Annotated in this window: 201 protein-coding genes, 1 pseudogene and 1 riboswitch (2 of these 203 only partly in view); of the genes and pseudogenes, 111 read left to right on the top strand and 91 right to left on the bottom strand. The window is 42.3% G+C overall.

Annotation, left to right across the window (positions count from 1 at the left end; translation table 11 throughout):
• The 5 genes from AADY36_RS00225 to AADY36_RS00245 all read right to left on the bottom strand — a co-directional run.
• Positions 1 to 1,259: the start of a S8 family serine peptidase gene (locus AADY36_RS00225; protein WP_342408351.1), read on the bottom strand. Its footprint begins 3,679 nt before the window's first position; the window shows 1,259 of its 4,938 coding nt (coding positions 1-1,259); it begins with the start codon at positions 1,257 to 1,259; its stop codon lies beyond the left edge, outside the window.
• Between the two features lie 168 nt (positions 1,260 to 1,427).
• Complete coding sequence (locus AADY36_RS00230) at positions 1,428 to 2,612, bottom strand: ATP-binding protein (protein ID WP_342408352.1); 1,185 nt, start codon at positions 2,610 to 2,612, stop codon at positions 1,428 to 1,430.
• Positions 2,613 to 2,618: 6 nt separating this feature from the next.
• On the bottom strand, positions 2,619 to 3,329 hold the full coding sequence (locus AADY36_RS00235) for a response regulator transcription factor (RefSeq protein ID WP_285221735.1): 711 nt from the start codon (positions 3,327 to 3,329) through the stop codon (positions 2,619 to 2,621).
• Positions 3,329 to 3,712 carry a DUF3019 domain-containing protein gene (locus AADY36_RS00240; protein ID WP_055020608.1) on the bottom strand — a complete coding sequence of 128 codons (384 nt, stop codon included), beginning with the start codon at positions 3,710 to 3,712 and terminating at the stop codon, positions 3,329 to 3,331. Before AADY36_RS00240 ends, AADY36_RS00235 begins: the two co-directional genes overlap by 1 nt.
• Positions 3,712 to 4,527, bottom strand: a complete 816-nt coding sequence (locus AADY36_RS00245) for a MipA/OmpV family protein (RefSeq protein ID WP_275669101.1) — start codon at positions 4,525 to 4,527, stop codon at positions 3,712 to 3,714. The genes AADY36_RS00240 and AADY36_RS00245 overlap by 1 nt, the downstream gene beginning before the upstream one ends.
• A gap of 426 nt (positions 4,528 to 4,953) precedes the next feature.
• Between AADY36_RS00245 and tkt the strand changes: the two genes are divergently transcribed.
• Positions 4,954 to 6,954 carry a transketolase gene (tkt, locus tag AADY36_RS00250; protein WP_342408353.1) on the top strand — a complete coding sequence of 667 codons (2,001 nt, stop codon included), beginning with the start codon at positions 4,954 to 4,956 and terminating at the stop codon, positions 6,952 to 6,954.
• Between the two features lie 121 nt (positions 6,955 to 7,075).
• On the opposite strand, the gene tal is transcribed toward tkt, so the two are convergent.
• On the bottom strand, positions 7,076 to 8,029 hold the full coding sequence (gene tal / locus AADY36_RS00255) for a transaldolase (protein WP_342408354.1): 954 nt from the start codon (positions 8,027 to 8,029) through the stop codon (positions 7,076 to 7,078).
• A gap of 231 nt (positions 8,030 to 8,260) precedes the next feature.
• Here tal and AADY36_RS00260 point away from each other — a divergent pair, with 231 nt between their 5' ends.
• The 7 genes from AADY36_RS00260 (at position 8,261) to AADY36_RS20855 (ending at position 16,376) form a co-directional block, all read left to right on the top strand.
• On the top strand, positions 8,261 to 9,913 hold the full coding sequence (locus AADY36_RS00260) for a ribulokinase (protein ID WP_054562996.1): 1,653 nt from the start codon (positions 8,261 to 8,263) through the stop codon (positions 9,911 to 9,913).
• Positions 9,910 to 10,605, top strand: coding sequence for an L-ribulose-5-phosphate 4-epimerase (locus tag AADY36_RS00265; protein ID WP_054552270.1), 696 nt, complete (start codon positions 9,910 to 9,912; stop codon positions 10,603 to 10,605). The genes AADY36_RS00260 and AADY36_RS00265 overlap by 4 nt, the downstream gene beginning before the upstream one ends.
• Before the next feature lie 23 nt (positions 10,606 to 10,628).
• Positions 10,629 to 12,128, top strand: a complete 1,500-nt coding sequence (araA, locus tag AADY36_RS00270) for an L-arabinose isomerase (RefSeq protein ID WP_054562995.1) — start codon at positions 10,629 to 10,631, stop codon at positions 12,126 to 12,128.
• A 136-nt stretch (positions 12,129 to 12,264) separates the two neighbouring features.
• A complete protein-coding gene (locus AADY36_RS00275) occupies positions 12,265 to 12,849 on the top strand; it encodes an HAD family hydrolase (RefSeq protein ID WP_342408355.1) in 585 nt (194 codons plus the stop codon).
• A 215-nt stretch (positions 12,850 to 13,064) separates the two neighbouring features.
• Positions 13,065 to 14,132, top strand: a complete 1,068-nt coding sequence (locus AADY36_RS00280) for an aldose epimerase family protein (protein ID WP_239962179.1) — start codon at positions 13,065 to 13,067, stop codon at positions 14,130 to 14,132.
• Between the two features lie 12 nt (positions 14,133 to 14,144).
• The gene (locus AADY36_RS00285; protein WP_342408356.1) at positions 14,145 to 16,094 is read left to right on the top strand and encodes a family 43 glycosylhydrolase; all 1,950 of its coding nucleotides are present in this window, start codon (positions 14,145 to 14,147) and stop codon (positions 16,092 to 16,094) included.
• A gap of 57 nt (positions 16,095 to 16,151) precedes the next feature.
• A complete protein-coding gene (locus AADY36_RS20855) occupies positions 16,152 to 16,376 on the top strand; it encodes a pentapeptide repeat-containing protein (RefSeq protein ID WP_446728731.1) in 225 nt (74 codons plus the stop codon).
• Positions 16,377 to 16,846: 470 nt separating this feature from the next.
• On the opposite strand, the gene AADY36_RS00290 is transcribed toward AADY36_RS20855, so the two are convergent.
• From AADY36_RS00290 to AADY36_RS00310, 5 genes are all read right to left on the bottom strand, one after another.
• Complete coding sequence (locus AADY36_RS00290) at positions 16,847 to 17,242, bottom strand: DUF4019 domain-containing protein (protein WP_342408357.1); 396 nt, start codon at positions 17,240 to 17,242, stop codon at positions 16,847 to 16,849.
• Between the two features lie 174 nt (positions 17,243 to 17,416).
• A complete protein-coding gene (locus AADY36_RS00295) occupies positions 17,417 to 17,851 on the bottom strand; it encodes a DUF4019 domain-containing protein (RefSeq protein WP_054562990.1) in 435 nt (144 codons plus the stop codon).
• A gap of 511 nt (positions 17,852 to 18,362) precedes the next feature.
• Positions 18,363 to 18,782 (bottom strand): hypothetical protein, encoded by a 420-nt coding sequence (locus AADY36_RS00300; protein ID WP_054562988.1) that lies wholly within the window; start codon positions 18,780 to 18,782, stop codon positions 18,363 to 18,365.
• Between the two features lie 130 nt (positions 18,783 to 18,912).
• On the bottom strand, positions 18,913 to 22,332 hold the full coding sequence (locus AADY36_RS00305; RefSeq protein WP_342408358.1) for a LamG-like jellyroll fold domain-containing protein: 3,420 nt from the start codon (positions 22,330 to 22,332) through the stop codon (positions 18,913 to 18,915).
• Positions 22,333 to 22,685: 353 nt separating this feature from the next.
• Positions 22,686 to 23,648 carry a glycoside hydrolase family 43 protein gene (locus tag AADY36_RS00310; RefSeq protein WP_054562986.1) on the bottom strand — a complete coding sequence of 321 codons (963 nt, stop codon included), beginning with the start codon at positions 23,646 to 23,648 and terminating at the stop codon, positions 22,686 to 22,688.
• A gap of 608 nt (positions 23,649 to 24,256) precedes the next feature.
• Between AADY36_RS00310 and AADY36_RS00315 the strand changes: the two genes are divergently transcribed.
• The 4 genes from AADY36_RS00315 (at position 24,257) to AADY36_RS00330 (ending at position 31,640) form a co-directional block, all read left to right on the top strand.
• A complete protein-coding gene (locus AADY36_RS00315; RefSeq protein WP_054562985.1) occupies positions 24,257 to 27,073 on the top strand; it encodes a TonB-dependent receptor in 2,817 nt (938 codons plus the stop codon).
• A gap of 271 nt (positions 27,074 to 27,344) precedes the next feature.
• A complete protein-coding gene (locus tag AADY36_RS00320) occupies positions 27,345 to 28,682 on the top strand; it encodes an MFS transporter (protein ID WP_054562984.1) in 1,338 nt (445 codons plus the stop codon).
• Between the two features lie 77 nt (positions 28,683 to 28,759).
• Positions 28,760 to 31,204, top strand: coding sequence for a glycoside hydrolase family 127 protein (locus tag AADY36_RS00325; protein WP_342408359.1), 2,445 nt, complete (start codon positions 28,760 to 28,762; stop codon positions 31,202 to 31,204).
• Positions 31,205 to 31,214: 10 nt separating this feature from the next.
• Positions 31,215 to 31,640, top strand: coding sequence for an FKBP-type peptidyl-prolyl cis-trans isomerase (locus AADY36_RS00330; RefSeq protein WP_054562982.1), 426 nt, complete (start codon positions 31,215 to 31,217; stop codon positions 31,638 to 31,640).
• Between the two features lie 84 nt (positions 31,641 to 31,724).
• Here AADY36_RS00330 and AADY36_RS00335 read toward each other — a convergent pair whose 3' ends face one another.
• Entirely contained in the window at positions 31,725 to 32,699 is a 975-nt protein-coding gene (locus AADY36_RS00335) for an arabinan endo-1,5-alpha-L-arabinosidase (protein ID WP_236702910.1), read from the bottom strand.
• A gap of 133 nt (positions 32,700 to 32,832) precedes the next feature.
• Here AADY36_RS00335 and AADY36_RS00340 point away from each other — a divergent pair, with 133 nt between their 5' ends.
• Entirely contained in the window at positions 32,833 to 33,861 is a 1,029-nt protein-coding gene (locus AADY36_RS00340) for a glycoside hydrolase family 43 protein (RefSeq protein ID WP_054562980.1), read from the top strand.
• A gap of 43 nt (positions 33,862 to 33,904) precedes the next feature.
• Here the strand turns inward: AADY36_RS00340 and AADY36_RS00345 are convergent, their stop codons facing one another.
• On the bottom strand, positions 33,905 to 35,533 hold the full coding sequence (locus AADY36_RS00345) for a sodium:solute symporter (protein ID WP_342408360.1): 1,629 nt from the start codon (positions 35,531 to 35,533) through the stop codon (positions 33,905 to 33,907).
• A 261-nt stretch (positions 35,534 to 35,794) separates the two neighbouring features.
• On the opposite strand from AADY36_RS00345, the gene AADY36_RS00350 reads away from it, so the two are divergent.
• From AADY36_RS00350 to AADY36_RS00365, 4 genes are all read left to right on the top strand, one after another.
• Positions 35,795 to 36,517 (top strand): FadR/GntR family transcriptional regulator, encoded by a 723-nt coding sequence (locus AADY36_RS00350; protein ID WP_054552285.1) that lies wholly within the window; start codon positions 35,795 to 35,797, stop codon positions 36,515 to 36,517.
• A 45-nt stretch (positions 36,518 to 36,562) separates the two neighbouring features.
• Positions 36,563 to 37,342, top strand: a complete 780-nt coding sequence (locus tag AADY36_RS00355) for an SDR family NAD(P)-dependent oxidoreductase (protein WP_054562977.1) — start codon at positions 36,563 to 36,565, stop codon at positions 37,340 to 37,342.
• Positions 37,343 to 37,470: 128 nt separating this feature from the next.
• Entirely contained in the window at positions 37,471 to 38,178 is a 708-nt protein-coding gene (locus tag AADY36_RS00360) for a sulfite exporter TauE/SafE family protein (RefSeq protein ID WP_055198542.1), read from the top strand.
• A 27-nt stretch (positions 38,179 to 38,205) separates the two neighbouring features.
• A complete protein-coding gene (locus tag AADY36_RS00365; RefSeq protein WP_235576229.1) occupies positions 38,206 to 39,090 on the top strand; it encodes an SMP-30/gluconolactonase/LRE family protein in 885 nt (294 codons plus the stop codon).
• On the opposite strand, the gene AADY36_RS00370 is transcribed toward AADY36_RS00365, so the two are convergent.
• The 3 genes from AADY36_RS00370 to AADY36_RS00380 are packed head-to-tail and all read right to left on the bottom strand — an operon-like array spanning position 39,085 to position 41,379.
• Positions 39,085 to 39,972 (bottom strand): LysR family transcriptional regulator, encoded by an 888-nt coding sequence (locus AADY36_RS00370; RefSeq protein WP_342408361.1) that lies wholly within the window; start codon positions 39,970 to 39,972, stop codon positions 39,085 to 39,087. The genes AADY36_RS00365 and AADY36_RS00370 overlap by 6 nt on opposite strands.
• A gap of 54 nt (positions 39,973 to 40,026) precedes the next feature.
• On the bottom strand, positions 40,027 to 40,893 hold the full coding sequence (locus tag AADY36_RS00375; RefSeq protein ID WP_342408362.1) for a pirin family protein: 867 nt from the start codon (positions 40,891 to 40,893) through the stop codon (positions 40,027 to 40,029).
• Positions 40,894 to 40,953: 60 nt separating this feature from the next.
• Positions 40,954 to 41,379, bottom strand: coding sequence for a DoxX family protein (locus tag AADY36_RS00380; protein ID WP_054562973.1), 426 nt, complete (start codon positions 41,377 to 41,379; stop codon positions 40,954 to 40,956).
• Positions 41,380 to 41,507: 128 nt separating this feature from the next.
• On the opposite strand from AADY36_RS00380, the gene AADY36_RS00385 reads away from it, so the two are divergent.
• Positions 41,508 to 42,044 carry a hypothetical protein gene (locus AADY36_RS00385; protein ID WP_248528775.1) on the top strand — a complete coding sequence of 179 codons (537 nt, stop codon included), beginning with the start codon at positions 41,508 to 41,510 and terminating at the stop codon, positions 42,042 to 42,044.
• A gap of 26 nt (positions 42,045 to 42,070) precedes the next feature.
• Here the strand turns inward: AADY36_RS00385 and AADY36_RS00390 are convergent, their stop codons facing one another.
• The 12 genes and pseudogenes from AADY36_RS00390 to AADY36_RS00445 all read right to left on the bottom strand — a co-directional run bounded on the left by AADY36_RS00390 (position 42,071) and on the right by AADY36_RS00445 (position 52,798).
• A complete protein-coding gene (locus AADY36_RS00390; RefSeq protein ID WP_054562971.1) occupies positions 42,071 to 42,913 on the bottom strand; it encodes a DUF4198 domain-containing protein in 843 nt (280 codons plus the stop codon).
• A gap of 9 nt (positions 42,914 to 42,922) precedes the next feature.
• Positions 42,923 to 43,423 carry a DUF2271 domain-containing protein gene (locus AADY36_RS00395; protein WP_055198551.1) on the bottom strand — a complete coding sequence of 167 codons (501 nt, stop codon included), beginning with the start codon at positions 43,421 to 43,423 and terminating at the stop codon, positions 42,923 to 42,925.
• A complete protein-coding gene (locus AADY36_RS00400; protein WP_054562969.1) occupies positions 43,423 to 44,055 on the bottom strand; it encodes a PepSY-associated TM helix domain-containing protein in 633 nt (210 codons plus the stop codon). Before AADY36_RS00400 ends, AADY36_RS00395 begins: the two co-directional genes overlap by 1 nt.
• Positions 44,056 to 44,251: 196 nt before the next feature.
• Positions 44,252 to 44,641 (bottom strand): annotated as a pseudogene (locus AADY36_RS00405) (YbaN family protein); the annotation flags it as partial.
• Entirely contained in the window at positions 44,641 to 45,219 is a 579-nt protein-coding gene (locus tag AADY36_RS00410; protein ID WP_054562968.1) for a biliverdin-producing heme oxygenase, read from the bottom strand. The pseudogene AADY36_RS00405 and the gene AADY36_RS00410, both read right to left, overlap by 1 nt.
• Before the next feature lie 329 nt (positions 45,220 to 45,548).
• Complete coding sequence (locus AADY36_RS00415) at positions 45,549 to 45,938, bottom strand: YbaN family protein (protein WP_342408363.1); 390 nt, start codon at positions 45,936 to 45,938, stop codon at positions 45,549 to 45,551.
• Positions 45,935 to 46,525 (bottom strand): biliverdin-producing heme oxygenase, encoded by a 591-nt coding sequence (locus tag AADY36_RS00420; RefSeq protein ID WP_239962222.1) that lies wholly within the window; start codon positions 46,523 to 46,525, stop codon positions 45,935 to 45,937. Before AADY36_RS00420 ends, AADY36_RS00415 begins: the two co-directional genes overlap by 4 nt.
• 69 nt (positions 46,526 to 46,594) lie before the next feature.
• Positions 46,595 to 49,228: a TonB-dependent receptor plug domain-containing protein gene (locus AADY36_RS00425; RefSeq protein WP_239962224.1), complete on the bottom strand. Its 2,634-nt coding sequence runs from the start codon at positions 49,226 to 49,228 to the stop codon at positions 46,595 to 46,597.
• Between the two features lie 77 nt (positions 49,229 to 49,305).
• Complete coding sequence (locus tag AADY36_RS00430; protein ID WP_342408364.1) at positions 49,306 to 50,250, bottom strand: FecR family protein; 945 nt, start codon at positions 50,248 to 50,250, stop codon at positions 49,306 to 49,308.
• A gap of 11 nt (positions 50,251 to 50,261) precedes the next feature.
• Entirely contained in the window at positions 50,262 to 50,732 is a 471-nt protein-coding gene (locus AADY36_RS00435) for an RNA polymerase sigma factor (protein WP_062566333.1), read from the bottom strand.
• Between the two features lie 155 nt (positions 50,733 to 50,887).
• Positions 50,888 to 52,207 (bottom strand): porin, encoded by a 1,320-nt coding sequence (locus tag AADY36_RS00440; RefSeq protein ID WP_342408365.1) that lies wholly within the window; start codon positions 52,205 to 52,207, stop codon positions 50,888 to 50,890.
• 105 nt (positions 52,208 to 52,312) lie between these two features.
• Positions 52,313 to 52,798, bottom strand: a complete 486-nt coding sequence (locus AADY36_RS00445) for a MarR family winged helix-turn-helix transcriptional regulator (protein WP_054562966.1) — start codon at positions 52,796 to 52,798, stop codon at positions 52,313 to 52,315.
• A 329-nt stretch (positions 52,799 to 53,127) separates the two neighbouring features.
• Between AADY36_RS00445 and AADY36_RS00450 the strand changes: the two genes are divergently transcribed.
• From AADY36_RS00450 to AADY36_RS00470, 5 genes are all read left to right on the top strand, one after another.
• Positions 53,128 to 53,979, top strand: a complete 852-nt coding sequence (locus AADY36_RS00450; protein ID WP_342408366.1) for a D-hexose-6-phosphate mutarotase — start codon at positions 53,128 to 53,130, stop codon at positions 53,977 to 53,979.
• 68 nt (positions 53,980 to 54,047) lie between these two features.
• Positions 54,048 to 54,581: a PH domain-containing protein gene (locus tag AADY36_RS00455; RefSeq protein ID WP_054562964.1), complete on the top strand. Its 534-nt coding sequence runs from the start codon at positions 54,048 to 54,050 to the stop codon at positions 54,579 to 54,581.
• Positions 54,574 to 56,106: a PH domain-containing protein gene (locus AADY36_RS00460; protein WP_342408367.1), complete on the top strand. Its 1,533-nt coding sequence runs from the start codon at positions 54,574 to 54,576 to the stop codon at positions 56,104 to 56,106. The genes AADY36_RS00455 and AADY36_RS00460 overlap by 8 nt, the downstream gene beginning before the upstream one ends.
• 79 nt (positions 56,107 to 56,185) lie before the next feature.
• The gene (locus tag AADY36_RS00465) at positions 56,186 to 56,428 is read left to right on the top strand and encodes a hypothetical protein (protein ID WP_054562962.1); all 243 of its coding nucleotides are present in this window, start codon (positions 56,186 to 56,188) and stop codon (positions 56,426 to 56,428) included.
• Positions 56,429 to 56,513: 85 nt separating this feature from the next.
• On the top strand, positions 56,514 to 59,336 hold the full coding sequence (locus tag AADY36_RS00470; protein WP_342408368.1) for a TolB family protein: 2,823 nt from the start codon (positions 56,514 to 56,516) through the stop codon (positions 59,334 to 59,336).
• A gap of 1 nt (position 59,337) precedes the next feature.
• Here AADY36_RS00470 and AADY36_RS00475 read toward each other — a convergent pair whose 3' ends face one another.
• On the bottom strand, positions 59,338 to 60,477 hold the full coding sequence (locus AADY36_RS00475; RefSeq protein WP_342408369.1) for a tetratricopeptide repeat protein: 1,140 nt from the start codon (positions 60,475 to 60,477) through the stop codon (positions 59,338 to 59,340).
• 271 nt (positions 60,478 to 60,748) lie between these two features.
• Between AADY36_RS00475 and AADY36_RS00480 the strand changes: the two genes are divergently transcribed.
• A complete protein-coding gene (locus tag AADY36_RS00480) occupies positions 60,749 to 61,363 on the top strand; it encodes a PQ-loop domain-containing transporter (protein WP_054562959.1) in 615 nt (204 codons plus the stop codon).
• 45 nt (positions 61,364 to 61,408) lie between these two features.
• Here the strand turns inward: AADY36_RS00480 and AADY36_RS00485 are convergent, their stop codons facing one another.
• Positions 61,409 to 63,919 carry a zinc-dependent metalloprotease gene (locus tag AADY36_RS00485; RefSeq protein ID WP_285221754.1) on the bottom strand — a complete coding sequence of 837 codons (2,511 nt, stop codon included), beginning with the start codon at positions 63,917 to 63,919 and terminating at the stop codon, positions 61,409 to 61,411.
• Between the two features lie 265 nt (positions 63,920 to 64,184).
• Between AADY36_RS00485 and AADY36_RS00490 the strand changes: the two genes are divergently transcribed.
• The 5 genes from AADY36_RS00490 (at position 64,185) to AADY36_RS00510 (ending at position 72,221) form a co-directional block, all read left to right on the top strand.
• Entirely contained in the window at positions 64,185 to 65,357 is a 1,173-nt protein-coding gene (locus tag AADY36_RS00490; protein ID WP_054562957.1) for an efflux RND transporter periplasmic adaptor subunit, read from the top strand.
• A 9-nt stretch (positions 65,358 to 65,366) separates the two neighbouring features.
• Positions 65,367 to 68,504, top strand: coding sequence for an efflux RND transporter permease subunit (locus AADY36_RS00495; protein ID WP_054562956.1), 3,138 nt, complete (start codon positions 65,367 to 65,369; stop codon positions 68,502 to 68,504).
• A gap of 135 nt (positions 68,505 to 68,639) precedes the next feature.
• Positions 68,640 to 68,723, top strand: a riboswitch (cyclic di-GMP riboswitch).
• Positions 68,724 to 68,830: 107 nt separating this feature from the next.
• The gene (locus tag AADY36_RS00500) at positions 68,831 to 69,400 is read left to right on the top strand and encodes a hypothetical protein (RefSeq protein WP_055020585.1); all 570 of its coding nucleotides are present in this window, start codon (positions 68,831 to 68,833) and stop codon (positions 69,398 to 69,400) included.
• A 274-nt stretch (positions 69,401 to 69,674) separates the two neighbouring features.
• Complete coding sequence (locus AADY36_RS00505) at positions 69,675 to 71,753, top strand: S9 family peptidase (protein WP_342408370.1); 2,079 nt, start codon at positions 69,675 to 69,677, stop codon at positions 71,751 to 71,753.
• Positions 71,754 to 71,819: 66 nt separating this feature from the next.
• On the top strand, positions 71,820 to 72,221 hold the full coding sequence (locus tag AADY36_RS00510; protein ID WP_095209738.1) for a hypothetical protein: 402 nt from the start codon (positions 71,820 to 71,822) through the stop codon (positions 72,219 to 72,221).
• Between the two features lie 58 nt (positions 72,222 to 72,279).
• Here AADY36_RS00510 and AADY36_RS00515 read toward each other — a convergent pair whose 3' ends face one another.
• Positions 72,280 to 72,753: a Dps family protein gene (locus tag AADY36_RS00515; protein WP_054562953.1), complete on the bottom strand. Its 474-nt coding sequence runs from the start codon at positions 72,751 to 72,753 to the stop codon at positions 72,280 to 72,282.
• A gap of 364 nt (positions 72,754 to 73,117) precedes the next feature.
• Between AADY36_RS00515 and AADY36_RS00520 the strand changes: the two genes are divergently transcribed.
• Positions 73,118 to 73,327 (top strand): hypothetical protein, encoded by a 210-nt coding sequence (locus AADY36_RS00520; RefSeq protein ID WP_054562952.1) that lies wholly within the window; start codon positions 73,118 to 73,120, stop codon positions 73,325 to 73,327.
• A 4-nt stretch (positions 73,328 to 73,331) separates the two neighbouring features.
• On the opposite strand, the gene AADY36_RS00525 is transcribed toward AADY36_RS00520, so the two are convergent.
• Positions 73,332 to 73,937, bottom strand: a complete 606-nt coding sequence (locus tag AADY36_RS00525; protein WP_062566321.1) for a PGAP1-like alpha/beta domain-containing protein — start codon at positions 73,935 to 73,937, stop codon at positions 73,332 to 73,334.
• 8 nt (positions 73,938 to 73,945) lie between these two features.
• Positions 73,946 to 74,482: a YaeQ family protein gene (locus AADY36_RS00530; RefSeq protein ID WP_054562950.1), complete on the bottom strand. Its 537-nt coding sequence runs from the start codon at positions 74,480 to 74,482 to the stop codon at positions 73,946 to 73,948.
• Positions 74,483 to 74,573: 91 nt separating this feature from the next.
• On the opposite strand from AADY36_RS00530, the gene ylqF reads away from it, so the two are divergent.
• Complete coding sequence (gene ylqF / locus AADY36_RS00535) at positions 74,574 to 75,518, top strand: ribosome biogenesis GTPase YlqF (RefSeq protein WP_342408371.1); 945 nt, start codon at positions 74,574 to 74,576, stop codon at positions 75,516 to 75,518.
• A gap of 734 nt (positions 75,519 to 76,252) precedes the next feature.
• A complete protein-coding gene (locus AADY36_RS00540) occupies positions 76,253 to 79,702 on the top strand; it encodes a PAS domain-containing hybrid sensor histidine kinase/response regulator (protein WP_342408372.1) in 3,450 nt (1,149 codons plus the stop codon).
• Here the strand turns inward: AADY36_RS00540 and AADY36_RS00545 are convergent.
• The 3 genes from AADY36_RS00545 to AADY36_RS00555 form a co-directional block, all read right to left on the bottom strand.
• Entirely contained in the window at positions 79,699 to 82,671 is a 2,973-nt protein-coding gene (locus AADY36_RS00545; protein WP_342408373.1) for a DUF3857 domain-containing transglutaminase family protein, read from the bottom strand. The two genes, AADY36_RS00540 and AADY36_RS00545, sit on opposite strands and share 4 nt — an antisense overlap.
• Before the next feature lie 112 nt (positions 82,672 to 82,783).
• On the bottom strand, positions 82,784 to 83,950 hold the full coding sequence (locus AADY36_RS00550; RefSeq protein WP_054562947.1) for a DUF547 domain-containing protein: 1,167 nt from the start codon (positions 83,948 to 83,950) through the stop codon (positions 82,784 to 82,786).
• A 170-nt stretch (positions 83,951 to 84,120) separates the two neighbouring features.
• Positions 84,121 to 85,290: a DUF547 domain-containing protein gene (locus AADY36_RS00555; RefSeq protein ID WP_342408374.1), complete on the bottom strand. Its 1,170-nt coding sequence runs from the start codon at positions 85,288 to 85,290 to the stop codon at positions 84,121 to 84,123.
• A 132-nt stretch (positions 85,291 to 85,422) separates the two neighbouring features.
• Between AADY36_RS00555 and AADY36_RS00560 the strand changes: the two genes are divergently transcribed.
• On the top strand, positions 85,423 to 85,947 hold the full coding sequence (locus AADY36_RS00560) for a DUF2569 domain-containing protein (RefSeq protein WP_239963595.1): 525 nt from the start codon (positions 85,423 to 85,425) through the stop codon (positions 85,945 to 85,947).
• 1 nt (position 85,948) lies between these two features.
• Here the strand turns inward: AADY36_RS00560 and AADY36_RS00565 are convergent, their stop codons facing one another.
• The 7 genes from AADY36_RS00565 to AADY36_RS00595 form a co-directional block, all read right to left on the bottom strand.
• Complete coding sequence (locus tag AADY36_RS00565) at positions 85,949 to 87,229, bottom strand: sensor histidine kinase (protein WP_239963594.1); 1,281 nt, start codon at positions 87,227 to 87,229, stop codon at positions 85,949 to 85,951.
• On the bottom strand, positions 87,230 to 88,606 hold the full coding sequence (locus tag AADY36_RS00570) for a sigma-54-dependent transcriptional regulator (protein WP_342408375.1): 1,377 nt from the start codon (positions 88,604 to 88,606) through the stop codon (positions 87,230 to 87,232).
• A 57-nt stretch (positions 88,607 to 88,663) separates the two neighbouring features.
• Positions 88,664 to 91,114 carry an ABC transporter permease gene (locus AADY36_RS00575; protein WP_239963592.1) on the bottom strand — a complete coding sequence of 817 codons (2,451 nt, stop codon included), beginning with the start codon at positions 91,112 to 91,114 and terminating at the stop codon, positions 88,664 to 88,666.
• Positions 91,114 to 91,866: an ABC transporter ATP-binding protein gene (locus AADY36_RS00580; protein ID WP_054562941.1), complete on the bottom strand. Its 753-nt coding sequence runs from the start codon at positions 91,864 to 91,866 to the stop codon at positions 91,114 to 91,116. The genes AADY36_RS00575 and AADY36_RS00580 overlap by 1 nt, the downstream gene beginning before the upstream one ends.
• Complete coding sequence (locus AADY36_RS00585; RefSeq protein WP_055198570.1) at positions 91,863 to 93,140, bottom strand: efflux RND transporter periplasmic adaptor subunit; 1,278 nt, start codon at positions 93,138 to 93,140, stop codon at positions 91,863 to 91,865. The genes AADY36_RS00580 and AADY36_RS00585 overlap by 4 nt, the downstream gene beginning before the upstream one ends.
• A gap of 153 nt (positions 93,141 to 93,293) precedes the next feature.
• Positions 93,294 to 93,956, bottom strand: a complete 663-nt coding sequence (locus AADY36_RS00590) for a response regulator transcription factor (protein WP_054562939.1) — start codon at positions 93,954 to 93,956, stop codon at positions 93,294 to 93,296.
• Positions 93,957 to 94,068: 112 nt separating this feature from the next.
• Positions 94,069 to 96,360, bottom strand: coding sequence for a TonB-dependent receptor (locus AADY36_RS00595; protein WP_342408376.1), 2,292 nt, complete (start codon positions 96,358 to 96,360; stop codon positions 94,069 to 94,071).
• Between the two features lie 295 nt (positions 96,361 to 96,655).
• Between AADY36_RS00595 and AADY36_RS00600 the strand changes: the two genes are divergently transcribed.
• From AADY36_RS00600 to AADY36_RS00660, 13 genes are all read left to right on the top strand, one after another.
• Complete coding sequence (locus AADY36_RS00600; protein WP_054562937.1) at positions 96,656 to 97,957, top strand: GntP family permease; 1,302 nt, start codon at positions 96,656 to 96,658, stop codon at positions 97,955 to 97,957.
• Positions 97,958 to 97,966: 9 nt separating this feature from the next.
• Complete coding sequence (locus AADY36_RS00605) at positions 97,967 to 99,154, top strand: E22 family MetX-like putative esterase (RefSeq protein ID WP_342408377.1); 1,188 nt, start codon at positions 97,967 to 97,969, stop codon at positions 99,152 to 99,154.
• A 4-nt stretch (positions 99,155 to 99,158) separates the two neighbouring features.
• On the top strand, positions 99,159 to 99,920 hold the full coding sequence (locus AADY36_RS00610; RefSeq protein ID WP_055020574.1) for a 3-hydroxybutyrate dehydrogenase: 762 nt from the start codon (positions 99,159 to 99,161) through the stop codon (positions 99,918 to 99,920).
• A gap of 9 nt (positions 99,921 to 99,929) precedes the next feature.
• Positions 99,930 to 100,637: a CoA transferase subunit A gene (locus AADY36_RS00615; RefSeq protein WP_063527828.1), complete on the top strand. Its 708-nt coding sequence runs from the start codon at positions 99,930 to 99,932 to the stop codon at positions 100,635 to 100,637.
• Positions 100,638 to 100,648: 11 nt separating this feature from the next.
• On the top strand, positions 100,649 to 101,308 hold the full coding sequence (locus tag AADY36_RS00620) for a 3-oxoacid CoA-transferase subunit B (RefSeq protein ID WP_304636304.1): 660 nt from the start codon (positions 100,649 to 100,651) through the stop codon (positions 101,306 to 101,308).
• Between the two features lie 227 nt (positions 101,309 to 101,535).
• Entirely contained in the window at positions 101,536 to 102,777 is a 1,242-nt protein-coding gene (locus tag AADY36_RS00625) for an OprO/OprP family phosphate-selective porin (RefSeq protein WP_055020573.1), read from the top strand.
• A gap of 12 nt (positions 102,778 to 102,789) precedes the next feature.
• Positions 102,790 to 103,755 carry a Bug family tripartite tricarboxylate transporter substrate binding protein gene (locus tag AADY36_RS00630; protein WP_370316435.1) on the top strand — a complete coding sequence of 322 codons (966 nt, stop codon included), beginning with the start codon at positions 102,790 to 102,792 and terminating at the stop codon, positions 103,753 to 103,755.
• A gap of 9 nt (positions 103,756 to 103,764) precedes the next feature.
• The gene (locus AADY36_RS00635) at positions 103,765 to 104,229 is read left to right on the top strand and encodes a tripartite tricarboxylate transporter TctB family protein (protein ID WP_054562934.1); all 465 of its coding nucleotides are present in this window, start codon (positions 103,765 to 103,767) and stop codon (positions 104,227 to 104,229) included.
• A gap of 3 nt (positions 104,230 to 104,232) precedes the next feature.
• The gene (locus AADY36_RS00640; protein WP_054552331.1) at positions 104,233 to 105,771 is read left to right on the top strand and encodes a tripartite tricarboxylate transporter permease; all 1,539 of its coding nucleotides are present in this window, start codon (positions 104,233 to 104,235) and stop codon (positions 105,769 to 105,771) included.
• Between the two features lie 14 nt (positions 105,772 to 105,785).
• Positions 105,786 to 107,408 (top strand): ATP-binding protein, encoded by a 1,623-nt coding sequence (locus AADY36_RS00645; RefSeq protein ID WP_054562933.1) that lies wholly within the window; start codon positions 105,786 to 105,788, stop codon positions 107,406 to 107,408.
• A gap of 37 nt (positions 107,409 to 107,445) precedes the next feature.
• A complete protein-coding gene (locus tag AADY36_RS00650; protein ID WP_342408378.1) occupies positions 107,446 to 108,174 on the top strand; it encodes a response regulator in 729 nt (242 codons plus the stop codon).
• Between the two features lie 209 nt (positions 108,175 to 108,383).
• Entirely contained in the window at positions 108,384 to 110,471 is a 2,088-nt protein-coding gene (fusA, locus tag AADY36_RS00655) for an elongation factor G (protein WP_054562931.1), read from the top strand.
• Between the two features lie 434 nt (positions 110,472 to 110,905).
• Complete coding sequence (locus AADY36_RS00660) at positions 110,906 to 111,322, top strand: hypothetical protein (protein WP_150114711.1); 417 nt, start codon at positions 110,906 to 110,908, stop codon at positions 111,320 to 111,322.
• Between the two features lie 85 nt (positions 111,323 to 111,407).
• Here the strand turns inward: AADY36_RS00660 and AADY36_RS00665 are convergent, their stop codons facing one another.
• From AADY36_RS00665 to AADY36_RS00720, 12 genes are all read right to left on the bottom strand, one after another.
• Positions 111,408 to 114,194: an ExeM/NucH family extracellular endonuclease gene (locus AADY36_RS00665; protein WP_342408379.1), complete on the bottom strand. Its 2,787-nt coding sequence runs from the start codon at positions 114,192 to 114,194 to the stop codon at positions 111,408 to 111,410.
• A gap of 132 nt (positions 114,195 to 114,326) precedes the next feature.
• Complete coding sequence (hemB, locus tag AADY36_RS00670) at positions 114,327 to 115,337, bottom strand: porphobilinogen synthase (RefSeq protein ID WP_062566302.1); 1,011 nt, start codon at positions 115,335 to 115,337, stop codon at positions 114,327 to 114,329.
• A 13-nt stretch (positions 115,338 to 115,350) separates the two neighbouring features.
• On the bottom strand, positions 115,351 to 117,207 hold the full coding sequence (locus tag AADY36_RS00675) for a sensor domain-containing diguanylate cyclase (RefSeq protein WP_342408380.1): 1,857 nt from the start codon (positions 117,205 to 117,207) through the stop codon (positions 115,351 to 115,353).
• A 1-nt stretch (position 117,208) separates the two neighbouring features.
• On the bottom strand, positions 117,209 to 117,991 hold the full coding sequence (locus AADY36_RS00680) for a TatD family hydrolase (RefSeq protein WP_342408381.1): 783 nt from the start codon (positions 117,989 to 117,991) through the stop codon (positions 117,209 to 117,211).
• Positions 117,991 to 118,530, bottom strand: a complete 540-nt coding sequence (locus AADY36_RS00685; protein WP_054562926.1) for a hypothetical protein — start codon at positions 118,528 to 118,530, stop codon at positions 117,991 to 117,993. Before AADY36_RS00685 ends, AADY36_RS00680 begins: the two co-directional genes overlap by 1 nt.
• Positions 118,531 to 119,271, bottom strand: coding sequence for a twin-arginine translocase subunit TatC (gene tatC, locus AADY36_RS00690; RefSeq protein ID WP_055198578.1), 741 nt, complete (start codon positions 119,269 to 119,271; stop codon positions 118,531 to 118,533).
• A gap of 50 nt (positions 119,272 to 119,321) precedes the next feature.
• The gene (tatB, locus tag AADY36_RS00695; protein WP_054562925.1) at positions 119,322 to 119,654 is read right to left on the bottom strand and encodes a Sec-independent protein translocase protein TatB; all 333 of its coding nucleotides are present in this window, start codon (positions 119,652 to 119,654) and stop codon (positions 119,322 to 119,324) included.
• Positions 119,655 to 119,659: 5 nt separating this feature from the next.
• Entirely contained in the window at positions 119,660 to 119,899 is a 240-nt protein-coding gene (gene tatA / locus AADY36_RS00700; protein ID WP_054562924.1) for a Sec-independent protein translocase subunit TatA, read from the bottom strand.
• A gap of 76 nt (positions 119,900 to 119,975) precedes the next feature.
• Complete coding sequence (gene ubiB, locus AADY36_RS00705; protein WP_342408382.1) at positions 119,976 to 121,577, bottom strand: ubiquinone biosynthesis regulatory protein kinase UbiB; 1,602 nt, start codon at positions 121,575 to 121,577, stop codon at positions 119,976 to 119,978.
• Positions 121,578 to 121,594: 17 nt separating this feature from the next.
• A complete protein-coding gene (locus tag AADY36_RS00710; RefSeq protein WP_342408383.1) occupies positions 121,595 to 122,200 on the bottom strand; it encodes a ubiquinone biosynthesis accessory factor UbiJ in 606 nt (201 codons plus the stop codon).
• Between the two features lie 28 nt (positions 122,201 to 122,228).
• Positions 122,229 to 122,984: a bifunctional demethylmenaquinone methyltransferase/2-methoxy-6-polyprenyl-1,4-benzoquinol methylase UbiE gene (ubiE, locus tag AADY36_RS00715; RefSeq protein WP_055020565.1), complete on the bottom strand. Its 756-nt coding sequence runs from the start codon at positions 122,982 to 122,984 to the stop codon at positions 122,229 to 122,231.
• 121 nt (positions 122,985 to 123,105) lie between these two features.
• Positions 123,106 to 124,092: a GGDEF domain-containing protein gene (locus AADY36_RS00720; protein WP_055020636.1), complete on the bottom strand. Its 987-nt coding sequence runs from the start codon at positions 124,090 to 124,092 to the stop codon at positions 123,106 to 123,108.
• A gap of 359 nt (positions 124,093 to 124,451) precedes the next feature.
• On the opposite strand from AADY36_RS00720, the gene AADY36_RS00725 reads away from it, so the two are divergent.
• Together AADY36_RS00725 and AADY36_RS00730 are read left to right on the top strand one after the other, a co-directional pair.
• The gene (locus tag AADY36_RS00725) at positions 124,452 to 126,230 is read left to right on the top strand and encodes a DUF885 domain-containing protein (protein ID WP_054562920.1); all 1,779 of its coding nucleotides are present in this window, start codon (positions 124,452 to 124,454) and stop codon (positions 126,228 to 126,230) included.
• A gap of 112 nt (positions 126,231 to 126,342) precedes the next feature.
• Positions 126,343 to 127,827: an FMN-binding glutamate synthase family protein gene (locus AADY36_RS00730; RefSeq protein WP_055020563.1), complete on the top strand. Its 1,485-nt coding sequence runs from the start codon at positions 126,343 to 126,345 to the stop codon at positions 127,825 to 127,827.
• Between the two features lie 51 nt (positions 127,828 to 127,878).
• On the opposite strand, the gene mtnK is transcribed toward AADY36_RS00730, so the two are convergent.
• Entirely contained in the window at positions 127,879 to 129,096 is a 1,218-nt protein-coding gene (gene mtnK, locus AADY36_RS00735; protein ID WP_055020562.1) for an S-methyl-5-thioribose kinase, read from the bottom strand.
• 145 nt (positions 129,097 to 129,241) lie between these two features.
• Here mtnK and mtnA point away from each other — a divergent pair, with 145 nt between their 5' ends.
• Complete coding sequence (mtnA, locus tag AADY36_RS00740) at positions 129,242 to 130,270, top strand: S-methyl-5-thioribose-1-phosphate isomerase (RefSeq protein ID WP_342408384.1); 1,029 nt, start codon at positions 129,242 to 129,244, stop codon at positions 130,268 to 130,270.
• A 1-nt stretch (position 130,271) separates the two neighbouring features.
• On the opposite strand, the gene AADY36_RS00745 is transcribed toward mtnA, so the two are convergent.
• The 5 genes from AADY36_RS00745 to AADY36_RS00765 all read right to left on the bottom strand — a co-directional run bounded on the left by AADY36_RS00745 (position 130,272) and on the right by AADY36_RS00765 (position 134,724).
• The gene (locus tag AADY36_RS00745) at positions 130,272 to 132,434 is read right to left on the bottom strand and encodes a winged helix-turn-helix domain-containing protein (RefSeq protein WP_342408385.1); all 2,163 of its coding nucleotides are present in this window, start codon (positions 132,432 to 132,434) and stop codon (positions 130,272 to 130,274) included.
• 95 nt (positions 132,435 to 132,529) lie between these two features.
• Positions 132,530 to 132,871 carry a gamma-glutamylcyclotransferase family protein gene (locus AADY36_RS00750; protein ID WP_274167859.1) on the bottom strand — a complete coding sequence of 114 codons (342 nt, stop codon included), beginning with the start codon at positions 132,869 to 132,871 and terminating at the stop codon, positions 132,530 to 132,532.
• 1 nt (position 132,872) lies between these two features.
• The gene (locus tag AADY36_RS00755; RefSeq protein WP_055020558.1) at positions 132,873 to 133,415 is read right to left on the bottom strand and encodes a 1,2-dihydroxy-3-keto-5-methylthiopentene dioxygenase; all 543 of its coding nucleotides are present in this window, start codon (positions 133,413 to 133,415) and stop codon (positions 132,873 to 132,875) included.
• Positions 133,412 to 134,098 carry an acireductone synthase gene (mtnC, locus tag AADY36_RS00760; RefSeq protein WP_055020557.1) on the bottom strand — a complete coding sequence of 229 codons (687 nt, stop codon included), beginning with the start codon at positions 134,096 to 134,098 and terminating at the stop codon, positions 133,412 to 133,414. The genes AADY36_RS00755 and mtnC overlap by 4 nt, the downstream gene beginning before the upstream one ends.
• Positions 134,095 to 134,724: a methylthioribulose 1-phosphate dehydratase gene (locus AADY36_RS00765; protein WP_054562912.1), complete on the bottom strand. Its 630-nt coding sequence runs from the start codon at positions 134,722 to 134,724 to the stop codon at positions 134,095 to 134,097. The genes mtnC and AADY36_RS00765 overlap by 4 nt, the downstream gene beginning before the upstream one ends.
• Before the next feature lie 99 nt (positions 134,725 to 134,823).
• Here AADY36_RS00765 and AADY36_RS00770 point away from each other — a divergent pair, with 99 nt between their 5' ends.
• The 3 genes from AADY36_RS00770 (at position 134,824) to AADY36_RS00780 (ending at position 138,208) form a co-directional block, all read left to right on the top strand.
• On the top strand, positions 134,824 to 135,966 hold the full coding sequence (locus AADY36_RS00770) for a methionine aminotransferase (RefSeq protein WP_342408386.1): 1,143 nt from the start codon (positions 134,824 to 134,826) through the stop codon (positions 135,964 to 135,966).
• Entirely contained in the window at positions 135,954 to 136,727 is a 774-nt protein-coding gene (locus AADY36_RS00775) for an amidohydrolase (RefSeq protein WP_342408387.1), read from the top strand. Before AADY36_RS00770 ends, AADY36_RS00775 begins: the two co-directional genes overlap by 13 nt.
• Positions 136,728 to 136,792: 65 nt before the next feature.
• Complete coding sequence (locus AADY36_RS00780; protein WP_200910006.1) at positions 136,793 to 138,208, top strand: mannose-1-phosphate guanylyltransferase/mannose-6-phosphate isomerase; 1,416 nt, start codon at positions 136,793 to 136,795, stop codon at positions 138,206 to 138,208.
• 397 nt (positions 138,209 to 138,605) lie between these two features.
• Here AADY36_RS00780 and AADY36_RS00785 read toward each other — a convergent pair whose 3' ends face one another.
• On the bottom strand, positions 138,606 to 139,037 hold the full coding sequence (locus tag AADY36_RS00785) for a TIGR02444 family protein (RefSeq protein WP_054562908.1): 432 nt from the start codon (positions 139,035 to 139,037) through the stop codon (positions 138,606 to 138,608).
• Positions 139,024 to 140,943 carry an ATP-binding cassette domain-containing protein gene (locus tag AADY36_RS00790; RefSeq protein ID WP_054562907.1) on the bottom strand — a complete coding sequence of 640 codons (1,920 nt, stop codon included), beginning with the start codon at positions 140,941 to 140,943 and terminating at the stop codon, positions 139,024 to 139,026. Before AADY36_RS00790 ends, AADY36_RS00785 begins: the two co-directional genes overlap by 14 nt.
• A gap of 129 nt (positions 140,944 to 141,072) precedes the next feature.
• Between AADY36_RS00790 and AADY36_RS00795 the strand changes: the two genes are divergently transcribed.
• Positions 141,073 to 141,276 (top strand): YheV family putative zinc ribbon protein, encoded by a 204-nt coding sequence (locus AADY36_RS00795; protein ID WP_054562906.1) that lies wholly within the window; start codon positions 141,073 to 141,075, stop codon positions 141,274 to 141,276.
• Positions 141,277 to 141,299: 23 nt separating this feature from the next.
• Here the strand turns inward: AADY36_RS00795 and AADY36_RS00800 are convergent, their stop codons facing one another.
• Both AADY36_RS00800 and AADY36_RS00805 read right to left on the bottom strand, forming a co-directional pair.
• Positions 141,300 to 141,512, bottom strand: coding sequence for a SlyX family protein (locus AADY36_RS00800; RefSeq protein ID WP_054554490.1), 213 nt, complete (start codon positions 141,510 to 141,512; stop codon positions 141,300 to 141,302).
• Positions 141,499 to 142,497 (bottom strand): WD40 repeat domain-containing protein, encoded by a 999-nt coding sequence (locus AADY36_RS00805; protein ID WP_055020552.1) that lies wholly within the window; start codon positions 142,495 to 142,497, stop codon positions 141,499 to 141,501. Before AADY36_RS00805 ends, AADY36_RS00800 begins: the two co-directional genes overlap by 14 nt.
• 200 nt (positions 142,498 to 142,697) lie before the next feature.
• On the opposite strand from AADY36_RS00805, the gene fkpA reads away from it, so the two are divergent.
• On the top strand, positions 142,698 to 143,453 hold the full coding sequence (fkpA, locus tag AADY36_RS00810) for an FKBP-type peptidyl-prolyl cis-trans isomerase (protein WP_342408388.1): 756 nt from the start codon (positions 142,698 to 142,700) through the stop codon (positions 143,451 to 143,453).
• Positions 143,454 to 143,508: 55 nt separating this feature from the next.
• Here the strand turns inward: fkpA and AADY36_RS00815 are convergent, their stop codons facing one another.
• Both AADY36_RS00815 and AADY36_RS00820 read right to left on the bottom strand, forming a co-directional pair.
• Entirely contained in the window at positions 143,509 to 144,555 is a 1,047-nt protein-coding gene (locus tag AADY36_RS00815) for a S66 peptidase family protein (protein WP_200907867.1), read from the bottom strand.
• Positions 144,556 to 144,697: 142 nt separating this feature from the next.
• Positions 144,698 to 145,168, bottom strand: coding sequence for an Rsd/AlgQ family anti-sigma factor (locus AADY36_RS00820; protein WP_054562902.1), 471 nt, complete (start codon positions 145,166 to 145,168; stop codon positions 144,698 to 144,700).
• 612 nt (positions 145,169 to 145,780) lie between these two features.
• Between AADY36_RS00820 and hemE the strand changes: the two genes are divergently transcribed.
• The gene (gene hemE, locus AADY36_RS00825; RefSeq protein WP_054562901.1) at positions 145,781 to 146,845 is read left to right on the top strand and encodes a uroporphyrinogen decarboxylase; all 1,065 of its coding nucleotides are present in this window, start codon (positions 145,781 to 145,783) and stop codon (positions 146,843 to 146,845) included.
• 59 nt (positions 146,846 to 146,904) lie between these two features.
• Here hemE and sthA read toward each other — a convergent pair whose 3' ends face one another.
• Positions 146,905 to 148,335: a Si-specific NAD(P)(+) transhydrogenase gene (gene sthA, locus AADY36_RS00830; RefSeq protein ID WP_054562900.1), complete on the bottom strand. Its 1,431-nt coding sequence runs from the start codon at positions 148,333 to 148,335 to the stop codon at positions 146,905 to 146,907.
• A gap of 13 nt (positions 148,336 to 148,348) precedes the next feature.
• A complete protein-coding gene (locus tag AADY36_RS00835; RefSeq protein ID WP_058586121.1) occupies positions 148,349 to 149,482 on the bottom strand; it encodes an acyl-CoA desaturase in 1,134 nt (377 codons plus the stop codon).
• 116 nt (positions 149,483 to 149,598) lie between these two features.
• Between AADY36_RS00835 and fabR the strand changes: the two genes are divergently transcribed.
• The 13 genes from fabR to AADY36_RS00900 all read left to right on the top strand — a co-directional run bounded on the left by fabR (position 149,599) and on the right by AADY36_RS00900 (position 162,347).
• Positions 149,599 to 150,231 (top strand): HTH-type transcriptional repressor FabR, encoded by a 633-nt coding sequence (gene fabR / locus AADY36_RS00840; protein ID WP_054554482.1) that lies wholly within the window; start codon positions 149,599 to 149,601, stop codon positions 150,229 to 150,231.
• Positions 150,232 to 150,342: 111 nt separating this feature from the next.
• Positions 150,343 to 151,491: a hypothetical protein gene (locus AADY36_RS00845; protein ID WP_342408389.1), complete on the top strand. Its 1,149-nt coding sequence runs from the start codon at positions 150,343 to 150,345 to the stop codon at positions 151,489 to 151,491.
• Between the two features lie 19 nt (positions 151,492 to 151,510).
• Positions 151,511 to 152,167 carry a PGRP and LysM peptidoglycan-binding domain-containing protein gene (locus AADY36_RS00850; protein ID WP_342408390.1) on the top strand — a complete coding sequence of 219 codons (657 nt, stop codon included), beginning with the start codon at positions 151,511 to 151,513 and terminating at the stop codon, positions 152,165 to 152,167.
• Between the two features lie 3 nt (positions 152,168 to 152,170).
• Positions 152,171 to 153,877: a T6SS phospholipase effector Tle1-like catalytic domain-containing protein gene (locus tag AADY36_RS00855; protein ID WP_239962289.1), complete on the top strand. Its 1,707-nt coding sequence runs from the start codon at positions 152,171 to 152,173 to the stop codon at positions 153,875 to 153,877.
• Positions 153,862 to 154,380 (top strand): DUF2931 family protein, encoded by a 519-nt coding sequence (locus AADY36_RS00860; protein ID WP_239962291.1) that lies wholly within the window; start codon positions 153,862 to 153,864, stop codon positions 154,378 to 154,380. Before AADY36_RS00855 ends, AADY36_RS00860 begins: the two co-directional genes overlap by 16 nt.
• A 9-nt stretch (positions 154,381 to 154,389) precedes the next feature.
• The gene (locus AADY36_RS00865; protein ID WP_342408391.1) at positions 154,390 to 154,902 is read left to right on the top strand and encodes a DUF2931 domain-containing protein; all 513 of its coding nucleotides are present in this window, start codon (positions 154,390 to 154,392) and stop codon (positions 154,900 to 154,902) included.
• A gap of 2 nt (positions 154,903 to 154,904) precedes the next feature.
• Positions 154,905 to 155,438 (top strand): DUF2931 domain-containing protein, encoded by a 534-nt coding sequence (locus tag AADY36_RS00870; protein ID WP_342408392.1) that lies wholly within the window; start codon positions 154,905 to 154,907, stop codon positions 155,436 to 155,438.
• Between the two features lie 451 nt (positions 155,439 to 155,889).
• Complete coding sequence (leuA, locus tag AADY36_RS00875; RefSeq protein ID WP_054562897.1) at positions 155,890 to 157,437, top strand: 2-isopropylmalate synthase; 1,548 nt, start codon at positions 155,890 to 155,892, stop codon at positions 157,435 to 157,437.
• Positions 157,434 to 158,510, top strand: a complete 1,077-nt coding sequence (gene leuB / locus AADY36_RS00880) for a 3-isopropylmalate dehydrogenase (RefSeq protein ID WP_054554475.1) — start codon at positions 157,434 to 157,436, stop codon at positions 158,508 to 158,510. The genes leuA and leuB overlap by 4 nt, the downstream gene beginning before the upstream one ends.
• 58 nt (positions 158,511 to 158,568) lie before the next feature.
• Positions 158,569 to 159,969 (top strand): 3-isopropylmalate dehydratase large subunit, encoded by a 1,401-nt coding sequence (gene leuC / locus AADY36_RS00885; RefSeq protein WP_054554474.1) that lies wholly within the window; start codon positions 158,569 to 158,571, stop codon positions 159,967 to 159,969.
• Complete coding sequence (gene leuD / locus AADY36_RS00890; RefSeq protein WP_054562894.1) at positions 159,969 to 160,568, top strand: 3-isopropylmalate dehydratase small subunit; 600 nt, start codon at positions 159,969 to 159,971, stop codon at positions 160,566 to 160,568. The genes leuC and leuD overlap by 1 nt, the downstream gene beginning before the upstream one ends.
• Before the next feature lie 108 nt (positions 160,569 to 160,676).
• Positions 160,677 to 161,663: a hypothetical protein gene (locus AADY36_RS00895; RefSeq protein WP_054562893.1), complete on the top strand. Its 987-nt coding sequence runs from the start codon at positions 160,677 to 160,679 to the stop codon at positions 161,661 to 161,663.
• Positions 161,664 to 161,753: 90 nt separating this feature from the next.
• Positions 161,754 to 162,347, top strand: a complete 594-nt coding sequence (locus AADY36_RS00900; protein ID WP_054562892.1) for a hypothetical protein — start codon at positions 161,754 to 161,756, stop codon at positions 162,345 to 162,347.
• Between the two features lie 2 nt (positions 162,348 to 162,349).
• Here AADY36_RS00900 and AADY36_RS00905 read toward each other — a convergent pair whose 3' ends face one another.
• On the bottom strand, positions 162,350 to 162,715 hold the full coding sequence (locus AADY36_RS00905) for a hypothetical protein (protein WP_055198597.1): 366 nt from the start codon (positions 162,713 to 162,715) through the stop codon (positions 162,350 to 162,352).
• 127 nt (positions 162,716 to 162,842) lie between these two features.
• Between AADY36_RS00905 and AADY36_RS00910 the strand changes: the two genes are divergently transcribed.
• The gene (locus AADY36_RS00910) at positions 162,843 to 163,289 is read left to right on the top strand and encodes a tellurite resistance TerB family protein (protein WP_342408393.1); all 447 of its coding nucleotides are present in this window, start codon (positions 162,843 to 162,845) and stop codon (positions 163,287 to 163,289) included.
• A 268-nt stretch (positions 163,290 to 163,557) separates the two neighbouring features.
• Here AADY36_RS00910 and AADY36_RS00915 read toward each other — a convergent pair whose 3' ends face one another.
• Entirely contained in the window at positions 163,558 to 164,127 is a 570-nt protein-coding gene (locus tag AADY36_RS00915) for an NADPH-dependent FMN reductase (RefSeq protein WP_054562889.1), read from the bottom strand.
• A gap of 130 nt (positions 164,128 to 164,257) precedes the next feature.
• Between AADY36_RS00915 and AADY36_RS00920 the strand changes: the two genes are divergently transcribed.
• On the top strand, positions 164,258 to 165,151 hold the full coding sequence (locus AADY36_RS00920; RefSeq protein WP_054562888.1) for a LysR family transcriptional regulator: 894 nt from the start codon (positions 164,258 to 164,260) through the stop codon (positions 165,149 to 165,151).
• On the opposite strand, the gene norR is transcribed toward AADY36_RS00920, so the two are convergent.
• Positions 165,148 to 166,710: a nitric oxide reductase transcriptional regulator NorR gene (gene norR / locus AADY36_RS00925; RefSeq protein ID WP_054562887.1), complete on the bottom strand. Its 1,563-nt coding sequence runs from the start codon at positions 166,708 to 166,710 to the stop codon at positions 165,148 to 165,150. The two genes, AADY36_RS00920 and norR, sit on opposite strands and share 4 nt — an antisense overlap.
• Positions 166,711 to 166,866: 156 nt before the next feature.
• Between norR and AADY36_RS00930 the strand changes: the two genes are divergently transcribed.
• Both AADY36_RS00930 and hmpA read left to right on the top strand, forming a co-directional pair.
• Entirely contained in the window at positions 166,867 to 168,099 is a 1,233-nt protein-coding gene (locus tag AADY36_RS00930) for an NnrS family protein (protein ID WP_342408394.1), read from the top strand.
• 20 nt (positions 168,100 to 168,119) lie between these two features.
• On the top strand, positions 168,120 to 169,283 hold the full coding sequence (hmpA, locus tag AADY36_RS00935; RefSeq protein WP_285221783.1) for an NO-inducible flavohemoprotein: 1,164 nt from the start codon (positions 168,120 to 168,122) through the stop codon (positions 169,281 to 169,283).
• 33 nt (positions 169,284 to 169,316) lie between these two features.
• On the opposite strand, the gene AADY36_RS00940 is transcribed toward hmpA, so the two are convergent.
• The 3 genes from AADY36_RS00940 to AADY36_RS00950 form a co-directional block, all read right to left on the bottom strand.
• Positions 169,317 to 169,691, bottom strand: coding sequence for a hypothetical protein (locus AADY36_RS00940; RefSeq protein WP_285221784.1), 375 nt, complete (start codon positions 169,689 to 169,691; stop codon positions 169,317 to 169,319).
• The gene (locus AADY36_RS00945) at positions 169,684 to 171,312 is read right to left on the bottom strand and encodes a S41 family peptidase (RefSeq protein ID WP_342408395.1); all 1,629 of its coding nucleotides are present in this window, start codon (positions 171,310 to 171,312) and stop codon (positions 169,684 to 169,686) included. The genes AADY36_RS00940 and AADY36_RS00945 overlap by 8 nt, the downstream gene beginning before the upstream one ends.
• A gap of 99 nt (positions 171,313 to 171,411) precedes the next feature.
• A complete protein-coding gene (locus tag AADY36_RS00950) occupies positions 171,412 to 172,065 on the bottom strand; it encodes an endonuclease (RefSeq protein WP_285221786.1) in 654 nt (217 codons plus the stop codon).
• 116 nt (positions 172,066 to 172,181) lie between these two features.
• Between AADY36_RS00950 and AADY36_RS00955 the strand changes: the two genes are divergently transcribed.
• The gene (locus tag AADY36_RS00955; RefSeq protein WP_054562881.1) at positions 172,182 to 172,535 is read left to right on the top strand and encodes a VOC family protein; all 354 of its coding nucleotides are present in this window, start codon (positions 172,182 to 172,184) and stop codon (positions 172,533 to 172,535) included.
• On the opposite strand, the gene AADY36_RS00960 is transcribed toward AADY36_RS00955, so the two are convergent.
• Positions 172,510 to 173,235 carry a hypothetical protein gene (locus AADY36_RS00960; protein WP_342408396.1) on the bottom strand — a complete coding sequence of 242 codons (726 nt, stop codon included), beginning with the start codon at positions 173,233 to 173,235 and terminating at the stop codon, positions 172,510 to 172,512. The genes AADY36_RS00955 and AADY36_RS00960 overlap by 26 nt on opposite strands.
• Before the next feature lie 158 nt (positions 173,236 to 173,393).
• Here AADY36_RS00960 and AADY36_RS00965 point away from each other — a divergent pair, with 158 nt between their 5' ends.
• Positions 173,394 to 173,774: a hypothetical protein gene (locus tag AADY36_RS00965; protein WP_054554459.1), complete on the top strand. Its 381-nt coding sequence runs from the start codon at positions 173,394 to 173,396 to the stop codon at positions 173,772 to 173,774.
• A gap of 7 nt (positions 173,775 to 173,781) precedes the next feature.
• On the opposite strand, the gene AADY36_RS00970 is transcribed toward AADY36_RS00965, so the two are convergent.
• The gene (locus AADY36_RS00970) at positions 173,782 to 174,219 is read right to left on the bottom strand and encodes a PaaI family thioesterase (protein WP_054562879.1); all 438 of its coding nucleotides are present in this window, start codon (positions 174,217 to 174,219) and stop codon (positions 173,782 to 173,784) included.
• Positions 174,220 to 174,380: 161 nt separating this feature from the next.
• Here AADY36_RS00970 and lexA point away from each other — a divergent pair, with 161 nt between their 5' ends.
• From lexA to AADY36_RS00995, 5 genes are all read left to right on the top strand, one after another.
• On the top strand, positions 174,381 to 174,998 hold the full coding sequence (lexA, locus tag AADY36_RS00975; protein ID WP_054554457.1) for a transcriptional repressor LexA: 618 nt from the start codon (positions 174,381 to 174,383) through the stop codon (positions 174,996 to 174,998).
• Between the two features lie 437 nt (positions 174,999 to 175,435).
• On the top strand, positions 175,436 to 176,578 hold the full coding sequence (coxB, locus tag AADY36_RS00980; RefSeq protein WP_138601005.1) for a cytochrome c oxidase subunit II: 1,143 nt from the start codon (positions 175,436 to 175,438) through the stop codon (positions 176,576 to 176,578).
• The gene (gene ctaD, locus AADY36_RS00985) at positions 176,578 to 178,173 is read left to right on the top strand and encodes a cytochrome c oxidase subunit I (RefSeq protein ID WP_054554455.1); all 1,596 of its coding nucleotides are present in this window, start codon (positions 176,578 to 176,580) and stop codon (positions 178,171 to 178,173) included. Before coxB ends, ctaD begins: the two co-directional genes overlap by 1 nt.
• A complete protein-coding gene (locus tag AADY36_RS00990) occupies positions 178,173 to 178,703 on the top strand; it encodes a cytochrome c oxidase assembly protein (RefSeq protein WP_054554454.1) in 531 nt (176 codons plus the stop codon). The genes ctaD and AADY36_RS00990 overlap by 1 nt, the downstream gene beginning before the upstream one ends.
• A gap of 37 nt (positions 178,704 to 178,740) precedes the next feature.
• On the top strand, positions 178,741 to 179,616 hold the full coding sequence (locus tag AADY36_RS00995) for a cytochrome c oxidase subunit 3 (protein ID WP_239962331.1): 876 nt from the start codon (positions 178,741 to 178,743) through the stop codon (positions 179,614 to 179,616).
• Here AADY36_RS00995 and AADY36_RS01000 read toward each other — a convergent pair.
• The gene (locus tag AADY36_RS01000) at positions 179,516 to 179,827 is read right to left on the bottom strand and encodes a DUF2909 domain-containing protein (RefSeq protein ID WP_338127919.1); all 312 of its coding nucleotides are present in this window, start codon (positions 179,825 to 179,827) and stop codon (positions 179,516 to 179,518) included. The two genes, AADY36_RS00995 and AADY36_RS01000, sit on opposite strands and share 101 nt — an antisense overlap.
• Before the next feature lie 14 nt (positions 179,828 to 179,841).
• Here AADY36_RS01000 and AADY36_RS01005 point away from each other — a divergent pair, with 14 nt between their 5' ends.
• From AADY36_RS01005 to AADY36_RS01065, 13 genes are all read left to right on the top strand, one after another.
• Positions 179,842 to 180,591: an SURF1 family protein gene (locus AADY36_RS01005; protein ID WP_239962333.1), complete on the top strand. Its 750-nt coding sequence runs from the start codon at positions 179,842 to 179,844 to the stop codon at positions 180,589 to 180,591.
• Positions 180,572 to 181,066 (top strand): hypothetical protein, encoded by a 495-nt coding sequence (locus AADY36_RS01010; RefSeq protein WP_055198604.1) that lies wholly within the window; start codon positions 180,572 to 180,574, stop codon positions 181,064 to 181,066. Before AADY36_RS01005 ends, AADY36_RS01010 begins: the two co-directional genes overlap by 20 nt.
• A 20-nt stretch (positions 181,067 to 181,086) precedes the next feature.
• Entirely contained in the window at positions 181,087 to 182,076 is a 990-nt protein-coding gene (locus tag AADY36_RS01015; RefSeq protein WP_055020533.1) for a COX15/CtaA family protein, read from the top strand.
• Positions 182,077 to 182,085: 9 nt separating this feature from the next.
• Positions 182,086 to 182,994: a heme o synthase gene (gene cyoE, locus AADY36_RS01020; protein ID WP_342408397.1), complete on the top strand. Its 909-nt coding sequence runs from the start codon at positions 182,086 to 182,088 to the stop codon at positions 182,992 to 182,994.
• Positions 182,991 to 183,608: an SCO family protein gene (locus tag AADY36_RS01025; RefSeq protein WP_239962335.1), complete on the top strand. Its 618-nt coding sequence runs from the start codon at positions 182,991 to 182,993 to the stop codon at positions 183,606 to 183,608. The genes cyoE and AADY36_RS01025 overlap by 4 nt, the downstream gene beginning before the upstream one ends.
• Before the next feature lie 169 nt (positions 183,609 to 183,777).
• A complete protein-coding gene (locus AADY36_RS01030) occupies positions 183,778 to 184,050 on the top strand; it encodes an STAS domain-containing protein (RefSeq protein WP_054562871.1) in 273 nt (90 codons plus the stop codon).
• Between the two features lie 9 nt (positions 184,051 to 184,059).
• Positions 184,060 to 184,422 carry a response regulator gene (locus AADY36_RS01035; RefSeq protein ID WP_054562870.1) on the top strand — a complete coding sequence of 121 codons (363 nt, stop codon included), beginning with the start codon at positions 184,060 to 184,062 and terminating at the stop codon, positions 184,420 to 184,422.
• Positions 184,423 to 184,437: 15 nt separating this feature from the next.
• Positions 184,438 to 186,519 (top strand): chemotaxis protein CheA, encoded by a 2,082-nt coding sequence (locus AADY36_RS01040; RefSeq protein ID WP_342408398.1) that lies wholly within the window; start codon positions 184,438 to 184,440, stop codon positions 186,517 to 186,519.
• Complete coding sequence (locus AADY36_RS01045) at positions 186,516 to 187,001, top strand: chemotaxis protein CheW (protein WP_054562868.1); 486 nt, start codon at positions 186,516 to 186,518, stop codon at positions 186,999 to 187,001. Before AADY36_RS01040 ends, AADY36_RS01045 begins: the two co-directional genes overlap by 4 nt.
• A 29-nt stretch (positions 187,002 to 187,030) precedes the next feature.
• Positions 187,031 to 189,358, top strand: a complete 2,328-nt coding sequence (locus tag AADY36_RS01050; protein WP_239962337.1) for a methyl-accepting chemotaxis protein — start codon at positions 187,031 to 187,033, stop codon at positions 189,356 to 189,358.
• A 65-nt stretch (positions 189,359 to 189,423) separates the two neighbouring features.
• The gene (locus AADY36_RS01055) at positions 189,424 to 190,242 is read left to right on the top strand and encodes a CheR family methyltransferase (protein WP_054562866.1); all 819 of its coding nucleotides are present in this window, start codon (positions 189,424 to 189,426) and stop codon (positions 190,240 to 190,242) included.
• Positions 190,239 to 190,856, top strand: coding sequence for a chemoreceptor glutamine deamidase CheD (cheD, locus tag AADY36_RS01060; RefSeq protein ID WP_054562865.1), 618 nt, complete (start codon positions 190,239 to 190,241; stop codon positions 190,854 to 190,856). The genes AADY36_RS01055 and cheD overlap by 4 nt, the downstream gene beginning before the upstream one ends.
• 8 nt (positions 190,857 to 190,864) lie before the next feature.
• Positions 190,865 to 191,899, top strand: a complete 1,035-nt coding sequence (locus AADY36_RS01065) for a protein-glutamate methylesterase/protein-glutamine glutaminase (protein ID WP_055020528.1) — start codon at positions 190,865 to 190,867, stop codon at positions 191,897 to 191,899.
• Here AADY36_RS01065 and AADY36_RS01070 read toward each other — a convergent pair.
• A complete protein-coding gene (locus AADY36_RS01070) occupies positions 191,886 to 192,917 on the bottom strand; it encodes a polysaccharide deacetylase family protein (RefSeq protein ID WP_342408399.1) in 1,032 nt (343 codons plus the stop codon). The genes AADY36_RS01065 and AADY36_RS01070 overlap by 14 nt on opposite strands.
• Between AADY36_RS01070 and dinF the strand changes: the two genes are divergently transcribed.
• The gene (dinF, locus tag AADY36_RS01075) at positions 192,894 to 194,228 is read left to right on the top strand and encodes an MATE family efflux transporter DinF (RefSeq protein WP_239962341.1); all 1,335 of its coding nucleotides are present in this window, start codon (positions 192,894 to 192,896) and stop codon (positions 194,226 to 194,228) included. The genes AADY36_RS01070 and dinF overlap by 24 nt on opposite strands.
• 1 nt (position 194,229) lies before the next feature.
• On the opposite strand, the gene AADY36_RS01080 is transcribed toward dinF, so the two are convergent.
• Together AADY36_RS01080 and nfuA are read right to left on the bottom strand one after the other, a co-directional pair.
• Positions 194,230 to 194,499, bottom strand: a complete 270-nt coding sequence (locus tag AADY36_RS01080; protein WP_054562862.1) for a hypothetical protein — start codon at positions 194,497 to 194,499, stop codon at positions 194,230 to 194,232.
• 14 nt (positions 194,500 to 194,513) lie between these two features.
• Positions 194,514 to 195,089 (bottom strand): Fe-S biogenesis protein NfuA, encoded by a 576-nt coding sequence (gene nfuA / locus AADY36_RS01085; RefSeq protein WP_054554437.1) that lies wholly within the window; start codon positions 195,087 to 195,089, stop codon positions 194,514 to 194,516.
• Positions 195,090 to 195,233: 144 nt separating this feature from the next.
• Here nfuA and AADY36_RS01090 point away from each other — a divergent pair, with 144 nt between their 5' ends.
• A complete protein-coding gene (locus tag AADY36_RS01090; protein WP_342408400.1) occupies positions 195,234 to 197,786 on the top strand; it encodes a M14 metallopeptidase family protein in 2,553 nt (850 codons plus the stop codon).
• Positions 197,787 to 197,792: 6 nt separating this feature from the next.
• Here the strand turns inward: AADY36_RS01090 and AADY36_RS01095 are convergent, their stop codons facing one another.
• Complete coding sequence (locus AADY36_RS01095) at positions 197,793 to 198,509, bottom strand: ComF family protein (RefSeq protein WP_342408401.1); 717 nt, start codon at positions 198,507 to 198,509, stop codon at positions 197,793 to 197,795.
• A gap of 58 nt (positions 198,510 to 198,567) precedes the next feature.
• On the opposite strand from AADY36_RS01095, the gene bioH reads away from it, so the two are divergent.
• The 5 genes from bioH (at position 198,568) to AADY36_RS01120 (ending at position 206,837) form a co-directional block, all read left to right on the top strand.
• Complete coding sequence (gene bioH, locus AADY36_RS01100) at positions 198,568 to 199,305, top strand: pimeloyl-ACP methyl ester esterase BioH (protein WP_342409254.1); 738 nt, start codon at positions 198,568 to 198,570, stop codon at positions 199,303 to 199,305.
• A gap of 101 nt (positions 199,306 to 199,406) precedes the next feature.
• Complete coding sequence (locus AADY36_RS01105) at positions 199,407 to 199,715, top strand: hypothetical protein (protein ID WP_054554434.1); 309 nt, start codon at positions 199,407 to 199,409, stop codon at positions 199,713 to 199,715.
• A 5-nt stretch (positions 199,716 to 199,720) separates the two neighbouring features.
• Entirely contained in the window at positions 199,721 to 200,587 is an 867-nt protein-coding gene (locus AADY36_RS01110) for a putative metalloprotease CJM1_0395 family protein (RefSeq protein WP_054562859.1), read from the top strand.
• Between the two features lie 208 nt (positions 200,588 to 200,795).
• A complete protein-coding gene (locus AADY36_RS01115; protein WP_342408402.1) occupies positions 200,796 to 201,527 on the top strand; it encodes an outer membrane beta-barrel protein in 732 nt (243 codons plus the stop codon).
• A gap of 309 nt (positions 201,528 to 201,836) precedes the next feature.
• Complete coding sequence (locus AADY36_RS01120) at positions 201,837 to 206,837, top strand: S8 family serine peptidase (RefSeq protein WP_342408403.1); 5,001 nt, start codon at positions 201,837 to 201,839, stop codon at positions 206,835 to 206,837.
• A gap of 123 nt (positions 206,838 to 206,960) precedes the next feature.
• Here AADY36_RS01120 and AADY36_RS01125 read toward each other — a convergent pair whose 3' ends face one another.
• The 4 genes from AADY36_RS01125 to greB form a co-directional block, all read right to left on the bottom strand.
• Positions 206,961 to 209,276, bottom strand: a complete 2,316-nt coding sequence (locus AADY36_RS01125) for a Tex family protein (protein ID WP_342408404.1) — start codon at positions 209,274 to 209,276, stop codon at positions 206,961 to 206,963.
• 135 nt (positions 209,277 to 209,411) lie between these two features.
• A complete protein-coding gene (locus tag AADY36_RS01130) occupies positions 209,412 to 209,993 on the bottom strand; it encodes a CBS domain-containing protein (RefSeq protein ID WP_054562855.1) in 582 nt (193 codons plus the stop codon).
• Between the two features lie 49 nt (positions 209,994 to 210,042).
• Positions 210,043 to 210,348, bottom strand: a complete 306-nt coding sequence (locus tag AADY36_RS01135) for a hypothetical protein (protein ID WP_054562854.1) — start codon at positions 210,346 to 210,348, stop codon at positions 210,043 to 210,045.
• Between the two features lie 114 nt (positions 210,349 to 210,462).
• Complete coding sequence (gene greB / locus AADY36_RS01140) at positions 210,463 to 210,945, bottom strand: transcription elongation factor GreB (RefSeq protein WP_054562853.1); 483 nt, start codon at positions 210,943 to 210,945, stop codon at positions 210,463 to 210,465.
• A gap of 166 nt (positions 210,946 to 211,111) precedes the next feature.
• Here greB and ompR point away from each other — a divergent pair, with 166 nt between their 5' ends.
• Positions 211,112 to 211,831 carry an osmolarity response regulator transcription factor OmpR gene (gene ompR, locus AADY36_RS01145; protein WP_054554428.1) on the top strand — a complete coding sequence of 240 codons (720 nt, stop codon included), beginning with the start codon at positions 211,112 to 211,114 and terminating at the stop codon, positions 211,829 to 211,831.
• Between the two features lie 5 nt (positions 211,832 to 211,836).
• On the top strand, positions 211,837 to 213,132 hold the full coding sequence (envZ, locus tag AADY36_RS01150) for a two-component system sensor histidine kinase EnvZ (RefSeq protein ID WP_054562852.1): 1,296 nt from the start codon (positions 211,837 to 211,839) through the stop codon (positions 213,130 to 213,132).
• Positions 213,133 to 213,238: 106 nt separating this feature from the next.
• Here envZ and AADY36_RS01155 read toward each other — a convergent pair whose 3' ends face one another.
• Positions 213,239 to 213,820 carry a hypothetical protein gene (locus AADY36_RS01155; RefSeq protein ID WP_342408405.1) on the bottom strand — a complete coding sequence of 194 codons (582 nt, stop codon included), beginning with the start codon at positions 213,818 to 213,820 and terminating at the stop codon, positions 213,239 to 213,241.
• Positions 213,821 to 214,023: 203 nt separating this feature from the next.
• Positions 214,024 to 216,066, bottom strand: a complete 2,043-nt coding sequence (locus AADY36_RS01160; protein ID WP_342408406.1) for a glycoside hydrolase family 97 protein — start codon at positions 216,064 to 216,066, stop codon at positions 214,024 to 214,026.
• Positions 216,067 to 216,226: 160 nt separating this feature from the next.
• On the opposite strand from AADY36_RS01160, the gene AADY36_RS01165 reads away from it, so the two are divergent.
• From AADY36_RS01165 to AADY36_RS01175, 3 genes are all read left to right on the top strand, one after another.
• Entirely contained in the window at positions 216,227 to 216,844 is a 618-nt protein-coding gene (locus AADY36_RS01165; RefSeq protein WP_342408407.1) for a methylamine utilization protein, read from the top strand.
• Positions 216,831 to 218,060 carry a hypothetical protein gene (locus AADY36_RS01170; protein ID WP_342409255.1) on the top strand — a complete coding sequence of 410 codons (1,230 nt, stop codon included), beginning with the start codon at positions 216,831 to 216,833 and terminating at the stop codon, positions 218,058 to 218,060. The genes AADY36_RS01165 and AADY36_RS01170 overlap by 14 nt, the downstream gene beginning before the upstream one ends.
• Positions 218,061 to 218,134: 74 nt before the next feature.
• Positions 218,135 to 219,736, top strand: coding sequence for a methyl-accepting chemotaxis protein (locus AADY36_RS01175; protein WP_054562847.1), 1,602 nt, complete (start codon positions 218,135 to 218,137; stop codon positions 219,734 to 219,736).
• A 56-nt stretch (positions 219,737 to 219,792) separates the two neighbouring features.
• On the opposite strand, the gene speE is transcribed toward AADY36_RS01175, so the two are convergent.
• Positions 219,793 to 220,656, bottom strand: coding sequence for a polyamine aminopropyltransferase (speE, locus tag AADY36_RS01180; protein ID WP_055020518.1), 864 nt, complete (start codon positions 220,654 to 220,656; stop codon positions 219,793 to 219,795).
• Positions 220,657 to 220,854: 198 nt separating this feature from the next.
• On the opposite strand from speE, the gene speA reads away from it, so the two are divergent.
• From speA to AADY36_RS01200, 4 genes are read left to right on the top strand one after another with little or no spacing between them, the layout of a single operon-like run.
• Positions 220,855 to 222,735 (top strand): biosynthetic arginine decarboxylase, encoded by a 1,881-nt coding sequence (speA, locus tag AADY36_RS01185; protein ID WP_342409256.1) that lies wholly within the window; start codon positions 220,855 to 220,857, stop codon positions 222,733 to 222,735.
• 21 nt (positions 222,736 to 222,756) lie between these two features.
• Positions 222,757 to 223,635, top strand: a complete 879-nt coding sequence (locus tag AADY36_RS01190) for an acyltransferase (protein WP_055020517.1) — start codon at positions 222,757 to 222,759, stop codon at positions 223,633 to 223,635.
• A 28-nt stretch (positions 223,636 to 223,663) separates the two neighbouring features.
• Entirely contained in the window at positions 223,664 to 224,587 is a 924-nt protein-coding gene (locus tag AADY36_RS01195; RefSeq protein WP_055198616.1) for an acyltransferase, read from the top strand.
• Positions 224,584 to 225,834, top strand: a complete 1,251-nt coding sequence (locus AADY36_RS01200) for a mechanosensitive ion channel family protein (protein WP_054562843.1) — start codon at positions 224,584 to 224,586, stop codon at positions 225,832 to 225,834. Before AADY36_RS01195 ends, AADY36_RS01200 begins: the two co-directional genes overlap by 4 nt.
• Here the strand turns inward: AADY36_RS01200 and chrA are convergent.
• Complete coding sequence (gene chrA / locus AADY36_RS01205; RefSeq protein ID WP_342408408.1) at positions 225,831 to 226,967, bottom strand: chromate efflux transporter; 1,137 nt, start codon at positions 226,965 to 226,967, stop codon at positions 225,831 to 225,833. The two genes, AADY36_RS01200 and chrA, sit on opposite strands and share 4 nt — an antisense overlap.
• Before the next feature lie 33 nt (positions 226,968 to 227,000).
• Between chrA and AADY36_RS01210 the strand changes: the two genes are divergently transcribed.
• The gene (locus AADY36_RS01210; RefSeq protein ID WP_342408409.1) at positions 227,001 to 227,870 is read left to right on the top strand and encodes a substrate-binding periplasmic protein; all 870 of its coding nucleotides are present in this window, start codon (positions 227,001 to 227,003) and stop codon (positions 227,868 to 227,870) included.
• 80 nt (positions 227,871 to 227,950) lie between these two features.
• Positions 227,951 to 228,583 (top strand): OmpA family protein, encoded by a 633-nt coding sequence (locus AADY36_RS01215; protein ID WP_054562840.1) that lies wholly within the window; start codon positions 227,951 to 227,953, stop codon positions 228,581 to 228,583.
• A 61-nt stretch (positions 228,584 to 228,644) separates the two neighbouring features.
• Here AADY36_RS01215 and AADY36_RS01220 read toward each other — a convergent pair whose 3' ends face one another.
• Positions 228,645 to 230,417: an ABC transporter transmembrane domain-containing protein gene (locus AADY36_RS01220; RefSeq protein ID WP_342408410.1), complete on the bottom strand. Its 1,773-nt coding sequence runs from the start codon at positions 230,415 to 230,417 to the stop codon at positions 228,645 to 228,647.
• A 77-nt stretch (positions 230,418 to 230,494) separates the two neighbouring features.
• Between AADY36_RS01220 and AADY36_RS01225 the strand changes: the two genes are divergently transcribed.
• Positions 230,495 to 230,686, top strand: partial view of a DUF3224 domain-containing protein gene (locus tag AADY36_RS01225; protein WP_054562838.1) — the beginning only. It continues 213 nt past the right edge of the window; 192 of the gene's 405 nt are visible here — the first part of the coding sequence; it begins with the start codon at positions 230,495 to 230,497; its stop codon lies beyond the right edge, outside the window.

A 230,686-nucleotide genomic window follows, 5' to 3' on the forward strand; every position in this document is an offset into this window, starting at 1 on the left:
GCCGCTACCGCCACAAATACACCGGTTTCGGCCGCATTCATGAACGCTTGCTCAATTGGGTCGCTCCATGGGTCTTCTTCAAGGCCACCTAATGAAGCATTCAGTACGTCAACATTATCAATCGCTGCTTGTTCAACGGCTGCTAAGATAGCGCTTGTTGGACAGCCTGCATAAGGGTCACCTGAACCACCAGGCCAACATACTTGGTATGAAATGATATTGGCATGAGGTGCCATACCTGATACTTGCGGGAAAGTTACATTGGTTTCTAAACCAGATGATTGGCTTTCATACTCTGTCAGTTTGTAAGGAATATCGTAAAGGATATTACCTGCCGCTGTACCTGCAACGTGTGAACCATGGCTATGATAGTCTTCACCATTTTCAGGGCGAGTCTCTTCAAACACAGTATCAACGTAGGCTGCGGTGATCTCAGGGTAAGAATAAACACCAATTAGCTTGTCGTTACACAGATCAGCAAATTCGGCGGTTGCACAGTCACCTAGGTACTTGTCGCCTAGAGGGTTGGTGTGAGTGTAGCCATCGCCACCTACTGCTGCGAATGATGGGTGATCGGTGTTGATACCCGTATCTATGATACCGACAACCGTGCCTTCACCTTTGTTGCTGCTAGGGTTGCTAGCACTTGCGCTCCAAAGTGCAGAAGCACCGGTTTGCTCAATGGTATTAAAAGTATTTAGGCTGTAGATTTTTGAGCGAGTGATCTTCTTAACACCAGCCACTTTAGCAAGGCGCTTCGCTTCATCTTGTGTCATTTGGGTGGTGAAACCGTTTAAAGTCACATTGAATGTACGCTCAACATTTAGCTGTAAGCCTTGCAGGCTCATTGCGGCATTAACAACTGATTGACGCTTACTTGCTAGGTGATTAGCGTAAGTTGCAATCGCAGGCTGCGCCATATTAAGCGTTGAGCGCGCTGTTGCTTGTTGCGTCTGCATTACCACATCTTTAGTGCTCGCAAGCCCTTTAACACCTCCTTGGTAAGTCGAAATTGGTGCATCCTCCAGTTGCACGATATAAGTTTGAATACCACTAATATCTTTCTCTGGTGTGAAAACGCGGCTTTGTTTTTTAACTGTGTTATTAACCTTGTCTTCCCACATAAATTCATTGCTAACGGTTTGCTTTGGCGCATAGCCTGCTGGCTGTTCTGGCCATGCCTGGTCATTTAGCGCAGCAGCAGACGTACCTACACCTAAATAAAGTGCAGATGCGACCATCACTGATACTTTTTTCATATTGAACATGTGATCTAACTTCCCTCGAAGGATTATAATTATGAGCTCGCGCAGCGGCGAACGGTTGTAATCAGTAGGGATAGTGTTGAGTTGTGACTATAACATCAATGAAATGTAAACAATTGGCACACACTGTTACAGCTTGGTACATTTTTACCGAAAAACTGCTTATCGAAACAGAATACTTGCTCTTGCACCGCTTAAGATTTGCGCGTTATCTAAGCTAAATTTTGCGTTATTCCATAGGCATAGTTGCTTAACGATTGATAAGCCAAGGCCAACACCTTGATAGCCGGTTTGGTGTACCGAAGCGGTTTTAGAAAATGGTTGCATGAGGCTGGCGCGCATGTGTTCTGGGATCCCTGGGCCATCATCCTCAATCACTAGCAAAGTGCCGTTTTTGCATTGTGAAAGCCTGATATGAATTTGCGTTTTAGCAAAGCGAACCGCGTTCCCGAGTAAGTTTTGCAATAAGCGTTGAAAGCTTTGTTTATCAACACAAATGGCTGTTAATTCGCAGTCAAGGCGAATAGCCACAGGGCTATAGTTTTGAAATTTAGTAATGCAGGGCTGTAATAGCTCGTCTGGGCAGTAGTCTTTTACTAACAAGGTGGGCTCGCATTGTTCAAGCTCGGCATAAGTTAAAAACTCTTCGACTAATAGCTCAAGTTCAATAATGTCTTGCAACACACTGTGCCGATAAGCGTTGTTATCAACGACTGCTTCGAGGGCGAATTTAGCCCGCGATATAGGCGTTAAAAAGTCATGAGAAACGGCATTGATCAATTCGCGTTGGCTTTGATTACGGTTATGAAGCGCTAATGCCATGTTATCAAAGGTATCGCCAATGCTTTTTAGCAAGCTAAAACGTGTGAAGTGCACTTGTGCAGTAAAGTCAGCATTAGACATTTTACTACTGGCCTTGCGCAGTTTATTTAAGTCAAACAGCAGTGGGCCTGTAAAAATCACCACCGCTAAGGCAAGGCTAGAGTAAAACAGAAGGCTCACTAAAGACCGATAACCCTGATCAGCTGGTTGGCTGTATGGGCCAATGCTTAATAAGGTCTGTCTATCATCAGCAAGCTTATGAAAGTAAAGCTTGTTATTGGCATCGTTAACACTAATTACCTGACCTGCTAAAAGTGATGCCTGTAATTGTTTACCAAGGTAAAAGTTCGCCAGAGGTGTTTGTTTAATATCAGGGTTATTGGGGGCAAGACTCAATATACTCTCTGCTAATTGCTGCTCTGTACTGTAACTTGGTGGGCTTGGAAAATAGGTTTCTAGTAACCAAGCGGCGCTCCCCAGGCAAACTGCGAGGGTTAAATACAAATAACAAAACAGGCGTAACAAACTGCATTAACCCCACGCTTGTGGAGAAAAAATATATCCTTTACCCCAAACTGTGACGATTTTTTGTGCTGGCACCGCTTCGTCACCGAGCTTTTTGCGTAAGCGGCTAATGCGGCCATCGATAGTGCGGCTTTGACCATCGTATTTACGGCCAATGGTACCATCAAATAATTGGTCTCGACTGACCAACTGACCCGCTGATTGAGCTAATTGGATCAGTATTTCGAACTCTGCACTGGTCAATTCAAGTGGCTGGCTATGCAAATAAGCCTCGCGCTGAATTGTATTAATACTCAACGAGCCAAAGCGAATATTATGCGCGTTGTGAGTGGTACTTGTTGGTTTAACAGTTTGGCTGCGACGAATCGTGTTATTTATTCGCGCTAATAAAATGGACGGGGAAACAGGTTTGGTTAGGTAATCATCGGCGCCTAGCTCAAGGCCAGTGATATGATCGACTTGGCTCTGCCTTGCCGTCATAAAAATAATTGGTGTATCTTGGTATTGTTTTAGTTCTTTAAATACCTCAAAGCCATCTTCTGATCCTAATCCGATATCAAGCAAAATTAGGTCGTACTTTTTGCAGCTTGCTTGATAACAGGCATGGCAACCACTTTCAAAGTGCTCAATGGTATAGCCATGTTCAGTTAAATAATTAGAGACTAGCTGGGCAAGCTTTAAATCATCTTCAATGTACAAAATAGTATGTTGGCTCATCAAAAAATACTCCATGCGATATCACGTCGGCGTTTTTTAACATGCTGGTGGAATAAACTAATTTCAGTGCTTTCTAATGGTTCTAGTTGCTCGCTCAGTAGCTCTAAAACAATGTTGCGATTGTTTTGCACTGTGATTGCAAAGTTCTGCCCTTGATTTGGCTTTTGGCAGAACAGCCTAATTTGTTGATCAGTCACACGAATGCACACCGTTTCGCTGACTTCGGTATACCAATTAATCGATACATCCATCACGCAATCTTGCTCTACCGTTACACAGTTTTCTGGTGTTGCCTCGATATAACCTGCCTGTGCGAATGTGCTGCTAACAAACGCGAGGCTAAAAATGAATAAGAGTGAAAAAAGCTTCGTACGCAACATCATCAGTAATTCCATGCAAAGCCAGCATAAAAAGACAGTAAGTTGCTGTCATCGATAAGGGGGCTATCGGCAATACCCGATGATAAGCGTTGGTATTTTATATCGCTGATAAATTGCCATTGCTGATTAAACTGATATTGGTAACTGGCTTTTAGATTGTACTTTTGACTAGAGTGGCCTAAAAAAGGGCTAAATCCGGCTCGTATCTCTTGTTGTGCGCTGCCATAGTAGTAATCCACTAAACCAGCACTTAAATGTTGTATTTCTGCGCCGAGCAAAACTAGGTGCTGATCAAATAAAAACAAGCGCTGTGCAGATAATGCGCCTTGTAACCCTTTGTGATAGTTGGTGAGCTCCATTGACCAATACGCGCTAAAACGCCAGCTTTGCCAGTCAACAATCGCTTCAATACCGCTCATGGCCGACAGTTTACGTTTTGATATTTTAGTAATATCACCGCGGCGCTTTATCACCACTGGTGCTTCAATGCTTGAACCGGGTGGTGGCGGTGTCATTGAAGGGCGGCCACTGGTTGTTCTAATTGCAGTTAGTGCTGTTGAGTGTTTGGCAAAATACAGCCCATCTTCATTGAGTTGGGTGAATAACGACACTTGATAGTGATCGCCCCACACGGGTGTCCAAGCAAACTGAGTATTTGCAAATGAAAAGTCACCGGCAAATACTTCAATACGCGGTAGGGCATAAAGAGGAATGTCGTCTTTTTTATAAACTGGGTTGTCGAGTTGACCATAACCTAAGCTGAAACCAAGGCTTACTCCTTCATCTGCTAAATAAGCAGAGTCAGTGCTGCTTGCCATTGGTGAAAGGCAAAATGCACTAATTAGAAATAAAACTCGTAGCCCAAGTGAGCAACTACCTAGAACAGTCACAAATAAACAACCTTAATGAAAAATCCTGTTAACATTAAGCTGTTATTAATGGCTTGAACAATGAAATAATGTACCAAATTGTAGCAAGGTCTGGTTTTTGTAACCTGAATTAGTTAAGGAAATTGCTTGATTAATAAGCATATTTCACTAATTTGATTTGGTTATTTTGAGCGGTGTCGTCATTTCTTTAGTTAGAAAAAGTTATTAACAATAAAATGGTGTTAAAACCTGCGCTTAGCGGTACAAAATGGCCCTAAATACACGTCATTACTGGCATGGCGGTTTATTAAGTTGCTATTTGGGTGAGTTTTTGCGATATTATTTATATTATAATATTAACAGGAAGCTAATAAGATGACTCTGCCTAGTTCTCAATCTGCAAATGCTATTCGCATACTTGCTGTCGATGCCGTTCAACAAGCTAACTCTGGCCACCCAGGTGCGCCTATGGGTATGGCTGATATTGCAGCGGTATTGTGGCAAAACTTTCACCGCCATAACCCGTTAAACCCAGACTGGTCTAACCGTGACCGCTTTGTGTTATCAAATGGCCATGGTTCAATGCTTCAATATGCATTGTTACACCTAAGCGGTTATGACGTAAGTATCGAAGATATTAAGCAATTCCGTCAGCTTCACTCTAAAACACCGGGTCACCCAGAATATGGTTATACTCCGGGTGTTGAAACAACGACAGGCCCATTAGGTTCTGGTATTGCTAACGCAGTTGGTATGGCAATCGCTGAAAAAACTTTAGCAGCACAATTCAATAAGCCAAAGTTTGATATTGTTGATCACTTCACTTACTGCTTTATGGGTGACGGCTGTTTAATGGAAGGTATCTCGCACGAAGCATGTTCGCTGGCAGGTACATTAGGCCTAGGCAAGCTAATCGCATTTTGGGATGACAATGGCATCTCTATCGATGGTGAAGTAGAAGGTTGGTTCACCGACGATACGCCTGCACGTTTTGAATCTTACGGTTGGCAAGTTATCCGTGATGTTGATGGTCACGATATGAATGCAATTGCGGGTGCAATCGAAGCGGCACAAAGCAACACTACGCAACCAACACTAATCTGTTGTAAAACAGTGATTGGTTTTGGCTCGCCAAATAAATCAGGTAGCCACGACTGTCACGGTGCACCACTGGGTCACGACGAAATCGCAGCAGTACGTGAGCAGCTAAACTGGCCGCACCCTGCATTTGAAGTTCCACAAGAAGTTTATAACGAGTGGAATAATCAAGCGAAAGGCCAAGAGCTTGAAGGTGCATGGCAGCAAAAGTTTGCAGCTTATAGCAAAGCACACCCTGAACTTGCAAAAGAATATACACGTCGTGTTCTTGAAAAAGCATTACCAGCTAACTTCGCTGAATTAGCTGATGAGTACATTGCTAAATGCCAAGCCGACATGCAAAACATTGCGACACGTAAAGCATCACAAAACGCGATCACCTTCTTTGCTAATCAACTTCCAGAATTAATGGGTGGCTCTGCTGACCTTGCCGGTTCTAACTTAACGTTATGGCCAGAAGCAAAAGGTTTACAAGATGCAGCTGATGGTAACTACGTATTCTATGGCGTACGTGAGTTTGGTATGAGCGCAATCATGAATGGTATTGCATTACATGGTGGCTTCATTCCATTTGGCGCAACTTTCTTAATGTTTATGGAATACGCACGTAATGCAGTACGTATGGCAGCATTAATGAAAGCGCAAAGCATTTTTGTGTATACCCATGACTCAATCGGTCAAGGTGAAGATGGTCCTACTCACCAACCAATCGAGCAAATCGCTAACCTTCGTATGACACCAAATATGACTGCATGGCGTCCGTGTGATGAAACTGAAACAGCAGTAGCTTGGCGTCAATCGTTATTAAAAGAGACAGGCCCAAGTTCACTTATCTTCAGCCGTCAGGGTACCAAAGCAATGGCACGTGATGCACAGCAAGTTGCTGACATTGCAAAAGGGGGTTATGTACTTGTTGATAGCGAACAAACTGCAGAGCTTATCCTTATTGCAACGGGTTCTGAGGTAGAGTTAGCTGTGAATGCTGCTGCTGAGCTAAAAGCACAAGGCAAGCAAGTTCGCGTGGTATCTATGCCATCAACGAATCAGTTTGATAGCCAAGATAAAGCATACCGTCAAAGCGTGCTACCAGCGGGTACACCTAAGATTGCTGTTGAAGCTGCACACCGTGACTTCTGGTTCAAGTATGTTGGCCAAGATGGTGATGTACTAGGCATGGACACATTTGGTGAGTCAGCGCCAGGCGCGGTATTGCTTGAGCATTTTGGTTTCACAGTGGCAAACCTAGTTGCAAAAGCAAACGCATTATTTGCTGAATAATGTGACTGGCTAAAAATTATCGTAATCGCAACACGATAAACCTACATTTGTGATGATGTGTAGGTAATAAAAAAGCCCGCAAACTTTGGTTTGCGGGCTTTTTGCTGCTTAAACAATCGGTTTAAACTAATTCGCTTAAGATTGACTCTAGTTTCTCTTGGTCAATTGCGAACTGACGAATACCTTGGCTTAGCTTTTCAGTAGCCATGGCATCTTCATTCATTTCCCAGCGGAAAGCTTGCTCAGCCATTGCAGCTGGCGCTTCTGCTTTTTCTGTTGCTGGTAATAGTTTTTGAGTTAATGGTGCGTCAGTTGCAGCGAGTTCAGCAAGTAACTTAGGGCTGATAGTTAAACGGTCACAACCTGCTAATTCTTGGATTTCACCGATGTTACGGAAGCTTGCGCCCATTACAATCGTTTCGTAGCCGTGCTTTTTGAAGTAGTTGTAGATATGCGTTACTGACTTAACGCCCGGATCGTTAGCACCGTCGAAATCAGCGCTTGCATCTTGTGCTTTGTACCAGTCAAGAATACGACCAACGAATGGTGAAATTAGGTAAGCACCTACTTCGGCACAAGCGCGTGCTTGAGCAAATGCAAATACCAGCGTTAGGTTACAACGGATACCTTGTGCTTCAAGTACCTTAGCTGCTTGAATACCTTCCCATGTTGAAGCAATTTTGATTAACACGCGCGATGTGTCGATACCTTGCTCTTTATATAAAGCAACAAGCTCAAGTGCTTTATCAACAGTTGCTTGAGTATCAAATGATAAACGCGCATCCACTTCTGTTGAAACTAAACCTGGCACTTGCTCCATTAATTTAGAGCCAATTAATACTGCTAGCTTATCAGCTGCTTTTGTTACAACTTCTGCTGTGTCACTGCTTTGTGCTTTTGCCCATGATACGGCTTCGGCAGCAAGTGGGCGATATTTCTCAATTTGAATCGCGTTTAAGATTAGTGATGGGTTTGTTGTAGCATCTTGCGGTTTATATTCGTTGATTGCTTCAAAATCACCCGTGTCAGCAACAACGGTTGTTACTGCTTTAAGTTGTTCTAATTGACTAGACATAGTTATCCCATTCTTATCATACAAAAGTTAATGTAGTGGCTTTAACCTATTATTTGTGCTGAAAAAACAATCTAATCTACCAGAGGAACTGCGCAATAAATCGCCCGCCAGCAGCAAATAATCCTGTTAATAATATTTTTATAATACCTTTACAATCTGGTATTGTTGATATTATCATACAAATAAAGATAATGACTAACAATGTTAGTAAGCAATTAGTGAAAGGTAATTATGTCTCGTTATACGTTGGGATTAGACTACGGGTCGGACTCGGTAAGAGCATTACTCGTTGATGTTGCGACTGGTGAAGAACTTGCCAGCCATTTAGTAAACTACCCGCGCTGGGCACAAGGTTTATACTGTGACCCAAGTAAAGATCAGTTTCGTCAGCATCCACAAGACTATATTGATAGCCTTGTAGAAGTAGTTAATGGTCTTTGGTCACAAGTTCCAGCAGGTACTGCAGACAAAGTAGTGGGTATGAGCTTTGATACGACAGGCTCAACACCTGTAGCAATTAATAGCCAAGGTACACCACTGGCATTAACTGAAGAATTTGCAGAAAACCCAAATGCAATGTTCATTTTGTGGAAAGACCATACGTCTATTAAAGAAGCAAATGAAATCACTGAAGCTGCAACTAACAACGATGTGAACTACCTTTCACACATGGGCGGTATCTACTCTTCTGAATGGTACTGGGCCAAAGCATTACATATTTTCCGCGTTGATAGCAGTGTTAAAGCAGCCACATATTCATGGGTTGAGCACTGCGATTGGATGACCGCGCTAATGTGCGGCACAACACACCCTGAAGCATTAAAGCTAGGTCGTTGTGCAACGGGCCACAAACAAATGTGGAACGAGCAGTGGGGCGGTTTCCCACCAAACAGTTTCTTTAGCAATATCGATCCACTATTAGATGGTGTTGTTGATACGTTAAATGCAACTACAGAGCCAAGCGACCAAGTTGCTGGCAACTTAACTGCTGAGTGGGCCGAGAAGCTAGGTTTACCACAAGGTATCGTGATTGGTTACGGTGCATTTGACTGTCACATGGGCGCAGTAGCAGCCAATGTTCGTCCTGGCGTTCTAACTAAAGTAATGGGTACTTCAACGTGTGACATCACAGTAACGTCTAAAGAACAACTAGGTGATACTTGCGTTAAAGGTATTTGTGGTCAAGTTGATGGCTCAGTGATTCCTGGGCTAATTGGTTTAGAAGCCGGTCAATCTGCATTCGGTGACTTATACGCATGGTTCAAAAACCTAGTACTTTGGCCAACTCGCCAACTTACAAATCTATCTGACGCTGAACAAGCGTTAGTTAACAAGCTAGAAGATTCAATCTTAGTTGATCTATCAAAAGCGGCGGCAGCACTGCCTGTAACAAGCAACGATGTAACTGCGCTTGATTGGGTAAATGGTCGTCGAACGCCAGATGCTGACCAAAGCGTTGCCATGGCATTAACAGGCTTAAAAATGGGCACTGATGCACCTAAGTTCTTCAAAGCACTTGTTGAAGCAACTGCGTTTGGCGCACGTGCTATCACTGAGCGTTTCCGTAGCGAAGGCGTGCCAATCGAGTCAGTGGTTGTTATCGGCGGTATTTCTAAAAAATCAGACTACGTAATGCAAACCTGTGCCGATGTTTGGAATTGCCCAATCGACGTTTTAGAAAGTGAGCAAAGCTGCGCATTGGGTGCGGCAATTATGGCTGCGGTTGCTGCGGGTGAGCACGCAACAGTAGCAGATGCTCAAAAAGTAATGGCGTCGTCAGTATGTCATCAGTACTTACCAAACCCAGAGCGCGTTGCTGTTTATGACGAGCTTTATGCCAACTACCAAGCACTTGCAAGCTATGTAAACGGAGACAAAGCATGAGTTTTACTGAACTAAAACGTGAAGTCTATGAAGCGAACATGGAGCTGCAACGTCGTGGCTTAGTAATTTATACCTTTGGTAACGTATCGCAAATCGACCGCGACAAAGGCGTGATTGCAATTAAACCAAGTGGTGTTTCGTACGACCAAATGAAAGCCGACGACATGGTGATCGTCGACCTTGAAAACAACATTGTTGAAGGTTCTATGCGTCCGTCTTCTGACACTAAAACGCATGTTCATTTATATCGCCACTTCGATGCAATTGGCGGTGTAACACACACGCATTCGACCTATGCAACTGCATGGGCGCAAGCAAAACAAAGCATTCCTTGCCTTGGCACAACTCACGCTGACTATGTACATGGTGACATCACCTGTACTCGTGAGTTAACCGATGAGCAAGTGAATGGCGATTATGAATTAGAAACCGGTATTCAAATTACTGATGCGTATCAAGACCGCGATCCGAAAGCTGCACCTATGGTGATTGTTGCGGGTCATGCGCCTTTCACGTGGGGTAAAGATGCCGCTCAGTCTGTATACCATGCCGCGCTACTCGAAGAGATTGCACGCATGGCGTATTTAACACGCACTTTAGATCCACACGCAGCTGAACTTAAAAAAGCAGTGATGGATAAACATTATCTACGTAAGCACGGTAAAAACGCGTATTACGGTCAGAGCAAATAGCAAGAATTTAGAGGATTATTAACATGACGACGATGACGAAAGAAGTCTGGTTTGTTACCGGCTCACAACATCTTTATGGTCCTAAGGTGTTAGAAACGGTTGCCAAAGACAGCGAAGCAATTGTAGCGGGCTTAAACAGCGAAGCTAATCTACCAGTAAACTTGGTATGTAAGCCTACCGTTAAGTCACCTGAAGAAATTCACGCTGTTTGCCAAGCGGCAAATACGGATCCTAACTGTGTTGGTTTAGTTTTATGGATGCACACTTTCTCACCTGCGAAAATGTGGATTGCTGGCCTAAGCGAATTACGTAAGCCTTGGTTACACCTTCACACTCAGTTCAATGCAGCCCTTCCTTGGTCTGACATCAACATGAACTACATGAATACGCACCAAAGTGCACACGGTGACCGTGAGTTCGGTTTCATCGGTACTGTAATGCGTAAAGAGCGTAAAGTTGTTGCAGGTCACTGGCAACGTGCTGACGTACAACAGCAGTTAGATGACTGGTGTCGTGCGGCAAAAGGTTGGGCAGAAAGCCAAACACTTAAAGTTGCGCGTTTTGGCGACAACATGCGTCAAGTTGCAGTTACTGAAGGTAACAAAGTTTCAGCGCAAATTACTTTTGGTTATGAAGTACACGCGTTTGGTGTCGCTGAGCTTGTTAAAGTGGTTGATACTATCACTGAAGAAGAAGTTGATGCACAGTTAGAGCTTTATAAGCAAGACTACGTAATTGCTGACGAAACTCTACAAGACGATTACGCAGTGAAAATGCTACGCAACGAAGCACGTTTAGAGCTTGGTATGGAGCGTTTCTTAGAGAAAGGCGGCTTTAAAGCATTCACTAACTGTTTTGAAGACTTATCAGGTCTTTCTGGTCTTCCTGGTCTTGCTACACAGCGCCTAATGTCGAAAGGCTATGGCTACGGTGGTGAGGGTGACTGGAAAACAGCTGCTATGGTACGCATTATGAAAGTAATGGGTGAAGGCCGTGACGGAGGTTGTTCATTCATGGAAGATTACACTTACAACATGGGTGAGACTGACCAAGTACTTGGCGCGCACATGTTAGAAGTGTGTCCTTCAATTGCAGCACAAAAACCACGTCTTGAAGTTCACCAGCACACTATCGGTGTTAAATGTGATGTAGGTCGTTTATTGTTTACTGCAAAACCGGGTGCTGCAATCAACGTATCACCAATTGATATGGGTAACCGTTTCCGTATTCTGATCAACGAAGTAGATACAGTGGCTCCGCCAGCTGATTTACCTCACTTACCTGTTGCTTCAGCGCTTTGGGAACCAAAACCAAACCTATCTGTAGCATCAGCTGCATGGATCCACGCCGGTGGTGCACACCACACTGCATACAGCCAAGCAGTAACAACCGATATGATTATCGATTTTGCTGAGATGGCTGGCGTTGAAACGATGATCATCGATAACGATACGACGATCCGTGGTTTCAAAACAGAGCTTCGTCATAACGCAGCTTACTACATGCTAAAACGTGGCGTGTAAGAATTAGTACTTTATGTACTAGAACGTGCTGTGTGTGAGCACGTTCACCCCAAATTTTGTTGTCGATTAAGCCAGTGATGAGCCTCGCTCTTCGCTGGCTTATGCTATTGTGAAGCGAAACATTTTAGGAGTAGATATGATCGATTTAAGCGCCTACCAAGGCATTATTTTTGATATGGATGGCACCTTAATTGACTCAATGGGCAGTCACTTACAGGCATGGCAAAAAGCTTGCGAAGCCTATGGCTACCCATTCGATTACGACTATATGTACAGCTTAGGTGGCATTCCGACCGTTAAAACAATTGAAATGCTTAACGAAAAATTTGGTTTAGAACACGACCCTCTGGTTGTGGCAAAAGATAAACACCAGTTTTGGGTTGATTTACAGCACCAACCGCTAGTAATTGACGAAACCGTCGCAGTACTTGAAAAGTACCATGGTGTATTGCCTATGGGCGTTGGCACAGGCGCTGACCGCGAACATGCAATTGATCATCTTACTGATACCAATTTAATTAATAAAATTGGTGCGTTAGTGACTGCCAGTGATGTTAGTAAAGGCAAACCAAACCCAGAAACATTCTTAAAAGTGGCAGAGCAGTTAGGTGTTGAGCCAAGCCAATGTGTGGTGTTTGAAGACACGCAAATTGGTTATCAAGCTGCCATAAGTGCGGGAATGGATTGCATCATGGTGAAAGACGGAAAAATCCAACTTTAGCGATTAAAGTTGCAATGACACCCTTATTTGTATTATAAAACTATAAATACAATTACAAAAAGGTTATTCATATGTCATTGCAATGTGTTTTCCAAGGTTTAAAAACAACTCATCAAACAGCCAGTTCGAACACGAAAAAGTCGCGCGGGCTTTATGCATTGTTGGTGACATGTGGGATTGCCCTTACACCAGCTTGTGCTCATCAAGGAGACAATATGACTACTTCCCCTTCAGCATCAATGACGGCCTATGGCGTACTGGCTGATCAAACGCCGGTTAATCAAGTAACGCTGACTAACAGCAATGGTATTAGCGTTGATGTAATCAACTACGGCGGCATTATTACGCGTATTGAAACACCTGATGCAAAAGGCGAAATGGGTAATATTGTACTGGGTTTAGATAACCTAGAAGCATACACAAAAGCGACAACTTACTACGGTGCAATCATCGGTCGTTTTGGTAACCGTATCGCAAACGGTAAATTCACGTTAAATGGCACTGAATACCAATTAGCAACTAACGATGGTGACAACCACTTACATGGTGGTGTGCAAGGTTTCGATAAAAAAGTGTGGAACATGACACCGTTCACGACGCAAAACAGTGCCGGTGTTACCTTAAGCTTGGTGAGTCCTGATGGCGACCAAGGCTACCCGGGTGAAGTGACGACAGAAGTGACTTACACACTAACGAACAACAACACGTTAGATATGCAGTTTATTGCTACAACAAGCAAGCCTACCATCATCAATATGACGCAACACAGCTACTTCAACCTAGCGGGTAAAGGCGACATTCTTGATCACCAAATGCAAATCAACTCAAAAGCAATTACACCTGTGGATGGCGGCTTGATCCCAACTGGTGAGTTGATGGATGTGGCTGGCACACCGTTTGACTTCCGTACAGCTAAAGCAATCGGTCAAGATATCAAAGCAAGCAATGAACAACTGAAACTTGGTAAAGGTTATGACCATAACTTTGTGCTTAAAGACACGCCAAGCAATGAGCTTATTGAAGCAGCGACGGTTTACGAAGCAAACTCTGGCCGTACGTTAACAGTTTACACAGAAGAGCCTGCAGTACAGTTTTATTCAGGTAACTTCTTAGACGGTAGTACTGTGCAAGCGTCTGGCTTAGTGCATAATTTCAGAAGTGGTTTTTGTTTAGAGCCACAGCATTTCCCTGATGCACCAAATCAGCCAACGTTCCCAAGCACAACATTATTACCGGGTGACGTGTATTCAACACGCATCGTGTACGAATTTGGTACAAAATAAAGGAACACAATCGTGAAAACAACAAAGCTTAAAAGCGCAATGCAAAAGGCTGGCTTAGCCAGCGTATTTGCCTTGTCGTTTGGTGCACTGACTGGTTGTCAGACTACAGCTGAAGACAACACAGCTAAGAAAACTGACGTGGCAGCCACAGAAAAAGCGCCAATCCAAGATAATGGTATTTTTACCAACCCACTTTTTCCTAATGGCGCCGATCCATGGCTTGAGTATTGGGATGGTAACTATTACCTAACCACAACAACATGGACATCTGAGTTAGTGATGCGTAAATCACCAACACTAGCTGGCCTTGCTGATGCAACACCTGTCAATGTTTGGTCTGATTCAAACCCTGAGCGCTGTTGTAACTTTTGGGCGTTTGAATTCCATCGCTTAAAAGGGCCAAACGGCTACCGTTGGTACATGATGTACACAGCGGGCACTGATGGCACTTTAGATAACCAACACTTAAATGTATTAGAAAGTGCTGGTGACGATCCTATGGGTCCATACGAATACAAGGGTGCATTAATGCCTAACGTATGGAATATCGACGGTAACTACTTAACATACAAAGACAAGCTATATGTGATTTACTCACAATGGCAAGGCGATCAGCAATTAAACATTATCGCTGAAATGGAAAACCCGTGGACACTGAAAGAGAACTCACCGCATACAGTGATCACGCGTCCTGAGCTAGATTGGGAAATCAGTGGCCGTAAAGTAACTGAAGGGGCTGAAATTTTACAGCACAATGGTCGTACGTTTATGACGTACTCAGCAAGCTTCTGTAATACCCCAGATTACAAACTAGGTATGCTTGAGCTTGTTGGTGACGACCCACTTAAAGCGATCAGCTGGAAAAAATACGACAAGCCAGTATTTGAGCGTACAGAAGAAGTGTTTGGGCCTGGTCACAACGGCTTTTTCACATCGCCAGACGGCACCGAAGATTGGTTAGTTTATCACGGCAATGATTCGGTAGAGCACGGTTGTAGTGCGACTCGTTCATTACGTGCGCAAAAATTTACTTGGAACGACGATGGCACGCCAAGCTTTGGTAAACCATTAACACCAGGCGTTGAAGTAGCTCCGCCATCAGGTGAATACGGCCCACTGGTAACGCGAGTGCAAGGTCAGCGCTACCAATTAGTGAATGCAACAAGTGGCTTATGTTTAGACATCGCAGCTGATCCACAAGATGCACGTGCTGTGCAACGTCAGTGTGCAAGCACCAATGGTCAATGGGTGATTGATGCAACAACAGATGGTTTTGTTCGTTTAGCTAACCGTGAAGACAGCAAGTTCTTAGAGCTTGAAAGCTGTAATGACGCAGATAACGCTAAAGTACAATCTGCAGCATGGCGTAATAACTTCTGCCAGCAATGGAAAGTAGCACCAAGCACAGATGGTAATGTATCTATTACAAACCGTTACACAGGCAAGCCTTTAGCGGTTGCTGGCTGTTCTGCTTCACAAAACCAAGCGGTTTTACAACAAAGCGACGCAACTGCGTGTGGCGACTGGCAATTACGCCCTATGGGTAGTGTTGTAGTATTAAGCCAACAAAGTGGTAAAGCACTTAGCGTAGCAGATACGGTTAAAGCGGGTACCAATGTTGAGCAACAAGCTTACACGCATAAAGATGCACAACAATGGTTCTTCACACCAACAGATACAGGCTATGTAAGCCTTAAACAAAGCGCTGACAGCGAGTTCTGTGCTGCGGTAGCTGATAACGCCTTAGTACCAGGTGCCAACGTAGAGATGGCTTCTTGTGCAGCGAAAACAGCACAGTGGCGCATTGCTCCAGTAGAAGGTGGTGGTGTGATGCTTATCAACCGCTACACAAAACAAGCGCTTGGTTTAAGTAACTGTGGTTTAGCTGAAAACACTAACTTCGCACAACAACCTGATTTAGGTAACAAGTGCCAAGTGTTCCATCTGCGTGAACCAAATTAAGTTATAAGTAAAAAATCGACTCAACCAAAGCCACTTCATTTATGAGTGGCTTTTTTTGTGGCTGTCAGCTGCAAGTTAGCGAGGGTAAAGTTAGCGAGAGTAAAGTTAGCGAGAGTAAAGTTAGCGAGGGTAAAGTTAGCGAGGGTAAAGTTAGCGAGGGTAAAGTTAACGAGGGTAAAGTTAACGAGGGTAAAGTTAACGAGAGTAAAGTTCCAAGCTGAGCGGTGCGGTTGTTTTGTGTGGCGTACCTCTCAGCACTTGCCCTTCTCATTCTTCGGGTAGGTTGGTTTGAGCGAAGCGAAACCCAACATAATCCATCAAAACCTTTTCATGCCCTACATTGCATACAAAACCCCACGTGTTGTTGTAGGCGTGAAATTTATTTCGCGCGATGTCTTGGGAGTTGTCAGCCTTCAGCTGTCAGTTTTTAGCCGGGCGGTGGGGTATGTTGGTGATATGTCTGTCTGATCGTAGGGTGTTGATTTCATGACGCGCCAAGCAAGCGTGACGCCTACCATATTACTTGCCCTACCCATTCTTCGGGTAGGTTGTTTTGAGCGAAGCGAAACCCAACATAATCCATCAAAACCTTCTCATGCCTCTGCATTGCATATAAAACTCCACGTAGGAGGTACTTTAGTGCCGAATTTTGTCCATCACACAATCTTCACGGCTAAAGCTGTTCTACAATGCAATCCTAGAACCTAGAACCTAGAACCTAGAACCTAGAGCCTAAAACCTAAATATAATCCCTAATTAATAAAATAACCGATAGGTTGCCACTGGCCACTACTTTTGCTGAGACTAATTGTTTCGATGGCCTGCTCTTTATTCATAAATTGGCTTTGAAACTGAATGATTACGTATTCACCATCAGGAAGAGAGGGTAAAGAGTCATAATTCATCAGGCTTAAATTCTTACGTAAAATCACCTTACCAAGTGGTACTCGAACTTGTTTTAACGCTTTACTCCAGTTGCTTTGTGGCATCGCTTGTTTAAATAATGAATCTGCTTGCTGCCAACTTTGCTGATACTGACCGTTGTCGATTAACGCAAGCCAGCTTTTAGCGCGATGAATAACTTCGAGCTCCTCAGCATGTGCACAAAAGCAGCGTAAAAAAATGATTAGTAAGAGCGTTTTTCTCATAGCAATTCCATTTACTTGTTGTTTATTGAATTCGTCTTTAAGTGTTTTTATGTTTCGGCGACGAACAATAAATACTATTCATCAATTGTGCGGTTTATTTTCCCGCAGATAAGCATTTTAACTGTCGATAAATCTTACAGCACAAAACTCAAGGGCGCTTTGCGCTGCTCTAAACTAATCGATCAGATAACCTAATGGATGCCAGCCATCGGCGGCTTTGCTTAGGCTGAGCGTTTCAACTACTGCCTCTTTATTCATAAACTCGGTTTGAAACTTGACCACTAAATACTCACCATTTGGCAGACCGGGTAATGAGTCATATTTTGCTGTGCCAAAATAGGTGCGAGACATAACTCGGCCTAAAGGAACGCGTATTTGATTTAAGGCCGTTTGCCAGCGAGCTTTGGGCGTGGTGCTTTGAAAGACCTGATCAGCTTGCTGCCAGCTCTCGTGGTATTCTCCAGAATCAACCAAGGTTAACCATGCTCTCGCTGTTGAAATAGGGCTTGTTTCTTCAGCTGAGGTGAAAAAGCACACCAATAACGATGCCAGTAAAAACAGTTTTTGTAGCGTAAATCCATTTACAGAAAGTAATAAAATTTGACGCATAAGACGCCCTCACTTCGTTCATAGGGTGAATTCATAATACGAATGAGTTGGTTGATTTCTATACTGAAAAAGTACTGGGGAAGGCTTTTTAGTGGGACTTAAGTGTTGTTTTTTATTTTAACGATCTTTGCAACTGAGTTCGTAAAGTGGCGATGTAGATTAAATTGTTAAGTTTATACTGTTGATTTATTGAGCAAATTAATTCGTTTTAACAGCTGCTAAATGTAACGACAATGACCCTAAATAGCACTTATTTTTACTGCTAAGGAAGTTTCGTATTTGCGTGCTCGATATTTCAGAGCCCGCATAGTTACTGGGTTTTTGACCCTTTTTTGGGTTTTTTTAGAGAAGTTAGCGAGTGTAAAGTTGCAAGAGTAAAGTGAGCATGAAAGGGAGTTAGTAAGGGTAAAGTTGCAAGAGTAAAGTGAGCATGAAAGGGAGTTAGCAAGATGAAAGAGACAAGAGTAAAGCTTGAGACTTAAAGCTTATAGCTCAAAACTTACAGCTTCCATCACACCAGTACACTCATCAGTACACCAGGATCGCTAATGCCTGCTTCTTTTAGCGCATCGCTAATTGATTGGCTAAGAGTCATTATTTGCGTTTGAATTTCCATAACCATCTTGGTCTGCGTTTCAACTTGCACTTTTACAGCTTCATCTTCTTGGTTTTTGAGCGCTTGCAGTTTGGCTAATTGCTCTTTGGCAAGTTCGAGTTGTTCTTTGAGCTTTTCGAGTTGCTCAACCATTTTGCGAATATGTGCGGGGAGTTCGCTAGATACTTCTTCTTTTTGAGCGGGCTCTACTTCACGACCAGAGAGTTTGTTCATCTCTTGGCTGCTGAGTTTGTAGCCTACTTTTGAGTTGGTATTACTGACTGCTGTATCTGCGTTTGAGATAGTTAACGCACTTGCTAATGAGTTAATAGCCATAATGAGAGCGATGAAAGTGAATGATATGTATGTATCGGCAAGGGGTACTAAAGCTTTAGAAAAAAGCCGGGTTTTCACCCGGCCTTTCCAGACAACAAATAGTTGAGGTGAGGCAGCTCACCTCACTTTGTTACTCTTGTGCAGCAGCTGCATCAAAGAGTGCTTTTACTTCTTCAGCGCTAATCGCACCGTTGAAAATTTTCAGTTCATCGATAGCACCGTTATAAGGTGTATCCCAGTAGTTAACACCGAGTGCAAACTCATTTGTTTCACCAGGAACCGTGAATACACGCGGGAAGCCATCGGTTTCTAGCTGTAATTCACCGTTAACATACATCTTCAACACATCACCGTTCGTACCATCAACAGTGAATGCAACATGTGTCCATTCTTTTGCTGGAATACGGCTATCTAGTTCTGCATTATCGAAGAAGGCACCGTTATTTGCCCATAAACGAGTTAGGCCTGTACCTGCCATAGATGGCACATAACTTAACCAAGAGCCTGCACTTGCACCTGCGAAGAACGCTGTAGTGTAATCAGTGAAGGTTTCAGGTTTTAACCACATAGATACTGAGTAATCATTGGTCGTGATTAAGTTATCCGGTAGACGAACACCTGAACCTTCAAGGAATACTGCTTGACCCATGATACCGTCAACAAAAGTTACGTTACCACCAGTGTTGTTGATAAAACCACCCGTTGGTTTACCCGCCGCGTATGCGCCGTTTAATGCACTTAAGTCACCTTCGAAGCTGTATTCAGCAGGTGCAAGTGATTTTAAGGTTACATCGAATGACTTAGTATCAGTAAAGTCTTTGTACTTAATAGTTGCAGTTAATGTCACTACTTGGTCGCCAGCAGAGGCGCTAGGTTGTGTCACAACAGCTGTACCATTAACCGGTTTTAAGTACTCTTCGTTGTTTGACGTCCAGCTAATACCAGATACAAATGGGCCTACACGCGGTAACTCAAAGCTTTCACGTACTGCCGATACATCACCTAAATCAAGCGCATCAGTAATGAAGCTCTCGAATTTAGTCGGATCTGTCAGGTTATTGATAGCCGCACCATTAATGTCTAGACCGTTTAGCGCGTAGTCATAAACGATGAATTCATCAATTTGACCTTGGAAAGGTAAGTCCCAGCCGTAGTTCACACCAAGGGCAAAGTTACCTGTTTGTTCGCTAAAGAAGTCAGGGCGAGGCATCGAACCTGCACGTACACCATCACGATAAAGTGTTGCAGTGCCATTAGCATAAGTGATGGCAATATGATTCCAATCCATTACCGCTGGAGAGTCAGAAATGATTTGGTTCCACATATCTGTGCCATCATCAGCTAAATAACGGCTCCAAAGCATCGGTGTTGACGTAAAGTGTGTACTACCTGGGATCAAGCTCATCCAACGTGCATCAGACGTTGATGCGAAGAATGTAGGCGTGAAGTTAGTTAGTACTGTTGGCTTAAACCAATAAGAAATAGTGTACTCATCGCCTGTTACTAGCTCATCAGGTAAACGAACACCCGTTGCACCATCAAAGTTAAATGCTTTACCTGTCTGACCTTCTGCGTATGCAGCTGTACCAGCACCTACATTTAACATGTTGTTATCTGTTACACCCGCATCATCAAGGTTACCTAAACCATCACTGAGTGAATCTTCAAATGCATAGTGTGCAATCGCATTTTTAAACTCTGGGCGCGCTTCTAGATTTACATTAAATGTTTTGGTTGTGCTCTCGCCGTTTAAAGAGATATTAGCCGTTAAAGTAACCGCTTTATCACCGCGATCTGGCGTTGGAATGAATACTGAGCCTTCACTGGTGATGTAGTATTCATCACTGCTTGCCCAGTTAATTGCAGCACCGTCTTTACCTTTGGTTGGTAATGAGTAGCCTTCGTCAGCGATTGATAATTCAGTTTTGATATCAAGTGCTTCTTGAACAGTGCCCAGCACGTTTGCAGTATCCGTAATTTCATCACGTTTACTTGCCCAAATGGTAGCGCCTTCGCTTGATGTAGCTGATACAGTTACAGCCATTGCTTTAGTTGCATCATCCCATTGCCATTTAGCCACGCCAAAGTAAGTACCAGAATCTAACTCAAGTTTAATATTTGAGTCATCAATCATGTACCAGATACCTGGGTCATCACCCGTTACTGAGTGATCTTCGTTCAAAGCAATATGCATTGAGCGAATAGCATCTGTATTTACATCATTGCCATGGTTGATAAATTTGTAATAGCCGTAAAGCTCATCTGCCACAACCATGTTGTCGCCTTCAAGCGGTACATAGCGCTGCGGTGAAGCCATAGGCCAACCTAACGAGTTAATGAACATTTCATGTACGCGAACTTGGTGCGCTTCTGAAATGGTTGGGAACTCAGTAGACGTTTGTGGGAAACGTGTATGCGTTACTAAGATATGACGACCTGTCGCTTCATCGTAGTAAGCAGAGTTATGACCTGGTGATTGGTAGCCCCATGCAGGTGCTGTTTCGCCAAGTTCTTGCGTGTACTCAAAGCCGCCCATTAGTTTTTCGCCGACCTCTAGGCCGCCGATAGCTGCAATGTCATTACCTGCATTATCTAGGTAAGGACCATCTGGTGTTTTAGAGCGAGCAACACGAATGTTGTAGCCACCATTAAGATCAAAACCAGCAACAGAGAAGAATAGGTAGTAGTATTCACTTTCTGGGCTGTACATGACAAATGCACCTTCCATTGCACGGAAGTCACCGCCTACTAGCTTTTTACCATAGCCTTGACCTGCTTCTGGCATACCTGTTTCTTCGTCCATTGCTAGCACGAAAATACCGCCAGAGTATGAGCCGTAAACCATCCAAAGTTTGCCATCAGCATCATAGAAGGCTGCAGGGTCAATGGCGTTAGGATCAACGGCACCATTCCATGTTGTTTGGCCATTATCAAGTGGGTAAGCTGCAAACTCCGCTTCTGTACGATAACCGCTGCGTAAAAAAATACCTTTGTTTGTATACGGACCTTCGATATTGTCAGCTTCAGCTAAACCAAGATAAGAGCGGTTCCAGCATACTTCATCAACAACATCTGGTGTATCTGGGTTATCTTGTGCACAGTGGTTATAGTAGAACCAAAATTTACCATTTGGCGCTTTGATTACATCGGCAGCCCAGTTTCCTGTAAAACCGTCTGTCCATTCAATACCTTCGGCAATTTCACCTGTGTAGTTGTAATCAAATAATGGGCTTTCATTAACGGCTGCGTTAGCTGAAAGGCTCGAAATCATTTCCCAGTTTAAGAGATCAGTTGATTTAGCGGCAGCAAGGTGTGAACCAAAAATATAATAAGTGTCGTCAACTTTAACGACAGAAGGATCGTGCACGCTTACATTGGTAACCATTACGCTACCTGATTCAGTGTATTCAACACTGCTGCTTACTGTCGGTTTTGCACTTTGCGGGTCGGCAACCGCTGGTGCTGTGTCAAGCTTAGTGCCATCTTCTTTGCCACAACCTGTAACAGCCAAAGAGCAGGCTATGACCATGGCTAATTTATTTAATTTCATTTTATGTGTCCTCTTGAAACTGGGATTCATTTTTTTATTCGATTGTTGTCAATAAAATTGCCGCGTGCCTATATCAAACTAATAAGAACGTAGTATTGTAATTTTATAGTACGATTTAAAATGTGCAAATACTTTTGCAAAGGTAATTGATATGTAAACACGAAGTGTCAATGTTTACAATGTGTACAGCGTGATTTTAATTTTTTCAAGTTGCCAGTTTTGGCGCTTTTTTCGCTGTTTTTATTCTTTTAGGGAAGTTTTTACTTATCTGAAAGTGAGGATTTTCCGGTAAATTTGCTTATTTGTATTACATTTGAGCACTAAAAAGGGCTCTTAAAGAGCCCTTTTTGAGATTACTTGTCTTGTTTACTTAGACCTTCAGTGGTCATAATAATACGTTTAAGTGTGCCATCTTCGTTGTAATAAAGCGGCTCAATCGCCACTGAGCGACGAAAACGCCCGCCACTTGGTTTGCCATCAATCGGTGGTACAGCACCAGTATGGTAAATAAAGTAGTCTTTACCTTTGTATTCGATAATTGATTGGTGATTGGTTTCGCTGTTACCTGCGATCTCATTCAAGATACCTTTATATTCCCACGGGCCATGAATGCTTTTACTCATGGCATAACAGATCTTCTCAGGGAACTCACATGCGTACGATACATAGTAGTTGTCGTTTTTCTTGTGAACCCATAACGCTTCGGTAAAGTTAGGTAAGTCTAGCGTTTTAATTTCACCATCAAGAGAGAGTAAATCGTCGCTAAGCTTTACGTATTTTGGCATTAAGTTACCAAAGAACATGTAAGTATCGCCGTTTTCTTCTGTATATATAGCAGGGTCGATGTCGTCCCAATCATTTGGCGTATGCTTGGTCATGTCATCGGTAACCAGTGCATGGCCAATTGCATCTTTAAATGGACCCGTTGGTGACTTAGAAGTTGCAACACCAATTGCAAAACCTGGTTTTGTGTCGTTGTGGCGAACGGTTGTAAAGAAGTAGAAAGTGCCATCACGCTCAATCATGTGTGAAGCCCATGCTTCACCTTTAGCCCATTTAAAGTCTGTTGCTTTCATGATTGGGCCGTGTTTTTTCCAGTTCACCATATCTGTTGATGAAAAGGCTAACCAGTCATGCATTTCAAAAAACACGTCATTATTAGGTGCTTCATCATGGCCTGTATAAAGGTATACGGTGTCATTGTGAACAAGTGCAGCAGGGTCTGCAGTAAATACATCGGTAAATAATGGGTTTTGTGCAACAGCTAAGCTGCTCGAAAAAAGTAATGGTAGCGCCAACGCTTTCAATTTCTTCATGAGTGTCCTTATTAACTAATAATTGTTGTTTGAACTGCAGCTTTTTCAACCCAGAGCTCGCTCTAACTCGCTCTAAGTGGCCAGATAATACACAGTGTACGCCTGATTATACTGAGTAACTGATTGTTTACATCGAAACAAACCAGTAAAAGTGCAGCAAAAAATAACTCTATATTGTATTATTGTATTTTAATCATAGTAGCATCAAAATACGCAGGGTAAATAACTTGTTAGCCTTTTTTGTTGCTCTGGATGAGTGAAAGACAAATTAAAACAAGCAAACGAATAATCGCTAAGTAGCTGATAATAATGGGTCTTAATAAATTCCCAAAACAAAAACGCAGCATGCTTTGAGTTTGTAACATGTTATAATTGCAACGTTTTTTGTAAACATAATGGCAGTTATTTTAATTTGGCTTTTAGAGTTGACTGTTAAATAATCATACAATATGATTAAAGTTCAGGCAGCAATGTATTAACATAAAAATATAGACACACTCGCGCACCGTTTTGACAACACACGATGCACAATGCAGTGGTCACTCTTCGGTAACTGAATGGGGAAAGTTCAGCGGACCGATATAACTATAATTTGGAGAACACCGCTTATGTTTAAAAGAACACACATAGCCAGTGCTGTAGTTATGGCATTTACCTGTCAATTTGCTTTTGCACAGGAGGAAGCACCAAACACTCCTGAGAATAACGTCGATGAGATGGAAGTTATTCAAGTATCAGGTATTCGCGGCAGTTTAAACAAAGCGTTAGATGAAAAACGTGCAAGCGTTCAAATCGTGGATGCAATTGTTGCTGAAGATATTGGTAAATTCCCTGATAACAACGTAGTTGAAGCATTACAACGTGTAACGGGTGTACAAACAACTGGCCGTGGTGCTGGTGAAGTAAGCGCGGTTTCAATCCGTGGTCTTACTGATGTTAATACCACAGTTAATGGTCGCGCTATTTTTACAGGTGCGGGTCGTGATGTGGCGCTGCAAGACATTCCTGCAAGTTTACTTTCAGGCGTAACAGTTTATAAAACCCGTTCGGCGGACCAAATCGAACGCGGTATCGCAGGTGCGATTGATATTAAAACTCACCGTCCTTTCAACTTCGAAGGTGAAAAAGTTGTTTTAGCGGCACGTGCGATTTACTCAGATCAACCAGATGAAGTTGATCCAAATATTAGTGCATTACTCTCTAACCGTTGGGAAATCGATGGCGCTGGTGAATTTGGTGCACTTTTCAATATTTCTTATGCTGAAACACATTACCGCGATGACACCATCACAGCGGGTGCTGCATTCCCATTCTTTACTGATAAACCACAGTACAACTACTCACCGTATTCACGTGTTCCAAATGAATTCTGGACTCAAGGTACTGAGTTAGGTCTACCTACTGCGGCTGGTTCTACTTTAGACGTAAATGGTGAGCCAACTGAATACCTATTAGCACGTGATGCTATTTTTGGTACTTCATTCACCGGTCTTCGTAAGCGCCCGGCAGCGTCTGTATCTTTACAGTGGGCACCAGATGAAACCCTAGAAATCACAGCTGAAGGTTTCTACACAGGTTACGAAAACGAATCGCAAAACGCGATGTGGTTCTCAAATACGTTTGAAAACGGTAACGGCTTCATTGAAACACCAACTGTGTTTGATGGCACTAACGTAGTTAAAGAAAAGCAAGCGATTGGCGCTGGCGGTTTCCAAAGTGGTGACTTTTCATATGGTAAAACAGATAGCTACTTATATGCGCTAGGTGCAGAGTGGCTAGCAAGCGATTACCTAACCATTAATACAGAAGTTGTTTACCAAGACAGTGAGTACGAAACAGATTTCTTCGCAATGCGTTTTGATCGTGTAGCGACGGGTCTTGACGTTGATTTTAATGATAAAGACGGCGTACCAGGCATCGCGTTTTGGGATGATCCAAACACAGCGGTAAACGAAGCAGATATGGCTGCTATCGAAAACTGGAATGCAGGTACTATTTATGACAATGGCGGTGGTAATGCCGGCGATGCACTAACATTCACATTTGATGCTGAATACCTAATTGGTGGTACTTATTTTGATAAAGTGAAATTCGGTGGTCGCTACGAAAAACGAACTGCGCAAGAGTACACACGTGGTCAAGATACTGGTATTGCAAACACATCTGTGGCTAGCTTAATTGAGCAGCTAGCAGCAGCGGGTGCAGCAGGTGATGGTTCTGGTATTGTGTTCCAAGTTGATGATTATTTCGATGGCCGTGCTGACGTATTCGACAGCTTTGTAACTGCTGACGGTGGCTACATGCTTGATAACGGCGATGCTGTTCGTAGCGTATATGGCCTTGAGGCTGAAGATGTATACAAAACATTTGATATCGAAGAAAACTCATACGCGCTATATGCCACAACTAACTTCTTCTTAACGGAAGATATTAGCGGTGAGTTTGGTTTACGTTATGTAAGCTACGAGCAAGATATGGACTTTGTTGCTGAGTCTGGCGGCATGAACTCAAATGTATTTGAAGAAAGCTCAGCAAGTGCTGATAGCAGCGCATTACTACCAAGCTTAGTACTTAACTGGAACATCACTGATGATGTAGTGGGCCGTGTAGCGTACACAGAAACATTACGTATGCCTAACTTTGCTGACTTAAACGCGCTGCAATACTGGTACGATCCTTTAACAGAAGGTGCTACATACGGTACAGGTAATGGTGGTAACCCAGAGCTTAAACCAACAGAATCAAAGAACTATGATGTATCACTTGAATGGTACTTCGCAGATACAAGCTCACTTTACGCGGCTTACTTTAAGCGTGAAATAGAAGGCTTAGTTGTTGCGGGTCGTAAGCAAGTTGTGCGCGAAGGCGATGATGGCGTAACACGCCCATATGTATTAAGTGCACCAGTGAATGCTTCAAACGGTGAACTGTCTGGTTTAGAAGTTGGTTTAGTTTACTTCCCAGAAAACTTACCAGAGTACTTAAACGGCTTTGGTGTGCAAGCAAGCTACACCATGCTTGACTCAGAGCAAGATACACCTGAATTCAATGAGTTAGGTGAAATCTCTGGTTATGTTGATTCACAAATGGCAGGTGTTTCTGATGAATCGTACAGCATCGTAGGTATCTACGAGCGTGATTCATTCGACATGCGTTTATCATATGTATGGCGTTCTGAGTTCTACACAGGTAACGAAGCGGCAATCTTTGCTAACCCGATTCAATTCTGGAATCGTCCAGAGCAAAGCTTAGACTTCCAATTTAGCTACAATGTGAATGATGATTTAGTGGTTACTTTTGATGCAACGAACATCCTAGATGACGTATATCAGAGCTACTACGGTGAAGGTAACGACAACCTATTTAACTTTGGTAACGGTATCTACTCACGTACATTCGCACTAGGTGCACGTTATTCTTTCTAAATTTCTTTTATAGACCTAAAAACCCCGGCTCTGCTGGGGTTTTTTATTGGTTTTTATAAACCAAACCATCGGTCGAAAAGAGTTGCGATTTAATAAGTATGATAATACTATTAATTAGATTAGCATTAAATTTACAAAAATAACGAACGCAATGGCCAAGCTGTGTAATATCTAGGGCTATAAATTTATTTGATACGCAATGTTGAAGCTTTTTAGCATTGCTTGAAATAGTGAGCGGCGGCTCATTATTGACCAATTAGGGTGTTGTTGTATGGAATCTCAAAAGTTATCCGTTGTAGAAAAGGTCGGCTTTGGCGCCGGCGACATGGCAGTAAATGTCATGGTTGCAGCGTTATTCTATTTTATGTCTTTCTTTTACACCGATATCTACGGGCTTGATCCGGTTGATATGGGTGTGTTGTTCTTAGTGGCGCGTTTTGTTGATGCCTTTACTGATCCATTAATGGGGGTGATCACCGACAAAGTGAAAACCCGTTGGGGTCAGTTCCGTCACTGGTTCTTATTTTTATCTGTTCCATATGGTTTGTCGGTCGTACTGTTATTTACCACGCCTGATTTCGACTACAACATGAAGTTAGCGTGGGCTTATGCCACTTACTTGTTTGCGACCTTGATGTTTACCGGTGTTGCTATTCCTTATATCTCTTACATTGGTGTATTAACTGCCGATCCTAAAGAGCGTTTGTCAGCCAATGGCTACCGTATGTTCTTCGCTAAGATTGCCAATGTAGTGATCGTATTTTCAGTGCCGCTACTTGCCTCATATTGGGGAGATGGCAGCTTGTCGTATGGTTATAAACTGGCAATGGCATTGGTATCGGCATGTGCCGTAGCACTATTTTTGTTTTGCTTCTTTACTACTCGCGAACGTATTACCCATGAGCCACAAACCGAAGGCGTACTTACGCAATTAAAAGTACTTATTAAAAACGACCAATGGTTACTACTGTGTGCAGCATGTGTGCTTGGTACGCTTGGCTATGCGATTCGTGGCAGTGTTGCTATGTATTACGCAACCTATTACTTAGGTGTACCAGATTTAGCCGGTGCCTTTACCAGTGCAGGTATTGCAGCATCTATTGTCTCAATGGTGGCAAGTACGTGGATCACCCAGCGCTACTGTAAAATGAAGCTATTCCGTCAATCACAAATTGCCGTGCTATTTATTTCATTACTAATGTACTTTGTAGTGCAGCCTGGCGATGTGATGACGGCGTTTGTGCTTTATATCATCTTGTCATTTGTGGTTGATTTACATGCGCCAGTGTTCTGGTCTGCAATTGCTGAAGCCGTTGATTACGGTGAAATTAAAGACGGCGTTCGTGCATCGGGTCTATCATTTGGTGGTATTTCATTCTGCCAAAAAGCCGGGGGCGGTTTAGCGGGCTTAGCGGGTGGTTTATTACTGGCATTTTTTGAGTACAAGCCTAACGTTGAGCAAACTGAATTTACCCTTATGGGCTTAGCACTGATGCTAACTATCATTCCGGGTGTTTTCCACGCCTTACTAGGTCTGATTTTGAAAAAATACAAAATTACCGATGAGTACTATACGGATATGGTTATTCATAAGCGCCTACCAAAATAACCACTCTTTAAACGCACACACTAAATAAGTGTGTGCGCTTTGCTCTTTAAAATAATAATTCGCTGGGAGACAACAGTATGAACACATTCAAGGTTAGCTATTTAGCAAGCGTTTGCGCTGCAATATTAACTGTTAGCGGTTGCAGTGAAATGCCAACAGACAGTAAACAAGCCGCTTCAGTGGAGCATGCTGAACATACCAGCGAACAACATTTATTTGCCCTAAATCAAGTAAGTTTAAGCGCCAGCCCGTTTTTACATGCGCAGCAAACGAATGTGCGTTATTTATTAGCTCTTCATCCTGATCAGTTGCTTGCTCCTTATCTGCGTGAAGCAGGTCTTGAGCCAAAAGCGCCTAACTATGGCAACTGGGAAAGTACTGGCCTTGATGGCCATATTGGCGGTCATTATCTTTCAGCCTTAAGCCTTGCGTGGGCAGCCACAGGTGACGAAGAATTAAAGCAGCGTTTAGATTATATGCTGAGTGAGCTGGATCGCGCCCAGCAAGCCACTGGTGGTTACTTAGGCGGTATCCCAAATGGCGATGAAATGTGGCAGCAGATTGAAAAAGGTGAAATCAAAGCCGATTTATTCAGCTTAAATGACCGCTGGGTGCCTCTTTATAACATCGATAAAATCTTCCATGGCTTGCGTGATGCATACGACGTTGCTGGCAGTGATAAAGCCAAACAAATGCTATTTAAGTTAGGTGAATGGTTCTTAGCGACCACTGCTAAGCTAACTGATGAACAAGTTCAACAAATGCTGTATTCAGAGCATGGTGGCTTAAATGATGTGTTTGCTGATATGTACTTTATTAGTGACGATGAGCGTTACTTAAAACTAGCCCGTCAGTTCTCTCATAACATCATTATTGAACCCTTATTACACAAAGAAGATAAGTTAACTGGCCTGCATGCAAATACGCAAATTCCAAAAATTATTGGCATGTTGAAAGTAGCAAATGCCAGCGATGATAAAGCATGGCAGCAAGGTGCTGACTTTTTCTGGAAAACAGTCAGCCAAGAGCGCTCAGTATCAATTGGCGGTAACTCGGTACGTGAGCATTTCCATGATAAAAGTGATTTCACGCCAATGGTTGAAGATGTTGAAGGCCCAGAAACCTGCAACACTTACAACATGATGAAACTTAGTAAGTTATTATTCTTAAAAACCGGTGATACGCGTTATTTAGACTATTATGAGCGCGCCACATATAACCATATTTTATCGTCACAACACCCAGAGCATGGCGGTCTTGTTTACTTTACCTCAATGCGCCCTGGGCATTACCGTATGTATTCGTCAGTGCAAGATTCAATGTGGTGTTGTGTAGGCTCAGGTATTGAGAATCACAGCAAATATGGTGAGCTGATTTATAGCAATACCGGTAAAGAGCTATGGGTAAACTTGTTTATTCCTAGCACGTTAAACTGGCAACAGCAGGGTTTGCAAATCACGCAAGAAAGCCAGTTCCCAGATGATAACAAGGTCTCACTGACCGTGAATCGTTTGTCTGAGGGGCAAAGCACTGAGTCGGTGATTCATATTCGTAAACCGTCTTGGCAGCAAGGTGAGCTGAGCTTTACTTTAAATGGACAAGCTGTAAGCGCAACCGAAAAAGACGGTTACTACAGCATCAGCCATGCTTGGCAAAGTGGTGATAAGCTTGCCTTTGAACTTAGTCCTAAGCTTTATACTGAGCAGCTACCTGATGGTCAGCATTATTACTCTGTGATGTATGGGCCTGTTGTAATGGCTACCAAAGTACAAGCATTTGCAAATGAGCAGCTTAACTTTGTTGCTGACAATAGCCGCATGGGCCACATCGCCGCTGGGCCAACTTGTCCGCCAGAGGCTCTTCCAATCATGCTGAGTGAGCCAGAACAATTTATTGCCGATCTCACTCGTAAACCGGGCCAAAAGCTCGCATTTATCGCCGATAAAAATGTGGCGATTGCCAAGCAAGGTATCGATAACACTAAGAGTACAGAGCTAATTCCGTTCTTCCGCTTACACGATAGTCGCTATCAAGTGTATTGGCCTCAGCAAAGCGAAGCAGAGTTCACGCAATTTGTTGCCGATGCAAAAGCGGCTGAGCAAGCGAAAGAGCAGCTTCGTTTATTAACCGTTGATCAAATTACGCCGGGTGAGCAACAACCTGAAGTCGAACACGATTTTAAAGGTGAAGGAACCCGTGCAGGTGTTAATAATGGTCATCACTGGCGCGATGCGACAGGTTGGTTTGAATATCAGCTTAATAACCCAGAACAAAAAGCGGTTGCTTTGCGTGTTCGCTATTTTATTGGCGATGTAGATCGTCATTTCTCTATTAATTTAAATGGTGAGCAATTAGCTGCAGTTAGTTTGCCTGTAGGCAAACCAACGGATGAGTTCTACACCATTGATTACCCATTAACAGAAGCAATGAAAAAGTCGAAAACGTTGACCTTACGTTTTACTGCCGACAAAGATTCTGTTGCCGGTGGTATCTATGGTATTCGTTTAATCAACGCACAATAAAGAGTTGGCTATGTTAAGCAACAATGTATTTGCGACGGCTAAAGAGCATGTTTTACCGTCGCTTTTAGATAACAGCGCAGAGCAACACAGTTTTTACCAAACCCCGACAGGACTTGGTTATCGAGTGATTGAGCAAGGTCAGGGGGATAAACCTAGTTGGGATGCCACTGTGACTGTGCATCAACGCGTTACCCTTACAAATGGTCGGGTGTTGTTTGATACTCGAAAGCAAGGTGCTGCTGTAGAGTACGAAATTGCAGAGGCGATAGTGGGCTTGCAAGAAGCATTGCAATTAATGAATAAAGGCAGCCGCTTTGAGGTGCTAATACCTGCGCATCTTGCACGTGATGTGTACAGCGCATTTATTGAAGAAAAGCATCAGCAAGGCTGCCAAAGCCCCATGCTCGTTGATATTACCTTGGTTGATTTTAGTTAATAACACCTACTTTCAACCTCAAACTAGGTCATTAAAGCAAATAAAAAACCTGCAATTTTGCAGGTTTTTTTGTGTGTTGAATAATTACTTTTTAAGTTTGGTTTTAAGCTTATTTAGGTCGGCTGGGTTAACAACCGGCCAACCGTTTTTCCAACTCATAGGTAAAATACGTAGTTTTTGCACGCCGTTATCGGCTGTTTCGTAGGCGTGTAATACTAAATAGTCTTTGCCATCAAAGGTGTACGCAGCATTATGACCAAGAGCTGCCCAGTCTTTATTACCTTCAATAACTAAACTGCCACCGCCATCAACCATAGAGCGACCTTGTTGATCTAAGTATGGGCCTTCGATGTTTTTGCTGCGACCTACGCGTACGTTGTAAGTACTCTCTACGCCACGGCAGCATTTATCAAACGAAACAAATAGGTAGTAATAGCCATTCTTTTTAAAGATATAAGGTGCTTCAATCGGGCCATGTTCCGTGTTTGGGCGACTCGCAATGTGATGCCACTTTTCAGGTTTTGCTAAGCGCACCATGTCATCATCAAGTTTTACTAGTTTAAGACCACCCCAGAACGAACCAAAGCTCATCCACGGTGTGCCATTGTCATCTTCGATTATTGCAGGGTCGATAGCGTTCCAATCGTCACGTTCAGGCACTGATTCAACCACTATGCCGTAGTCAATCCACTTGTAATCAGGTGATGATGGGTCAAGTGTTTCATTAACCGTTACACCAATTGCCGAAGTGTTTTTGCCGAATGCAGAGACTGAGTAATAAAGGTAAAACTTACCATTTTTCTCATACACATCAGGTGCCCATAAGTGGCCATCAAAACTTGGTGAAATACGCTTTGCCCAACTCGGCTCATCTTTAAAAACGCGGCCTGTGAGTTTCCAGTTGGTTAAATCTTTTGATTCATAATAGGTAATACCAGGGCCTGTGCTAAATACATAGTACGTATCGCCTTCTTTGGTCATTACCGGATCATGTACTTCAACTTGCTTTGCAGATACGGCTGCGGCAGAAAAAAGTAGCCCTGTTGAAAGCCACTTCATTGCGTGTGTCACCTTACTTACGGGTCTCATGCTTGAATACCTTTTGTTTTTTTAACTCTTGTGTTCATTCAGCTACTATATAATATGTAATACAATATTAACAATAAAATCGAGACGAAATACAGGACACATTATGCTCAAAAAATTATCTCGGCTAACGCTTCTTAGTGCGTTAAGCGCCTCGTCATTGTCAGCCCTTGCTGATGCTAATAGTAGCAAGACTTTAGCGCCAATTGATAACCCCATTGTACTCAAACGGGCTGATCCTTGGTTAGTTCGTGATGATAAAAGTGGCTGTTACACGTTTATAGGTAGTTCGCCGAAATTTGATGAAATTGAGCTGCGCCAAGCTTGTCGTTTAAACGATTTAAAATTAGCTGAGCCGAAGGTTATTTGGCAAAAGCGCGATAAAGGCCCAATGAGTGTCAATATTTGGGCCCCTGAGCTACATCAGATAGATAGCAGTTGGTATATCTACTTCGCCGCAGGTGATATCGAAAAGCCGTTCAGTATTCGCATGTATGCACTTAAAAACGACAGTGCTAATCCGATGCAAGGTGAGTGGCAAGAAATGGGGCAAGTAACTAGTCACCTTGATAGTTTTTCGCTTGATGCCACAAGTTTTACGCACAAGGGTAAGCGTTACATGATTTGGGCGCAGCAGAACCAGCCTGCAACTTATAACTCAGCTTTATGGTTAGCTGAAATGGACTCACCAACATCAATTAAAGAACCCATTATCGCGATTACTGAGCCAACCCTTGATTGGGAAGTGCAAGGCTACAAGGTGAACGAAGGTGCTGCAGTCATCACCCACGGCGATAAAATATTTGTCACTTATTCAGCCAGTGCCACCGATCATCGATATGCGATGGGTTTGCTATGGGCAGATGTGAATGCTGACTTACTTGACCCAGCTAGCTGGCATAAAAAGGCTGAGCCGGTGTTCACCACCAATGCTGAGTTAGGTCGTTTTGGCCCTGGGCATAACAGTTTTGTAAAAGCTGAAGATGGTGTAACCGATTTAATGATTTATCACAGTCGTGACTATAAAGAGCTGAAAGGGACACCGCTTACAGACCCAAATCGCCATGCGCGAGCACGCATTATTACGTGGGATAAAAACGGTTTTCCAGTGTTCTCACCAGAACTCGCTGATTAAAAAAGGGCGCCAATTGGCGCCCTACAACTTTGGGAACGAACGATTACCAGAAGCGGTAGTAAATAAAGGCAGTAATACCAATAATACCCGCGGTATGAATGTAATCCCACTTATCTAAGCCGGCAGCTACTTCTTTCATGGTTGCTTTATCTAGGCTTGAGAAAGTAAGACCTTTCAATTGTTCTTCGTCTGCTTGCTTGGTGAAAATACTCACCACAATCATAATCGCAACGACCACGACAAATAGCAGAATACAGTAATATAACCAGTTCATCGTGGTGATCCACGCAAATGATGAACCTGTTAAATCATCTTTAAATGGCAGTAACACTAAGCGGATCATACCCAGCACAAAACCTGAAACTAAGCCCACAAAACCCGCTGTTGGAGTGATGCGTTTACTACATAAACCGAGTAAAAATACTGCTGCAATTCCCGGTGCAATAAGAGACTGCACACTTTGCAGATACTCATAAAGCACATCGGCAATTAAGCTCATGACGGGTATCCACAGAAGACCTAATATAACAATAACGATAGTGGCAATACGGCCTACTTTCAGAAGGTGCTTCTCAGATGATTCAGGTTTGAATTTCTTATAGAAATCAATGGTAAACAAGGTTGCTGATGAGTTAAATAATGATGCTAAAGAGCTCATAAGAGCCGCTACTAAACCACCGATTACAATCCCCTTTACACCGGCTGGTAATAGCTCAGCAACTAAAGTTGGGAAAGCTTGGTCAGCACTTTCATAGCTAATAATACCTTTAACATTCAATGCGTATGCAATCATGCCTGGTACTAAGAAGATAAATACAGGAAGTAATTTTAAGTAACCAGCAAACATGGTACCGCGACGGGCTTCTTTAATGCCTTTTGCAGATAAAACACGTTGTACGATGTATTGGTCGGTACACCAATACCAAAAACCAATAATGAATGAACCAAATACAATGCCAGGCCATGGGAACTCAGCATCTGAAGCACTACGAATAAGGTGCATATTAGCATCATTGATACGCTCAACTTCAGCCCAGCCACCTACTTTATCTAGTCCAACAACTAATATGACTAAGGAGCCAATAATGAGTACAGGGGTCTGCAACACCGAGGTCCACATAATGGCTTTCATACCGCCAAGTACCGTATAAATACCGGTGATAACGACTAGGCCAATAGCTGAAATCCAGAAGAAATCGATGCCCCAAATGCTCTCAATACCTAAGATTGTTTTAAATGCGATGCCGCCAGCATAAACCGTTACCGCAACCTTGGTTAATACATAACTAATCAATGAGATAACAGATAAGAAGGTACGTGATTTAGAGTTAAAGCGGCGCTCTAAGAATTCAGGCATGGTGTAGACTTTACTACTCCAATAGAAAGGTACGAAAATCCAACCGAGCAGTAGAATGATCCACGATTGCATCTCCCAGTGAGCCAGTGCCATACCCGATTGTGCACCTGAACCTGAAAGGCCCACTAAATGTTCCGAGCCAATGTTCGATGCGAAAATAGAGGCACCAATCACTAACCAACTTGCATTACGACCCGCTAAAAAGTAATCAGCGGTGTCTTCTTCTTTTTGTCGCATAGACATCACGACAACGCCTAGTAACAGGACGAAGAATCCTGCTAGCACTGCCCAGTCTAAGGTACTTAGTTCGACCATCGTGTGTTCCACCTAATTTTGAAAGAGAATTTTGCTTTTTTAGTTGTTGAATAAAAATATTATATTATAAATAAGCTAAGTGAAAGAGATTTGTTAAAATAAGGTGACAGTCTGTAGGTGAAATGGTGACTGTATTGTTCGAAATACAGACACTTGTATTAGGTCGTTTTTTGCTTGTTATTGATTTTAATCAATTATTTCCAGGATGACGGAATAGCTTTATAGATGTATCATATTACTCAGATCTTTTGAGGAACACACATGGCGCGTTTAGAAAATTTAAACCTATCACAACAAGTTACCAATGAGCTTGGTAAAGCAATTATTGTTGGTGATTATAACACTGAAACGGGGCTACCAACCGAAGCACAACTTTGTGAAGTGTATGGTATTAGCCGCACAGCTGTTCGTGAAGCAGTGAAAATGCTTGCTGCAAAAGGACTGATTTCTTCTCGTCCACGACAAGGTATTCGTGTTGAGTCGGCGGAGAACTGGAACTTATACGACACAAGCGTATTAAAATGGTTGTTGGAAAGCAGCCCATCACTTTACGTACTTAAAGAATTTCTACAAGTGCGCTTGGCGATTGAGCCACAAGCAGCAGCACTTGCAGCAAGAAAAGGCGACCAAGCAGCCATTGCTGAAATTAAAATGGCACTCGATAAAATGCAAGCGGCTGCAGAAGAGCCAGAAGGCGTAATGCATGAGCCAGATCTTGCCTTCCACACAGCAATTTTACATGCCAGTGGTAACCGTTTTTTCTATCAATTACGTGATTTTATTCGCACCGCATTACATGTGAGTATTCAACATACTACACCTGCTAAGGGCAATAAAAAGGCGATCGCTGAAGAGCACTTTAAAGTGTATAACGCGATTGCGAGCGGTGACCCTGAGCGTGCTAAAAACATGATGACGTACATGATTGATGAAGCAATGGCGTTTATTGAAAAAGAAATCGCTGATAAAGAAGCGGCTCAATAAGTATCACTTTTTGACGTTGTAATTACTTTAAAACAAAAGGTTATCATGCCAAATTCGAACGAGCTAAAAACAGTTTACCCAAGCCTTGCTGGTAAGAGTGTGTTTATTACTGGTGGTGCATCGGGAATTGGTGAAGTAATGGTAACGCGGTTCTGCGAGCAGGGCGCGAAAGTCACCTTTGTTGATATTGCAACTGAGCAAAGCGATGCGTTATGCGCTAAATTAGCGGGTAAATATGAGTTTGACCCGCAGTTTATCCATTGCGATATTCGTGATGTTGAAGCCTTAAAAGCGGCCATTGAGCAAACTCGTCAGCAACAGGGTGACATTGGTGTGTTAATTAATAACGCAGCTGATGACACCCGTCATGCCGCTGAGAATATGGATGTGAAATATTGGGAAGACAAGTTTGCAGTTAATTTGCGCCCGTGTTTCTTTTCATCGCAAGCTGTGGTTGAACAGATGCAGCGTTTAGGTGGTGGTAGCATTATCAATATGGGGTCGGTAAGCTGGCGTATTAAGCAAACAGGTATGCCAGCCTATACAACCGCAAAAGCAGGGATTGAAGGTTTAACCCGTTCATTAGCTGCTTCATATGGTAAAGACAATATTCGTGTGAATTCACTGGTTCCGGGTTGGGTGATGACAGAGCGCCAAATCACTCATTGGCTAACCCCAGAAATGATTGAAGATGTTCGTTTAAGTCAGTGTATTAACGAAACAATTCAACCAGACCATGTGGTAAACGCGGCATTGTTTTTGGCCGCTGATGACAGCCGAATGATGACAGCACAATCATTGATAGTGGATGCAGGTTGGACATAATTTTGCGAAACAATCGTAAGATAACTAGCTTGCAATAAAAATTTTTACATAATTCAAATGATACTATAATAATAAAATATGGGTTGTAGAATCAACAGAGCTCATACTTAGGAAGGTGGTAAGAAAGTTTGACCGACTTTGTACTTGTTTATTTAATTCTGATTATTGGCGCTTGCCTGCAAAGTGTTATTGGCTTTGGTCTAGGCATGCTATGTGTGCCTGTGCTTTACTGGCTTATGCCAGAGCTGGTGCCTGGGCCAATGATTCTGAATGCGCTGTTTTTAACGTCGGTGTTAATGATTAAACACCGCGGCGCGATAGACATGAAACAAACAGGCATTTCCATTATTGGTGGGGCCGTAGGGGTTATTCTTGCCGCTATGGTGATGTGGTATGTCAATGCGAAGCAGTATCAACTCTTGCTAGGTGTGAGTATTTTGGTAGTGGTGGCATTATCCATCATAGGTATGAAACCGAAAATCTCCACCATTACTAGCTTACTCGCGTCAATGTCGTCGGGCTTTTTAGGTACCACAACGTCAGCCGGTGGCGCGCCAATGGGGTTACTCTATCAAGCTGAAGATAAAGACAAAATTAAAGCAAACCTGAGTGCCTTTTTTGTATTTATAAACCTGTTTGGCATTATTGTATTAATGCTGACAGGTTCTGCCGATATGGCCGATGTAAAGCTGTTCTTTTTCTGTTTACCCGCTATTTTAATTGGTTGGGGCTTGTCGTTTGTGATCAACAATAACCTCAATGAAAAGGCTATTCGCGGCATAATCTTGCTGGTTGCTGGCTTATCTGGTCTAGCACTTATTTTCATACACAGATAGAATGAGAATAGTTCAGCAGTTTGTGTAATGAAGCCTATGCTCGATGACACCATTAAAGTAATCATTTCTAGCCAATGCCAATTGGGCGAAGGTGCCTATTTTGCTAAGGCACATAACTGTTTATTTTGGGTCGATATTTTAGGGCAGCGTTTGTTTCGTTTGCAGTGTCAATCGATGCGAGTTAGCCAGTTTACTATGCCAGAACCGATTTGCTGGGTGATGGAAACCGAGCAAGCTGAATTAATCGCAGGCTTTGCCAAAGGCATTTATAAGCTCAATAGTGAAGACTTTAGCCGCGAACTTCTTTACTCAATCGATCACGAACCCTCAAAAAACCGCTTAAACGATGGTAAAACGTCTCGCCAAGGCTTTGGCTTTTTTGGCTCAATGGACTCTCAAGAGCAAACCAATAGTGGCAAGTTATACCGTTTTGGTCATGGCCAGGCTCCGACAGCAGTTGATCATGACTACACCATTAGCAATGGGCCTGCGGTAAGTAAAAATGGCCAGTTTCTATATTCTACAGACTCAGATAAACAAACAATCTACCGCTTCACTCTGAATGAGCATGGCGAGCTTGCAGATAAACAAGAGTTTATTCGCTTTACTGACAATATGGGTTTTCCTGATGGCATGACAGTTGATAGCGAAGATCATCTGTGGGTTGCTGCATGGAATGGTTATGGCGTGTATCGTTTTGCTCCAAACGGTGAGCAAGTACAGTTTATTCGCTTACCCGCACCGCGTGTTACAAGTGTCGCATTTGTAGGTGAAGAGCTCACGCATCTGGCAGTGACAACTGCGGCAGTAGGGCTAGAAGACTCAGTGCTCGCTGATTACCCTCACAGTGGTGGCGTGTTTATTCTCGAGCCGGGCGTTAAAGGTATTGCTGAAACGCCCTTGAAGCTATAGGTTTTCCATTACTTGATAACGCAACTCGCCAATAAACGAGCGTGCTGCAGGACCCAGTTTGTCACCGTCTTTAAAGAGTAAATGTAACTTAGCGCTGCGACTGCTGTTATGGGTTAAATTAAGTGCTTTCATTTGCCCTGCCGCAAGTTGTTTTTCTATCGCGACTTTTGGTAACCACGCAAAGCCCAGTCCATTACTGATAATATCAATTGAAGTGCGTAAATGAGTGACGGTCCAGCGCTGATCGGCACCTAACCAGCCACCATCTTGTTTGTGCTTATTCGCTGAATCGCGAACTACAATTTGGCGGTGTGATTTTAAATCTTCGAGGGTGATTTCACGCTCTATCTCATGCAAGGGGTGATCTGGGTGTGCTACAGCAATAAACTCGATATCACATAACTCTTCGTGAAAGTTTGCTGCAATTGGAAAGCCGGTAATAGCAATATCAACCAGATCGTTTTCGAGCAGCTCATTGCCCCCCATTAGCACAGATTCATGCAGCTCAATACGCAGTTGTGGGTATTGCGATGACGTGTCGTTAAGTACTTTATAAAGCAGTTGTTGTGGGAAAATAGCATCAACAGCAATGCGTAACTTACTTTCGATACCTTCACCCAAGGTTTGCCCAATGGCCTCAACTTTAGCAGCTTCATCAAGTAAGTAATTAGCACGGCGCAGCATCATTTCGCCGGCTTCAGTGAGCACGGTTTTGCGGCCTTGAATGCTGAATAATTTTACATCGAGTGCAGATTCAATTTTGCCAACTGCATTATGAATACTCGATTGGCTTTTATGAATACCTTGTGAGGCTTGGTTAAAGCCTCCAAATTCAACAACAGCACGAAACATGCGCCACTGTTCTAGCGTAATTCTTAGCATGATGTTCCTTTGCTTATTTAACTACCTAATAGTACCTGTAAATGCTGAAAAAGTTTACTTTTTAGGTGAGGGCAACTCAATATACTCAAGCTCATCACCGGGAATTTTAGCAAAGCGCTGTGCTTGCCAATCTTGTTTTGCTTGCTCGATGCGCTCTTTGCTGTAAGCGACAAAATTCCAGTGTAAATACGGGACTTTATTGAATTTACTGCCACCGAGTAAAATAAAGCGGCTGTGCACCAGTGTCGTTATTTCGTGTTCGCTGTCATCAAGTAGTACAAAGTCGCCTTGGGTATAGCGAGTATCACCCACACTAATTTCACCATAAATAACATACACGGCGGTTTCATGATGAGGATGCGGTTTAGTAATATGGCTGCCTTGCTCTGCTACCGTATCTACATAAAACATCGGAGAGTAGGTTTTGACAGGGGAGCTTAAGCCATAAGCATCACCGACAATGAGCCGCATCAGCACGCCTTTTTCGATTTTCTCAGGCAATTGTTGTTTTTTGATATGTTCAAAATGCGGTGCTATTTCGGTCATACTTTCAGGTAAAGCAACCCAGCATTGCAGACCATTAATGTCGTGCTCGCTCGCCCGCACTTCAAGGCTTTCTCTTTCTGAGTGAACTATACCGCGACCTGCGGTCATCCAGTTAACATCGCCGGGTTCTATTTGCAGGCTATTACCTAGCGAATCGCGATGGTAAATACTGCCAGTAAATAAATAAGTGAGCGTTGATAAGCCAATATGCGGGTGAGGCCTCACATTTATGCCTTCCCCGCGAGGAAAGTGATTTGGCCCCATGTGGTCAAAAAAGACAAATGGCCCAACCATTTTTTTGTCAAAATGAGGCAAGATGCGTTTCACATCGAGCCCACCAATATCATGGCTGGTTGCTGTTAATAACGTTGCCATATTCGCGCCCTCTTAAAAACAAATTCAGCCAACAACCTAGGTTATTGGCTGGGATAAATATTATGCCTGACTACGTTTTAACACTAGTTGATCTAGGCTGATTTTGCCTGCACCAACACTGGCTAATGCTAAAAAGCCGCCTGCCATCGCAATATTTTTGTAGAACATTAAAAATTGCATTTGATCATCAAGTTGAAAGTGGAATAACAAAGCACTAACTAGGCTGAAACCAGCAAAAGCGACAGCGGTTAGTTGTGTTAAAAAGCCGAGTAAAATAAATAATCCGCCAACAATTTCAAAGGCAATCACAAACGGCAGTAAGAACTCTGGTAAACCTACTGATGCCATGTACTGTGCTGTTGCATCAAAAAATTCTATTTTGCTAAAGCCGGTTAGTAAAAAGATGGCCGATAAACCAATACGTGCCAATAAAGTGCTAATATTTTGTAAGTGTGGTTGAGCTGAGATTAAAGTAAAAAGTTTCATAGTAGGTATCCTGTTTAGTTAAGCAGTGTGTCTGCGATGGAGTAACTATAAGTTCACTTTAAAAGAATTAAAAATTGTAAAATTAGTGTTTATCATTCTTTAAAAAAGAACATAAAAGGAGGTTGAATATGAAGTTGTTGTTATTAATAGGGTTTTGTTTTTCGGTGGCTACAAGTAGCTTGGTGTTTGCCGAACAAAATTTACCAAATAGTCGTCATTATGAGTTGCTAGCTTCAGATATTGCGGTGCAGCAAAGCTGGCAAGTTAAAGACACAATTAAAGGTTATGAGATGCTGGAATATCAAATTAACCTTAATAAAGGCACTACTTTAAAGGTTGATTTTGCTCCATCAAATTCAAGCAACTACTTTAATATTTTACCAAAAGGCAACCCAACTGCTTTGTTTGTTGGCCCGGCAAAAGGTGATCATGCCGAGATTAAAATTCCTGATAATGGCGATTATGTGATTCGGGTGTTTCTCATGCGCAATGCTGCGCGCCGTGATGAGCAAAGTGAATTTACAGCAGATATTAGCGTCGTAAAAAGTACATTAAAAGGCATGCACCCAAGCTGGGATGTCGATGGTGATGGGGTAAATGATTGCGAGAAAGACGGTAGCTGCGATCACACGGTTGACTACAGCCTTCCTCGTAAGTCGAATTAGGCCTTTGCTAAGGCCTAATCAGCATATTATTCAGGCGCTACTTCAAGCGTTGTGAACAATGAATAGCGTACGTTATCGATATCAGCCTCTGTTGGCTTTTGATTTACAGATGCTTCAATCAAATACATATCAGCGTGAGCGAATGTCACAGTAAAGAAACCTTTTTTATCGGTTGTTACTTTAACTTCGTCACGCTCATTACGGTAGCGAGCACTACCACGAACAATAGCAAGCTCAACGTCAGCAGCTGGTTTGCCATCCATTAGTAATTGGAACTTAGCTTCTTCACCAGCAAATAGATCGTTCGGGTGAGTAGGGCCTGAAATTTCTAAGCCCTGACCAAGCAATGTTGGCTTAGAAGTACCATTACGGCTTACAAATGTATCAACAGTTGCGATTGATTTTACAGTGCGCACGTCGGTTGCGCCTGCTGGTAGGTCTGCTTCTTTTTTACCTGCGAAAACACGGCCGCGATTGCCGTCTTTGTCTTTGTAGAAAGTCATTAGCATTGGCTTTTGCTGCATAGCAATATGGTAAGTACCATCTTGCGTTAAGCTCACTGCCGCTGAGTTTTTGCGTTTTAAATAGTATGCACGAATCGTTTCTTCAACCGGCTTACCATTTGGAGCAAGGGCAATTAATAAGTTGTCGTCATACTCTGCGCCTTTTTGTTTTGGGCGGTATGCTTTATCTGGGCTAAACAACTCATTAGAAATACTGGCATCGATCATCACATAGTGAGTTTTCTCACCAGATAAAGAAGTGTGAGATGGCATTAACCAACGGGCATGTGCTTGTGCATAGCCAGATGCAATTGCTGTGAAGGTCACGGCGCCGATCAGCGCCGTTTTTAATAATTTTAATTTCATTGTTTGTCCTTAATTACTGGTAATGGTAACAAAGCTAGTCGCGAACTCTTTTTCGCCTTTAATTGTGACTTTGCCGTCTTTCGTTAAGTCGATTTCAACGCGGGTGTAATCTCGGCCACCTTCTTCACGTACAACTTCAACATTTAGTAGGTAGCTACCAGGTTTAACTGGATTACCTTTTAAATCTTTACCTTGCCACTCAATGGTGTAAGTGCCTGGGCGTTTTGTTGCACCTGTTACACCATCAAAGCTGTCGTTGCTACGACCTGCTTTTCGCCACCACTGACGTAAGTCTTTAAACCATTCAGCTTTTTCGACCCAAAGTGCAATAGTGGTAACGTGTTTACGTTCAGGTGTTTCTAGCCATAACGCCACGTAAGGGCGATGATATGGAGAAACATCTAGCTCAGGTAAGGTAAATTCAACTGTTAGGTTGGGATCTTTTGCAAAGCTCAGAGGGCTGAACAAGCAGCCAATTAGTAGAGCAACGAGTAAGTGGGCTTTTTTCATTAAGATACTCCTTTAAGTTGAGGCACCCAAACTAGATAAATAACCAAAGGCGTGGCAACACCAAGCAGCGTTAACCAAAGGCCTGCGGCACGTTTTTTACGGTTTTGAAAGAGAATAAATAATCCGGTAATAGCAAACAGAATCATCAAAACAGCTGAGATATCAATCACCCAGCTCCATGCTTCGCCTGTATGGCGGCCTTTGTGTAAGTCACCAATCAGACTCATAAAGCCACCAGTTTGATAATCAATATTAAGTTCACCGGTTTGAAAATCGATTTCGGCGTAGGCAAAGCCAGCCGGAAGCGGGTAGTCGAGCATTACCAAGGCATCTTCTTTTTCCCACTCAATACTTTTTACATTGCTGAGTGAAAACTGCTGTTGCATGTATAGCTCTATTTCAGGGTAAAGGCTTGGTAATGTGTCGAGGTTTGCTTGTGCTTTTTCGAATAGCTCTGCAGAAACAAGTAGTTGGTTCTGACCATTATGTTTATCATTTTCGAGCCAACTAACGTGGTTAAGAATGATGCCACTGACACAAAATAAAATAAGCAAAAAGAATAAGGCCGTTGAAAGGTATATGTGTAAGGCGCGGCTAACGCTATAAAAGCTGCGTTTGTTAAATGAGAACATAATGCGGTTTATTCGTTAAAGATACAAATATGATAATGATTTGCATTACTGATAACAAGCAGGTTTACGTTCTTTACATTTCTTTGTGCTAGAAATGAATAGCGAGGTAAGCCATAACAGCTAGTTGCGAACTGAGAAAACAAGCAAGCAACATCAAGCGCATCTGTGTGGTTATATTAACTTGAATTAGGGTTGGTTTATTTGGCTCAGATGGGCGGTTAATTAAATAGGCTAATACGCTCAATTCAATCACTGCTACTAAATACATCACCCAAATTGGCGCGGCACTTAGTAGTAAAAAAGCATATCCGATAGCCATACCAAAACCTGCTAATAACTTAGCACGGGTAGGGACAACCTTATGCTCTTGCCAAAACCTTAACGGTTGGCCGTATCTGGGGTGGTTTAGCAGCCAGGCAGAAAGCTTGGGTGATGAGCGGGTAAAGCACGCCAATGCGAGTATAAAAAAGATAGTCGTAGGCATCACAGGTAATGCAATACCTATGATACCTAAACCCACCATCAATAACCCGAGTAATTGATAGCAGCCATTTTTATAGGCGGTAAACGCCGCTCTCACATTCATCAATAAAACTGGGCCTGATAAAACTTAAATCGTTGCAGTGCTTGCTCGGCACCTTTTATCAAGGTGGCTTGTTGCTGTTCACAGAGCTCAAGGTTATCAATAAGATGACTTAGTTGACAGTCTTTAGAGTATTCACTGGCTTTAGCAAGGTAGCGTGCACCACGTTGATTATTTAACTTTAGCTCAGCTTCTACCTGTTTGCCTAATGTAGCTGCAGAAAATTGCGATCCTTCAATTACATACAGCCAACCAAGTACATAGGCAAAGTCAGCATTTTGAAAGCGGCAGGGTTGCTGATGATGATTTGGTAATGGGTGCTTTAAATCGTCTAAGTCCTGCTTGATTAAAGATAATCGCGTACGATCATGTAAGTTATCTATATATTGATGTAAACCAGCATGCTCGTAGAGGCCTTTTAATTCTAACTGGTAAGCATACTGTAAGGTTAAAAACTTTTTATAGTTATCTAAATCAGCACTAGGCGCTAGCGCTAATAAATGATGATCAATATCATCGGTTATGATGCTTATCGCTTGTTTTAGCTTTTCAGCTCGAGAAAGTAGCTCGAGTATTGGCATGAATATGTTCCTCAGCAACGTCTTTAGAGTAAATGCACGGGGTAGTTGATGTTGTCATAGGGTTATACCCATAATTTCTAAGTGATAATCAAGCAAAGCTGCTATACAGCTTTTAACAATAAACCGGGCTTGGAATGGTGCTATATAATAATGATTTTCATTTGTATAGCCAGAAAATGTTTTTACTAAAGGTACAGATCGGACCTGAATATTCTTTCTTTTGTGTTTGTAACGTTTTATCAATACTCCAAAGCTACATTATTAAAAAGTAAAAAAGCATGGAGGTTTTTGACTGTGAAGTTTAGTTCCAACATGCTTTATAGCATGTACTAAGCGATACTTGATGGTCGTGTAAGGATATATGTCACAATAAGAATCTTTATAAAACCAATCATGAAAACCAGCCATAGAGCGGGTTGTGCAAAGGCTAATAATGAGAAACTAAAACATATACACGTTACTGCCATGAGCTTTGCTTTGACAGGTATTACTTTGTTTTCTTGCCATAAACGCAATGTTAATCCAAAGCGAGGGTGGTTAAGTAACTGCTTTGCATGTGTTGGTGAAGCATGACTAAAGCACACTAGGGCAAGTATAAAAAAAATCGTTGTTGGCATAATAGGCAAAGCCATACCTACAACTCCTAGAGCTACTAAAGTAAACCCACTTAGTTTTAGTGCGGTTTGTTTGTACCTTATTAGTCGAAGGTTAAATTTCATGAATACACTTGGCTTTGAAATTGTTGAAAGCGTGTAAAGGCTTGGCGAGCACCTTCAATTAGAGCAGCTTCTTGGGCTTGTGTTAGCTCTAACGTGTCTATTAGTTGTGTGAGTTCTCGCCATGCACTTCCTCGACCTGCTCCAGGTCCTTTCAAATATCGAGCGCCATGGTTAGCATTAAAGTTTAGCTGTGCCTCTACTTGCTTACCAAGCATAGCAGCTCCAACTTTTGAGCCCTCAACAACATAGAGCCAACCTAAAGCGGTAGCAAAATCTGTCTCATGGGTGATAGAAGGTTCTAAAGTGGTTTCTGGTAATGCGTATTTCAGGTCTTGAAAGTCCTGTTCTAATAAAGACAAGCGACGACGTGCGATTAGATCATTTATATGCTTAGCAAGTTCTGGGTGTTCGTATAATGCACTGACATCTTTCAAGAAGTTGTACTGTAAACTTAAAAATAATAGATAGCTGCTTGTATCGGCAAATGGGTTTTGGGCCATGATGCTTTTATCGACATTATTGTGCACATCAGTCGTTGCTGTTTTTAGTGCTTGAGATCGCGAATGTTCAGTAATGGTAAGAGACATGTTTACTCCATAGTTAAATCACATTGCAGTGAAAAATGATCGCTGCAATGTATAAGGTAAAATAAGAACTTAAAGTTTGATTTCTAGGCCAAGAGTAATGGTCTTTCCAGGCTCGGGCATGGCGACAATAGAACCCGTTGAAACTTTATATTGGTCAGTTAGATTAGTTACAGATGCATAGCCACTCAGGCTTTCGTTGAACGTGTAATCAAGGTAAAAATCTAATTGATAACCAGATGGGATATACTCAAGTGCATCAACACCTGTTGATGATAAGAAGCCGCCAGGGTGGCGCTTATCGGTATGCTTTTTATAAATAAAACCTGTATCTAATGAATCATCAAACAAGGTTGCACCGATATTGACGATGTAACTCTTTTCTGGAGGAATTCGCAACGGGGTTAAACTGCCTAAAAAGCCTTCACTATTACAACGTTCAGCACCGCCAATATCTGCCAATTCATTTGAACACATCTCTACGTCTTGGTAATTGATCATTGATGCAGATGCATAGAGGTACTGACTTTTATAATCTAGTTTTAACTCGATACCTGGAAGGGTGAATGAGTCATAGTTTGTAAATGCATAGGTGCGTTGCCAAGAATACGCTTCAGGATCCTTGTTGGGTAGGTTCGCCGTAGCAAGCATATCTTTTATTTCAGTGTGGAATAGGCTGAAATTGAAAGTAAAGTTATCATTGGTTGCGATGATGTCACTAAATGTGCTTTCAATATTCAATTCGTATGAATTTGTTCGCTCAGGAGTAATTGGGTAGCCGGGTGAGAAAGAAAACACCTCATTAGAAACGGTTCCCTCGTATAAACTCGGCATTCGATATGCCTTACTATACTTAGCAGATACAAATGTGTTGCCAATCAGAAGATATGAAGCTTGCAAGGTTAAATCTAGTTTAGCATCAAAGTCATGCTCTAATTCAGCTTGGCGGTCTTCAATTTTGGCATCATGAAGGTTCATGTTTAGTAGTAGTTCTAAGTCATTAAAATCTAATTGCGCATTAGCAAAAAAGCTATTTGAGGTTCGCTTACCATCACGTGATGTAGGGTATTTTGTATAGAAGGTGTCTTCATAACCTTCTTTTGGTTTTAATTCTTCAGACTGCCACGCGTAGCCAGTGGTCAAGGTTGTAGGGATCTGGCTGGCAATTTTAAAGCTTGATACATTATAAGCACTAAAGCCTGAACGAGTATTTGCATACTGGTGGGTATATTGTAATGCGTTTGAACCTAGGTTGCTTGCCAATGCATTGTATTGATCTAATTTTGCATGCGTGTTCCAAAGGTTCAATTTCAAATCGATAAGCGAGTTGTTCGTTGGTAAGTAGTGGTAAATAGCACTGATACTATTTACATGTGCTGTACCAAGTTGCCATTGTGGCATTGCCTCTTCACCTGCACGAATTTCTTCCCATGAGCCGTCAGGTAGGCGGCGGTAATCACCTTCTTCATATTTATGCCAATAAGAAGCGAGCATTTCCCCAGCGGCTTGTTGATGATGGCGGGTATTGACTTCGAGAGTGTGTTCATCGGTAAACTCATAGCTAAATTTAGCTAAGTAAGATTCACTTTCAAAGCTCGTATTAACGACTTCTGCGCCAGGTGATACCGGAGGGTGAATTTCAAAAGTACTCAGCCAACCCTCAACAACTTCAACAAAATCTTCATAACCATTACTACCAGCAAAGTAGTTGCCGACCTTTTTGTCACTAAAAGCAAATACTGCGCTGAAGTCATCATTTTTATAAGCTGTAGCTAAAACCATTGACCCGTTTTCAAAGTCTGTAGTGTTATGGCTTGGCGCTACTTGGTAATACTCTTGCTCTACAGGGTCATCACTTACTTTTGGCATAGAGTTGTTGTTGTATGTTTTTAGTTTTACTAATGCGCCTAAATTTTGACCTTCCTTTAAAATATCAGCAGGATTTAAAGTGCTCATACTGACTGTGCCACCGATAGCGCCTGCGCTAAATGGTGAGGCTTTTGCCGCAGGGCCTTTTTCGACATTCACTGTACTGATCAGGTCTGAGTCAATGTAAGTGCGATCAGAGGTGCCCATATAACCGCGGTTAGTGTGAGTAGACTGTAAGCTACCATCAATAAAAATGGGAACTCGGCCTTCACCCTGGACGCCTCGGATGCCCACGTCTAATGCACCTGCTTCGTTACGAATATTATTCGCCTCAATTCCTGAGAAAGTTGAAAAAATATCAGAGTTTGAGAGGCCGCTTGTGCGGTCCATCTCTGCTCGAGTTATTTTTAATTGCGTACCTTTTACTACGATAACTTCTATATCTTTTTGTTTTTCTGTTAAATCATTAGAGACAGCGCTGTCTTTATCGGTAGTAGAAGAGGTTGAGTTTATTGAATTGGTCGACTTTATAACAATACTGTTATCGATTACTTCTGCACGAATAGCTGTATTTTTAAGAGCGACTTCTAAAGCATCATATACTGATTTTTGGCCATGTATTGAAGGAGCGACAATACCTTCTAATATTTTTGCATCAGCAATAAGGTTCATGTTCGCTTGCTGTGCTAGTTGGTTTAGTGAGTTACTTAATGATTGCTCAGCAATGTTAAAATTAAATACCGCTCTATCTTGAGCGGCAAGGGGAGCGCTTAGGGCTAACCCAAGTGCAAATGCCAAAGGTGATAATTTAGTGGTTAAAGAGTAAGGGGTTTTCATTCATTTACATCCAAGTAATTAACTAACTAAAATGAAAACGAATGAGAATGAGAATCCCTCAATAAAAACTTTAAAAATTATAGTTTGTTTATAATTATCTGATCTTTTTCTGTTTTTACTTCAACAGGAACTACATGGGGTAATAATTTTAAAAAATTATCCAATTCTGAGGCATTAAATGTTCCAGACAAAGGTAGTTGGCTCAATTCATTGCTGGCAAATTTAAATTCTCTGTCATGGTATCGGTTGAACTCTACAAAAACTTCATTGAGAGGTGTGTTGTCAAAAATTAGTCGCCCATGTTGCCATGCATCAATAAGAGTTGGGTTAATATTTTCAACAGAGATACCTTGCTCATTAACATAAGCTTGCTGACCTTGTATTAGTTCAACAGTATGCTGATTACTTTGAACCTTGACTCTACCATGCGAGACGCGAATGCGTGTGTTTAATGGTTTTTTATCGACTGTAAACCTAGTACCTAACACGGTTATTTTAGTGGTATCTGTATTGACGATAAATGGTCGCTTGGGGTTTGTCGTAACATCAAATAAGGCTCGCCCTTTTACTAAGGTATTAGAGCGAATGTGCTCATTAAAATTAATGTTTAGGTTTGTTTGTGCATCTAAATATAGCTTAGAGCCTTCTGGTAGGTTTACTTCAAGCTGCTCACCAACTGCTGAGCTATATTGAGCACTGTAATCGCTGCTTTCAGTATGAGGCAATAATGTGAAACTGATCAGGCTTATCATGAATATCGCTAAGCATGCTGCTGTTGCCATCCATACATTTGCTTGTGAAAAACGAAAGACTTTTGATGTAGATAGGTTCTCGATTTCTTGTTCTGAAAACTGTGCTAACAAGCCGTCTATTTGTTTACTTTCTTCGAAAATAGTCTTGTGATCAGGGTTTAGTGAAAGCCAGTACTGAAATTGCTCTTCTTGTTCTGTAGTAAAGCCACACTTTTGCTGTTCTAGCCACTTATTTGCTTGCTCTTGCAATAATGCTTGCTGACGGTCCATTGTATACTTTCCTATTTTCTATTCAGTGTTTCACGGCATAACATCATGGCTGTTGCTAGGTGCTTTTCAACCATACTAACAGAAATGTTCATTTGCGATGCAATTTGATGTTGGCTAAGATTTTTAAACTTATAAAGTACAAAGGCTTGTTTTGTTTTTTGCGGCAGCTGTTCAATGCATTGGTAAAGTTGCTTGAGTTGTTGCTGTGCCGCGAGTTTTGATTCTGGCTCAAAGTCAGCGGGAGCAATAAGATCTAGTTCAACCTCTTCGGTTACTTTTCGCTTTTTACGATACTGATCAATAACAATGTTTTTTGCTGTAGTAAAAAATAGGGCACGCTGCTGGGTTGAATCATGATTTGGATTGTTTTTCTTATGATTCAGTATCCTTAAGTAGGCTTCTTGTACAATGTTTTGCGCCTTTTCTTTACAGCCAACGGAGCGTGAAATGTAATTTAAAACTTCAGCGTAATAGCGTTCCAAAAGTCACCTTTTTAGGTAATTTAAAAAGGAAAAGGATACTAGCTGCCAGTCAATTAAATGGCAATAGTTTTCGTTTGCATTTGTGGCTGGTTTGAGGTGTGACAAATAGCCCAGCGCAAGGCTGGGCTAAATAGATGTATGGAGCAATAGGGTTACTAAAAGTAATAACCTATATTGATATTGAAGCGGGTTTCAGTCTCGTCGCTGTCGCCAGCAATTGAACCACCAACAAATGGTTGGTTTTTCGCTTGTACAAAATCAAAGTAAGTGAATAAGCCACCTGCGGCAACAGATACACCGGTTACATTCATCCATGTATCTTCGCTGTTATCTGACTTGTCATAAATGATGCCGTAGTCATTATAAAACTGCAGGTCTGTTACCGGACCCCACTCTACAGGCAGGCTGTAAGCGATATTAGCATTAGTCATGGTCGCTTCTGCGGCAATACTATCGTAAAACGCATAAGCACCCACGGCCATACGGTCGACGTTGTCGATATCGTAGTTATACTCACCATGCTGTAGCTGGAAATTCCATGGACCGATAGTACTGTTTAAGTGCACAGCCCAGGCGTAGTAATCGCCGGCTTTATCTTCACCGTCATGCAAGCCACCCGATAACGCAGAAACACCTAGCTCGGTGGTGCCGCCGTCATGCTCAAAGTGATAACCATAACGACCAGAGAAGGTGTTGTACTCACCAATCGCATTGGTTGGTTCGGCATAGATACCTTCATCAGCAGAGCGGAAACCGACAACATCGTATGAATAGCGGTCGCTTCTGTCGCTTACGTAACCATCAACGCCACCTAGCTCATCATTTTTGAAAAAGCCAAGGTCAATTTGCCAGTTATCAGCAATTTTGCGCTTGAATAACACACCTAAATCATGGTCATCTTCAAGACCAATATAGTAAGTAGTGCCAAAGAAGTAGTTGTGTGAGTTATAAGGCCAGTTACCAAAAGGCACTTTGGTAATACCTGCCTGTACCTGCCAGTCTTCGGCAAAGTCATAGGCTGCATAGGCATACTTAACTGCAGTCATGTAATCGAAAAAACGGATCTCAGCGTTAAGCTGCACATCACCGACATCGCCTGCAAAATTTAGCCTGAAGATGTCAAAATCGAAGTCACCACCGCGGTTTTTATTACCATCGTTATAAGATGTATGGCTGAAGTTGGTACGTACTGCACCCCCGACCTTAATGCCAGATTCTTTTTTAGGAGCTTCAACAGCCGCTGTTTGCTGCTCAAGTTGCTTTTGTTGCTTTGCTACTTGTGCATCAATTTGCGCTTGTTTTTCGGCTTGTTGCTGCGATTTTTCTTCGGCAGCATCAAGTTTGCTTTGCAGTTGTTGCATTTGCTGTTTCAGCAATTGCAGCTGCTTTTGAAGGTCATCAATTTCAGATGCCTGACTAAGACTTGAAGTTGTGCCCAAGGCTATTGCGAGGGCTAACTTTGATAGTTTAAGCATGAATTTTCGCTAGTGTTGGAATGGGTACTACCAAGCATAGTTGATAATCATGCTGAACCCAAGACTAGACACAGAAAATTAATATTAATCAATCAGTTTTAATTTTTACTGTGGTTCTAATGTCTTGGTGATTGCGCCAACTTCAAGCAGAGGTGAAGCATCAAGCTGATCTGCATCCATCATTGCGGCAATACGTTGCATTGATGAAAGTAGTAAGCTTTGCTCCCACTCATCGAGTGCTGAGAACTTTTCAATGAAGTGTTCTTGCAGAGGCTGAGGTGCTTGATCTAGTAGCTGTTTACCCGCTTCTGTGAGATGCAAACTAACTCGGCGTTTATCTAATTGGCTACGTACACGAGTGATCAGGTTACGGTTTTCTATACGGTCTAAGATATTAGTAACCGTCGCTGGGCTTAGATTTACATTTTGTGCAATGCGACTAGCGGTTATGCCATCGGTTTGTGCAACCTCGTTCATAATCAGTAATTGTGGGCCTGTTAAGCCAGAGGTTTTATTGAGCTGTTTTGAATGAAGGTCGATGGCTCTGATCACTTTACGCAGCGACACTAGTAGCTCGTCATACTTTTGCATGTTTCTGTCTCTTAAATAAGGCGGCGTGGAGCAACCGCAATCAAAAAATTTTACACATCTAATAAATTGAGTTCAAATAAATAATGACTATATTGCTTATAATTTATGGCCATAAAGGTTGTTTTTGTGCTTTTAAAATAATTAGAGCAGAAATTAAAAAGCAAAAGTTAAAATTTAGATGGAGTAATTGTTGTTAACACTTAAAATGTAGCTACGAGGTGACACCATCACTTTGTAGTAAAACAATTTATACAAATAACTAAATATTATTTACTAAAAGCCACTGCATTGGGTAAGGTGGATTTTTCTTTCATTAAATGGGACGAATTATGAAGTTATCGCCATCAGTTACGATTGAGCAAAGTGAAACCGGGCTTGAATTTATTAAAGTTGCTAGTGAGTTTTGTAGCGCAACTATTTTTCTGCAAGGTGCGCAGATCACTGAGTTCACGCCAACCGATAAAAAGCCATTATTATGGGTCTCAGAATTAGAAGATTACCAAGAAGGCAAAGGTGTGCGAGGCGGTATTCCGATTTGTTGGCCATGGTTCGGAGTAAGCCAACATGAAGGCTGGCCAGCTCATGGTGTTGCTCGCACAAGTTTATGGCGCGCTGAAGAAGTGAAAGAACAAGACGATTCTATTTATATCAGCTTGTCATTGCCGATGGCGCAAGTTGATGAAAAGTATTGGCCTTATAAAACTAAGTTATTGGCTGAGTTTATTTTAACCTCTAGCTTAGAGATGCGTTTAACAACCACGAACTTAGATAACCAAACAGTACAGTTTACTCAAGCACTACACACGTACTTCCCAACACCAGCAATTGAAGAAACAAAAGTAGATGGTCTGCAAGGCGCGAAATACATTGAATTTGCTGAAGGTCCATTTGAGCAAAATGAATTAGTGTCGTTCGCACGTGAAACAGACATGGTTTACACCGAAGCAAAAGACACTCAGCGTATCATTACACCTGATGGCATTATTGAAGTAGGTCGCGAAAATTCAACATCGTGTGTTCTTTGGAATCCATGGATTGATAAATCAAAACGCCTTTCTAATTTTGCTGATGAAGAATACCACGTAATGCTGTGCTTAGAAGCGGCTAATGTCCTTGATGATAGTGTTGAACTTGCACCAGGATCAAGCCACACACTTGCAACAAAACTACGCTGGGTATAATTTATAACATATAACAACTCAGTGTTAGCACGTAAGGCCAGCACAGCTGGCCTTTACAAGGAATTACCGTGTTTAGTAATCAACAAATAGAAACCCTTCCAAAGCATCAAACGATTCAATTCCAACCACTTGCTGATAATGCGATATGGCATGTACAACTAAATTGGTTGTTGTTTTATGTGCCTCTGATGGCCGTGATCATTGCGGTACGGCACTTTAATCCTGCCGTTAGCGAAGCTATTGCTACACCTTGGCTTTTGGTTTTGCCATTGTTGGTAATACTGTCGATGGTTTACAACCTTTACAGCGTTCGTGCTAAAGGGGTGGCAGTAAGAGAGCATGATATTGCCTTTAAGCGAGGTTTAATTTGGCAACAAATCACTTTATTGCCTATTTCTCGCGTGCAACACACCGAAATTCATCGCGGCCCAATTGAGCGAAAGTTAGGACTCGCAACACTCAGGCTTTACAGTGCGGGTGGTATGAGTGCTGATTTACATATCAGTGGGTTAACTGACGAACAATGCAATGATGTTCGCCAGTTCGTGCAAAGTTATGGTGATAATGCAGCAACTCAAGAAAATGAGCTTGCCGATGAGTGATCAACAATGGCAACGCGTGTCGCCATGGGCGCTACTGTATTTTATTGTTCACTTTGCACTGCGCTTCATAAAAGATGGGCTACTTAATTTACTGCCAATTTTGGTGTTATTTGTTACGCAAGTTGAGCAAAAGCTGTTTTGGGGGCAAATAGCTGTTGCCGTAGCCTCTTTAGTTTTAGTGCTGTATGCCTTTGCTTATTATCGTAATTTTAAATACCGCATAACAGATGGTCATGAAATACTGCTCAATAAAGGGGTATTTAAAAAAGAGCGGCTAACCCTAAAATTTGCTCGAGTACAGAACGTAAACATTGCCGAGCCTTTTTATTTTCAGCCAGTTAATTTAGTTAATTGTATTTTCGATGCCGCCGGTAGTAGTGCTCAAGAAGCTGTTATCCCGGGAGTTAAGCTTAGCTATGCCGAGCAAGTTCGTGAACAAGTTATGGAATTTAAGGCTCAGTTACAACAGCAAGAGCAGCTACCTGTTGAGCAGAGCGAAGCAACAGATAAACCGAAAACCTTAACGATCAGCAATGCTGAAATTGCTAAGTTTGGTTTGATGTCGAACATGGCAATTTTAGCATTGGCTGCGCTTGCCCCATTTATGAATGTGATTTTTGAGTACCTCGAAAAAACTATCATAAACCGCCTAGAGGCCATACTGAATGAGCAAGCTGCTTTTGTTGGTAGCGCAGCTGCAATCGCTGTGTTAATTATGGTTGTTGCCATTGTTTTATGTGCCATTTTACTTTCTGTTGTCATGGCCTTAGTGCGCTTTTTTAACTTTCAGCTGTATTTTCAGGACGATAAGTTTAAGCGTGTGGCAGGTTTATTTGAGCGACAGCAACTCTCGATCAGCGTGTCGAAAATTCAAAGTGTGCAAATCAAACAAAATATTATTGCTAGGTTCCTTAATCGCTATACCTTAATTTGCCCACAAGTGAGTAGTGGTGGGATGGCAGCTGGAGTTGCGGCACATAAAAATAAACAAACGCTAGTGATGCCAGTAATCACCAAAGAGCAAGTGCAAGCCGTGTGTGGCTGGTTATTTCCATGGTTTGTTGATTTAACAGAGCTTAACTTTATTAAGCCTGAGCGAGCTTTACTTTATAAAAATACGTTTTTATATGTGATCCTGCCAACTGTATTTTCTGCTTTAATTTTCAACGCCTTATTTGATGCTGCTACGATGCTGTGGAGCATTGTCGTGGGCTTAGTTTTGATGACCGGTGTGTTTTTGAATTATCAAAAAACGGGTTTGGCTATGTATCAACATGACGGCCGTTTTTTTGCCGTATTTAAAACCGGCATGCTGGGTGTGCAGTATCGTGTTTTTGAAATCTATAAAGCGCAAAGCGTCACCACAATAAGCACTTATTTAATGCGCCGATCACAGCTTAAAAGCTTGTATATACAACTGGCTTCTGGTTCAGTATCAATGCCTTACTTGAAAGCAGAGCTGGCTGAGCAGTTTGCTGATTTCGCCCTATATGAAATAGAAGGCGTTGAGCGGAATTGGCTTTAAATGAAAACAATTCTCAATATCATTGACTCATTTTAATATCGAGGTATACTAGCGCAACGTCAATAATCACGGGTGCGCAATGATTTATTTACTACCTATTTTAGCTATTTCAGGTGTTGTTGCCTTACTTTGTTATGCACGTTCGCAGCAGGAGTGTAAGGGCTTATGTGTGAGTGTTGCCGTTACAGCAATTGCTTTACTCGTAACCGCAGCTTTAGTCATTGCGGGGCTCGGTGCATTAAGAAGTAGCCTGATGTTTGCCGTGACTATTTTTATTATTTATCAATTACTCGGTTTAGTACGGCCGCTAAAAATCGAGTAATTTCTTACACTTTTTAACTTCAGCCTTTTAAAAAAGCATCGCATACTAGCTCTTAAATTAAGCAACTTGCTAATCAAGGATTGTGATGAAAAAAGCTCTGTTAACTGTGGCATTACTTGCTGCTAGCCACGCTTCAAGCCAAGAGACTTGGCAAACTATTCATACCGAGCACTTTAATGTGCACTTTAGTACTGAGAATCAGCAATGGGCCCGTTCAGCGGCAACAGAGCTTGAAATTGTTCGCGATAAGGTACTAAAACAGCAAAACCGTGCTCTTGATGAAGTGGTCGATGTTCTGGTTTTTGACCCATTTAACGCCTCCAATGGCTTTGCTTTGCCGGTGACTAACAAGCCTTTAATGGCTTTGTTTACTACGCCTCCACAATCCGATACGGTGATTTCTAACACCGATGGCTGGCAGCAGTTATTGATTTTGCACGAATATATTCATTTGGTGCACCTTGCACAGCCTACTCGAAGTGACGTGCGCCAAGCTATTCGTAATAGTTGGGATATTTACGACTTAGTTGATGGCGAAATGCCGCGCTGGGCTGCAGAAGGGTATGCAACGCTACTTGAATCGAAAATGACAGGGCGGGGTCGTTTGTACGATAACCTTTCAGAGGCAATACTGGTTGAATTTGCCCAGCAAGGTACATTGCCACGATATAGCCAATTAAGTAGTACCGAAGGGGGCTATTTAGCTGGCTCAATGGCATATTTAATAGGTTCTCGCTTTCTTGCTTGGCTTGAAGAGAACTATTCAGCGCAAACTCTTGATGCAGTTTGGACTCGCATGCAAGCGGTTAAAGCACGTGATTTTAATGAGGCCTTTAGCGGCGTTTTTGGCGACTCACCTGAGCGCCTCTACCGCCGTTTTATTGCAGAATATACTTATAAAGCAATGGCTAAAGAAGTAAGTGAGCAAGCACTTACAAGTAAGCTATGGTTGGAGCTTGATCTATACGCCTCGAACCCTGTTTTAAGTTTAGATAACAGTAAGCTTGCCATTGTTGAGCGCAACAAAGGTGACGAAACCCGTTTAGTCATTTATAGCACTGATGACAATCAACAGGCTGCTGATGATTTTGCAAAGCAGCAACAAGCGTTACTCGATGATGACCCTGCTGATATTGCTGATAAAGCCCCCAGTGTTTTTAAGCGTAAGCAAAAACATGTGCTTCACCAAATTAATCGGCAGGGTATAAAAAACCCGCAGTGGTTAGATGAAAATACATTGTTTTTCACCGCCACAACAACTGTTGCTAAAGGCTCAATTCAAGGTATTTCTGATTTATACCGTTATGATATCGACACAGGTAAAGTGAGCGCTTTGACCCATCATGCAGGGCTGCGCCGCTTTAGTATCAGTGAAAACGGGCAAACGGTTTATGCTGAGCAAACGAAGCATGGTTTCTCGGAGCTAGTGCGCCTTGACCTCAATACTGGTGTCGCTACGGCTTTATTTGAGAAAAGCCTAGAAACGGTTTATGACTATCCATTACTAAGCCCTAATAAAACACAACTTGCCTATTTAAAAGCGACATTGAATGCTAATTGGCAGTTGTATATACAAGATTTAGGTTCCCAAAAATCACTTACTGTGCCAATGCCAGAGGGCTATCAGTATGTGTCACAACCTAATTGGCAAGCCGATGGCAAAGGGCTTTATTTTGTCGCTGGTAAAAATAAAGCTCTCGATTTATATCATTATGATATACAAAGCAATTCACTACGCCAATTAACGCAAGGCCAAGAAGCTGTTGCACACCCAATGGCAATGAATAACGGTGAACTTTTGTATTTATCGATCACTGCTGAAGGGCCGAATATCAAGCATTTTGCTGAGCAACCACAAGGATTAAAGATTGTTGAATTTGCTAAAAGTGCAGCGCCACCACGAGGGCAAGTAACGAGCGAAGTATTACCTGAGGCTAAAATCTACCCGCAAAGCCCAACTGAGCCAGCCGATTATGATATTTGGCAGCAAAAACCCACCTTTTCATTGGCATCTCAGTATTACTCGGCATCATCTTCGCTGCTTACCCTTGGGGTCAAAAGTAACGACTTTTTAAAGCAGCTTGATTTACAAGCAGGCTACAGTGCTGATTTACATGACAAAGCATTAGAAGGGGTGTTTGCGGCCGCTAAGTACTCAGCGTTTGATTTAAAATTTAAAGCACTGTTATTTGATTACGACCTTGAATCAGCAAAACAGTACCATTCACAAATACCGGTGAATATAAGTAATACTGGGGCGCATTTAGCCATGAGCTACCCGTTGCAGTTTCAGCAGCTCAGTATTACACCGAGTTTGAGCTATAACTACAGTGATTTTAGTAACGGGGATGATCAATGGTTAACCCTTGGACTTGAACAAAAATGGCAACATGATAGACAGCGATATGGTTTTGCTCAGTCTGTGAGTGCTCAGTGGTTATCCGGTGATGCTAACTCGAATAATTGGCAAGGCTATAACCTTGCCACCGTATTGAGCGGTTATGCTTTTGATATTCCTGTTTATGTTAATTTTACACAGCAATATCGCGATGACAGTATTCTTGCTCTTGGCGGTTATGAGTCAAACTTAATTAATAATGACACGCAAAGCGGCTTTGTTGTCGCTCCTGAGTTGCCGTTTATTAGTCAATCAGGTAACCGCTATAAAGGTTATGGCGGGGGCATTAGTTACAAAGATTCATTACCTTGGCTTTATTACCAACAGCATCAAGTTGATAACCGAGTCTATGCACAAAGTTACGGGCTAAAATGGCGAGGAGACTTTAGCTTTGGTATGGGGCCCGCTGGTTTAAATGATGTAAATCTTGATTTTGGCGTCGCCAAGGTAGAAGGCGACGACTTTGAAAATGATTTACGGACTTGGCTAAGCTTCTATTACTCGTTATAGCCTAGTGTTGGTCTTTTAAGGCGAAAAGCTTGGCGTGATATAGCGCCAGTTTTTCGTCTTTATTCTCTATCTCAATGGCTTTTTCTAACCATTCCTTACTACTTTGTTCATTACCTTGCTGAAAACTAATAATCGCTAATTCTATATAGGGTTCAGATAAATAAGGGGCTAATGCAATAGCGTCTTCGAGTTGTTGTTTTGCCTTAAAAAGCTTGCCATTGTTACGGGCGTTAATTGCCGTTGCCAGTAACTCGAATGGATCCTGCTCTAGCATCGCTAACTGTGAATTGAGCTGCTCAGCCAAAACTTGATCATTAAGTTGCTCGGCCAGCACTGCGTAATTATGTAGTAAATTTGTATCGCTAAAGCCATGCTGCATTGCTGTTTGATAAATATGTTTTGCTCCAGCTAAATCACCCGCTTGGCGATGTAAAACGGCAGCTAGATTATAAAGTGCTGCTGCATTTGGGGTGTATTCATTGGCTTTTAATATATAACTATAGCTTAAGTCGAATTGTTTCAAGGCCAGTGCTTTTGCAGCCAAGTTACTGTAATAACGGCTAATTAAATCTTTTAATTCAGCGCGGCCAGAGTAAAAACTACCACGAGCAGGGAAGTAATCGATGACTGTGCCTGGTGGCACCAAGTAATTATCGTCCTCATTTAAAGGGGCGTAGACTTTGGTGCGAAAATGGCCCGATACATACACGATGTTATTTTGTTTACTATAAACTGGCTCACTGGAGACCGCTTGAAAGCCTGTTTGAAGTCCTGCTAGTTGAGCATAAGCATGGGTTAAAATTGCTAAGCTAATACAGTTACCTTGATGACCTTGAAGAGTCTGCTGGGCATTGAGTGTGGCGCTAAAGTAATTAAAATTGGTGAGCTTATTTTCTAAATAGTGATATAGGATTTGGTCATCCCTTAAATCACCACCTTGACGTTTAGTAAAATAATTAAGAAAACGTTTCTGCTCATCTGCAGGGAGCGTAAAAAGCTCAGGGTCGCTAAGTTCAACGTGTTTAAAATGTGCTGCATTGAGTAAGCTGGCCACACTCGGTGGTGGCGTCGGTTGTTGTTTTGTACTCTTGCATCCAACTAAAAAAGTACTTAATACAAGCGCATATAAAATTGACTTCATGGCTTAACCCTCCTGAGCACTATTTAATCAATGTACCCAGATCACATTAATTATTCAAGTCAGTCGTTAGTGTCATCAGCTGTAAACAGCTTGTACGGATATCTTGCCAATAGACTGTTGTTTATTTTTTATTCTTTATTGCATTCTAAAGCGCTCTCATTACAATGCCGCGCTCTTTTAAATTGCTTTAAAAACAGGTGTTTACTGTAATTTCATGGGCGATTTATAAACTGCTAACTTATTAACTAAATTGTAACGAGAGAGGTCTGTTTTGGCGCACTTTTTGCCGATTATTTCATGCTTTATTTTAGCGTTTAGCTTTTATCCGCTTTTAAATAAGATCCGTAAAAATCGCAGTGTGTCGGGCGTTTCGCTGTTAATGATGAGCTTTGGTGTCGCGCAAAGTTTATATTTCATCACCTTTAACCTGTTTTTTCAGCGTTTTTACATGGTTTTGCCGTTTGTTGTTACCGGCATGCTAAGTGGTGTGATTCTTTACTACTTTGTTCGTTACAACGCTGCGCGAAAGCAACGCATGCAGCTAGCTGGGTTATTAGCCATGTCGGTCGTGCCTTTTGGTTTGTTGCTTAACCCTCATTATGAAACAGCAATGGTGCTTAACTGGCTAACCTATGTAGGTTTAGTCATGAGCTCTATTCGTGTGATGCCGCAGACTTATAAAACCATTAAAAGTGGTGATATTAGTAATTTAAGTGCGCGCTACTTTAGCCTACAGTTTGTTGCTGGAAGCTGCGGCCTCGCTGCCGAACTTGCTATGGCGACACCGAGTGTGTCTCACATCTTAACCTTTGTGATGATATTACTGACTAATGCCGCACAACTAGGGTGTATTCAGTATTATAAATCGCGCCCAGCAATGGCTTAAAAACAAAAAGGCTGCCAAGTGGCAGCCTTTTTTGTGTTGTTTTACTTATGCTTCGAGGGCCTTACTAATTAAGCGATCGATATATTGCTTATGGGCTTTAGCTGCGGTGTCTGCACCCCAAGGTACGCTCATATCAGCAATTTGATTTAATTGATAAAGCGCGGCAGCTTTGGCTAGGTTATCGTGCTTACTCGCTTTACCTAAACCAGCAATCGCGATTAGCTGATTCACATATTCAATTTGTAGATTGTGACTTAGGGTATTTGCTTTTTTGCTGTCTACAAAAATGCTTGCTGTTAAGTCATTCATAAATTGGTTAAGTGAATACTCGTTGCCATACATTGCGCTGTCTGAAATACGCAGCATAACAGCCGGGTGTAACAACTGAGCAAGTACCAGCTTTTGCATGCCTAAAATCATGCCATGTGGTTTAGGATCTTCGTTCTTACCATAATGATTAAAGCCACGACGTTGCTGTAGCAGGTAGTTATACAGTGGCTGCATGCTCGAAAGTACATTTGGCGAGAATACTTTGTCGGCTAATACTTGCATTGCATGTTGCTGGCGCTCAAGTGGCACTGGCGTAAATGGTGCGCCATTTTTGTCATCACCCACCACATTACGTTCTACATAAACACCACCAATTTGACGAGATACCACGCCTGCTTGTGTTCTGTAGCTTCTAAATAAAATGTTCGCTGAGGTAACCAGCTGTTGGTATGACTCACCATTAACCGTGGCTTTGTCTTTAAGTTCAGTAAACAGCTTATTGATAAGCTCCATACGATCATCAGCATATGCGGCAGGGTTAGATGACATATCGCCAATCATTACACGAGGGTCAATATGGCGGCCTGGGGCACGCATATCATCAGCATCATTACCAAACGCTAAAGCATGCTCAGATGAGCGAGCGAGAATTTTTTCAAGGCGTTGCTGCTCAGCGGCTTTATCTGCTAATGCTTGGCTGTAGCCGTATTCAATTGCCCAATCATCGTAAGGGCCTGGTTTTGTTTGGAAGATATCACCTTGCTGCATACCAATAGGGGCAATGTTTGCTGGTGCATAGTCCATAACTGAACCCGTTACGATACCCTGCGTTTTACTCTTATCGTGAACTTCTTTTTCATCCCACAAGATAGATGATTTCATATTGTGGTTAAGACCTAGGGTATGGCCCACTTCGTGTAAAACTAGCTGAGTTAAGCCTTGGCGTAAAATCTCTTTGTCTTCAATGCTCGCACCTGTGCCTAAGCCTTTAGCAAGTAGCATGTTTTCTTGAATGCTGTGGCCCAGTGAGCAATGTAAATCTGTGTTGCTTTGGCTAGTTTCAAGCGTGGCTGCACCTTGAGTGTATAAGGTGTCGTACATCCAACGGTTTTTCATGAAAACATACTCTAACATGATGTCAGAGCCTAAGATTTCACCGGTTAATGGGTTCGCAAGGGCAGGGCCATAACCGCCAAATGGAGGGCGCGGTGATGCAGTCCAACGCAATACATTGTAGTTAATATCGCCCGCATCCCAATCGGCGTCATCAGGTTGTACTTTTACTTCGATGGCATTTTTAAAGCCTGCTTTTTCAAATGAGCTATTCCATGCTAGTACTGCATCACGAATAGTGTCTCGCCACTCAACTGGCGTAGTATTTTCAATCCACCAAGTAATCGGTTTAACTGGCTCTGAAAGTGCAGCTGATGGGTCTTTCTTTTGTAAGTCCCAGCGCTTGATGACATCTTCATAAGGTGCCCAATCCGCTGATGTCATATTGTCGAATTCGTTAGTAAAATAACCAATACGTGCGTCATCTTGGCGAGCTTGATAATCATTTTTTGGTAACGCAACGAATGAATGCTGGACTTTAATTGAAACGTTACGAGGATCGCTTACGGCTTTTGAACCTCGTACTGTTGGGTTGGCATTAGAAAATACATAATCCACTACAACATCTAGGTTATTTGGGTAAGGGCGTTGTTTAACGATTCGCGATTTTTTGTCGTTTAACTTACCAAGTTTAAAGCGCTTGCTGGCATTTTTATCTTTTGGGTTCGCCCACGGTGATACTTTATGCAGTGCTTCACTTAAAAAGAGCTTATCAACATTAAAAGCAATTTTACCGTCTTCTTCTTTTTCGATTTTAATACTCGCAAGCACAGCTTCGCTGATGTTGGCATCGGCAGAGCGTGCTAAGGCTGAGTTTTCATCAAATTTATAGCGCGGTGTTTTGCTAATAATATCAATGCGGTCAAAATATTTACGAAACTCAATTAGCTTTGTCTCGCGATATGCCCCTCTGAAGTGGCCTGCGTCAGTAACACCATCAACGGTGTGAGCAAAGTACACAAATGGTGTATCAAGTTGAGATTGGTCGATCACCATTAAGTTATCGCCGGTTTTCGCATCTTGGTAAATGCTGAAAACACCGGCAAACTCGCTTTTATCTTTGATCATTTCAGCCAGTGTTTTTGGCTTCTTTTCTTCTTTCTTTGTTTCGGCGGCGTGGCCATTCATGGCAAACGCTAAGCTTAGTGCCAGCGCAATGTTTGTTATTTTCATTGTTAACTCGTTCCTTTAATTATTTCTCAATCAAGTTTAATGAATTAACCCCTTGATAAAAGGCTGTTTGTTAACAAGTGTGAAGGTGGTTTTGTAAGTTTTTGATATTATGTGACTTTTGTTTGTAACAAATTGTTCTTAGATAAGTTTTGATTTTTGTGTTGCCAATTTATCTGTTTTTGTAACAGTTCCTTACAAATGTCACATTAATGTTTCTGTCAGCTTTGGTATGATAGGGCCAGTGAAAATATTATAGGTGTAAGTTATGCGCACAAGTTTATTAAAATGGATATTACCGTTTGTTGCATTAATCGTTGGTGTTGCTGGTTTTAAGGCAATCAACGCGATTGCTCAAGAGCCTAAAGACAAGGATGTAGTTGATGTGCGTCCTTTAGTACAGGTTGAGCCAGTAGCAAGTGATGATCATCAAGTGATTATTAATAGTTACGGCGAAGTGAAACCGCTTGAAAGTACCTTACTTGCCTCGCAAGTGGCTGGTGAAGTTACAAGCTGGCATCCAAACTTTGTTGCTGGTGGGATTGTAGCTCGTGGTGAAGTGTTATTTACCATCGAAAAAGATAACTACGAAGCAGCTGTACTACAAGCTGAGGCGTCACTTGCTAGTGCTCAAGCGGCACTGATCGAAGAGCAAGCACAAGCTAAAGTGGCAGAGGATGAAGCAAGACGTTACCCAGAACGTGAGCGCACTGACTTATTCCTACGTAAGCCTCAAGTTTTAAGCGCGCAAGCCGCTGTTAAATCAGCGCAAGCTGCATTAAAACGTGCCGAGCGTGACCTTGCTCGCTGTGAGGTAAAAGCACCTTACGATGCATTGGTGATCAGCCGTGAAATAGGTGTCGGTCAATACATTAATGTAGGCAGCCAAGTTGCTGAAATTAATAATATTGAAAGTGCAGAAATCATTGTACCAATCGCTGGTTTCGATAGTGTATTTTTGCCAAAACGCTTAAAAGGCGTTAAAGCGACTATCATCAATAAAGGCTTAAACAGCTTTACTCGTGAAGCCGAAATTGACCGTGACCTAGGCGTTGTTGATAACGCGACTCGCATGAGCAACTTAGTTGTTCGTGTTGATGACCCATACGGCTTAAAGCACGACGTACAACCTATTAAATTTGGTGCTTACGTACAAGTGAGCTTTGCCGGTGCAACATTACAAAACATCTACCGTTTACCACAGTCTTTAGTGAATAACCAAACGGTGTGGATTGTGAACGACGAGAATAAACTTGAACCACGTAAAGTAACCGTAGTGCGTGAAGAGGGTGAGTACTTCTACATTAGTGATGGCCTTGAAGTGAATGACCAGTTGGTTCTGACGCTGCCTGAGTACCCGCAAGAGGGTATGGAAGTGAAGGTTGCTGGAATGAAAGAAATGACAAGCGATGCAGAAACTGCAGCGGTTGAAAAGCTTTAAGGTAGCACTATGACTGATACAAACACAGAAAAACAGTCTGGCCTTATAGCTTATTTTGCCAATAACTCGGTCGCAGCTAACTTAATGATGGTGTTTATCATCATCATGGGGATCATTAGTTATTTCACTATTCAGCGCCAGATGTTCCCAAATGTTGAAATTAACTATATTGAAGTACAGGCCAATTATCCGGGGGCCTCACCACAGGAAATTGAAGAAAGTATTCTGATCAAGATTGAAGAGTCACTAAAAGATGTAACCGAGATTAAACGTGGTGTATATCGCTCATTTCGAAATAGTGGCCGTGCAAGTTTAGAGATCAACACTGATGCAGAACTTACTGATGTACTCGATAAAGTGAAGCTACGGGTAGACAGTATTGCGACTTTCCCTGCGGGCATGGAGCCTGTGACGATTAGTCAGGTTGAATTTCGCCAAGATGTAATCGGTATGACGCTGGTAGGTGATATTCCACTTACTGAGTTAAAGCCAGTAGCAAATAAAATTGAAGATGAGTTACTGCAATTATCCAATGTGTCACTGGTGCAAAACGATGTACCACTTGATGAAATTGCAATTGAAATTGACCCTGATTCACTGCGTCAATATAACCTTACTTTAAGTGAGGTGGCTAGTGCAGTACGTCGTTACTCTGCGAATATCTCGGCAGGTCAACTACGTACTGACGCAGGTATTATCTCGGTACGTGTTGAAAATCAATACTACAGCGGTGATGAGTTCCGCCAGATCCCAGTAAAAATTGGTGCTAATGGCGCGAAAGTGCTGCTAAACGACATCGCTGTGATTAAAGACCAATTCACAGAAGGTGAGCGCTACTTTAAATTTAATGGTGAAAATGCCGTTTATTTATCAGTAAAAGCAACCAAAGAACAAAACATGATCCCGGTTGCTGATTCAGTTAAAGCGTTTATTGAGCAAAAGAATAAAGAGCTACCGGCGGGCTTGCGTCTTGAGCCATTAATGGACATGACGTACTACCTAAATGCCCGTTTAGACATGATGAAAAGCAATTTATTCCAAGGGGCTATCTTGGTTGCCATTATGTTGTCTATCTTCTTGCGCTTTAAGTTGGCACTTTGGGTAATGATTGGTTTACCTGTGTGTTTCTTAGGTGCAATGATGATGATGCCATTATTTGGTATCAGTATTAATATCGTGTCGTTATTTGCCTTTATTATGGTACTCGGGATCGTGGTCGATGATGCCATCGTCATAGGGGAAAGTGCCTACACCGAAATTGAGAAAAAAGGCGGTGGTGTTGTAAACGTGGTAAATGGCGCAAAACGCGTTGCTACCCCAGCAACATTTGGTGTTTTAACAACAATTGCTGTATTTGCACCATTCACCTTATCAAGTGGCCCAGAAAGCGCATTCTTTTTTGGTATCGCCGTGGTGGTAATTCTGTGTCTGATATTTAGTTTGATTGAATCGAAACTTATTTTACCGGCACACATTGCCCACACTAAGTTTCCGCCAATTAATCCTAATAGCTGGCGAGCGCGTTTTAACAAACGTTTCTTTAACTTTGTAAATGGCCCATATAAGCGTTTTATTGAGCTGTGTGTGGAGTGGCGTTGGTTTGTGCTATTTGCGTTTATCGGTTTATTGATTTTGACGTTTGGCTTAATTTCATCAAACCAAGTGCGTGTGGTACCAACACCAAAAGTACCTCATGACTTCCCGCAAATTCGTTTAGAAATGAATGAAAATGCCTCGGATATGCAAACGATTAATGCTATTCGTGAAATCGAAGCCATGGTTAACAAGGTAGACCAAGAGACAGAACGAGAATTTGGTCAAAAGCTAATTCGCGATATCTTAGTGTTCAACCAAGGTCGTACTGAAGCACAACTACTTGCTCCGCTGGTAGATGAAGAGCTTCGCCCGTATAACGCATTCGAATTATCTCGTCGTTGGCGTGAACAAATGCCAAGTATCCCAGGTGTGAAATCGCTGCAAATTTACGATGATGTAAATGGCGGTGGTATGGATGGTGAGTTTGGTTACTTACTTTATGGCCCAGATATCGATACCTTAAATGAGGCAGGTCGTCGTTTTATCCAACTACTACAACAGCAAAAAGGCTTATTTGATATTAGTTCGACTATCGATCCGGCGAGCAAAGAGGTGCAATTAAGCTTAAAACCTGTGGCATATGATCTAGGTTTAGACCTTGCCAACATTGCTAACCAAGTGGGCGCAAGCTTTTACGGTGGTGAAGCTCAGCGTGTTATTCGTCGCGGTGAAGAAGTACGTGTTATGGTTCGTTACCCGAAACTAACACGTGAAGCGTTTGCATCATTAAAGCACGCTGTTATCACAACGCCTGCAGGCCAAGAGGTGATGCTGGGTGATGTTGTTGAACTGAACGAAAAGCCAGGTATTAGCTATATTCGCCGTGAAGGTGGCTATCGTACTGTGTATATCTACGGCAGTATCGATGAAGAAGCGATTGAACCGGGTGAAGTGGTTAAGCAAGTTGATGAGAACTTATTACCGCAGTTAAAAGAGGAATACCCATCAGTTAAAACTGAGCTAGGTGGTTCTATTGAAGAACAACAAGCGCAAGCTAACGAGCAAATCATGTTCTTTATCGGTGGTATGATTTTAGTATATATCTTGCTTGCAGTGCCGCTTAAGAGCTATTCGCAGCCTCTTATTGTTATGTCGGTTATTCCATTTAGCTTAACCGGAGCTATTTGGGGTCACTTCTGGTTTGGTCTAGATATTAGCTTGATGTCGGGCTTTGGCTTGATTGCCGCAGCCGGTGTTGTAATTAATGACTCGTTAGTTATGACCGACTTTGTAAACCAAGCACGCCGAGAAGGTATTTCAACTCGCCAAGCGGTTATTGAAGCAGGTTGTGCGCGCTTTAGAGCAATCACCCTGACATCAATTACAACCTTTGCCGGTGTACTACCGATTATGTTCGAAACCAGCTTGCAAGCTAAATTTGTAATTCCAATGGCGGTTGCACTTGGTTTTGCGGTTATGTTTGCAACTCTAATCACTTTAGTACTAGTACCTTGTTTGTATATTGTAATGAGTGATGTGGGTAATGGCTTCTTGAATGTATTCCGCGCAGGGCACCGAGTAGCGACCAGAAGAAAGCTAGCAAGGGATTAATAACCCATTTGCGAAAAAGCCAGCCAAGAGGTTGGCTTTTTTGTTCCTAACGCATTTGCTAGTAACTATTTGCTATATAAGACGTTTGGTTACATTCTTTTGTTTGATTTGTGATTCGGTCACGATTATACTCAGTCTTGTTTTTGGCAAACTAACTGAAAGGTTAGGACGCAAAGTTTCCGGTCTAAGGTTTTAAACTATGATAGCGGGACCGCTGATAAGCACATAATCTAGTGCTTTGGTTCACTTGCCTCAAACTAAAAGTATTTATTTTGTTCGGTTGTTAGATAATGCCTATTAGTTGTTCTTAGGGTGATATTTTGTTTATGCATACGTCAATGGCCTCCGGGAAGTGGTTGCCGATTGGTTGCTTAAATCATCATACCCAACTGTTTGTTGGAGATAGGGTGATTGTAACCTTTTATGACATGCAAGGAGAGCTAGTCGATTTATCATTCGAATACCCGATCAGCAGTTCCGATCAGGGTGAGCCTCATAATTGGCCACGTTCTGTTGCCGAGCATATAAACGTGCATGTTCCGCTGGTAAAAGCGGGCAAAATGACTGAACAAGGTTTAGTGGTTGCGTACCGTTCAAACCAAATTTATGCCCTTGAAGGTTCGGGCATTACGCATGTAAAAGTGGCGTTTAATTGCATCGCAAAATGTAAAGAGCGAGTGCAAGATAGTCTGCAAGATTATGACTATGTCTACCCACAAGCATGCAGCGATTACAGTGCAGGTGTTAAAGTACTGCAGCCAAAAACGGGCCATATTTATATGTGCAAACCGTGGCCATTTAGCGAGTTTTGTCGTGTTAAAGATTCACACAACCCGCTGTTTGAGCCAGGTGTAGGAAAAAGCTGGGCTATGGCTTGGCAGCAAGTATCGCATTAACAGTTTCCCCCTAAATGCTATTTTAGCATTGCTTAGCCCACTCAATTTGAGTGGGCTTTTTTAATACCAACCCGCAATAATGCTTAATCATTTTGAGGGATTAAACCTGCCGCTAACTGCGTTAAAAATTTCTCATTTAGAACAACTAAATAACGACATTTTTGCCTTGTTATCAACGAGGTTTTATTGCCTCAAAATAGACTACTTAATTAAGCTGATTGGTATAATTCTGTGATAAACTGCCAGCAATTCGTTTTTTATTTTGGTTTTTCTTGTGTCGTCAAATTCGTATTCTTTGTCTTTATTAGCGCATCCTCCTGTTGCAAAAAAACACCCTCAGCAATTAACTACACATCAACTGATGCGCACCGATAATTATTATTGGATGCGTGATGATGAGCGCGAAAATGAAGATGTATTAGCGCATTTAAATGCCGAAAACGATTATTGCGATAAACAACTTACCGACATAAAACCACTGCGCGAACAGCTATTTAATGAGTTAAAAGACCGTATTGTAAAAGACGACAACACGGTACCCGTGAAAGATGGCCAATATTGGTATCACTCAGAAGTACGTGGTGACGATGAATATGCACGCCATTATCGTAGCAGCTCAATAGAAGCGCGCGACAAGCACCTGTTGTTAGATGTAAATCAATTAGCTGGCGATTACGAATTTTATGAGTTAGGTGAAGTTGCAATTAGCCCTGATGAGCAGCTGCTTGCTTACTCTGAAGACACCGAAGGTCGCCGTATTTATACCGTGCGTTTTAAAAATATTGCCAGCGGTGAGATGTTTAGTGATGTGCTGGAAAACACCGAAGGCCAAGTGGTGTGGGCTAATGATAACAAAACGGTGTTTTATGTGAAAAAAGACCTGCAAACTTTATTGGGCTTTCAGGTTTATCGCCATGTTTTAGGCACCCCGCAAGCTGATGACGTGCTGGTTTATGAAGAGCAAGATAAAAGCTTCTTTATGGGGCTTGGCAAAAGCCGCGATGAAAGCCTTATTATTATTGACCTTGCGACTACAGAAACAAACGATACTTGGGTGCTTGATGCCAATAACCCAAAGGGTGAATTTAGCGCCTTAATGCCACGCGAAGAAGGCCATGAGTTCGATGTCGATAAGCTAGGTGATACCTTTTACATTGTTACCAACTGGCAAGCGAAAAACTTTCGTTTAATGACCGCGACGCAAAGCACCATTGCCGATAAAAATCGTTGGCAGGAGCATACACCGCATCGCGAGAACGTGTTGCTAGAAGGGGTCGAAATTTTCGATGAGTATCTTATCCTCACTGAGCGAGAGCTTGGCCAAACACGTTTTGTGGTGGTGGATCAGCAAGCAGAACGTCTTACTTTAGAGTTTGATGACCCTTGCTATTATGCTGCTATTGCCATGAACCCTGAGCCGAATGTGAGCTCTGCGCGTATTTACTATTCAAGCTTAACGACGCCAGGTTCTTTGTATGATGTTGATTTAAAAACAGGTAACAAAACCTTATTAAAACAACAGCAAGTGTTGGGTGATTTTAACCCAGAGCATTATCGCTCAGAACGTTTAATGGTTACTGCAAGGGATGGCGAACAAGTGCCGGTTTCTTTGGTTTATCGCATTGATAAATTTAATAAAGATGGCACTAACCCAGTACTGCAATACGGCTATGGCGCGTACGGCATTACCATCGATCCAAGCTTTTCAAGCAGCTCACTAAGCTTGCTTGACCGAGGCTTTGTTTATGCGATTGCACATATTCGTGGTGGTGAAATGCTAGGTCGTCACTGGTATGAGCAAGGTAAAAAGCAATTTAAGCAAAATAGCTTTAGCGATTTTATTGATGTTACGCAAGCGCTTACCAAGCAAGGCTATGCACACTCAGAAAAAGTATTTGCGTCTGGTGGCAGTGCTGGTGGTTTATTAATGGGCGCTGTGGTTAACCAAGCACCTGAGCTTTATTTAGGTATCGGTTGTCATGTACCATTTTTAGATGTGCTTACCACCATGCTTGATGAAAGTATTCCACTGACGACCAATGAATACGACGAGTGGGGTAACCCAAATGATCCAGCGTTTTATGATGTGATTCAGGCTTACTCGCCGTACGATAATATTAAGCCGCAGGCTTACCCTAATATTCTTGTTACCACCGGGTTCCATGACTCTCAAGTGCAATACTGGGAACCAATGAAGTGGGTTGCTAAGCTGCGTGAACTTAAAACCGATGACAACATTTTGGTGTTTAAAACCGACATGGATGCAGGCCATGGCGGCGCATCGGGTCGCTTTAAAAGCCTTGAGGAAAAGGCATTAGAAATGGCGTTTTTTATTGCTTTATTACCGAATTAAGGCTTAGATAAATAAGTAAATAAATTTTATAAGCGTAAACTTAAGTTGTATTTCAAAGGGGTGAGCATGTTTAAAGCCCATGGTGATTGGCGTTATTTTGTTGAGCCGCCAGTGATTTATGTGGAAGTTAGTGGCAGCTTTAATAAAGAAGCCGTTGCTTCATTTAGTATTGAAGTCGGTCAAGAAATCATGAAGTACCCTGAAAATTCAATTCAGTATGCTGTGGTTAATTTGGAACAATTTGAATTAGCAACTGCAGATAGTATTGAGATTGCAAAGGCTTACTTTCAGGCTGTAAAAGCGCGGGGTTACAAACGCGTTGATTATATTAAAGCGAATATCATTGCTCGCAACTTATTAGAGACAGTTTGGTCTGGTGTAGAAATGGATATTAACTTTCACCCAGATGCTGAAAGCTTTTTTCAAGCAAGACCCGAGTACGATAATTTAAGAAAGTGGTTAAAGTAATGCTTTCTAAATATAAAAAAGCCCTCATTTGAGGGCTTTTTCGTGTCAATTCTAAATATTAACCAAGGTAGGCTTTTAACATCCAAACAAGTTTCTCTTGTTCTTTAATGTAGTCGCCCATTAGCGATGCTGTACCTTCGTCATCTGCATCACCTGCTTGTGCAAGGATTTCACGCTGCATTTGAATAAGCGTGCTGTAACCTGCTAAAAGGTTTTCTACTGCAGCAGTACCTTCAGTGATATTTTTAGCTTCACTGATCTTGCTATCTTCGATGTACTCAGAGAACGCATGTACCGGTGTACCGCCTAACGTTAAAATACGCTCTGCAATCTCGTCTACTTTCTCAAGTAGTAAGTTATAAATTTCTTCAAACTTAAGGTGTAATTCAAAAAAGTTACGACCTTTAATATTCCAATGAAAGCCGCGTGCGTTCATGTATTGAATTTGGTAGCAGCTTAGTAAAGAGTTTAGTGAATTTACGATATCTTCACTTTTTGCGCTGTTTAAACCAATTGCATTTACCTGTGACATAGATTGCTCCTTAAAAAACCGTTAAGTGTTTACTTGCTAGTGCTTGGTGTTAAGTATTAGCCATCTTGGCTAATCTGTAAAATGGTTTAATTCGAACACAGTGATAGGTTTTAGCTATCAAAGGTTGGTTTTGTCCATTTGTGTACTATCAACATAACTTTGAATTACTTTTATATAGACTTGGGGCAACTGAGCAAAAAATCTACCTTATTTTTCAAATATTCAAAAATTAGGCAGAAAGTATGATCTAAAACAAGGTTTGTACTCGCTGATAAATAGGCCGATTTAGAACTTGATTTAGGTCAAAAAAACAACGAACCATAAGCGCATAATGACTTTACCGCATTTAACCAGGAGAATAAAAATGGACGGTAAAACAGTTAAAGAAAGCAAAGCTGAAATAGTTGTTGTAGTGATTGCATTACTTGCATTTGTTATCGGTTTGGTAGGTCATCTAGCAGGTGCTAGCTTCGCAAACTTTGATACCTTTGGCTATATTGCTGCACCTGTACCATTGATCTTAGGGATCATTGTTTTAATCTCATATAAAGTGGCTGCAAGTGCTGAAGATTAAAGTATCACTCACTTTGATTTATAAGCTTAATAATGTAATCCATCACTTGGCGTGAGTAGATCATACTGGTGTGACTCAAATGAAACACCTTATGTTCTGCCATGCCATTGAGTTTGGTTTCATCTATCAAAACTGTACCATCAGAGACACTGCCTTTAGCAATCAGTGGCATTAGCCCTATTGGTAAGTCACCAGCAATACTATAAAGCTTGGCATTAAACGGCCAATCGCCATTCTCAGATAATAAAAACTCCACGCTATTTTTTAACAGCATTTCAAAGCCCTTTTGCTGCATTTGCTTAGCAATATGACTGCCTTTATGCGGGGTGCCTAAGGTGATCACCTTTTCAACGTGGCGACTTTGAAGAGAATTGGCCTCTAAGTAAGCGCGAGCAACCAAGCCGCCCATAGAGTGGCAAACTAAGGCGGTAGGTTTACCACCGATAAAGCGATCAATCTTATCGAATATTGCCGCTCTATCGGGAGAGAGCGTGTTATAGGTCAAATTGAGTATTTTTAGACCTGACTTTTCAAGACGCGCGCACAGTGGGCGCATCACAAAGCCTGACATATAAAGTCCGTGTAATACTACAACTTGCCTAATTGCCATCGCATTCCTTACATTAACTGTTGCGGTTTAATTTCGATATTTGCTGTATCTGAGCTAACCCATACTTCACCATCTTGAATGGTAATAGTGAGCTTAATATTGCGATCAGCTAAGTCGGCTAATGCCTGAGTCGCGGCATAATCGAGACTAAAAATACTTAAGTTTTTAAAATCATACAACTTAGGTTGATGTTTTTGCCACCAAATCGCTTGGTTATTTTCGCCGTAGGTATATAAAACAACTTGCTTCGACTTATTGCAGGCTTTTTTCAGGCGTTTTTCATCAGGTAAACCTAGCTCAATCCATAATTCAATTTCTTCGCTATAGTTAATGTGCCAAAGCTCAGGCTCATCATCGGCGCATAAGCCTTTAGTAAACTCTAAGCCTTCACGAGCATTAAGTGCAAAAGCTAACAAGCGGATCATCAAGCGTTGTTCGGTTTCTGATGGGTGTTGTGCCAGTGTTAAATTGAAATCTTGATAAATGTGGCGGTCCATATCGCTTAGCGATAATTGCGCTTTAATAATGGTTGATTTAAGAGCCATAACTGCTTACTTGAAAAAATTTGCGTCATTATAGCGCAATTCGTTGCCGAGCCAGTTAAAATACCGTGAAATTATCTTGTAGGAGTTAAAAATGGCCATCCAGTGGTTCCCGGGTCACATGAACAAAGCCCGCAACGAAATTAAAGAAATCATGCCACAGATGGATGTGATCATTGAGGTACTTGATGCCCGTATTCCTTATAGTAGTGAAAACCCAATGGTTACTGCGCTGCGTGGCGATAAGCCGGTGATCAAAATCATGAACAAGGCGGACTTGGCTGATCCTAAGTTAACGCAAGCTTGGAAAGACTACTTTGAGCAGCAAAGTGGCGTAAAAGCGATTGATTTTGGTAATGATAAAGCGGGTGAAGTACATCGTATTAATGAGCTTTGTAAAAAATTAGTGCCGCATAAAGTAGGCGCTGATAAACAAATTAAAGCCATGATCATGGGTATTCCAAACGTTGGTAAATCAACGCTTATTAATACCTTAGCTGGCCGTATCGTGGCAAAAACAGGTAATGAACCTGCGGTAACCAAAGCGCAGCAACGTATTAAGCTTGACGATGGCATTATGCTTTACGACACGCCGGGTATGTTATGGCCTAAAGTAGAGAACGAAAACTCTGGTTATCGTTTAGGGGCAACTGGTGCAATTCGTGATACCGCTATCGACTACGAAGAAGTGGCAAGTTACACCGCTGAATATTTATTGCAAGCATACCCAGAACTTTTAAAAAGCCGCTATAAAATTGATGAGCTACCAGAGTCTGACTGGGAGTTTGTTGAAATGGCAGGTAAAAAGCGTGGTTGTATCCGCGGTGGTAATCAAATTGATACTTACAAAATGTCTGAAATTCTTATTAACGAATTACGCGATGGCATTATTGGTCGTATTACCATGGAAACACCGGCTATGCGTGAAGAAGAAAAGCAAATGGTTGCTGAACTTCGCGCTGCTGCAGAGGCGAAAAAAGCCGCTAAAGAAGAAGAGAAAAAACAACGCCGTGCACGTGCACGTAAGAACCGTCGATAAAGTTAACGCATTAACTTTTAGACATAAAAAAAGCCCTGCAAGGGCTTTTTTAGTTTCATATCTACCGTCACCGATATGAGCAATGTAGCAAGTAAAATAAGTAGGGTCGCTTATATGTCGCCAATATCAAGGGGCGTTGCCATTAGTAACATATAAGCTAAAGCTTTAACGTGGCGACACGCGTTTCTGGGGAGAAACAAATTCAATCTGAACAAGTCATCATACTTCGCTTGGCTTGTTGAGATTAATTATCAATTAGGTTTTCGATGCTGTCAACATGTTTTTGAAAATAATTCTCATTTAGTTTGGCTTGCAGGTTTGGTACGAATTTTAGACATAAAAAAAGCCCTGTAAGGGCTTTTTGAGTTTCATATCTACCGTCACCGATATGAGCAATGTAGCAAGTAAAATAGTAGGGCGATCACCTGTTGCTAATATCAAGGGGCGTTGCGATTAGCAACAGGCGATCTTAGCTTTATCGTGGGCCACACGTGTTTCAGGGTCGAGAAACAAATCAGTTTATTCCGAACAAGTCATAACACTTTATTGTCTTGTTGATAGTGATTATCAATTAGATTTACGTGGCTGTCAACATTCAATTGAAAATAATTCTCATTTCTTTGTGTTTGTTTTTTAAACTTCCGTAATACAATGCATTAGCACTAAAGTTAGGCTGTAAATTACGTGCAATAAAAACTATGCTGGGGCTATAACAATTAAAATAATCACATGCGATGTTCTCAATTTGGTCAATAAGCCTTCTTGCAATTGTATATCTGGCAATTTTATTTGCGGTTGCAGGCTGGGCTGATAAAAGAAAAGTATTGCCTTTTAAAGGCTTAACCTATGGTTTATCACTTGGGGTGTATTGCACCTCTTGGGCGTTTTTTGGTACCACAGCACAAGCTGCATACAACGGCTGGTGGTTGGCTCCGACCTATGCCGGTACTATTTTGCTATTCATTTTTGGCTGGCAAGTCTATTGCCGCATAGCACATATTTGTCGGCAGCAAAAAATAACCTCAATGGCAGATTTTATTGCGACTCGGTATGGTCAATCGTCGAGTTTGTCTGGACTCATTTCATTGATTTCAGTGATTGCCATTGTGCCCTATATCTCTTTACAGCTAAGTGCAACTGCACAAAGTATCAACTTACTTACCGACCGTGCTGCCACACAAAGCCATGAGGTATGGGCCGATAGTACTTTTTACATCACGCTTGTATTGGCACTGTTTGCTATTTTATTCGGCGCGAGGCGGTTAAAGCCCAGCGAACATAATCCAGGTTTGATAGCCAGTATTGCCTTTGAATCTGTGGTTAAGTTGTTGGCGTTTTTAGCGGTGGGTTTGTATGTGTGCTTTGCTCTATTCGACAGCCCAGTGGCACTGTTTGAAAAAGCGCATGACCTAAATATTGATCAGCAAGTGGCTGCAACGCAAAGTCCAACCTATGTGTATGTTGCTCATACTTTGCTTGGTATTTTGGCGACCTTATGTTTGCCAAGACAATTCCACATGAGCTTTATCGAAAAAAATAACGATAAAGAGCTGGCCTCGGCGCGTTGGCTATTTCCGATTTACCTCTTACTTATTAACCTGTTTATTCTACCGATTGCATACGCCGGATTAATTTACTTTCAAGGTCAAGAAGTCGGCTACGACACCTTTGTATTGGCTTTACCCATGGCGGCTGATGATGCTTTTGTGGCGTTATTAGCCTTTTTAGGCGGCTTTTCAGCGGCAACCAGTATGGTGATTGTGTCATCAATTGTGCTTTCAGTGATGATCACTAATGACTTTATTAACCAATTTATTTTACGCCGCTCGCAACTTACATCGAGTAGTCGCGGGCTTGATAAAAATAACCTATTACATGCGCGTAAAATCGTTATCGTATTGATTCTATTGCTTAGTTACTTCACTCACCGAGTGCTGGGCGAAAGTACAACCCTTGCCAATGTGGGTTTGATGTCGTTTACCTTAGTCGCGCAATTTTCGCCTGCCATGATCATAGGCTTATGGTGGCGACAAGCATCGTGTCGCGGTGCTCAATTGGGGATTTTAAGCGGCTTTATTATTTGGGGATACACACTTTTACTACCGAATATCGCCGGAGGTTTAGGAAGCGATAGCTTATGGCTTGTGAATGGACCGTGGGGAATAAGCTGGTTAGCGCCAACCGACTTATTCTCATTAGGCATGGAAAGCATTAGCCAAGCTTTATTGCTATCGCTAGGTGCGAACTGTTTAGTGTATTTCTTAGTACCGTTATTTAGTCGAGCAACCTTAGCTGAACGCTTGCAGAGCAATAAGTTTGTGTCGCAGCTGAATGATTCGAAGGTAAGCAATCATCTACAGCCTTTGAGTTACCATGACCTAGGTGCGCTAATGCAGCGATTTGCCGAAAAAGAAGCGGCGCAGTCGTTGGTAAATCATTACTTTCCTGATGATAAAAGTAAGTGGAAGCGTCCTGCCAATGTTGAGTTAGAACTATTAGTTGAGCGCGAGATGTCTGCGGTGATCGGCGGTGCATCGGCACGGCTTATTTTAGATGTGGCGAAAAATGAGCAGCGCCAGCCTCTAGAGCAGGTTGCTGAATTTGTTGATGAAGCAAGCCAAGTACTTAAATTTAATCGTGATTTACTGCAATCAACAATCGAAAACATTCAACAAGGGATCAGTGTAGTTGATAGTGAGCTGCGCTTGGTAGCTTGGAACCAAGGCTACAAAAACATGTTCGCCTACCCAGATGATGCGCTTTACATAGGCCGCCCTGTTGCCGACATTATTCGTTTTAATGCCGAGCGTGGCTTATTTAGCGGCGAGAGCATGACCAGCGAAGTCGAAAAACGCTTAGCCTATTTACGCCAAGGCAGCGCTTATAAATATCAGCGCTCGCACAATGATGGCCGCGTGTTTGAAATGCAAGGTAACCCACTGCCAGGTGGCGGCTTTGTAACAACCTATACCGACATTACCGAGTTCGTAAAACAACAAAAAGCGTTAACCGAAGCCAATGTTAGCCTTGAAGAAAAAGTCGCAGCCCGCACCTTGGCATTGACTCAAGCAAACCAAGAGTTGTCGATGGCAAAGCAAGTGGCGGAGCAAGCAACGGTCAGTAAAACACGCTTTTTTGCCGCTGCCAGCCATGATTTACTGCAACCTTTCAATGCCGCGAGCTTGTTTTGTTCTTTAATGAATGAAAAAGCCCAAGATACCGAACTTAAAGAGCTGGCGATGAATATTAAGAATTCATTGGGCAGCGCCGAAGAGTTGTTATCGAGTATTTTAGAGTTAACCAAGCTCGATTCGGGCTCGTTTAAAGTACAAATGAGCGAGTTTGCTGCCAGCTCGTTGGTTGAACCATTGCGTAATGACTACGAAGCCCTTGCCCGCGAAAAAGGCTTAAAGTTTATTATTGAAACCTGCGATGTTCGCTTGCATACCGACAAAGCGCTGCTGCGACGAGTACTACGTAACCTTTTGAGTAATGCGATTCGTTATACCGAGCAAGGTGAAGTGCGCTTAAAAATGCAGTACGACGATGACCATGTATCCTTTATTGTTGAAGACACAGGGATTGGTATTGCATCGAGCGATCAACAAACTATTTTCCAAGAGTTTAAACAGCTTGGTGCAAAGCCAAGCGCCGAGGGGTTAGGCTTAGGGTTGGCAATCACTAAACGTATATGTGACTTACTTAAAATACCCCTAGTGATGGGGTCTGAGCTTGGTAAAGGCACGCAATTTACCCTAACTCTGCCTTGTAGAGTGAGTGCTGCGCCAGCGCAAGCGAAAGGTGCTGAGGCATCACAAGAAACAGAGCTGGGGCAATTGCGTATTTGGTTGCTTGATAACGACCGCAACGTGTTAGAGGCATTAAAGCAGCTACTCGAAAATTGGGGCTGTGAAATTTCAACAGCCACTAACTTAGCGGAGCTTGAGCAGTTAAAGGCAAGCCAAGCCCTGCCGCAATTGTTGATCATTGATTACCAGCTTGATGATGGGGTAACAGGCCTTGAAGTGATTGAACAAGCGGCATTAACACGCTTACCTGCCATAGTGAATACCGCGAATCATGATGAAGGCATACGCGAGTTAGTGCTAGATGCGGGCTACCCATTACTTTATAAGCCTCTGAAAGCGCCCGCCTTAAAGCGCATGATTAAGCGACTGACTTAATCTGCGTTTTGCTCAGTTGTTGGGGTATTGGCTTTAATTAAGCGCTCTACCTCAGCGACAAACTTCTTATCTAAGTCATCTTCATGGCTCAAAAATAACAGCATTTCATCACCATTGTGGTCAATGACCGTTACCGTGGTGGTTAGTAGGGCGCTTTTAGCATAATCAACGTTGATCTCTTTAATGTCACTAAAGCGGCGCTGATCTTTTTCGAGCACACCTTGCTCATTTTCCCAGTAACTAAAAATAGTGTTTTCTGTGATGCCGTTTCCATCAGTTTTAAAATCGAAAAATGCGTCACTATAAAAATAGTGCACATTCTCGTTGGCAGGAATAATTTCTTTTCTTTTTAGAAAGTTAACTTGATAAGACCAAAGCTTATCGCCGGTTACTATGGTTGAGCTTGGCAACAAATATAGCTCATAAATTAAGCCATAAAATAACCAAGGCAACATGAGTATCGAAATGATAACCTGCCTCGCTCGCCACTGAGAGTGGTACTCAAGAGCCTGCTGTGGTTGCTTGAGGTTTTGAATGTAATTAACCAGAGGCAACCATAGAATAGGTGTAACTAAAAACAGCCAAGTACCATATTCCCAGTTATAGCTTACGACTTCAGAAATGATAATCGCCAGCCATAACACGAACCCAACCGCAACGGGCATGATCTTATTTTTGCCAAAGGTTTGCTCGCTGTGCTTGCAAAGCTCAAGTAACAACGGAATAAAAAACAGCGGTGCAAATATCCCTCGAGCAATCGGCATAATATGGCTTTGTTGTTGCTCTTTTATCGCTTTCCAGTTGCGATAGCTCCAGTAGTGAATGAATATTCCTAAGCTTAATAAGCTGTAAATAACAAACTTACTGTTACTGACAGGGTAGAACTGTTGCTCAGCAAAAACTGGGCGGTTACTTGCTTCTATACGCCAAGCCGCGATGAAAAAGATGATTGCCGCCAAGTAACTTAAAATAAAAACGCTATACCAGTTGGTTTCGTCATCCGCTGGTGTGGTTGTGGCGCTATTTGTGCCGTATTTAATGATGCCGTAATGGGTCGCGTTATTGAGTTTTTTACGCTCGCTTAGGTAAAGGTCTATTTGATCGGCTGGAATATGATCCTGCTTAGCACTGTAATCAAAGTATAAGGTCAACACCGAGTCTTTAAATGTCACGCGTTTTTCGAGATGAAAAAATGGGTTGTCGACTGTGACCTGCTCATCATTAAACTGCCAATTAGTATCCGTAAACGTAACCTTTATGGTTGTTTCGATATTATTTGGGTAACGAAACCATATTGGTGCATTGTTACGTTCTCGCTGTTCCGGCTTATAAACTGAGTTTTGAATTTCACTAGCGTAAAAGTCGTTTTGAAAATCATTACCCTTAGGTCGCCAAAAGTTATCAATAGTATAGTGCTCATTGGTAATTAGCTGACCGGTGTCTTCTGGAGATTCAACCAGCATAGGTTTGACTGTTTTTAAGCCCTTGTAGGTATCTTGATAATATTCGCGGTAATCATCTTCTATGCTTTTTAAGCTGTTTTCAGCGATTGAGCTGCGGCGGTTAATTGCTTCAAAGTCGCCGTATTTATATTGAGTTGAGAAACTAACTGGCTCATCAATACCTTCTGGGATCTGATAACTATCAAAAACCTGTATGCGTTTTAGGGCAGGCTCTGTGAACATATCTGTAAAGCCTGTCTCACCTTGCTTTATGATTAACGCTACATCATAGTTCGGTTGAGCTAAATGTGCTAAATCGCCGCGCTGGTACGAAATGGTCGGATCAAGCCAATAGCGCTTACCTTGGTGCTCTAAGGTGACAATCACATGGTCAAACAAGCTAGGAGAGACCGGTAAGCTGGCAGTACGTTTTCTGTCTTCGGTGTTAACTAAAGCTGGATGAGCCTCTACGCCGAGCGCTTTAAGTAAAGAAATGAGCAAGACGGTTTTGTCTTTACAGTCGCCATAGCGCAGTGCCAAGGTTTCTGATGCAGGAGTAGGCTGGTGCGAGTTAGTGCCCATTTCTAGGCCTAAATAACGTACTTCGTCTTGGCTAAAGCGCAGGGCAGCCACAATTTGAGACTCTAAGTCGGCATGTTGAAACTTAATTTGACGAGCAATTGTTTTAATAGCAGGGCTTACTTCGATGGCCGATTGGTATAAAGGTAACGACCAATTGACTACCTCTTGCCAATTATTTACTTCAGAGAAATACACTTCCTTGTAAGGTGAATACCAATGCGGTACTTCGCTTGCAGAGCTAAGGGTCGGCTCATTGTGTTGGCTAATTTGGTAGTCAAAACCCGTATCGAGCTTGGTTTTAGTAACTGGTGACTCGCCATTCATAAAGTTGATATATAAGGGCGAAGGCTTTTGCCACTTTACCCGCATAAATTGCTGCACTATCGGCACCGACCAGTTCAGTGTGCGCATGGTGCTGAAGTGTTGATAAACCGGATTACTCCCCGAAATCGTATAGCTGTAATCTAAAATATCCATGACCCGCATATCATCAATAATGACATTTAGGCTTAAGGTGCCATTGTATATACGACTTGCTAAGTCAGTCTCGCGCTGTAACACCTGAAGCTCGGCACTATTTAGTTTATCTATATATTGGCCGTCACGAATAATGCCTAAACTATTGAGCGTAAGAGATTGATAATTTGGGTCAAAATCAATATTCAGCTGGCTTATATAATCAACCCCAGACTGATTGACCGCCTGCATTACAGTACGATTAAAGCGTTGCTGTGGGGCTTGCTCAGATACCTGAAGCTGAGTGTCGAGCATCAGGTAGAAAGTCCCGTCTCGTATTTGGTCTCGAGGAATCTCTGGGGTGAGTAACTCATGGTGTTTTACCCAGTTAGCTGCAGGCGCAACCTGATAGTCTTCAGCGGCTGCAAAGCAGCTCACAAAGAATAAAAAAACAGCCAGTACCTTAAGTTGTAAGTGCATCCATTTCATTGTTATTTTCTAATTATGTTTAGTTTTATATGACAAATTACTGAATTTCACGGCATGAGCCAAATAAAATTCAATATAAATGCTTCTTTTTAGGTCCAATGCTCAATAAGCGCTAATTTTCAGTGCTTTCTTTATTAGGTAAATCAGTGATTTCAACGCGGCTATTTACTTCATAGTATTTTTGCGTAATTTTTTTCAAAATCTCGCGGCGTAATGTGCTTACAGTGCCAGCTTTAGTTAAGTGGTTACCATAGGTCGTAAATGTTTTATCCCAGCCCAGTGCCACAATACTAGGATCGACAACAACTGCATTACCTCCACCATAAGCAACATCGGTACCTAAAATATCGGTAATATCGTAATTATCGATACTAAAAGAGAGGTTTTGCACAACTTGGTCTTTATCTGGTTCTTGAATAACTAATGATTGAAGATGGTCAGCTAAGTCTTCTTCAAAGTTAGGGAAATAGTTTTTCTTTTCAAGGTATAAAGAAGAAACACGTGTGCTATGAGTATCAATAACACTGCCTCGATTTGAATTTACAAATTGCACTGCATTGTTAGTCAGGGCGGTAAATACATTTTTCGCTGTATATGGGTAGTTAAGTAAATTTGGGCTACCAATATAACCACGGTAATAGCCATATATTAATAGCGGGTCATTGTTAAATAGCGGTGCAACAATGTTGTACTCTATATCGTTCAATGAATATTGATTACCGTTAAAATTAAAGCGTGGCTTATCAAAAAAACTTGGCTCTTCGTTTATTAGCTTAGATAAGTTTTTTACTGGGTACTGCTGGACTAACTCATTGAGTACCGTCACGTTATAAAGATTGAACCAGTAAGCAAGCAGTTCAGACTTTGGCAAGTTACTCAAGTTAATCTTATTTGGCAGGTCGGCCATATTTTTTTGTATGACCTGCAAGGCTTGCCTCATTTTAGGATTGTCTTTATATGAATCATAATAAAAGCGGTTTGCTTCTGTTGCTGTTGAAGGTTTAGGGTTGGATGATAAATGTGTACCAATCGTCGTGGTGTGTGAGGTGATGCGGTAGCGGTCAGACATGCCTAAATCAATGACCGAAGCACTTAATATTTGCCCATAGCCAGCGTAATCAAGAGTAATGTTTGAGTTTGCATCATACTGATGAAATTGGCTAAATTTTTCTTGGTTAATTGCTGTGATGGCTGTTTTATTAATAGGAGCCGTTGAATTACAGGCCGTTACCAAAATAAGTGATGTTGTTAATGCGATGGTCTTTATAGCGCTTTTCATTTTCACCACCTTCCTTAGTACAAAAAATAAACACATTACTTTTGCTTTAAATTGGCAATATCCAGGTAATTAACACAGAAAAAACAAGACTTAAAGTTGGCTATTGCGGTTTTGCTAAGTGTTTTAGTTGGGTACTTAAGCGGCTCATAGCGAGCCGCTTTAGGTTTATATTATTTATCTTCAGACTCTTTAGCTGGTAAGTCTTTTATTTCAACGCGAGTATTTGCTTCATAGTATTTTTGCGTGATTTTTTGCAAAATCTCGCGGCGTAACGGGCTTACATGGCCGACTTCTTTGGTTAAGTTTTTACCATAAGCAACAAAGTTAGTATCAAAGCCATCTGCTACTATACTCGGATCGGCGACAGTCGCGTTACCTCCACCATATTCAACATCGGTACCTAGAATGTCGGTAATGTCGTAGTTATCGATACTAAAAGAGAGGTTTTTTACAACTTGGTCTTTATCTGGCTTTTGAATTACTAACGATTGAAGGTGGTCAGCCAAATCTTCTTCAAAGTTAGGAAAATAGTTTTTCTTTTCAAGGTATAAAGAAGAAACACGAGTGCTATGGTTACCTATCACACTACCGCGGTTTGAATTAACAAATTGCACTGCATTGGTGGTTAGGGCTGCAAACACATTTTTTGCTGTATATGGGTGGTCAAGCAAATTTGGGCTGCCAATGTAGCCACGGTAGTAGCCATATATTAATAGCGGGTCATTGTTAAATAGCGGTGCAACAATGTTGTACTCAATGTCGTTTAATGAATACTGGTTACCGTTAAAGTTAAAGCGTGGCTTATCAAAAAAACTTGGCTCTTCATTTAATAACTTGGTCAGGTTCTTAACAGGGTACTGCTGCACTAACTCATTGAGTACCGTCACGTTATAAAGATTGAGCCAGTAAGCGAGTAACTCTGATTTTGGTAAGTTACTTAAATTAATTTTGTTTGGCAGGTCGGCCATATTTTCTTGCACTATTTGCAAGTCTTGCTTCATCTGAGGATTCTTTTTGTACGAATCATAATAAAAGCGGTTTGCTTCTGTTGCAGTCGACGGTTTTGGGTTCGACGACAACCGGGTGCCAATTTTGGTTGTGTTTTGTGAAATGCGATAGCGGTCTGACATACCTAAATCAATCACCGAGGCATTTAATATTTGCCCGTAGTCAGTGTACTCAAGGGTGATATTTGATTTTTCATCGTACTGATGAAATTGGCTAAATTTTTCTTGGTTTATGGCTGTCGTTGCTGTTTTATTAATAGGAGCCGTTGAATTACAGGCTGTAACTAGAATAAGTGATGTTGCTAATACGATGGGTTTTATAGCGTTTTTCATTTTTATGACCTTCCGTAGTTTAAAAAATAAACATAGCGTGGTTTTTCTGAAAGCGCAACAATCTGTTGTTTTTGTGAATTTTATTAAAAAATAAGCGTATAGTAGAAGAAATAAAAATAAAAAGGACAACTCATGGAAGAAGCAAAACAACAAAACCAAATCGAAACACCAGAAGCTAAAAGCTCCGTAAATAATGACTTAGTTGGTATAAAAGGTTGGCTCATTCTTGTGGCGATAGGTGTAGTGATCAGCCCTTTTAGAGTATTTATCGAATCAATTAATACCTTTAAACCCATTTTCACGACCGAGATGTGGCAACGTTTAACGTCGCAATTTGGTGATATGTATCATCCGCTTTGGGAGCCTTTACTAATCATTGAAATGGCTTTTAATGCGGCATTATTTTTAGCTTCGCTTTATTTGATCGTGTTGTTTTTTAAGCATAAGAAAGCATTTGTAAGTTGGTACTTAGCGATATTATTTGGTGGACTAGCGTTTATTGCTCTCGATGCCTATGCGGTTAGTTTAATTGTGCCCGATGTCGATGTGTTCGACGATGAAGTTAGAACTATGATTATCAGAGGCCTTATTCAAGCTGTGATCTGGGGACCTTACATGCTGTTATCTAAGCGTGTGAAAGCCACATTTGTAAAATAAGTTAGCTGAGCACAGTAATTGTAGCTTGCGTGCCTTGCTGGGGTTTTGAGTTTATTGATAACTCAAAACCTTGGTTGCGCACAAGTTCTCGGGTGATCACAAGTCCTATACCTGTGCCATTTGCTTTGGTTGAGTAAAATGGCACGAACAAGTTATCGGGGTTTTGAATGCCACAACCTTGGTCGCTAATTGTAATATTTAAGCTATCACCTTGCCTTGACCAAGTGAGGGTTGGGGCAGAATTGCTGCCTGCTTCAAAGGCATTTTTTATCAGGTTGATCAACGCTTGTTCTAGCTGACCAAAGTCGGCATTAATATGTAACTCTTCGCTGCTATTTATTACTAGTTCAGGAAAAATAGCACTTAAACGAGTATTTAATTGCTCGCTACTGATTGCCTGCTTTTGTGCGGGTGGTAGCTTGGCAAACGCACTGTAACTGGCTACAAAATCAAGCAAGTGCTGAGCGCGTTTTTCTATTACTTGCAGCATATCTTGGGCGAGATCATCGTGACTGCTAATTTGCCCTTGGTGCTTAAGGGTTTGCAATGATTGACTCATCGAATAAATCGGCGTGAGTGAGTTACGCACTTCATGATTTAACACGCGAATTAACCGTTGCCAAACAAGTTGTTCGTTATCGCGAAGCTGTTGCTCAATTGAAAAGAAGGTTAGTAATTCAAAGTTTCTGCCGGTCCGCCAAAAAGTCTGCGATGAGATTTGAAAGCGTTGTTTAAACAGCGAGTCACTATTTTGTTGCCATTCGCCATCATGCAGAGCAATGCCTAAGTCGCTGGCCGATTTACCTTCAATTTGGCGATGGCTAATACTATTTATAAACGCCTTATTACTAAAGTAAATTAAGCCATGGGGGTCTAGTATAACGATGGGTAAGTCCAGCATGCTGGCAAACTCAAAAACAAACTCTTCTGTTTGCATATAATGGCGTTTGTTCTTGGCTATTTTATTGCTGAGCTTGGCAAAATCTTGCTTAAGCGCTGCGACTCGTCCACTTTGATAAGACGCTAAATGCCAACTATTACTTTCGTCATTTGCCAATGCATCTAGTTGCAGGCCAAAGCGTTCAACCACATCGGTGATCGCACGGTAGCTTTTAATTAAAGCAAAAGCGCTTATCCCGATAAACGGCAATAACAGGCTGATACTGGCAAACCAATCTAGTTTTAAGCTGAGCGAAAGAGCAATGCCAAGCGTTAATAGCACCGCTATAACCATATAAAAATAGCGTCGAATACGCTGCTCTAACGACAACTTGCTACTCATTTAGCGTTCTACTTCTTTTAAATCGAGCTGATGTTTATCAATGCGACGATAAATAGCCGATTTACTTAATCCTAAAAACTCTCCTGCGGCGATAACATTGCCATTAAATTGCAGCAGCGCTTTTTGAATCATTTGTTTTTCAAGCTCTTCAAGGGGCAATAGTGGCAAAGCCTGTTCGGCATTGCTATTTGTTTGCTCGCAACTTGGTTGATCTAAAATAAGGTCATTGGTTTGAATATTGTTGTTATCGCTCATGATCACCGCGCGTTCAATGCAGTGACTTAGCTCACGAATATTACCAGGCCAGCTATAATTTTTTAGCGCCTGTAGAGCATCATCACTGAGCGCCATATTCGCTCGTTGGTATTTTTTACCATGCACTAACAACAAGTGTTCAGCTAAGGGAGCGATGTCGTCTTTTCTGTCGCGAAGCGGTGGAATGTGCAGTTCAATGGTATTGAGTCTAAATAATAAGTCACGGCGGAACTCACCCTGCTCAATAGCCGTAGCTAATTCACTATTGGTGGCAGAAATAATGCGAACATTGGCGGTTTTGGTTTGGCTTGAGCCTAGTACTTCAAATTCTTTGCTTTCTAGTACACGGAGCATTTTACTTTGTAGCTCAAGGCTTAAAGTCGCAATTTCATCTAAAAATAGGGTGCCGCCTTCGGCAATTTCAAAACGGCCTAGGCGGTCTTCTTTGGCATCAGTAAAAGAGCCTTTCTTATGGCCAAATAATTCGCTTTCGAATAGCGTCGGGGCAATGGCGCCAACATTCACGCTTACATAGCGTTTATCAGCTCTGAGCGAGTGCTGGTGGATATAATGTGCCAATAAGCTTTTGCCAGTGCCATTTTCGCCGGTAATTAATATGCTGGCATCGGTTTTAGCTGCGCGCTCAGCTTTGGCAAGCAACAGCTGCATGATTTCTGATTGAGCTATGTAATGTGCTTGTGTGTCACTGGTAAGCGCCTTTAAGCACGCGTTATCGTGATTACTTTGCTTGAGCTTGAGTTGTTGTTGTACAACGGCGGTTAAGCGTAAGTTATTCCATGGCTTTTCAACAAAGTCGACTGCCCCTAATTGCATGGCTTTAACAGCTACGTCAATGCTGGCCCATGCGGTCATCACAATGACAGGTATGGTCGAACCTAATTGATTTAGTTGCTTTAAAAAGCGTAACCCTTCTTCACCTGAGGTCGTGTCGAGCTTGTAGTTCATATCAAGCAAAATCAGGCTAATGTGCTCCGATTTTAATAATTCAAGGGCATGTTCAGGGCCTTCGGCCTCAAGGCAGTGTAAGCCTAATTGTTGTAATGCAACAGTAGCAGCCAGACGTACATCAGCTTGATCGTCTATGACTAAGATTTTGTCCATGATGTTTTCTTATTATCCTGTTGAGGTGGCTTAAATTTAAGCCACCATTTTGTGCTGTTAATCGTTACGTAGTGCGGCCATAGGTTTTGCTTTAAGCAGTAAAACCAAAGGTCTAAAGCAAGCGAATAGCGCAATACATAAGGTAATACTCCAAGCGAGTAATTGCAGTCTTACATCAAGTATCAGCCAAGACATTAGCTGTCCTTGTAACATGTAAAAACCCACTATTACCGCGGCGAGAGCAACCGCAAAACCAATGAGCACAGGGATAATCGCTTCAACACTCATCAGCTTGAATAAGCGTGCTTTTTTCGCACCTAATGCCATACGAATACCAAACTCATAACGGCGCAGACCCAGGTTGTAGCTCAGTACCCCAAAAATACCGATTGCTGCTAATAATAGAGTAAATAGCGCTAAGGTACTACACAGAACCACGGTCAGTCGGCTCATATACAGTAAATTGTCGTACTCTTGTTGCAGGTCATTAAACTGCCACATGGTTAAGTCGCTGTTCTTTTCTTTTAGCGTATTAAGTATTTGTTTGTTAGTCAGCTTAACGCCATCAGAAGCTTGGATAGTAAACATGTAACTATACGGTGTCGCAGGCCACCAAATGTGACGACCAAACGATTCATCGTAGTATTTAGGGTGATTAAAATCTTCGGTTACACCCACCACTTCATACATCTTTTCTTCTAAGCCTTGGTAGCTCTTGCCGATGATATTTCGATAGTCTTGGCCTGGTAATAAGTTCTCTGCCACGCTGACTGATACCAGTATCTCGTTGGTTTCACCACGTATAGCTTGTTCAGTAAAGGTGCGGCCAGCGAGAATTTTGGTGTTAACTAACGCAAAGTAATCAGGCCCTACCCACTGGCTAGGGAAGAAAACGGAGCTTTTACCGTTTACATCAGTCAAGGTGTGGGCGTTTTGTCTTTGCGAAACAGGGCTGTGACCCAGGGCAACATCATCAATACCTTGGCTATCAAGCAAAACCTGCTTGTATTGCAGCATGTGTTCGTAGCGTTCAGCCAATGACATTTGATTATTTGGCTGGAATAGGTTGGCAAAATATAGGTTTTCGGTATCACTGCCGAGCGGACGATTTATCGTGCCCATGGCTTTACTCACTACCATCACTGAAAAGCTAACGAGCAACGCGGCAACAAACATTTGTGAGCCAATTAAAATACGCACTGTACGACCTGATACCTGCGAAACTCCGCCTTTACCACTGTTCTGCATTTGCGTATTTAGGGTTTTGTAATTTACCAAACGCGCTGTAATTACAGAGAAAATATAAGCAAGAGCAATACAAAGTATGATGGCAACAATGACCAACGTGCTATCCACGGCCAAGCTATTAACCAGTGGTAAACGCCCTTCTGCTAGTACTTTAAATAAACGTATGCCCCATACCGATAAAAACAGCGCAATGCTTACAGATAAGGTCATTAAAATCAGTGACTGTAAAAAGATACTTTTAAATAATGTGCTGCGTTTTGCACCTAACACCGCCTGCAAAGCGAGGGTTTTATGTTGAGCAAGAGCGCGCGAGAAGAATAAAGTGCTTACATTAAGTACTGCAATAATCAGTAGCCCTACTGCACCGGCTAACATCATTAAGCTTAAGTCATCGTTATTACCCAGCTCAACATCACGATACGGGGTTACTTCAGGTTTTACATCGGTGATACCGCCATTGTTTAGCCACTCCGATTTAACAGTATCAATTTGCTGTTTTAAATCGACTTTAACTTGATCTATGGTGACCCCAGGCTTTAAAACTGCAATCAGTTTTAGGTTTTTAAAAGTGTTTGTCCATGGGCTTTGCCAATCGTCATTGTGAAAGAAGCGACGGTCCGCACTTGATGGAAACCACACTTCAACATCACTTGCTTTAAACATATAAGGTGGGCTGAATGAGTCATCAACAACGCCGACAATACGGTGAACGTAATCGGTTTCACCCGCCATGACTGAAAGTGTTTTACCAATAATGTTCGGGTCGCTGTTGTAATGCTTGCGCCAAAAATTGGCAGATATAACAACGCGGTCATCAGGAGTTTCGAGTGTTTCTCCAAGATCAAAACCTTGTCCCATTAAAAATGGCGTGTTTAATAAGTCAAAATAGTTGCCGCCAACATACAGCACTGGTTCTTTCGGTTCGCCATCAAGGTTTGCAAAGATTTGCTCACCCGCATTGATCATCATACTTTGTTCAAAGCTTTGGTTATGCTTAAGCCAATGCACCATCGACTGATAGCTTTGAAAGCCGGTGGCATCGTAGTCATCATAGGTAAGTGATTGCTCAACCACTACCATGCGGCTTTCATCGTACACATCAAGGGGCTTTAAAAAGTAGCTGTTAACAAGGCTAAGCACCACAAACAAGGTGGCCAATGTTAAAGCAAGTGTTGCGATAACGGCAGTGACAAAGCCCGGTGCATTCATTAATGATGCCCACGCTAAGCTTAATTGGGCGCGTGTTTTGGTTAATTTCATTACATCACCTCAGCGCTTTCAAGTGCATGCTCAGTATTGTCGCTGCTAGGTGCTTGGCGAGCTTCAGAGTAGGAAACAATTTCACCATCTAGCAATTTAAGTTGCGTTTTAGCACGTCCGGCATAACGTAAATCATGGGTTACCATGCAAATCGTGGTGCCTTTTTTATTCAGCTCATCAAGCAAGTCCATGACGGCATCACCATTTTTTGAATCTAAGTTACCAGTTGGCTCATCCACCAATAAAATGCTTGGCTTGCCAGCCAGTGCACGGGCAATGGCAATACGCTGTTGCTGACCACCAGATAATTGGTTTGGTTTGTGCTGAGAGCGGTGGCCCATTTCAACTTCATCAAGGGCCTGTTTTACCGCAAGCTCAATTTCGCTCGGGCTCATGGCTGGCTCTCGGTAAGTGAGCGGCAGTGCTACGTTGTCGAACACCGATAATTCATCAATTAGGTTAAACGACTGAAATATAAAACCAATGTGAAGGTTTCTAAGTTCAGCTTGCTGATCCATATCAAGGGTTTTTGTGTCGACTTCTTTAATGAAATAGTCGCCAGCAGTTGGGCTATCGAGTAAGCCTAATAATGACAGCAGCGTCGATTTACCACAGCCAGATGGGCCGCTAATGCATATATAGTCACCTTGGTTAATATTCAGGCTGATGTCTTTTAATGCATAGGTTTCAACATTTTGGCCGCGATAAACTTTGGCGATTTTGTTTAATGAGATAAGCGTATTGGTTTTCATAAACTGTCCTGTTCGATTTTTATTGTTGCCAAATGCTGCCATTTAGAAAGGTCTGAAATGATCAGCTGTTCGCCCACGGTGGCACCGCTCAAAAGTTGAATTTGATTGTCACTGAGTGTACCAAATTCGATATTGGTTGGCGTTGCTAACTGGGTATTTGGATTAAGTTTAAATAGCGTGGCTTCGCTATTTGCTTGTGCTTTTTGCGGCACGTTAATGGTTAACGCATCGGGAATAATGTTGCTAACCACATAGCCTTCAATGCTTAAATCGGGGCGGGCATTGGCTGGTAGTGTGCCCTGTAAATCAAGTTCGATAATGACTCGACCATCGGTAACGATAGGGTCAATTCGGGTGACTTTGGCATCAACTTCACCGTGATCTGCTTGGCTAAAGGTGTTTACTTTCGCTGCCATATTGAGTGCCACTTTTTCAGCATCTGCTTGCTTAACGCTTAGCTCTGCTTTGAGTGCTTTATTTGAGCCAACCACCGCAAGGCGGGTACCGGGCACGAGATTTTGGCCAAGTTCAACATTCAATTCTTGCAGCATGCCATCGATACCTGCCGTTATTTGCAGCTGATCAAAAGCGTGTTGCTCAACTTGATAATTAAGCTCAAATTGGCTTAATAGTTCTTGCTGTATTTTGCTACGTTGTAAGTGCATTTCTTTAAGCTGTGCAAGGCGTTGCTGCTCGATACTTACGCGCTCAGTAAGCTGTGCAACGTTTAGCATGCTTCGTTTGTAATCGAGGCTTGAAACAATTCCTTGCTCGATCAGTTTGCTTTCAGCATCGACTCTAAGTTCTGCACTTTGCAGCTCACTTTTTAATATGGCGAGATTTGCTTGGCGCTCAAGTAGTTCACTTTGCTGGTTAATTCTTTGCTCATTAACACTGGCTTTTTGGCGAGCAAGTTCTAGCCGAGCGACCGATAAACGCTGCGCTTGCTGTGGGTTGACGAGGCTTAAAATCACTGTGTCTTTTTTAACGATAGTGCCGGGGTAAACATGGATAGCTTCGACCATTGCAGTATCGGTATTGGTTAAATAACGTTGATACTTTGGCTTTAAACGGCCAAAGCCACGTATTTTTACCACAAAATCGGCTTGTTCTACGGTTGCTATTTGCAGTTGGCTTGCAGCAACCACAGTGGGTGTCGCCCATTGATACACCATTAAAGCGCCAAGAGCCGATACGCCAATAGCTGCACTAGCCAGCCATTTTTTAGCTTTTGATTGCTGAGGTTTGCGTTTTAGTGTGCTGTCTAAATCCATGATACTGAGAAATGTAAATAATCATGGAGTAGCTAAGGCGAGTTTTGTGCCAAAAATTAAGGTGTTGAAAAGTAATAACTTTTCGTTTTTTGGAACGTGAGCTTTTCCCACTACTGGGAAAGCGAGTTTTAAAACTGGGAGTGAATGCTTAAATTAGCTTTCTTCGATTTTGCCAACCTGCGAAAGCTGATTAAACAAAATGCCCGCTTGAGTACGGTTATAAACATTGAGTTTGCGTAAAATCGCTGACACATGTTGTTTGATTGTGGTTTCTTGAATCGACATTTCAAAGGCGATTTGTTTATTCAATAAACCGTCGGCAATCATCGCTAGTACGCGGTATTGCTGGGGGGTTAGTTTTTCAAGGTTACGAGCAAATTCGCTTTGTTCGTCGTTGATCACCACATCGGTTAAATCCACTTCAGGTGGTAACCAAGTGTCGCCATTGAGTACATGACTAATTGCTTCACTGATAACATCTAAAGAAGATGACTTTGGAATATAGCCAGCAGCGCCAAGGCTCATAGCTTGTTTGATTATGGCGGGTGTCTCATTGGCTGAGACCATGATCACTAAGATATCAGGGTAGTGGTTACGCAGTTGCGAAAGGGCTTGTAGGCCATTTGCACCAGGGATCGTAAGGTCTAAAAATATTAGTTCAATCTCAGGGTGAGCGCTTAACAGTGTAAACAAACCATCAATGTCACTGGTTTCTTTAATATGTTCTTCAGGCACTGATGTCGCCGCAGCTTGACGCAGCGCACTTCTAAATAACGGGTGATCATCGGCGATTATAGTGTTCACAGCTAAAGACATTCCCTCGATTCTCCAATGCGTTATGTTATAAGTGATTTTGCGCTTTGAAACAAGGTTTGCCTGAAGGGAAGTTTCAGACAAACCTTTCTCACACAAGGATTTAGATTCTATTTTAGAAACGGTAACCAACAGTGAAGGCTACAGTGCGAGGATCGCCGTAGTAACCAATCAGAGTATTATCACCACCTAAACCAGGGGTGTATTTGCTGATATCTGTTGGGTCTGTTGGATCAGGTGCCACGAATTGGTAACCACCAATCATGTACTCTTCATCCGTTAAGTTTTTACCGTAAAGACCTGCAGTCCAGTGACCATCTGTGCTGTACCAAGTGATACCCATATTAAAGATGCCGTAAGCATCTTGCGTTAATAGGCTATCTTCTTCGAATAGCGCGTAGTCGCCTCTGTGGTAGTAGTTACCATTGACAACAAAATCACCCATTTCTGTGTACATACGGTACGTTGCACCCAGGTTAAAGGTTAAATCAGGTGTGTTTGATACCGTAAAGCGGTCTGATTTATCGAATGCTTCACCGGTTTCTGGGTCGTAATCAATTACGTTATCAAAGCTACTATCAATGTAACCCACTGACGCATCAAAGCTGAGTGATTCTGTTGCAACATAGTTAAGTTCAAGTTCAATACCATCTGATGTTGACTCACCAATGTTACCTAAGCGTTGATTTAGATCTGCTGCGCTATCACCCGGTAATACCGAAATATATTGACGATCTTTATGGTCAAGGGTGAATAAGGTGACGTTTGCACGTAAGTTGTTGTTCCACTCACTCTTCATACCGATTTCGAATGAATCAACGATTTCTGGTTTTGCTGCTGGCTCTGCAGTCGTTGCACGTGGGTTGAAAGTACCTGACTTAAAGCCTTGCGCGTAACTTGCAAAGAACATGATGTCACGATTGTATTGGTATTCAACACCTGCACGTGGTGTGAAGCGTGACCATTCTTCTTCATCATCGAGTACTGTTGGAACCAGTTGGCCTTCTGGGCGAGTATAACCTGGTACCCAACCTGATTCTGGGTAAACAATGTCAAAGATTAGACCGTTGTTAACCTGTGCTTCTTTTTTGTCTTTGGTGTAACGCGCACCGAGTGTCATTGACCATTTATCGGTTAAATCAATTGAGCTTTGGATATACGCTGCTTTACTGTTTGAGTTACTACAGCCGCTTACTTCACGAGTTAGACCCGGTGCGCCTAGGCTTTGACCTAAAATACCTAAAATTGCCTCAAATTGACCGCAAGATTCACCATCATAGTAGTAAAGGCCCGAAACCAGTTTATAGTTATCGCCTTGATGATTTAGCTGTAACTCATGAGTGGTTTGCTCATCATCGTAAATAGCAGGTACATCGAAAATTTGCAGTGACGTGTTATCAAAGTCGATATTAGTCGGTGAGTAGCTCTCACGGCTTGAACCAATATATTTAATACTAGTGCTGTCAGTCATATCCCAACGAGCAGTTAGGCTATAGCCTTCTAGTTCAACTTTATTCCATGTTGGCAAGCTGGTGTATGAGTCATACACGCTGTCTGGAACTGGTGCATCAGTAAGAATACTTGGTAGTAAACGGTAACCACCTTTTGCGTTTGATTTGTCTTCTGTTTTATCCCACGCTAAGCGGAAGAATAAGTCATCAGTCGGAGTGTATTCGAGTGTAACGCGAGCTGCGGTTACGTCTTTGTTGTAGTTTTCGCGGTCTTGGTTATCAAGAGCCGATGTTAAAAACTCACCAAAGCCGTCACGGTTAAGCGTTGCAAAACCAAAACCCACGTAAAGTTTTTCGTCAACAATCGGTAATTGGCCAGTGATTTTTAAATCTTTCTGGTTATAGCTACCTACAGTGCCTTGAATATTTAAGGTAGCATCACCGCTCATTTCTTTGGTGACATATTTAATCGCACCACCTATGGTATTTTTACCATATAGCGTCCCTTGTGGACCACGTAATACTTCGATTTGTTGCACATCAAGCAGATCAAGCACGGCACCTTGAGGGCGAGCAAGATAAACATCATCAATATAGATACCGACACCTGGCTCATAGCCCCAAAGTGGATCTTGTTGACCTACACCACGAATAAACGCGGTAATTGTAGAGTTAGTACCACGGCTTGCTTGCAGGGTGGTATTTGGCGAGAACTGCTGAACTTCGGTCATAACGACGATGCCATTTTCAGCCAGCTCTTCAGCACCCACTGAGGTTACAGCAACAGGAACTTCTTGCAGGTTTTCAACAGTTTTACGTGCTGTTACCTGAATACGTTCAAGTTCACCTTTTTTTGCTGCAGGTTCGGCTTGTTCTGCCGCTTGAGCACTGACACCTGCCAAAGCAAGTGATACAGCCAGAGTAAGTGGCGCGACTTTTGGGTTAAGCTTTATCATGTTGTATTCCTTGTTATTGTTGTCATTAGTCTTATGGCCACTCACATTGATGTTGCCGAAGACTGAATAAGATTTGCCCGTGTCACCTGTCAGTTAATGTAGAAGATAGTTGCAGAAATTGAATTAGTACCATAGTGCTATACCCGCCACAGCCCTTTATTTATCAAGCAATTAAGCTATTTTTAAAGCAGATAGTACCTTAGTGTTATGTATTTTTTGAACGCTTAGGGTAAGACTGAAAGCATTATTCCGATGTCACCTCATCTGTGTAATATCAATAATTATAGGAATGTCTATGCTGAGCATGATAGGACTGTTAGGCGGTTTAATACTGCTGATCATTTTAACGCTGCGTGGGGTAAATTTATTTATCGCTGCGCCAATCTGTGCACTGTTAGTTGCACTTAGTAGTGGCATGGCCATTTTCCCTGTATCGGCAGATACAAACTTTATTAACGCCTATATGGATGGCTTTGCAGGCTTTTTAAGTGCGTGGTTCTTTATGTTCTTACTGGGTTCTTTATTCGGTAAGTTCATGGAAGACACCGGTGCTGCAGACAGTGTTGCGAGCTACATTGTGGGTAAACTAGGTATGAAGCACGCCGTTCTTGCGGTTGTGATTGCCTGTGCAGTTTTAACCTACGGTGGCGTGAGCGTCTTTATTGTTGCGTTTTCTGTCTACCCAATGGCATTAAGTCTGTTTAAAGATGCAAACTTACCGCGCCGCTTTATTCCAGCAACGCTGGCATTTGGTTCGGTGACCTTTACCATGACTTCGGCAGGCTCGCCAGAAATTCAAAACTGGATCCCGGTTAAGCACCTTGGTACGTCACCCTATGCGGCATGGGAAGTGAGCTTAGTCGTGGCTATTTTTATGGCCACAGCAGGTTACTTTTGGTTAAACAAGATGATCAAAAAGGCCGTTGCTAATGGCGAAACCTTTGAAGCGCGTGATGATGACCCTGTCATTATTGAGCGTCGTCGTCCGCATCCAATTACGGGTGTGATCCCACTGATTGTGGTGCTACTTTTATCATTTACGCTACATGATGTACTGCAGCAAACAGCGCTTATTGTTGCCTTACTTGGTGGTGTACTGAGTATTGTGATTATTAACTTTAAGCATTTTCACGATATGGGTAACGCGATTAATGTTGGTACAACTGGCGCTTTAGTGGCAATCGGTAATACCGCTGCTGTGGTTGGTTTTGGCGCTGTGGCTAAAGTATCACCGGCATTTACCGCCGCTGTCGATGTGATGACCCATATGCCGGGGAATGAGTTGGTTGGTGCTGCTGTGGCTGTGAGTGTAATTGCCGGCTTAACAGGATCTGCTTCTGGCGGGCAAGCCATTGCATTACCTCTTGTCGCACCGGGTTATTTAGACATGGGTGTAAACCCTGAACAACTGCACCGAGTAGTGGCAATTAGCTCTGGAGCCCTCGATACCTTGCCGCATAATGGTTATGTGGTCACAACAATACGTGCTATCTGTAAAGAAACGCATCAACGAGCGTATTGGTCAATGGCAGCACTCACTGCGGTTATTCCGCTTATCGGTGTCGCATTGGCACTTGGACTCTTTATTATCTTTTAAGGAACAGCAATGAAAACCAAATTAATAATTTTGCTATGGCTGGTTGTATTTAGTAGCACTGCGTTTGGCGCTGCAAATAAAGCCGACACCATGCTGGTGGAAAAACAGCATTTTACGACAAAAGATTTTACCACTGTGTCTGGTGTGACTTTAGAGCAAGTGGATATTGGCTGGGAAAGTTACGGAAAACTAAATGCCAATAAAGATAACGTGATTTTAATCACTCATTATTTCTCTGGTACTTCTCATGCTGCAGGTAAATATAAAGCGGATGACGCCCTACCGGGTTATTGGGATGCGATTATCGGCCCAGGTAAAGCTATCGATACGAATAAATATTATGTGATTAGCTCAGATACCTTAGTGAATGCCAACTGGCATGATGAAAATGTCATCACCACAGGCCCTGCATCAACTAATCCAAAAACAGGCAAACCTTATGGCTTAGATTTTCCTGTGGTTACGATTACTGACTTTGTGAATGTGCAAAAGCGTTTACTCGACAGCCTAGGTATCACTAAATTACATGCTGTGATGGGCGCATCAATGGGCTCGTTTCAAGCACTTGAGTGGGCAACACGTTACCCAGATAAAGTAGAGCGTTTAATTCATGTGATTGGCGCTGCAACTATGGATGCATGGACAGTTGCGGCCCTTGAAAAATGGGCGTTACCAATTCGTTTAGATAAAAACTGGCAGCAAGGTAATTACTACGGCAAAGAGCGCCCGTTAGATGGCTTAGCGGCAACCATGCTTAATATTACGCAAGATGCAATGCATCCAATTATTTATAACGCGAGCTTCCCTGGCTTTAATGTATTGGATGAAGGCGCATTAAAAGACATTCGCACCTTGCCTAAGTTAAACCAAGTACTCGCTCAGCGCGCAATGGCACGAGCTAAAACGCAAGATGCCAACCATGTACTTTATTTGGTCCGGGCATCACAACTATTTACCGCTGGCATGCAAAGTGATTTAACAACGGCACTTAAAAATGTCTCTGCCAAAACATTATTGCTACCTGCAACGAACGACTTACTGCTTCGCCCTGAAAACATGCGTACTGTGTTTGACACCATGAAAGCGGCAGGTAAAGACGTTGAGATTTCAGAAATAGAAGGGGGTTGGGGACACCTTGATGGCATTTTCTCAATCGCCCCGAAAGCGCAGCTTATCAGTGAGTTTTTAGAGGAGTAACCCGATGAGCAAAACAGTTTTAATTACCGGTGCAGCCAGTGGTATTGGTCTATATGTTGCCCAGCAACTGGCGATGCAAGGTCACACTATTATTGTGACTGATTTAAATCAGCAAGCAGCACAACAAGCGGCGATAGGCATTGTTGAGCAAGGTGGTAGCGCCGAAGGGTATGCACTTAATGTGGCTGATAGTGATGCAATAGAGCAGTTTTTCACTGAGCTTAATCAGCCAATTGATGTACTTATTAATAATGCGGGTATTCAGCACGTTGCAAAGCTTGAAGATTTTCCGGCTGATAAATGGCAGTTCTTACAGCAAGTTATGCTCGTTGGCCCAGCGATGATGACCAAGGCGGTACTCCCTCGTATGCGTGAGCAAGATTTTGGTCGCATCATTAATATTGGCTCAATTCATGCCATGGTGGCGTCTAAATATAAGTCGGCTTATATCGCTGCAAAACATGGCTTAATCGGCTTTGCTAAAACCATGGCACTCGAAACGGGTGATGCCAACATCACGATTAATACCGTGTGCCCAGCGTATGTAAAAACACCGCTTGTGGAGCAACAAATTGCCTCGCAAGCTAAAGAACATGGCATTTCGGAGCAACAAGTGATCGACACAATTATGCTAGCACCGATGCCGAAAAAAGCATTTATCGGCTTAGATGAGATCCTGCATACCGTTAGCTTTTTAATGGCCGATGCAGCACGCAATATTACCGCCCAAGCAATCGCCATTGATGGCGGTTGGACTGCACAGTAGGAGGAGCCAATGGCAGGTTTTGATAAAGTAGTTACAAGTTACAGCGAAGCGATGGCTGGTCTTGAAGATGGCATGACAGTGATAGCCGGTGGTTTTGGCTTATGCGGTATTCCTGAAGGACTGATTGCGCAAATTAAACGTCAAGGCACCCGTGATTTAACCGTGGTATCGAATAACTGTGGCGTTGATGGTTTTGGTTTAGGAGTGCTACTTGAAGACAAGCAAATCAGTAAGATGGTTGCCTCTTACGTTGGTGAAAACGCGCTATTTGAGCAGCAACTATTAAATGGTGAACTTGAAGTTGAGCTCACACCGCAAGGCACTTTAGCTGAAAAAATGCGTGCTGGTGGTGCGGGTATTCCTGCATTTTATACCGCAACGGGTGTCGGTACACCGGTGGCTGACGGTAAAGAAACCCGCAATATTAATGGTCGCGATTATTTATTAGAGCCAAGCATTACTGGCGACTTTGCGATAGTTAAAGCGTGGAAAGCTGATCGCTACGGTAACTGTATTTATCGTCATACGGCGATGAACTTTAATCCGATGGCAGCAACCGCAGGCAAAATTACGGTTCTTGAAGTTGAAGAAATTGTTGAGCCAGGGGAGCTAGAGCCAAGCCAAATTCACACGCCGGGTATCTATATTGACCGAGTGATTAAAGGTGAATTTGAAAAGCGCATCGAGAAAGTTACCACTAAGCAAGAGAATCAATAAGGAGCACGCTGATGGCATTATCACGAGAACAAATCGCTAAACGCGTGGCGATGGAACTACAGGATGGTTACTACGTTAACTTAGGTATAGGTATTCCAACCTTGGTTGCTAATTATGTCCCTGATGGCATCGAAGTGATGCTGCAATCTGAAAATGGTTTACTCGGTATGGGGCCATACCCAAGTGCAGACCAAGTTGATGCCGATATGATCAATGCAGGTAAAGAAACGGTCACTGCAGCAAAAGGGGCGGCTATATTTAGCTCCGCAGAAAGCTTTGCCATGATCCGCGGCGGCCACGTTGATTTAACCGTGCTGGGTGCGTTTGAAGTGGACCAAAACGGCAACATAGCTAGTTGGATGATCCCGAAAAAGCTGGTTAAAGGGATGGGCGGTGCGATGGATTTAGTAGCCGGTGCTAAAAACATTATTTGTACTATGACCCATGCCAACAAGCATGGCGAATCAAAACTGCTGACCGAATGTAGTTTGCCGTTAACGGGCGTTGGTTGTATCAATAAAGTGATCACCGATTTGGCACTTTTAGAAATTAAAGACGGTGCATTTCATTTATTAGAGCGTGCTCCAGGTGTCTCGGTTGATGAGATTATTGCTAAGACACAGGGCAAACTTATTGTCTCTGGTGACGTTCCTGAGATGACTTTTAGCTAGTTTTGCGACTTTTAAGCAGTTAATTTGCCTAGATTTTATACTAACCCCCAGTAATGTGCTTTTTGTTCATGGGTTTTATGAACAAAAAGCCATTTATCATCATCAATGCAACTTACCCCCTAAACATTTCGTTAATCTATCGTTAACACTATGCTCCAGACCAGATCGCCGTTTGCAGTAGGCCGATCAACGACAACAAATAACTATAATCTGGTGTGGAGTAATTCATGAAAGCAAGTAACACACAGCTCGCTTTAGCCGTTGCAGCGGCGTTAGCAAGTACATCAGCATTCGCACAAAGCGACACTGAACAACTACAGCAACAACTCGATGCACTTCAAAAAGAAGTGGATTCATTAAAAACATCTAGCGGCTTCAACCTAGAATTTGGTGGTCGCGTGCAACTTGATTACAACTATTTCGACGGTGCTTACAATGCCGACAATGATGGCGCTGGAGGCAGCGACTTCTTCCCACGTCGTATCCGTACTTATGTTGAAAGTGAACATGGTAACTGGGATCACAAATTACTACTCGAATTTTCTGAAGGCACGGCTGAAATCGTGTTAGCGCGGGTACGTTATGCATTCGACAACGGCTTAAAAGTAAAAGCCGGTAAAATCCGTGAAGACATGTCGCTCAATGCGCTAACCAGTTCTAAACACATTAATACCATTGAGCGTAGCACCCTTGCTAACACCTTCTCGCCTTTCTTCCGCTGGGGTATCTCAGCTTATCAATACTTTAAAGATTCAGGCTTACGTTACGCCGTGGGTGTTTACAAAAACGATGCGTTTGGTGCATCGGGCCATGACGAAGATGACAAACTGACATTGGCTGTAACAGGTCGCTTAACTTGGTCTAGTGCAGCGCCGGGTGATGTGATTCATTTAGGTGCTTGGCACTCTTATCGTGATATGGGCGACAATGATTTAAGCGCTCGTTTTGCCCGTGGTGAAGTGCGTGAAACCAATGTTCGCTTAGTGGATTACGCAGTCGGTGGTGAAACCGCAGCGCTAAATAGCATGTCGCAAAGCGGTCTTGAATTTGCCTACCAAGCGAATGCATTCACTCTAGAGGCTGAATATGCCAGCCGTTACCTTGATACGGTAGATAGTAGCAACGAGCTTGATGGTGAACGTCTTGATGGCTTTCATGTATCGGCAAGTTACTTCTTAGGCGGTGAGCAGCGCCGTTACAAAGCAGGCTCAGCATTATTTGTACAACCAAAAGGGATTAAAGATGCATGGGAGCTTGTTGCCCGTGTGTCACAAATGAACGCTAGCAGCAAACAGCAAGGTACCGACGTAACCACTTATACATTAGGCACATCATATTACCTAAGCAGCGATATCAAATTTATGGGCAACCTGATTTACAGCGATGTTGATGGTGCCGGTGCTTCTACGCTGGTAGGTGATGAAGATTCAGGTATGGGCATCAGTGCTCGTATGCAGTACTTATTTTAGGAGTCGTGCATTATGACTATGTTTAAATCATTAAAAAGATCTGTTTTAGCAGCTTCATTATTAGTAGCCAGCCCACTGGCATTAGCAAACTTACACTTTTTGGTACCGGGTGGCCCAGGCGGCGGTTGGGATACCACAGCACGTGGTGTTGGTGAAGCAATGGTAAAAGCGGGCATTGAAGATAATGCATCGTTTCAGAATATGTCGGGCGGCGGCGGTGGCCGTGCAATTGCTTACTTGATTGAGTCGGGCACTAAAAAAGGCGATATGTTGATGGTTAACTCAACGCCTATCGTACTGCGCGCATTATCAGGCAAAATTCCTTACAGCTACCGCGATTTAACACCAGTTGCCAGCATGATTGCTGATTATGGTGCATTTGTGGTGCGTAATGACTCGCCATTTAAAACATGGCAAGACGTTATTGATGCAATGAAAAAAGACCCAGGCTCTGTAAAAGTAGCAGGTGGCTCTGCGCGCGGCAGCATGGATCACTTAGTGGCTGCACAAGCGGTTAAAGCGGCGGGTCTTGATGGTCGTCGATTACGTTACATTCCTTACGATGCCGGTGGTAAAGCGAAAGCTGGTTTACTGTCGGGTGAGGTCAATTTACTTTCAACAGGCTTAAGTGAAGCACTCGAAGTCGCTAATGGTGGTCAGGCACGTATTTTAGCGGTGACTTCTGCAGATAAATTGCCAGATTACCCAGCAATTCCAACCTTAAAGTCGCTAGGTTACGACATGGAGTTCGTAAACTGGCGCGGCTTTTTTGCAACCCCAGATTTACCAGCAGACAAACTTGCCGAGTACACAGAAAAACTACGTAAGTTGCAACAAACCCCTGAATGGGAAGCGGTTCGTGCCCGCAATGGTTGGCTAAATCTATTTCAAGAAAAAGAAGCGTTTATTAAATCGCTTGAGCAGCAAGAAGCGCAATTACGCGTTGTAATGAAAGAACTTGGTTTTATCCGAGGCTAAGGTTAGACGATGTTAAACCGTGAACTAATTGGACCAAGTTTATTCTTGGTCCTCTTTACCCTCTACGCCCTTGTGGCTTGGCAAATTCCACTTATGCCATTTGAAGAGTACGAAAGCGTTACTTCTGCAACCTTACCAAAAGTGTATGCAGTATTTGGTATCGTGGTGTGTGTACTTTCGATTGGTGCCAACTTATTAAAGCAAGCGCCTGCAGAAAAAGCAGAGCTACTCAGTAAGGGCAACTTACTACGTACCTTTGCATTGTTGGTTTTAATGGTTGCTTATAGCGCCATGCTTGAACCGTTCGGTTTTTTAATTGCCACCAGTGCATTTTTAATTACGGGCTTTTTTATCATGGGCGAACGCCGTAAGGCAGTGTTGTTGTTTGCGTCTGTGCCTGTGGCCGTGGTTTTTTGGTTTTTAATGACACAAGTACTGGGCATTTACTTAGTACCTGGCAATCTGTGGAGTTAAGTTATGCTTGATGGAATTATGTTAGGTTTGTCGACCGTACTCGACTGGAACAACTTGTTATATGTGATTGTTGGCTGCTTTGTTGGCACGTTCATCGGTATGCTACCGGGCCTTGGCCCAATTACCGCGATTGCGTTGATGATCCCAATAACTTACAGCATCGGTGCTGATTCGGGCATGATTTTAATGGCCGGTGTTTACTACGGGGCTATATTCGGTGGCTCTACTTCTTCAATTTTGATTAATGCGCCGGGTGTAGCGGGTACGGTAGCGTCATCGTTTGATGGCTACCCGCTAGCAAAGCAGGGTAAGGCAGGTAAAGCCCTTGCGATTGCCGCTTATTCATCCTTTATAGGCGGGACCATTGGCGCCATTTTATTGATGGTGGCTGCGCCATTATTAGCGAAAGTGTCATTAAGTTTCCAATCGCCTGATTATGTTGTACTGATGTTTTTAGGCTTAACGGCTATCGCTGCGTTCTCTAATAAAGGGCAATTCTTAAAAGCCATGATGATGACGGTATTTGGCTTAATGCTGGCAACGGTAGGTATTGATCCCTCTTCAGGTACCGAGCGCTTTACTTTTGGCCAAGCTGATTTATTAGATGGTATTAGCTTTTTATTAGTAGCAATGGCAACGTTTGCGTTGGCTGAGGCGCTGATTAATGTGGCACGCCCTGAGGCTGAACCAGATAAAAAAATTGATGATCCTGATACGCCAAAAATTGGCTCAACAAAACTGACTAAAGAAGAAGTAAAAGACATGGCTCCTGTGGTTGGTCGCTCATCTTTACTTGGTTTTATAGTCGGTGTGTTACCGGGCGCAGGGGCAACCATTGCCAGCTTTATGGCCTATGCCACTGAGCGTAATCTTGCTCCAAAAGCGCTGAAAGATAAATTTGGTAAGGGTTCGATGCGTGGCTTAGCGGCACCCGAGTCGGCTAATAATGCAGCTTGTACTGGCTCATTTGTACCATTACTGACTTTAGGTATTCCAGGCTCTGGTACAACAGCTATTATGCTAGGTGCATTAATTGCCTACGGTATTCAGCCGGGCCCTATGTTAATGCAAGAAAACCCAAGCGTGTTTTGGGCTGTCATTGTCAGTATGTACTTTGGCAATATTGTACTGCTGATTTTGAATCTGCCGTTGATCCCATATTTCGCTAAAGTGTTGGCAATGCCTAAATCTGTGCTGACAGTGATGATTTTATTCTTCAGCTTAATTGGTGTGTACTTAGTGTCATTTAACACCTTTGATTTATTTATGATGGTGGGCTTTGCGCTGGTGGCCTTGGTGCTTCGCTTGTTAGCTTTCCCGATGGCGCCTTTATTACTTGGCTTTATCCTCGGTGATATGATTGAGCGAAACTTCCGTCGTGCCATGATGATTTCAGATGGTTCACTAAGCTTTTTATGGGACCGCCCATTAACACTGAGTATTTTTGTGATTTCGATCTTAGTGTTGTTGTTCCCACTGAAAGACTATATTGTCCAACGTCGTAAAGAAAAAGCAGCTACGCAAGCAGAGCAACATGCGTAGAACAAGGCACTGATATGAGATACACCAATAAGCTAAACCCATTTCAGCATGTGGTTAAAAAACCCAAGCGCTTAGAAACGCGACTCATTATTTGGGTTACCGGTCTATGTGTTTTACAGGCTGTATTGTTTGGCGCTTTGGTGTATCAGATCACTGCAGAAAGCTTACATAACCACATGGGTGATAAAGCGCTTGCGCTCGCAACCAGTATTGCCTCACGGGATGACGTGCAAAACGCATTGCAAACCAAGCAAGGGCTTGATGAGTTAAATACGCAAATAGAGCATATTCGTGAACTCACCGCAGCCAGCTTTATCGTGATTGGCGATAACAATACCCGCCGCATTGTTCACCCAGACCCCGACAAGCTAGGTAAGCCGATGGTGGGTGGTGACAGTAAAGCGGCACTGCGTGGTGAGCGTTATGTGTCGATTGCAAAAGGAAGTTTGGGCGAGTCTATTCGTGGCAAAGTCCCCGTGCTCTCAGAGCGAGGCGAAGTCATCGGCTTGGTATCGGTTGGCTTTTTAGTGCAATCAATTGAACCGCTTATTCGTGCTCGCAGTGCTGAAATTATGCTTTGGGGTTTGTTGTTAGTCGGTTTAAGTATTTTGGCCGCGGTGTATATTGGTCAACGGGTTCGTAATGCTATTTTTGGTTTACAGCCTGATGAAATAGCACGGTTGTTCTCTGAGCAAGATGCTATTTTGAATACTGTTCGTAGCGGCATTATCGCCCTCGATCCTGAAGGTAATGTACGTAACTTAAATCAACGTGCCTGCGAAATCCTCGGTAAACCGACCAGCTGTATTCATCAACCACTTAAACTTGCAGACTTACTTCCTGAACATAGTGAGTTTTTAATGCATAACCAACAGCGTCCGATTGTTGGTTTTGAATTATTTGCCGCCGATAAACGCATTGTGTTGTCGCGATATGCATTGCAAGTGCAAGGTCAGGCTGATGGTATTTTGTTGAGTATGCGCCCTGCGGATGAGCTTGAATATTTATCGCAGCAATTAACCAAAGTGCAAGCCTTTGCTGAGTTATTACGAGTGCAAACGCATGATTACTCGAACAAGCTAAACTTAATTGGTGCGTTAATTCAGATGGGGCAAACGGATCAGGCGATTGAATTAATTGGTCAAGAAAGTAAAGGCTCGCAAGCGCAGATCCATCATTTACTCGAAAGGATCCAAGATCCGGTACTAGCAGGTTTATTGGTTGGTAAATACCATAAAGCCCGTGAATTAAACGTGATACTTGAGCTTAATCCAGATAGCTTATTAGGATCGATCACCCGTAAAGATATGCTTGAACGGGTTGTCTCGATACTTGGCAATTTGATTGATAACGCAATTGAAGCTGCTATTCGAGCTAGCGATACACGTACCCCTAAGGTTCGTGTTACGGTTGATGAAACCAGCAAAACATTATTGTTTGATGTTGAAGACAGCGGTTTTGGTTTAGGCGATGACAAGGATGTGATATTTACACCACAATACAGTTCTAAGTCAGGGGCTGAGCATGGTATCGGCCTTTATTTAGTTAAAACCAACTTAGATTCGTGTCGTGGTAGTTTAGAAATAGGTGAGTCTGATCTAATGGGGGCACGCTTAAGTGTCTACATTCCAAAATAATAAAAAATGATCAGCCTATAAATAAAAGGTAAAGAACATGACTTACTCAGTTGTCATTGTTGAAGACGAAGTAGAAGTTGCTCAATTATTGGCGCAATACTTATTACTTCCTCATGGCGTTGCTGGCCAACAAGGGACGCGGCAAACACTGCGTCAGGGGCAATATCAGGTTGTGGGTATTGCAGGCAATCTTGCCACTGCGAAAGCGTTATTATCGGCGATTAACGCCGATTTAATTTTGCTCGATATTCATTTACCCGATGGTAATGGCCTTGATTTACTCAATGAATTACGCCGCGAAGAAATGAAAAGCGAAGTAATGCTGTTAACCGCAGCAAAAGAAGTAGAAACACTGGAAAAAGCCATGCAGCTTGGTGCCTGTGACTTCTTAGTTAAACCATTAATGCTAAATCGCTTAGATCAAGCGCTAGCGCGATTTGAAGCAAGGCAACAATGTTTGTCAGGTGCCGATGAAGTAACCCAATCTATGGTCGATACTTTATTTGGATCGCAAGAACAGTTAAAAGCCCCAGTTAGGCTGCCAAAAGGGGTGGATCAGCTTACTTTGCAAAAGATCTTAAAAGCTTTTAGAGCGAATATTGGCACGGCTTTTACTGCTCAGCAAATGGGTGATTTAGTCGGCGTAAGCCGCTCAACAGCCCGTCGTTACCTCGAATACTTGCTTGAAGCTGAGCAAGTCAGTGCTGATCAGAGTTACGGAAGTATCGGGCGACCTGAGCGCTGTTATAAAATGACAAGCAGCTAATCGCATCATTTAATAGCCAAACCAGTGCTAAATTAGCGATTTTAGTAGCATAAATTCACTGTTCGGCACGTTAAAAAGTGCCGCTTATCCTGAGCATAGAAAAATTTTATAAAATTGATTGCATTTTAAGCGACTTCGATGGTGATGTTCGCTTTAAGTAATGCTATACTCCCGCCGAATAATTTTTCGACTTTATTAAGAGTAAAATAATGGCAGATTTATCGAAGTACAGAAATATTGGTATTTTCGCCCACGTTGACGCGGGTAAAACTACCACCACTGAGCGTATCCTTAAGCTTACGGGTAAAATTCATAAGACTGGTGAGGTACACGACGGTGAGTCTACTACTGACTTCATGGAACAAGAAGCTGAGCGCGGTATTACAATCCAATCAGCAGCTGTAACTTGTGAGTGGAAAGGCCACCGCTTAAACGTTATCGATACTCCGGGACACGTTGACTTCACAGTAGAAGTATACCGTTCACTTAAAGTACTAGACGGTGGTATCGGTGTATTCTGTGGTTCTGGTGGTGTTGAGCCGCAGTCAGAAACTAACTGGCGTTATGCGAACGAATCAGAAGTTGCACGTGTAATCTTCGTAAACAAACTAGACCGTATGGGTGCTGATTTCTACCGTGTTGTTGGTCAAGTTGAGAAAGTACTTGGTGCTAACCCACTAGTTATGACTTTACCAATCGGTATCGAAGACCAATTCACTGGTGTTGTAGACGTACTTGAGAAAAAAGCATACGTTTGGGATGACACTGGTCTTCCTGAAAACTACGAAGTACAAGACGTTCCAGCTGACATGGTAGACAAAGTTGATGAATACCATGAGATGCTTGTTGAGTCTGCTGTTGAGCAAGACGAAGACCTAATGATGGCTTACATGGAAGGTGAAGAGCCTTCTCTAGAAGACATCAAACGTTGTATCCGTAAAGGTACTCGTGATCTTGCGTTCTTCCCAACATACTGTGGTTCTGCATTCAAAAACAAAGGTATGCAGTTAGTACTAGACGCGGTTGTAGATTACCTACCTTCGCCTACAGAAGTTGACCCACAACCTCTAACTGATCCTGAAACTGGTGAGCCTACTGGTGAAGTAGCAACTGTTTCTGCAGATGAGCCACTTAAAGCGTTAGCGTTCAAAATCATGGACGACCGTTTCGGTGCACTTACGTTCATCCGTATCTACGCTGGTCGCATGAAGAAAGGTGACACAATCCTTAACTCAGCAACTGGTAAAACAGAGCGTATCGGCCGTATGGTTGAGATGCAAGCTGACGAGCGTAACGAACTTACTGAAGCACAAGCGGGTGACATCATCGCTGTTGTTGGTATGAAGAACGTTCAAACTGGTCACACTCTTTGTGATCCTAAGCACGAATGTACACTTGAAGCGATGATCTTCCCTGATCCAGTAATCTCAATCGCTGTTGCTCCTAAAGACAAAGGCGGTAACGAGAAGATGGGTATCGCGATCGGTAAGATGGTTGCAGAAGATCCTTCATTCCAAGTTGAAACTGACGAAGATTCAGGCGAAACCATCCTTAAAGGTATGGGTGAGCTTCACTTAGATATCAAAGTAGATATCCTTAAGCGTACTTACGGCGTAGACCTAGTTGTTGGTCAACCTCAGGTTGCTTACCGTGAAACTATCACGAAAGAAATCGAAGATAGCTACACGCATAAGAAACAATCTGGTGGTTCTGGTCAATTCGGTAAGATCGATTACCGCATCAAGCCAGGCGAGCAAAACTCAGGCTTCACGTTCTCTTCATCAGTTGTTGGTGGTAACGTACCTAAAGAATTCTGGCCTGCAGTTGAGAAAGGCTTCGCATCAATGATGCAAGAAGGTGTTCTAGCTGGCTTCCCAGTATTAGACGTTGAAGTTGAGCTTTTCGACGGTGCTTTCCACGCAGTTGACTCATCAGCAATCGCGTTCGAAATCGCTGCTAAAGGCGCTTTCCGTCAGTCTATCCCTAAAGCGGGTGCACAACTTCTTGAGCCAATCATGAAAGTTGACGTATTCACTCCGGAAGACAACGTAGGTGACGTAATCGGTGACCTTAACCGTCGTCGTGGTATGATCAAAGACCAAGAAGCTGGCGCAATGGGCGTTCGCATCAAGGGTGATGTACCACTTTCTGAAATGTTCGGTTACATCGGCCACTTACGTACTATCACTTCTGGTCGTGGTCAGTTCTCTATGGAGTTCTCACACTACGCACCATGTCCTGCAAACGTTGCTGAAACAGTAATCGCTGCAGAAAAAGAGAAAAAAGCTGCTAAGTAATTAGCTTCTTAACTTCTTTTAAAAAAACCCGCACTTGTTGCGGGTTTTTTATTGCCTAAAAATCGTAAATGTATTGTCGTAATTTTTTCGATTACAAAGTAATCATTTCTTTCCTTTGTATGTTAATTAACCATTCAGCTTTGAGTTATTAATGTACCGGTACAGATATCGCACTTTTAAAGTATTTTCTAAATAGCTAATACGATTTAAGTGCTGCTGCTCTTAAATTGTACGATTTTAATACAAATTTAGTTTTCAAGAAATATATAAGCTTATTAGTAAGTTGTAGGCTAATTACTTTGTTCTAGTAAAAAAGTGCTTTTTTGTACCTTGTGTACCTTTTTTAGTCTATGTAAAATGGCGCCCGAATGATTTTTTAATCATTTTGTATTAAACGTCTGCTTATTAAATATTACAACTATAGAAATATACTCATGAAAACGATTAAGTTAAGTCCTAATTGGACTCTACAGGGAAGCAAGATAGCACTGGCTATTCTTGTTGCATTAAGCGTTACTTTGCTAGGAGCATCAATTTTGATGCTATTGTTGCCTGTTCTGCTATTTATTACTCTATTAAATTTTTTAGAACTGCGCTTCTTACACTGTTACAAGGCGGGGATTTGTTATTCGCGAGGATTAGGTAAGCGTTACATCAACGCTGAAGATATTGTCACTGTTGAATTTAACCCAATGGCATTCATCACAGTATTTAAAATTACCTTAGCGAATGGTAAAACACACCAGTTTATGAACTGGCAGATTGATGAGCTGCAACAGATTGACATTGCTAAGCTCTATAAGTCAAAAGCAGGTTGTGCCATAAAGCCTAATCTGCAATGTAAAGCCTAATACTAGCAAGCCTCAATAATGCTAAATTAAGTGAACTGAAATAAAAAAGGCCGCGAAATGCGGCCTTATTCATATGCAGTGTCGTTTATTTTTTCATACGACGACGAAGTGCAAATGGTAAAGCAAGTAAGCTTAACCAAGCAAATGAACCAGAATCATCGTCTTTTGACTCTTCTTCTGTTTCTTCTTCAACTTCTTCAGCTACATCTTCTACTTCATCATCAGCTTCATCGTTTGTGATGTTGATGTATAGCAGTTGTGCTTCTGATAGGTTACCTGCGCTATCTTCTGCACGGATCATCAGCGTAAGCTTGTCTTCTTCTTCGAAGTCTAGCTCTTTAGCCACTGTGATTTCACCTGCAGCACTAATTGCAATCGCATCAGCATGCTCACCTTCAATGCTAAAGCTTACTACAGGGGTGTAATCAGCATCACCATCAGAGAAAACTAGTTGGCCAATCACAGCGCCAATTTCACTATTTTCTACGATTTCGAATGATTGACTCGCTTCGATTACTGGTGCCTGCTCTGCAGGAATAGGCTCTGCAGATTGAATATCAACAATCACTGGGTCGTGATCAGATGCGCGGTATGCATTGTCAGAGTATAGGCTAGCTTGTTGTGTCGATGACTTATACTCAAGGTTGTAGTCTAGGCTGATTGGCTCATCGGCATTGATATGCCAATCCGTAGCAGCGACAACTTTAGCAAGCATAGATTCAGAGACTAGTGCGTGGTCAAGGCTACCAATGCGGCCAGAGAAGCTATAAGAGTAACCTAATGTGTCGCCGTCTAGTTCTGCAACCGCACTCTTCAGACCTTTATCTGCAAATGCACGGATAGGATCTTCCATCGCATAAGCGTTCATATCACCGACTAGGATGATATCTTCATCTTCAACTTCAGTTGGGTAAGTTGCTAACCAATCAGCATATGCATTTGCACCCGCAACACGGATTTCATTCCAACATGCTTGACCATCGCCTAAGTCAGCATTATTACCTTCAGCGCTACCACAGCCGCCTTTAGATTTTAGATGGGCAACGGCAACAGTGAAGATTTCTTCGCTTTCAAGAGATTGGAAGCTTTGTGCAATTGGCGGGCGATTACTGTAATCGAAAGGTTCTACTGTAGTATGAGCAGCCTTACCAACTTCAGATACTTTATTTGATCGATAAATCAGTGCTGTTGTGATTGCATCAGTACCAATTTGGTCAACACCGAAATCAACAAATGCGTAGGTATTTTCTGCATCTTCATCATTAAGTGCAGATACTAAGCTAGCAATAGCGCTATTTTCACCGAAACCGTCATTTTCGATTTCCATTAAGCCAATAACATCAGCGTTAATAGCTGTAATTGCGCTAACTAATTTAGCTTCTTGGCGAATCAGCTCTTCTTCGCTATCAGCACCACGGCTAGTAGGGAAGCCTGCGCCTTGGCCATCACCATTGAAATAGTTTAATACATTGAAGCTTGCAACACGTAGGTCTGCATCTTCGTTAAGCTCTGGAGCATCTGTACGAGGGTTAGTTGCAGTGAATTCAGGTTGTACTGTTGGGTGAATACGGTAACGGTCGAAGCTGTAACCCATTACACCCGTAATCGTATTAACAGTATCGCCTAAACGTAACGTGTTATAGGCATCAAGGCCCGTACCTGGGTAGGCAATAGGATCAAGGTTTTGCTTTGTTGAACCATCGTCGATTAAGATTTGTTTTTTCAGGTTTTCAGTTTCAACAGCATTTGCTGCATCACCTGGTAGTGCAACTTGAGTACCTTGGTATAAACGCTCAGTACCTAAGTCAACTTCACCATAGCGACCAAGACCGTAGTTGTTATTAACGACTAAAGGTTGATCTATGGTCACTAACATACCTTCGTAAGCTTCAAGGTCTGCCACGTCAGCAACAGGTAAAGTGATAGCGGTTGCGTCAGTAGATAAACCTGTCGCACAGATCTCAACTTGGCTAACATCGCCTAGTTGTGTTGCGCTGTAGTATTCAGCCACGCTACCTTTAACACGCACATGGTCACCAACAGCAACGTCGGTATCTGCGAAATAAACGAATACACCTTCAGAAGTAAGTGGGTTTTCATCAATATCAGCAGCAAGTGAGCTAATGAAGAAGCCTTTTAGTTGATCATCACCTTGGAAGTCAGCCGTAACAACACCTTCAACTTCTACTTCAGTGTCTATAAGCGGGCTGTCGCCGCCTTCACCTTGAATTGTGCTGATTAAGGTTTTTTCTGCACCACACTCAAGAGGAGTGACTGGCTCTGGCTCAGGCGTTGGCTCTGTGCTCTCACCATATTGACCTATATTGCTGAAATCGTCTTGGTCGAATTGCTCCCACTCATCGCTTGGGTTAAACGCTGAGGTTGCATCAGTACGGCCTGAGGTGATTGTAGCTTTACGGCGAAGTGTTTTATTTTGTGTTGAAACGCCGCCTTCATCCCATGCTGAACCTGGATCTACGCCCAGTTGACCAAAGCTATCAACAATTGCACCGTCTTTAGTTAGCACTAATGCGTCATCACCGTTGAAATAAGTGATTGTTGATTCAGTGTCCGCGTTGGCTTTTAACTCATCTGCAGAGCTTGCATTAACAATAACGTAAGTTGCGTTTGCTGCAAGAGTACCGGTTAAAGCTAAGCTGTTATTAGGGTCTGCTAGATCGCCGTTACCATTTGAGTATAAAGAGATGGTGTAACCGTCAAGCGATAGCTCAGCACCAGAAGTGTTGTAAAGCTCTACCGCTTTATTGTTAGAGCTTCCTTCAACGTATTCAGAGATGATTAGGTTGGCAGAAGCAGGTGCGCTCAGGCTTGCAATCACAAGCGCGAGCGGCGTTAATTTTGTATTTATCATTATTTTTCCCGTGTATGTATTATAAAAGTCCCAATATGGGACACAGTACTTTAAGAAAAATCTATGACAAATTAAATACAAAATGTTAATAAAATAGGAATAATTACCAATTTTTAGAACATTTACTTTAGATTAGTTATTTTTTAACCAAATAGCTGCTTGTTTTGCAAAATAAGTCAGGATGCCATCGGCGCCAGCACGTTTAAATGCTAGTAATGATTCCATGATTATTGCTTCTTCTGCAAGCCAGCCGTTATCAATGGCTGCTTTATGCATGGCATATTCACCACTTACTTGGTAAGCAAAAGTGGGTACACCAAACTCATCTTTTACGCGGCGTACTACATCTAAATAAGGCATACCTGGTTTTACCATCACCATGTCTGCACCTTCTTGCAGATCGAGGGCTACTTCACGAATTGCTTCATCAGAGTTCGCAGGGTCCATTTGATAGGTCTTTTTGTCGGCACCTTTTAAGTTGCCTGCAGAACCTACCGCATCACGGAATGGGCCATAATAGCTAGAGGCGTATTTAGCAGAGTAAGCCATGATACGAGTGTGGATATGGCCTTCGGCTTCGAGTGCTTCACGAATTGCACCAATACGTCCATCCATCATGTCTGATGGTGCAACTACATCCGCACCCGCTTCGGCATGCGATAGCGCTTGTTTAACTAAAATTTCAGTTGTTACATCGTTAATCACATAACCGTCTTCATCGATAATGCCGTCTTGACCATGAACGGTGAATGGGTCAAGTGCAACATCTGTGATCACACCTAATGTAGGAAAAGCTTCTTTAAGTGCGCGAACAGTGCGTTGTGCTAATGCATCTGGGTTATAGGCTTCTTCAGCAAGTAGAGATTTTTTATCGCTCGGTGTTACCGGGAAAATAGCCACTGCAGGAACACCTAATTCAACAAGCTCTTTTGCTTCTTCAAGTAGTAAATCGATAGAAAGACGTTCAATGCCAGGCATAGACTCAATAGCTTCGCGGCGGTTTTTACCTTCTAACACAAATACAGGAAAAATAAGGTCATTAACTGTTAGTTGGTTTTCAGCCATTAGGCGACGAGAGAAGTCATCACGACGCATGCGGCGCATACGTGTATAAGGGAAAAGGTCGAGTCCTGATTGGGCCATGCTTTGTATACTCCTAGTCTGGTAGAGGATAACTCACTACGCGATTTCGACCTGTTTGCTTGGCATGATATAAGGCTTTGTCGGCATAGTCAGTGAATAAACTTGGGTTATTAATGTCTTCAGCAATTGCGCTGTAAACACCTGCACTCAAAGTAAATTTAATCGTTGTTCCGGCAACTATTATATCAGTATTTTGGGCTGCTTTGCGTATTTGTTCGGCAATTTCTAATGCACCTATCAGTGGCGTATTAGGCAACAGCACGACAAATTCTTCGCCGCCGTAGCGCGCCACTTCATCGAGAGGTCGTTTCAGGTGCTGTTTAATGACATCGGCAGCTGATTGAATGGTTTGATCACCGGTTAAATGACCGTAGGTGTCATTAATTACTTTGAAATGGTCAATATCTAACATGATGATGGCTAAAGGTGTTTGTTCACGTCGCGAGCGGCGAATATCCATTAGTAGCTTTTTATCGAAGTAACGGCGGTTCTTGGTTTTTGTCAGCGAGTCTTCCATATTGAGTTGTTCAAGCTCTCGGTTTTTCTCTTCAAGCTCGCGTAATGTCACTTGTAACTCAAAGGTACGCTCCTCGATATTCGCTTCAAGGTCTTGGCGAGCTTGTTCTTGCAGTTCAAGGCGCTCGCGCATTAAAGTATCTTTAGCTTTGCTCTCAGCTAAGGCATTTTGTTGTGCTGCAACTTCAGCATCGCGCTGCATCAAAAACAGTTTTATAACTGCATAGCTTAAACTTAAGCTACAAACCAAAAAGCAAATAAAGGTAAGTGACAGCACTCCGATATTTAAATTAAACGGGTTAAATACCCCAAGTGCGCTGTAAATAATGGCGCAGAAGAAAGCGAATAGGGCGATTAGAAAAGCGCTACAAGGCTGTTTATACTCACGGTTAAACTGCTTTAGAGCAATACTTGCAAAGATGATAAGCACCACAGGTAAACTTAATAAGCAAAGTGTAATAGCAATATGAATAGGTAAGAACCACATTGTTACAGTAATAAGTACAACCGCCCACGCTAGCCAATACTGAAAGCGATTTAAGCGAGATTTGGTAAAGCCGAATATATAGCCTTGCAAGGGCACAAATAACGCACCACAGATAAAAAATAGAGTCGGAATAGTTAACTGTTGAAACGATGAACCGCTCGGTTGTAAGTAACGATAACCATAGCCATAAAGGTAGGCTAGCGACAACCAAAGTAAGGTAAGTAATAACCCTGTGTAGGCGAAATAGCGGCGTCTAGAGAAGCCATAAAGCACTAAATTAGTGAGTGCGAGAGATAAAATAAAACCGACTAATAAGCCGTATAATAAATTGAACTTACTTTTATGTTTTAGATATTCAGAGGGGCTCCAAAGGCTTAGGGGCACTCTTAAACCACCATTGTTTTTAACTTTGAGGAAGATTTCGGAATGGCTGGCTTTTGGAATAGTTAATGAGGCTAGCAGCGATTCATTTTTAATTTGCCGACTAGCTAAAGGAACGGCGTCACCAATTTTGGTGTTAAATAACACATGTCCACCTTGCAGATGAAAGACGCTTACTTCATCGAGTAAAGGGTTATCTATCGATAATATCAGGGGGACATCATTTAACGATGTGTTTTTTATCGATAGCTTGAGCCACAGAGGCTTTAAAGTCATGCCTAGATTTAAGGTTTCACCTCGGTTTTTCAGCCATTTTACATTAGCATTGCTAAACGCTTGTTGTTGAGTAATAGGATCAAGGGTGTACTCAACATTTAGCGTATGTTGAGACTTAAATTGTGAGCTAACAATAAGTGGGTTAGCCAATAAATAAGGAGTAAATAAAAAAACGAAGAGTACGCCACAAAGTGACCATAGGCGCTTCATCTTAACCCTTTATGGAAAATAATTGTTGAAAGTTTAGTGTAGTTTGTTTTGCCACTTCAGTAAATTCACAGCCTTTTAAATCAGCAATTTGCTGACACACATAAGGAAGGTTCTGAGGTTCATTGCGACGAGACTTCGGTCTTGGTCTAATATTTCTTGGCATTAAAAAAGGCGCATCAGTCTCGATTAACAAGCGATCTAAAGGGATTGATGGCACTAAGGTTTGTAGTTGCTCACCACGGCGTTCATCGCAGACCCAGCCCGTAACACCGATATAAAGCCCCATTGCTAGGTAACTTTGTAGCGCTTTTTCATCCCCCGTAAAACAGTGCAATACGCCTCGTACTTTGAAGTCACTTAAAATTGCGAGCATATCTTCACTAGCATCTCGCTCATGCAAGTACACAGGCATATTCAGCTGCTCAGCTAGCTGCAGTTGGCGTCTAAAAACGCTGCGCTGAACGTCCCGAGGAGAAAAGTCACGATTGTAATCGAGGCCACATTCACCAATAGCAACTACTTCCTGGTTTTGGCTAAGAGTTGTTAAGTGTTCTTCAAGGTGTTCGTCGGCGGTTTTTGCATCATGAGGGTGAACCCCCGCAGTGCAAAATTGCTTAAATTGTTTGGCGAGGTTAAGAGAGGCTTGGCTACTTTGCAGATCGCAGCCGATAAGAAGCAGCTGCGTTACATTTGCCTCAGCGGCACGTTGTAACACAGCTTCATGAATATCATCAAATTGATGATTGCTTAAGTTGACGCCAGCATCAACCAGCGAAATGCTCATTAGTTAGTGCGCTTTACACGAATCGAACGGTTTTGGCCTTCAACTTTTAAAAGGAAAGAATTGAAAACGCCACGTTCAATAACCACAACATCTTGTTTTTTTAGACGTAAGCTATCAGAGCCAACTTGACGCCATTGTTGACCATTATCAAGTTCGATGATGAGTTCACCGTAAGGGGCTTTTTTCACGCTTTTTACACTAGCGCTAATTTGGTCATCGTTTACTTTAGCAACTTCTTTATGCTCTAAACCAAAGTCTTCATTTTTTGTTCTTACGATTTGTTCATTTGTTGCTCCTGCTGCGGCAACAGGTGCTGGGGAAGCAGCTGCAGCTGAGCTTGCAACAGGTTGTTCAATTTGTTTCTTTGTCGCAGGCTTTGATAGTGATTTACCTGCCATCACGTTGTCGTAACAAAGTAAGCGGTTAAAATCATTTTCAACAAAAGTACAGGCTTGCAATGCTTGTAAGTTAACTTCGTTTGCTTGTGCAGTGCCAGTAATCGTTAACAGTGCAACGAATGGAATGAGTTGTTTTTTCATTTATTCCTCTGATTCCTGTTGAGGTTTGGCGGTATAAAATGCAGCCAAAATTAAACCTAATTCAAATAATAACAGCATGGGTAATGCTAGTAATGTTTGTGACAGTACATCAGGAGGTGTTAGGAACATAGCAATTACAAATACACCTACCACGATATAAGGCCGTTTTTCTTTTAAACTTTTCGTTGTTGTTGCGCCACTCCAGCATAACAGCATGATGGCAACAGGTATTTCAAAGGCAATACCAAAAGCAAAAAATAGTTTTAAAGCAAAACTTAAGTAGCTACTAATATCAGGCGCTAATGTCATCATATCAGGGCCAGTGTTAGTGAAAAACCCTAAAATAATAGGTAACACCACAAAGTAGCAAAAAGCGATACCACTATAAAATAGCAAGATGCTAGAGGCCAAAATTGGCATTAGCATACGCTTTTCATGTTGATACAAGCCAGGTGCTATAAAGCTCCAAACTTGGTGCAGTATCATAGGAATAGCAGCAAATAACGCCACAAATAAGGTGAGTTTAAACGGTGCAAAAAAAGGTGCCGTTACATCCGTTGCGATCATGGTGGCAGTGCTAGGCAAGTTTGCAATAAGTGGTGCTGCAACAAAGCTATATATATCGTTGGCAAAGTACACCAAGGCGATAAATATTAGCAAAATGCTTAACAAAGCTTTCATGAGTCGATTTCGTAACTCAATTAAGTGGCCAACAAAGCCTGTGTGAGCTTGCTCGGTCATAGTTTACTATTCATCATCATTGTTATTGACCACAAAAGCAGAGATTAAATTCACTTTTTTTCGTCATTATTGTTACTTTCTGCTTTTTCAGGCGTGTCTTTTTTGTAACTGTGGGTGACTGACTGAGCAGCCTTTTGAAGTTCGTTTACAGAGTCTTGCAGATCTGGAGATAGTTCTTGCAAGTTTTGTTGCTCTGCTTTTTTTAAGTTTTCGTGAAGCTCATGGATACGGAGTTCTTCGTTCACTTCTGCTTTCACTGAGTTGGCGACTGACTTTAAGGTTTTTACCCAGCGGCTAACCGTGCGAATTGCCACAGGCAAGCGCTCTGGGCCTAATACAATTAGACCCACGATCAGTACGACAACAAGTTCCCACATCCCCATGTTGATTAAGCCTTATGGTCGTCTTTGCTTTTCTCTACGGTTTCTTTGTTTTGCGTGTTAGAAGCTTGTTCTATTTGCTCGCTTTTAGCGCTAGCTTGGTCATCATCAGATACGGCTTTTTTAAAGCCTTTTACTGCGCTACCTAAATCACCGCCGATGCCACGAAGTTTTTTTGTGCCAAATAACAATACGATGATTGCCAAAATAATGATTAATTGCCAAATACTGATACCACCAAAACCCATGGGTTACTCCGTTTTTTCAAATTTATCGAATAGACTTGTCTCGATTATACTCACCAAAACATAAATAGCACTTAGTTTATGCGCTACGCCATGCTGCAATAAAGCCTGCTACAGCAAAGCCTGCGGTAATTGCAGTGGCAACTAAGTCATGCTGCAAATAACATAAGCCTGAAACAATCAAGCAGCTGCCAGCAAAGATGCTGAGTAACAAAGGTTTAGCAGATTGCGTCGCTGGCAATTGTACAGGTTGTTGTTGACGCTTTAAGTTTTGATAAATTAAATCAGGTAATTCAGGCATTTTTTCTGCCCAAAATGGCAAGTTCGCATACATTTTTTTCATTACTGCAAGCGGACCAACTTGTTCTTTGACCCAATCTTCTAGAAAAGGTTTAGCGGTTTTCCATAAATCAAGCTGCGGATACAGTTGTCTGCCAAGGCCTTCAACATACAACAGCGTCTTTTGCAGTAACACTAATTGCGGTTGAACTTGCATATTAAAGCGACGAGCCGTATTAAACAGGTTGACTAACACATGGCCAAACGAGATTTCGGCCAGTGGTTTATTGAAAATTGGCTCACACACAGTACGAATGGCAAACTCAAACTCTTCAATGCTGGTATCGGCGGGTACCCAGCCAGAATCAACGTGTAGTTGTGCTACTTGGCGGTAATCACGGTTAAAAAAGGCAATAAAGTTTTCTGCTAAATAGCGCTTATCTTCACGATTAAGGGTGCCTACAATACCGCAATCAATACCGATATATTTTGGGTTATGAGGGTTTTCGCGAGAAACGAAAATATTACCTGGGTGCATATCAGCGTGGAAGAAACTATCACGGAATACTTGTGTGAAAAACACTTCGACACCACGCTCAGCTAGTAGCTGCATATTGGTATTTTGTGCCAGCAATGCTTCGGTATCAGATACTGGAATACCGTAAATGCGCTCCATTACTAATACGTTACTACGGCTGTAGTCACTGTAAACAAAAGGAATGTAGAGTGAATCAGAGTCTTCAAAGTTACGGCGTAGCTGAATCGCATTCGCCCCTTCACGCATTAAGTCGAGCTCATCGAGCAAGGTTTTTTTGTACTCGTTTACTACTTCAATAGGGCGTAAACGTTTCGCTTCTTTTAATAGCTTAGCAACTAAGCGCGCGACTTTTTGCATTAGCATTAAGTCGGCATCAATTTGCTCTTTAATGTTAGGGCGAATGACCTTAATCACTACATCTTGTGGTGCGCCATGCTCATCAATTAAGGTTGCTGTGTGAACTTGTGCAATCGAGGCTGATGCTAAAGGTGTTTGCGAAAAATCACTAAACAATTCACTAATATCATTAATACCCAGCGCTTTTTCGATAAGCTGCTGGGCAAGTTCACCTTCAAAAGGTTCAACCTGATCTTGTAGTAGTGCAAGCTCTAATGCGACATCATGAGGGAGTAAATCACGGCGTGTTGAAAGCATTTGGCCAAACTTGATCCATACAGGGCCAAGCTCTTGCAGAGCAAGTCGTAAGCGCATACCTGCAGGTTTATCTTTATGTTGGTTACGTAACCAAAATAAGCTGCCACGGGCGAGTTTGGCAAACCAAGGCACTCGTTTACGTGGAATTAATTCGTCTAAGCCATAGCTCAGTAGGGTTTTAGTGATGTAATAAAGACGAGCAGACGACACACAAGTTCCTTAGCGCATTAGCGAGACTGTAACAGCGCGTTAATTCGCATCTCTAATTGAGATACTTGGCTTTTTAATTGGCGGTTTTGCTGTTTAAATTCAGCAAGCTCAAGCGGGTGTATAGTCACTGCTAACTCATCTTGGCAAAGCGTTGTTAAGGTGTTTTCTAACTTACTTTTTGTTTGTGAACCACGACGCTTTAAAGCTTGAATAGAGAGCCACAACTGTTGGGCTGGGGCATCGCCAATGTAACGCGAAAAATGCTCAGGCCAGTCAATATCAAGCTCAGCAAAGGCATTGCTAAAGCCTTGTGCAAGATTTAAGTCGCCTTGTAAGTCGAGCTTATCTTGGCGAATGAGTTGCGTGAGCATTGATGGATCTTTAAGCGCCAACAAGGTGTCGATATCGGCGCTGATCATGCAATCAAAACTACGCTCTTGCGTACTGTATAAGTGAATTTGCTCGTTGCTGTAAACACACAAAATTGACTGTTGCCAATCACGTATCTCAATCAACAGCTGTTTATCAGCAGTTGCTGCAAGCTTACCCTTTAACTGAGTGTCTAACTGCAGCAGTTGATTAATGATTCGTTCGACTAGTGATAACAGAGCGTTTGCTAACATCGCGTTACCTACTTAATTTACAGAATTTCTAGTATTTAAAACCACGGTGAAGGGCAACAATACCGCCAGTAAGGTTTTGATAACTGGTTTGTTCAAAACCTGCATCTTCCATCATGCCTTTTAATGTTTCTTGATCTGGATGCATACGGATTGATTCAGCAAGATATTGATAAGACTCGCCATCATTCGCAACCAGCTCACCCATCTTAGGTAAGATATTAAATGAGTAGAAATCGTAGGCTTTGCTTAATATTTCTTGTTCTGGTTTTGAGAACTCAAGCACGAGTAAACGGCCACCAGGCTTAAGAATACGATACATTGAACGCAGAGCTTTATCTTTATCGGTCACGTTACGAAGACCAAAGGCAATCGTAATTAAGTCGAAGCTGTTATCAGGAAATGGTAATGCTTCTGCATTCATTTGAACATATTCGATATTGCCAACACGACCAAGGTTACGAAGTTTCTCACGGCCAACTTTCAGCATTGAAGAGTTAATATCGCCTAAGATAACCTGACCGGTTTCACCCACTAACTGACTAAATTTAGCGGTTAAATCACCTGTACCGCCGGCAAGATCTAATACATAGTGACCTTTGCGAACACCTGAACTTGCAATAGTTTGGCGTTTCCATAAACGATGAATACCGAACGACATAAGATCATTCATTACGTCATACTTTGCAGCGACTGAGTGGAATACATCTGCAACCATTGATGCTTTGTCGTTTTCAGCAACGGTTTTATAGCCAAAATGCGTGGTCTTTTCTTGATTCTCGTTCATGATTAATCTCTATCGTGGCAATAAAGACTAGTGTACTTGATTGTAGCTGTGGGGTGCAATTTGATTATAACTAAATCATCAGATTAGCATGGCTTTTCATGACTTAGCGCAGTTTTGAACTTTATTGGCCGGCAATAAAACTACTTTGTCCAAGTGACTTGGCTTTAGCGGCTGCTAAAGAGGCTTTACGGGCTAAACTGTTAAAGTCACCATCGCCTTCATGTTTAGCGATACCTAGGGCCAGGGTGATAGCAGGAAGTTTGGTGCCATTTTTTGAGCTGACAAAGCGCAGCTTTTCTACGCCATTTCGTACTTTTTCGGCAATTAAGTTCGCCGTTTCAGGCTCTATATCAGCAAGTAAGATGGTAAATTCATCTTTACTTGTGCGCCCAGGTAAACCGCTTTCTTGTACGTACTTTTGCACTTGCTTGGCGACTTTACTCAAAATGACTTCACCAATGACATCGCCATAGTTTTCAATAAAATGGTTTAAGTTCTCAATGTGAATAGAGATAGCACAAACCGCTTTATTTTGGCCGACCCAGAGTTGGGTTTGTTGATTCAAGTAATGGCGTTTGTATAAGCCAGTTTGTTGGTCGGTAATGTGTTGTTTGCGTAATTGAGTGAGTTGTTTTTGGGTTTTTTCTTGCAGTGATTTGGCTTTTGCTATTTCTTGCTTAAATTGACGGTGCTGGTTGAGCAGCACTTCTGATTGCTTACTGAGCATTTTTAATGCGTGACGCGTTTGCTCAATATTGTTTTCATCGATTGAATGCACACAGTCACTAACTTGATCAGCAAAGCGCACAATATTTTGTTCGTTATTGCTAGCATTACGTGAAAGAGTATTAATTACAGAGTCAACGTTGCGAACAATGGCAGTTTTCATTTTATGGCCTTGCTCAATAAAATCGAAATAAAGCTGTTCTACATAGACACAATCGATGGTTTTTCTTTGTGCGATGGCACGGTCAATAGCGGCGTTAAGTTTTGGATTAGACTGGCTGACGTAGGTGTAAACAACTTGGTAGTTAAGTGGTGACGGCGGTAATGCATGATGTTCTAAAAAGATACATACCTTTGTCATTTTTTCTTGAGCAATAGCCATGGGATCATGGAACATCATTTTTCAATACCACTAAATACGCATATCAACCAATTAATCATCTCTTCCGTAAAGTTTATTTGCTTCCAAGCATAAATACTGAGTCTACAGTAATCTGTAATCAGTCTATTTAAAAGCAAAATCGCTAATTTTGGAACTTAAATTTGTTTCGTTTGTGTCTATTAGCTGATTTTCTCAACAACTTTAACAAGTGTAATTAAAAATTGCTTAAACCTTGCTCATTCTTATTTACACAACGCTGTTAATTTGAGCGTATTTAACCTGAGCTTGGTCGCATTTGCTTGGGTTTTAGCCAGTGCTGCGCTACTTTAGCGATACTGATTAAAACTAAAAAGAATGCTATGAAACAAACACTGTCGCGAACTTTAAACCGTTCTGTTATTGCGGTTGCTTTAGCTTGTACTTTAAGCGCTTGCCAAGTAACAAATATTGATGCTGATCAGCAATTTACTCAAGTAGCCGAAAATATTGTTAATTACCGCCAAAGCATCAGCCCATATGGTAAAGAAAATGGCGTTGATGGTTATTTATTAGAAAATCTATCGGCTGAATTTTTAGAACAAAAATACAAGAAGAATACTGAGTTACTTGCCGAGCTAGACGCTATCGACCGTGATAAGTTATCGGAAGAAAACCGCATTAACCTGACTATTTTGCGTGGCCAAGTGCAAAATAGTGTCGATGAATATGTGTTTAATGCGCACTATATGCCGCTGACATCTGAGTATGGCTTCCATTCTAGCCTATCATTTATGATATCAAGCTCAGATTACACAAAACCACAAGATTACCAGCTATATCTTGCTAAATTACAGCAAATTCCCCGCTATTTTTCGCAAAATATCGGCTGGATGCGTAAAGGTCTTGAAGTGGGTTTAACCCAACCAAAGGCTGTTTTAGAAGGCTATCAAGACTCAATCACGGCTTATATTGTTGATGATGCGACACAGTCTGAATTTTACAAACCATTTTTAAATAACACGGCAGGTTTAAGTGATAGCGAGTTTGCAGCGCTACAAAAGCAAGCGCAAACCATTATCAAAGAACAAGTTATTCCGGCATATCAAGGTTACTTAACTTTCTTTAACAATGAGTATCAACCGGGTGCACGTACAGATATTGGTATTTCAAGTACACCGAATGGCAAAGCGTTTTACGAAAATCGCGCTAAGTACTACACCACCACAGATATGACGCCAAAAGAAATCCATGAGCTGGGTTTACAAGAAGTTGCGCGTATTCGTGCAGAAATGGAAAAAATTATTGAGAAAGTAGGCTTTGAAGGCTCGTTTGCTGATTTTGTGCACTTTTTACGTACTGATCCGCAATTTTACGCAAAAACACCAAAAGATTTACTAAAAGAAGCGTCTTACATCGCCAAGAAAATGGATGCGCAGTTACCTAAGTTATTCCACACCTTGCCAAGAATGCCGTACGGTGTTGCGCCAGTGCCAGAGAGTATTGCCCCTAAATATACAACCGGCCGTTACTCAGGTTCTCGCCGTGATGACCAAGCAGGTTATTACTGGGTTAATACTTATGCGCTAGATAAGCGCCCGTTGTATGTTCTTGAAGCATTAACTTTACACGAAGCTGTACCAGGGCATCATTTACAAATCTCGCTAAATGCAGAACTTGAGTCATTACCAAGTTATCGCCGTAATGCATATTTGTCGGCATTTGGTGAAGGTTGGGGCTTATATTCGGAGTTTTTAGGTATCGAGGCGGGCTTTTATCAAGACCCATACAGTGATTTTGGTCGTTTAACCTATGAAATGTGGCGTGCAGCACGTTTAGTAGTTGATACAGGTATGCATATGTATGGCTGGAGCCGCGAACGCGCAATGAAGTTTATGAGCGAAAACACCGCGCTTTCATTACACAACGTGAAGACCGAAACTGACCGTTATATTTCATGGCCTGCACAAGCGTTGTCATACAAAATTGGTGAGCTAACAATTAAACGTTTACGCCACGAAGCTGAGCAAGCACTTGGTCAAGATTTCGATATTCGCGAATTCCACCATCAAATATTACGTCATGGCTCAGTGCCAATGTCAGTGCTTGAAGAGCAAATTCAACTTTATATTAAAGCTGAATTAGCCAAACGAGCAGCATAGCGGCATAAAAGAAACGAAAAGGCGTGACTTACATCACGCCTTTTTTGTTTATTGCACGTAATATAAACACCTTATATGCTTTGAAGGATGTCATTTCACAAAGGGGCCTTGGATGAGTGATTTTATAATTTTTAGTATCGATGTTTTTGCCAGCTTGTTTATTTTTGCACTCGGCATAGGTTTGCTTGTGATTGTGTGCTTTTACATTAGTGATGTGACGCAATCTAAGCAGGCGATTCGCCGTAATTACCCGGTGATCGGCCGCTTTCGTTATTTTTTTGAACGCCAAGGTGAATTCTTCAGACAATACTTTTTTGCCATGGATAGGGAAGAGCTACCATTTAATCGTGCTGAGCGAAGCTGGGTTTATCGTGCTGCGAAAAATGTTGACCGTACTACGGCCTTTGGTTCAACCCAGAGCCTTGAAGCAACAGGTACTGTGATGTTTATGAACTGTGCGTTTCCGACTTTAGATGAAGACGCACTCGACCCGAGCGAAGTCACGTTAGGACCTTACTGCCAAGCTCCTTATACAACAAACTCGTTATTTAATATTTCAGGTATGAGCTTTGGTGCCTTATCTAAACCCGCTGTTCGCGCACTATCGCGAGGTGCAAAGTTAGCAGGTTGTTGGATGAATACCGGTGAAGGAGGGCTCAGCCCTTACCACCTTGAAGGTGGCGCTGATATTGTGTTTCAGATTGGCACGGCAAAATATGGTGTACGAGATGAGCACGGTAAATTAAGCACCGAAAAACTCAAAGCGATTGCTGAGCACGAACAAGTTAAAATGTTCGAAATTAAAATGAGTCAAGGCGCTAAACCCGGTAAAGGGGGGATGTTACCAGGGCGCAAAGTGACTGCTGAAATTGCAAAAATTCGGGGTATTCCTGAAGGGCATGACTCGATTAGTCCAAATGGTCATCCAGAGATTAAATGCCCAGCAGATTTACTCGATATGATTGAAACGGTACGCAGTACCACAGGTAAACCAACTGGTTTTAAAGCGGTGATTGGTGAATACACTTGGCTCGAAACCTTGTTCAGCGAAATTAATAATCGTGGTATTGAATCTGCCCCTGACTTTATCACTATTGATAGTGCCGACGGTGGCACGGGCGCTGCCCCTCAACCCTTGATGGATTCAGTTGGTTTACCGCTACGAGAGAGCCTGCCTTTGGTTGTTGATCTGCTAAAAAAACATGGTCTCAGAGAGCGAGTGAAAGTGATTGCATCGGGTAAGCTAATCGTACCGTCAAAAGTGGCTTGGGCACTCGCTCTGGGCGCTGATTTTATTGTGTCGGCGCGTGGTCATATGTTTTCGCTTGGTTGTATTCAGGCTCTACAATGTAATAAAGATACCTGCCCGACCGGTATTACGACTCATAATGAACGCTTACAGCGAGGCCTTGATGTGACCGATAAGGCACAACGAGTCGCCAATTATAATAAGTTTATTCATTATGGTGCAGGGCTGATTGCTCACTCATGTGGTGTATCAAGTGCTCGCGAGTTAGCTCGCCAGCATGTGCGAGTAGTACAAGAAAATGGTTTATCAGAGCCGCTCGATAAAATGTATGAGCACTACAATAAATAATCTAGTTGAATAATTAAAAGGCGCATTGAGCGCCTTTTTACTTTTTGACTATCAGTTTAATAAACTGATTAATAAAGAAAAGAACTCGTCTTTATTGTTACAGCTTGTGGCATTGAGCATCAGTTGCTCGCCAAGTACGAGCGTTTGCTGTTGTACTGCTAAACGAGCTTGTGCATCTTCAATACCGTCTATATCTGCAACATGGGCTAAACCAATAGTACGGCGAATAAGTTCAGCGCCACAGTAGCCAATCGCATCACGCAATACGTGTTGTAAGTAATCTTCGCTAAAGGCGCGGTTTGCAAAGCTAATATCAGTTGCTTCGCTGCTTGCTAGGTTTAACCAATTTTGCTCAAATTGGCTATAACAGTCTTGTAAGCAGGTTAATAAATGGGTTTGATACTGGCGGCGTTTTGCTTGCTCTGTAATACGGGCGTTTTGGGCACAGTAATTTAGTAGCAAGTTACCCATAAATGAGCCGATATCAAAGCCAACAGGGCCAAAAAAGCCGAACTCTGGGTCGATCATTTTAGTGGTTTTGCTATCAACAAAAATGCTGCCACTATGCATATCGCCATGCAATAAAGTTTGCGGGCATGATAAGAACTTAGCTTTTAATTTCGCTGCGGCCAGTTTTAAAGCATCATTATTTCGAATACTTTCGACGTGCTCATTAAGCTCTGTTGGGAAATTATTGCGCTCATGCTCAATGTACGGATCAGTAAAGAATAAGTCTTCTGTGATCTTACATAAATCAGGATTAATAAATTGACTGACTTTGGCTTTTTTATCTTCAGCAGATAAGTAAAAGTCTGAGTTATAAAAGCCTGTTCGGCTTAAGTAGAGCGCAACATGACTGGCCAATAATGGAAATTGCTCTGCGTTGATTTGTGCGCCACGTAAAATTTGTAACTCACCTAAATCTTCTAACACGGTTAATGCCAGCTCTACATTGTGATGCAATATCGCCACGGTATGCTCTGGGCATAACTTACCATGATTAATCAATACTTCGGCTTCGATTCTGGCGCGGTCTAACGATAATGGCCATGACTCACCTACGCAGCGGGCATAAGGGAGTGCTTGCTTTAGAATTACACTGTTGTTGTGCTGATCAGCAACCCGAAAAACTAAGTTTAAGTTTCCGTCTCCAAACTCGTATGCAGTCAGTGCTGCATCAGCAGGGAAGACTGAAATTAGTTCATTTTTAACAAGTTCTTTAATGTAATCAACAGCATGCTCTGCATTAAAGGCAGTGTATTTAGCCATGGCTCTATCTCGTAATACAATTAACTTTGAGCATTCTATACCTGTAAGCGTTTAGATGTCCATACATCTAGCTTGTTAGTTATCAAAACTGATGTAAAATAACTATTCACTTAAATTAGTTATTCATTAGTTATTCGGATTCAGTATGCAAGATCTCATCGCCAGCAGTATTAAATATCAGCAAGGTACGCTAACCGTGCTTGATCAGTATTTATTGCCACATCAACAGCATTGGCATGTATGTAACGATGTTGAAACGATGAAAGATTTGATTCTGACTTTGAAAATCCGGGGCGCACCTTTAATCGGCTTAGGTGCGAGCTTATTGGTTTCACACCTAGCTGAGCAAGGCATGAGTCAATCAGCACTTGCGGTTGCTATAGATGAGCTTGAAGCGACACGCCCAACAGCGGTAAACCTTATGCACTGCATGGCCAAGTTACGCGTAGCGCTAACAGAGACTGATTATGTTGCAGCTGTTGTCTCTACTGCTGAGCAGTTATTTAAAGAAGATATTGCCCTTTGCGATAGCATGGCAGAACGTGGTGCGGCTTTGGTAAATAAGGGAGATAACATTTTAACGCACTGTAATACTGGTGCGTTAGCGACTGCAGGTGTCGGCACTGCATTAGGGGTTATTTATAAAGCTCAGCAACGCCATGGTGATATTCATGTTTGGGTTGATGAAACACGACCGCTACTGCAAGGCGGTCGTTTAACGGCTTTTGAGCTTGAGCGCTGGCAAATTCCTTATACCTTGATTTGCGATAACATGGCGGCGAGTTTAATGGCTGCGGGCAAAGTAGATAAAATCTTTGTAGGTGCAGACCGTATTGCTGCAAATGGTGATTTTGCCAATAAGGTAGGCACATATAACCTTGCTGTGTTAGCGCATTTCCATAACATTCCATTTTATGTCGTTGCGCCACTTACTACACTTGATACACAAACGTTGTGTGGTGCAGATATCGAAATTGAGCAACGCAGCCCTAATGAAGTGCGCGGTGTTAGTGGTAGTTTTGGTGAAGCAATGTGGTCACCGACTAACGCAAAGGTTTATAACCCGGCATTTGATGTGACACCGGCGAGCCTAGTCACAGGCTGGGTGCTCGATAGCGGAGTTTATAACCAGTACGATATCGAGCAAGGTATTCTAAAACAGTTAAAGTCGTAAATTACTCTGCGCTTTTTTTAGTGTAGAGCTCAATGCTATTTTGATTGTTGGCAGTTAAGAAGGTCACTGCCAGCTTGTCGTTTTTAGCATTAAGGCGCGATATATAGTGAGAAGGCTTCATTTGAAGTACTGACTCAACGCCCTGCATTGTGGCTAAATTAATGCTGAAAACTTCAGTATCAGTGGCGATATACAAACTATGTAGGTTACTTGCCATCGACACAATAGAAGGCTTTAACTCAGTTAGTTTGTCTGGTGTAGTCAGCTCACTATAGGTGTTGTTATCGCTGTCTAAAAGCAGGTATTTATCGTATTTAGAATGCACAATCAGCTGTGTATCGTCATACCATGCAATAGCTAGGGGTGTATCTATAGTGCTTTTAATCACTTCATCGCTGTTGGTGTGAAGAATCATTATTTGATTTAGCTGATTGCTAAGATCGGTATATAGCACGGCAATCTTGTTACCCCTTATAGCTGCCAGCTTGGTACTACCAGGAAGTGTCCAGTGCTTAATTTCTGAGAAATCAGCAGCATTTAATAATGTTAATTGCTGATTGGTTTTATTAAAGCTAACAAGTCGGCTACTGTCACTATTTGCTGCAATTACTGAACTATCTTCACCAATTTTGCCAGTGATATTGATGTATTGGTTTGCTTTTCTGAGCCAGTGTTGTCGTTCTGAAAACTCAAAGTCAGAGAAGTAAACATCATTATTGGCTAATGCGACTAAGTCGTCTTCATGCTTATTCGCTGTGGCGATGTAACTCATTGTTTTTGAATTAAGGTCAAAGACTGCGGCATCTTTATCGTGAAGGTCAGTACTGATCAACACACTTTCTTTGCTTAAAGGGTAAGCATAATTTGCTCGTTTTACTGGCGCTGTTATAGCGGGTTGTCGACTCATACTATCAAAAGAGAACGATTCAATAGTTGAGGTGCCGCGGCTATACCAAATTAGTGAGTTGGTCTGCTCATCATATGTTGCTACCCATGCACGGTAATCGTTGGTAGTTAAAAGCTTTAGCGAGCTGCCATCTAAATTCGCCATGTATATCTCTACTTGGCCAACATTATGGCGCTCAAAGATGATGCGGCTCGGGTTTTTTATAGTTGTTAAAATAAAGTCCCCAGTGCCAGTGATATTGGGTGTGCTAATGCGAATTTCTTCACCGGTTTTTAAATCTTGTGCATATAAAGCATATAAATGAGTTAAGCCACGGTAATTATTACGCCTTGAAATTGCGACATCACCAACTTCAATGTACTGACTTGGCTGAGAATTAAGTAAAGATTGGTTGATACGTGGCTTTATTAACGCTTCACTTGATAACAGGTTGCTTGCTTGCCAAGTGATGCAATCGCTGTAGTCTTTGTTTTCACAAGAGCCGTAAAATAATCGCTCTCCATCCTCAGACCAACCCTGTAAAAAGATATTGCCAGAGGCAATCACGTATTCTTTTTTAGTGGTTAGGTCGACGACAAAAAGACTTTGACCATCATTTTCTAGAATATAAGCAAGCTTAGTTTTGTCATGGCTTAGCATCAAACGATAGTGAGAGCCTTTATGCCATGAAATGGTTTCAGCTTGTAGGTCTAAAAATGGCGCGTCGTTTTGTACTTCATCATTTGCTTTAGGCTGTTGTGAAAATAACCAAATAGCAGTAATCAATAAACCAAGCACTAACGCTGCAAAAGGCCATGGCCAGCGTGAAGAATGCGCTTTTTGTTCATTAATGGCCGTAGGTTTAACTTGAGTATCAGCGTCTTTATCTACTGTTATTACATTTTCTGTTTTTAGCGGCTCTGTACTCACAGTGTGATCAAGAGGCTTAACTTCAATAAATAGGCTATAACCTTTGCGATAATGGGTTTTAATGGTTTGCCCGGGCTGTTTTTCTGATTTAAGAGTTTTTCTTAGTTCAGAGATGGCACGGTTAATGGCATTGTCATCAACAAAGCTTTGTTGCCAAATATTTTCTACCAGCTCTTGGCGAGTGATAATGCGATCATTATGCTCAATAAAGAAACACAGTAATTTAAATAATAAAGGTTCTAGTTCACGCTTATGAGTGCCATCGCTGATGGTTTGCTGCTGAGTGTTAAGTTGCCACTCACCCACATAAATAACGGTATCGCGTAAGGGTGAAAATGCCGACCCCATGTTTAGTCCTTTAGCAAATAATTAGTACTTATTAATGGGGAGGATAATAGCAGCTTTTGTTCTTAATTTGGGTCTTTTTGTTTTATATTTGTAAATTAAAGGCTGTTTTTTGCAACATATAGCCAAGCTTGGTTGTTACATTGGAATGTTTCTGCAATTCGCTGATAATCATCTACTTCGTAAGTATCTGCCTGAGCAAGCTCTTGTTCGGTGATTAAATAAATAGTGCCATTAACAATATCAGTTTGTTTGCCTGTTTTGATTAAAGCCGGGTGAAAACGTTGACCACTACTTTTAAGTACGGCTTCGTCGGTGATCTCGACTTCACCAATGACATACCCAGTTAGCGTAGCAGTTTGACCTTCGAGCAAACGCCCGAAGGTATCAAGCTGAACCTGCGGGTACTGTAAGGTACCGTACGAGAATAGTTTTTCCATGTTAGTCCAGCAGTGGGAAGTTGGTAGCAATAGTTGACTCAGTGCTTTTAGCGACCCAACCTTCGGTATTATTGAATAAGCGAATTGCAGTAAATTCAGGGTCGTTGCCCATATCAAACCAATGTGGGGTAAGTTCTGGTACTGAAATTAGGTCGCCCTGTTGGCAAAGCACTTGATACACTTTGTCGCCTAAGTGTAAGCAGAATAAGCCTTGGCCTTTCACAAAAAAACGAACTTCATCTTCGCTATGTGTATGTTCAAACAAGAACTTACTGCGTAGTTCGCTGGCATTTGGATTACCCTTAGCAAGCGAAATAACATCCACTGTTTGATAGCCGCCTTCAGCTTTTAAGCGCTCTATATCTTTAGCATAAGCAGTTAAAATAGCGCCATGACTGGTCTCTTGGTCAATCTGTGCCGTTGCTTGCCACTGCTCAAAGCGAACGCCAACCGCATTCAGCTCACTCGCAATCGCGCTTAAGTCTTCACTATGAAACAGTATGTCGTTTGCGTTGTTATCGTTATAAATAGTTAATTGACTCATGCTAACAGCTCCGCGCTAAATTCCGAAAAGTCGTTGATATATGGGTGAGCATCACTTACCGCTTGGCCATCGCGAACAAGGTGCAAAGTTCTAAGGCCTGCTGCTTTGGCAGCATCAAGCTCTGCCACCACATCGCTTAAAAACAATACTTCGGCAGCGTCAAATGGCAGCTCGGCGATAATATTCTCATAAGAGCTTTGCTGTTGTTTTGCACCGACTTTAGTGTCGAAGTAATCACTAAATAAAGGTCTAACATCACCGTAGTCAGAAAACTCAAAAATCAGGTGTTGGGCTTTTACTGAGCCTGATGAGTAGACATATAAACTTTTACCAGCATGCTTTTGGGCTTGTAAAAAGTCATAAGCATCTGGGTAAAGGTGGCCAGTAAAATCACCACTTTCGTAGCCCGTTTGCCAAATTAACCCTTGCAACTGCTTGAGTGGGGTAATTTTTTGATCTGTTTCAATCCAATGAATTAAATGTTTAATGACCGTGTCGATATCGGCTTCGGGTTGTTCAATATGTGCTTTAACGGCCTCAATTTGGGCTGCTACTTCTGGGTCGCTTTGATGTGACTTTACAAACTCAGGTAATTGCCCTGCCGCGTAAGGAAATAATACGTCTTTAACAAAAGAAATGCGGGTAATTGTGCCTTCAATATCGGTTAAAATTGCTTTGATCATGGCTGAACTCCAGCTTGAATACCTTCTAGTTTTAGGCGCTCAAGCTCACAGCTAAATAGAAACTCTAATCCTTCTAAATGGCGAAGTACTTCTTTGATATCTCGACCAACGACATATAAACCATGGCCACGAATTAATACAGCATGCTCAATAGGCGTGTGAAGGTGATGATCACTGACCAGTAAGCTTAAACGGTCAATGTCTTGGTCATTATCAAAAATAGGAATAGTTAAGGTATCTAAGTGCGATTTGACACCGCTTAAAGATTTTTGCATTTCGTAGCCATGCAAATTGATAGCGTGGCCTTTGATCACACGCGATAACACGGTTGCCGCAACAGAATGAGTGTGCAAAACAAATTTAGCTGATGGGATCAGCTTATACATATTTAAATGTAGCTCAGTTTCAGCTGATGGGTTGCCAGAGCCTCTAGTGCGATTACCTTCATGATCAAATTCAATAAATGCATGAGTGCCGAGTTGACCTTTATCGAAACCACTTGCTGTTACGACATAACCGCTTGCAGTGCGGGCTGAAAAGTTACCACCAGTAGCAGGGACCCAGCCACGTTGGCTTACCCATTTACCAGCTTCAATTAGTTCTGAAATAGCGGTATTGTTATGCATATATTCCTCGACATTCTAAAAGTTATTTAGACGGCTATACATCTGTTTTAAGCAATGATAGCATCGCTTCGGGCGCAAAACCATCTTTAAGGAACCTCTGTGTTTGAAAGTAAATTGCCGAATTTAGGCACCAGTATTTTTAGTCAAATGACCGCTTTAGCAAATAAGCACCAAGCGCTTAATTTATCTCAGGGTTTTCCTGAATTTGATGCGCCAGAATTACTAAAAAAACAGCTCAATCATTATGTACTTGAGGGGGTAAATCAATATGCGCCTTCAAGTGGGGTTGCAAAGCTACAACAGCAAATAGCGGCTTTGATAGCTAGAAAATACCATAACAACATAAATTACGAGCAACAAGTTACTGTCACTTCAGGGGCAACAGAGGCATTATTCGTAGCAATTCAAGCGCTTGTTAAAGAGGGTGATGAAGTTGTGGTATTTGACCCCGCGTATGACTCGTATCAACCGGCAATTGAACTTGCTGGCGGTCGCTCAGTTCACGTTGCTTTACATGCGCCAGACTACAAAATCGATTGGCAAGCTGTAGCCGATGTTATTACTGACAAAACACGTGTCATTATCATCAACACGCCACATAACCCAAGCGGTAAAATCTTTAAAAAAGAAGATATTAATGCCCTTAAAGCGCTTGTTACCAAGCATGACTTATATGTAATTAGTGATGAAGTGTATGAGCACATCACCTTTGATGGCGCTTTGCATTTAAGTGCGCTGACCGACCCTGAGCTATTTGCACGCAGTTTTGTGATATCAAGCTTTGGCAAAACTTTTCATAGCACCGGCTGGAAGATGGGTTATTGCGTTGCACCTGCACAGTTGATGGTAGAGTTTCGTAAAATTCACCAATATGTGACTTTTTCAAGCTTTACGCCTGCCCAGCATGCACTAGCTGATATGCTCGAGTTAGAGCCAGAACATGTTGATGAACTTAGTTGCTTTTATCAACAAAAGCGCGACTTGCTCAGCGAAGCACTAGCGCAAAGCCGTTTTAAAATATTACCAAGTGAAGGCACCTACTTTTTATTACTCGATTACAGTGATGTGTCTGATCTTGATGATGTTGAGTTTTGCCATTGGTTGGTCGAGCAAGCGGGTGTTGCAGCTGTACCACTCAGTGTGTTTTATAACAGCGCAAGCAGCGACAAAGTGATTCGTTTATGTTTTGCTAAAAATGATGACACATTAAAACGTGCCGCGGAGATTTTATGCCAACTTTAACCTTAGCTTTAGTGCAGTCATCACTGCATTGGCTTGATAAAAGCGCTAACCTTGCGCACTTTACAGAGCAGCTTAACAGTTTAAACGAGCAGGTTGATTTAATTGTCTTGCCAGAAACATTTGCCACGGGTTTTGCGATTAATCTAGATTGCAGCGAACCAGAACAAGGCGAGGTACTTAGCTGGTTAAAAGCCACAGCTAAGCAAAAAAATGCTGTGGTTGCAGGCTCTGTTTTAGTTGCAAAAGGCGACAAAAAGGCTAATCGCTTTTATTGGGTTTGGCCAAATGGCGAAGTGAAGTATTACGACAAACGCCATTTATTCTGTTTAGGTAACGAAGGCAATTTCGTCGCAGCAGGCGAGCAGCGCGAGATATTCGCTATCAATGATTTTCGTATTTTACCGCAAGTGTGTTACGACTTACGCTTTCCTGTATTTCAGCGTAATTGCAACGACTACGATGTGATGATCAACGTAGCTAATTGGCCAGCTGCTCGTCGCCATGTATGGGATACCCTTCTAAAAGCACGCGCAATGGAAAACCTTTGTTATGTCGTGGGTGTGAATCGCATTGGTGCTGATGGTAATAATGTTGCCCACAGTGGTGGTACTGCCGTTTATGATTTTAAAGGCGACACCTTGGCGAAGCTTGAAGATGACCAATCGGGCATCATTATTCAGCGCTTAGAAAAATCACCGCTTGATGACTTTCGAAGAGCGTTTCCTGCTCACTTAGATGCTGATCAATTTCAGTTACTGTAATTGCTCGAAGCCGCATACTCAAAAATTTGTTAAACTCATGGTTGGATTATTTACTATAAGCAATCATGAGTCGCAAAATCACCCCCGTTATTCTTGCTGGTGGCATAGGTTCTCGTTTATGGCCTTTGTCGCGTAAAGCGATGCCTAAGCAGTTTTTATCTTTACTAAGCGAAAAATCACTGTTACAGAGCACGCTTTTACGAGTGGCTGACTCACGATTTAATGCGCCAATTTTAGTGTGCAATGAAGAGCATCGCTTTATCGCTAAAGCGCAAGTTGCAGAAATCACAGATAGCTATACTTTATTGCTTGAACCTGAAGGTAAAAATACCGCGCCAGCGATTGCCTTGGCCGCTGAATTTGCATTGCAAAATGGTCTAACCGATCCCTTACTAGTCATGCCTGCTGATCACCATATCAGTGATTTTGATAAGCTTATTGCCTGCTTAGATAATGCGATAGCGCTTTGTCAGCAACAACAATTAGTAACCTTTGCTATTACTCCCACTGAGCCACATACCGGCTATGGTTATATTCGCCAAGGCGAGCCATTAGCCCATGAAGGTTGTTTTAAGGTGGCTGAGTTCAAAGAAAAACCAGCCCTGCAATTAGCCGAAAAATACCTTGCCAGTGGTGAGTATGGCTGGAATAGCGGCATGTTTTTATTTTTACCAGATGTGTACTTAAACGAGCTTAATCGTTTTGCGCCAAAGATTGCTAACAGTATCGCAAAAGCGGCAAGCTTCACCGCAGATTTAGGTTTTCAACGGCCTGTTGCGGATGCGCTCACAGCATGCCCAAGTGATTCTATTGATTATGCTATTTTGGAGCGTAGCGCTAACGTTGCTGTTATTCCTGTTGATTTGAATTGGAGCGATGTTGGCAGCTTTTCAGCATTGTCGAAAATCGCAGAAAAAGACCAGCATGGCAATTATTTAGCTTCGCAAGGGGTGAGCTTAGATAGCGAGAATAATCTACTTATAAGTGAAGCTGACCACACTATCGCGGCGCTCGGCGTGAGTAATAAAGCAATTATACATACTCATGATGCCACCTTAGTGGCAGACAAAAGTGCGCTCGATAAGCTCCCTGATTTACTTAAACAGCTTGCTGTTGTCGATAACGATAAACTAACCCACCATCAAGCCGTATTCAGACCTTGGGGCAACTATCGAACTTTAATTGAAAGCACTGGCTTTAAAGTAAAGAAAATCATCGTAAACAGCGGCGCAAAACTCTCAACTCAACGACATCAGCACCGTGCAGAGCATTGGGTTGTTGTTTCTGGAGTGGCAAGTGTGCGAGTAGGCGATGACGAATTTGAATTAACAGCTGATCAATCTTGTTATATTGCAGCTAAGCAATTGCACAGCCTTGCTAATCAACAAAACACGCCACTGATCGTTATCGAAGTACAAACCGGAGCGATACTTGATGAAACTGACATCGAGCGATTTGATGATAGATATGGAAGGGAGTAGACATAGCTATCAGCTTTCAGCCGTCATACATCAGTTGAGCGGTGGAGTTGTTGAGTGCAGTGTCTTACTCAGCATTCACTCTGTTCATTCTTTGAGTAGGTTGGTTTGAGCGGAGCGAAACCCAACGTAAGCGGAGCTATCAGCTTTCAGCTTTCAGACGTCAGATAAGATCGATGAGGTTGTTAAGTGCGGTGTCTTACTCAGAAATAAAATACCGTAGGAGGCACTTTAGTGCCGAATTAGAACCATTCTCACAATTAGGCTTGACCTAGACTCTTTAAACTTTACTCTCGCTAACTCGCTAACTCGCTAACTCGCTAACTCGCTAACTCGCTAACTCGCTAACTCGCTAACTCGCTAACTCGCTAACTCGCTAACTCGCTAACTCGCTAACTCGCTAACTCGCTAACTCAGTACCGACATAAAGCCTTATATTTTCAGCATTTGTGTACTGAGTGAATACCATCGTATTCGCTGTGTTTATCAGTAATTGTTGCTGTTGTTTTTCTAGCTTTAGTTCTGCGCTAAGTAGCTCTTTGCGGATGGTAGGGTAGTCTGAAATCTCGTTTTGAATAGTTTTCAGGTAGGCGCGTGTGGCTCGTAGGGGCTGTAAAGCTTGTTGGTCAAACTCGGCAATGCACGACTCAAGCTCACTCAGTTGAGAGGCTGTTACAGCCAGCTCTAAAGAATCAAGATAATAAAGCAGCAGGCAAAGGTTAACATTTTTGCCTTGCTGGTCTTGATAGCCTAGTAGCTTTGCTTGCATGCCGTCTTTGCTGTAAAGCTTGCATGCAAACTGCCAAAACTGTTCGCTGTTAAGCGGTTTCATCGGCAAAGGCCTGCTCTTTTTCTTCAAGTTCTTCAAGTGCTATGAGTAGCTCTTCTTCAACGTCATTAAGCTTGGGTGTTAAGCTTGCTTGCTTAGCGAGCAGCTCTGTCAGTTTGGCTTTATTTTCATCATTGTATAAGTCATTGTCGGCAAGTGCGTTTTCGATTTCACCAAGCTCTGTAGAGTACTTATCAAGTTGCTTTTCAAGCTTTTCGATTTGCTTTTTCAACGGCTGCACTGACTTTCTGAACTCAGCTTCTAAGCGCTTTTGCTCTTTGCGGTTAACGCTTGAATGGGCTTTAGGGGCATTATCTTCAGGGCTTTTAGCAGCTTCTTTATTGGCATTCAGTAGCCATTGGTAATAGGCATCAAGGTCATAACCAAATTGTGTTACTTCGCCGTTATCAACGAGGTAATACTCATCAGCGGTATTTTTAAGCATATGACGGTCGTGCGATACGGTAACCATAGCGCCTTCAAAGCCTTGCAGCGCCATAACTAAAGCATGGCGCATTTCTAAATCTAGGTGGTTAGTCGGCTCATCCAGTAACAGTAGGTTTGGCTTTTGATACACCAGCATAGCTAGCACTAAACGGGCTTTTTCACCGCCAGAAAATGGCGCAACTGGCTCAAGAGCTTTATCGCCAAAGAACGCAAAGCCACCTAAAAAGTCACGCAGTGATTGCTCTGGAGCTTGCGGATTTAAACGTTGTAAATGGGTAACCGCGCTGGCTTTTAAATCAAGTGACTCAAGTTGATGCTGCGCAAAGTAACCAATATTTAAGCCCTGATGCTGAAATACTTCACCTGCTTGAGGTTGTAAATCGCCAGCTAATAACTTAATCAGTGTTGATTTACCCGCACCATTTCGGCCAAGCAGCGCAATACGGCTACCCGGCACAAGGTTTAGCTTGATGCTGTGTAAAATTGTGGTGTCGCCATAGCCTGCTTTGGCTTGGTCGAGAGTCATTAACGGGTTTGGCAGCGCTGTAGGCTCGGCAAATTCAAAATCAAAGGGTGAGTCAACATGGGCTGGGGCCAGCTTTTCCATACGCTCTAGGGCTTTTACGCGGCTTTGTGCTTGCTTAGCCTTACTGGCTTTTGCTTTGAAGCGTGTAATGAATTTTTCTAGATGAGCAATTTGTTCTTGTTGCTTTTCGAACATCGCTTGTTGTTGTAATAAGCGCTCTGCTTTTTGGCGTTCGAATTGCGAGTAATTGCCTTTATAAACATTTATTTTTTGTGCGTCTATGTGCCAAATTTGGTCAACAACGGCATCTAAGAACTCTCGGTCATGGGAAATAAGCACTAGCGTGCCTGTGTAGGCACGTAAAAAGCGTTCTAACCAGTAAACAGCATCGAGATCTAAGTGGTTGGTTGGCTCATCCAGCAGTAATAAATCGGCATCACGAATAAGTGCTTGTGCTAAGTTTAAGCGCATACGCCAACCACCAGAAAAGGCGCTCACTGGGTTGTCTATTTGCTCATTACTAAAACCTAAACCGTGTAATAGCTCTCCTGCTTTTGCCTCAATGCTATAGCCTTGAATATGTTCTAGGCCAATATGTGCTTTTGCTTGCGCATCGCCGTCGTTATTTTGCTCAGCTTCGCGTAGTGCAATTCTTAGCGCGTAATATTCAGGGTGACCTTGTAATACATAATCTAGAGCGCTGATTTCGAGCGCGGGTGTTTCTTGCTTCACAGAAGCAATTGACCAGTCTTTAGGAATTTGGCATTCACCGGCATCGAGTTGCAATTCAGACTTTAATAGCGCGAACAGCGTTGATTTACCACAGCCATTAGCGCCCACAAGGCCGACTTTATGTTCTGGGAATAAGGTTGCAGAAGCCCCTTTAAGTAAGGCGTTACCACCACGTAGAAGTTCGATGTCTGAAATTTGGATCATGAATGTTTACTTGCACAGCACTGATTTAATTGTCGCTATCATAACACGGATCACATTAGCCTTCGCAATCGTATCAAACAGAGAATTATTAGGCTAAAATAGCCGCCTACATGCCACGGGAGATCATCTATGAGACAAAAGAAACGCTTTATTGCTGGCGCATCATGCCCTGAGTGTAAGGCCATGGATACCATGATGCTTTATAAAGAACATGATGTGGAAAAAGTGGAGTGCGTACAGTGTGGCCACAAAATGACGCAACCAGAGCAGGCAGTGCAAGCCTCAACACGCCAATTTGAGCAAGTGATTGGTGTATTTAAGCCGGGCGATTAATTCCCGGCTCTATCACTACCTAATTAATAGTGCGGCGGTGGCGGCTCTTGCATTTGTGACATTAAAGATGGCTGCTGTGCTTCTTTAATCTTTTCTGCAAGTAACTCTGTCTGGCGTTTCATTTTAGCCAGCTGCTGTTGGTGCGCTTTAAGCTCATCGTTTAATATTTCAATTGTTTCATCTTGAAAAGCGACTTTCGCTTCAAGTTCCATTAGACGATCTTCAATTGTATTCATTTGATTCTCTTAGATTAAAACTTTCAGCGAATCCGCTGGAGCTTTCGGTTAATAACGCTTGGTTGTTATCAGTAAACGCAACATCTAACACCACGGCTGATTTCGGGCGGCTTCCTTCTCGAGGAATCACTTGCCACGTTTGTAATTTTTTACCCGACTCTAGCTGCCATAAATCAACCAATCGATTGGGTGAACCGGTGGCAATTAAAGTGCCTTCATCGTTAAAACGGACGGCGGTAAAAATTTTCTGACGCGCAATATACGCCAGTTTGCTAACAAGATCACCTGTAGTCAGTTGCCATACATTTGCTTGCTTCATACTGTCTGCGGTAAATGCGTAACGACCTTGTGGATCAAGGGTGACTTGAGTAACGCGACTTGGGTGATTAAAGCGGTGGATCACTTGCCCTGTGCGAGTATCCCAAAAGTAAGCAACATAATCATTTGAGCCGCTAATGGCGTAGTGACCGTTAGGCGATAGATCAACAACATTGACTTTTTCTTGGTGGCCAAGGAACTCTATGCGCCTGCCACTCTCTAAGTCGAGGTAAACGACTACACCGTCGGCGCGACCATATAATACACTGCGCCCTTGGTTACTTATCGCGATATCTCGAATTGTTGAGGCGTGTATTTTGTAATAACCCGTGTTGTTGCCCGTGGCAATGTCCCACACTGCAAAGGTGGACTTCTCAGCGGTAACTGCATGGCTATTGTCGAACGAGATAGCAACAGTATGAACTAGGCTATCTTGATTTTGTTGTTGGAACCATTGGTATTTTAGCACCTGTTGTTGATTATCCCACAGTGCGACCCCATGGTGTATTGATGAGATTAAGCTGTATTTACCATCGTGCGACAGCGCGGAGGCGAAGGCACCTTTAGCCGCATGCTCATAGCGTGCAGTTGATTGCTCATGTTGCTCAGAGCAGGCTACAACTAAGCAAAGGCTGAGCAGATACAAAAAAGTACGAAATATCGACATATTACGAGTATTTCCCCTTAACTCTTAGTGATTGAGAGGTTAGACTAGGTCTCGTTGAAGGCCTAGGTTGTTAGTCTAATCGCTGATCATGCATAGGCATGACGTTAGTTATTAGACAAGCAGCCTACCATGTAGGTCGTTAATCTTTAACTAGTAATAATACAATAATTGACAACTGCAAAGTGTGTCGGAGATATAAAATGAGAAAGACGATTAAATTGTCATTGATTGCAGCGTCAGTTTTAGCGCTTACAGCTTGTAATCAGGAAGCAAAAAAAGAGCAGCAAGCTGAAGTTAAACTAGAGACTGAAGCTCAACAACAAGCATACGGTATTGGTGCATCTGTTGGTAATTTCTTAAACCAAGACCTTGCTGATAAAAAAGCGCTAGGTGTTGAACTAGACGAAGCACTTCTTAAGCGTGGTTTTGAAGACGCACTAGCGGGTAACGCTAAACTTGATGACGAAAAAATTCGTGAAGTGTTAACTGCACTTGATCAAAGCATTCGCACTAAACAACAAGAAAAAGCGAAAGTAGAATCTGAAAAGAGCAAAGCTGAAGGCGAAAAATACCTAGCTGAGAACGCGAAAAAAGAAGGCGTTATAGTAACTGAATCTGGCCTACAGTACGAAGTGATCACTGAAGGTGAAGGCGAAAAGCCAGTAGCAACTGACGTTGTTAAAGTTCACTACAAAGGCACTTTATTAGACGGTACTGAGTTCGATAGCTCTTACTCACGTAATGAGCCAACTACTTTCCCACTTAATCGTGTGATCCCAGGTTGGACTGAAGGTTTACAATTAATGCCAGTTGGCTCTAAGTACAAGTTCACTATTCCATCTGAACTTGCATACGGTGAGCGTGATCTTGGTAAGATCCCTGCAAACTCAACGCTTGTTTTCGAAGTAGAATTACTTGAAATCCAAAGCGATGACAAAGCTGTACCAGCTGAGTAATATTTAACTCAATAAAAAAGGGCTTTTTAGCCCTTTTTTTATGCGCAAATTTTTATTAACTAAATGCCGCTTCTTTCATTTTTAATGTGCCACTATCTGCATCAAGCTCAACCACGGTGCCAACAGGCAGGATAAATTGGCGCTTAATATGGCCAATCATGGCCCCACGATAAGCAGGAATTCCCAGCGGTTTTATATAATCTGTAAAAATATCGTCAAGGGTTAAAGAGCCATAACCACGGCCAGGCTTACAGTCATTACAATCGCCAAATACAAAGCCTGCAATTTTATCCAGTGCGCCCATAAGTTTTAGTGTGCTCATCATCCTGTCAATTCGATACGGCGCTTCGTCGATATCTTCTAAAAATAAAATTGCGCCATTAAAGTCAGGTAAATAATTCGAGCCTGCGAGGGCTGTCAGTACTGTTAAGTTGCCACCGATTAATCGTCCCGTGGCTTTACCTGGTGTAATCGTTTGGGTCAGGTACTGAGTGTTAACAAGCTCATCATCGGCTTTTGGTAAGTTTTGGAAATGCATCAATTTACGCGCTTCGAACATGCTCTTAAATTGCGCGACATGAAACGGGTTCCAGTCACTTGATGCATTTGGACCATGAAAGCTGATTAACCCAGCTTGAGACAGTAATGCATTGTGAAGAGCGGTAATATCTGAATAGCCCATTAGAGGTTTTGGGTTGTTACGGATCATTGCGTAGTCGAGCAAAGGTAGAATACGGGCAGCGCCTGAACCGCCACGTAAACACAAAATGGCATCAACCTCTTTGTCGCTGAATAAACTATTTAAGTCGCCGGCTCGCATTGCATCAGTGCCAGCTAAATGCCCACGTCTTGCTAAAATGTTTGGTGCAAGCTTAGCCTTGTAACCCAGTGCTTCTATAACGCCTTGTGCTAATAAAATATCAGCGTGCGCAGCAGTGGCAGCTGAAGGGCTACATAGCCCAATTGTGCCGCCTTTTTCCAGCGCTTTTGGCTTGATTAATGTTTGGGTACTAGCATTCTGTGCCGCCATTAAAGGAGCTGATGTCAGACTTGCGCCGGCGGCAAGAATTGAAAGTGACTTTAAAAATGACCGTTTATTCATAGCGAGCCTCATGTTTTTATAGTATGAGTATCGCATTGAAGAAAATATTTCAAATATTTGTTGCAAAATGGAATAGATGATTCTTTTTGGCAAGGCGAAAACACTTCAGCAGAGAGTGTTTCTCTGCTGTGCAACTAAGCTGTTAGCTGGTGTGATTAGAATATAAGTTGTCGATTAACTCATCTTCTAGCTCAAAGCGCAGTTCAAGTGCTTCGCCTAAGATTGATAGGTCTTTATCAAACTCATCAAGCAAGTCATCTTTGTCAACTTCTGCGTATTTGTCGTTAAAGTCGAGTGCTACATCTGTGGTTTCAGAAATGCGCGGGTATAAGGCATTCGCCAGCTTTTGGCTCTCAGGACCTTTTTCTTCACACGCTTTGGCAATGTCGTCGTAAATTTCGAAATGGCCAGCAGAAAGGTAATCCATCAGAATTTGGCAAAAGTTTTGAATTTGCAGCTGATCAGGAAGGGCATGATCTTTCTTTTCGTACGGTGAAAAGCCTGCAATACGGCAGAACAACACAAGCAGCTCTTGACGTTCTGTGAGCCATTTGTCGATTACAGAGTGACTACCACCCCACTTTTGTTGAGCTTTTTCCAAACGCGTCAGCATATTTCATCTCCTCGCTGAGTAGGTTTTCCTTTGTATATATAAAAAGGAAATATGACACAAAGATCAACTAAATTCTTAGTGTCTAATTGCAACAGATTGTAAAAGTCATTCTAAAGACATACTTTTTAGCGCTGAATAGGCCAAAAAATAACCTCATTTTAAGAGTGGACTTTCTTTGCTCTCATTGCAGTGTATGGGAATTGATTCAAAACTACTAGTATTAATTTTGCAATTTTTATCTAAGCGGATGAGTTGTAATTTGCTGATTTAGAAAAGAAAAAACCACCAAAATTGGTGGTTTAATTCTTTTTCTAAGACTTGTTAAAACAAGCGTTCTTATTATTATGGGAAGATTGTTGTTCTTATTGTTATAAGATTTTTATTATTGTTTTTGTTAACGCGGGATAAGTTATACCAAGCTTTTTTGTATGTTGCAAATTTATTAATGAAAAGTTTTAAATTTATTTTATTTTCGCTCAAAAAACGCACATTGTGCTTAGGCTGGCTTAAAAAACATGATCTATATCTAGCCTTGATTATCTATCCATAGTGAGACGCGCAATATGGTGATACAATCTGCTCAATTTCATTCAGTTCTAGGATTCTATACGCATGAGCGAATTAAAAAACGATCGTTATTTACGTGCACTACAAAAGCAACCTGTTGATGTCACACCGGTATGGATGATGCGCCAAGCTGGCCGTTATTTACCTGAATACCGTGCTACACGTGCCCAAGCAGGCGACTTTATGAGTTTATGTAAAAACGCTGAACTTGCTTGTGAAGTAACGTTACAGCCATTACGTCGTTATCCGCTTGATGCTGCAATTCTATTCAGTGATATTTTAACTATTCCTGATGCTATGGGCTTAGGTCTTTACTTTGAAACAGGTGAAGGTCCAAAATTTGAACGTCCGATTTCTTCATTAGCAGATGTTAAAAAAATCCCAAATATCGATCCAACTGATGAGCTTGGTTATGTGATGAATGCGGTAAGTACGATTCGTCGCGAATTAAAAGGTGAAGTACCGCTAATTGGTTTCTCTGGTTCACCTTGGACACTTGCCACTTACATGGTTGAAGGTGGTAGCAGCAAAACATTCGGTAAAATCAAGAAAATGGCCTTTGCAGAGCCACAAACACTGCACCTATTACTTGATAAATTAGCTGACTCAGTAATCGACTATTTAAACGCGCAAGTTAAAGCGGGCGCGCAATCGTTAATGGTATTTGACTCATGGGGCGGTGTATTAAGCCCACGTGACTACAATGAGTTTTCATTACAATACATGCACAAGATTGTTGATGGCTTAATTCGCGAACATGATGGCCGCAAAGTACCAGTGACGTTATTTACTAAAAATGGTGGTCAGTGGATTGAAGCAATTGCAGCAACTGGCTGTGATGCAGTAGGTCTAGACTGGACTATTAACATCGGTGATGCAAAACGTCGTGTTGGCGATAAAGTCGCGCTGCAAGGTAACATGGACCCAGCAATGTTACATGGCACGCCTGAGCGTATTCGCCAAGAAGTTGCCACTATCCTAGAAGACTTTGGTACAGGCTCTGGCCATGTATTTAACCTAGGCCATGGTATTACACCAGATGTAGACCCAGAAAACGCAGGTGTATTTATCAACGCCGTTCATGAATTCAGTGGTAAATACCACAAATAAGCAAAAGCTAATCGTAAAAAAGCCCGCATTAAGCGGGCTTTTTGTTGTAATTTACTTCGTTACTTAAACAAACGGTTTAAACCATTTAATGCAGCTACGCGATAGGCTTCTGCCATGGTCGGGTAGTTGAACGTGGTATTTACAAAGTAATCAATGTTATTACCGCCGTTCTTTTGTTCCATAATTGCTTGACCGATGTGAACGATTTCAGAGGCACGCTCACCGAAGCAGTGCACACCCAGTACTTCTTTGGTATCAACATGGAATAAAATCTTTAAGCTACCCACCTCAGTGCCTGCAATTTGCGCACGCGCTAAATGCTTAAATTGAGCACGGCCTACCTCGTAAGGGACTTTTGCAGCAGTTAACTCTTGCTCGGTTTTACCCACTGAGCTCATTTCAGGGATTGTATAAATACCTGCTGGGATATCAATGATCAGCTTTTCATCACAGTTACCACATGCAATCGCATCGGCTGCAATACGGCCTTGGTCAAATGCCGCACTGGCAAGGCTTGGGTAACCTATTACATCGCCCACAGCATAAATGTTATCGACTTCTGTTTGGTATGTTTCGTTCACTTTAAGCTGACCACGACCATCTGCTTTTAGGCCAACAGCTTCAAGGTTTAATGTGTCTGTGTTACCAGTACGACCATTGGCAAATAAAATACAGTCAGCCTTTACGCGCTTACCTGATTTTAAGTGCATTACCACACAATCATCGCGAGTTTCTACGCGATCAAACTCTTCATTATGGCGAATAACAATGCCGCTATTCCAAAAGTGATAGCTCAGAGCATCTGATATTTCCGCATCCATAAAGGCAAGTAGGCGGTCACGGGTATTCACTAGGTCAACCTTGGCACCTAAGCCTTTAAAAATAGAGGCATACTCACAACCAATTACACCGGCACCATAAATCAGCACACGATGAGGGTCATCTTCAAGGCCTAAAATCGTATCGCTGTCGTAAATACGTGGGTGTTTAAAGTCTACACCCGGTGGACGGTAAGGGCGCGAGCCAGTAGCAATAACGATTGTTTGTGCAGTAAGAGTTTCAAACGAACCGTCTAAGTGCGTCACTTTGATAGTGTGTTTATCAATAAACTCAGCATCACCTTGATACATATGAATGCGGTTACGTTCATAAAAGCTGCTGCGTAAATTAGATTGCTTTGAAATGACGTTACTTGCGTGACGCAAAATATCTGGGAAAGTTAAGCGGTTAGGGCGCTCACTAATATTAAATAGCGGGTTTGCTTTATATTCAATATAACGACTTACAGAGTGACGTAATGCTTTTGACGGGATAGTACCCCAGTGCACACAACCGCCACCTACTGCTTCTTGACGCTCAATAACAGCGACTTTTTTGTTACTTTTAGATAGGTTCATGGCGGTACCTTCACCGCCAGGACCTGTACCTATGATGATTGCATCATATTGATAAGATGGAGTATCTTTTTGCTTTACTTGTTGTTTGGCCACAGCCGCTCCTATGTTAACTAAAAGAGGCTTTTAACAACCTCGCATTTAGTGCAAGCCAAGCCTGCTTTTGGTTTTCCCAAGCGGCTTCAAGCTCGTGATATTGTGTCATTAATGCTGATTTTTCACACTGTTTCATCATTTTATTGCGTTTGATTTCTAACACGCGTTTTTGCAAGGCACAGAAGTGTTGCAGTTTTTTCAGCAGTAAATCGTACTCAGATTGTAATAATGTAAGCTTATCTTGCGCTAAAGGCAATTTTGCAAGGCGACCTTGAGTCTTATTCATCAAGGTTTCTGCTTTGGCTTTTTCGATTCGCTCAATCGGTGTGCGCTTTAATTTTGAAGCAAGGCCGATTGCAGCTAGAGAGCGGATCATCCACTTAGTTGGATCATAGTGATACCACTTAATGCCATTGCGATAGTCGCTAGCAAAAATGTGATGGAAGTTATGATAGCCTTCACCGTATGTGAATAGCGCTAAAAAGCCATTATCACGGGCGGTGTTTTTTTCTGTGTACGGACGTGAACCCCAAATATGCGCCAGCGAGTTGATAAAAAAGGTAAAATGTTGGCTCAATACTAAGCGTAGTAAACCAACCAGTAATAACATGCCCCATACATCGCCAAGCATTAAACCAAGTAGTAAAGGAATACCAAAATTAGTCGCGACGACTAACTTCATATAGTGACGGTGTTGCCACATAACGACTTTGTTTTTTTGTAAGTCACGACAGTTACTGTAGTTACCGTATTGCTCGCCTTGATAATCGCGCAGCATCCAACCGATGTGGCTATACCAAAAGCCATTAGTAGCGGCGTAAGGGTCTTTGATTGGATCATCAACTTGACCATGGTGAATACGGTGATCGCTACTCCAGTGCAAGGCGCTATTTTGTAATGCAAAAGCACCACCTAAGGCAAAAATCACTTCAATAACAGGATGCACATCATAGGCTTTGTGTGCCCATAAACGGTGATAACCTGCAGTAATAGAAAGTCCGGCGTAGAACATACAGCCAACAAAGGCTATCCACTGTGTACTGGTGTATCCGTAGCTAAAGCCATACCAAGGAACAAGGGTGATCGCGGCCAAAAATGTAAGGCTAAAAAATAGCACATTGGTCCAAATAATCGGTGGTTTTTTCATCTGAATAAATCTCGGCGTACAGTTGTACGCTAAAATAGTGTTTCATTCTCTCCGCGTCAAGTATTAGACTAGCTCATTAACCGAAAAATCATTAAAAGTTCACGCTGGGAGTTTCCATGTCGGGTGTTAGAGCGCAACAGAAACAAAAAACACGACAAGCACTAATCGAGGCCGCATTCAATCAATTGAGTGCCGATCATAGTTTTTCTAATTTAAGCTTACGTGAAGTTGCCCGTGAAGCAGGGATTGCACCCACCTCTTTTTATCGCCACTTTAAAGACATGAATGAGCTCGGTTTGACCATGGTTGATGAAGCTGGTTTAACACTTCGCCAGCTTATGCGCCAAGCGCGTCGCCGTATTGAGAGTGGTGGTAGTGTGATCACGACATCAATCGTTACCTTTATGGAGTTTATCGATAACTCGAGCAACCAATTTAGATTGTTATTGCGTGAGCGCTCAGGAACTTCAAAAGCATTTCGTGCCGCGGTTGCGCGTGAAATTAAACATTTCATTTTAGAGCTTGCGCATTACCTTGAAAGCGAAACACCATGCGACCCAACTCATGCATACATTCAAGCCGAAGCCATGGTGACTTTAGTATTTAACGCCGGTGCCGAAGCCCTCGATATTGAAGGGACACAACGTGAAGAACTGGTTGAGCGTTTGATCTGGCAATTACGCTATATTGCTCGCGGTGCCACTTTGTATGGTCGTGATAGTAAAGGTAGTGTAGAAAAAACAGCCTAAAGCATGGTGGATTTTTGTTCCCATTTTGTGTATCGTTTTTTTGTTTAAATTTAGTGACTGAATTCTAAATAGTCAGTTACGCCACAAAATGAATAAATAGCGAGGACGCACATGCTCACCAAGGATCCGGTGAATAATACTCATGGCCATTTTTTAGAACAGAGTGAAGAAACAACGGTAAAAAACAGCCCAAGCTTTCGGGACCTGAGCCGCAGTTTGTTATATTCTTTACCGAAAAGTCTGCAAAAGAAAATTCAAGATAACTTGTTTGGCGTATTAGACGCTCATCAGGTCTCACAATTTCGAGATGACAAGCGCTGCCAGTTTTGGATTAACCAAAATGGTTGGAAGCGAGTTCCTTACAGTCAGTTTCGCCATGTTTATAGCCGTATTGCGCTATACCCAAAAAGCGCTACTATTTCAAAGATCCATAGCTCAGAGGCTGCTAGCAATGCAACATCAGCTGATTTAAGAGATCAACAAGCTAGGCTATTACATAGCAATGGCAACGAAGGACAACCCAACAGGATAGATCAACACATAACTTATACTCGTCGTGTTATCCGCCCAACAGCAACTCAACAATTTCAACCTACGTTAGCTCTTTATAAGCCTGTTGCAAATAGTAAGGTAGAGTTAAAAGCATCTCACCAAGTTCGGCAAAATTTTACAACCCATGTGCTCCAAGCATCTGAAACGGTAGAAATGTTAGCTCAACAATATACAGGCTATAAAAATGCGAACCTTATTTATGATTACAATTTGGGGTTTAGTCGTGCTAAGCCCGCACCGGTAGGTACTGGATTGATAGTTCCCAATGGTTGGAAATTAAATATAGAAGGCTCCTGCAGTAATTGCCGCAGTATAGATATAGTTTGGCAAGGGCCTACAAATGGTCAAATTACATTGCAATTAGAAAAAAAGCGCCCAGATGAAATATCGTTTTGGCAGCATTATTTTGTTGTGAAGCCAGGTGTTTATGCTGTCACTGTGAGTGCGTCAGGTCTTGTGGAAACCACCTCTTTTACAGTGCTTCAACCAACACAAGAATATGAAATTGAGTTGCTTGATCAAGCAGGTAACCCACAGCCAAACATGGGCTATAAAATTCGCTTGCGTAATGGGCATGTAGTCAGTGGAGTATTAGATAGTAAGGGTTATGCCCACCTATCAGGCCCTGACTTTGAAAACGCTAAAATAAGCTTTCATGAGTTAGATGACAAAGACTGGCAGGTGGCCAGCCCTTCCCGTAATGAATAAATTTATAAGGATATAATTTATGACCTTACAACATACTGTGTCGCAAGGCGAAACCTTGCTACGCATTGCTCGTCAATATGGGTTTAGAACCTCTAATGGTCTTTACTTGCATCCGCTTAATGCTGAGTTTCGTTCTTTAAGGCCTGATCCTAACCAAATTTACCCCGGCGACGTAATTGCTATTCCAGCAAAAGTTGAAAAATTCATGCCACTGAAAACAGATAGTAAAAACTCTTTTATGGTGCGTGATGAAAAAGAATTCTTTCGTTTAAAACTAGCTTACGAAAATGGCGAGCAAATTACCGGAAAGCGCATTGTATTGAATATCGCAGGGCAAACAATTGATACCGTCATAGCAGAAGATGGTTTAATTGAAGTAGAGCTCACCGAAAATGAAATGCTTACAGGGCAAGTAGATTTATATCTCAATGATGAAGACACCACACCAACAAAGAGTTTTGCTATTCAAGTTGGGCACTTAGACCCTATTGAAACCTTGTCAGGAGTGCAAGGGCGTTGCAATTTACTTGGATTTGATTGTGGGAAGGTTGATGGAATTAATGGATCAAAAACACAAACAGGTGTTAAAGCTTTTCAGCTTGCACAGCAGTTGCAAGTTGATGGCATAGCAGGGCCTATTACTAAACGTCGTCTTGTTGACGTATACGGAGCATAAGTAATGAGCCAAGCAATGCCAATGGCAGTAAACCTTGTTAATACACTTGTTATTAATACCGGTGCGGGTGCAACAACAAAGCATATTATTGTAAAAGTACTGGGCGATGTTGATGTAGAAATACAGCTACTTTCACAAGGCAACAAGGTCGTAGTTGAAAAACAAGCAGCGCAGCACTACCGTTTTAATAACCTGTCGCAAGATACACCTTACACTCTCAAAGCAATTGTTGCTGGTAAGGCCGAGTTTACTCTTGTAAATGAGCAGCAATTTGCAGACTATTTTAATTCAAACACGGTAAAGTCATTTAATATTGGCAGTAAGGGCGGCCCGCAACTATTTAAGCATAAAATTTTACCTAAAGGCCATGTAGAACTCACCTTACTTGCCGAACCGCCTTGCTTTGGGGTGTTTTTTGATGGCACAGGTAATAACCGTTTTAACGACATACAAGACTCAACAGACAGCAAGGAGCCTACGAATGTTGTTAAGTTGTTTGAGTTATATCCCGCTGAAGACTTTCAAGCACGCCATTACGTAGAAGGAATTGGTACCAAAGCGAATAAAAGTGATTCAACACTAGATATGGGCTTGGCGTTTAGTTTTGACGAGCGTATAAAAAAAACTATATCTGCTATGAACGTATTTTTTGAGAGTTTTCAAAAAGTACGAGTGGTCTTCATAGATGTGTTTGGTTTTAGTCGAGGTGCAGCCCAAGCGCGAGCGTTTATTAATCAGGTCAATGCAATATATCAAGACAAGCCAAATTATTGGGGCAGCATTAAGCCTGTTATTCGTTTTGTAGGCTTATTTGATAGTGTTGCATCTATTGGCGGCGATGGCGATAATAACCACAGCGAATTTTACGCCGATGACGAACTTGACTACCCCATTAACTTAAATTTAGCGAGCAGTAGTGCCGGGTATGTAATGCACTTAGCTGCGTTTGATGAAAAGCGCGATAAATTCCCTCTTAGCTCATTACTCAGTAGTAACATGCAGCTATCAGAAAACCACAAAGAAATTGAGCTCCCAGGTGTGCACTCAGATATTGGTGGCGGTTATGGCCCCGTCGAAACGAGTATTCTTTACCCTCGGCAGTATATTGTGGGCCAAGCCGGTGAGCTAGAGCACGACAAAGAGCTCGTACAGCTTAAACAGACACTTGAACAAAAATATTATTGGCCAACAATTAATATTCAATTTAAAGCAAGCCGGCCAAGAATAAATCGGCAACCAAAGCGGATTTGGAATAAATCAGAAAATACAATTTACACCAGCTATAGGCCGTATTGGCGTCGTAAATTAAGTAATATTCTGCCGCATTACAGTTTAGCGCTAATGCACGAAACGGCTGTAAATCAAGGGGTGCCGTTGCAAAACCTAGCAGAGCTTGCCAACCGTAAACAAGCTGATGGTCAGGCTTTTCCTTATGTTTTACCAAGCGAGCTTAAATCGCTTGTAGATACAGCGCGCAGTTTTGGGCCGCAAAGTGATGCCTGGCATGCTTTATACAAAGACTACATTCACCATAGTGTTAAATACGCAGCAACGATTGATGCGATAGCTCACGGCCCTGAAGAAGAAGCAGAATTTACCACTAAAAACCAACAGCGCGAGCTTTTTTATAACCAGCCAAGCCAAGCTGAAACAAGCACACAATGGCAATCACAACTAATAAATGGATACCGACTATGGACAAGTTTATAAAACCACTCATCTCACTTGCATGTGCTTTGCTCATAGCCGGTTGCTCGTCAACAGGAAAAATAGATTACATGGTAGCAGGCGTAGGCACTGAGAATGGGAATGCTATTTGGGGGCGCTCGGTGATATTTGATGATGCATGGGGCATACCATCAGGGGCTATTGGTTGCTGTTATGGAGAAACAAGAGCGACAGTTGGTGTATACGACCAAAAATTCCCCGAAAAAGTGGCGGTTGAATGGCTCGATAAATCAGAAAATAGAATTTATTACGGTGAAGTGGCCATAGATAAGGCTGGGTATAAATTAGCTAAAACCTTACCTAGATACACCGTTGTGAGCACTGGGCGCAAAGCAAAAGAAATCATACCTTATTTAATAATAGGAATGAGCGAGACAGGTGAAATCAACGTTTGGCTATCCAATGCGCCCTCGGGAAGAAATAGAACTGAGCGTGTATTACATGAACTTGGCTCTGGGCAAGCGCAATGGCGTGAGAATAAATAAAAACCGACTATGGACAAGTTTATAAAACCACTCTTCTCACTTGCATGTGCTTTGCTCATAGCCGGTTGCTCGTCAACAGGAAAAATAGATTACATGGTCGTATCTGGCTCAACTGATGAAGGTAATGATATTTTTGCGACATTAATAGAATTTGATGGGCGTTGGAGTGTCCCTGCAGGTGCAATGTCGTGTTGCCGAGCTACGGCAGGTGCAATGGTCGGAGTTTATGAGCAAAAATTCCCGGAAAAAGTTGAAGTTGAATGGCTCGATAAATCAGAAAATAGAATTTATTACGGTGAAGTGACCATAGATAAGGCGGGGTATAAATTAGCCAAATCACTCCCTACCTTCACTCTATCAACAGGAGAGGTATTTAAAGAAATAAAGCCTTATTTAATTATTGGTATGGGAGAAACTGGTGAAATAAAAGTGTGGATATCAAATACACCTTCAGCAGGGTTCACAGGGCGAGTATTACATGAACTAGGCTCAGGGCAAGCGCAATGGCGCGAGAATAATTAAAAATGCATTTAGTGACTATGGACAAGTTTATAAAACCACTCATCTCAATTGCATGTGCTTTGTTTTTGGCCGGTTGCTCGACAACGGGAAAAATAGATTACATGGTAGCAGGCGTTGGCACTGAGAATGGGAATGCTATTTGGGGGCGCTCAGTGGTATTTGATGATACATGGGGCATACCATCAGGGGCAATTGAGTGTTGTTATGCTGAGGCTGGCGGTACAGTCAGTTTGTACGACCAAAAATTTCCCGAAAAAGTGGCGGTTGAATGGCTCGATAAATCAGAAAATAGAATTTACTACGGTGAAGTGGCCATAGATAAGGCAGGGTATAAATTAGCTAAAAATTTACCTAGATATACATGGGTAAGCACAGGAGAAATAGAAACAAATATAACCCCCTACTTGATAATTGGTATGGGAGAAACTGGTGAAATAAAAGTATGGCTAACTAATGCGCGCTCTGAAAGGAATAGAATTGGCCGTGTATTACATGAACTTGGCTCTGGGCAAGCGCAATGGCGTGAGGAGCGATGATCTTTTTAGAACGCCTTACTAAATAATTAGATTTTTTCCTCGTACTGTTACTTTATGTGTATGTGATAACTATCACATTTAAAAGTTAATCTAAGCAATAGAAGCTTTACCTTCCGAAACTTTAAACGTTCAATGCATTTAATTGGGTTTAATTAACCTTTAAAGTGTGCTTTTGTGGATTTTTAATTTTATTAAGGCGATTTAAAAATCGCTTTTGTGGAAAAATTATGCTTGCAAGCAAGTTTTTTGAATGTTAAAAATACAGCCACTGAACACACATTTAGTAAATTAAGATGCAAATTACACATTCAATTACATTAAAACTAAACCTCTTACTGCTTAAATCAGTGAGCGGGGCTTAGTGTATTTGCATTTGTAGAACATTAAAAAACCCCGCAACCGCGGGGTTTTTTTTATCTCGCTAATGGGTCATTGGGAACGAGGACAGTTTATGAAAGATAAGGTTTGGATTTTTGACACAACGTTACGTGATGGTGAGCAAGCATTAAAAGCAAGCCTAACCGAAGACGACAAAATTCAACTTGCGCATACCATTAGCCGCTTAAATGTGGATGTAATGGAAGTGGGTTTTCCGGTATCTAGTCCGGCAGATTTTCGCTCTGTACAGCGCATTGCGACTGAAGTGAAAGGGCCGATTATTTGTGGCTTAGCACGTGCTGTAGCAAAAGATATTGAAGCATGTGGTGAAGCACTTCGCCCAGCAGAGCAGGGTCGTATTCATACATTTATTGCAACCAGTCCATTACACCTTGAGCACAAATTACGTATGAGCTTAGACGATGCAACAGCGATGGCTGTTAAGTCGATTAAACTTGCGCGTAACTACACGGATGACGTTGAGTTTTCGTGTGAAGATGCAGGTCGTACACCGCATTGGGATTTATGCCGTATCGTTGAAAGCGCTATTGATGCGGGTGCATCAACTATCAACTTACCTGACACCGTAGGCTATGTAACGCCAGACGAATACGCTGCGATGATCCACCACTTAATGAACAATGTGCCAAATATCGACAAGGCGCGTTTAAGCGTGCATTGCCATAACGATTTAGGTTTAGCGGTTGCTAACTCAATCGCTGCAGTACAAGCCGGTGCTCGCCAAATCGAATGTACAATAAATGGTATTGGTGAGCGTGCAGGTAACTGCTCGCTTGAAGAAGTCGCGATGATCATGAAGATGCGTGAAGACCACTTAAAAGTGCATACCGATATTCGCAGTGAAGAGATTTACCGTGCTTCGCGCCAAATAGCGAAGATTTGTAATATGCCAGTGCAACCAAACAAAGCAATTGTTGGTGAAAACGCCTTTGCACACAGCTCAGGGATCCACCAAGACGGCGTATTAAAAGCACAAAACACTTACGAAATTATGTCGCCAGAAAGTGTTGGTGTACCAAATAACCAATTAAACATGACTTCGCGTTCAGGTCGTCATGTTATTGAGCATCGTTTAGAAGAGTTAGGCTATCAAAAATCTGATTACGATATGGATAGCTTATACAGCAGCTTCTTAGCATTAGCAGACCAAAAAGGTACTGTGTATGACTACGACTTAGAAGCGATGATTTACTTTAATCAAATCAAAGATAAAGACGAGAAGTACCAACTTGAGTTTGTTAACTCTACGTCTAACTCACAATCGGTGGCGAGTTCAACAATCGGCATGACAATTGATGGCGAGTCTAAGCAAGAGGCAGCAACGGGTAACGGCCCTGTCGAAGCATCATTCTTAGCAATTGAGCGCTTAACGGGTATGTCGGTTGAGATGATTGAATATAACCTAGAAGCAACAGGCCAAGGCGCCAGCTCGCTAGGACAAGTGAATATTATCGCTAAATACGATGGTCGCCCTTATCACGGTGCGGGCATTGCAGCGGATGTGGTTGAAGCGTCGGTACGCGCTATGATCCGCGTTTATAACTTAATTTATCGTGCACAAAAAGTGTCTGATTTAAAACAACAGAGGAAAGCAGGATGAGTCAATCGAATTACAGTATCGCAGTATTAGCAGGCGACGGGATTGGTCCAGAAGTTATGGCAGCAGCAGAAACCGTCTTGGATGCTGTAAGCGAAAAATTTGGTTTTACTTTGACTCGTCATCATCACGCGATTGGTGGTGCTGCTATTGATGAGTTTGGCCAGGCACTGCCGCAAAGCACACTGAGTGCCTGCGAAAATGCCGATGCGATTTTATTTGGCTCGGTAGGTGGTCCTAAGTGGGAAAACTTACCACCGAATGAGCAACCTGAGCGAGCTTCACTGTTGCCACTGCGTAAGCATTTTGGTTTGTTCTGTAATTTACGCCCAGCACAATTATTACCAGCACTAAGTGCTGCATCACCACTACGTGCAGATATCAGTGCACAAGGCTTTGATATCTTATGTGTGCGCGAGCTAACCGGTGGTATTTATTTCGGTGAAAAAGGCCGAAGTGGCGAAGGTGAGCAAGAAGCTGCTTTCGATACCCAAACATATTCACGTAAAGAAATTGAGCGCATCGCACGCTTTGCCTTTGAAGCCGCTAAGCTGCGTAGTAATCATGTTACTTCGGTTGATAAAGCGAATGTATTAGCGACCAGCGTACTTTGGCGTGAAGTGGTCTCTGAAGTGAGCAAAGACTACCCAGAGGTAAGCCTTGACTACATTTATGTTGATAACGCGGCAATGCAGTTAGTTAAGCAGCCAAGTCAGTTTGATGTATTACTTTGCGATAACTTATTTGGTGACATTTTGTCTGATGAGTGCGCGATGATCACAGGCTCTATGGGCTTATTACCATCAGCGAGTTTAAATCAGTCTGGCTTTGGTTTGTATGAGCCAGCTGGTGGCTCAGCACCAGATATCGCTGGCAAAGGGGTTGCAAACCCAATCGCGCAAATTTTAAGTGCTGCGCTTATGTTGCGTTACTCACTAGGGCAAGATGAAGCGGCTCGTACGATTGAAAAAGCGGTGGCAGAAGCGGTTGAAGCCGGTGTTGGTACGCCAGATATCTACCCAAATGCAGGGTATACCACCAGTGATGTTGCTGCGGCAATTGTGGCACGTATTTAATTAAAAATTGTTTGCGCTGAGCTCGTCACTCAGCGTAACTAAAATGAGGGAATAGCAAGTGGCCCAAACCTTATACGATAAAATTTGGCAAGCTCATGTAGTCGCCAGCATAAATGATCAAACTGATTTACTTTATATCGACCGTCACCTAGTTCATGAAGTTACATCGCCGCAAGCCTTTGCTGGTTTACGTGAGAAAAACCGCAAAGTACGTTGCCCAGAAAAAACCTTTGCGACCATGGACCATAACGTTTCAACAAAAAGCCGTTCATTAGATGCTGCGAGTGAAGTGTCGAAAAATCAATTAATGGCACTGGATGCAAACTGTAAAGAGTTTGGTATTCAACTTTATGATTTAAATTCGATTAATCAAGGTATTGTGCATGTAATGGGGCCTGAGCAGGGCATTACCTTACCGGGCACAACCATAGTGTGTGGTGACAGCCATACCTCTACCCACGGTGCATTTGGAGCACTAGCGCACGGTATCGGTACTTCAGAAGTTGAGCATGTTCTAGCTACTCAAACACTGCAGCAGAAAAAAGCCAAGTCATTAAAAATTCAAATAAATGGTCGCCTGCGCCCAACTGTTACTGCCAAAGATTTAATCATGGCGGTGATTGGTAAATTAGGCACTGCGGGTGGTACTGGCTATGTTGCTGAATTTTGTGGCGAAGGAATCGAAGCGCTGTCTATGGAAGCGCGCATGACGCTTTGTAATATGAGTATTGAAATGGGTGCAAAAGCGGGGTTAATCGCACCAGATCAAACAACTTATGATTATTTAAAAGGTCGCCCATTTGCACCACAAGGTGCTGACTTTGATAGTGCCGTTGCCTATTGGCAAACACTAAAAACAGATGAAGGCGCAGAGTTTGATCATGTTGTTGAATTAGAGGCCGCTGATATTCAACCGCAAATTACTTGGGGTACCAGCCCTGAGCAAGTGATTGGCGTAGATGAATTCATTCCTGATCCTGAGCAAGAGCCAGATCTAATCAAGGCTGATGCAATCCGCAGCGCACTAAAGTATATGGGTTTAAAAGCCGGTGATAAATTGTCTTCTGCGACTGTTGATACGGTGTTTATTGGCTCATGTACAAATAGCCGAATTGAAGATTTACGTGCTGCCGCGCAAATTGTTGAAGGTAAGCAGGTTGCAGCGGGTGTTGAAGCGCTGATTGTTCCTGGTTCTGGCCTTGTAAAAAAACAAGCTGAAGACGAAGGCCTTGCAGATATCTTCAAAGCAGCTGGCTTTGAATGGCGTGAACCAGGTTGTTCAATGTGCTTAGCAATGAATGACGACAGATTAGAAGCCGGTAAACGCTGTGCTTCTACATCAAATCGTAACTTTGAAGGACGCCAAGGTCGTGGTGGACGCACTCACTTAGTGAGCCCAGCAATGGCTGCGGCAGCGGCAATTCATGGTCGTTTTGTTGATATCAGAGGAGAAGCCTAATGAGCGTATTTTTTAGTGGCTTAATGGCCCCGTTAGATAAAAACAATGTTGATACTGACCAAATTATTCCAAAGCAGTTTTTAACTTCGACCAGCCGTGATGGCTTTGATGCGGCGCTTTTCTACGATTGGCGTTATTTAGATAACGGCGAGCCAAACCCTGAGTTTATTTTGAACCGCCCTTGTTACCAAGGTGCGCAAATTCTTTTAACTCGCGACAATTTTGGTTGTGGTTCATCGCGTGAGCATGCGCCATGGGCATTAAAGCAATATGGTTTTGAAGTTATTTTAGCGGAAAGCTTTGCCGATATTTTCTTTAATAACTGCGGCAATAACCAAATGCTTGCTATCGCATTACCAGCAGAAACACTTGAGCAATTATTTGTGCTGAGTGAACAGCATGATGATATTCATATCGAAGTTGATTTAGAAAACCAACAACTTCGTAGCGATAAGTTTGACACTATTCACTTTGATATTCGCCATGACATTAAAGAGCGTTTATTAAGTGGCTTAGATTTTATCGGTGTGACTGAAACACTTAACAGCCAAATTGATGCTTTTGAGCAGCAACTAGCAGCAGAGCGCCCTTGGCAATAACCTGTTTTTCCATGTGAACCTAAACGCGGCCAAGGCCGCGTTTTTATTTGTTTCTAAAAAAGAAAGTTGCTAATTTGGTTGGTAAAATAACGAAAACAACAAATAACTATGTGGCCTCTTTCTCCTAAATCTATCGGCATCTTGATGGGTGTGCTTTATGGCATCAGCGTGCGCATCTTTCTTGAAGTTAGCGAAACGTTTAATTTCGGTAGCCTCGTTACTATTTCGTTTATGTTTTTAGTGCCTGTGGCTATTGGGTTTATACGGGTACATTTTGAATATAATCAACTGTCGCCGATGACATATGGAAGAATGGCGGTAGTCGCTTGGCAGCCTATTTTTGTGTTCTTATTTGTCAGCGTAGTAACTCTTTTAGAAGGAAGTATCTGCGTTGCAATGGCCCTCCCTGCATTTATGTTTTTTGCTAGTATTGGCGGTATGTTAGCAGGGCTATGTCATCGCCTTTGGGAAAAGAAAAGCAACAAAGCGGTGATGTCGGTAGCTTTGTTGCCGTTGATCCTTTCTCCTTTAGAGCTCAACTTTTTACACTTATCGAAAACTTACGAAGTTAAAAATGCGATTGTTATCAATGCGCCTGTTGATGTTGTGTGGCAACAATTAGCTAATGTTAGCCAAATTCATGAGGGCGAATATCCAAGTTCATTTTCGCAATTAATTGGTATTCCTAGGCCAATTCGAGCTGATATGAGTGGTGATGGGGTAGGTGCAATTAGAACCAGCCAGTGGCAGAAAAATGTTGTATTTAAAGAAGTGATAACCGAGTGGCTGCCGAATGAGAAAATGCTTTATAACTTTGAGATTGACCCTGAGTTAATTCCTGATCATGCACTTGATCAGCATGTGAAATTAGGTGGTGAATATTTTTCGCCGCTGCATGGCGGTTATGAGTTAGTTACAAGTGGTAATAATCAAACGCTGTTAAGCCTTAAAACGACGGTACTTGATAACACTAACTTTGGCATTTATTCACGAGTCTGGGGGGAAGTGATCTTTCAGGATTTTCACCGAGCACTTCTCAAGCTAATGAAAGATCGCGCTGAAAATGACAACAAATTAGTTGCAAAAACAGGATGACCACTCGCTGTCTAGCAGCTTATCGTAATTGTTTTCTTTATGGCCTTTAAACCATTAGCCTAGGCTGAAATTTTATTTAGGGAACACACCATGAAATACTTAGTAGCATCGATGCTCGTGGCAGCGTCATCAGTAGCGGCTGCACGACCTGCACCATTAGTGTCAATTCCAAGCCATGATGGCTTTTTTGATAATATTGCTGCCCATTGCGGTAAAGCTTACGAAGGTAAAGTGAGCGTTGATAACGCTGCTGGTCCAAGCTCATTTGCGGGCAAAAAGTTAGTAATGCATGTACGTCGTTGTAACGAGCGTGAGTTACAAGTGCCATTTCATGTAGGTGATGATGCATCTCGTACTTGGATCATCACAAAAACGGGCAGTGGTTTGAGTTTAAAGCATGACCATCGTCATAAAGATGGCAGCGATGATAAATCAACCATGTATGGTGGGCATACTCTTGATGCGGGTTTTGCTAACGCGCAGTCGTTCCCGGCTGATCAGTATTCAAAAGAGTTGTTTGTGAGCCAAGGTATTCCGCAATCAATGGGTAACACGTGGCAAATGTATATTTACCCTAAGCAATTTACCTATCGCTTAGTGCGTGAAGGGCGTGAATTTCGTGTTGATTTTGACTTAACTAAACCTATCACGCCGCCAAGCGCGCCGTGGGGATATGAAGACTAGTGCTATTTAGCTTCGTCTTCACACTGTAAAACAACCGTTAAAGGTGGCTGATAGGCGCGTGGTTTAGTTGGAAAACGTTCATACTCCTGCACCCCATCAGTCACTCTTAGCATAAATGGTTTGTCTCTACATAAGCGACTTGCATGGCGCAGTAAGAATACGCTTTGATTGCGAAAGTGCTTATAGTCGTCAGACTGAATTTCGAGGTGATAGCGGCCGTCGGCCAATTTAGTTTGGTAGTAATGGACTTTTTCGTCGAAGTCATAGAGCTTTTCGGTTTCGCCTTTTGCTGCCTGCGCATTACTGCACCCCGCTAACATTAAAACGGCGCTGATTAATAGTGCTTGTGTACTTCTCACTTCACTCATAAACACTTAACTCCATGTGATTAATACCTTGTTTCATTTAGATGTTGAACCTGAGTTAGCATCCATAGTCAAACTAAGGTAACGTTACGTCTTACATGTAGTCTAACACCCAAAAAGGGAAAATGTGATGCTCAATAAAATAAAACAGCTGTTTTCAGCGCTGAATGATACCCAATCTAACATTGCTGAGCATGACCTAAAAACCGCCGTTGCTGCGTTATTAATTGAGGTTATGCGTGCAGACAATGAGTTACAAGATGATGAGCAACAGACCCTGAATGAGACCTTAAAGAAGTATTTCTCGCTTAACGAGGAAGAGGTTCAAGAGTTAGTTGCAAGTGCATCGCAAAGCTTAGATGATGCAATAGATTATTTTCAGTTTTCAAAGCAAGTTAATGCCCAGTGCAGTGCTGAGCAGCGTATTGAAATCATCGAGCTGTTGTGGCGTTTAGCCTATGCAGATGGCAATTTAGATAAGCATGAAGAAATGGTTATTCGCCGCGTCGCAAGCTTGCTGTATGTAACTCATGAAGACTTTATCGCTGCTAAGCTAGCAGTGACAAAGCTAAGCTAGGGCGTGTTGACCTTTGTGGATTAAAATTTGTTCACTCTAGGGGCGATTTTATCGCGGCGCGAGATTTGTAACCTAGTGGGCTAAGTAAAAATCGAGCAACAAAGAGTTAATCGTCCCTAGGAAGAACCCGAAGGGCAGCGCGTGTTTGGCATTGATACTGCGTTATCGCCTATTTATGTGGAACAACCACACTACATAGGCTCTGCCTTGCCTAAATACCAAACACACTGCTGCAAAATTAATCATAAAAGGTCAACACGCCCTTATATTACTTATTTAATTTGCTCGCTACGCTCACAAGTTGCTGGGCAAGGCTGGCAACTTGCTCGGCTGTATCAGCATCGCTGATGCGGCCTTGCTCATCTAATTTAGTGTGGATAGCAGGTACTGCGAGTTGATCTGCAAGTACTAAACTACCAATACCTGATAAAATATCACGCACGTGATTTAAACCACGTAAGCCACCTAAACCACCCGGCGAAGATGCATAAAGTGCAGTCACTTTATTACGAAATGCAGGCACTGCGCCTTGCTCTGTACGAGAAGCCCAATCGATTGCGTTTTTAAGTGGCGCTGTAATTGAGCCATTATATTCTGGGCTTGCTAATAAAATGCCATCAGCAGCGCGAAGCTTATCTTTTAATAATTGTGCGCCAGCAGGTGTACCTTGCGCTTCAATATCTTCATCAAATAATGGTAAGTCTAAATCACTTAATTTAATCACTTCTACTTCAGCACCACTTTCGAGGGCGAAGCGTGCAGCTTCATTAATCAGTTTTTGATTAAAGCTGTCTTTACGTAGGCTGCCTGCTAGGGCAATAATTTTTGGTGCTGTCATGATGGCTTCCTTTTTTAAGCTTCACTATTGATATGCTCGCTGTTGATATACTCACTGTAGCAAAAAACAGCTTGCAGAAAAGCCAAATAAACGCAAAACTTATGTGCGTATATGCACACAAGGAGCCGTTATGGCGATTCAATTTGATGATTGGCAAGATGTAAAAGTCGCTTATGAGGTGGCAAGGCTCGGCACGTTAACCGCTGCTGCCGAATCGTTAGGTGTTCACCACAGCACAGTGCTTAGAAGAATCAATAATTTAGAAGATAACCTTGATGCGCGGTTATTCCACCGCCATGCCCGTGGCTATACAGTGACAGAAATCGGCGCTAAGTTGTTTGCGACTGCAAAATCGATTAACGCTGAACTTGAAAAACTTCACAACGATATTATTGCCGCTGATAGCCAACTGCGAGGCAGTTTATTATTAACTACGGTTAGTGGTTTTATTGATGTGCTTAGTGATGTCTGTGAGCAGTTTCAAAGTCTGCACCCGCAAGTGCAACTCGAAGTTATTCTTGATCAAAACCGTTTACGCCTTGATCACGGTCAGGCGCACATTGCTGTGCGAGCGGGTCCTCGGCCTGATGAAGGCGACTATATTGCCCAGCATTTAGCTGAACTTTCGTCAGGGTTTTATGCCTCTAAAAGTTATATTGAAAAGTATGGCATGCCAAAGAATATTGAGCAGTTGCAACAACATAGTTTTGTTTCTGGGGTGGCTGGGTATAACGGTAAAGTGCCTTATTTTGCATGGGTTGATCAACATATTGAACCTTCGCAAATTAAGTTACGGGTGTCTGAAACATCAGAAGCTACACGGGCGATTGTTAGAGGCTTAGGAATTGGTGGTTTACAGCATGAAGTGGCAAGCCAATACCCTGATCTGCTGCCAGTGCTTCCTAAAGAGCTAAACTGGCCAACGGATCTTTGGCTGGTAACGCATCACTTGGTGCATCGCACAGCCAAAGTCCAAGCATTTAGTCAGCTTTTAAAAGCCTATTTTAAAGATTTAAAAGCTTAAACAGACTTTTTAACGCTAATGCCTAGCCGTTTGGCTAGACGCACAAGGTTGGCTCTATCAACACTTAAGCTACGTGCTGTGGCAGCCCAGTTTAGGTTATGTAGTTCAAGCTGTTGCATAATCAATTGATAACTAAAAGCGTCAGTTGCCTCTTTCAGCGATAAGCGAGTGGCTTTTTGTTCGTTAACTGCAACAGGGCTTGGTGCGGCAACGGCGGTTTTAGCAATATCACAATGCTCAGGCTCGATTGTGACAATGCTTTGTTGCCATTGCTGTTGTTTGGCTTTGAGTGCTGCGCGACTGATCACATGTTCAAGCTCTCTCACATTGCCTGGCCAATCATATTGACGCAGTAGTAACTGTGTATCGCTACTAAGCTTAAGTTGTTTAATTGCCAATTTTTTAGATGTTTGCTCAATAAAAAAGCCTGCCAATAAAATAACATCGTTATCGCGCTCTTTTAGTGGTGCAACATACAATGGGTAAACGCTTAAGCGGTGATAAAGGTCTGCACGAAAGCGCCCCGCAGCGACTTCTTGTTTTAAATCGCGGTTGGTTGCTGCAATCACTCTGACATCAACATAACGGCTTTGATCTTCCCCGACGGTTTGTACTTCACCACTTTGTAATACGCGTAATAACTTACTTTGCATAGCAAGCGGAAGCTCGCCGATTTCATCTAAAAACAGGGTACCACCATCGGCGAGTTGAAACTTACCCTGGCGAGCAGTATGTGCGCCAGTAAATGCGCCTTTACTGTGACCAAAAAACTCACTTTCGGCTAAGTTCTCTGGTAACGATGCGCAGTTTAAGTGGATCAACGGCATGTCACGGCGTTTTGAGTTTAAATGGATATTGCGCGCAACGAGTTCTTTACCTACGCCTGTATCACCTTGTATTAATACACTAAATTCTGAGGCAGCTACGAGCTGGATATCATTTTTAAGGGTCTGCATTACTTGGCTATTACCAATAATTTCGACACCTTCTCGTGTTAGTGCCTCAAGGTTAAGCTGCTGCGCAACTTGATGGTTGTGCTGTGCGTGCTGCATAAAATGCTGCAAGGTTAAGGCATGCTCAACATAACCTGCGGCTAGCTGTTTTAGTTGATTGAGCTCGTTCATTGCTAAAGCGTCAAAGGCATGTTCATCTAAACTATCAAAGGTCAAAACACCCAATAGTTCGTTATTGTCTTTGCTGCTCAGCAGCGGCACACCCATGCAGGCATGAACAGGAAAGTCTCCATGCTGGCTTTGTAATAAACCATCGTAGGGATCGGGTAGGCCACAATCTTTGGCAAATTTTAGCGGTTCACTGCCACGGCATATTTCAAATAAGCGCGGATGCTCCGCTATTTTAAAGCGTCTTCCTAACGTATCGTCCGACAACCCATGAAGGGCTACGGGCTTTAACACATCGCCTTGTTTCAATAATAAGGCAACTGCATCACATTCAAGCCAATCATTAATGCAACTCAACAGATAACTGAAATTATGATCAACACTGCTTGCTTTGGTAAGTGCAAGTGCAACATCAAGAAGGGATTTTTTGAACGTCATGTCAATTTGACCTGAATGTGTTTTATTGATGTTTTTAATGGTGTGTCATTTTGACTTATTTATCAAGTGTCCAAATTTAATACATTGATATTTAATGACTTTTGTTTTTGGCTCGAACTGTGCAATAGCTAGGGAAATTAAACGCTGAGAGCACTAATGAAAGTCATTAATTTAACTGAACCTATGCCAACTAAGATCAAATTTTATCAACTCAGCCAGTGGCCGTTATGGGCATTAGCATTTCGGCCTTTTTTCTTGGCGGCAGGTGCCTTAGCTGTGTTTGCAATGAGTTACTGGTTTTTAATCTTGGCGGGTTATGCACAGTGGCATCTAACAATGCCCGCAACGCTTTGGCATGCTCACGAAATGCTGTTTGGCTTTGCAGGCGTGGTTGCCATGGGCTTTTTGCTAACCGCCGCACAAACATGGACAGGTGTGGCGAGTGTAAGTGGTATTAAGCTTTGTTTGCTGAGCATGGTTTGGCTTGCTGCAAGGCTTAGTTTTTTTATTGAGATTGCAGGGTTCGAGCAGCTAAACCTTTATATTGTTAGTGCGCTACAACTCGTTTGGTGGCTAGCTGGAATTATTATTCTAGCTGACATGCTGATACAGGCGAAAAGCAGCCATAACTACTTATTTGTTGTCATCGCATCTTTGCTCTGTGCACTCAATGTGATTTTTTTGAGCTTAGTTGTACTTAATAAAATGTCGCTGGCACTGGGGGTTGTTGATACTGCTGTACTTATCATGACACTGCTAGTTGGTGTTGTCGCTGGGCGAGTTGTGCCATTTTTTACCGCGCGCGGCCTTAACCTAACTGAACAAGTTAGAACCCCCAAGCTCGATAATTTAGTTGTATTTAGCTCATTTTTCGCCATTGCGTGGTTCTTTATGAGTCAGCTATTTTTTAGCGCAATGAGCACTGGTTGGGTTTTTGCTTGGCTTGCTTGTTTACATTCAGCTCGGTGTGTTTTGTGGTGGCATAAAGGCATTCTAAAAGTGCCTTTGCTATGGTCATTACACGTGGCTTATTGGGCTTTATCGGTTGGTTTAATACTTATCGCGCTGAGCTATTTCAGCCCTATTATCTTATTCAAAGATGCGCTTCATCTGATCACTGTTGGCACCATAGGTGTGATGATCATCGCCATGATGGTACGTGTCTCTCATGGTCACACTGGGCGCGCATTACAAGCCCCTGCGTACATTAGTTTGGCATTTGTACTCATTGTGATAGCTGCCATTGTACGTTCGTTACTTCCTGTTTATTTAGGTCATCACCTTGCATGGCAGTTAAGTGCGTTGCTGTGGGTTGCTGGCTTTAGCTTATTTTTATTTCATTGTGCGCCCATCTTAGTGAATCGTCGTGTTGATGGTCGCCGCGGTTAATCTCTCCAATAGGAAAAACTATGTTATCTGAAAAAACGATCCAGATTGTTAAAAGTACTTTGCCGTTGCTTGCACAAGCAGGCCCTCAAGTGACTGAGTATTTTTATGATCGTATGTTTAGCTACAACCCTGAGCTTAAAAATATTTTTAATATGACACATCAGCAATCGGGCTCTCAGCAATTTGCGCTGTTTAATGCTTTAGCTGCCTACGCGGCAAATATTGATAACTTGGCAGTGTTAAAAGGTGCGCTTGCGCGCATTAATCATAAACACACCAGTTACCATATTTTGCCAGAGCATTATCCTATTGTTGGTGGACATTTGATTGCGACTTTAAAAGAGTTATTGCCAGAACAATTTACTCCTGAGGTTGAGTATGCATGGCGTGAAGCCTATTCATTATTAGCGGATGTATGTATCAACGAGGAGATGTCGCTATATCAAAAAACCAAAAAGGCGCCGGGAGGATGGTTTGGTACCCGTACTTTCACTATTACAGAAAAACGTATGGAGTCATCGCAAATTTGTAGTTTCACCTTAACGCCTGTCGATACAAAGCCTGTAGTGGCGTATTTACCGGGCCAATATTTAGGGATTAAAGTAACGCCTGCAAACAGTGATTTAACGCAAGTTAGACAATACTCTTTATCGCAGCAAAGTAATGGTCGTAATTACCGAATTAGCGTGAAAAAAGAAGGCTTGGTATCTAACTACCTTCACAGCTTAACTGAGGGGGATGAGGTAGAAATTTACCCACCCGCAGGCGACTTTGTGCTTCGCGAAATTGACTCGCCTGTTGTATTGATCTCAGCGGGAGTTGGTCAAACCCCGATGATGGCGATGCTCGAAACACTATTAAGTAATCAACCTAATCAGCCAATTCATTACCTGCATGCTTGCGACAGTGAGACGCAGTTTGCCTTTAAAGAGTATTTATTTAAGCAACAGCAAGCGCACGCTTCATTACATTGTGTTACCTGGTTTAAAGATGGCAAGAGGGGCGATTTTGCGGGCTTAATGGATGTAAACCACATCGCTGAAAGCTTACCAATAAGCAAAGGTGACTTTTACCTGTGTGGCCCAATCGCATTTATGGCAATGATAAAAGAGCAACTACTGGGTATTGGGGTTGCAAGTGAACGCATTCATTATGAGGTGTTTGGCCCTCATCAAAGCCTATGATGTAAAAGGCGCAGCTGAAGCTGCGCCTTTTTGTTAGTTAACTTCGCACTCTACATTAGGAAGTGGAATACGGAGCTCTTTTTTGGGGTAGTAAAGCAGGCATTGCTCGCCCGCCTTTTGCAACACAAACTTCTCAGAGGGAATTGAATGGGCACCCATAATTGGCAGGCCATCAGCCCCTTTGTTGGTGCCGTGGTCAATCAGCAACTCTGCGCTTTTAGTAAACACATCATCGGCTAAGGTGACCAGTGCACCGCCTTTAGCTGATTGAATAGCCTGCTGTATATCAGTAATCACTCCCGGGTTTACCCGAACAAGCGTGGCATCTTGCGGTTGCTCCGCTTGAGTACTTTTACAGCCAGCTATGCTTGCCAGTAAGGTGCAGGTTAATAACAGTGCTTTATTCATTATCACCTTCCTTAGCTGGTAGCGGACGGGTTAAATCCATATTATTTTTGTAAAGTGTAGTATTGGCTTTTAGCGCAATACCAGCTTCATCAGCAGCATAAGATGAGGTTGTCGCTTGCTTAGCTGTGACACTTTGTGTTACCACTGGGCAACTATCATTCTCAATATGATAAAGCGCTGCACTCAGAAGTGTTTCATCACTATCACCTAACTGGTGGTTAAAGTCGTCATCGAGTTTACAGCCTTTTACATCTGCATCGAATTGCGGTGAAGGAGTTGGTACTAAGCCGTCAGAGTATTCGCCAAAGCCTTTGTAATTCACACCCGTTAGCTGAATGGTGTAGTAAGTGGTTGCACAGTTATGCGTTGGGGTAAAACCATATGGTTTACCGCAGGTTTTACCACCTATTAAAACAACTTCAGTATCTATGCCTTTTAAGCCATTGATAAGTGCTTCTGATGCTGAACACGTATTATCAGTGCTGAGTACATAGACTTTCGATAAATTTAAGTCAGGGAGAATATTACCTGTTCCCTCGAAAGTAGAATAATCGACTTCAATATCAATAAACGGGTATGGGTCGCTCTCGGGCTGCTTGTCATTTTCAATGACTTGATAGTAAAAATAGTCACTCGTATTGGCTGGACCTGCAATCATATAGGCAAGTTGTGAAGAAAGCGCTAATAAACCACCGCCATTGTATCTAAGGTCGATCACAAGCTCGTCGATATTGTCGGTTTTGAACTTATTCACAGCACTTATCAGCTCAGGCTGAGCAATACTTATGTGGCTGTTAAACTGCATGTAGCCAACTTTAGTGCCATCTCCTGTGGTAATAGTATCGACATTTTGTACAGGTGTTTGGGTTATATTACCTGCGACTAGAGTAAACGATTTTTCGGTGCCATCATTACTGCTTACAACAAAATTGTGCGAGTCGCCAGCTGTCGGCCCAAATAGCGCTTCATTTAGAATATCTACGCCTTGTTGAGTATTAGTGTCAATGCTGACGTCGTCGACCATTAAAATAGTATCACCGCGCTGTAAGCCTGCATTTGCAGCTGGTGAGTCACTCTCTAAATAGGCTACACGTAACTCTCGTGGCGGAACATTACTGATAAATGCCCAATTGATACCATAGCCAGAAACCACACCTGATTGTGACTCTTGAAAATACTCATCTGTCGGCCTGCTGAAATGGAATTGATCTTTATAAGCACCAGAGTCTGTTTTTTCGAAGGTTTTTAATTGATCAAAATAAGCGGCGACAGAGCTGAAGTTATCTGGGTCATTGTCTTCTATTTCATCGTACCAAAGATAGGTTTCGTCACTCCATGAACGTAGCCACATCTTCTCAGTAAACTCAGAGCCTGCTGTATCTGGGTAAGGTTGATTATCGTTATATGGATCATTGCCAGTTCGCGGTACAGCGCATTGATCTTTAAATTCGCTTGATGGCTCAAAAACACCAGCCGTCCAAGTGGGTTCTGAAGTTGTTGGTGGTGGATTCGTGGTATCGGTATTGCTCGATGAGCCACCGCCACCGCCGCCGCAGCCAGATAAAGACATGCCTGAAGCCGCTAAGAAGACAGCTAAAGCGAGTTTGTTATTTTTAAACATGGTGCTTCCTTTCTTATATAAATTGTTTAAAAACTAACAATTACTTAATCTGAAAGCAATAAATTATAGTGTCTAAAATGTAAACGAATGTGCTGCTAGTTATAAAGACTTTCGATTGCTAATTTCAGCTATTTCAAGCTTTTGCCACGATTCAAATAATTTACGTTGTTTATCAGATATTTTTAAGCCATAGGTTTTTTGCATATAAAAATAGGTATCGGCTATTTGCTTTCTTGCATAAATGGGTGGCTCAAATACGCGTTGCTTAAAGTCGACTTTTACAGGGCATGCTCCGTAACTTGCACTTGATGTTGACACCATGCCGTAGCGAAAGTTTGAACGGTCAGCATTGATCTCGCCTATAGCAGGTGCAAGGTTATTAATGTCGGCCTCCATTTGACGAAACTTTTTACTGACCTTTTTACAGTTTTTGCGACCGCCATCCTGCCAGCATTGTAATTGATGACCAAACTCCCAGGCAGGCACAATGTGCTCCCACTCTATTCTTTTTGCGCGAGCATTCTCTTTTCCTGAACGGGTGACAGAGTTTCTAGGAATATAACCACACGCATCAGGGTCTGGCACAAGTTTTTTACCTTGGCGCTTGATATCGCAACCACAATATAAGCTTTTACTATTGCTTGGTAGATTCTTAATTAAATGCTTTTTGGCACTGTAAAAGCTCGAAAACTCTTTAGCGGATATAGGAAAAGTGAAAATAAAACAAAGGGCTAAGTATAGAAATAAACGCATATCCATCACATCAGTGAACTACAGGAACAGCTATTCTAGAGCGACTATTCTAAAAAGGAAAAGTTTTTCAACTCAGCTATAGTTGTTAGGCCGTTTTTATTAAAGGAATTACAACCATGTTATTAGGTGCTTTTTCTGTAAGTCTAAATGTAAAAGATATTCGTGCTTCAAAGCAGTTTTATGAAAAGCTAGGTTTCAAAGAGTTTGCTGGGGAGATAGAACAGCATTGGCTAATAATGAAAAACGGTGAACATTTAATTGGTTTGTTTCAAGGTATGTTTGATAAAACCATGCTGACCTTTAATCCTGGGTGGGATCAAAATGCTGAAGCTTTGGATGAATTTGCAACCTTTGAGCAATTAGCTGCACAATTTCAGCAACAAGGATTAGAAATACAAAAGGCCGGTGACGCGAGTTTTATTATCACCGACCCAGATGGCAATCCTATTTTGATTGACCAACACGTGTAGCTGGCTTTTTACGTTTAATTCGAACGTTTTGTAGTAACAAGAGAACTCCTGTAATACAAAATACTACGCTGGTGGCTGAGAAGCTGATGAGTAGTGGATTGTTAAAGTTCTCACGCTCATCATAATCCATAATGTGTAGCATCCAGAAAAAGTCGAAAATGCGCCACAGGGTGCTGCGCACAGTTATAACTTTACCGGTTTGGCTATCTAAATATAAGGTTGTTGTTAACCAATCATCGAAGCTAATTTGCCAAACATTGGCTTTGTGACCGACTTCTCTAGGCCCTTTTGTTAATAACTGCGCTTGCGTTATTTTTGCGTCAATAAGCAGGTGAGCTTGCGCATTTTCAATGATTTGCGCTTTACTCGGTGCAGGCATTTTAGCACCTGTTCTGCCATCAAAAATAAACGTACCGCTAGAGGATGTAACTTCTATAATCGGGGTATTTAAAAAATGGCTATATTTAATACCCTCGATTTGCTCGAATTGCGCTGTTATTTTATCAATTGAAGCAGGGTAGTCCGACAATAAAAATGGACTACTTAAACTGCGATTAGCCAGATGCTTACCATGCACTTTTTCAAGTGGTAATGAGCTCATCACAAGCCCACCTAAAATCCAAAAAAAGATCTGCAAAGCAAGTAAGTAGCCAAGCCATTTATGCCCTTTACGAGCATACTTAAACAGGCGTTTATTCATTATTACCCCGTTATTATTGTTATGTGGGCGCTATTTTAGGTTGTTTAGCTAGATTGCCAATGCGGCATAATGTCGCATTAACTGTATTCTAGATTTGGTATATATACAAAACTGAGTTAAAGTTTCAGTCGATATAAATAGAGGGTAAAAACGAGAGTATGTCGGAAATTCAATTTTTAAATGTAGATCTGGAGCTTGAATCAAAGCACGATATTAGTGCGCTTGTTGCTGATTTGAAGAAAAACGCCATGGTTTTACATTATGACCAAGATGAATACCGCCAACTAGCACGTATTGAAGCAACCGCAGATATCAGCTCTCCTGATAAAGCAATTAACCAGCTTTGCGAGCTTATTGAGTCTTGCTCGCGCAATGCATTAAAACAGTGGTTATCGTGCTCAAAGCGTACATTTGATATAGGCTTTGAATCAGGTAATTCGCCTAAATGCTTTAACCAACCCCTGCATGCCGATACCTTGTTACGTATCTCTGCAATTGGCGCAGGGATTGAAATTACTATTTATCCTGTCGAAAAATAGCCTGAATTTATCGCTCTACAACAGCTGCGGTCATTCTTGATACGCAGCAAAGCTCTCCTGCGGCATTGGTAATTTTAATATCCCAAACAGAAGTTCGCTTACCTAAATGCAGCGGTCTAGCAGTTGCTGTTAACGTTCCTTTGCGTGACGCTTTCATGTGGTTGGCATTAATTTCTTGGCCAACAGCATAAAACTTATTGAAATCAACCACGAAATTGGCTGCATAGCTTGCCACTGTCTCTGCTAATACAACGTTTGCTCCGCCATGGACCATGCCCATAGGGTTATGATGCTCAGGAATAGCAGGCATGGTTGCCATTAAATAATCATCGCCAATTTCAGTTACCTCAATGCCCATAGTTTTCATTAAAGTGCCTTGACCGGTAATCCCTTGTTCAAGCTCTTTGCAAAGCTCTAACGTGATTGGTTGGTGCCAAATACTCATTGTGTTTCCTTAGCCTGCTAATTAAAGCTAATACCTTATGGCATCTTTCGGTGTGGTTCAATGTTAGTTTTGTAGCAATATGATGGGGTTAATTTAAATTTGCGATTTTCAAATAACTGTATATACTCACAGTTAAATGTACTGTATGGAAAACCAGTTGTATGCGCCCATTAACTAAACGCCAATCGCAAATTTTAGAACTAATTAAAGTCTTTATTAAAGATACAGGCATGCCACCTACGCGTGCTGAAATAGCTCAAACATTGGGTTTTAAAAGTGCCAACGCTGCTGAAGAACACCTAAAAGCACTGGCAAAAAAAGGCATGATCAAAATGAAGCCTGGGGCGAGTCGCGGTATTCAGTTAATTGAAGAAGATGAGCCAGAGCAGTTAGGCTTACCTTTAATTGGCCGTGTTGCAGCTGGTGAACCTATTTTGGCTCAAGAGCATGTTGAAAGTCACTGCCAAGTTGATCCTTCATTATTTAAACCTGCTGCCGATTTCTTACTGCGTGTAAATGGTATGAGTATGAAAGACATTGGTATTATGGATGGCGATTTGCTTGCAGTACACAGAACACAAGTTGCTGAAAACGGGCAAGTAGTTGTAGCTCGAGTCGATGAAGATGTAACAGTTAAGCGTCTAGAAAAAGCGGGTCGCAAAGTACTTTTACACGCTGAGAACGAAGAGTTTTCGCCTATTGAGGTTGATCTTGAGCATGAGTCGTTCAACATCGAGGGGTTAGCGGTAGGTGTTATTCGTAACGCTGACTGGATGTAAGCGTTCCCAATTTGGTGCATCAAATTGACTCAATTTGGTGCGCCGCTGAAATTTTACTACTTAATTAGGATTTGTGAATCCTTACTCTTCATTTAAAGCCTTATATGGCGCAGTTTTCCTCTCTTTTTATATTTCGTTCTTACTCCTAAACATTAAATAACGCGCTGATTATAGTTGTTATTTCTGCACCAAAATAAACATTTATTATCATTAAAACTTGCTTATTGGTCATTTTTTAACTAATTGGTTAATACACTGTATTAACACCTAATTAATAAAAAGACACAAAAATGTGCGAGGTGTTAGTCAAGGGGTCGGTATCATAAGTGGGTCAAAATGATACGTAGTCGCTCTGAACAATAAGAAAAACGAATGGGCACCTTGTTGTATCGCCTTTTCGCTTTGCGTCTTGCAATAGCATCTAAAGGAGCCGTCACATGGGTAAACTGCGTTACGCCTTGTGGCTTATATTGTTTGCACTTCCTGAGCTTGCATTGGCAAATAGCCAATACAATATGCGTAAAGGGGTGACCGATATAAGTAATAATGTTTATGAGTTACACATGACGATATTTATTATCTGCTGTGTAATCGGCATCATCGTATTTGCGGTGATGTTTTGGGCTTTAATACACCACCGTAAATCCAAAGGGGCCAAGCCTGCCCAATTTCATGAAAGTACAAAAGTTGAAATACTTTGGACTGCCATTCCATTTGTCATCTTAATCGCCATGGCTGTGCCTGCCACAAAAACCTTAATTGCCATGGAAGATGCTTCTAAAGCCGATATCACCATTAAAGTGACTGGCTCACAATGGAAGTGGCATTACGAGTACATGGGTGAAGACATTGCTTATTACTCGATTCTATCTACTCCTAAAGATCAAATAGACAACCAAGCAGAGAAAACTGAGCATTATTTGCTTGAAGTAGATAAACCGCTAGTACTTCCTATCAATAAAAAAGTTCGCTTTTTAATGACCTCAGACGATGTAATTCATTCATGGTGGGTGCCTGATTTTGCGGTTAAAAAAGATGCAAATCCTGGGTTTATCAATGAAGCGTGGACACGTATTAACGAGCCAGGAGTATACCGTGGTCAATGTGCTGAGTTATGCGGTAAAGATCATGGCTTTATGCCTGTTGTGGTGAAAGCCTTACCTGAAGATGAATTTGCTAATTGGCTTGCAGATGCCAAGCAAGAAAAAGCCAATGCGGCCGCAGCGGATGCTGCTTTGCTTGATCAAACATTACCGAAAGAAGAGCTTATGACCTTGGGTGAGCAAGTCTACATGGCTAGTTGTGCTGCATGCCACCAACCTACCGGTATGGGCCTACCTGGCGTATTTCCAGCACTTAAAGGCAGCCCGATTGTATTAGGTGATGTAAAAGATCACATAGATATCGTGTTACACGGTAAGCCTGGCACAGCAATGCAAGCGTTTGATAAACAGCTTTCAATTAAGCAACTTGCTGCGGTTATTACTTATAAGCGAAACGCGTGGGGTAATGATACCGGCGATGTTATCCAACCGAGTCAAATTCAAGCCGCGATTGATGCAGCAGCGGAGGCGAACTAATGAGTAATGTTATTAACGAGCAAGCAACTGGGCATGCGCATCACGACCATCATCATCCAGCTAAAGGTTTTAAGCGCTGGCTATACACTACCAACCATAAAGACATTGGTAGTTTATACCTGATTTTTTCTCTAACTATGTTTTTAATAGGTGGAGCCATGGCAATGGTGATCCGCGCTGAACTCTTTCAGCCTGGATTACAGCTAGTTGACCCGCACTTTTTTAACCAAATGACTACCGTACATGGTTTGATCATGGTGTTTGGTGCCGTTATGCCCGCATTTACTGGGCTTGCAAACTGGATGGTACCTATGATGATAGGCGCGCCTGATATGGCCTTACCACGTATGAATAACTGGAGCTTTTGGATATTGCCGTTTGCATTTTTAATCCTATTGGCTTCGTTACTTATGCCTGGTGGTGGTCCTGCGTTTGGTTGGACTTTTTACGCACCACTATCAACAACTTACAGTAACGATAACACTGCACTTTTTGTGTTTGCCGTACATATCATGGGTATCAGCTCAATTATGGGGGCGATTAACGTTATCGTGACTATCGTCAACTTAAGAGCGCCAGGTATGACGTGGATGAAGCTGCCGCTATTTGTTTGGACATGGTTAATCACTGCATTTTTGTTAATTGCTGTTATGCCTGTCCTAGCAGGGGCAGTCACTATGGTGTTGACCGATAAATACTTCGCAACCAGCTTTTTTGATGCAGCCGGTGGGGGCGACCCTGTGATGTTCCAGCACATTTTCTGGTTCTTCGGTCACCCCGAAGTGTACATCATGATTTTGCCGGCCTTTGGCATTATATCGACTATCGTACCGACCTTCTCGCGCAAAAAGCTATTTGGCTATGCGTCTATGGTGTATGCAACTTCATCGATTGCGCTGCTAAGTTTTATCGTTTGGGCACACCATATGTTTACCACAGGGATGCCTGTTGCAGGCGAGTTGTTTTTCATGTACGCCACCATGCTTATCTCGGTACCAACGGGCGTTAAAGTGTTTAACTGGGTGGCCACCATGTGGCGCGGTTCGATTAGCTTCGAAATTCCGATGATGTTTGCCATCGCCTTTATTGTGTTATTCACCTTAGGTGGTTTCTCTGGCTTGATGCTTGCGATTACACCGGCAGATTTTCAGTATCACGATACCTATTTTGTGGTGGCTCACTTCCATTATGTGCTTGTGACAGGGGCTGTGTTCTCAATTATGGCGGGAGCCTATTATTGGCTACCGAAATGGACCGGCAACATGTACAACGAAACGCTGGCGAAATGGCATTTTTGGTTATCGCTAATCAGTGTCAACGTGTTGTTCTTCCCTATGCACTTTGTTGGCCTTGCTGGTATGCCGCGTCGTATTCCTGACTATGCTCTGCAATTCGCTGACTTTAACGCCATTATCAGTATTGGTGGTTTTGCATTTGGCTTATCGCAACTGTTGTTTGTATTGGTGGTATTTAAATGTGCTCGAGGTGGCGAAAAGGCACCTGCCAAAGTATGGGATGGAGCTGAAGGTTTAGAGTGGGAAGTCGATTCTCCAGCGCCTTATCACACCTTTGAAACACCGCCGGAGATTAAGTAATGAACCATGCACCTTTGCTAAAAAAACTGCTGATTACATGCTTGCTCATGTTCGCATTTGCTTTTGCAATGGTGCCGCTTTACGACGTGTTTTGCGACGTTACAGGGTTGAATGGTAAGCCATCATTAGAAAAAGCGAGCGCGAGTGAATCAATAAATACACAGCGCCAAGTTGATGTCAGCTTTACCACTCACGCCCAAAGCGGCGCGCCATTTAAGGTGCAGTCTGAGCAATACAGCGTGGCGGTACAACCTGGTGCCATGCGTGAAGTTAAATTCTCAGCAAAGAACACCAGTAATGAAGACAAAGTCATGCAAGCAATTCCATCAGTATCACCGGGTAAAGCGGCAAAGTACTTACATAAAATCGCCTGTTTTTGCTTTGATCAGCAGCCAATGAAAGCCGGTGAAGAAATGGAATTTACCTTGTTGTTTTATGTTGATACTGAGTTACCCGACGATGTTGAGGAACTGACGTTGTCGTATACCGTGTTTGATATTAGCGGGCATGTTGTGGCTAAAAACGATTAAAAGCCGCCAAGCTAATTGCTAATTGGGAGCAAACAAAATGAATCAAAATTATGAAAAATACTATGTTCCAGCCGAGAGTCCTTGGCCAATAGTTGGTGCCATCGCGATGTTTTTAATTGCTGTTGGTGCTGGCTTAACTGTGATGCAAGTAAGTGGTGAGGGTAGTAGTGGCCAGTATGTCTTGTATCTAGGCATTGCCATATTAATTTATATGGTTTTTAGCTGGTTTAGAAACGTTATTGAAGAGTCTCATAAAGGACTTTACTCAGCACAAATGGACCGCTCATTCAGACAAGGTATGAGCTGGTTCATATTCTCTGAGGTTATGTTCTTTATGGCGTTTTTTGGCGCTCTTTTTTACGCACGTATGATTTCGGTGCCTTGGCTCGGTGGCGCTGGTAATAACGCTATGACCAATGAAGTGCTCTGGCCAACCTTTGAAGCAGTATGGCCGCTATTATCTACGCCAGCGGGCGAGACCACACAGGCTATGGGCTGGCAAGGTCTACCATTGATCAACACGCTTATTCTGCTTACCTCATCGGTCACAATTCACTTTGCTCATGTTGCGATAGAAAACAATAAGCGCGGCGCTCTAAAGGTATTTTTATCTTTAACCGTGCTATTAGGTGTGATTTTCCTTGGCTTACAAGTTTACGAGTATATGCATGCTTACCAAGACTTAGGTTTGACCTTAGATGCGGGCGTTTATGGGAATACCTTCTTCTTGTTAACTGGCTTTCACGGTATGCACGTGACATTAGGCACCATTATTTTATTTGTGGTGCTACTTAGAATTTTTAAAGGCCACTTCACGAGTGAAAAGCACTTTGCCTTTCAAGCTGCTGCTTGGTATTGGCACTTTGTTGATGTGGTGTGGTTGTGTTTATTTGTATTTGTGTACGTGCTGTAGCTTTGTGAAGCGGCGACGGGTTGGTGTGAATAAAGCCTAATTTCATTGCGGCAATGATGAGCACCAGCACAATACCTGAAAACAGCACTCGACGACCTAAGTAATGCGACATGGGTTTCGAGTGCTCTTTTGCTGACATCATCACAAACAGCGCTCTAAATAGGTTGAACAGAATATAAAGTAATAACAAAACAATAATGATTTTAATCATATTAGGTATTCCAAATGCAGTTAATTTTATGGCGTAAACAAAAGCTTAGCTCAATTATCGCAATTTGCGTTGTGATACTTGCAGTGCTTATTTGTATACGACTAAGCGTTTGGCAATACCAGCGAGGCGAGCAAAAACAGCAGCAACTAAGTCAGTTAGCCGTTTCGAAAGAGCAAGGCGTTTTGAGCTGGCAAGAACTGCAAAATTTACCTAGTGAGCTGAATAAAACGGGCCTGCAAGTCAAGGTCACTGGCGAGGTAAATAAACAACATTACTGGCTGCTTGATAATCAAATTTATCAGGGGCAAGTGGGCTATGACTTACTAGTAGCGATGACAATTGCAGATGAAAGCGTGCCTTTAATCGTTAACTTTGGTTGGCTAAAAGCTCCAACAAACCGTAGCCAGTTGCCAACCGTTGTGTGGCCAGAATCAACAAGCTTTACGGCTACTGTGCAATTGAAACAAGGCAACTTACAAGGCTTCACACTTGCCGATGAGATTGGTGCAGAGCAAGGCTGGCCTAAGCGTATTCAAGGCATCGACTTAGCAATTTTTAGTGCTCAATTAGCAAAGCCCTTACAAGGCTTTATTGGTTATCGCAATGAAGCAGATGGTATTGCAACCCCGCATTACCAGAGTGTCGTGATGGGGCCAGATAAACATTACGCCTATGCCGTGCAGTGGTTATTAATCGGCTTAGCGTGTGTTGTTATTGCTTATTTTGCGATGAGAAGGAGAGGTTATGAAAATAAACCCGCTTAGTTTATTCGTTTTATGCTGTTTTGTGCCGCTGGCACTTGCTTATGCAGCATTAAAGCTTGAGTGGTTACCGAGTGGTTCGAGTAATCATGGTGAGCTTTTAAGCGAAGAAGTTAAATTAGCTGATTGGCAACAAGGCGATCCTAAACAATGGACAATTGCGCTTAATTATCCAAAAGAGTGCAGTGAAGTTTGTGCAAACCAATTAGCCAGTCTAGATAACCTATATGTCGCTTTAGGTAAAAATCAGCAAAAAGTGGATGTGGCGGTACTGACAAATCAACAGCAGGTATCGGCAAGTTGGCGTCAATTAGCAGTAAGTCCTGCGCTCAAAGCGGGAGACTTATACTTGGTTGATCACATGGGCTTAGTGGTTTTGCATTACCCCTACACGGCTGAGCCAGAACAAAACAGACTGATTCAAAAAGGCTTACTTAAAGACTTAAAGAAACTACTTAACTATGCGCGTTCAAGTTAAACCTCATTAAGGGGATAAAGATGTATAAAAATTATAAATATTTAGTCTTAATTACGGTTTTCTTCTCTATCTTAGTTGTTGGGCTTGGTGCTTATACACGGCTGAGTGATGCTGGGCTTGGCTGTCCTGACTGGCCTGGGTGCTATGGATTTTTAACTGTGCCAAAACATGAAACTGCTCTGTTACATGTTGAACAAAACTACCCTGATATGATGTTTGAAGCAGCAAAAGCATGGAAAGAAATGATCCATCGCTATTTTGCCGGTGCCCTTGGTTTACTTATTTTAGCCTTGTTTGTTTTTGCCTGGTTAAAACGCCAATATCCAAATACGCCGGTTAAACTGCCATTAGCACTATTATTATTGGTGGTATTCCAAGCCGTATTGGGTATGTGGACTGTCACTATGAACCTACAGCCTTTGGTTGTTATGGGGCATTTGCTCGGCGGTTTTAGTATCTTGTCGTTGCTGTTTTTATTGTATCTACGTTTAAAGACCGACCCTGTTGCTAGCAGTGATAGCGGCGCAAAGCCATATTACCGGTTAGCGCTGGTGGGCTTGGTGGTGCTAATACTGCAAATTGCATTGGGTGGCTGGCTTGCAGCAAATTACGCCGCTCCGCATTGTAATGGCTTACCGCTGTGTAGCTACGGACAACCGTTTTCTTTGAAGAGTGTGTTTCAGCTACCGCTTGAGCACAGCACCTATGAATATGGTGTGTTATCGCAGCAGGCGCGTATGTCTATTCATCTGCTACACCGTATTTGGGCGCTGGTTACTTGTGTGGTGTTAGCGCTGATCATGTGGCGCATATACTCACGCTGTTACTCTCGAAAAATTAAGCACTGCACAGTCACTGTATTAATCGCTTTGTTGTGCCAAATCTGTTTAGGCCTAGCTGTTGTGCACTGGCACTTCCCATTAAGTGTAGCGCTTGCGCACAACCTAATGGCCGCATTGTTACTGCTTAGCATGGTAAGACTATGCTTCCACTTAAAAATAAGAACCTAGGAGGCTGTGATGGCATTATTACTAAGCTCAGAAAAATCATTATTTATTCAAAGCTCAGAGTTACTTAAAGATTACTTAGCTATCAGTAAATTTAAAGTAGTTGCCATGCTTGTACTAACTGCTTGGGTTGGTTTGGCATTGGCTCCCGATGTTGGGCGAGGGGTATTTGTGCAGCTTGCAAGTTTGCTAGGTATTGGCTTGCTGTCGGCTGCTGCTGCCGTGATCAATCATGTTGTTGATAGTGAAATCGACAGCAAAATGGCACGTACGCGTCATCGTCCTGTGGCAAAAGGTCGGCTCAGTAAACAACATGCTTTGAGCTTTGCTGCAACTATAGGAATACTAGGTTTTGTTATGCTTATGGTATGGGCGAATACGCTCACCGCCATTCTTACTTTGTTTGCGCTTGTCGGCTATGCCTTTATTTACACCTCATTTTTAAAGCGTGCCACACCGCAAAATATTGTTATTGGTGGTTTGGCAGGTGCTATGCCGCCGTTGCTGGGGTGGGTATCTGAAACAGGCCATATGGCTGCAGCTCCTTGGCTGTTAGTGATGATTATATTTACTTGGACTCCCCCGCATTTTTGGGCCTTGGCGATTGCACGTAAAAGTGATTACGAGCGGGCAAAAATTCCTATGTTGCCTGTTACTCACGGTATCGAATTTTGTAAAACTTGCGTTGTTGGCTACAGCATTTTGCTTGCTTTGGTATGTGTGCTGCCTTATTTAATTGGCATGTCAGGGCTAATTTACTTATTAGGTGCAAGCGTTTTAAACGCGATATTCATTTATAAAGCGTTAAAACTAAAAATTGCCCCAAAAGAGGATACAGCAATGGACTTATTTCGTTTTTCAATCGTGCATTTAATGCTACTCTTTATCGCCTTATTCATTGATAAATGGTTAGTTTTATGACGCGAATCGTCGCTTTTTTATGTTTCAGTGCGGTATTGTTTGTAACCGGTTGTGGTAAAAACAACAGCGCACCTGAAGTCGAAGCACTGGTTTATGAGCAGGCAAAGCCGATTAGTCCGTTTTTATTAACCGATCAACATGGTGCGCCCGCTGATAACAGCCAGTTTATGGGGCATTGGAATTTGGTCTTTTTAGGCTATACCAGTTGCCCTGATATATGTCCAATGACACTGGCGAAGTTAACTGCAGTGCAAAAGCAGCTAAGCCAAGATTACAAAGTGCAGGTATGGTTTGTTGCCGTAGATCCAAAACGTGATACAACCGAAAAGCGCAAAGCCTACATTGATTACTTCAATCCCGATTTTCTTGCTGTGTCAGGTCCGCACAAGCAACTTTTTCCATTTGTTAGAGAGCTTGGCTTAATTTACGCAATTAACGATAGTGATGAGCAAGAGTATGCCGTTGATCATAGCGCGTCGGTAGTGATGGTTGATGGCGATGGCTCGGTACGTGCGATTTTTAAGCCTGAATTTAAACAAGGCAGCGTGCCATTAATAAACGCCACAACTTTGACTGAAGAGTTCAAAAAAATAGCAGATTATTACGCAAAGTAAACTTTCTTGGTTAAGGGAGTCATTTTCCGCAAAAGAAAAGCTTCCTTTTTTGATATAAATGTCTAAGCTACTAAAAAATTTTACTATTTTTTGATTCAAATTATGGCATTTTTATTTAGTCAGTCTAAGCTTTTGTTATGAATTGTTTAAAGCAGGGAAGGTATAAGTAATGTTAAAGCTCCCTACAGAATTAGCTATTAGTCAGGTCGAAACACTCCATCAAGATTTGCTCCAAGAGTTGTCAGCAAATGATGATATCTGTTTGGATATCAGTGAAGTGACCCGTGCTGACACAGCATCAATTCAGCTTTTATGTGCATTACAGAAGCATTTGCTTTCGGTGCAACACAAAATTATTTGGGTTGGCGAGAGTAAGCCGTTGCAACAGGCAATTAATAGTTTGGGCTTAAGCCATTATCTTGTGCTTGAGAATGCCAATTAAGAGGTTTTTATGAAAAGAATTTTAGCAGTAGACGATTCTGCATCTATGCGCCAAATGGTTGGTTTTACGCTTAAAAAAGCTGGCTTTGATGTGACAGAAGCGAAAGACGGCAGCGAAGCTTTAAATATCGCAAAACAACAAGGCTTTGATGCTGTTATTTCTGATGTGAATATGCCGGTAATGGATGGTATTACCCTTATTCGTGAATTACGTAGCTTACCTAATTATAAGTTCACACCTTTACTGATGCTGACCACAGAGTCGGGTCTTGATAAAAAGTCTGAAGGTAAAGCTGCTGGTGCAACTGGTTGGATTGTTAAGCCATTTAATCCTGAGCAATTGTTAGCGGTATTGAAAAAAGTGATTCGCTAATAATAGGAGCGGGGCATGAGTATAGATCTAAGCCAATTTTTTGAAGTATTCTTCGAAGAAAGCTTCGAAGGGCTCGACGCTATGGAGGCTGAGTTATTAAACTTAGTGCCTGGCGAAGAAGACTTAGAGACCATAAATACAATTTTTCGCGCTGCGCATTCAATAAAAGGAGGCAGCGGTACCTTTGGTTTTAGTGCTGTTGCAGACTTTACTCATGTTCTCGAAACGCTGTTAGATCAAATTCGTGAAGGTTCACGAGATCTTACTGCTGAGCATGTTAATTTACTTTTAAAATCAGTTGACTGTTTACGGGCTTTACTCAGAACTTTACAAGCTGAGCAGCAGCCAGATCTAACTGAAGCTGATGAATTGCGTATTAAATTTGAAGAAATTCTTGGTATGCGTGCTGCAAGTAAAGCACCAGAGCCAACGCAAGAAGCTGTTAGCGAAAGCAGCTTTAACACCTATCAAATCGATTTCAAACCACACCATCATTTATTTAAAACCGGTAATGAACCACTGTACATGATCAGTGAGTTGGCTGAGCTAGGTGAGCTTGAAACACAAGCCTTTCAAGATGATGTGCCTGATATTACTAACCTTGCCCCTGAAGATTGCTTCTTGTCGTGGCGCTTTTTCTTAACTACAGACAAAGAACAAAGCTGCATCGAAGAAATTTTCGAATGGGTTGAAGATGACGCTGATATCACCATCACGCTATGCGGTGGTTTGTTTGGTGATGAAGAGATAACAGCAGCTGAGACTGTTACTGAAGATGTAGCGCCAGCGCAAGAGGTTGAGCCTGCAGCAGTTAAACCAGCTACAGATCCTAAAAAGCCAGCGCCAGTTAAAGCAACCACAGCCAATGCAGAATCAACCTCAATTAGGGTTGGTATCGACAAAGTTGATTCATTGATCAACATGGTGGGTGAATTAGTGATTACCCAAGCGATGTTAAGTCAATTGGGTGAGCAAGAGATCACTGAAGCAACTATAGCCTCATTACAAGAGGGCTTAGCACAACTGGCACATAATACCCGTGACTTACAAGAAAATGTCATGCGTATTCGCATGTTGCCTATCAGCTTTGTGTTTAGTCGCTTTCCTCGCTTAGTACGCGATATCTCGCAAAAGCTTGATAAACAAGTTGAGCTTAAATTACTTGGTGAACAAACCGAACTAGATAAAACGGTGATGGAGAAACTTTCTGACCCCATGGTGCATCTAGTGAGAAACTCCCTAGATCATGGTTTAGAAACCGTTGATAAACGTGTTGCAGCGGGTAAAGACCCTGTTGGTACTGTAACGCTCAATGCGTTTCATCAAGGCGGTAATATCGTTATCGAAATTATGGATGATGGTCAGGGCCTTAATACCACTAAAATTCGTGAAAAGGCGATTAAAAATGGCCTAATTTCAGAAACTGATGAGTTGTCTGATAACGAAATCAACGAGCTTATTTTCTTACCAGGATTTTCTACAGCCGATCAAGTCAGCGACTTATCAGGTCGTGGCGTTGGTATGGATGTAGTAAGGCGCAATATTGAAGCGCTCAGCGGCTCTGTTGAAGTGGCTTCTGCACCGGGAGTGGGTTCGACATTTACAATTCGCCTACCGCTAACGCTGGCTATTTTAGATGGGCAGTTAGTCCGGATTGCTGAACATACTTATATTATCCCACTGATTTCGATTATTGAGTCATTGCAAATCGATATTAGTAAAGTGAGTCGGGTAGGCAAAGACTTAGATGTGCTGCGCTTACGTGACGAATATATTCCAATCTTAAGGCTCTACAACATTTTTAATCATAAAGGGGCGATTGAAACGCTTGATAAAACTTTATTGGTTGTTGTTGAAAGTGATAATCAAAAAGTAGGCCTATTAGTAGATGATTTATTATCGCAACAGCAAGTAGTAATTAAAAGCTTAGAGGCAAACTATCAAAAAGTTGATGGTGTCTCAGGAGCAACAATTTTAGGTGATGGTCGTGTTTCTTTGATTGTTGATATTAGTGGTTTGATTAAATTATCTGGGCTTAAAAAGCCTGGGAGCCAAGAATTGATTATTGAATCAAAAGCGAATTTGGAGGCGTCATGATTGCACAGCACGACGACCTGCATAACAAGCTAAACCTTGAACAAGATCAAGATGTAAAACAGTTTTTAACCTTCTTCATGGCTGAAGAAGAGTACGGTGTTGATATTTTAACGGTGCAAGAAATTCGCAGTTGGGAAGAAATTACGGTGATCCCTAATTCACCGGATTTCGTCAAAGGGGTTATCAACCTGCGTGGCACCATTGTGCCGATTATTGATTTAAGGCTTCGTTTTGGTATTTCAGCCATCGAATACGGGCCGTTAACCGTTGTAATTGTTCTAAAAGTACAGCTTGAAAATACATGTAAAATTATGGGCATCGCCGTTGATGCCGTCTCGGATGTCTATAGCATTGCTGAGCATGAAGCGAAGGCAGTGCCACATTTGTCTGACTCAGACAACGCGCAATTTGTTGCGGGTTTAGTCAATGTGGGTGAGAAAATGGTCGCATTACTTGACCTACAAAAAACAATGGACATTTAACTGGGTAGATTAACAAGAAGGTGAAGGGTATGGGATGGTTTAGCAGTCCTAAAAATGTTGAGTCGGAAAATGATTTAGTTATTGCGGCACTTAGAAAGTCGCAAGCGATGATAGAGTTTCAACCGTCGGGGCAGATCATAACTGCCAATGCTAATTTCTTAAACACCATGGGTTACCGACTCGAAGAAATCCAAGGGCAACACCACTCTATGTTTGTTGCTGAAAAAGAGTCGCAAAGCCCAGAATATCAACAGTTTTGGCAGCGATTACGCAGCGGTGAGTTTTTCACTGATGAATTTAAGCGTGTCGGTAAAAATGGCAAACAAGTTTGGATCCAAGGCACCTATAACCCAATTATTGACAGCAATGGTAATGTCACTAAAGTCATCAAATTTGCTACAGACATCACACCGCAAAAAGAACTTGAACGTCAGTCAAAACGTGATGCTGACTTATCAAATGCACTGCGTGTTTGCCAAGCTAATGTGATGATTGCCGATAACGATCTAAAAATTATCTTTGTTAATGAGCAAGTAAAGCAAATGCTGCAAGCTCGCGAATCAACGTTACAAACTGTGCTACCGAGCTTTTCAGTTGCTAACCTAGTTGGAACCTGCGTTGATGATTTTCATAAACAACCGTCACATCAACGTGAGCTGCTAAAAACCCTATCTGAACCATACAAAACCACATTACGTTTGGCGGGGCTTATTTTTAGCTTGATTGCGACACCTTGGGTAAGCGCTTCGGGTAAGCGTTTAGGGACTATTGTTGAGTGGCAAGATATTACTGATAGCGTAAATAAAGCTGAAGCGGAAAAGCGTGCAGCAGAAGAAAATCTTCGTGTCCGACGCGCGTTAGACCGTGTGGCAACCAATACCATGATTGCAGATTCTGGTAACAACATCATTTACATGAACGAAGCCGTTCTGAACATGATGAAAATTGCTGAAAGTGATTTACGTAAAGACTTACCTAATTTCAATAGTAATAATCTAGTGGGTCAAAATATTGATGTGTTCCATAAGAATCCAGCACATCAACGTAACATGCTTGCTAAGTTAAGTGATACTTACAGCACTGAAATTCAAGTCGGCGGCCGTACTTTTGGTTTGGTCGCAAACCCTATTTTCACGCCAGAAAACGAACGTATTGGTACGGTTGTTGAGTGGGAAGACAGAACTGCTGAAGTCGCTATTGAAAAAGAAATTGCGGGTCTGGTTGCTGCTGCGGGGAGTGGTGACTTAGAAGCCCGTGTTGAAGAAGCGGGTAAACAAGGTTTCTTCTTACGTCTAGCGCAGGGCTTAAATAGCCTAGTTAGTATTGTTGATGATGCAGTAAAAGACACAGGCAATATGCTTGATGCTATGGCGAACGGTGACTTATCAAAACGTATTGAGCAAGACTACCAAGGTTCATTCGATAAGCTAAAACGTGATGCAAATGCCACAGCTGATAAGCTTACTGAAGTGATTAATCGCATTAATACTTCGGCAACGCTGGTTGCTAGTGGTGCAGAAGAAATCTCGCAAGGTAATGCTGATTTAAGTCAACGTACTGAAGAGCAGGCTTCATCACTTGAAGAAACAGCATCAAGCATGGAAGAGATGACCAGTACGGTTCGTCAAAATGCTGATAATGCTAAAGAAGTAAATGAACTTGCTGAAGAAACACGTACTAAAGCACAAAAAGGTGGTGAAGTTGTAAATCGTGCTGTAATCAGTATGTCAGCAATTAATGAATCAAGTAAGAAGATTGCAGACATCATCAGTGTCATTGATGAAATTGCTTTCCAAACAAATCTACTTGCGCTTAATGCCGCTGTCGAAGCAGCACGAGCAGGTGAGCAAGGCCGTGGTTTCGCGGTTGTTGCTGGTGAGGTTCGTAACTTAGCGCAACGTTCAGCTGCTGCTGCAAAAGAAATCAAAGAATTGATCCGAGACAGTGTTGGAAAAGTTGAAGATGGTACATTACTAGTTAATGAATCGGGTTCAACATTACAAGAAATTGTTACGGCGGTGCAAAGAGTTACAGCAATGATTTCTGATATTGCCCAAGCTTCTGAAGAGCAAAGCTCTGGTATTGAGCAGGTCAATAAAGCCATTGCCCAAATGGATGAAATGACCCAGCAAAATGCAGCACTAGTTGAAGAAGCCTCTGCCGCGGGTGAATCAATGGCAGAGCAAGCGAATGATATGCGCCGCTTGTTAAACTTCTTCTCGTTATCGAATAACGAGATGGATATTACAAGCCGTGCAAGTTCAGCGCCTGCAGCTAAACAGCCAAGCTCACCAGTGCGTTCGGCACCTAAAGGTAATAACTTTGTTGACCCTAGTGATGAGTGGGAAGAGTTTTAAAACTCTTCCCAATTAAATTCTAACTAGTTAATTGCATCTAATGTTACAGCTGCAGGGTCAAGCACATGAAAGAGTTTTTACTAACGGATAGTGACTTTAAAGCTATTTCGTCACAAGTGTACGATGCTTGCGGCATTGTTTTAGCTGAGCATAAGCGCGAGATGGTTTACTCGCGCTTAGCAAGGCGTATTCGCCAACATAAGCTTAAGAACTTTAAAGAATATTTAGACTTTCTTGAAGAGAATAAAGAACAAGAGTTTAGTGAGTTTATTAATGCTATAACTACTAATCTGACTTCTTTCTTTCGTGAGCCACATCACTTTAGTTATCTAAAAAATACCATAGTCCCCAAACTGCTGATTAGTAATGCTAAACAAAAGCGTGTAAGGGTGTGGTCTGCTGGCTGCTCGACCGGCGAAGAGCCTTATACCATTGCTATGACCTTAAGCAGTCTATTTCCATCTGATTGGGATGTGAAAATCCTAGCTACTGACTTAGACTCAAATGTGCTCGCTAAAGCACAGGCTGGCACCTATACCGCTGCCAATGTGAATGGTTTAGACAAAAGCCAACTTAAGCGCTGGTTTCTAAAAAGCCATGACGGTCAGTTATATAAAGTAAAACCCGAACTACAAAAAAATATTTTCTTTAAACGTCTAAACTTATTACAGAGCTGGCCTATGAAAGGGCCGTTTGATGTTATTTTTTGTCGCAATGTAGTTATCTACTTCGATAAGCCGACGAAAGATACTCTATTTAAACGTTATTACGATTTGTTGACCAATTCAGGTCATTTATTCTTGGGGCATTCCGAAACACTGGGTAAGGACCACAAAGAGTTTAAGAATTTAGGCCAAACTATCTATCAAAAAGGTGGTCTATGAGTAGTCATTTTAAACCTGTATTGTCTGGTTTTGAGCACGTTAAACGGTTTTGGGATGGCAAGCGCCATAAAGTGGTTGCTAAAGTATTACCAGGCGAATTTTATGTGTCTAAGTCTGATGAATTGATCACAACTGTGTTAGGGTCGTGTATTGCTGCATGTATTTACGATGAAGGCTTAGGTATTGGTGGTATGAATCATTTTATGCTGCCGGCGGAAAAAGGCGTTGATCCGAGTAACGCACACAGTCTTAATTGCCGTTATGGTAACTGGGCAATGGAATACTTGATCAATGAAATCCTAAAAAATGGTGCTTCTAGACGCAACCTCAAAGTAAAGCTGTTTGGCGGCGGGAAAATAATCCGCTCAATGACAGATATTGGTGTTGGCAACATTCGTTTTGCAAATGCCTATGTACTTGAGGAAGGTTTAGATTTAGTATCCCATGATGTTGGCGGGCCTTGGCCACGTAAGGTGATGTTTGATCCACAAACAGGCAAGGCGCAGGTTAAGAAAATGCGTGAATTGCATTCTGATAAGCTTGAAAAACGTGAAATTAAATACTTACACGATATTGAGCAGCAAGATGCAGAAACGGATATTGAATTATTTTAGGAGAGCAAATGATCAAAGTACTCATAGTTGATGATTCTGCTTTGATCCGTGGTTTACTCAAGGAAGTGCTCGAGCAAGCGCAAGACATTCAGGTCGTTGGCGCGGCAGAAGACCCTTATCAAGCCCGAGATTTAATTAAGCGCCTTAATCCCGATGTCTTAACGCTTGATATCGAAATGCCGAAAATGGATGGGTTAAGTTTTTTAAAAAACTTGATGCGCCTTCGTCCTATGCCAGTTGTGATGATTTCTACACTGACTCAAAAAGGCTCACCAATCACACTGGAAGCCCTCGAAATTGGTGCTGTTGACTTTATTGCTAAGCCAACAATCAATGTCACTGAAAATCTGCAGCGTTATGCCCATTTATTACATCAAAAAGTGCGTACTGCAGCTGGCGCTAGAGTGCGAGCTTTTAAAGAAACAAAAGTTGAAGACGACAGCTCTTTAACAGCATTGCAATTTAAGGCAAACAGCGTGCTTGCAATTGGCGCTTCAACAGGCGGCACAGAAGCAATTAAAGAAGTGCTCGTGCGTATGCCAGAAAGCTGCCCACCGATTGTTATTACACAGCATATCCCTCCAGTATTTAGTACCTCGTTTGCAATGCGCATGGATAGAACGTGTAAAATCAACGTTAAAGAAGCTGAGCATGGCGATAAGCTACAATCAGGCTGGGCGTATATTGCACCGGGCGATCAGCATTTGAGTGTAGTAAAAAAAGCAGGCGGCTTGTTTTGTCAGCTTGATTCAAGTGAGCTGGTTAATCGCCATCGTCCAGCGGTTGATGTGCTATTTAACTCCTTAGTCGTGGCTTGCCCTAAAGCGACGGTAGCTGCGTTATTGACCGGTATGGGCAGCGATGGCGCAAAAGGCATGCTTGCATTAAATCAAGCTGGGGCTTACACCATAGCACAGGATGAATTGTCGTCAGTGGTATGGGGCATGCCTAAAGCCGCAGTAGAGCTTAATGCGGCTAATGAAGTGGTTCGCCTTGATAAGGTTGCAGCGCAAATGCTAAAACAAGCTGCTAAGGTACAATAACCCAAGGTTGAGAGAACCAGTAGTAACTGCCTTTTTTCGCGATAGAAGGGGCTGTGCAGTTAAAGCGAGAGCGGCCTTTTTTCAGTTTTTCAGGTGAGGTGATCTTCACCGTATCTTTACTAAGCCAAGTTAAGTCTGCTTGGCCAATCCCAGAGACATAACAAGCAAACTGACTTTTATGAAAGTCCTGCATATCAAATTGAATGCTTATACTTGGTGGGTTTTCGTTTGTAACGCTATCTGAATAGCTGAGCTGTTTGATTGCGAATGCTTGAGAGTCGAGTTTAGTGGCAAGCGTATCAAGCTTTGAATAAAAGCCCGATGCCGGAAAGCGTGGTAATCGGGTAAAGTCAGAATGGATACCTACAGCACCCGAATGTTGACCTATACCAACAAAGCCTAGCGATTTTACTAATTGTTGCAATGAATTATTAAATTCACCATAAGGGTAAGCAAGGTATTTAAAATCGTGGCCAATTTCTTCTTTAATGCGTTGCTGGGCAGATAAAATATCTTTTTTAGTACGTGCAAGCCATGCTTCTTCACTCTCGCCATGCTGTTTGCGATGCAAGTAATTATGAACTTGTGTGTGGTTACTAATTAAGGCGCCTTTATTAGATAGCTCCTTTAACTGCTGCCATGTCATTACATAGCTTTTGCCTTCATCAATTAGTTTGGGATTTACGAAAATAGTATACGGATAGCCAAACTTCTCTAAGATAGGCGCTGCTTCTTCATAGTTATTTTTGTAGCCATCGTCGAAGGTAATCGCGACAGTTTTATCTGTTAGCGGTTGGCCTGCTTGTAACGAGGTGATGAGTTCATCTAGTGGAATAACGTTGAAGTTATTATCTTTTAAATATTGCATATGTTCAGTGAATGTTTCGCTACTGACACTGGTTACCGCAGGAAGGCTTTCACTGACGTGGTGATACTGTAGAATGACTGCGCCATGGGCACGCAAAGATAAACCTAACAGGACTGCAATTACTAAATGAAACATTTTCTTAAACGTCATAAGGCACACCATAAAAGTTTACTGTTATTAGCCGGTCCGATGATTTTATCAAATATTACCGTGCCAATGTTAGGTTTAGTTGATACAGCTGTAATCGGCCACTTAGGAAGCGCTCACTATTTAGCTGGTATAGCGCTTGGCTCAGCAGTTATCTCGTTATTATTTTGGCTAGCAGGCTTTTTGCGCATGAGCACCACAGGATTAGTTGCACAGGCCTATGGTAAAAGCGATCACACCTTACTTGCTGAGCTATTAAAGCGCAGCTTGTTACTAGCAACAGCAGTTGCGCTGTTATTAATAGCGCTGAGTATACCTATTCAATCCTTAATGGCATATTTATCAAATGCTAATGAAGCTGTTTTAGAACAAGCAAATAGCTATTTTTCGATTCGTATTTTTAGTGCACCCGCTGCTTTGTGTAACTTGGTTTTACTTGGTTGGATGCTAGGTGTTCATTATGGCCGCGGGCCATTCTATTTATTACTTATCACCAATATAACCAATATTGTGCTTGATATTTATTTTGTGGTGTTTCTTGATTGGGGTGTGGCTGGAGCTGCGTGGGCATCTTTAATCGCTGATTATATCGCCCTTGCTTTTGCACTGATGTTAGTTGTACAGCTCGCTAAAAAGCAAGGTGTTAACCTTGCCGTGAAAGCCTGGTTAAGTGTTGCTAAGTTACTTGATTTAGTAAGCTTAAATCGCGATATTTTTATTCGCTCATTAGCACTCCAGCTATGTTTTAGCTTTATGACTTTTTATGGCGCACGTATCGGAGAAACAACCTTAGCGGCTAATGCCGTGTTACTAAACTTTTTAATGTTGGTGAGCTTTGCGCTTGATGGTATTGCTTATGCGAGTGAGGCAAAGGTCGGTAAAGCGAAAGGTGAGCACAGCGCTAAGCAGATTAAGTTATGGGTTAATTTGAGCTTGTTTTGGGGTGGGTTATTTGCGGTGTTTTATAGCCTTATATTTTTATTATTTGGCGAGGCAATTATTCGCTTACTTACCGATGTGCCCGAAGTTATCAGCCTTGCAACGGTTTATCTTCCTTGGGTGATTATATTGCCTATCGCGGCGATGGGCTGCTTTTTATTTGATGGCGTATTTGTCGGTTTAACCCGTGCTAAAGACATGCGTAATACTATGCTATTTAGTGCTCTAGTGGGCTTTTTTGGACTGTTTTGGGTAGTGAGTAGCTGGCAAAATCATGGTTTATGGTTTGCGATGACCAGCTTTATGCTAATGCGGGGGTTAACGTTGTGGTTTCGCTACCGTAAAATTATCAATAATCAGCAATTATTAGATTAAATTACTTCCACAAATCAGGGTCGTGATTTTTGGGAGACGAGCGCTCTAAAACTTGCGCAAAACGGTTGGCAAAAATACCTAAGTAGCCCCAACCAGCAAAGAATAAAGCCACTGCTAGTATGGCTAGGCCAATTAATTGAAACAGTGCGGGTCCATAGTAACCTATGGCAATAAAAATCACGGCTAGCACAAACAGTGCTAGGCCGCGAAGAAAGCGTTTTAAGCTTAACTTGGGGTCGCTGCCTAAGCGAAATACCCATTTTTTAAGCATGCTTAATATACCGGTTAGTAGTAAGAGTGCTCACCAGATTGGTGATCAGTAATGTCTCTTACACCGTTGATTTCGTCAAACTTGGCGATCATTTCTTTCTCGATGCCTTCTTTTAGTGTGACGTCAATCATTGAACAACCGTTACAGCCACCGCCAAATTGTAGTACCGCGATACCGTCAGCAGTAATTTCTACTAGGCTAACTTGGCCGCCGTGGTTAGCGAGCTGTGGATTCACTTCGGTTTCAAGCATGTGTTGAACACGTTCTTGCAGTGATGCATCGTCGCTAAGTTTACGTGCTTTCGCATTTGGCGCTTTAAGCGTTAACTGAGTACCCATTTTGTCAGTTACAAAATCGATTTCAGCTTCTTCTAAGAAAGGGGCGCTTTCTGCATCAACAACGGCATCAAAACCATTGAATGGTAGACGAATATCAGTCGCTTCAACGGCGTCTTCTGGGCAGTAAGAAACACCACACTCAGCCTGCGAAGTACCTGGGTTTACTACAAACACACGAATGTTTGTTTGTTCAGCTTGGTCTGCTAAAAGTTTAGCAAAATGAGATTGTGCAGATTCAGAAATAGAGATCATAAAACGGACTATACTTGACTAAATTACTCGGATACTGTGTATCATACTCCGCTCATCGTGTTGTCGCCAGTGTTGAGCGTAAAAAGTTGCATCTATTTTATCGAATGGTAGCGTTAAAACATCAAATAATTACGGGTGCTATCTATGCGTTTCATAATAACAATATTAACCATGCTAGTGAGCGTCAGCGCATTAGCAAAACCTCTTTCTTATTACTTTGAACAAGATGTGAAATTTGACCCAAGTATTCCGACTCCTGAGCAGGTATTAGGCTACGAGGTGGGTGAGTGGCATGTACGTCACGATCAACTTGTGCAATATATGCAAATTCTTGCTGAAAAAAGTGACCGAATGAATTTTAAAGTAATCGGTCGCACTCATGAGCAGCGTCCACTGGTGATGCTAACGGTTACAGCGTCCGACAAACTTGGCCAAGTTGAGCAAATCCGCAAGGCGCATTTGGCTCGCCTAAATGGTGGGGCAAGTGACTCAAGCAAGCAGCCAGCGGTTGTTTGGATGGGTTACAGTGTTCACGGTAATGAATCATCAGGCAGCAACGCATCGCTTCTCGTTGCGTATTACCTTGCAGCCGCACAGGGGCCAGAAATCGATGCCTTACTTAACAACACGGTTATTTTACTCGACCCATCATTAAATCCTGATGGCTTAGCGCGTTTTGCAAATTGGGCAAACAGCAACCGTGGCATGAAGTTATCATCAGATCCACAAACTCGCGAGCATATCGAAAGTTGGCCAAGTAGCCGTACTAACCATTACTTGTTTGATTTAAACCGTGACTGGTTGTTACTGCAACACCCTGAATCACGTGCACGTATTGCACAGTTTCACCAATGGAAGCCGAATATCCTAACTGACTTCCATGAGATGGGCCCAAACAGCACTTACTTTTTCCAACCAGGGATCCCAACTCGTAAGCACCCAATCACGCCAGAAGAAAATGTCACGCTGACTAAAGCCATTGCAAACTATCATGCAAAGACACTTGATGAGCACAATGCACTTTACTTCACTGAAGAAAGCTTTGATGACTTTTACTATGGGAAAGGCTCAACTTACCCAGACGTAAATGGCGGTGTAGGCATCTTATTTGAACAAGCGAGCTCGCGTGGTCACTTACAAGAAACTATTAACGGCCCGTTAAGCTTCCCGTTTACGATTAAAAATCAGTTATTAACTAGCTTATCGACGTTCCAAGCGGCGATTGATAACCGTACAGACTTACTTGATTATCAAGCAAAATTTTACAACAAAGCAGTTGATCTTGCTGGTGATGAAGACTTTAAAGGGTATGTAGTTAAAGGCGGCGCTGATCAAAGTCGCATGCAATACTTCCTTGATTTACTTAGACAACATCAAATCAATGCGTACATGTTAGAAGAGCCGTTAAAAGTAAACGGTCAAAGCTTTTCTGAGCAGAGCTATTATGTACCATTAGCACAGCCACAATTTCGTTTAATTAAAGCGATTTTCAGTGAGCAACAGCGTTTTGTTGATAATACGTTTTATGATGTGTCTGGCTGGACACTTGCTCATGCCTTTAATTTAGAATTTGCAAAAGTAAGCAGCAACTGGGGCTTAAATGTGGCAAAAATGCCTTGGCAGCAAAGTGTTAAGTCAAGCTTTGCAGCATTACCGCAAAGCTATGCCTATGCATTTAAATGGGATGATTACCTAGCGCCAAAAATGCTTAATAGCTTGCTTGAACAAGGTGTGAAAGCACGCGTGGCATTAAGCCCACTTACAGCAAAAACGCCATCAGGTGAAATAGCTTTTGAACCAGGTAGTATTCTTGTTCCTGCTGGTCTGCAAACTGATAGCAACTGGGTTAGTTATTTAAACCAAGCACAGAATGAGTTTGGCATTGAAATTACGCCAATTAGTTCGGGCTTAACGGTTAAAGGTGCTGATTTAGGTTCTCGTGCAATGGCGGTTGTGAAAGCGCCTAAAGTATTACTCGTGGGTGGTCAAGGAACTAGCCAGTATGAGCTTGGTGAAGTGTGGTATTACTTAGATCGTTTTGTTGGCACTGCGCCAAGCATTATCGAAATGGAGCGCTTAGGTAACATCGACCTTGAGAACTACAGCCATATTATTTTAGCGCACGGAAATTTCAATCGCCTTGATGATGCGACTAAAGTGGCTATTAAGTCGTGGGTTCGTAAAGGCGGTGTTATTTGGGGTCACAAAGGTGGTGCTAAGTTCTTAGCTGATCAGCAGCTACTAAAAGCAAACTACTTATCTCGTCGCGATGTAGCCAGTGCCTTTGATACAACAGGACTTACTTATGCTGATAAAGATGACTTAGCTGGTCGTCAGCGTATTGCCGGTGCAATTTTTAATACCTCTGTGGATTTATCTCATCCACTTACGTATTCGCTGAACCGTAATACATTACCAGTATTTAAGAATAGCACTTGGCTACTTGAGAAATCAGACTCACCTTTTGTTAATGTGCTTACTTACACAGATAAGCCGCTTTTAGCTGGCTTTACTGATGACGTAAATGTAGAGCAAGTAGCGGGCGCGGCAGGGCTCATTGCGCATTCATATGGCAAAGGCAGTGTGATAGGCATGACAGATAACCCAGTATTCCGTGGTTACTGGTACGGCACGAGTCGATTACTAAGCAATGCCTTATTTTTTGGTAATGCCTTTCATGCCTCTGGTGATAAATAATCACACTTAATCATAATGCAGGTTGCCTAACCCTGTTAGGCAAGTGAGCATAGCCCATACCTGCTTTGCCCCTGCATTTTTTATGGCTTCTGTCGCAGCATTTATGGTTGCGCCAGAGGTCATCACATCATCAATAATTGCCACGGTTTTTCCTGTTAAATCTTGGTGACAAACAAACGCATTTTGTAGATTTTTAACTCTTTTCGCTTTACTTAACTGTGATTGCGCTTTGGTTGCTTTTTGCTTGTAAAGAGCCGTGCTAACAGTACATTGTTGGTTTTTCAAAACAGGCAGCCAAGTTTGGCTTACCTGATTAAAGCCGCGTGCCAAAAAGCGCTGATTATGCAGAGGCAGCACAATAAAAAGATCGGGCCAATTTGTATTAACTTGACGAGCTAATTGCAGCTGTTTCTCTACTACTTGTTGTAGTGCCACACGAAAATATTGCTGGTCATTAAATTTCAATTGCTTGAGCCAAAGCTTAAAAGGTGCTTGATACCAAGCACAGGCAATTAAATGATCAAAATTACTATCAGGAAATGCATCACATATATCTGGTCGGTGTAACAAATTTGGATGGCGTGTAAGGTCAAATAAATTAAGGTCATCTAAACAATACTGACACAAAGCTTGATCAGCCTGTATGTGATTTTGGCAGCTAATGCAAAAGTTGGGGAATAGTGCGTCTAGCCCTAGTTTTAAGACATGAGGTAAGTGAGACATTGCATTCATTCCTTTAAACGCTATTATGAGCGCTAAGTGTGGTTGGGAAATACAAAATATGCAAAATGAGATGGTGCTATTACATGGCTGGGGAATGAACCAAGGGGTTTGGCAAGTGATCAAACCTGAGCTTGAGTTTTTTCATGATGGTGAAGTCCGTTGCCTCGACTTACCTGGCTTTGGTAACGCGCAGTCAATCCCTACACTTTACACTTTGCACGCTGCAGCTGAGCAACTAAGTACACAGCTAAATGATCAGTCTATTCTTGTTGGCTGGTCGTTGGGCGGACTTTTTGCCATGTATATTGCAGCACATTGGCCTGACAAAGTCGCAAAGGTTGTATTGGTTGCCTCAACGCCTTTTTTTGCGCAAACCGACGAATGGCCGGGTATTAAACCTGACGTATTGAACGCATTTAAAGATCAGCTAGTTAGTCACAGAGAAAAAACGATAGAACGGTTTTTGGCGATACAAGCAATGGGCAGTGAATCAGCTCGAGATGACATTAAGCAACTTAAAGCACTTTTAAACCAATACCCTGCGCCTCAAGAGCAAGCTTTAAGTGCGGGCTTAGACATTTTACAGCAGGATGATTTACGGGAACTATTCGCTAACCTTAGCGTACCTGTGCGTGGTATTTTCGGTCGCTTAGATTCATTAGTACCTTATCGCGCGATTGAAAAAATGCATGCCTTACACCCTCAGTTTGAATATGAAGTTTTAGATAAGGCCTCACACGCGCCTTTTATTTCACATAAAGCGTCATTTATATCAGCACTGAAATCAATGTGTTAAGCAAAACTCGCTGAGAGGCCAGAAAAATAGCGGGATTTAGCTTTATTTTGCTCGTTTTATGAGCGATACTTAACGGGTAGATCTCACTGTTGGAGGGTGTTATGCCAATCAGTTCTGTTTTTAATAATGCGGTAGAAGGTTATAACCGTGCAAGCCAAGGTATCGAAAAGGCGAGCGCTGAGATTAGCCGTGCCTCAATTGATCAGCAAGATGATGCCCAATTAGCTCAACAACGCCAATTACAAGCGGCAACTCCAAATGAAGCTGTAACTCCGCCAGTTTCACAACCTGCCCCAATCGATGAGTCGCTTGTTAATTTAAAAGTTGAAGAGTTTAATGCAAAAGCCAATATCAACACGATTCAGACTGCTGATGAAGTGCTCGGTACATTAATAGATATTAAAGTTTAGTACTTATGAATATCGTCACTCCGTTTCCTTCGATTAATATCAACACAGCGAATGTGCACACCGAAAGTGCTCGCCGTGATAATCAGTTACGTGAAGTGATCCCGCCTCCTGCTGCTACCAAGCCGAGTAACGCAGAAAATAAAACCCTGAATGATGGCGACAAAACCAAGCAGCCAGGTTCTGAAGCTGGTACGTATGATGCTAAAGGTCGTCTAGCTGAAGACAAAGTGATTGAAGAACGTCAGCAAGGTGGTGAGCAGGGTGAGCCTGAACAATCAGAGCAAGAACAGCAAGAAGCTAAACAAGAGCAGCAAAAAGAGCAAAAGGTTGCAGAGCAAGAGCAACAAGACACTGAGCAAATTAAAGAGCTAAAAGCCCGCGATACCGAAGTGCGTATTCATGAACAAGCGCATGCAGCGGTAGGAGGGCAATATGCTGGCTCACCAAGTTATGAGTATCAACGCGGCCCAGATGGTACAAACTATGCCGTGGGCGGCGAGGTGCAAATTGATGTTGCTGAAATTAAAGGTGACCCAAAAGCTACAATTGAAAAAATGCAGACGGTGCGTGCAGCTGCGCTTGCACCTCAAGAGCCTTCAAGTGCTGATCGCTCAATTGCTGCCGATGCCACACAAAAGCTTATGGCAGCGCAAGCTGAGCTTGCCAGTCAATCAGTTGATGACGATGCTGACTCAGGCAAATCGACCTTCAAAATAAACAGTGAGTATGCCGAAGATAGCGCTACTCAAACCAGCGAAACTAAAACAGCCAAGCGTGATGTAGAAGTAGACGAGCGTGCCGCACGTATTGCTAATTTTTATCAAGCGGCTACCTCGCCCACGAACCAAAACCAGTTCTCTGCCTTTATTTAACTAATATCAATTAACAGTATCAGTTAATCACTTTGCGGTTAAAACTTGTCGCTAACGAAGTTTAAATACTACATAACTACTCACTTAATTTATTAATGACCCTAACAGTTTCTTACATTTAGACTACAAAAACGAATATTGTTTCCATTGCGGGTCCTTGCTCGCTTTGGTAGATTGTCCACGATTTATAATTAGGATGATTTAACAAATGAAATACACTCTTCTTGCTTGCGCATTATCACTTGCTTCTACCGCTGTCATGGCAGAAAACACCTCACTTCTAAGCTATGACTTTGTTGAAGCCGGATATAAAAAGACAGAAATTGATGACTTCGATGAGCTATCTCCTAAAGGTTATGGCTTTAATTTCAGTAAGCAGTTTGCTGAGAATTGGTATGTTACAGGTCATTATTCAATTTTAAATGATGATGTGACTGCAACGAATGAATTCAATGGCTCAGGTGTTTACGATAGCAATGATAATTATTTAGGTGATACTGTCATAGCTTATACTTTCGATTATGATGTTGACATGACCCGATACGAAATTGGTTTAGGTTATATTTATTCGCTATCCGATCGCACTAAAGTTGATTTTTCAGCAAAGATTGGCCAGTTAAAGATAGAAACTGACCTTAATGTTAAAGAATTTGTATCATACCAAGATCAAGTTTTTAATAGCTTTTCAGAGAATCACTCAAATTCAGAAACCGCAGATATTTTGTCTGCTAACGCGCAAATCAGACATCTATTAACTGATTCATTTGAGATCAACGCTGGCGTTGGCTACGAGCGTTTGCACGACGAAGAGAGCGAAAATAATGCTGTATTTCATGTGGGGGCAAACTATGCCTTTACACCAGCTTGGCTGATAAGCGCAAGCTATCGTGATGCAAATGATTACTCAGACCTTGCACTTTCGGTTCGTTATAACTTCTAATTTTTTAGCAGCTAGGGATGCCTTTCTCTAGCTGTTTTCACTACTCACTTTGTTTCTGTAATCGTATTTTGTACAAAACGCTACATTTTGTATAAATATCCTTCAATGCGTTTATTTTTACCGCTCTGGTGTTTGTTTAATGTTAATTTTGTATCTCAAGTGTGTACAGGTGGGTTTGACCATGTAAATCCCCCTCTGTATATGTTTGCCTGCTAAATAATTTAGTGTGTCAGCTCAAGCAATTTATGAGCTGTTTAGAATTAAATCAGTGGGAATCATATGCAACCTTGCAATAAGAAAATCGCACACTTGAAAAAAAGTTCAGTAGCCGTACTTACAGCCTTGTATGTCGGCGCTACAGGCTATGCTGCGGCAGAGCCGGGCTTTAACAAAGTGTCTGATAAAGGCTTTTATCAGCCAACATTTACAGCTGAAGATATCGCGAATTATCAACAAGAAAAACAAATCGAAGATCATCCAAGCTTACTCAAAGGAAGTGCTCAACGCTTAAACCAGCACTATCAAAGTCAGCAGCCAGAACATGTTTTTCAACCTCAAGATGGGGTGACAGGCATTCAAACATACATTGTACAAATGCATGATGAACCTGTAGCAAGTTATCAAGGTAATATTCAAGGCTTCAGCGCTACAGCTATTACTGAATCTCGCTCTTTAATGGTTAAAGAGCGTATTGATACAGCGTCGCAAAGTGTACGCGCGTATCAAGGTTTTTTAAAGCAACGTCAAACAGCAGTATTAAGTAAGGCGCGTGCAATAGGTGCCAATATTGCGATTAAAAAGCAATTTACTCTTGCAAATAACGCGGTAGTGGTCGAAATGACACAAGCTGATGCAGAGCTACTTGCGACACAATCAGGCGTAAAGCGTATTACTCCTAACCGCATTTTTGAATTACGCACAGACCGTGGTCCTGAGTTTATTGGTGCTGATCAATTATGGCAGGGTGCAACACCGGCTTCATCAGTAGGTGTTAAAGGTGAAGGTATGGTCGTAGGTATTATTGATACAGGTATCAATACAGACCATCCAGCATTTGCTAGCGACGAAGAGTACAGTGAGAAAAATCCACTAGGCGCAGGTAACTTCGTAGGTGACTGTGAGGAAGAGCCTGAGTTATGTAATGACAAGCTAATTGGTGTTCGCTCGTATCCAGAAGTCACAGCAATGAATGCTGATTATCAATTTGCACGTGCAGATCGCCGCCCTGAAAATGGTGAAGACTACAATGGTCACGGTTCTCACACAGCAAGCACTACGGCGGGTAATTACATCGAAAACACACCGCTTCAAGCTGCAACAGGTGAGAAAGTAAGTGATGGTGAAAACTTACCATTTACGTTTGAAAGTACCAGTGGTGTGGCACCTCGTGCGCACATTATTTCGTACCAAGTGTGTTATGCAGGAAACTCGGGTGATCTATATTCTGGCTGTCCTGAGTCAGCTATCTTATCAGCATTTGAAGATGCAATTGAAGATGGTGTAGATGCAATCAACTTCTCGATTGGTGGTGGTGAAAGCTTCCCGTGGGAAGACCCAATGGAAATGGCTTTCTTAAGTGCGCGTGAAGCAGGTATTTCAGTAGCAGCAGCAGCGGGTAACTCAGGCCCATATTATATGTCTGCGGATCATACTTCGCCTTGGGTAACTACAGTAGGCGCATCAACCCATGATCGTGTAATGGACTTAGGTTCTAAAACCATCAATAACTTCCAAGGAACGCGCACGCCTTATGCTGGTGAGTATTCAGGTAAGAGTTTCTCTGGCGGTATCACAGGTGAAGTTGTACTTGCCGAAAAGTACGACGACCCGAACGAAAATGATGATTACAATGCAGCAAGCTGTAATGCCCCTTTCCCTGCTGGCACGTTTACGGCTGACCAAATTGTAGTGTGTTTACGTGGTGACATTGCACGTGTCGACAAAGCTAAGAATGTGGCAGCTGGTGGAGCAGGTGGCTTCATTTTACAAAACATTAGTTCGGCGGAAAATATTGTTGCTGATAACTATGTGATCCCAGGTATTCACTTACCAGCAAACGCACGCTGGACAATTCGTAACTGGATTAATGCTAACCCTGATGGCGCAGCGATTGCGACAATTGGTGAACCAGAAAATCATTATTCATTTGATGAAGAAGCAGGTAATGAACTTGCGATCTTTAGCTCAATGGGGCCAAGTTATTACATCAATAACCTTGTTCCAGATGTGACGGCACCAGGTGTAGATATTTACGCAGCGAATGCCGATGACCAGCCATTTACAGCTTATCCAAGTGCATCTGATTGGACTTTCATGAGCGGTACTTCAATGGCTACGCCGCATGTTACTGGTGCAATGACGCTACTTATGCAAATGCACCCTGATTGGACGCCTGCAGAAATTCAATCAGCACTAATGATGACGGCGAACAAAGTGCGCATTTCTAATGGCGTTACTTTAATTGACCCATACTACAACTTCATGGCTGGTGGCGGTGCGATTGACGTAGCACAAGCTGCCAATGCGGGTCTTATCATGGATGAGACTATTGAAAACTATCATGATGCGAACCCGCGCAATGGTGGTTTAGTAGAGTGGCTTAACCTACCTTCGTTAGTTAACCAAGACTGCGAACTTGAATGTACGTGGATGCGTACAGTTAAGGCAACAAAAGATGGTACTTGGGATGCAACGGCTTATGGTTGGGCTGTTGAAGGTGAAGAAGAAAGCTCTGGTGTAGAAGTTAGCGTAACACCAAGTAATTTCACACTTCAAGCAGGTGAAACACAAGATGTGATGGTTACTATGAAGTTGCCAAATATCATCGAGTCGAAGCTTGATCCTGTTGAAGAAGGTGCGCCTTGGGACAATATCTTAAATAAAGATGCTTGGTTCAACGGTAAAGTGTTATTCAAGAACACTGATGGCGACTCACCTGATGCTCATTTCACATTAGTTGCGAAAAACGTCATTGATGAGCTACCAACCATGGTTGATATCGATATGGCACGTGCAAGTGCATCAGAATCAATCGTAGTTAATACCGATAGCTACAGTGAATTTACGCCGACTTATTATGGTCTAGTAAAACCAACGGAGATTACCGCAAATATCTTAGGTGTTTCACCTTATGTGACAAAAGACCGCGTTGAAAAAGCGTGGGATATCCAAGCGTTTGAAGTACCAGAAGGTACAAAACGCTTAATGGTTAAAGTTGCATCTACCGAGCAAACTACAGATTTAGCAGACCTTGTTGAACCTCGTTGGCAAATGAAAAAAGCACACTTGATAGTGGGTTATGATGCTAATGAAAGCGGCTCATTCATGGTTTCTGATGAAGAGATTGCGGAAGATTCTACTGCACTGATCAAAGCGCTAAATGAAGAGATGATTTGTTACTCTTCAAGCAGTGTTGAAGATAACTATTGTAATATTATTGACCCTAAGCCTGGTAAATACTGGTTTGCGACTGCAGCTCTAGCAGGTTCACGTGATGTTGGTTATCAAACAGTGACTCATTACGCCATTGTTAAAGAGCAAAATACCGGTGAATTCAGTGTATCAGCGCCACAGCAGCACAGTGGCAATGGTAACTATGAAATTGCTGTAAATTGGGATTTACCAGATGCGCAACCGAATGATGTTTATTATGGCGGCTTTGCATTAGGTAATGCAGAGGGGGCTGAAGGCACCCTTGGTTTTACATCGGTTAACTTAAAGCGTGATGCAGAAGCACTCACCCTAAATGTTGATCAAGACACTGCTCGCGCTATGGACTTAGTTAACGTTAATGTAAAACTTAAAGCTAACTATGAATCTAAGGCGCGTGACTATTCATTGTCATTGACGATTCCTGATGGCATGCAAGTTTGGCCTGAAACGCTAACTTCAAACAATGAAGAAGTTGCAGCTTCGTTAGTTGTAGAAGGCAACACGTTAACTATTCAAGGTACACAAGACGCAACGCGTAACGTACAACGTGATTATGTGGTAACTAACAACATCACTAATGAGATGTGTAAAACGCCAATGATTGATGAATTCTCGACAGGGGGATATATCGATTTATGGGGTGATTTCCGCATTCAACCTGAAGCTGCTTGGTATGAAGGTGGCTCAAATGTGTACTTTGATGTGCCAATTGATTGGTTATTCTATAAAGAAGGTGCGAAGTTTGAAATTTACAACCAAGTAAATAATAACGAAGTACGTTTACACCCAACAGGTGCAATGCAGTTCACACCTATTTGGTGGATGATGAGTGCACACCGCGGTCCAGGTTTCTTAGTTGAAGCATTGGCACCATTCTGGCGTGGTTCGTTTGAAATCGAAAATCTTCGCCATCCAACGGATCCAACAGGTCTAACGATTGCTTCTCAGTATAAAGAAGAGCGTCCTGACTTAGGTGATCTCGTATTCATGGAATTCGATAATGTGACTGATAAATACACAGGCGACACGTTTGACTATGAAGTGATTTTACGTAGTGGTATCGATGACCATGAAGGTATGTTCGAAGCTATTTTTGCTTACGATAACCTAGGCGCAGGTGTTGATGAAGGGACTATCTTTATTGAAGGTGGTGATAGTGTTTACTCTACAACTGCCGGCTTTAAAGACGGTGCATTAAGCAATGTGGTTGGTTATGACGACCTTGGCAAGATCTTACAAGATGACTTAGTGATCTGTTTTGATTATGTTGGCCCAGAGCAAAGTGAAGTTGAGTTTAACTTTACTGCTACGGTTATGCCTGATGCGAAAGGTTCTGTGCAAGATATCACCCTTGATTACCAACTAGGTAGCCAAGAAGGTGGTATGTTAATGCACTCAATCGGCGTACAAAGCAACCTGAAAATGAGCGACATCGCTGATATGACGGTAGCAGAAAATGGCCGTATCGATGGTGTTGACGTGATGGTTGTTGATGCAGACCAGTCGCCAAATGAATTAGTGGTAACCGGTGAGAACGTTACGGCTGAAGTTGACGGAATGTCGTTTAACTTAATCCCTGATGCACATTTCCATGGTGAAACAATGGTAACAGTCACAGTGCAAGACAAAGCTAACCCAGCAGACAAAGTAAGCAAAGAGTTCTTGCTTATGGTTGAGTCTGATGGTGTAGAGCTTGGTTGTACTGATGCTGCTGCGACTAACTATGATGCGACTGCGAATGAAGATGATGGTAGCTGTGAATTCGCTTCACAAGTAACACCAGAAACTGAAGCGGAAACTAAGAGTTCTTCAAGCGGCTCATTAGGTCACTTCATTGTGTTACTACTGCCATTACTTGCACTTCGTCGTCGTAAGTAATAGCGATAAAGGCTCAGTTTATTGAGCCTTTCATAGCAACGAGACTGATTAAGTTGCTATACAAATAAAAAACCGCGTAAGTTTACACTTACGCGGTCTTTTTCGACTTATGCCTACAGTCTATTATTTTTTCACTTTTGCATTGGCAAATGCATCTGCAAAGGCATTACCCATGGCAACATTGCCAAATTCGCGTTTTTGCTTAGGTGCACTTTTCGCTTTCGCAGCTGGCTTAGGTTTGCTAGCTGGTGCGGCTTTATTGCTGGTATCAACATCATCATCTAAACGCATGGTAAAGCTAATACGTTTACGAGCAGCATCTACTTCAACTACTTTTACTTTTACAATATCGCCCGCTTTAACCACTTCACGTGGATCAGAGATAAACTTGTTAGTAATCGCAGAAATATGCACTAAACCATCTTGGTGTACGCCTACATCAACGAAGGCACCAAAGTTAGCAACGTTAGACACTACACCTTCTAAAATCATACCTGGTTTTAGGTCGTTAATGGTTTCAACACCGGCCTTAAACTCAGCAGTTTTAAACTCAGGGCGCGGGTCACGACCCGGTTTATCAAGTTCTTTGATAATGTCGGTAACAGTTGGTAAACCAAATTTTTCGTCTGTGTAGTCGTTTGCAACGAGCTTATTTAGGATGTCAGAGTTACCAATTAGGCTGTTTACATCTAAGCTGTTCTTCTCGCAGATACGCTTAACAACCGGGTAGGCTTCAGGGTGAACTGACGAGTTATCAAGAGGATCTGAGCCTGTGCTGATACGTAAGAAACCGGCAGCTTGTTCAAAGGCTTTAGGTCCTAAACGTTCAACCTTTTTCAGTTCAGAGCGTTTGTTGAATGAGCCATTCGCATCACGGTAGCTAACAATATTTTGTGCTAAGGTTTTGTTTAAGCCAGATACGCGAGTCAGTAGTGGCACCGACGCCATATTTAAGTCTACACCTACTGAGTTTACACAGTCTTCAACCACTGATGTTAGCGTTTGACCAAGTTGGCTTTGCGATACATCGTGCTGATATTGACCTACACCGATTGATTTAGGCTCAATTTTTACCAGCTCAGCAAGTGGATCTTGTAAGCGGCGCGCAATAGACACAGCACCACGTAGTGAAACATCAAGGTTAGGGAATTCATTAGCGGCAAACTCAGATGCCGAATAAACAGAAGCGCCGGCTTCACTAACCATCACTTTATTAAGTTTAAGCTCAGTGTTGGCTTTAATCAGTTCAGCTACTAATTTGTCAGATTCACGTGAAGCCGTGCCATTACCAATAGCGATTAGCTCAACTTTATGCTGGCGGCATAATTGCTCAAGAGTACGAAGCGATTTGTCCCAATGATTTTGTGGTGCGTGCGGGAAAATCGTTTGTGTTGTTAACAGCTTGCCAGTGCTATCTACAACGGCAATTTTACAACCAGTACGTAAACCAGGATCCAGACCTAACGTGGTACGTGGGCCTGCAGGAGCGGCCATTAATAAATCTTTTAAGTTCTTAGCAAAAACGTCAATTGCGCCGGTTTCTGCTTTTTCGCGCATTGCACCTAAAAATTCATTCTCAAGGTGAAGGCTTAACTTAATTTTCCATGCCCATTGCACTACGCCCATTAACCAAGCGCTTGCAGCAGAATTGCTAACATCTAAGCGATAATGATCGGCAATCATTTGTGCGCACACTTGCGCCGGATTTTCTGCGCTAGGCTCTGGGTTGATACTAAGTTGTAATACGCCTTCATTGCGAGCACGTAGCATAGCAAGTGCACGGTGTGATGGTACTTTTTTAAGCGGTTCTTGATGCTCGAAGTAGTCTCGGTACTTTACACCTTCATTTTCTTGACCAGCAATTACAGTACTTTCAATCTGACCATGTTGTGCGATATGGCTACGGAATTTAGCTAGCAATTTTGCGTCTTCAGCAAAGCGTTCCATTAAGATAAATTTAGCACCATCTAGCACTGCTTTATTATCTGCAAAACCTGCATCAGCATTAATGTAATCACTTGCTTGTTGTTCTGGGTCGAGACTTGGGTTGTTAAATAGCGCATCGGCAAGCGGCTCAATGCCCGCTTCAATGGCAATTTGCCCTTTTGTACGACGTTTAGGTTTGAAAGGCAGATATAAATCTTCAAGCTCAGTTTTACTGTCAGCGTTATTAATATCAGCACTTAGTTCGGCTGTTAGCTTGCCTTGCTCTTCAATAGTATTAAGGATAAAGCTACGGCGTTCTTCTAATTCACGTAAATACGATAAGCGCTGTTCAAGTAAACGTAGTTGCGTGTCATCTAAGCCACCAGTTACTTCTTTACGATAACGGGCGATAAAAGGAACTGTGGCACCTTCATCAAGTAATTTGATTGCAGCAACAACCTGTGGTTGCTGGGCACTTAGCTCTGTTGCTAAGCGTGCAGAGATATTGCTCATGCATAAACCTTTTTAAAAATAGAAAATCAGTAAAACTGAAGATTAATTGCCTGAATAATATCACAATAAGAAGGCCTTAAAAGCACTGCTTTTAAGGCCTGCAAAAATAGTCTTACACAACGCAGATTTTAACGCTTAGTGCGGGTGATCAACCTGCTGTAATACTTCGCTAAAGCCATTAGCAATTGGGTTGATATTAACAGGAATATGTAATTTTTTAGCGATCTCTCGAGCTGAAATCAAACCACATATTTCTTGTTTAGCACTGGTTACTAATAAGAACATCATACCTTGGTGTTCCATGGTTTGCAGTGCATCGCCAATACTTGCGTAGCTGATGCTTTGCAGGCTCACACCAGCTAAGCTGCTAAGTGGCGTCATTACATCGTGTAAAGTAATTTCTTCACGGTGTAAGTTCAAGCGCTGTGCAAGGATCATAATTTTTGAGCTTTGCAGATCGGCACTAGAAGTAATACCGAGTAGTTTATCTTCATTATCAACCACTAAAATAAAATCTGAGCAACAGCTATTTGTTTGCTTTAAAGCATCAACAATAGTGGTGCTGTAATGTGCACGTAAAGGATCTTTTTTAGTAAAGCTATTAAGTACTTTTAAAGCTGAAGAAGTGAGATCTAGTGTTGGCTCAACTTCATTCACTGCATTAGATAATGCGCCATTAGAGATATCTTGAAGACGTAATTCTTTGAAATTATTCATTTTGGTCACCATACATTTTAATAAAACTGAAATAGAAAATTTGAGTTAATTAAAAAGCAGGTGGCCCTCGCTGGTGCGCGCTATAAACAGACACCTTATTACAAGGGTGAACATACGAAACCACACGTGCATCTGGCAGTGGTTGGGCTACATTAGCAACGAACGCAGGTGTATGTTTATCGAGGTCGGTATCTAAGTTGGCAGGGTCTGCACTATCACACGCAATAAAGTGAGCGGTTGGCGTAACACTGTCTGAATGGCTCTCTATATCACTGGCGTAAGATATCAAACTCACACTAATTAATAGTGCGAATACAATGGCATTACTCATTATGCGTTGTATTGCGTTTGACATACTTACTACCTTCTAAAACTCAAGTAATGATTTATCTTGAGTACCTTTAGTTATAGATCACATTTTTAGACTAAACAATCACTAATTAACGCTTTCTGAATTTTCTGGCAAAAATTATTTCGCATCCGGATAAGTTATCTCATTGATATACCATTCTTTTGCGCCTTCAGGCGTGTTCACCGAAAAGTCATCATCTACTTGTTTGCCAAGTAGCGCTCGAGCCATAGGTGCATCAATCGAAATGTAATCTTTGCGTTCGTAAATTTCGTCGGGGCCGACAATACGAAAGCGCTTTGTTTCGCCCTGTTCATTCTCAATTTCGACCCAAGCACCAAAAAACACTTTTCCTGCTTGCTGTGGGTTGTAGTCAACAATTTTAAGATCTGGCATGCGTTTACGAAGATAGCGTACGCGGCGATCTATCTGTCGTAAAACACGTTTATTAAATTGATAATCGGCGTTTTCAGAACGGTCGCCTAAGCTTGCTGCCCAAGTAACAATTTTGGTAATTTCAGGGCGCTTTTCATGCCATAAGTAGTCATGTTCTTGTTGTAATTGCTGATACCCTTCTCGGGTTATTAAATTTGTCTTTGCCATTTTATTCAGCCTAAAAAGAAAACCAGCTGCAAAGTATAAAAGTCTTTTACCTTTGTCGAGTCGGATTTTGAAATGTTCAGTAACAATCTAAGCGCGTAATTCGTTTTTTATTCTTAACTTTTTCATTTATATTAATAAGTAACATATTACAAAAAGAATGAAAGTTATGGGACACGAAACGACAAAAGTATTGGTTGTTGATGACGATATGCGCTTACGTAGTTTGCTAGAGCGTTACCTTGTAGAACAAGGCTTTATTGTTCGCTCAGCAGCAAATTCAGAGCAAATGGATCGCTTATTAGAGCGCGAGAACTTCCACTTGATTGTATTAGATTTAATGTTACCAGGTGAAGATGGGTTATCAATTTGCCGTCGTTTACGTCAAAAAGAAAATGACATTCCAATTGTAATGCTCACAGCCAAAGGCGATGAAGTTGACCGCATAATCGGTTTAGAGCTTGGTGCTGATGATTATATTCCTAAACCATTCAACCCACGTGAACTGTTAGCGCGTATTAAAGCAATTTTACGTCGTCGTGCTAAAGAAGTGCCAGGTGCGCCGGCTGCCGAAGAAAACGAAATTAGCTTTGGTGACTTCACACTAAACCTTGCGACCCGCGAAATGAGCCATGGTGATAAAACAATGTCGTTAACCAGTGGTGAGTTTGCGGTATTAAAAGCGTTAGTGACTCATCCTCGTGAACCGCTTAGTCGCGATAAATTGATGAACTTAGCACGTGGCCGAGATTACAGTGCGCTTGAGCGCAGTATCGATGTTCAGGTTTCACGCTTACGCCGTATGATTGAAGTGGATGCCGCTAATCCTCGTTATATACAAACAGTATGGGGCTTAGGCTACGTATTTGTGCCAGACGGTGAAAAATAACAGTAATGGGCATGTTTCCACGTAGTGCGTTTGGACAAACGGTATTTTTGGTTGCGGCCCTGCTGTTAATCAATCAAATTGTCTCTTATATCACGGTCAGTTTTTATGTTGTTAAACCAACTATAGAACAAGTAAACCTGATCCTTTCGAAACAGGTGAAAACCGTGTTTATCGAATGGGAAGAAGGGGTTGAGGTAAGCAAGGAAGCCTCAGACAAGTTTTTTGAGATCACCGGCATCGAAGTGATGACCCAGCGTCAAGCGATGAGTGAGGGGTTGGCTGAAACTCGTGAGTACTCCATGCTATCGCGCAGTATGTCGAAAGAACTCAATGGCTCTGCTCGGGTACGAATAAGCCAAACCGATCCACTTGTTTACTGGGTTGAAGCACCGCAAGCACCGGGTTATTGGGTGCGCGTGCCGCTCACCGGCCTGCAAGAAAACAACCTGAAGTTCTTAACCTTTTATTTATCGAGTATTGGCTTTTTAAGTGTACTCGGTGGGTGGTTGTTTGCCCGCCATCTAAATAGACCTTTAAAGGCACTGCAACAAGCCGCTGTTAAAGTAGGGGTGGGTGACTTTTCTACCAAGCTAGAAGAGCAAGGCTCTACTGAAGTTATTGAAGTAACCCGTGCGTTTAACCAAATGTCGCGAGGAATTGCTGCCCTTGAGAATGACCGTCGGTTATTAATGGCAGGTGTTTCTCATGACTTGCGCACGCCGCTTACACGTATTCGCCTTGCCACCGAAATGATGTCGGACGATGAAGATTACCTGCGTGAAGGGATCATTCATGATATTGAAGACATGAATGCCATTATCGACCAATTCATTGAATATTTACGCCATCACAAACGTGAAGAACTTGAGCTAGAAGACTTAAACGCGATTGTTTCTGAAGTTGTCGAAGCTGAACAAAAACATCACCGCACTATTACCTTTAAAGAGAATCCGAGCTTAAGCGAAGTACCAGTGAGTATGGTAGCAATAAAGCGTGTTGTTACTAATATGATTGAAAACGCAATTCGCTATTCAGATGGTGATATAGAGGTTGAAACCCGCGTGAGCAGTAATAAAAAGTTTGCCATGGTCGTGGTTAACGATCACGGCCCGGGGATCCCAGAAAGCGAACTTGAAACTGTATTTGAACCGTTTAAACAAGGTGATGCCGCTCGCGGTAGCGAAGGCAGTGGCTTAGGCCTTGCGATAATTAAACGTATTGTCGATATGCACGGCGGCCGAGTACAACTACTTAATCGTCCAGAAGGTGGCCTAAGCGCGCAAATCTATTTGCCTTTTTAAAAGTATTTAGCTTTAAGCTATGAGTTTCAAGCAGCCCGAGTGGGCTGCTTTTTTATGGGTGGAGATTTACAGAGCAGTTAGTTACTTATAATTTAAGTTGCCACAGTTATGAGTTATCAATAAAACTAGTTTTAAAGTGCTTTCTTGCTTTGAAAGGTGCTGAAGCAATGATGAAATTTAAAGAAAGTAACAAGATAACTATTAAGATAGTTAGCCAGTTTAAAGCCATCTGAATGAGAGTTGGTGGTTTATAAAAGCCAAAATGCATGAAGTCGGCAATTAAAATTTTATTCTTATAAATTAAGCCGTTACAAAAATTGCCAAGTGCAAAAAAAGATACACTAACCAGAAATAGCATAGCAGTTATAGTTGCCACTTTGAGCTTTAAAATATTTACCTTTATATATTTCGTTAAAAAATATAGAAATACTAAAAACGCAATACTGCTTACAAAGAGCGTGGCACCTAGCCCTAGAGTTAGTAGATTTGAAACCACCCATACTGGCTTTACAGTTATTGGCAAATCATTCGGATTTATGTCGTCAGTCACTAAAAAGATGTAAATAGACATATAAGTCAAAATACTGATTACAGTGATCGGAATATGCCAAAGTAATTCACGCTTTTCTTTTTTTCGAGCTGTTTTATGTGCGGTATTTCTCTGTGCAAGTCTTTCTAAAGGGTCCATTCTTTACTTACCTGAGTAATCATTCAAAAAATTTACCTTTGAGAAAGGTGATTTGCAAGTAACCATAGCCAATACTCGTCCTCCTATTTCTCAAAACAATAAAAAAGCGCGACATCAAATGCCGCGCTCTTCATAATTTTTAGCAACTAGCAACTAGCAACTAGCAACTAGCAACTAGCAACTAGCAACTAGCAACTAGCAACTTACATCGCTTTAAATCGAATCGCTGTGCCGCCGCTGGTGGCAAGCTTTAACGTTAGCTTATCATCAGCAGTAACAATGCGTTTTTCTACTTTTAAGTCGTAAGGGTTATTTACCCATTCGGCTTTGTCACCGTCACGGTAGATTTGCGCTTCAAACTTTTTACCTTTATCTAAGAAGTCTAACTTCACTTCTAAAGTGCGAGCTTTTTCGTCTGTAACAGCACCTAGATACCAGTCGTTACCTGAGTATTGATCACGCTTGCGTTCTTTACGTGCAAACACAACGTAGTCGCCAACTTCACCTTGTAGTGCAATACTTTGTTGCCAATCAGTTGGTACATCCTGAATAAACTGGAATGCATCTGGCTTCGCTAAGTAGTTACGTGGTAAATCTGCCGCCATTTGAATTGGGCTGTACATTACAACGTATAGCGCTAATTGCTTCGCTAGGGTTGTTTGTGGGCGGTTGGTATCAGCACCTAAACCGTTAAAGCCCATATCAAAAATACCTGGCGTAAAATCCATTGGGCCTGCAAGCATACGGGTGAAAGCTAGCATAGGAATATGCTCTGGTGGGTTCGGTGGTGTACCCCATGCGTTAAATTCTTGACCACGGGCACCTTCACGAGCAATCCAGTTCGGGTATGTACGACGTAGGCCGGTATCTTTCACAGGCTCATGTGTGTTGATACTAATTTTATGCTTTGCAGCTAGTTTTACGTTGTGTAGGTATTCATTAACCATGAACTGACCATCGTGCCATTCTTTGCGTACAATGCCGTTTTCATCGATACGCTTGATGTTACCACCGTCGGCGACATAACCTGTTTTAACTTGGCTTACATTTGATTTTTCGTATAACGCAAATGCATCTTCCATTTGGTTACGGTAGTTGGTCACGTTGCCCGAAGTTTCGTGGTGACCAATTAATTGTACGCCTTTTTCTTTGCCGTAACGTGTCAGCTCTTCAATATCAAAGTCGTCGTAAGGTTGTGTGAAGCTAAATACGTCACCGTTAAAAAACCAGTCGCCATCCCAGCCAATATTCCAGCCTTCAACTAACACGCCATCGAAGCCATATTTAGCAGCGAAGTCCATGTAATACTTAGTGTTTGCAGTGGTTGCTCCATGAATTTTACCGCTACCCCAAGTATTTTCATTGATGTGCATACCCCACCAAATACCTACGTATTTACCGGGTTTTACCCAAGATACATCACCCAGTTTATTTGGTTCGTTTAAGTTTAAGATGATATCTGAGTTGATTAAATCAACGGCTTCATCACCAATTTGAATTGTACGCCAAGGAGTATTAAATGCGCCTTGTTTTTTGACCGCTACACCGTCTGACCAAGGTGTTAGATCGGCTTGGAAGGTACCATCACGACGTTGATTTAAAACCATGCCTGCATAATCAACAAGGGCAGCTTCGTGAATACTGATATGCACACCCTCTTTATTTTTTATAGTAAATGGTGTGTGCACAAGTGCTGCTTTATGAAGTGGGGTGGTGTTATAAACATATTCATAACGGTTCCAACCACGAGCGGGGATCCACCAAGCTGTTGCATCTGATGAATCTGTAATAGCAAACTCTGTAAGCTCTTTAGTGATTTCTACATCATCATAGCCAGCTTGTTTTGGTAATTCGTATCGAAAGCCTACACCATCATTAAAAGCACGGAAACGTACCGTAAATGTGCCACCTTGTGGTTGTGGTTTTTTAAAGGTAACAGCGACTTCGTTATGGTTATCAACCACAGTTTGGCGTTCACCCCAAGGTTGCTCCCAGCTACTTTTTACCGAATCAGTGGTTTGGCTGCTAATTTTATAACCTTCACTCATTGCTGGTTGTTGTTTAAAAACAAGGCCTAACGAAGAGTTAGCAATGACTTGTTTACCGGCAAAGCTGATTTCGTAGCTAGGTGTGTGTTGCTCATCTGAGATAGTTACTTTGATCTGCCCATCAGGTGAACTGACGGTTGTGGTTTGTGCTAGGCAAGTACCTGAAAAGGCTGCTAACATTAAGGCAGTTAATCGCATTGTTGTTCCTTGGCGGCTTATGGTTATGGATTGTTGTCATGTATTCACATATATCCTTAAAGCATAAAGTGACTTGCTGGTTAATACGAGAGATCTGCATACGTATTCAACAAAGTGAACGCGGCGATATCCAGCCCAGCACCTAAAAAGGTTTAGCAAAATGACAAGAATAACCCTCTTGCTACTACTATTGTTTAGTCAATGTTTATTGGCACAGCAAATACAGATAGTTGATAAGCAGAATCAACCTGTCAAAAATGCAGTGGTTTGGCTTAAAGGCTCAAAACAACTCACATCTCTTGATAGTCATTACACGATGAGCCAAAAAAAACGTGCCTTTGTGCCTCATGTGTTGGCAGTGCCACAAGGGGCTAATGTTGAGTTTCCTAACCTTGATTCAATCATGCACCACGTTTATTCATTTTCTAAAGCAAAGCAATTTGAGTTAAAGCTTTACCACGATAAACCAGAAAAACCGATTAACTTTGCACAATCGGGGGTTGTTGAGCTTGGCTGTAACATTCATGACTGGATGCTGGGTTACATTGTGGTTGTAGATGGGGGGATTTATGGGCAAACAGATGAGCAAGGTATGGTTGAGTTAAGCTTACCAGAAGGTAAGTTTACTTTGGCTGTTTGGCATGACCGCTTTAATGATATCAGCACACCAGAAACCATCGATGTGACTAACAATGCAAAGTCATTGAGCTACCAGCTAAAACAAGCCTTATTACCAAGACTAGAATTAAGCAGTGACGAGTTTGATGATTATGAATAAATGGCAAGCTTTAGCACTGGCGAGTGTTTTTGGGTTGCCTGCAGTGGCATTTGCTGAGCATGATGGGCTGGTAACTGTTTCGGCTGTGCGTGGTGACCAACTAGCGAGCTATCAGCGCAAAGGAATTGGCTTATACCGTTATGACCAAGAGCATGATGGTGTTGTGATATCCCAAGCTATGCTGAGTAGTCGTTTTGAGTTAACGAGTGATTGGTCTGCGCATACAGTGCTTAACGCCCATCCTGATCCTGAACTAACAGTCGGTTTTACTCAGGCTTATTTACAATATCAACCGCTCACTGCAAGTCGTTACAAATGGGCTGTTAAAGCGGGTGGCTTTTATCCAAAAATGTCACTTGAAAACCCACAAAATGGTTGGATGTCACCTTATAACTACACTAATTCTGCGATTAATAGCTGGATTGGCGAAGAGGTGCGGGCCTTTGGTTTAGAGGCAAACATCAAGCGCCCAGGTAGAAAATTTAGAAGTAACCATAGCTTTGAAGGCTTTGCTGCGGTTTTTAAAGGTAACGATCCAGCTGGAACACTACTGTCATGGCGAGGGTTCGCTATGCATGACCGGCAAACCACGTTCAACGAACAAATCGACTTTGCTATTCCACATTCTTTTGAGTGGATGCAGTTAGATAAGCAAGCTGAGTATGTTGAGCCTTTCGAAGAAGTCGATGGGCGCTTTGGTTATTACGTCGGTGCACATTGGGATTATCAAAAAAAATCGCAATTACGTGTTTATTATTATGACAACAATGGCGATCCAGGTGCGTTGAATACCCGTACTGGTCAGTATGCGTGGGATACACGTTTTTTAAGCGCGGCATGGTTATATAAGTTTAATAAGCAAACCCGCATTATTGTTCAGATCCTTGATGGTAAAACTGCGATGGGTACAAATCGTGGGGTAGACAATGATTTTTATAGTCATTTTGTTCTATTAAGTCACAAGTTGGACCAGCATCGTCTCACAATTAGGTATGATTATTTTAAGGTTAGCGATCATGATGATTGGCAATTTGATCCTAATCAAAGTCGTGGAGAAGCTTTAACCGCAAGTTGGCGTTATCAACTGTCGACCAAGTGGCAAGTAGGTGCTGAATATTCAGTGCTGAGCAGTGACGCTCAAAATAGACCTGGTATGGGATTTAATGAGCATAACTCGCAGCAGCAATTACAACTTTCAGCGAGCTGGCACTTTTAATTTCATACACTTTTTCAGTTTTTCTACTAACATTCTAATGAACGTGCTGATTAGAATTTAAATTAGGATAATGTATGAAGTTACAAAGCATTCGCGTCAAAAGTTCTTTGCCTATTGTGCTACTCGGCATTGCTATCGTCATTTTAATTGCTGGCTATACCTATCTAATTAACCTTCAAAAAGAAGCGATTGATGCACAGTCAGAACGCTTCTTAAATGCGGTCTCTGTGGTTGTTAATGCTGACCGAGACCTATACCAAGCTAAAGTCGCAGAGCTGCAACTCGTTACCCTAATGAAAGGGGATAAAGGCCAACTTACTGACCATCAAGAGAATGCCGAACAGGTTAAAGACCGTTTCAAGCAATATTTATCTTATATGTCGCCATATTCTGAGGTGACTGGTCAGTTTCGTAACTTTGATAGCGCATTTGACGCTTGGTATGCAGCATCAACAGCTCATATTAATAACCCAGCAAATGCTTCACAAAAACAAGCGTCTGAGCAAAGCTTTTCAGCACTACGTGATATTTTAGATAAAGCCGGAGAAGCGGCAGACAAAACCTCTCAAGCAGAGACAGAAAAGCTGATGGATAAAGTAATAGGCTTTAAAGTGATGCTTATGGTGATGATTGCTGTGGTTTTAGCTGTTGCTGGTTGGTTTAGTTATTTTGTGCCGCGCCAGCTTACAAAACAAATTAACTTTGTCACAGAGCGGATTAACGAGATAGCCTCTGGAGATGGTGATTTAACAGGTCGTATCAATGTTAAAACGCAAGATGAATTTGCCGAGTTAGCAACTGCATTTAATCGCTTTTTAGATAATCTGCAGCAGTTAATCAAAGATATTTTAGAGCAAGCGAAAGAGCTACATAATCTAGGCAACGATTTAGATAACTTTGCAAATCAAAACCATCAAGTTAACCAAAAGCTTAGCCAAGCATCTGAGTCTATAGTCAGTGCTGTACATGAAATGAGTGTAGCAAGTCGCGAAGTAGCTAATGTGGCGCAAAACTCATCTCACGAAGCCGATAATTCGCAGCAGCTAGCTAAACAAGGTTTAGCTGCGGTTGATAATTCAAGCCGTAAAATTATTGCGCTATCAGACAACATGGAGCATGCCAGCCAGCGTTCAACTGAGTTACAACAAAGCTCAGACAACATTGCTAAAGTGCTTGAAGTTATTCGTGCTATTGCTGAGCAAACTAATCTACTTGCACTGAATGCAGCAATTGAAGCGGCCCGCGCCGGAGAGCAAGGGCGAGGTTTTGCGGTAGTAGCTGATGAGGTTCGTACCCTTGCGACTCGCACGCAAGATAGCACTAATGATATTCAAACTATGGTCGAGCAGTTTGCTACAAGCGTAGAACAGTCGCTGCAAGCTATTAACAGTGGTAAGCAATATGCCGATGAAGCGGTTGAGTCATTCACACAAACCAATGATGTGCTTAACTCAATGCAAGAGTCATCAGTTAAGGTAAATGATATGGCGATGCAGACAGCGCAAGCGACTGAAGAGCAAACTGCTGTAGCAGATGAAATTAGCCAAAATTTATCAGACTTAAATGACCAAACCCAACAAGGGGGCGGCTTAGCAAGTTCAACACAAGAAGTGGCTAATCGTATGAATCAACTCACTGATGAGCTCAATCATTTAGTGAATCGATTTAAAGTCTAATTATAAACCAACAAAAAAGGGCTCAATGAGCCCTTTTTACATCTAGCTAAAAACGCTTACTTTTTCTCAAAAGCACGTTTCATATAATTTGGTGTCGCTAATGCGCCGTGGTGAATACCTGCATTATAGTACTCTGTGCTTTGCGCCAGTGTATTTGCATCATCTTCACGAAACCCTGCGAATGCTTCTGACTTACGAGCAAGGGTTACTGACCATAAACCGCTTGGGTAAATTGGCTGTGGGAAAGGCAGCGTTTGTAGGTCAACAAAACCCACTTCTGTCATTGCATCACGCATTTCTACTAATAGTGGCATATGCATAAGTGGTGATTCACTTTGCTGAATTAAGATGCCCCCTGAGCGAAGTGCAGTTAAACAGCTAGTATAGAAAGCGTGGTTGAATAAACCTTCGCCCGGACCAACTGGATCTGTACCATCAACAATTACTACATCGATTGATTCTGGCGCTGCTTCACGCATGTACTTGATGCCGTCGTCAAACATCACTGTTGCGCGAGGATCTTGGTTTGATTCACACAGCTCAGGGAAGTATTTAAGTGACATTTGTGTCACGACTTCGTCGATATCAATTTGCGTTACGCTCTCAACACCTGGGTGTTTTAAAACTTCGCGTAAAGTACCGCAGTCACCACCACCAATGATCACAACATTTTTTGGATTTGGGTGTGCAAGCAATGCCGGATGGCTGATCATCTCGTGATAAAAAAAGTTTTCACGGCTACTTACCATAGTACAACCGTCAATAATCATCAGATTACCGAAGTCAGTTGTTTCGTACATTTCTACTTTTTGAAATGGCGATTGCTGTTCATCAAGCTTTTTAGTAATGCGTAATGAAAAGGCACTACCATCACGGTCACTAATTTCAGTGAACCAGTTGTTTTGATCTAAATTAGCCATCTTGCTTATACACTTTTGGTTAATGGTAAAAAAGGGGGGCAATTTTGCCAGTGCTTGACCAATTGCTCAATCAAATTTTAATCAGTATAGCGAATATTTTTTATCACTTTGGCATATAGCGCAATTTTTGTTAGCGTGGTCAGCCCTAGCGTATTAAAATGTGCGTTTATATTTAATGAAATTACAGAAGATATTGCCATGACTTGGGGTTTAGACAAAGCACGCGATACATACAATGTTGCTCATTGGAGTGACGGTTACTTTGACATTAACGCACAAGGTGAGCTGGTGGCTTACCCTGATGGCGATCAAACAAAAGCTGCGGTGTCTTTATCTGAACTAACCGAGCAGTTCAAAAAGCAAGGTCTTACTTTACCTGTACTAGTACGCTTTACCGACATTTTACAAAATCGTGTTGATACCCTAACGAGTGCTTTTACCAAAGCCTGTAATGCCCGTGAATACCAAGGTAGTTATACCTGTGTTTACCCAATTAAGGTTAATCAGCAGCGCTCTGTGGTTAGTAAACTACTTGCTCATCCAAGTGGTTTAGTCGGCCTTGAAGCCGGCTCAAAGCCTGAGCTTATGGCGATTTTAGGTGTAGCACAAGAGCCAATTACCATTGTTTGTAATGGCTACAAAGACAGTGAGTTTTTACGTTTAGCCTGTATCGGTCAAGGCATGGGCCATAAGGTTCATATTGTTGTAGAAAAACTGTCTGAACTAACCACCTTATTGGCTGAAATTGATGACTTAGGTATTGAGCCATCAATCGGTATTCGCATTCGCTTAAACTCGGTAGGTAAAGGAAAATGGCAAAACACCGGTGGTGAAAAAGGCAAATTTGGTTTAACTGCAGGCCAAGTACTTTCTGCGGTTGAGCTACTTAAGTCACGTAATAAACTCCATTTAATGCAATTGGTGCATTTCCATATCGGCTCTCAAATTGCCAACATCCGTGATATTCATCGAGCACTGCGTGAATGTGCCCGCCATTTTGCAGAGTTAACGCAGTTAGGCGTGCCACTTAATACAGTTGATGTTGGTGGCGGTTTAGGTGTTGACTATGAAGGGTCTGGTTCACGTAGTTCGTGTTCAATGAACTACAGTGTTGATGAATATGCACGTAATGTAGTGAATGCATTTGCTGAAGTATGCCAACAACATGCTCTTAAGCACCCAGCCATTATTACTGAATCTGGCCGTGCGTTAACTGCGCACCACGCAGTATTAATTACAGATGTTATTGATGTTGAGCGTGCACCTAACCATGCGAATCCAACGGCGCCTGAGGCTGACAGCGTATTAGTGTTAGATGAAATGTGGCAGTGCTTACAGCGTTTAACGCCGCGAATGGCACTAGAAATTTATCATGATGCAATGCATCTATTTAGTGAAGCCCATGACCAATATGTGCATGGCCTACTCACTATGCTTGAATGGGCGAAGCTCGAGCAGCTGTATTTCACCATTTTACACCGTGTTCGAGCATCTCTCAGCGAGAATGCCCGTGCCCATCGTGAAGTGTTAGATGATTTAAACGAAAAGCTGGCCGATAAGCTATTCGTTAATTTCTCATTATTCCAATCACTGCCAGATGTTTGGGGTATTCAGCAACTTTTCCCTGTGATGCCAGTAGAAAACCTTCAGCAGCCATTAACGCAACGCGCTATTATTCAAGACATTACCTGTGACTCTGATGGACAAATTCGTAACTATGTTGAAGGTACAGGTATTGAGAGTAGTTTACCTATTCCTGAGTACAAGCAAGGTCAGCAATACCACATTGCCATGTTCTTAGTGGGTGCGTATCAAGAAATTTTAGGTGATTTACATAACCTGTTCGGCGACACAGATTCAGTGCATGTTGAGCTTACAGACGCAGGTTACCAGCTGACTAACGCAATTAAAGGTGATAGCGTTAAGGACGTATTAAAGTTTGTTGATTATGATAGCGACATTCTTGCTGAAAACTTTGCAAAACGGGTTAACTCACTGGCAATTGATGAGCAATCTAAGGCACAATATTTGTCAGAACTAAATGCAGGCCTTGCTGGCTATACGTATTTTGAAGATTAAGCATTAAAGGAATAAGTAGTAATGTCCATGATCCGTTGTGTGTTCAGTTTTATATTTTACACCCTCAATACACTTTTTTGGTTTGTGCCCATCTTTATTTGTGGCGTGATTAAACTGATCCCAATTAAACCTCTACAAAAAGCAATGAGTTGGATAGCTAAGCAATGCGCCACTATGTGGGTGAGTTGCAACAGCATCAACCAAAACATATTTGCTTCATATAAGCTAAACGTGACAGGTCTTGAGCAACTAAAAGCGAAAGACTGGTACTTGGTGATCGCAAATCATCAAAGCTGGGTAGATATCGTTGTAATGCAACGCGTGTTTAATCGCCGCATACCGTTTTTAAACTTTTTCTTGAAAAAAGAACTGATCTACGTTCCTTTTTTAGGTCTTGCTTGGTGGGCATTGGATTTCCCATTTATGACTCGCACGAGTAAAGCTCAGTTAAAGAAAAACCCTAAATTGCGTGGTAAAGACTTAGAAACAACGCGCAAAGCTTGTGAAAAATTCAAAGAAATGCCAGTAAGTATCGTTAACTTTGTTGAAGGTACGCGTTTTACACCACAAAAGCACTCGCGCCAAAATAGTCCTTTTGAGCACTTATTAAAGCCAAAAGCGGGTGGTGTTGCGTTTGTTATGCAAGCAATGGGTGAGCAAATTTCCAAAGTGGTCAATGTCACTATTCATTACCCTGGTGGTATTCCTAGCTTTGTAGACTTTGCCAGTGGTCGTGTAAAAGAAGTCGAAGTGCGAGTCGAGGTGATGGAAGTAAGCCCTAATTTAATCGGTGATTACACCGGTGATGCTGAGTTTAGAGTTAACTTTCAAGCTGAATTAAACCGTATTTGGAATGAAAAAAACCAGCAGCTAGCCGAGTTAGAAGCAAAAACGCAGTAGTATTGCTAATGCAGTCGAGAGCACACTTATGTTAAAGAAATTTTTACCAAATTGGTTAACAGGCGTTCTAGTTAGCATTGTCTTGTTTGCTAATGTAATTATTTGGGGCACGCTTGTGCTGCTCTTTGGTGTGCTTAAATTAATACTGCCATTTAAAGTGGTTAGCGACATTCTTCATGCGGCCTATCGCGGTTGGTGTAAAGGTAACCGCTTGGCTTTGTGGTTAGGTTGCCCCACAATCGATATTGATATTAAAGGCAAAGTCAGTACAGATGGTTGGTACTTACTTATCTCTAATCACATGAGTTGGTTAGACATTGTTGTTCTAAGTGCGATTGATGTTTTACCCGCGCCAAAGTTCTTTTTAAAAGATGAGCTGAAGTATGTGCCATTCATTGGCACCGGCGCGTGGGCCATGGGTATGCCTTTCATGAAACGTGTTAGCAAAGCACAGCTGGCAAAAAACCCTAAGCTGAAAGGTCTCGATGTTGAGCGCACTAAGCGCAGTTGCCGCGACTTCCGTAATCACCCGACAACCATTATCAACTTTGTTGAAGGTACGCGCTTTACATGCCAAAAACACAAAAAACAAAATAGTCCGTTTACTTATCTTTTAAAACCTAAAGCGGGCGGTATTGCATTTGCCCTTGAGGTGTTAGGCGAACAGTTTGATGCATTATTAAATACCTCGATTATTTACCAAGGCGAGGGCGACCATATTTGCCGTAATCTGATGCGTGGCCGCCTTAATGTGATCAAAGTTGAAATGCACGTACAAGCAATTAGCGCAGAGATGATTGGTGATTATCAGCATGACCGCGCATTTAGAACGGCTTTTCAACAATATATTAATGAGTTATGGTTGCAAAAAGACGCTCAGCTACTAACTTATCATCAAGCCCAACAAGCTGAGTACCTTGCCAACATCAATAAAGAGGTTGAAGCACCATGAAGCAAACTCACCTGCAAGAGCTGGTGATGCCTTGGTTTGAATCAATGCCAGACGCGGCGCTGTTAAGTGCATTAACGGCTACAGCGATTGGCGTTGGCTCATTACTATTAATTTATATGTTTACCCGTCGACTGCTGTTGCCGGGTATTCAAAAGGTTGTTACACGCCTGTCTCCAGAGCGCATAGGTGCGCTTACTCCAATGCTCAATAAACTGAATCGTCGTTTTGCGGGGATATTGTGCTGCGTACTGTATTTGGCAACCTTTGATTATGTATATCCAGTTCATGATGTCGCTGCGTTGGTACTTAAAACCGTAGGTCAAGTTGCATTGATCATTTATGGTGGCTTCATTTTAAGTAGTGTGGTGAGCATTGCTGGTGGCATTTATAACCAACTTGATTTTGCCCGCGATATTCCGATTCAGGGGTTGATCCAAGTTGTAAAACTTATCACCTTTATGGTTTGCGCCATTCTCATTGTGAGCATTTTGCTAGAGAAGTCGCCAACTTATATTTTGTCTGGCTTTGGTGCGATAGCGGCGGTGACCTTACTCGTATTTAAAGACACCATTTTGGGATTTGTCGCCAGTATTCAAATTGCAGCTAACCGATTAGTGACATATGGCGATTGGATCCAAGTGGATAGCTATGGCGCGGATGGCGAGGTTATCGACCTTGGCTTAAATACGGTAAAAGTACGTAACTGGGATAACACCATTACAACCATTCCGACTTATATGCTGGTTGCTGGGTCATTTAAAAACTGGCGTGGCATGCAAGAGTCGGGTGGTCGTCGTATCAAGCGTTCTTTAAACATTGATATGAACAGTATTCGTTTGGTTGATGATGCGTTTCGAGAGCAAATTGATGCTGCTATTCCACTTAACGACTATATTCGTGTTTCAAGCTTGCCCGATCCGGTGACAAACCTTGGCTTGTTCCGTCGTTATGCTGAAGGTTACTTAAAACAACATGAAAAAATTAATCGTGATTTAACCTTAATGGTGCGTGAGCTACAACCGATGAATCACGGGTTACCTATTGAGTTTTACTGCTTTAGTGAAGATAAGCGCTGGATTTCATACGAGCACTTGCAAGCAGAGATTATGGATCACCTGCTTGCTGTGTTGCCAATTTTTGGACTCAGACCATATCAAAGTGTTACTGGGCAGTTAAATACAAGCGAAGCTCAAACAGGGCTAAAACCAAGTATTAAGGTTGCTAACCCTGTGCGCGAAAAAACTTAAAACTGACTAGCTAGCACGCTCAGTGCAATAAAGCCTAACAATAGCCACCAAATAGGTGGCTTTGCCATTCTTAGCCACGTAAATGCTGCAATGACTAAAGCTACTTGCCACAAATTTTGCACTGCCGATTGCCAAATAGGTGAATAAAGGGCGGCAGCTAAAAAGCCCACTACGGCCGCATTTAACGCTGCAATACTGCCCGCAAAGCGAGGCTTATCAGCCAGTTGTAGCCAGCTTTTCATAAAGGCTAGCATCAATAAAAAGCCCGGTAAGAAAATCATGATGGTCGCGATAATAGCACCTATAAGTGGCGTATTTGGCGATACTTGTGCGCCTAAGTATGTGGCTATTGTGAACATCGGTCCAGGTATGGCCTGAGCACTGGCATAAGCTGATAAAAACTGCTCGGTTTCAAGGCTCGGCACGCCAGCTTGTAAAATGGGTAACACAACGTGGCCGCCACCAAAGACCATAGCGCCAGTTTGGTAAAATGGGGCAAACACAGAAAACCCTTCGCCTAAAGGTAAAAAGCTGATCAGTAACAAGACTGTAAATAAAAAAAGCGGTAACCAAGCAATTTTCACAGGTTTATGTTCTTGGTTCTCTGGCAGTTTAAGCTGAGGATAAAACCAACCTATGGCTGCAGCTGCAATCAGCACGAGAATCTGGCTTGATAACTGTGAGAATACAATCAGTGCAATCGTGCTCAATACCGCGATTAGCTTATGTAAGTGGTTTTTGCAAAAGCTCATTGCCATACTGTAGGTCGCATCCGCAACAATCACCACAGCAAAGAGCTTAAGCCCGGCAATGACCGCAAAGTAAATATCACCAAATTGGTGAGCACTAAGAGCTAGAAAAAACATAATTAAAAATGAGGGCAGGGTAAAGCCAACAAATGCACACAGGCCTCCCAGTACTCCTCCTTTTTCAACCCCCATAGCAAAGCTAACTTGGCTCGAACCTGGCCCTGGTAATGCTTGGCTTAGGCTAATCAATTGTGCATAGCGCTCAGCAGTGAGCCATTTTAAGTTATCAACAAAGTGGCGCTTAAAATAACCAAGGTGTGCCGCAGGACCGCCAAAGCTCATACAGCCTAATAAAAAGAATTGTTTAAAGATGATAAATAACATTACTGTTGCCGTTACAGGATGATTGTTTCTATTATGACAAAATTGTATGACATTTTTGTGGTTTTTATGACACAAGGCCGTCTACAATATAGAGAACGAGTGAACGTAGTTATGAGTATCACTATGAAACGCTATATTACCAGTTTATTGTTATTACTTTGCAGCAGCTTTGCACTTGCAACCTCTTTTGAGAAAGTTGTGGTGGCTGTTGATCATGCGCCTCCTTATGGCATGGTCTCTGAAGATGGTAGAGTCAGTGGCGCAATAGTGGATATTATGCGTGAAATGCAGCGTACCTTGCCTATCAAGCTTGAGTATGTCGCTTGCCCGTTTTCTCGTTGTTTAAAAATGCTCGAGCAAAATGAGCTAGATGTAATGGGCGGGCTTATTCGCACAGAAGCGCGTGAGCAAAAAATGCAGTTTCTTACTCCACCATACATGATGCTGTCATCTTCTTTTGTGTTTTATGCCAGAGCCGATAGCGAGCTTAAAATAAACAATTATCAAGACCTAGTCGGTAAGCGTATTGCGGTAATGCGAGGCGCTGCGCACTTTCCTCGTTTTGATAGCGATAAAACACTCACCAAAGTCGAAGCGTTAAGCGAACATAATGCTTTTGATATGTTATTAAAGGGCCGCGTTGAGTTGGTAATTGCTGTTGAAACCACTGCTGACCACGCCTCAGTGTTTTTGCAGCGACCTTCGCAAGAAATTGTAAAAATGCCTTATCGCTATAAAGATGTTATTTATGGTCACATTGCCCTAAGTAAACAGTTTGCAAGCTCGGGTTTAGCCGAAAAAATTCAAGACCGCCTCAATACGCTAGTCCTCAATGGCCGTTTAACAGAATTGGTCAAAAGTTATAACTTACCTCCGGTTACTGCTGTAGCAATCGATAAGTAACCCATTCTTCATAGTTTGTTCATAGACGTTCATTCATAATTGTTAACAATTCAATTTGAATAATTGCCATGGAGAGATACATGACTTTTACAAAATCAGTTTTAACAGTGGGCGTATTAGCCGTTCTATTAACAGGTTGTGAGACTACAAATACAGGTAAAGGCGCTGCGATTGGTGCTGCTACAGGTGCAGTACTAGGTAAAGCAACTGGTGACCATGACGATAAACGTATTTTTATTGGTGCGGCTATTGGTGCATTAGCAGGTGCAGCCGTTGGCGATTATATGGATAAGCAAGAAGAAGCATTTCGCGATGAGCTAGCAGGTTCAGGTGTTGAAGTAGTTCGTGAAGGCGACAATATTCGTCTAGTGATGCCATCAAATATTACCTTTGCAACTGATCAATCTTATATTTCGTCTGGCTTTCATAGCACCCTAGATGCAATCGCTAAGGTAATGAACAAATACGAAAAAACCTACTTAAGCGTTGAAGGTCATACCGACAGCACAGGTAAAGATAGCTACAATATGACGTTATCTCAACAACGTGCGCAAAGTGTAAAAGATTACTTAGTTAATCATCAGATTATGTCTGCGCGTATCAGTACACGAGGTTATGGTGAAACACGTCCCGTGGCGAGCAATGACTCAGCAAATGGCCGAGCTTTAAACCGCCGCGTAGAAATTCAGATCGTACCGAATACACAAGGTTAGATTTTATATCTAGATTTGTGGTCAGGTTTGATATGCCCTTTCAAACCTGACATTTCCCTTCTTAATCTCGATTAAACTGTAATTCGCACAATTGTTTATACAATGGGTTAGTCTCAAACAATTGCTGATGCGTACCCGTTGCAATAATTTCTCCTTTATCCATCACGACAATCACATCGGCGTGTTTAACTGTGGCTAAACGATGGGCAATAATCAGTGTTGTTCTGTCTTTCATTAAATGCTCAAGGGCAGCTTGTACATGAAACTCACTTTGTGCGTCGAGTGCACTGGTTGCTTCATCAAGCAATAAAATGGCAGGGTCTTTTAATATTGCGCGCGCTAGTACTATACGTTGTTTTTGCCCACCTGAGAGCCTAACACCTTGCTCCCCTAAAAAGCTGTGGTAACCATCTGGTAGTTGCTTAATAAACTCATCGGCATGGGCATATTTAGCCGCAGCATATACTTGCTCGTCGCTGGCGCTTGGGTTGCCATAACGTATGTTATGCATTACGTCTGAGCTAAATAAAATTGGATTTTGTGCCACCATCCCCATTTGCTGGCGTAAGCAATCAAGAGAAAGTGCTTTTATGTTTATTCCTGCCAGCGAAATACTCCCAGAACTTGGGTCATAAAAGCGCTGTAGTAATTCAAATAATGTTGTTTTACCAGCGCCTGATGGGCCAACGATTGCAACAGTTTGCCCCTGTTTTACTTGTAAATTCAGTTCATTTAAAGCGGCTTTATCTGGCCTTGAAGGGTAATGAAAAGACACATCATTAAACTGAATAGCAGGGTGATTAAGCTTGTTTTCCTCAAGTTGTGCATCATGATTTGTATCTGGACTTTTTATCATGCTTTCAACGGCGAGTAGCTCTAATAATCGTGCAGCTGCACCTGCTGCTCTTTGCAACTCACCGTACACTTCGGCAACGGTTGCTACAGACATCGCCACCATAATCGCATAAAACACAAAAGCACCTAGCTCACCACCTGTCATGGTGCCAGCTAATACGTCGCTGCCACCAACCCAAAGCATCACGCTAATAGCACTAAAGGTCAGAAATATTACCGCTGCAATCAAAAACGAGCGCTGTTTGATTCGGCTCTTCGCTACTTGAAACGCCTTGTTGGTTTCTTCGCTAAATGCGGCTTTTTCACGCTCTTCGTGACTATAACTTTGCACTACTTTAATATTTTGAATGATCTCACCAGAATAGGTGCTGATATCGGCAATGGCATCTTGGCTTGAGCTTGCCAGCTTTCTCACTTTTCGGCCAAAAATCATCATCGGCAGTAGTACTACGGGTACGCAGGCAACAACCACAAGAGTTAGCTTTAGGTTGGTGATAAGTAGCATAGCCAAGCCACCAATCAGCATTAAGCTACTGCGTAATGCCATCGAAAAAGAGGAGCCAATGATAGATTGCAACAAGGTGGTATCGGTGGTTAGTCGCGACATCAGCTCGCCGCTGCGGTTTTCTTCAAAGTAGCTTGGGTGTAATGTAACGATGCGATCAAACACGGCTTTACGGATATCGTTACTGACTCGCTCACCAATCCACGACATTAAATAAAAGCGACAAAAAGTACCTACAGCCAATAAGCTTATTAAACCAATCAATACCATCACCGCTTGTTGAAGCTGAGCTTGTGAGCCTGCAATAAAGCCATGGTCGATAACAAATTTAACGCCTTGTCCGAGTGACAAGTTAACACCGGCCGTAAGCAGCAAGGCGCCAAGGGCTGCAAACACCATCCATTTATAGGGCTTTATAAAAGCTAAAATCGGTAACAGGCTACTAAGTGCGGCCTTTTCTTTATTGTTAGACATGCTAGATTCTTGTTGGTGAATAGGGTATAGATATGGTTATCAATGCTCTAAAAATCAACAGTTATTAAGGGATTAGTATGGAATCTACAACGATCAGTGGTCAATTCACCGTAAAGTTAAACCCAATTGGCGGCTATGCCACAGGGCAAGATGGCGTAAATTTGGGACGCATGTCGATTGATAAACAGTTTTCAGGTCCATTAGAGGCAACAAGCCAAGGCGAAATGCTCAGTGCCATGACTGCAACTCAGGGCAGTGCAGGTTATGTA

The sequence above is a fragment of the Pseudoalteromonas sp. D15MCD-2 genome, assembly GCF_038562745.1.
In the GTDB taxonomy this organism is placed as follows: Bacteria; Pseudomonadota; Gammaproteobacteria; order Enterobacterales; family Alteromonadaceae; genus Pseudoalteromonas.

Coding starts and splice junctions, on each gene's coding strand:
- AADY36_RS00325 (WP_342408359.1), top strand. CDS start 28,760: ATGAACACATTCAAGGTTAGCTATTTAGCAAGCGTTTGCGCTGCAATA.
- AADY36_RS01010 (WP_055198604.1), top strand. CDS start 180,572: ATGAAAATAAACCCGCTTAGTTTATTCGTTTTATGCTGTTTTGTGCCG.
- AADY36_RS00730 (WP_055020563.1), top strand. CDS start 126,343: ATGAGTGATTTTATAATTTTTAGTATCGATGTTTTTGCCAGCTTGTTT.
- AADY36_RS00800 (WP_054554490.1), bottom strand. CDS start 141,512: ATGAATACAATTGAAGATCGTCTAATGGAACTTGAAGCGAAAGTCGCT.
- AADY36_RS00365 (WP_235576229.1), top strand. CDS start 38,206: ATGAAGCCTATGCTCGATGACACCATTAAAGTAATCATTTCTAGCCAA.
- tatA (WP_054562924.1), bottom strand. CDS start 119,899: ATGGGTTTTGGTGGTATCAGTATTTGGCAATTAATCATTATTTTGGCA.
- speA (WP_342409256.1), top strand. CDS start 220,855: ATGACTTGGGGTTTAGACAAAGCACGCGATACATACAATGTTGCTCAT.
- AADY36_RS00550 (WP_054562947.1), bottom strand. CDS start 83,950: ATGAAAAGCGCTATAAAGACCATCGCATTAACAACATCACTTATTTTG.
- chrA (WP_342408408.1), bottom strand. CDS start 226,967: ATGTTATTTATCATCTTTAAACAATTCTTTTTATTAGGCTGTATGAGC.
- AADY36_RS00410 (WP_054562968.1), bottom strand. CDS start 45,219: ATGCCAATACTCGAGCTACTTTCTCGAGCTGAAAAGCTAAAACAAGCG.
- AADY36_RS00845 (WP_342408389.1), top strand. CDS start 150,343: ATGCTCACCAAGGATCCGGTGAATAATACTCATGGCCATTTTTTAGAA.
- AADY36_RS00605 (WP_342408377.1), top strand. CDS start 97,967: ATGAAAACCAAATTAATAATTTTGCTATGGCTGGTTGTATTTAGTAGC.
- nfuA (WP_054554437.1), bottom strand. CDS start 195,089: ATGATCTCTATTTCTGAATCTGCACAATCTCATTTTGCTAAACTTTTA.
- AADY36_RS00990 (WP_054554454.1), top strand. CDS start 178,173: ATGAACCATGCACCTTTGCTAAAAAAACTGCTGATTACATGCTTGCTC.
- AADY36_RS00785 (WP_054562908.1), bottom strand. CDS start 139,037: ATGAAACCGCTTAACAGCGAACAGTTTTGGCAGTTTGCATGCAAGCTT.
- AADY36_RS00765 (WP_054562912.1), bottom strand. CDS start 134,724: ATGCATAACAATACCGCTATTTCAGAACTAATTGAAGCTGGTAAATGG.
- AADY36_RS00650 (WP_342408378.1), top strand. CDS start 107,446: ATGACTTACTCAGTTGTCATTGTTGAAGACGAAGTAGAAGTTGCTCAA.
- AADY36_RS00295 (WP_054562990.1), bottom strand. CDS start 17,851: ATGCGTCAAATTTTATTACTTTCTGTAAATGGATTTACGCTACAAAAA.
- tal (WP_342408354.1), bottom strand. CDS start 8,029: ATGTCTAGTCAATTAGAACAACTTAAAGCAGTAACAACCGTTGTTGCT.
- fusA (WP_054562931.1), top strand. CDS start 108,384: ATGGCAGATTTATCGAAGTACAGAAATATTGGTATTTTCGCCCACGTT.
- AADY36_RS00395 (WP_055198551.1), bottom strand. CDS start 43,423: ATGAAAAAAGCCCACTTACTCGTTGCTCTACTAATTGGCTGCTTGTTC.
- AADY36_RS00305 (WP_342408358.1), bottom strand. CDS start 22,332: ATGAAATTAAATAAATTAGCCATGGTCATAGCCTGCTCTTTGGCTGTT.
- AADY36_RS00595 (WP_342408376.1), bottom strand. CDS start 96,360: ATGATAAAGCTTAACCCAAAAGTCGCGCCACTTACTCTGGCTGTATCA.
- AADY36_RS00485 (WP_285221754.1), bottom strand. CDS start 63,919: ATGAAAATAACAAACATTGCGCTGGCACTAAGCTTAGCGTTTGCCATG.
- AADY36_RS00610 (WP_055020574.1), top strand. CDS start 99,159: ATGAGCAAAACAGTTTTAATTACCGGTGCAGCCAGTGGTATTGGTCTA.
- leuD (WP_054562894.1), top strand. CDS start 159,969: ATGAGCGTATTTTTTAGTGGCTTAATGGCCCCGTTAGATAAAAACAAT.
- AADY36_RS01110 (WP_054562859.1), top strand. CDS start 199,721: ATGAATATCGTCACTCCGTTTCCTTCGATTAATATCAACACAGCGAAT.
- AADY36_RS00750 (WP_274167859.1), bottom strand. CDS start 132,871: ATGGAAAAACTATTCTCGTACGGTACCTTACAGTACCCGCAGGTTCAG.
- AADY36_RS00525 (WP_062566321.1), bottom strand. CDS start 73,937: ATGGCAATTAGGCAAGTTGTAGTATTACACGGACTTTATATGTCAGGC.
- AADY36_RS01000 (WP_338127919.1), bottom strand. CDS start 179,827: ATGATTAAAATCATTATTGTTTTGTTATTACTTTATATTCTGTTCAAC.
- AADY36_RS00585 (WP_055198570.1), bottom strand. CDS start 93,140: ATGGATTTAGACAGCACACTAAAACGCAAACCTCAGCAATCAAAAGCT.
- AADY36_RS00565 (WP_239963594.1), bottom strand. CDS start 87,229: ATGAGTAGCAAGTTGTCGTTAGAGCAGCGTATTCGACGCTATTTTTAT.
- AADY36_RS00910 (WP_342408393.1), top strand. CDS start 162,843: ATGCTCAATAAAATAAAACAGCTGTTTTCAGCGCTGAATGATACCCAA.
- AADY36_RS00815 (WP_200907867.1), bottom strand. CDS start 144,555: ATGAATAAACGGTCATTTTTAAAGTCACTTTCAATTCTTGCCGCCGGC.
- AADY36_RS00515 (WP_054562953.1), bottom strand. CDS start 72,753: ATGTCACAGGTAAATGCAATTGGTTTAAACAGCGCAAAAAGTGAAGAT.
- araA (WP_054562995.1), top strand. CDS start 10,629: ATGACGACGATGACGAAAGAAGTCTGGTTTGTTACCGGCTCACAACAT.
- speE (WP_055020518.1), bottom strand. CDS start 220,656: ATGGCTAATTTAGATCAAAACAACTGGTTCACTGAAATTAGTGACCGT.
- AADY36_RS00450 (WP_342408366.1), top strand. CDS start 53,128: ATGAAGTTATCGCCATCAGTTACGATTGAGCAAAGTGAAACCGGGCTT.
- AADY36_RS00520 (WP_054562952.1), top strand. CDS start 73,118: ATGGACGGTAAAACAGTTAAAGAAAGCAAAGCTGAAATAGTTGTTGTA.
- AADY36_RS00775 (WP_342408387.1), top strand. CDS start 135,954: ATGCCAACTTTAACCTTAGCTTTAGTGCAGTCATCACTGCATTGGCTT.
- AADY36_RS00615 (WP_063527828.1), top strand. CDS start 99,930: ATGGCAGGTTTTGATAAAGTAGTTACAAGTTACAGCGAAGCGATGGCT.
- AADY36_RS00725 (WP_054562920.1), top strand. CDS start 124,452: ATGAAACAAACACTGTCGCGAACTTTAAACCGTTCTGTTATTGCGGTT.
- tkt (WP_342408353.1), top strand. CDS start 4,954: ATGACTCTGCCTAGTTCTCAATCTGCAAATGCTATTCGCATACTTGCT.
- AADY36_RS00855 (WP_239962289.1), top strand. CDS start 152,171: ATGAGCCAAGCAATGCCAATGGCAGTAAACCTTGTTAATACACTTGTT.
- AADY36_RS01135 (WP_054562854.1), bottom strand. CDS start 210,348: ATGTCAAACGCAATACAACGCATAATGAGTAATGCCATTGTATTCGCA.
- AADY36_RS01070 (WP_342408399.1), bottom strand. CDS start 192,917: ATGACGTTTAAGAAAATGTTTCATTTAGTAATTGCAGTCCTGTTAGGT.
- AADY36_RS00710 (WP_342408383.1), bottom strand. CDS start 122,200: ATGTTAGCAAACGCTCTGTTATCACTAGTCGAACGAATCATTAATCAA.
- AADY36_RS01215 (WP_054562840.1), top strand. CDS start 227,951: ATGACTTTTACAAAATCAGTTTTAACAGTGGGCGTATTAGCCGTTCTA.
- AADY36_RS00355 (WP_054562977.1), top strand. CDS start 36,563: ATGCCAAATTCGAACGAGCTAAAAACAGTTTACCCAAGCCTTGCTGGT.
- AADY36_RS01165 (WP_342408407.1), top strand. CDS start 216,227: ATGACAAGAATAACCCTCTTGCTACTACTATTGTTTAGTCAATGTTTA.
- AADY36_RS00945 (WP_342408395.1), bottom strand. CDS start 171,312: ATGTTTAAAAATAACAAACTCGCTTTAGCTGTCTTCTTAGCGGCTTCA.
- AADY36_RS00675 (WP_342408380.1), bottom strand. CDS start 117,207: ATGAAGCGCCTATGGTCACTTTGTGGCGTACTCTTCGTTTTTTTATTT.
- AADY36_RS01190 (WP_055020517.1), top strand. CDS start 222,757: ATGTCCATGATCCGTTGTGTGTTCAGTTTTATATTTTACACCCTCAAT.
- AADY36_RS00390 (WP_054562971.1), bottom strand. CDS start 42,913: ATGAAATTAAAATTATTAAAAACGGCGCTGATCGGCGCCGTGACCTTC.
- AADY36_RS00625 (WP_055020573.1), top strand. CDS start 101,536: ATGAAAGCAAGTAACACACAGCTCGCTTTAGCCGTTGCAGCGGCGTTA.
- AADY36_RS00685 (WP_054562926.1), bottom strand. CDS start 118,530: ATGAAAAAACAACTCATTCCATTCGTTGCACTGTTAACGATTACTGGC.
- AADY36_RS00240 (WP_055020608.1), bottom strand. CDS start 3,712: ATGATGTTGCGTACGAAGCTTTTTTCACTCTTATTCATTTTTAGCCTC.
- AADY36_RS00460 (WP_342408367.1), top strand. CDS start 54,574: ATGAGTGATCAACAATGGCAACGCGTGTCGCCATGGGCGCTACTGTAT.
- AADY36_RS00950 (WP_285221786.1), bottom strand. CDS start 172,065: ATGCGTTTATTTCTATACTTAGCCCTTTGTTTTATTTTCACTTTTCCT.
- AADY36_RS00795 (WP_054562906.1), top strand. CDS start 141,073: ATGAGACAAAAGAAACGCTTTATTGCTGGCGCATCATGCCCTGAGTGT.
- AADY36_RS01055 (WP_054562866.1), top strand. CDS start 189,424: ATGAAAGAGTTTTTACTAACGGATAGTGACTTTAAAGCTATTTCGTCA.
- AADY36_RS01170 (WP_342409255.1), top strand. CDS start 216,831: ATGATTATGAATAAATGGCAAGCTTTAGCACTGGCGAGTGTTTTTGGG.
- AADY36_RS00540 (WP_342408372.1), top strand. CDS start 76,253: ATGTTCTCAATTTGGTCAATAAGCCTTCTTGCAATTGTATATCTGGCA.
- coxB (WP_138601005.1), top strand. CDS start 175,436: ATGGGTAAACTGCGTTACGCCTTGTGGCTTATATTGTTTGCACTTCCT.
- AADY36_RS00580 (WP_054562941.1), bottom strand. CDS start 91,866: ATGAAAACCAATACGCTTATCTCATTAAACAAAATCGCCAAAGTTTAT.
- ylqF (WP_342408371.1), top strand. CDS start 74,574: ATGGCCATCCAGTGGTTCCCGGGTCACATGAACAAAGCCCGCAACGAA.
- AADY36_RS00940 (WP_285221784.1), bottom strand. CDS start 169,691: ATGAATAAAGCACTGTTATTAACCTGCACCTTACTGGCAAGCATAGCT.
- leuB (WP_054554475.1), top strand. CDS start 157,434: ATGAGTCAATCGAATTACAGTATCGCAGTATTAGCAGGCGACGGGATT.
- AADY36_RS00465 (WP_054562962.1), top strand. CDS start 56,186: ATGATTTATTTACTACCTATTTTAGCTATTTCAGGTGTTGTTGCCTTA.
- AADY36_RS00780 (WP_200910006.1), top strand. CDS start 136,793: ATGAGTCGCAAAATCACCCCCGTTATTCTTGCTGGTGGCATAGGTTCT.
- AADY36_RS01160 (WP_342408406.1), bottom strand. CDS start 216,066: ATGCGATTAACTGCCTTAATGTTAGCAGCCTTTTCAGGTACTTGCCTA.
- AADY36_RS01200 (WP_054562843.1), top strand. CDS start 224,584: ATGAAGCAAACTCACCTGCAAGAGCTGGTGATGCCTTGGTTTGAATCA.
- AADY36_RS00315 (WP_054562985.1), top strand. CDS start 24,257: ATGTTTAAAAGAACACACATAGCCAGTGCTGTAGTTATGGCATTTACC.
- AADY36_RS01210 (WP_342408409.1), top strand. CDS start 227,001: ATGACAAAATTGTATGACATTTTTGTGGTTTTTATGACACAAGGCCGT.
- AADY36_RS01035 (WP_054562870.1), top strand. CDS start 184,060: ATGAAAAGAATTTTAGCAGTAGACGATTCTGCATCTATGCGCCAAATG.
- AADY36_RS01095 (WP_342408401.1), bottom strand. CDS start 198,509: ATGTCTCACTTACCTCATGTCTTAAAACTAGGGCTAGACGCACTATTC.
- AADY36_RS00805 (WP_055020552.1), bottom strand. CDS start 142,497: ATGTCGATATTTCGTACTTTTTTGTATCTGCTCAGCCTTTGCTTAGTT.
- AADY36_RS00955 (WP_054562881.1), top strand. CDS start 172,182: ATGTTATTAGGTGCTTTTTCTGTAAGTCTAAATGTAAAAGATATTCGT.
- AADY36_RS00640 (WP_054552331.1), top strand. CDS start 104,233: ATGCTTGATGGAATTATGTTAGGTTTGTCGACCGTACTCGACTGGAAC.
- AADY36_RS00275 (WP_342408355.1), top strand. CDS start 12,265: ATGATCGATTTAAGCGCCTACCAAGGCATTATTTTTGATATGGATGGC.
- AADY36_RS00970 (WP_054562879.1), bottom strand. CDS start 174,219: ATGAGTATTTGGCACCAACCAATCACGTTAGAGCTTTGCAAAGAGCTT.
- lexA (WP_054554457.1), top strand. CDS start 174,381: ATGCGCCCATTAACTAAACGCCAATCGCAAATTTTAGAACTAATTAAA.
- AADY36_RS00790 (WP_054562907.1), bottom strand. CDS start 140,943: ATGATCCAAATTTCAGACATCGAACTTCTACGTGGTGGTAACGCCTTA.
- AADY36_RS01040 (WP_342408398.1), top strand. CDS start 184,438: ATGAGTATAGATCTAAGCCAATTTTTTGAAGTATTCTTCGAAGAAAGC.
- AADY36_RS00630 (WP_370316435.1), top strand. CDS start 102,790: ATGACTATGTTTAAATCATTAAAAAGATCTGTTTTAGCAGCTTCATTA.
- AADY36_RS00290 (WP_342408357.1), bottom strand. CDS start 17,242: ATGAGAAAAACGCTCTTACTAATCATTTTTTTACGCTGCTTTTGTGCA.
- AADY36_RS01130 (WP_054562855.1), bottom strand. CDS start 209,993: ATGAATAATTTCAAAGAATTACGTCTTCAAGATATCTCTAATGGCGCA.
- AADY36_RS00510 (WP_095209738.1), top strand. CDS start 71,820: ATGTTTAAAGCCCATGGTGATTGGCGTTATTTTGTTGAGCCGCCAGTG.
- AADY36_RS01025 (WP_239962335.1), top strand. CDS start 182,991: ATGACGCGAATCGTCGCTTTTTTATGTTTCAGTGCGGTATTGTTTGTA.
- AADY36_RS00310 (WP_054562986.1), bottom strand. CDS start 23,648: ATGAAGAAATTGAAAGCGTTGGCGCTACCATTACTTTTTTCGAGCAGC.
- AADY36_RS00915 (WP_054562889.1), bottom strand. CDS start 164,127: ATGACAGCACCAAAAATTATTGCCCTAGCAGGCAGCCTACGTAAAGAC.
- AADY36_RS01030 (WP_054562871.1), top strand. CDS start 183,778: ATGTTAAAGCTCCCTACAGAATTAGCTATTAGTCAGGTCGAAACACTC.
- AADY36_RS00350 (WP_054552285.1), top strand. CDS start 35,795: ATGGCGCGTTTAGAAAATTTAAACCTATCACAACAAGTTACCAATGAG.
- AADY36_RS01015 (WP_055020533.1), top strand. CDS start 181,087: ATGTATAAAAATTATAAATATTTAGTCTTAATTACGGTTTTCTTCTCT.
- AADY36_RS01105 (WP_054554434.1), top strand. CDS start 199,407: ATGCCAATCAGTTCTGTTTTTAATAATGCGGTAGAAGGTTATAACCGT.
- AADY36_RS00260 (WP_054562996.1), top strand. CDS start 8,261: ATGTCTCGTTATACGTTGGGATTAGACTACGGGTCGGACTCGGTAAGA.
- AADY36_RS00425 (WP_239962224.1), bottom strand. CDS start 49,228: ATGAAAACCCCTTACTCTTTAACCACTAAATTATCACCTTTGGCATTT.
- AADY36_RS00745 (WP_342408385.1), bottom strand. CDS start 132,434: ATGGGGTCGGCATTTTCACCCTTACGCGATACCGTTATTTATGTGGGT.
- AADY36_RS00495 (WP_054562956.1), top strand. CDS start 65,367: ATGACTGATACAAACACAGAAAAACAGTCTGGCCTTATAGCTTATTTT.
- mtnC (WP_055020557.1), bottom strand. CDS start 134,098: ATGATCAAAGCAATTTTAACCGATATTGAAGGCACAATTACCCGCATT.
- AADY36_RS00430 (WP_342408364.1), bottom strand. CDS start 50,250: ATGGACCGTCAGCAAGCATTATTGCAAGAGCAAGCAAATAAGTGGCTA.
- AADY36_RS00920 (WP_054562888.1), top strand. CDS start 164,258: ATGGCGATTCAATTTGATGATTGGCAAGATGTAAAAGTCGCTTATGAG.
- AADY36_RS01050 (WP_239962337.1), top strand. CDS start 187,031: ATGGGATGGTTTAGCAGTCCTAAAAATGTTGAGTCGGAAAATGATTTA.
- ubiE (WP_055020565.1), bottom strand. CDS start 122,984: ATGAACGAGAATCAAGAAAAGACCACGCATTTTGGCTATAAAACCGTT.
- AADY36_RS00850 (WP_342408390.1), top strand. CDS start 151,511: ATGACCTTACAACATACTGTGTCGCAAGGCGAAACCTTGCTACGCATT.
- bioH (WP_342409254.1), top strand. CDS start 198,568: ATGCAAAATGAGATGGTGCTATTACATGGCTGGGGAATGAACCAAGGG.
- mtnK (WP_055020562.1), bottom strand. CDS start 129,096: ATGGCTAAATACACTGCCTTTAATGCAGAGCATGCTGTTGATTACATT.
- AADY36_RS00555 (WP_342408374.1), bottom strand. CDS start 85,290: ATGAAAAACGCTATAAAACCCATCGTATTAGCAACATCACTTATTCTA.
- AADY36_RS00235 (WP_285221735.1), bottom strand. CDS start 3,329: ATGAGCCAACATACTATTTTGTACATTGAAGATGATTTAAAGCTTGCC.
- AADY36_RS00420 (WP_239962222.1), bottom strand. CDS start 46,525: ATGTCTCTTACCATTACTGAACATTCGCGATCTCAAGCACTAAAAACA.
- AADY36_RS00930 (WP_342408394.1), top strand. CDS start 166,867: ATGAAAGTCATTAATTTAACTGAACCTATGCCAACTAAGATCAAATTT.
- AADY36_RS00530 (WP_054562950.1), bottom strand. CDS start 74,482: ATGGCTCTTAAATCAACCATTATTAAAGCGCAATTATCGCTAAGCGAT.
- AADY36_RS00280 (WP_239962179.1), top strand. CDS start 13,065: ATGACTACTTCCCCTTCAGCATCAATGACGGCCTATGGCGTACTGGCT.
- AADY36_RS00660 (WP_150114711.1), top strand. CDS start 110,906: ATGAAAACGATTAAGTTAAGTCCTAATTGGACTCTACAGGGAAGCAAG.
- fabR (WP_054554482.1), top strand. CDS start 149,599: ATGTCGGGTGTTAGAGCGCAACAGAAACAAAAAACACGACAAGCACTA.
- AADY36_RS00860 (WP_239962291.1), top strand. CDS start 153,862: ATGGACAAGTTTATAAAACCACTCATCTCACTTGCATGTGCTTTGCTC.
- AADY36_RS00445 (WP_054562966.1), bottom strand. CDS start 52,798: ATGCAAAAGTATGACGAGCTACTAGTGTCGCTGCGTAAAGTGATCAGA.
- hemE (WP_054562901.1), top strand. CDS start 145,781: ATGAGCGAATTAAAAAACGATCGTTATTTACGTGCACTACAAAAGCAA.
- AADY36_RS00900 (WP_054562892.1), top strand. CDS start 161,754: ATGAAATACTTAGTAGCATCGATGCTCGTGGCAGCGTCATCAGTAGCG.
- tatB (WP_054562925.1), bottom strand. CDS start 119,654: ATGGGGATGTGGGAACTTGTTGTCGTACTGATCGTGGGTCTAATTGTA.
- AADY36_RS00380 (WP_054562973.1), bottom strand. CDS start 41,379: ATGAAACTTTTTACTTTAATCTCAGCTCAACCACACTTACAAAATATT.
- AADY36_RS01195 (WP_055198616.1), top strand. CDS start 223,664: ATGTTAAAGAAATTTTTACCAAATTGGTTAACAGGCGTTCTAGTTAGC.
- AADY36_RS00440 (WP_342408365.1), bottom strand. CDS start 52,207: ATGCTTAAACTATCAAAGTTAGCCCTCGCAATAGCCTTGGGCACAACT.
- AADY36_RS00385 (WP_248528775.1), top strand. CDS start 41,508: ATGAAGTTGTTGTTATTAATAGGGTTTTGTTTTTCGGTGGCTACAAGT.
- AADY36_RS00865 (WP_342408391.1), top strand. CDS start 154,390: ATGGACAAGTTTATAAAACCACTCTTCTCACTTGCATGTGCTTTGCTC.
- AADY36_RS01005 (WP_239962333.1), top strand. CDS start 179,842: ATGCAGTTAATTTTATGGCGTAAACAAAAGCTTAGCTCAATTATCGCA.
- AADY36_RS00720 (WP_055020636.1), bottom strand. CDS start 124,092: ATGGCTATTGCTCAAGAAAAAATGACAAAGGTATGTATCTTTTTAGAA.
- AADY36_RS01125 (WP_342408404.1), bottom strand. CDS start 209,276: ATGAGCAATATCTCTGCACGCTTAGCAACAGAGCTAAGTGCCCAGCAA.
- hemB (WP_062566302.1), bottom strand. CDS start 115,337: ATGGCCCAATCAGGACTCGACCTTTTCCCTTATACACGTATGCGCCGC.
- cheD (WP_054562865.1), top strand. CDS start 190,239: ATGAGTAGTCATTTTAAACCTGTATTGTCTGGTTTTGAGCACGTTAAA.
- AADY36_RS01220 (WP_342408410.1), bottom strand. CDS start 230,417: ATGTCTAACAATAAAGAAAAGGCCGCACTTAGTAGCCTGTTACCGATT.
- AADY36_RS00965 (WP_054554459.1), top strand. CDS start 173,394: ATGTCGGAAATTCAATTTTTAAATGTAGATCTGGAGCTTGAATCAAAG.
- AADY36_RS00905 (WP_055198597.1), bottom strand. CDS start 162,715: ATGAGTGAAGTGAGAAGTACACAAGCACTATTAATCAGCGCCGTTTTA.
- leuA (WP_054562897.1), top strand. CDS start 155,890: ATGAAAGATAAGGTTTGGATTTTTGACACAACGTTACGTGATGGTGAG.
- AADY36_RS00345 (WP_342408360.1), bottom strand. CDS start 35,533: ATGGTCGAACTAAGTACCTTAGACTGGGCAGTGCTAGCAGGATTCTTC.
- AADY36_RS01065 (WP_055020528.1), top strand. CDS start 190,865: ATGATCAAAGTACTCATAGTTGATGATTCTGCTTTGATCCGTGGTTTA.
- AADY36_RS00590 (WP_054562939.1), bottom strand. CDS start 93,956: ATGTCTTTAGCTGTGAACACTATAATCGCCGATGATCACCCGTTATTT.
- AADY36_RS00570 (WP_342408375.1), bottom strand. CDS start 88,606: ATGGACAAAATCTTAGTCATAGACGATCAAGCTGATGTACGTCTGGCT.
- AADY36_RS01090 (WP_342408400.1), top strand. CDS start 195,234: ATGCGTTTCATAATAACAATATTAACCATGCTAGTGAGCGTCAGCGCA.
- AADY36_RS00960 (WP_342408396.1), bottom strand. CDS start 173,235: ATGAATAAACGCCTGTTTAAGTATGCTCGTAAAGGGCATAAATGGCTT.
- AADY36_RS00265 (WP_054552270.1), top strand. CDS start 9,910: ATGAGTTTTACTGAACTAAAACGTGAAGTCTATGAAGCGAACATGGAG.
- ctaD (WP_054554455.1), top strand. CDS start 176,578: ATGAGTAATGTTATTAACGAGCAAGCAACTGGGCATGCGCATCACGAC.
- AADY36_RS00330 (WP_054562982.1), top strand. CDS start 31,215: ATGTTAAGCAACAATGTATTTGCGACGGCTAAAGAGCATGTTTTACCG.
- AADY36_RS00600 (WP_054562937.1), top strand. CDS start 96,656: ATGCTGAGCATGATAGGACTGTTAGGCGGTTTAATACTGCTGATCATT.
- AADY36_RS01115 (WP_342408402.1), top strand. CDS start 200,796: ATGAAATACACTCTTCTTGCTTGCGCATTATCACTTGCTTCTACCGCT.
- AADY36_RS00665 (WP_342408379.1), bottom strand. CDS start 114,194: ATGATAAATACAAAATTAACGCCGCTCGCGCTTGTGATTGCAAGCCTG.
- AADY36_RS00400 (WP_054562969.1), bottom strand. CDS start 44,055: ATGTTCTCATTTAACAAACGCAGCTTTTATAGCGTTAGCCGCGCCTTA.
- AADY36_RS00995 (WP_239962331.1), top strand. CDS start 178,741: ATGAATCAAAATTATGAAAAATACTATGTTCCAGCCGAGAGTCCTTGG.
- AADY36_RS00820 (WP_054562902.1), bottom strand. CDS start 145,168: ATGCTGACGCGTTTGGAAAAAGCTCAACAAAAGTGGGGTGGTAGTCAC.
- AADY36_RS00300 (WP_054562988.1), bottom strand. CDS start 18,782: ATGGCTATTAACTCATTAGCAAGTGCGTTAACTATCTCAAACGCAGAT.
- AADY36_RS01175 (WP_054562847.1), top strand. CDS start 218,135: ATGAAGTTACAAAGCATTCGCGTCAAAAGTTCTTTGCCTATTGTGCTA.
- AADY36_RS00335 (WP_236702910.1), bottom strand. CDS start 32,699: ATGAAGTGGCTTTCAACAGGGCTACTTTTTTCTGCCGCAGCCGTATCT.
- AADY36_RS00575 (WP_239963592.1), bottom strand. CDS start 91,114: ATGAAATTAACCAAAACACGCGCCCAATTAAGCTTAGCGTGGGCATCA.
- AADY36_RS00635 (WP_054562934.1), top strand. CDS start 103,765: ATGTTAAACCGTGAACTAATTGGACCAAGTTTATTCTTGGTCCTCTTT.
- fkpA (WP_342408388.1), top strand. CDS start 142,698: ATGAGAAAGACGATTAAATTGTCATTGATTGCAGCGTCAGTTTTAGCG.
- envZ (WP_054562852.1), top strand. CDS start 211,837: ATGGGCATGTTTCCACGTAGTGCGTTTGGACAAACGGTATTTTTGGTT.
- AADY36_RS00475 (WP_342408369.1), bottom strand. CDS start 60,477: ATGAAGTCAATTTTATATGCGCTTGTATTAAGTACTTTTTTAGTTGGA.
- AADY36_RS00245 (WP_275669101.1), bottom strand. CDS start 4,527: ATGGCAAGCAGCACTGACTCTGCTTATTTAGCAGATGAAGGAGTAAGC.
- AADY36_RS01045 (WP_054562868.1), top strand. CDS start 186,516: ATGATTGCACAGCACGACGACCTGCATAACAAGCTAAACCTTGAACAA.
- AADY36_RS00340 (WP_054562980.1), top strand. CDS start 32,833: ATGCTCAAAAAATTATCTCGGCTAACGCTTCTTAGTGCGTTAAGCGCC.
- AADY36_RS00870 (WP_342408392.1), top strand. CDS start 154,905: ATGCATTTAGTGACTATGGACAAGTTTATAAAACCACTCATCTCAATT.
- dinF (WP_239962341.1), top strand. CDS start 192,894: ATGAAACATTTTCTTAAACGTCATAAGGCACACCATAAAAGTTTACTG.
- AADY36_RS00680 (WP_342408381.1), bottom strand. CDS start 117,991: ATGAGCATTTCGCTGGTTGATGCTGGCGTCAACTTAAGCAATCATCAA.
- greB (WP_054562853.1), bottom strand. CDS start 210,945: ATGGCAAAGACAAATTTAATAACCCGAGAAGGGTATCAGCAATTACAA.
- norR (WP_054562887.1), bottom strand. CDS start 166,710: ATGACGTTCAAAAAATCCCTTCTTGATGTTGCACTTGCACTTACCAAA.
- AADY36_RS01080 (WP_054562862.1), bottom strand. CDS start 194,499: ATGCTTAAAAAATGGGTATTTCGCTTAGGCAGCGACCCCAAGTTAAGC.
- AADY36_RS00415 (WP_342408363.1), bottom strand. CDS start 45,938: ATGAAATTTAACCTTCGACTAATAAGGTACAAACAAACCGCACTAAAA.
- AADY36_RS00620 (WP_304636304.1), top strand. CDS start 100,649: ATGGCATTATCACGAGAACAAATCGCTAAACGCGTGGCGATGGAACTA.
- AADY36_RS00895 (WP_054562893.1), top strand. CDS start 160,677: ATGTGGCCTCTTTCTCCTAAATCTATCGGCATCTTGATGGGTGTGCTT.
- cyoE (WP_342408397.1), top strand. CDS start 182,086: ATGGCATTATTACTAAGCTCAGAAAAATCATTATTTATTCAAAGCTCA.
- AADY36_RS00755 (WP_055020558.1), bottom strand. CDS start 133,415: ATGAGTCAATTAACTATTTATAACGATAACAACGCAAACGACATACTG.
- AADY36_RS00320 (WP_054562984.1), top strand. CDS start 27,345: ATGGAATCTCAAAAGTTATCCGTTGTAGAAAAGGTCGGCTTTGGCGCC.
- AADY36_RS00370 (WP_342408361.1), bottom strand. CDS start 39,972: ATGCTAAGAATTACGCTAGAACAGTGGCGCATGTTTCGTGCTGTTGTT.
- AADY36_RS00560 (WP_239963595.1), top strand. CDS start 85,423: ATGGAAGAAGCAAAACAACAAAACCAAATCGAAACACCAGAAGCTAAA.
- AADY36_RS00645 (WP_054562933.1), top strand. CDS start 105,786: ATGAGATACACCAATAAGCTAAACCCATTTCAGCATGTGGTTAAAAAA.
- tatC (WP_055198578.1), bottom strand. CDS start 119,271: ATGACCGAGCAAGCTCACACAGGCTTTGTTGGCCACTTAATTGAGTTA.
- mtnA (WP_342408384.1), top strand. CDS start 129,242: ATGCAAGATCTCATCGCCAGCAGTATTAAATATCAGCAAGGTACGCTA.
- AADY36_RS00835 (WP_058586121.1), bottom strand. CDS start 149,482: ATGAAAAAACCACCGATTATTTGGACCAATGTGCTATTTTTTAGCCTT.
- ompR (WP_054554428.1), top strand. CDS start 211,112: ATGGGACACGAAACGACAAAAGTATTGGTTGTTGATGACGATATGCGC.
- AADY36_RS01155 (WP_342408405.1), bottom strand. CDS start 213,820: ATGGACCCTTTAGAAAGACTTGCACAGAGAAATACCGCACATAAAACA.
- AADY36_RS00375 (WP_342408362.1), bottom strand. CDS start 40,893: ATGGCAACGTTATTAACAGCAACCAGCCATGATATTGGTGGGCTCGAT.
- AADY36_RS00500 (WP_055020585.1), top strand. CDS start 68,831: ATGCATACGTCAATGGCCTCCGGGAAGTGGTTGCCGATTGGTTGCTTA.
- AADY36_RS00470 (WP_342408368.1), top strand. CDS start 56,514: ATGAAAAAAGCTCTGTTAACTGTGGCATTACTTGCTGCTAGCCACGCT.
- AADY36_RS00490 (WP_054562957.1), top strand. CDS start 64,185: ATGCGCACAAGTTTATTAAAATGGATATTACCGTTTGTTGCATTAATC.
- AADY36_RS00545 (WP_342408373.1), bottom strand. CDS start 82,671: ATGAAATGGATGCACTTACAACTTAAGGTACTGGCTGTTTTTTTATTC.
- hmpA (WP_285221783.1), top strand. CDS start 168,120: ATGTTATCTGAAAAAACGATCCAGATTGTTAAAAGTACTTTGCCGTTG.